This is a genomic window from Neisseria sp. P0006.S009 (assembly GCF_051962915.1).
GTDB classification, from domain to species: Bacteria; Pseudomonadota; Gammaproteobacteria; order Burkholderiales; family Neisseriaceae; genus Neisseria; species Neisseria subflava_E.
Window position 1 is genome coordinate 57,672 of record NZ_JBQCUV010000003.1, and the last position, 226,705, is coordinate 284,376.

The following is a 226,705-nucleotide window of genomic DNA, read 5'->3' on the forward strand; positions in this document are numbered from 1 at the left end:
ATTGCGCTTGGGTCAGGCGTACCCAGTCTTGATCTTCAAGGATTTCGCCGGTGTATTTCAAATCGTTCAAACCGCATTCCTGCGCGGCGGCTTCGATAATGGAAGCGGCATCGTCGCTTTCGCCGAAAAGGGCGATGACTTTGCTTTGTTGCCAGATTTGTTCGGTCGGCATGCCCGGCTCGCCGAAAATGGCCTGCTCGTTTTCTGTACCGGCGTAGGCATCTTCAATGGCGGCGGACAATGCGCCGTGTTCCATCAGCGCGTCGGCAAGGCGTTCGGCGACGGCATCGTTGACGTTGATGGTGATTTGTTGATAGGACATGGTGGGGCTTTCTTTTTAATAAGGCCGTCTGAAAATCGACGTTGTGCTTTCAGACGGCCTTGTCAGGGATGAAACCTGATGATGCGGGTTTATCGGTTTTTCAAACCCAGTACGTCTTGCATATCGTACAGGCCTTTTTTGCCGTTTGCCCAAACTGCGGCGCGTACGGCACCGGCGGCAAAGGTCATGCGGCTGCTGGCTTTGTGGGTGATTTCCACGCGCTCACCGTCGGTGGCGAAGAGGGCGGTGTGGTCGCCGACGATGTCGCCTGCGCGGACGGTGGCAAAACCGATGGTGGACGGATCGCGCGGGCCGGTGTGGCCTTCGCGGCCGTAAACGGCGCATTCTTTGAGGTCGCGGCCGAGGGCGTCGGCGATGACTTCACCCATACGCAATGCGGTACCGCTTGGAGCATCGACTTTGTGGCGGTGGTGGCCTTCGATGATTTCGATGTCGTAGCCTTCGTTTAACACGCGGGCGACGGTGTCGAGGATGTGGAAGGTGAGGTTGACGCCGACGCTGAAGTTGGCGGCGAAAACAACGCCTATTTTTTCGCCTGCGGCTTGGATGGCGGCTTTGCCTGCGTCGTCAAAACCGGTGGTGCCGATGATGATGTTGACGCCTTTTTCCACGCATTTTTGCAGGTGTTTCAGGGTTGGCTCGGGGCGGGTAAAGTCGATGAGGACATCGCTTTGAGCCAGTACGGCATCCACGTCGTCTGAAATGGCGACGCCGGTTTTGAGGCCGGAGGCGAAGCCTGCATCCAAACCCAATACTTCCGAACCGGAATGCTCGAGTGCGCCGGAGAGGACGGTGTCGGGATGGTTGTTGACGGCTTCAACCAAAACGCGGCCCATGCGGCCGTTGACGCCGGCGATGGCGATTTTCAATGCGCTCATGGGGCTTCCTTATTGCGGCTTGGTTTCGGTAGTCGGAACGATGTTTTGTTCGGCTTGAACCGCTTCGATGGATTTTTGAATGGCATCGCCTTCGGCGCGTGCGAGGACGTCGTTTTCAAAGTACAGGGTCAGGTTGCTTTGTTCTTTGATGATGCCGTTGCGGCTGGTATTGAAAGTGTAATCCCAGCGGTCGGCATGGAAGGCGTCGCGCAGGAGCGGCGTACCGAGCAGCAGTTGGACTTGGTCGCGGGTCATACCTTGGCGCAGGGAAACCACGGCGCGAGGATTGAGCTCGTTACCTTGAATGATTTTAAGTTTGTAGGATGGAAAGTTGGATACGCGCTCGGCACTGCATGAGGCCAGACCTAAAATAGCGGCGATGGCAAGGCATAAGGCTTTATTCACGGGCTTACCTTTCTGTGTCATTTCGGGAAAGATGTTTATCATCGCTTGAATATTTTTAAAAAGCAAACGATAATCATCTTCTTAATTTTTCTTTTCGCCGATTTTCAATTGCAAGACCGGCGGCAGATTGCCGTCCTTTAACGGCCCAATAGTGGGCAAACGGGCGGAAAGTGCGTATTATAACGGTTATTACCTTACAGGGATATTGAATATTATGGAAAAATTCAGCAACATTGCGCAATTGAAAGACAGTGGTTTGAAAGTTACGGGTCCACGTTTGAAAATTTTGGACTTGTTTGAAACTCATGCCGAGGAGCATTTGAGTGCGGAAGATGTGTACCGTATCCTGTTGGAAGAGGGCGTGGAAATCGGCGTGGCGACGATTTACCGTGTGTTGACCCAGTTTGAACAGGCCGGCATTTTGCAACGCCACCACTTTGAAACCGGCAAAGCGGTTTACGAATTGGACAAAGGCGATCACCACGACCACATCGTTTGCGTGAAATGCGGCGAAGTAACCGAATTCCACAATCCGGAAATCGAAGCGCTGCAAGACAAAATCGCTGAAGAAAACGGTTACCGTATCGTTGACCACGCGCTGTATATGTACGGCGTATGCGGCGAATGCCAAACCAAAACCAAACGTTAATCAGTTTGTATGTTGATTTTTCAGACGGCCTTGGGCATTTTCAGCCTGAGGCCGTCTGAAACTTTATGGGCTTTACGATGAAGATTCCTTTTCTTGCGCCACGGGATTATCGTTTCCCCGACCTGTCTTACGCTTTGGCAGAATGCGACGGCTTGGTCGGCATCAGCGGCGATTTGGATACGGGGCGGCTGTTGTCGGCGTATGGGCAGGGGATTTTTCCGTGGTTTAGCCGCGACGGTTGGTTTTTCTGGTATGCGGTTGCGCCGCGGGCCGTGATTGTGCCGGAAAGCCTGCATATAGGCCGTTCGCTCGCCAAAACTTTGCGTCACAAGCCGTATCGGGTAACGGTCAACCGCTGTTTTGAAAAAGTGATTGCCCATTGCGCCAATGTGCCGCGTCCGGAACAGGACGGAACGTGGATAGAACCAGCGTTTCAGACGGCCTATTTGAAGCTGCACCATCAGGGGCATGCGCATTCGTTTGAATGCTGGCTGCCGGACGAACAAGGCGAAATGCAGTTGGCAGGCGGGTTTTACGGCGTGCAAATCGGCTGCGTATTTTATGGTGAATCGATGTTTGCCTTGCGTCCCGATGCGTCAAAGGTTGCGTTTGCCTGCGCCGTACCGTTTCTGGAGGATTTGGGCGTTGCACTGATAGACTGTCAGCAGGATACGGAACATATGCGCCGTTTTGGTTCGCAGTTGATGGATTTTGCCGACTTTCAGACGGCCTTGAAGGATTTGAACGCGAAACCGTTAAAGCGGAATATCGAATGCGGCGTGGTGGCTGAAAATCTTCTGCAAAAGATTGGCGGCGAAGATTGATTTATCGGCACGGCGTGTCGGCAGCATCGACAGTCTGCATATTGTGATTGGGAAACCGATTGGAAAATAAATGCGATTCCATTCACTTGAACAGGCCGTCTGAAAATCTTGGCTTAGCCGAAATCCGGCCGTGTAACGCTCGGCGCTAATCATGTTAATAGCTGACGAAATCGCTTTTACATGGCAAAATAACGAGTTAAATATTTGTAATAGGGTGGCCTGAATAGGTTTCAGACGGCCCTGATCTCTTGAAGGAATCAACATGTCTTTGCAAAACATCATTGAAACGGCTTTTGAAAACCGTGCCGAAATCAATCCGAATACTGTTACCCCCGAAGTGCGTGAAGCGGTTTTGGAAACCATCCGCCAACTCGACTCCGGCAAACTGCGCGTTGCCGAGCGTTTGGGCGTGGGCGAATGGAAAGTCAACGAATGGGCGAAAAAAGCCGTGTTGCTGTCTTTCCGCATTCAGGACAATGAAATTCTCAACGACGGTGTGAACAAATACTTCGACAAAGTGCCGACTAAATTTGCCGATTGGTCTGAAGACGAATTCCGCAGCGCAGGTTTCCGCGCAGTTCCGGGTGCGGTTGCCCGCCGCGGCAGCTTTGTGGCGAAAAATGTCGTGTTGATGCCTTCTTATGTCAATATCGGCGCATACGTTGACGAAGGTGCGATGGTCGATACTTGGGCAACTGTCGGCTCTTGCGCGCAAATCGGTAAAAACGTGCACTTGAGCGGCGGCGTCGGCATCGGCGGCGTACTCGAGCCTCTGCAAGCCAGCCCGACCATTATTGAAGACAACTGCTTCATCGGCGCGCGTTCTGAAATTGTTGAAGGCGTGATTGTCGAAGAAGGCAGCGTGATTTCTATGGGCGTGTTCATCGGTCAATCCACCAAAATCTTTGACCGTACTACCGGCGAAATCTATCAAGGCCGCGTACCGGCAGGTTCGGTTGTTGTATCCGGCAGCATGCCTTCCAAAGACGGCAGCCACAGCCTCTACTGTGCGGTTATCGTCAAACGCGTGGATGCGCAAACCCGTGCGAAAACCAGCGTGAATGAATTGTTGCGCGGTATCTAATCGGATAACGATGACGCCGACTGAGGGTGGGTGGCAAAGCCTGCCTTACGGTCGGGTGTGAACACAAAACAGGCAGAATATTCTGCCTGTTTTTTTATGGTTTAAAGGCCGTCTGAAACGATTTCAGACGGCCTTTTGTTTTTGATGACGGGTTGTTTAAGATAATCGAAGGAGAGGGGTTCTTTGCCTGAAATTACGCTTTCGGCCAGTCGGCGCAATAGTATTGCCAATAGACTTCGATAAAAGGAATCTCGCCGTAATCGCACAGCCACGGTTTGGCGCGTGTGGTGTAGTGGATAACGGGCGGAACGGTGTCGGGTTTGGGGAATACTTCGCCGAGGTCTCGTTTTTGGAAGTATTCGACTGCGCCGGTCTGGAAGTTCCAAGATTCTTCTAGTTGCAGCCAGTTTTTTTGAAATACGGTGTTTAGAAAGCATTGGTCGCCGTAGGGTACGGCTTCGTTGAGACAGGAAGCGGTTTTCAGAAGTTGCTCCGCGATATTGTGTTCACGCCATTGCACCAAGTCGGCCAACAGCATGCCTGAATTGAAATAGGGTGTGGTGTGTAGGTCGATAGGATGTTTCCATTCGGTGCGCGCCAAAACGGAATCTTGTACCGCTGCAACGGGATATCCGCGCATATCGAGGTTGAACAAATCGTGCAGGGATTGGGTAACCACCATATCGCTGTCGAGATACAGGGCGCGGTCGACGGGCAGGTGCTGCATCATCAGGCGGAAAAATGCGGCATCCGAAATATGGGACAGGCGGCGATATTGGCTGAAGTCCATTTCGATTTTGACATCATTCAGACGGCTGCCGCTGGCGGCGAGTTTTTGGTTGGTATAGTTGATCCATTCCTTCCTGAAGGTGTTGTGCATAAGGTAGAAATTGACACCTGTATTGTGCGTACAGATGGACTTCATCAGGGTATGGACTTGTTCGGCATAGCCGGTATCGGCGGCAAGGACGATGGTAATGTTGCTCATTGGTTAAATTCCCTTTATTTGCAATGTTTTAAATTTTGTCAGTCATTTTCTTGGTCTTGTGCAGTTGGTAAAGCGGCATGGTCTTCGGTTTCCGACACGGCCTTTTCTACTAAATCCCGTTGCAGTTGTTTGCCGGCTTTGATGCCCAATTTGCGTAGTTTTTCGGTGCTGCTGATGAGGTTGCCCCTGCCGGAAACCAAGCGGCCGTAGGCCGTCTGAAACTGGGATTGTGCCTGGCTGAGCGCTTTATTGATGCCATCCATGCTTTCGACAAAGCCGACAAATTTGTCATAGAGTTTGCTGCCTGCTTCGGCAATCGCCAGTGCGTTTTGGTTTTGCTGCTCGTTGCGCCAGATGTTGGCAACGGTGCGCAGGGTGGCGAGCAGGGTGCTGGGGCCGGTCAGCATGATGCGTTTGTCGAAACACTCTTGGAAGAGGTTTGGATCGTGTTGCAGGGCGAGGAGGTAGGCCGGTTCGACAGGGACGAACATAAAGACGAAGTCCAGCGTTTTGACGCCCTCAAGGTCGGTGTAGTCTTTTGCTGCCAAGCTTTTGATATGGGCGCGGATGCTGGCGACGTGGTTGGCAAGCTCGCGTTCTGCTTCTGCGCCGGTGCTTTGCGTATAGCGGACGTAGGCAGTCAGCGATACTTTGGAGTCGATGACGATTTGTTTGTTGTCGGGCAGATTGATAAGGACGTCGGGCTGGAGGCGGCGTTGGGTGCCGTCTGCTTCGTGGCGGACGCTGGAAGCTTGAACGATGTATTCGCGGCCTTTTTGCAGACCGGAATTTTCCAATACGCTTTCCAAAATCATCTCGCCCCAGTTGCCTTGGGTTTTGTTTTGCGTGCCGGTCAGCGCAGTGGTCAGCGCTTTGGCATCGTGGTGGAGCTGGGTGTTGAGGGTTTGCAGGCGTTTGAGCTCGTTTTCGATGGTCAGGCGTTCTTTGGCTTCTTTTTCATAAGTCTGCTGAACCAGCTCGCTGAAGCCGTGGATGCGTTCGTTGAGCGGATTGAGCAGTTGTTGGAGATGGTCGTGGTTTTGTTCGGTAAAGCGGCGGCTTTTCTCTTCCAAAATAGTGTTGGCGAGGTTTTGGAACTGGTCGCTCAGGTTTTTACGTGCATCTGCCAATAGAGCCAATTTTTCTTCAGCAGCCTGACGGTCTTTTTCCGATTGGGTGTTGAGACGCTCGTTTTGGACTTGAAGCGCGTGGTTTTGCTCCAAAAGGGCGGCGTATTCTTGTTTCAGACGGCCTTTTTCAGCTTCCTGTTGCTGTAAAAGGCTGTTTTTGCCGTCGATATTGGCTTTTTCTTGAGTCAGTTGTGTGGAGAGGCGCTCGTTTTGGACTTGCAGCGCATGGTTTTGCTCTAACAGCGTGTCGTAGTCTTGTTTCAGACGGCCTTTTTCCGTTTCCTGCTGTTGTAAAAGTGTATTTTTATCCGCACTCAATGCCTGTTCTTGAGCCAGTTGCGTGTTTAGGCGTTCGTTGTTGATTTGCAGGTTTTGCGCACTTTGCTGCCATTTTGCACATTCGTGTTTTAAAGCTTCGGCTTCGGCCTCGCAATCTTGCAGATAGGCAATCTGTTTTTCGGCTGCGGCAAAGCGGTTGCCCGTCTCCTGCAATTCGTCTTGCAATTCCTGCACGGTATGGCGGCTTTGCGCCAAGTCCGCCGCAGTTTGAGCCTGCACCTGTTCGGCAAACTCATGTAGGCGGCGACTTTCGGCCAATTCTTGCAAAACAATAAAGTGTCGGCTTTGGGCTTGGTAGCGTGTTATCAGCCAAGCAAACAGCGCGCCGATAAAAAATGCGGCCGCGCCGGTCAGAATTAAGGTGTTGTTCATGCTGGAAATAGTCAATACGCAGAATGTTTCACTATATCATATATTTGTAGCGCATTTTATGGTCGGATATACGCTAGAAACGTGTGTTTTCTTTAAAAGAAGCTATCAAAGGTATTGGTTTTGACTAATTGAACATTTAGGTTGTGAAAAAGATAAATTTGTAACATTTTGAATTTAAAAATATATTTAATTTAGAGTGCAATTTTGCAACAAAAAAGGAGGGATTTTATGGGCGCAGAAAGATACGTTTGTAGTGTGTATGTAATTAAGACATCGGTGTCATTGAGAAAGACATCGGTGTCATTTTCAAAACAAAATATAAATTAACTAAAATCTTCATTATGTATATTTTTAGTATTTTATCTTTACGTAAAAGTTGTATTAATTAATGATTAACACAGTATGATTCGTCCTGTCGGCAGCGCAGATGCCGGCGAAAAAATGTGTATGTTGTTAAATAACATTTTGTATCTATGAAAAAGGACTACTTAAAATGGGACATTTAATAACGCTTTCTGCCGCTTCTTTAATCGGTATGTCCGGAATATCAGCTTCTGCCATCGGCATCTCCCGTAATATCGAAACGGTAGTACACAAATAATTCAATCATAAACGAATTAATTACAATACTTCAGAAAACGCAACTTAGGCCGTTTTTCGGCCGACAGACAAGAAAGTGAGATAAACAATGAAAACTTTAATCAAACTGGCAGCAGCCTCTTTAATCGGTATGTCCGGCCTGACCGTCGGCGCAACCAATATCGCCCACAATATGGCTGATGCCGCCAAATAAAAAATACACAACACACCCTTAAATACACAGAAAAGAGTTAAAATGAAAACATTAATTAAATTGGCCGCAGCTTCTTTGATCGGCATGTCCGGTTTGACAGTTGGTGCGACCAAAATCGCAAAAAATATGGCAGAAGCTGCCAATAAATAAACGCAAGTGAAATTAAGCTTGTTTTGGTGATAAAAAAGGCCGTCTGAACATTCAGACGGCCTTTGTATTTGATGGCAAACCGTTTTATTTGCCGATACAGAAGCGCGAGAAAATCACGCCCAGCAAATCGTCGGCGGTAAATTCGCCGGTGATTTCGCTGCAGGCGTTTTGGGCGAGGCGCAGGTGTTCAGCGAAAAGCTCGATTTGGTTGTTGTCGCAGAGGGCGGCGTTTTCCAGCTCGGCTTCGGCTTCGTGCAAGGCGTTGAGGTGGCGGCTGCGGGCGAGGAACAGGCTTTCGCTTTCGCCCTGCCAGCCAACTTCCTGCAATAGGGCGTGTTTGAGCAAATCGAGACCAGCGCCGGTTTTGGCAGACAGGCTGATAACGCTTTCCGCGCCGGTTTGCGCAAGGCCGTCTGAACGGACGGCGACAGGTTCGCCGGTCAGGTCGGCTTTGTTGTGGATTTCGATTTTTTTCAAACCTTCGGGCAGGCTGTTCAAAATGGCTTGGGTTTTGGCGTTCACGCCTTCGCGCGGGTCAATCAGAATCAGGGCGACATCGGCTTCGGAGACGGCTTTTCGGCTGCGCTCGATGCCGATTTGTTCGACCACGTCGTCGGTTTCGCGCAGGCCGGCAGTGTCGATGATGTGAACGGGTACGCCGTCGAGGGTAATTTGTTCGCGCACGGTGTCGCGGGTGGTGCCGGCGATGTCGGTTACGATGGCGATGTCGTCGCCCGCCAAGGCGTTGAGCAGGCTGGATTTGCCGACGTTGGGCGCACCGACGAGGACGACGTTCATGCCTTCGCGCAAAATCGCGCCTTGTTCCGCACTGGCAAGCACGGTTTTCAGACGGCCTTGCAGGGCTTGGAGCTTGCCGCGCGCGTCGGCGGCTTCGAGAAAGTCGATGTCTTCTTCGGGGAAGTCGAGCGTGGCTTCAACCAGCATCCGCAAAGTAATAAGGTCGTCCACCAGCTCGTGTATGTGTCGGGAAAACGCGCCTTTGAGCGAACGCAACGCCATGCGTGCGGCGGACTTGCTGGAGGCATCGATGAGGTCGGCGACGCTTTCGGCTTGGGCAAGGTCGAGTTTGTTGTTGAGGAAGGCGCGTTTGGTAAATTCGCCCGGCTCCGCCATGCGCGCGCCCAGTTCGAGGCAGCGCGAGAGCAACATGTCCATCACGACAGGGCCGCCGTGCCCCTGCAATTCAATCACGTCTTCGCCGGTAAAGCTGGCGGGAGCGGCGAAGTAGAGCAGGATGCCGTTGTCTATCGGCTGTCCGTCGCCGCCGAGAAAGTCGGTGTAAAGCGCGGTGCGCGGTTTGGGCGTTTTGCCGCCGCTGAGGGTTTGCGCCAAAGGCAGCAGGTTTTTGCCGGAAAGACGGATCACGCCGACGCCGCCACGTCCGGGTGCGGTGGCGATGGCGGCGATGGTGGGTTGGGTTACGGACATGGTTGGCTCGTATCTGGAATTTAATAGACGGTATTATATAGTGATTTCACGATGATGCAGGCCGTCTGAAAACCTTGATTTCGGTTTCAGACGGCCTTTGACTTTGATGGAATTAAAATGATGAACCTTCCTGCTTCAGAAATTCTGCTTCTTCTTCCGTGGTTTTACGCCCCAATACGGCGTTACGGTGCGGATAGCGTCCGAAGTGGTCGATGATGACTTTGTGTTTGATTTCAAAGGCCAATGCGTTTTCATTGGTATAGCGTTCAAACAGCGGTACGGCTTGTTCATGGATAACTTGGCTTTCGCTGTGCATCAACGGCATCAGCATGAAATGGCGTTCATGCGGAAGGAGGTCGGCGAAGCCGGGTTGGCGAACGGCTTCTTGGGCAAGAATGAGTGCAGCAGTATCTTGGGCAAACGCTTGAGGGCTGTCGCGGAACAGATTGCGCGAGAATTGGTCAAGAATAATGATTTCGGCGAGCCTGCCTTGCAGAGTATCGCGCCAGTGTGAAAGTTCGCCGCGAGCTGCCTGCTGCCAGATATCGAAAAATTGAGCGCGAATTTGGGCATCGAATCCATTGTTGCGGGCAAATTGGAAAGGGTGGTTTTCTTCGGTAAACCAGAAATCTAAGACAGTTTGAGGTGTCATGAAAACTCCTTGAAATAGAGTACAGGGAAAATTGAGGCCGTCTGAAAAATTAGAGAGATGCTTTCAGATCATCTTAACCATCAGCGCTTGCGTGAGAAAAGATCGGTAGCGGAGCGGATTGTTGCTCACAATATGCAATTTATGATCTATATCTTTTCAGGATGGGCTCCTTACTACTCTGGTACAGTTCCTTCACTTTGTTCAAAATATTTTTGTAATTTTGATATAAATTGCCGACAGATTTTATTCGTATGTGGAGACGACGACAATATTTTGCACTTGGAAAACTTTGCTTGCGTTGCCGACATAAGCTGTTGCACCAATCACTGCGATTTTCATGTGTGACTTCTTGTTGAGATTCGATTGATGAGATGAGCGCATGCAAAGGCCGTCTGAAACTTTTAGTTTCAGACGGCCTTTAAATTAAGATGATTAAACAGCGGCGACGGTAAAACGTTCAAACAAATGCGCTTTGTTTTCCACATCGTCGGCGATGGCGACTGCCAAATCGGCCACGCTGATGCCTGCCGGAATTTTACCGTCCATCAGCAAATCGTCTTTACCCAAGCGGTATTTGCCGGTTTTGTCTTCGCTGAAACCGCCGTCCGCGCCCAGTCGTGCCGGAGGGGAAACGAAAGACCAGTTCACGTCGCGGCGCGGCAGGAGTTCTGCCAAGAGATGGCGTGCGGCATTGGCGCCGTCGAAAATTTCTTTCGGGAAGTCGGGCGTATCGATAACTTGCAAACCGGGTGCCACATACAGGCTGCCCGCGCCGCCGACGACCAACAAATAAGGCACTTGCGCTGCTTTTGCCGCTTCGACGATGCTGTTTGCGCCGCGTGTGAAATCCGCGCCGATGTTGGGATTGGTCCAGCCCGGGTTGAACGCGCTGACCACGGCATCAAAACCGGCCAGTTTGTCGGCAAAATCTGCTGCGTTGACATCTGCAGAGACTGCGGCAACATTTTGCGCTTGGAAAACTTTGTCTGTGTTGCGAGCAAAAGCGGTTACTTCATGACCGCGGTCTGCCAATTCTTGAACGACTGCGTTGCCGACATAACCAGTTGCACCGATAACTGCGATTTTCATGTTTGACTCCTTGTTGGGATTCGATTGATTAGATGAGTGCATTGTAAGGCCGTCTGAAATGCTTGATAATCCCTGATTTACTGTTATGATTGTGAAGTTGAACTAAATAATAGATAGAAAAAGGCCGTCTGAAACGAGGTTAAGCTTCAGACGGCCTGTTGTTAGTGTCAGAAAGTGATGCCGGTAATGTTACCCTTTGTATCAAATGAAACATAAAAATAGTATTCATCGTCGGGTATCAATGCATCGTCATCATTGTAAAACACGATATAGAGATTCTGATCGACAAAATTCAATGCTTTCGGCTTTAAATCTTGAAGGAAGCTTTCCGCTGTCGGATGCGGATTGGCAAAAAATTCGTTTTTGGTGCGGATGCCGTTGTGTTTACGGATATGTTCGAGCAGGTATGCGTTTAAGGTGGAATAGAGTTGCGCCTGTTGTGCAAATGCTTCCGTTAGGCGTTTGAGCGCCCTGCTTGCCGGTTTTTTGCCGTCTGCGTTCAAAGATAATTTCACAGGCAGCCCTGCCCATTTTGAAGATGCCTCGAAAGTGCCCATAAATGTGTTTAATCTGAATGTTGCTTCAGATATTCTCGGCGTAAGTTTTCCAATTTTTGATTGTGTGCGTCAGTTTCAAGTACTTCAACTAAAAGTATATTGCCTAACCAATCACTTCCGAATGGCTCCCAATCCATGCCTAACTTGCTACGGGTACGGTATATAGTCAGTGGTTTGAGTGTCTGAAATAAGCAGTTTTTAAAGGGGTTGTTTGCATCATCTTCTGCCCAGGTCAGATTGTATATGGGTTGATCCATGAATGTACCGTTTCCCACATGGATATAGCCCAAAATTGGGCAGCTTTTGCCTTGGAATTGTTTTTTGCCTCCACCTATGCCTGCATTAATCTTAAATGTCCCCATTTCAGGGTCGAAATCTGAAGTCAAAATCAAAAATTCATCTGTTTTATTGAAGAATAAGTCGGCATAAACCGTTGTATTCAAATCTAAAGCTGCCAAACGTTCATATACATATTCATCTTCGGCAGAATAACCAAGACCTAAAAATCGCATCAGACGCTGCAGTAGTCCTTTGGGTCTGTAAGGGTTAGATGTGTCGAAATCAGCCATTTAATCATCCTTTTAAAATATAAACATCAGTAGGCGGTATACCTTAAAAAGGGTAAATATGCAAATGGCTATAAATAAATATTATTCAACCGCCCAATCAGTTCCGCGCCGATTTTTCATCCGCGCTATATAATCCGCAGTATTCCTAACAGGCCGTCTGAAAACACCAATTTCAGTAAAGTAAACATCATGCAAGACATCAAACCCCTGCTTGTTTTCGCTACCGTCCTCGAACACGGCAGCATGAACGCCGCTGCTGCCGTGTTGGGCATGACGCCGTCTGCCGTCAGCCAGCACATCAACCGCCTCGAAACCCTGCACGGCATCAAGCTGTTAAACCGCAGTACGCGCAGCCTTGCGCCTACCGATGCCGGCCGTGCCTTGGGCGAATACTGCCGCCGTCTAGCCGCCACCCTTGCTGATACGCGTACCGTTATCGACAATCTGAAGACCGAACCCGTCGGCGAATTGCGCATTTCCCTGACTTCCTGCGTCATCGGTTCCCGCGCTTTTCAGACGGCCTTTTCACGATTGCAAACCGAGTTCCCTAAAATCCGTCCTGTCCTTAATTTCAGCGATACTTTGGACGACCTGCAACACAATCAGACCGACATCGCCATACGCGGCGGCGACCGTGCTTTGGACGATCCCAACTTGGTTGCGCGCCATCTCGTGACTTGGCCGTACATGATTTGCGCCGCACCCGATTATCTCGACCGGCATCCGCCCATTACCCATCCCTCTCAGCTTCATGCGCACCGCTGGCTACATTTTTTACCTGTCCGCACGACCTTGCAAAATGGTAGCGAAAGCTATTTTCTCGATATCGCCGACAGCATTGCCTGTACGCATCTTGCCGCTGTGTGTAGTCTGACCGAAAGCGGTTTCGGTTTGTCTTTACAAGTGGGCGGCGAAGTGAGGGAGAAAATTGCACAAGGCCGTCTGAAAGCGGTTTTGCCTGAATGGACATTGCCGCCGGTCAGCCTTTATTTGGTAACGCCTTATCGTGTGCAGTCTGCCAAAACCGAGGCTGCCGTGCGCATTTTTACCGAGAGTTTTGCCAAGGAAGGGGATTTATGAACGCGGAAAATTGGAGCGTTTACCTGATTTTGTGCGAAAACGGCGCGTTTTATTGCGGCATCAGCAACCGTCCTCAAGAGCGATTTGCGGCGCACTTGTCAGGAAAAGGCGCGAAATACACGCGTTTGAACAAGCCTGTCGAGATGCGCATCGTTTCAGACGGCTTGAATAAAAGTGAAGCGCTGAAGCGGGAAATCGGCATTAAGAAATTGACGGCGGAGCAGAAACGGGGCTTGTGGGCTGAAGCTGAAACATTGGCAAAAGACTAATGGCAGCAATGGATTAACTTGTAGTCGTGATATGAATAACCACATAAATAGGTAAGCCTGCTGGTGTGTTTTGCATAGGCAAGCGGCAAATGTTTATTAACATGATTCAAAAAGGCCGTCTGAAACCTGATCGGGGTTCAGACGGCCTGTTTGGGATGGGGATGGCTTTCAGGTTGACGCTACTCATGGAGAAGTCGGTAAGAATTTGAATTCTAAAGGAAACTTTGAAAATAAAATGAGTAACCGCTTGAACAATAAAATGAAAGTTATCGCGCTTCATGACAAATGGGGTGAATTTCTATCCGAGTAGAGAGGTGGTGTCAATATATTTTTCCTGTTTTTGAGACAAAATCTGATTTATACCAATATTTATTATAGTGTAGGTCGAAAGTATTAGTTTCTATGCTAGAATTTTTGAGCTGTTTATATAAAACAGTGATTTAAACTAAAACTAACGAAAGACAGAACATGAACAAATTACTGATTGCCGTAATGATGATGGCTGGTTTGACAGCTTGTTCCCAAGAGGCTAAACAGGAGACTCAAGAGGCTGCTCAAGCCGTTGCATCTGAAGTTAAAACCGAAGCCGCTTCTGCTGCCGATGCGACTGCATCCGCCGCTCAAGAAGCAGCTGATAAGGTTGAAGCCGCTGCCAGCAAAGCAGAGGAAGCCGCCAAACCTGAAGAGGCCGCCAAGCCCGAAGAGAAAGCCGAAGCGCCTGCCGCTGAAGCCAAGCCTGCCGAATCCGCCAAAGTGGACGGCAAAGCTGTTTTTGAAGCGAACTGTAAAGCATGCCACAGCGGCTTGATTCCCGGCGCTCCGGCCGTAGGCAAAAAAGAAGACTGGGCGCCTCGCATTAAACAAGGCAAAGACACCTTGCACAAACACGCCCTCGAAGGCTTTAATTCCATGCCTGCCAAAGGCGGCAACGGCAGCTTAAGCGACGACGAAGTGAAAGCCGCAGTTGACTACATGGCCAACGAATCCGGCGCTAAATTCTAAATCATGCAGATTGAAACGCACCTTGCCACAAAGTGCGTTTTTTATGGGCAGACGGATGAAAGTTAAAATAGGGCCGATAAACAGGCAAAGGCCGTCTGAAACATTTTATTTTGAAGCACAATCGGCTAAAATCAGACGAATGATTTTATGCAGGAGCAAACCATGAACAATCAACACGACAACGTAGATGCCGGCGAAATCGCCAAGTTCAGCCAAATCGCCGATAAATGGTGGGATAAAAACGGCGAATTCAAGCCCCTGCATGACATCAACCCCTTACGCCTCGACTATATCGACGGCTATGCCGGATTGGCAGGCAAACGCGTGCTGGATGTAGGCTGCGGCGGCGGTATTTTGTCGGAAAGCATGGCCAAACGCGGCGCAGAACACGTTACCGGTATCGATATGGCGGAAAAATCCCTGCAAACCGCCGCTGCCCATGCGGCCGCTCAACATGTTGCCAATATCGATTACCGCTGCATCCGCGTCGAAGACCTCGCCGCCGAGCAGCCGCACAGTTTCGACGTGGTAACGTGTATGGAAATGATGGAACACGTTCCCGATCCGTCTGCCATCGTTCAGGCTTGCGCGAAACTGGTCAAACCCGACGGCATGGTGTTTTTCTCCACCATCAACCGCAATCCCAAATCTTATCTGCATCTGATTGTCGGCGCAGAATATCTGTTGAAATTCGTCCCCAAAGGCACGCATGACTGGAAAAAATTCATCACGCCGGCAGAACTCGCGCGTATGTGCCGCCAAGCCGGATTGGATACCGTCGGCAGCAAGGGCATGACCTACAATTTGTTGAGCGGCCGTTATTCCCTGTGTGACTCGACCGAAGTCAACTACATGGTGGCCTGCCGTCCGGCGTAAGGTTCCACGGATAAAACACACGGGCTTGCCCGATATTTGAAACAGTATGTCGAAAGCAGCTTAATTCAAATATCGGTAAGGCAAATCAGGCCGTCTGAAAAGAAAAAAGGCATGTGCGATACATGCCTTTTTTGTATGTGGGTTGTACTCGTTATTCCGTCCAAGACGAATACGGATGTTTGCTCAAATACGCATTGGTGAACTTACCGTCTGACGTGATTTCCTTGCCCAACCAAGACGGTTTGGGGAACTCGGTATCTTCAGACGGCAATTCGATTTCCGCCACAATCAATGGCGCATTGTCGCCGAAATATTCGTCTATTTCATACACAAAGCCTTCAAATTCGACCCGATAGCGGTATTTTTCCATTTTAAACGGGCACATATCCGCCATCATCGCCTGCGCGTGAGCCAGCGGGATTTCGTATTCAAACTCGCTGCGCGTCATATCGGAAATATAGCCTTTCAGGGTCAGCCAGGCTTGCGAACCGATAATCCGCACGCGGATGGTGCGCTCTTTTTCCACGCTCAAATAGCCCTGTTGCAACACCAGCGGCTCGCTTGCCACTTCGCGCCAACTGTCATCCGCCAGCAAAAAGCGGCGTTCGATTTCGACCGTCATGAATTCTTTCCTTATTTACCAAACAGGCCGTCTGAAGATCAAAACGGCTTGAAAACCACCATATAAAGCGCAGCCACCATCATCAATACAGGGAGTTCGTTGAATACCCGATACCAGCGGTGCGAATACATATTGCTGCCGTTTTGAAAACGGCGCAGCAGCAGGCCGCAATAAAGCTGGTAAGCCAAGAGCAGCAGGCCGCACAATAATTTAACCGCCAGCCAGCCGTTGCCCCACCAATTATTTACAAACCCGATGGCCGCGCCGAATATCAGCGTTCCCCAGCCCAAAGGCGACATAAAGCGGTACAGCCGCCGCGACATATCCGTCAGCCGTACATATTCCACGCTGCCGGGCTCTAATTGCGCCAGATTCACATAAATCCGTGGCAGATAAAACAGTCCCGCAAACCAAGAAATTACAAAAAACACATGCAGCAGCTTAAACCACAAATACATTTCAGACGGCCTCAAAACCTAAAACCATTATTTTATCCGCAATACGGCCCGAGCCGAAACAAAATAGTCAAAACAAGCCGATTTAGTGCGCCGCAACAATGTGTTGCAGGTACGATTTTACCCAAAAACCAAATTGTAAATTCCGCAACAATATGCAAGTTGGGATATGCACGATGCAAAAAAATTGTTAAAATCCTATGCTATTTAATTATAAAAACATTATGGACGGAAAACATGAAACAATTCGAAATCAGCAACAGCGTCAGGAAAGCGCTTTGCGACTACCTGAATACGCATAATCTAAACCTCAAAGCCGCCATGGACAACGAAACAACCAATGGCGAAGTCGCGGCCATCGTTCATGCAGGATTGCCGGCGATGATTCGGAAAATCTATTCTTTGGAAAAAATGAAAACCTTTTTCTGGACGAAAAAAGATTTGATGATGGAGTTTATCAATATGCGCTTGAATGCCGGCGATAAAAAGGGCAAAAACTAATTTTAGCGATGGGTAGGAGGAAGATAGGAGTTTGAAATGCGGACTTCTGTTTTCTCGATGTCTTGTTAGGGACAGTGCTTGCTCATTGTTCCTAATAAGTTTTGACAACCGAAAGGTCGTCTGAAATTCAAATGATAGGGCATGGGAACATGCCCTGTTTTTATGGGCGGCTTGTCTGCATTGGGAAAATATTGAGCTTGGCAACCGTTGCAGCGTTCCGCGCCGGGTAGTTTTATCGGCTGAATGGTTTTATTTGTTTTGCTGAAAATATTGAATTGATTATAAAAAGGCCGTCTGAAACATTTCAGATGGCCTTTAGCGTTGAATCAGCAATTAAAACGGCGGATTTTCAAATCAAACTGCGTTGTCGAAACCGCTGTGGCGGAGCAGGGCATCCAAGCTTGGTTCGCGGCCGCGGAAGGCTTTGAAGGATTCTGCTGCGCTGCGCGAACCGCCGACGGCCAGTATTTCTTTCCAGAAGCGGCGGCCGGTTTCGGCAACGTCGTCGCTTTCTTCAAAAGCGGCGTAAGCGTCTGCACTCAAAACTTCCGCCCATGCGTAGCTGTAATAGCCTGCGGAGTAGCCGCCGGCGAAGATGTGGCTGAAGCTCAAGGCAAAGCGGTTGTATGCCGGCGGTTGGGTTACAGCGACTTCTTGACGCACTTTGTCCAAGATTTGCGGCCATTCTTTCAGACGGCCTTCATCTTCCTGATGGTAGATTTCCATGTCGAAGAGGGCAAATTCCATTTGACGGACGAGGAACATACCGCGTTGGAAGTTTTTAGCCGCGTGCATTTTGTCGAACAGCTCTTTCGGCAATACCGCGCCGGTTTCTTCGTGCGAGGACATTTGCGCCAATACGTCGTATTCCCAAACGAAGTTTTCCATGAATTGGCTGGGCAGCTCGACCGCGTCCCATTCGACGCCGTTGATGCCGGATACGCCCACTTCGTCAACTTGGGTCAACAAGTGGTGCAGGCCGTGGCCGGTTTCGTGGAAGAGGGTGATGATTTCGTCGTGGCTCAAACGCGCTTCTTTGTCGCCGACCGGCGGGGTGAAGTTGCAGACGAGGTAGGCGGTCGGCAGTTGCAGCGTACCGTCGGTGAAACGGCGGCGGCTTTTGTAGCCGTCCATCCATGCGCCGCCACGTTTTCCTTCTCGTGCGTACAAGTCCATGTAAACGCCGCCGATGGTTTGGCCGTCTTGTTTCAGCTCGAAATAGCGTACGTCTTTGTGCCAAACGGGGACGGTTTTTTCAGCCAGCTCGATGCCGTAGAGTTTTTTGATTTGGGCAAACAGGCCTGCCAATACTTTGCTGATAGGGAAGTATTTTTTCACTTCGGTTTCGCTGAAGGCGTATTTGGCTTGGCGCAGTTTTTCGGCGGCGTAGCTCAAATCCCAAGATTGCGGATCTTCGATATTCAGGCTCTCGCGTGCAAAGGCTTTGATTTCGGCAAAGTCTTTTTCGGCAAACGGTTTGGCGCGGCGGGCAAGGTCGTGCAGGAAGTTTAGAACCTGTTCGGGCGTATCCGCCATTTTGGTTGCCAGCGACAGCTCGGCGTAGTTTTTGAAGCCGAGCAGTTTGGCGGTTTTCAGCGCGTTTGCAAGCGTTTGTTCGACGTTGGCCGTGTTGTCGAATTTGCCTTCGTCAGACAATTCGCTGGCACGGGTAACGTAGGCGCGGTAGATTTGTTCGCGCAGTTCGCGGTTGTCGGCGTATTGGATAACGGCGAGGTAGTGCGGAATCTGCAGGCCGATTTTGTAGCCTGTTTTGCCTTCGCTTTGCGCGGCGGCGGCAAACATGGCGATGGAGTCTTCGGGGATGCCGGCAAGCGGCGCGGCATCGTCAAAGTAAATGCCGAAAGCATCGGTTGCGTCTTGGATGTTTTGTGCGAATTTGGCACCCAGTTGCGCGCCTTCGGTTTGCAGTTGCGCCAGTTCTGCCTGCTGTTCGGGCGGCAATTCGGCACCGCTGAGGACGAAATCGCGCAAGTCGTGGTTGAGCTTGGTTTGCTGCGCTGGGGAGAGGGTGTCGAATTCGGCAGAATTTTTGATGATTTTGAAGCGGTTGTACAACTCAATGTCTTGACCGATTTCGGTGAAGAAAATGGTAATTTCAGGCATCAATTCGTTGTATACGGCACGCAGCTCGGGCGTATCGACCACGGAATTGAGATGGGAAACCACGCTCCAAATGCGGCCGACGCGTTCGGTAATGTCAGTCAGTTTTTCGACGGTGTTGGCCCAGTCGGTGTGCGTTTGCGCTTTGATGGCGGCGATTTGTTCGCGCGCTTCGGCAATGGCGGTTTGCAGGGCGGGTTTGATGTCTTCGGTTTTGATTTGGTCGAAACGGGGTTCTTCGCCCAAGTGGAGCAGGACGTTGTCGCTCATATGGTTTCTCCTGAATAAGATGGATTCAGACGGCCTTGTGGCCGTCTGAAAAGAAAACGATAGGCGTTATATGGTGGCAGACAGATAGAATTAAAGTGTCTTGTCTGCCTGTCGACCAATTTTATTCTGCGCCGCGCGGATTGGCGTGCAATGGCGCAGCCAGCTCGAGGCGCATTGGTGTGCCTTTCGGGGCAAATACGGCATTGGCAACATTGGTTTGCAGGGATTCGGCAAACGAGCCGCGATACACTTTTGCACCTTGGTGGGTCAGGTTGGATTGTACGTCGACGTACACTTCTCCGCCGATTTGACGCCAGAGGTGGCAGAAGGTGTAGTCTTCGGACAGATAGCGTTTGCTTTCAGGATCGACCATGCAGTCGAAGAAGCGGTAGTGCAGTCCTTTGTCTTCTCTGTTGTAGTCGCTGTCGGAGATGTAGTTCAACTCGGGGTAGGCTGCCATCATTTTTTCAAATACGCTGCGCTTGATAACCATGAAGCCGGTTGGCGCATCATGAACTTTCATAAAACCGTCTTCATCGACTTTCAATACGATTTCACCGTTTTCATTTTTTTCGCTGGTGTTGACGGTATAAGAAGTGTACATGCGCTCGAAGTCGGCTTGGGTCGTGCCGGCCGGAACGCCTTCTTCAGGCCAGTTGTCGCGTTTGAGCGGATAAATGCCTGCTACAACGTCTTTGTCTGCCAAAAGCAGACGGTAGAATGAGTCGGGAGAGAAGCCGATGTCGGAGTCAATCCAGAATAAATGCGTCCATTCTTTGTTTTCCAAAAATTTGGCCACGCAGTTGTTGCGCGCGCGCGTAATCAGGCTTTCGCCGCGCTGCATCATTACTTGCAGCGGCAGGCCGAGGGAGGCGTTGGTGTGGACGATGTTCAGAAGCGAGAGGGTGTAGTTGTGGAAATATTTGCCGTCATGGCTGGGGGTCATAATGACGGGATACATTTCGGCAAGGGCTGATTCGGGCAACATGACTTTTCCTTATTGTTGATTGTGAACTTCATTATTGTAAGGGATTTGATTGTATCAATAAACAAACCGTACTATTTTGTTTGGTTGATCAGTCGGTATTGCGTGCGCAAAAATTCGTCTAAGACGGCCTGTTGTATTTCCAGCCGTTTGGAAACGGGGGAGGCGAAGCGTACGATGATGTGGTACACCTTGTCATCATGCGGCACGCGGGACACGCGCGGCTGGGCGGCGGGGGTAATAAAGAGTTTTTGCGCTTGAACGTTTTCCAAATATTGTTGGATAACGGGAACATAGGCCGCGCACAATGGCTCAAGAACGGCTTTCAGACGGCCTATGATTTCGTCCGAATCCAAATGAATCGGCACGGGGATTTCAACCGTATGAATCACATAATTGCCCAAAATATTGTCGCGGCGCACGGTATGGCTCAAAAGCAGGCTGTTGGGAAACGAGAGCGTTTTGCCGGAAAGTTGGCCGATCAACGGATTAGGGCCGATTTGCATCATCAGCGTGTTCAGCATATTGATATCGACCACCCGTCCGCGCAGGCCGTTGATTTCGATGTAGTCGCCGATGGAATATTGTTTGGTTACCGAGCGCAGGATGCTGCCGGACAAACACATAATCAATTCTTTGGTCGCCACCACAATCGCTGCGGCTACCGCAAACATCGATAACGCCAAAGTTTGAATCTGCGCCGCCCAAATCATTGCCAGCCCGAGCAGGATCAGCAACATGGTCACGTTGCGGCTGAACACCAGCGAGCGGCGTTTGTTTTCAATGCTCAAATCCGGATGGCTGCGAAAATGTGCCGAGAGCAAAATGCTGCGCCCTGCAATGACGGCCACAATCATCAATACCGACATCAATGCCGATTTAATGATTTCTTCACTGACAGGCAAAGCGTTCAGCCATTCATGCATGGTGTTCCACATAATCCTGTTTCCTTTCCCTTCTTAGGCCGTCTGAAAACCCACGCGTTCAAAAATTTCTGACGCACACGCTTCCGATACCGCAAACAAAGTTGCCACGCTGCCCAAAGCCCGTTGCGTAGCCGCACTCAAATCATCACGGCACACTTCGCCCAGCCACTCAACCGGCCGCACTAGCGACATTTTTTCATCGTCCCATTGCGGACAATGTACCGCGCCGCCCGTAATCCTGCCAACCCGATAACGGCGCAGGGTAGGCGAGTAGGTCAATACGGCATCTCCATCGGCCAACTCGTTGACAAACCGCCACATCTGAGCCGCACCCGATTGCGCCGTTCTCAATTTCACATCCGGCACGGCTGAACGGTAAATATCCGTCAGTTCCTCACGGCCAAAACCTTTTGCCGCCGCTTCGGCCAGCATGGGCCAGGCCAATGCCGCCACACCGCGTTCAAAAAATACATCATAAAGCGCACCTTGCGTGCTGCGAACCATATAAAGTCTGGCTTGTTTTCCCATTGCAGTACCTGTTTGTTTGAAGAACCCATCCCTTTGTTTCCATGTTACCTGTTACGGCTGAAAAATTCGATATTTTACATTGCCGGAAGGGTTTGAAGTTCTCGCTGAAAATAAATGAATTATAGATGAAAGGCCGTCTGAAAAATAAAATAGGCTTATATATCAACAGATGATATATCGTAACAATATATTAATAACTGTAAAATTTTTTACGTTTGCATCAAAAAAAGATAAGATGAAAGAATCAATCGCGAAAGATTGCTATTCACTGAACATTAGGAGAGAAAAAATGACCTGCAAAACCCACGAACATCATGACCACGTCCACGGCGCAAACTGCGGCCACACTGCCATCAAACACGAAGGCCACGTCGATTATCTGCACGACGGCCACCTGCACCATGAGCACAACGGCCACTACGACGAGCACGCCCTGAGCGTCAATGAAACCAACCCTGACGGCTGCCATCCGGTTGACACCTGCCAAGGCCACGTTCACGGCGAAGGTTGCGGCCACGAAGCCGTACCGCATGGCGATCACGTTGACTACATTGTCAACGGCCGTCTGCATCACCAACACGGCGATCACTGCGACGACCATGGCCCGGTTGAAATCGTTAAATAAAACTGTTTTTCAGACGGCCTTTGATATGGGGCATCTGTAGGAAAAGGGGGTGTATTTTCACCCCCCTTTTCATATATATTGTCGTACCCTACACTAAAACAGCCATTATTATGTTTGACATCATATTTGTATTGGTATTCGGCAGGCTCCAAGCCTCCGGAACACTGAATTTCCCCGATAGGCTTTATCCCATCTGGAAATGGGCGCTAGGTGCAAGCATGCTTTATGCCGCGATAGGGACAATGCTGGGATATGCTTTCTCCGGTTCCTTCTCCCTAGTCAGCTTTTTGCTGATTATTGCCTTATCATCCGTCTGGTTCTCTCTGTATTTCAAACTGCTGCGGCTTACCGCCTCAAAAACTGTACTGAACCAATGTATTTACTGGGTGCTGGGTATTGTTTCGGCATTGTCGTTCCCCTTTATTGTGGGCTACCTTTCCCTATTGGCCAAAGGCTTTGTACAATAAACTTTTCAGATAACCACTCTATCCAATAAGGCCGTCTGAAAGCCTGAATCCGTATTTGATTTATGTTTTTAAAGCGCTTTTTAAACTAAAGGCCGTCTGAACGTATAGTTTCAGACGGCCTTTAGTGTTACCAATTCACGCGGACGGCCCTGCTGCCGAGCAATGTTTCCAGTTCGTCAAACAAGACGGTGCTTGGTGTCACCATCCATTTTGGCGCAATTTTCAATTTGCCCGATGCTTTGCCGTTGCTGTACGACAGTTGCAGTGGGATGTGCGACGTGTCGGGCAGGCGGTGGGCGGTGAGGATGGCGGCGAGGTGTACGATGTCGTGGCCGGGGGCGAGGGCGAGGCTGAGGCTGCGGGCGTAGCGTTCGCGCGCCATTTGCAGGGTCATGACTTGGTTGGCCATGATGCGCAACCCGTCGCCACCGCCGTAGTCGTCGCGGCTGACTTTGGATTCGATAATCAGCACTTGGTCGGATTTGAGGTAGTCGGCGCAGTTTTCCAGCGTGTGGCCGCTGACCATGATTTCCACCAGACCGCTCAAATCTTCAAGGCTGACGAAGGCGATTTTGCCGCGCTTGCCCATCATGGTGCGCACGGCGGTCACGAACCCGGCGAGGCGCACGCTGTCTTGCGGTTTCAGACGGCCTAACTTGGTCGGGGCGATTTGGCGGACTTCTTGGGCATATGGGCCGAACGGGTGTCCGGACAGATAAAAGCCGATGACGGTTTTTTCTTCGGCGAGTTTTTCTGACTCGCTCCACATGGGCACGTCAACGAGCAGCACCGGTTCGATGGCGTCTTCCATCATGTCGAAAAGTCCGCCCTGATTGGCGTTGGCGGCTTTTTGGTCGGCGTTGTTCATGGCAAGGTCAATGTTCGCCAAGAGCATGGCGCGGTTGGGTTCGATGCTGTCGAACGCGCCGCCGCGTATCAGGGCTTCGAGGGTGCGGCGGTTCATGTGTTCTTTGCCAACGCGCTCGCAGAAGTCCAAGAGGCCGGTAAACTTGCCGCCGCTTTGCCGCGCGGCGATGATGGATTCGACGGCGGCTTCGCCCGTGCCTTTAATCGCGCCGAGTGCGTAGCGGATTTTCATGTTCGGATACGGCGTGAAGCGGTAGTCGGATTCGTTGATGTCGGGCGGCAGGAACTCGATGCCGTTGGCGCGGCAGTCGTCGTAGAAATGCTTGAGCTGGTCGGTATTGTCCAATTCAGACGACATAGTCGCCGCCATAAATTCGGCGGGATAGTGGGCTTTGAGCCATGCGGTCTGGTAGGAAATCAGGGCGTAGGCGGCGGCGTGGGATTTGTTGAAACCGTAGCCGGCAAATTTTTCCATGTAGTTGAAGATTTCGTCGGATTTTTCGCGAGAAATGCCTTGTTTTGCCGCGCCTTCGGCGAAGATTTCTCGGTGTTTCACCATTTCTTCGGGTTTTTTCTTACCCATGGCGCGACGCAGCAAGTCCGCGCCGCCGAGCGAGTAGCCGCCGATAATTTGCGCCGCCTGCATCACTTGTTCTTGATACACCATAATGCCGTAGGTCGGCGCGAGGATACCTTCGAGCAGCGGGTGGATGTATTGGAATTCCTGACCCTTCATACGCGCGACGAAGTCTGGGATGTTGTCCATCGGGCCGGGGCGGTAGAGCGACACGAAGGCGATGAGTTCTTCAAACTTGGTCGTGTGCGCTGTTTTCAGCATTTTTTTCATACCGGTCGACTCGAACTGGAAGACGGCGGTGGTGTTCGTATCGCGGAAGATTTGGTAGGCAGCCTGATCGTCAAGCGGAATCTTGCCGACATCGACGATATCGCCGGTGGTGTTTTTGATGTTGTTCTGCGCCATTTCGATAATGGTCAAGTTGCGGAGACCCAAAAAGTCGAACTTCACCAAACCCACGTCTTCCACGTCGCCCTTGTCGTACATGGATACGGGCGAGGCGGATTCGTCCGCCTGATACACGGGGCTGTAATCGGAAATCTTGCCTGGCGCAATCAACACGCCGCCCGCGTGCATACCCAAACCGCGCGTCAGGTCTTCCAACTTTTTCGCCAGCGTAATGAGTTCGTCCGCTTCTTCTGCTTCAATTAATTCCTGAATCTGCGGCTCGGCCTCCATGGCTTTTTCCAAACTCAGGGGTTTGTTGGCTTCCAACGGAATCAGCTTGGACAGTTTGTCGCACAGCATAAACGGCAGTTCCAGCACGCGTCCGACGTCGCGAATCACCGCTTTGGACGACATCGTGCCGAAGGTAACAATCTGGCTTACCGCATCCGCGCCGTATTTCTCGCGCACATATTCAATCACGCGGCCGCGGTTTGCCTGACAGAAGTCCACGTCAAAGTCAGGCATGGAGACGCGTTCAGGGTTCAAGAAACGCTCGAACAGCAGCGCGTATTTCAACGGGTCGAGGTCGGTAATCTTCAGCGAATACGCCACCAGCGAGCCTGCACCCGAACCACGGCCCGGCCCGACCGGACAGCCATGCGTTTTCGCCCAGTTGATAAAGTCTTGTACGATAAGGAAATAGCCGGGGAATTTCATCTGGATAATGATGTTCAGCTCAAAATCCAAACGTTCCTGATATTCCGGCATTTTTGCCGCACGCTCTGCCTCGTCGGGATAAAGCTGAACCATGCGTTCCTGCAAACCCTCGTTGGACAGTTTCACCAAATAATCATCCAGCGACAGGCCGTCCGGGGTAGGGAAGAGCGGCAGGAAGTTTTTGCCCAATGTGATGTGCAGATTACAGCGTTTGGCAATTTCTACCGTGTTTTCCAAGGCTTCAGGCAAATCGGAGAAACGTTCGGCCATGGTTTCCGGTGGAATGAAAAACTGGCTCGGCGTGAAATCGCGCGGACGTTTTTTGTCCGTCAATACCCAGCCGCCTGCGATGCACACCCGCGCCTCGTGTGCGTTGAAATCGTCGCGGCTCATAAACTGTGTTGGATGCGTTGCCACCACCGGCAAGCCCAATTCTTCCGCCAGTTTCACGCTGCCTGAAACGCAAGCCTCCCATTCAGGGCGTTCGGGCAGGCGTTGCAGCTCTAAATAAAACGCATCGGGAAACCACTCCGCATATTTCAACGCCGCCGCACGCGCCGCGTCTTCATTGCCGTTCAACAGATTTACGCCTACTTCGCCGTAATGCGCGCCACTCAAACAAATCAAGCCGCTGTTGTCGCCGTTTTCCAGCCATTCGGGATTGAGTTCCGCATGATGAATATTGCGGTCTTTGCCGACATAAGCCTCCGTCAAAAGCTCGCTCAAGCGCAGATAGCCCGCATCGTTGCGGATAATCAGCATGGCGCGAAACGGCTTGTCAGGCGCATTCGGATTACCTATCCACACATCCGCCGCGCCGATGGGCTTAATCCCTGCGCCGCGGCAGGCTTTATAGAATTTCACCAAACCGAATTCGTTCATCAAATCGCTGATGCCCAAAGCAGGCAAACCGTATTCCTGCGCTTTGGCAATCAGTTTTTTAATCCGCACCATACCGTCGGTAATCGAGAATTCGGTATGCAGGCGCAGGGGGATATAGGTCGGCTCGGTCATGGCAAAATCGGCGTGAACAATAAAAGGCGTATTGTAGCAGGGTTGGCAGCTAAAGGCCGTCTGAAAACCAAATGTAATGGGTTTGGATAAAGCAAATAAAACAGAAGGGGGCTTTCTTTCAGACGGCCATGTTAAAATATCGCCATTATTGGAAAGGATTGAATGATGGAAGCAACAGTCTATCTTGAAGACAATGAATACATCGCTTTGTGCGACCTGTTGAAACTGGCCGGCCTTGCCGAAAGCGGCGGACAGGCAAAAGCATTTATCGCCGAAGGGCTGGTGTTGCGCAACGGCGAAACCGAAACCCGTAAAACCGCCAAAATACGTGGCGGCGAAGTGATTGAATTTGACGGCGCACGCTTGGAAATTGCCGATGGATACGACCCTGAAGAATAAAGCCGAAGCCATCTTGGGCGAACCGCTTTTAGACGAACCCGTCCGTCCTGAGTCGTGGGAATGTTGCGGCAGCGAATGCGGCGATGCCTGTATCCAGACAATGTATTGGGTGGAAAAAGCCCGATATGATGCGCAACAGAGGAAATTGAAAGAAGCAGGTTGGATAGACGGCGAAGATGGTGCAAAGGCCGTCTGAAAATGATTGGGCTTGATAGGAGCTGTGTTTCAAACAATGCTGCATTAAAGCCAATGCCGTCTGAAAGTTTCAGACGGCATTGGCTTTTTTAAAGTTTAAATTAAGATTGTGTTACCTCGGAAGCGGTTGCATTTTCAGGTGTGCCAGGTGCAGCATCGGCAGGAGCCTGATAATCTGTATTTTGCGATGAAGAGGGCTCGGCATTGTCATGTTTATGATGCTTATCATGTTTACCAAAGTGTCGTTTGTCCTGATCGTCATCTTGTGCTACTGCCAATACTTTGCCGTTTTGAGCATCAACCAAAGCTTCGTATTCGACGCCGTCTTTCAAGATTTCTACTTTGTAACGGCCGCCCAAATGTTGTTTGTATTTGTAATCGACATCTTTAACGACGCCGCCCACTTCTGCTACCGCTGCTGCGGCTGCTTGCTGGCCGGAAACCTTTGCGAACATACCTTCTTTGAAAGCCATGGTACCTGCCGCACCGGCAACGCCCAAACTTGAAGCAATAATACCGGCAATGATGAGTTTTTTTGAAATAAAAGCGTTAATGCGTTTCATGATTTTCTTTCCTACTGTGTTGTTGAACGATGAATGTATTCTATGCCTCAACAATTAGCTGAACATGAGCAAAACGCTAAGATGTGTAATGGGTTGCAATACTAAAATTAACACTTTAAATAATAATGGAGATCGAATCCGCGCTTTCAGACGGCCTTGCTAATATGTTGTGATGGCATATTTGGTGGGGATTGTGGTTTGCGTGTGAAAACAAAAAAGCGTGATGAAAAAAGGGCATGTGTGAGACATGCCCCGGATTAAATGGTAAACGCGATGGTGAGAAACCAAATGACGGAATAAGATTTGCGGTTGGTCAACTTATCTTATTCCGCCTTGTTTTACAATCATTCAGGCGATGCTTCGCCTGCAAGATTCTTGATTTCTTCGCGATGCGCGTCAAACCATGAGCCGACCACTTGATTGACTTCGTCCATGCCTTGTTTTTTCAGGCTGGAGAACAGTTGAACGCTGATTTTTTGACGCTCAGTGTAGGGTTTGAGTGATTTTTTTACCGCTGCCAAAGTTTTAATCTGGTCGTTTTTAGACAGCTTGTCTGCTTTTGACAGCAGGATATGCACAGGACGGCCGGTGATGTGGAAGAAGTCCAGCATCTGAATGTCTAAAGCCTTGAGCGGATGGCGCGAGTCCATAATCAAAATCAGGCCGATCAGTTGGCGGCGTTGTTGCAGGTAGTCGCCCAAGAGTTTGACCCAGTGCGCACGGATGGCCTCCGGTACTTGCGCGTAGCCGTAGCCGGGCAAATCGACCATGAAATTGCCGTTTTCCAGTTCAAAGAAATTGATGTGTTGGGTGCGGCCCGGTGTTTTGGAAACATAGGCAAGGCGCACATGATTAGTTAAAGTATTGATGGCGCTAGATTTGCCGGCATTGCTTCGGCCAACAAAGGCAATCTCGGCCGGCGTGTCGGGCAGGTCTTTCAAATGGTTGACCGTTGTAAAGAATTTGGCGTTTTGAAAAAGGTTCATCAGTATTTCCTTGCATGGAAACAAAACTGCAACATCATAATTTGTATCGGGCATTTATGTTGCAGCAGTTTGGTAATTTGAGTAGTAATTTAATGTAAACTTGGTATAGAATAGCACGTTTATAGAATTATCGGTTTTAATCGGGAAAATTCCCCGGTATTTGAGTATAAAAAAGGCATTGACGCGGTACGCAATGCTGTAATCAGGAGCACTCCATGAAACGATTGACTTTATTGGCCTTGGTATTGGCTGCCGGTGCGGTTTCCGCTGCCCCTAAAGCAGATGCTGAAAAAGGCAAACAGGTAGCGACTACTATCTGTGCGGCGTGTCACGCAGCCGATGGTAACAGCGGTATCGCAACTTATCCTAAACTGGCAGGTCAGGCTGCGGCCTACACCTACGGTCAAACCATGGCCATCAAAGACGGTACCCGTACCCACGGTGCTGCCGGCGTGATGAAACCGATGGTGATGAACTTGTCCGAACAAGACATCCGCGACGCTGCCGCCTACTACGCTAAACAACAAGGCAAACCGGGCGAAGCCAATCCTAAAGAAAACCCAGAGCTGGGCGCGAAAATCTATCGCGGCGGCCTGAGCGCTAAAAAACTGCCGGCATGTATGTCTTGCCACGGTCCTAGCGGCGCAGGTATCCCTGGCGGCGGTACTGAAATCCAAGCCTATCCTCGTCTGGGCGGCCAACACAAAGCTTACGTTGTCGAGCAAATGAAAGCTTACCAATCCGGCCAACGCAAAAACGCCATCATGGCCGATATTGCCAACCGTCTGAGCGAAGAAGAGTTGAACGCAGTAGCCAACTTCATCCAAGGTTTGCACTAATTTCGTTTTGAAACGAGCTTATTGATACAGGCCGTCTGAAAACCCTTCAGACGGCCTTAGCCAATATAGGCCGATAAGCCTGATTGTTTTTTTCAAATAGCGACAGAAAGATTTTTACTACAATATGCAGTATTCTTCCTTTCGCATCACACGTCATTGCAGTCCGTTCTACCGATCGGGTTGCCCCAAGCCGACATTTGAGACATGAGTAAATCTTCATCATCCGTCCCACTTATCCGTAGACCATGGTTTGCCTTTTTCAGCTCCATGCGCTTTGCCGTTGCCCTGCTTAGCCTGTTGGGCGTGGCTTCGATTATCGGTACGGTCTTGCAACAAAATCAGCCACAAGTCGATTATTTGGTGAAATTCGGCCCGTTTTGGTCGCAGATTTTCGGCTTTTTGGGCCTGTACGACGTGTATGCCTCGGCGTGGTTCGTTGTCATCATGATGTTTTTGGTGATTTCCACCGGATTGTGCCTGATTCGCAATGTTCCGCCGTTTTTGCGCGAGATTCGTTCCTTCCGTGAAAACGCGAAGGAAAAATCACTGGCGGCAATGCGCCATTCCATCGTTTTAGACGGACAGGTAACGCCCGAAGTCGCGCAACGTTATTTGGAAGTGCAGGGCTACGGCTGCAAAACCGTTACGCGTGAAGACGGTTCGGTTTTGGTGGCGGCGAAAAAAGGCGCGATGAACAAATGGGGCTATATCTTTGCCCATGCTGCGCTGATTGTGATTTGTTTGGGTGGTTTGATAGACAGCAACATCCTGCTGAAAATCGGTATGCTCACCGGTCGGGTCGTGCCGGACAATACGGCGGTTTACGCCAAAGACTTTAAGCCAGAAAGTGTGTTGGGGGCGTCCAATTTGTCGTTTAGGGGCAATGTCAATATTTCAGAAGGGCAGAGTGCGGACGTAGTGTTTCTGAATGCGGATAACGGCATGCTGGTGCAAGACTTGCCGTTTTCCGTCAAATTGAAGAAATTCCATATCGACTTTTACGATACCGGGATGCCGCGCGATTTCGCCAGCGACTTGGAAGTCACGGACAAGGCAACCGGCAAAGTCAGCGAACACACCATCCGCGTCAACCATCCTTTGACGCTGCACGGTATTACGGTTTATCAGGCAAGTTTCGCCGACGGCGGCTCGGATTTGACGTTTAAAGCGTGGAATCTGGCCGATGCCGACCGCACTCCGGTCAAACTCAAAGCGACTTCCATGCGCGAGTTTCCGCTGGATTTGGGCAAGGCTTCTTATAAACTGGAATTCGACCAGTTTACTTCGATGAATGTCGAAGACATGAGCGAGCCGTCTGAAAAAGAGCAAAACCTGAAATCCGCCCTCAACGATGTTCGCTCCGTCCGTCAGGAAGACAAAAAATACACCAATATCGGCCCGTCTATCGTTTACCGCATCCGCGACAAAGCGGGGCAGGCGGTCGAATATAAAAACTATATGTTGCCGCTGAAACAAGATGAAGACTATTTCTTCATTACCGGCACGCGCAGCGGCTTGGCGCAGCAATACCGTTGGTTGCGCATTCCGATGGATAAAAACGGCCAAATCGACACCTTTATGGCTTTGCGCCAATATCTGAAAAACGATACGGCACGCCGTAAAACCGTTGCCAATGCCGTCAAAGGTGCCCCCGCCGAAATCCGCGAGCAATTTATGGCGGCGGCGGAAAACACTTTGTCGATTTTTGCCAAAGGCGGCTATTTGGCTTTGGACGAGTTTGTTACCACTAACATTCCCAAAGATCAGCAGGAAAAAATGCAGGGCTATTTCTACGAGATGCTCTATGGCGTGATGAATGCCGCTTTGGAAGATACGATCAGCACATACAATCTGCCGGCTTGGCCGCAAGACGAAAAGCGCAACCGCTTCCTGCTGTATGCAATGGACGCGTACACCGGTTTGACCGAGTATCCTGCGCCGATGTTGCTGCAATTGGACGGCTATTCCGAAGTGCGCTCTTCCGGATTGCAGATGACCCGTTCGCCGGGCGCATTCTTGGTGTATTTGGGTTCGGTATTGCTGGTGTTGGGTACGGTGTTTATGTTCTATATTCGTGAAAAACGTGCTTGGCTGCTGTTTTCAGACGGCCGTATCCGTTTTGCCATGTCTTCCAGCCGCAACGAACGCGACTTGCAGAAAGAATTTCCGCAACACACACGGCAATTGCAGCAGCTTGCCAAGGATTTGAACCATGAATAACAAACATCAGGCCTTGCCCGAGCATGAGCTTCTGACACACAAATCATTTATCCGAAACCTCAACCTTTTCGACTGGGCATTCGCGCTGCTGATTGCAGTCGGTGCGTTTATTGCCCAAACCCAGGCTGGTCTGCATATGGACATCTACGAAATGGTAATTTTGTGGGTGAGTGCCGGTATTGCCGTTTTTCTGGGTTGGTTTTTCAAACCGATGCGCTGGTTTATCCCTTTGGGCGTGTGCTTGGCGTATTTGGCCGTTGATTTGTATGGGGGCGACATCAAACGCGCAGACGGCTTCCTGCTCAAATACCTGTTAAGCAGCCAGTCGGCGATTATGTGGCAATGCGCGTTTGTGTTCTTTGCCTTGTTTGCCTATATCGTCGGCGCGATAGCGGCGGTGCGCAAAAATGTGCCGACCAATACGCTTTTGGGCATGGGTACCGTGTTTGCGTGGGTTTCCGCGATGGCGGGCTTTGTCGGTTTGCTGGTACGCTGGCATGAAAGCTATCTGCTGCGTCCCGATGCCGGTCATATTCCGGTTTCCAACCTTTACGAAGTATTCATCTTGTTCTTGGTCATTACGGCACTGATGTACCTCTATTACGAAGGCCGTTTTGCCGTACAAAAACTGGGTGGCTTCGTCTTCAGCTTTATGGCAATTGTGGTCGGATTTGTCTTATGGTACAGCGTTTCACGCGAGGCTCATGCCATTCAGCCGCTGATTCCGGCTTTGCAGTCTTGGTGGATGAAAATCCATGTTCCGGCCAACTTTATCGGCTACGGTGCATTCTGTATCGCCGCCATGCTGGGTATTGCCGAACTGCTGGCGCTCAGAAAAGAAGATGCGGGCCAAAAATCATGGCTGCCACACTCGCAAGTCATTGAAGAAGTCATGTACAAAGCGATTGCCGTCGGTTTCCTGTTCTTCACGATTGCCACCATTCTAGGCGCATTGTGGGCGGCCGATGCGTGGGGTCGCTATTGGAGCTGGGACCCGAAAGAAACTTGGGCATTCATCGTTTGGCTGAATTACGCTGTTTGGTTGCATTTGCGGCTGGTGGCAGGCTGGCGCGGCAGGGTGTTGGCTTGGTGGGCAGTCATCGGTCTGGTCATTACCGCCTTTGCCTTTATCGGCGTGAATATGTTCTTGAGCGGCCTGCATTCTTACGGCACTTTGTAAACCGCTTATTCTGCACTTTATTTCAGACGGCCTTTTTCCGTTTTTGGAGAAAACGCCGTCTGAATCGTTTTTAATCATTTTTTCAGACGGCCTCAAACCATGTTGGTATTAGGAATTGAATCATCTTGCGACGAAACCGGCGTTGCGCTCTACGATACCGAGCGCGGCCTGTTGGCGCATCATTTGCACACACAAATGGCGATGCACGCCGAATACGGCGGAGTTGTCCCCGAATTGGCCAGCCGCGACCATATCCGCCGTGTCGTGCCGTTGACGCAAGGTTGCTTGAAGGAGGCCGGCGTTGGTTATGCCGACATCGACGCGGTTGCCTTTACGCAAGGCCCGGGCTTGGGCGGCGCATTGCTGGCCGGTTCAGGTTTTGCCAACGCCTTAGCATTTGCCATCGGCAAGCCCGTTATCCCCGTCCACCATCTTGAAGGCCATTTGCTCTCACCTTTGTTGGCAGACAATAAACCTGAATTTCCATTTGTCGCTTTGCTGGTATCGGGCGGACATACGCAATTTATGGCCGTACGCGGTATCGGTGATTACACTTTGCTGGGCGAGAGTGTGGATGATGCGGCAGGTGAGGCGTTCGACAAAACGGCCAAGCTTTTAGGTTTGCCTTATCCCGGCGGTGCCAAATTATCCGAGCTGGCCAAACTCGGCACGCCTGATGCTTTCACATTCCCACGCCCCATGCTCCATTCGCACGATTTGCAGATGAGCTTTTCCGGTTTGAAAACCGCCGTTTTGACCGCTGTCGAAAAAGTCCGTGCCGAAACTGGCAGCGATGAAATTCCGGAACAAACACGCAACGACATTTGCCGCGCTTTCCAAGATGCGGTGGTTGACGTATTGGCGGCCAAAGCCAAAAAAGCGTTGTTGGATACCGGCTTCAGAACTTTGGTGGTTGCCGGCGGTGTGGGTGCAAACTGGAAACTGCGTGATGAATTTTCGCGCTTAACCGTCAAAATGCCGTCTGAAAAAGGCAAACCCAAACCGCAGGCAGAAAAAATCAACGTCTATTTCCCACCGATGGCATACTGTACCGACAACGGTGCAATGATTGCCTTTGCCGGCGCGATGCGTCTTGCCGAGCGTCAGGCTGTCGGCGCATTCAATGTCAAACCGCGCTGGCCGCTGTCGGATATTGTGAAGCAGGGTTGATGTATTAGACTGCTTCGATGCAATGAAAGGCCGTCTGAAAACCTGAAGATATGGTTTTCAGACGGCCTTTAACTAAATGGATTTATGTTGTGAAGTCTCTTTGTAAATAAAGAAGAGCAGTTATCCCGGAATTTCGATTTTAGTTTCCGTTTTGGCGAAATTCATTACAAATTGGCTTTTGAAATTGCGCACCCTGTTGACGGACGTAAGCACGCGGCGCGTGAAGGCGTGATAGGCAGGCATATCGGTGCAATGCACCAACAGCAAGAAATCATAATTGCCGGGAATTTCATAACATCCGACAACTTGCGGATCGCGCTGCATACTGCGTTCAAATGCCTCTTGCACATCGTGGTACTGGCGTTCGAGGTCAACTTGGACAAAGACGCTGATGTTCAAGCCGACTGCCTGCGGCGAGACGATGGCGGCTTGGCGGATGATGACGCCTTGTTCGGTCAGGTTTTTGATGCGCCGCTGGCAAGTGGCAATCGATGAATGCACTTGTGCGGCCAATTCTTTCAGCGGAATGTCCGCGCGTGTTTGGAGAATGTTGAGGATATTGCGGTCGAGTTTGTCCAGTTCCATTTCAGACGGCCTTTGAATGTAATATTTTTTGATTTTTTAATCATAATAGGAAAATTATCTTTGTTATATAAAAAAATATGAGAAATTTTTTCACACATTTTCTTTACAATATCAATATTGATTTATCTAGGAAGGCCGTCTGAAATGACGAATTTATCCAAAGGTTTGCTGGCGGCCATAACGTCCAATGTGTTGTTTGCCATGCTGTTTTTGTACGGCGTATGGATGCAGCCGATGAGCGGCACGGAAATTTTTGCGTGGCGTATGGTGGCGATGCTGTCGGCTTTATGCGTGCTGATGACGATGGTCAACGGTTGGCAGGCGGCGGCGCGGTTTGCGAACAATATCGGCCGCGATTGGAAGCGGTGGCTGTTGATTGTATTGCCGACGCCGATATTTGCCAGCCAGTTGTGGCTGTTTGTCTGGGGGCCGGTCAACGGCGAAGGGGTAAACATCGCCATGGGTTATTTCCTGTTTCCTTTGGCGATGATGCTGGGTGGACGGATTTGGTTTAAAGAGCGTTTAAACCGATTGCAGATGGTTGCCGTTGCGTTGGCATGTGCAGGCGTAGCATGTGAATTGGTACGGTCGGGTGCGTTTTCGTGGACGACTGTATGGGTGTTCGGTACTTATCCGTTTTATTATCTGCCGCGCCGAAAACTCGGCGTGCCTTCTTTAATCGGTCTGACTTTTGATTTGATGATGATTACGCCATTTGCGTTGGCGTATATTGTGCTGGCAACGGATACACCCGCGATGATTGCGGCCAAACCAGTTTTAATTTTCTTTATTGTGTTGCTAGGCTTCAATAGCGCAATATCTATGCACTTGAATTTGAAGGCGAGTCAGTTGTTGCAGGTTGCGGTGTTCGGTATGTTGAGCTATTTGGAACCTGTATTGCTTTTTATCGTGTCGATTGTGTGGCTGGGCGAGCCGGTAGAAAAAGGCGCATTGATCGGCTATGGCCTGATTTGGTCGGGATTGTGCGTGATGGTTGTCAATGGCTTGTTGGGAATGAAGAAAGAAAAGAAATTGGCTAAAGCTTGATGATAGATTGAGGCCGTCTGAAAAATGGGTTGACCAATATTTTCAGACGGCCTTTGATATTGAAAGGGACGTATCGGATACGCCCCTTTTGTTTTACCAGCTTTGGGCGACACGGTCGGCTTCTTGCAGGCGTTCGACTGTGCCGACGTCCAACCAAAGGCCGTTGTGGTGTTCGCCGCTGATTTGGCTTTGGCTCATGGCTTGACGCAACAGAGGGGCAAGTTTGGCAGCCTGATGCGCCGGGGTATCTTTGAAAAGTGCGGGATGATAAACGCCCACGCCGCTGAAAGTCAGGGCTTGGCCGTCTGCAGATGAGGCGGATACCAGGCCGTCTGAAAGCAGGCCGAAGTCGCCTTCGGGATGGTGTGGTGGATTGTCCACCAGCCATAAATGGGCGAGAAGGTTGTGTTCCTGCATACGCTGGGCAGCCAGTCGTGCAGCTTGGAAATCAATGTCAGTCAACACATCGCCATTGACGACCAAAAACGGCTCGTCGCCCAAAAGAGGCAGGGCAGTGGCAATGCCACCGGCGGTTTCCAGGCCTCCGGCGAGTTCTGGAGAATAGGCAATGCGCACGCCGTAGTCCGAACCGTCTTTCAAGGTATCTTCGATTTGTTGGCCAAGCCAAGCATGGTTGATGACGATTTCAGTGAAACCGGCCTGTTGCAGGCGGCGCAAGTGCCAACCGATAAGCGGCGTGCCTGCTACTTCGAGTAAGGGTTTGGGTGTGTGGTCGGTCAAGGGGCGCATGCGTTCGCCGCGACCGGCGGCCAGTATCATTGCTTTCATGAGGGTGCCTATAATGTATGAGCCAGAAAAGGTCTCAGGCCGTCTGAAAAATGAAACCGATGTTTCAGACGGCCTGAGACCTTTATTTATGCCAAATATTTGAATTGCCTACGAAAATACAGCAATGCCGGTGCTTGTGTGTCGGTATTGCGGATTTCGTTGATCTGAACGAAAAAGACGTAATGCGTGCCGATTTCGCGTTGATCGACAATGCTGCCGTGCAGGTGCGCCAGCGCGCCTTCTACCTCGAGCTGTCCGGTTTGTCCCCTGTGCCAAATATGGTATTCGAAGCGTTCTTCGGGCGATAGGTCGGTCAGTCCGGCAAAGTGTTCGGCGACATCTTGCTGGCTGTCGTTGAGTGTGTTGATGCACAAATCACGGTTGCCTTGCAGGATGGGAATGATGGCGGATTGGCGGTTGATGCACAGCATGACCGTCGGCGGCTCGTCGGTAACGGCAGTTACGGCAGTCATGGTAATGCCATAGCGCCCTGCTTCACCGTCTGTCGTGATAACGTGCACGCCGGCGGCACAGGAGGCCATGGCATCTCGGAAGGATCTCTTGAGTATGTGTGTTGAATCTGTCATCCGGCTCGCTTTATTTTAATGCCTGTTCGATTTTTGCCAGCTCTGCCAAGAGTTCTTTGAGTTGTGCCATTTTTTCTTTGGTGAGGACTTTTTCAATTGCGTCATAGCGCTCGTCAACCAATGCGCCGGTGGATTCATAGAGTTTCTCGCCTTCGGGCGTCAGTTTCAGGTAAACACGGCGTTGGTCGTTGGAAGGCTTCAGGCGCACGGCCAAACCTGCTTTTTCCAAGCGGGTCAGAATGCCGGTCAGGCTGGGACGGAGGATGCAGGCCTGATTGGCCAAGTCTTGGAAGTCGAGAGTGCCGTTTTCCGCTAAGAGCCGGATGATACGCCATTGCTGGTCAGTAATATTGGCTTGGTTCAGAATAGGGCGGAATTGGGTCATCAATGCTTCCCGTGCCTGAATTAGACCGATATTGATAGATGCATGTTTAGATTGGTTGGGCATTACTAAGTCTCCGGTGTTATCAAAAATCAAACCGTTGAAGCGTGAGGTAGGTTGATAAAGGCGATATTGCTGTTTTAAGGCTGCCGTCGGCAGCCGGGTCATGGGAACAAAAGCATCACTGCCACAATATTAGATGAAGATCTCTAACAGTTTGTTTTGATAATAATGTTTCCAATTGTTCTTATGGTTATATCTTAGTCTATTTTCTTTATAATCTCAACAAAATCATATGTTATTGGGAAAGAGATAGTTTATTTATTTATGAAATGGAATTGGTTGAATATATTCAGGTGAAATTATTCTTTAAATTTTCTATTTTTAGTGGATTTTCAATGAATTTAGCTGAAGATATTTGCCAAGTAAATTCTGATTTTTAAGCCGATATAACTGGAAAGTCCGGATGTGTGATGAATCATTTTGCCATCTTTTAATATGATAATGGTCGGAGTGACGGCTATGTTCCATTTTTGAGCCATTAGGCCGTCTGAATCATTGAAGTTTGGAAAGGATAGATTGTTTTCTTGCATATGGCGGGCAATATCATTGTCGCTTCCGGAGCGTAAGGCTACACCCAGAGTCGGAATATTGTCTTGATGCAGTTTTTCTATGGTCGGCGATGTGTACGAGCAAATACCGCACCAGCTACCCCAAAAGTAAACAACGGCAACACGGTTCTGGCTGAAAGATTGGAGGGAAGTGGTTTGACCGTTGGTTAGAGTGAGGGTTTGCGCTGCTGATTGTAAGGGTTGGTCGGGTTTGCGTACCCAGTCGACAATCAAGGAGAGAAAAATGAAAATAATCACGGCCTGAAGCAATGATTTGGCGTAGTGGAGCAGGGTTTTCGTCATGTATTGTGCCGTGAAAAAAGATTGAATGATTGTTTGATAAATGGAAAAAGCCTTGCAGAGCAAGGCTTTTGATTCGATTCTGGAAACGTATTAACGTTTGGAGAATTGTTTTGCGCGACGTGCTTTGCGCAAACCAGGTTTTTTACGTTCAACTTCACGAGCATCGCGAGTAACGAAGCCTGCTTGAGACAGAGCTGGTTTCAGAGCTGCGTCGAAGTCGATCAGGGCGCGGGTGATGCCGTGACGGATGGCGCCGGATTGACCGGTTTCGCCGCCACCGGTTACGTTAACTTTAATGTCGAAAGATTCGGCATTTTCAGTCAGAACCAGAGGTTGACGTACAACCATGCGGCTGGTTTCACGTGCGAAGAATTCGTCAACGGGACGGCCGTTTACGATGATTTGGCCGGTACCTTTAGTCAAGAATACACGAGCCACTGAACTTTTGCGGCGGCCTGTGCCGTAGTAGTATTTACCGTTCATGTCGTGTCCTTATTATTTCAGTTCCAAAACTTTAGGTTGTTGTGCAGCGTGGCCGTGTTCGGCACCGGCGTACACTTTCAGTTTTTTGATCATGGCGTAGCCCAGAGGACCTTTAGGCAACATGCCTTTTACGGCTTGTTCCAAAGCGCGGCCTGGGAATTGCTCTTGCATTTCGCGGAAAGTACGCTCGTAGATGCCGCCTGGGAAACCAGAGTGACGGAAGTATTTTTTGTCTTCGAATTTAGCACCGGTCACGCGCAGTTTGTCTGCGTTGATGACGATGATGTAGTCGCCGGTATCAACGTGAGGGGTGTATTCGGGTTTGTGTTTGCCGCGCAGACGGTGTGCGACTTCGGCTGCGACACGACCCAGAACTTTGTCTTCTGCGTCAATGACGAACCATTCGCGCTTCACCTCGTGGGGTTTTGCAGAGAAGGTTTTCATGGTTGGAATCCAGATATATATAGAAAGTTATGGATTTTAAAGAGGAGATTGGTTTTTGTCAATCTTAATTGAGTGTGTTTGATGCATGAATATGCGGTTTTTTCAGACGGCCGGAAATCTTTACGAAAGTCTTTACTTGGAAAGGGAAAAGCCACACCTGTCGGTATGGCTTTTTTTAGGGAATCCCCACGAGTGCCGTTTAGGCTGAATCCGCTTGAACCTTGCTGACAAGGCGGTCACCTCGGGTAGTTTCGGGTGCGTCCGATAAACGGACGCTCGCGCCCACTACAACTCCCGGCAACCTAAAGCGAACGTATTGGTTCAAAGGAATATATGCCTTCGCGAACACCGCAGGGAAAAGGGGGAAATCAGTTTTGCTCCAAGCGCGCCAGTGCTTTTTGGCACGCGTTGTTCATGTCGGTTATTTTACGCTCAAATTCACCGATTGCCAAATCGTCGTTGAGGGTGGTTTTCAAGAGGTCGTGTACGACGTTGAGGGCTGCCATGACGACGATTTTGTCTGTGCCGACGATGCGGCCGCTTTCTTTAATCGCATCGCTTTTCTTGTTGAGCATTTCAACGGCTTGCAGAAGGGTGGCTTTTTCTTCACTCGGTGTGTTGATGGTGAAGTTGACATTCATGATGTCGAGATTGACTTGTTCGATACTCACGGGGCATCCTTTTATTGTTGTGTTTCTTGGGGCAATCGGGCAATGAGGCTGCGGATTTGGTCTGCGCTTTGGGCCAGCGCGTTGCGGTAGTTTTCTTTTTCGGCAGTCAGGTTGTCAATTTTGCTTTGCAGGTCTTCTTTGAGTTTGCCGACTTGAACCAGCAAGGCTTCGCTGAGTTCGTCAATGGCCGCGTCGTGTTGGCGTTTTTGTTGCTCTTGCTCGAGTTTGAGTCTGTCGATTTCTTCGTTGAGACGGCGGTTTTCTGAAACCAGCGTTTCAAATTTTTGGACAAGTTGGTAAACGTTGATTTCCAGATTGTTCAGTGATTGGTTCATGTGTTTCCCTTCAGACGGCCTTATGGCCGTCATATTGTGCGTCAGGCCGTCTGAATGGCAGACGGCGCGACCGTTTATTCGAAGCGAGCGCTTCGTTCCATCAGTCGTTCAACGACTTGCTGCGGGGTCATTTCTTTGCGGATGAGTTGCAGCAGGGTTTGAGTGATGGGCATATCGATTTGGTATTTGGCGGCGGTGTTGAAGACTTCTTCAATGGTGCTGACACCTTCGGAAACGTGACCGATTTCGACAAGCACTTGATGCAACTCTTTGCCTTCTGCGAGGCCGAGGCCGACGCGGCGGTTGCGCGAGAGTGCGCCGGTACAGGTCAGGATAAGGTCGCCGATGCCGGCCAAACCCATCATGGTTTTGGGTTGCGCGCCCATGGCGATGGCAAGGCGGGTGATTTCGGCGAGGCCGCGCGTTACTAGGGCTGCGCGTGCATTGAGGCCGTATTCAAGGCCGTCTGAAAGGCCGGTGGCAATCGCCATGACGTTTTTAACGGCACCGCCCACAGCGACGCCGATGACGTCGGTGCTGCCGTACAGGCGCATTACGTTGGTGTTCAGTTGGGCAGTAGTTTCTTCCACCCAGTCTTTGTTTTCGGAAGCAAACACGACGGCGCAAGGCAGTTGAGCTGCAAGTTCTTGGGCAAAGCTCGGTCCTGAGAGAACGCCGATTTTTTTATTGTTAGGCAGGACTTCTTTCAGTACTTGGAAAGTCAGGAGGCCGGTATCTTGTTCAAAACCTTTGCAGGCTGCGAGAACGGGAATATCGGCGGCGTTATGCTGTTTGAGCAGCTCGGCGCTGCTTCTGAGGCCGGCTACGGAGGTAACGATCAGGGCAAGTTGGCTGTCTTTCAGCGCTTCGCCCAAATCGGCGTGAACGGTCAGGGACTCAGGGAAAGGGAAGCCGGGCAGGCCGCGTTTGTTTTCGCGATCTGCTTGCAGGGTGCGGATTTGGTCAGGATTGCGTGTCCAAAGGGCAACTTCATTGTTGTGGTGCGCAAAGTGCAACGCGAGAGCTGTACCCCACGAACCTGCGCCGATGACGGTAATTTTCATGTTTCTCTTCCATATGGGAACGGAGCTTACTTTAAAACAAACGGCTTTGGGGTGCAAGGGCGGCGTTTGTGAAAAATATTTTGTGCCGTTTAAAAAGCCTTAGGCCGTCTGAAAGTTCAGACGGCCTGCTTCGGTTTATGATTTATTGTTACCGGAATGGTAGGCATCGTAGGCGTAGTAGTCGTAGCTGTTGTTGGCTTCGCGCTTCATGCCGTTGAGGACGACACCTTTGATGTTGATGTGGTTTTGTTTGAGGCGTTCGACGCTGGCCTCAAGCTCTCGTGCACGCGTGTGCGCATAACGGCTGATCATCAGGACGGTGCCTGCATGTTGGCCGATGATGACGGCGTCGGTCACGGCCAATACGGGCGGCGTGTCCAAGATGACGTAATCGTAGCGTTGGCGCGCGTGGGCGAGCAATTCGTTGAAACGGTTGTCCATCAAAAGCTCGGACGGATTGCTAGGATAGCTGCCGCTGCTGATGAGGTGGAGGTTTTCAATGCCGGTCTCTTGTACGGCTTTGGCCGGAGCCGCTTTGCCGCTTAGGATGTCAGACAAGCCGAACTCGGGGGTAAGGCCGAAGAGTCGGTCGAGGTAGCCTTTGCGCATATCGGTATCGATAAGCAGGACGCGTTTGCCCGATTGCGCCATTACGGCGGCGAGGTTGGCGGAGATAAAGGACTTGCCTGCCTCAGGCGAGGCACCGGTAATCATGAGGACGTTGTTAGGCGCGTCCAGCATGGAAAAGTAGATATTGGTGCGCAGGGCGCGGATGGCTTCGACTGCCGTGTCGGCACGGTCTTCGCTGGCCAGCAGATAGTTGGAACGGCCGCCGGTTTTCTTGAATTTGCTTTTGAAGAAGTCGCGTTTTTGCTGGGTTTTGGAGTGCGGAACAAGAGCGACGACTTCCAAATTGAGGTTTTCGATTTCTTCAGATGAAGTAATGCCGTTTTTCATGCGGTTGCGAATCATCAGCCACAAAGCGGTCAATGAGCCTGCGGCAAGTGCGCTCAGGAGCGTGATGACGGTTTTGCGCGGTGCAACGGGGTTTTCAGGGACATAGGCATAATCGACGATGCGGACATTACCTTGCGCACTGGCTTTCATGATGTTGAGTTCTTGTTGTTTGCTCAACAGTTGGACGTAGGTTGCTTGGTTGGTTTCTACGTCACGGGTCAGGCGGATAACTTCTTGTTGGGTGTTCGGCAACTCGGCGATTTGTTGGTTGATTTTGTTTTTAGCGCGCTCGAGAACGGAGAGTTTGTCCAATACGGCTTTATAGGAAGGGTGTTCCGGCGTGTACAACTCGGCCAAACCTGCTTCTTCGGTTTTGAGCAGGGTAATTTGGGTTTCGATGCCGGTCAGGCTTTCCAATGCGCCTTTGGACTCGAGCGGGATGTCGAGGGAACCTGATTGTTGGCGGTAGGCATTGAGTTTGTTTTCAGCATCTTGCAAGGTTTCTTTCAAGCGTGGCAATTCTTCGCTGATGAAAGCCAATCCGCTGGATGCAACTTGGACGTCGCGTTCGCGATTTTGCGCAACGTAGTTGTCGGCAATGCTGTTGAGGATGACGCTGGTACGTTTAGGGTCGGTGCCGGTAAAGGTAAGGTTGATGATGGGGCTGGTTTTACCTTTGCTGATGACCGCCAGTTTGTTTTGGATGTTTTCGATGGCGCTGATGCGGGAGAACTTGGTTAACGCAAATTCTTGACCCGGGTTGGCCAGGATTTGATCGATTTTGAGGGTGGTTTGATTGTTGATTTTCAGAGGCACGCCGACCTTACCTTCGACAACGCGTTTGTCAGGCAGGGTAAGGGTATAGGCTTTGTTGCTCTTGGCGGTCAGCGTGAAGGTTTTGTTGAACCATTCGTCTTGTACGGTAAAGCTGCCGACGGTCAGTTTGGGATCGGGGTCGCCGCTGATGTTGTGCATCAGGCTGCCGATAACGGGTGTGTATTTGGCTTTGACTTCTTGGTCAAGCTGAAGGTCGTCAACGGTTTTACCCAGCACCAGGCGTGATTGAACCAACTCGACTTCTGCTTCAGACGGCGTGGTTTGGTTGTTGAAGATGCTGTTGATTTCAGTCAGGATTTGGTTTTGTCGCGTTTCAATTTCCAGCATGGCGTCGGCACGGTATTGCGGAGTGGATGCCAGGCTGAAGGCTGCGCCAAGAATACCGCCTGCAAGCAGGGCGGCGAGGATTTTGTATTTATTTGTCCAAATTACTCGCAGCTGTTGGCCGAAGTCGATTTCGTCGTTGTCTGCGCTGTAAGGTGTGTAGGTCGTTTTTTTCATTGCTTGCTTTCTTGTTCATGCCGGTTTTATACCGGTTGAGTTTTTCCGTGTAGTTTGGTTTTCCAAGTGTCTGCGGCAGTATTGAGCTGTTCAAAAACGGCTTCAAACATTTCACTGCTTTGTTTGTATGGGTCAGGTACGGTTTTTTTAGGCAACCATTGGGCAAACAGCATGGTTTTGCTGCGTGCCGGCGGATGGATGTCGGCCACCATGTCGATTTGACAGGGCTCCATGACGAGAATCAAATCGGCCTGTTCGCACATTGGGGCGGTCAGTTGGCGTGCCGTATGGCCTGCAACGATAACGCCGTGTTTGAGTGCGGTTTTGATGGCTTGGAAATCGGCATCCTTACCTGCCAGTGCTTTTATGCCGGCGCTGCTGATGCGGCGGCCGGGTAGTTTTTTCTGCATGATCCGCTCTGCGGTGGGGGAGCGGCAGATGTTGCCTAGGCAGACGATGAGTATGTTGTGGTACATGATATTGTTTCGGTTTATGGTCTGAAAAAAGCGTGAGTCAGACTATAAGGTACTACTTTTCCGTTTGTGCGGTGTGTACGGCTTTTATATGCCGTTTATGTAATTTGGTCGGATTGTGCGTGATTTTGTATCCTGCTGTCAAACAAGGGTCTGACAGCAGGAATCACTGCTTATTTAAACGTATTGTCGAGGGTGTTGACGTTGCTGATGGAGTTTGTAATTTGTGACATTACGCGGTTCCAGCGGGTAACCGGGGCGGCGGTAACGTAAACGGTGTCTTCCGAACGCAGTTTGAATTCGCTGCCCAGTGCGTAAGAGGTCGCATCTTTCAGGTTGAGCTGGTAGATGTGGATAGGTTTGGCCGCATCTTCAGGTACGCGGCGGATCACGAATACGCCGGTTGCATCCGCATAGGCTTGGTTCATGCCGCCCACTTCGCCGAGCGCTTGGGTCAGGTTGAGGCCGTGATTGCCGATCGGCAGGGTGGCTTGTTTGCCGACTTCGCCCATGATGTAGATTTTGTTGTTGCTGCTGTTAGGAACGTAAACGATGTCGCCATGGCTGAGGAGATGGTTTTGCGACATATCGCCGTATTGCAGCATGTCTTGCAGGGAAATGGTGCGGTCGACGCCGTTGTGCGTCCATTTGATGTGTTGGGTGTCGGCACTTTGGGTGACACCGCCTGCTTGGTTGATGGCATCCAAAATGGTCATCGGAATATTGGTAATCGGTAGTTGACCTGCTTGGTTGATGGCACCGGATACAGAAATACGTTGCGAACGGAATTCGGTAACGTTGATGGCTACTTGAGGGTTTTTGATGTAGCGTTTCAGAAGGCTGGCCAGGGTATTTTGCAATTCGTCCAAAGTTTTGCCTTTAGCTTGAATTTTGCCTGCCAACGGGTAAGTGATATAACCGCCCTCATCTACCCAGGCGCCGCGGCTGACTTGGTTGGTTTGCGGGTTGCTTTGCTGGATGGGGGAATTAAGGTCGGAGTGCGCCCAAACCATGATATTGAGGACATCGCCACTGCCGATGCGGTAGCGGTAAGCGCTTTTGCTTTGCTCCAAGCCTTGGTTGGCTTGGGAAAGTACGGGTGGCGTACGCATTTTTTCAATCAGGTTGGGCGTGATGGGGTAAACGGCAACACGGCTGTCGAGGTTGGTATCGGCTGCGGTGTCGGTATCGGTGTAAACAATGGTTTTGGTTCTGGTTTTGATGGTTGAACCAGGAATGACTGTTGTGCTGTTGCAGGCAGTCAGTGCGAATAGAGTAAGCAGGGAGAGCGTTTTTTTCATGTAGTAGTCCTTGCGGGATAGTGTCCGGACCGTCTGAAAATGTTCAGACGGCCTTATTGTTTTGTTGCCAAACCAAGTCGCAGATATCGTCTTTAGGTACGAAGCCTGTCGGTGCGCGCAGCAGAAGCTGGCGCAGGCTGTTTTGGTCGCTTTGGAGACAAGCGGTTTGGAGTTCCGACAGTATGTCAGATAATTGCGTCCATGGAAGCATTACTTCACTGGCGGTCATAATACGGGGATGAGTGGTTTTTTGCACCTCGTCGCCGATGAGCAGTTCTTCATAAAGTTTCTCACCCGGGCGCAGGCCGGTAATCTTGATTTCGATGTCGCCGTGCGGGTGTTGCTCGTCTTTGACTTTGAGACCGCTGAGGACAATCATTTGACGGGCAAGGTCGATGATTTTGACAGATTCGCCCATGTCGAGGACGAATACGTCGCCGCCTTTACCCATTGCGCCGGCTTGGATAACCAGTTGCGCCGCTTCGGGAATGGTCATGAAGTAGCGGGTAATGTCTTGGTGGGTCAGGGTAATCGGGCCACCTTCGGCAATTTGTTTTTCAAATACCGGGACAACGGAGCCGGACGAACCCAATACATTGCCGAAACGCACCATGCAGAAGCGTGTTTTTTGTTCTGGCTCGGCGGCAAGCGCTTGCAGGCAGAGTTCGGCCATGCGTTTGCTGGCGCCCATGGTGTTGGTCGGACGGACGGCTTTGTCGGTGGAAATCAAAACAAAGGTGGAAACGCCAGCATCTACGGCAGCCTGCGCGCAGCAGAGTGTGCCGAACACGTTGTTTTGAATGCCTTCGATGGTGTTGAACTCTACCATAGGGACGTGTTTGTAGGCTGCGGCATGGTAGACGGTGTCGACGTGATAGGCTTGCATAATGCTGCTGAGGCGGTCTTTGTTTTGAACCGAACCCAAAAGCGGTACGACTTCGACTTGGCTGCCTTGCGCGGCTTGGGTTTCGCGCAATTCTTTGTCTATGCTGTATAGGGCAAATTCGGATAATTCAAACAACAGCAGTTTGGTCGGACGGCAGTTGAGAATCTGACGGCAAAGTTCGGAGCCGATAGAGCCGCCTGCGCCGGTCACCATCACGACTTTGTCGCTGATGTCGGCACTCATTAATTCAGGGCGCGGTGCCACAGGGGCGCGGCCGAGCAAATCGACCACAGAGATTTTTTTCAATGAGCTGACGTTGATTTTGCCGTCCACCAAATCTTTCATGCCCGGAATGGTCAGGACTTCGCATTTGTATGCTTCGAGGCGGCGGATGATGTCTTTGCGTTCTTCCGGCGTAGAACTTGGAATCGCCAGCAGAATTTTGCGTACGCCGTAGCGGCTGATCAGCATCGGGATTTCGTTGGGGTTGTAGACGGCAAGGTCATAGATGACGGTACGTTGGATTTTCGGGTTGTCATCGACAAAGGCGATGGCCGAGTATTCGTTAACCTGTTTGATGGCTTCCAACAACTGGCGGCCGGATTGGCCTGCACCGTAGATGATGACGGGGGTCATTTGTTTGCGGTGATGATCGGTCAGAATCGCACGCAGGATCATACGCGAGCTGGTCACGCCGACCACCAAGACCAAGAAATAGACGATGGGCAGGGCAAGGTGCAGTTTTTGCTCAAAAACCAGGGTGGTCAGGCAGAACAAGACCGCTGAAATAATGCTGCCGAATGCGGCGGCGGTCAGGACGCGGACGCTGACGAAGCGCGTAACGGCGCGGTAGAGGCCGATACGGATGAAAAGGATGATGGTCAGCAACGCAGTGCTGCCGAAAGCTAGCCAGTTGGCGATACTCAACCATTCGTCGGAGTATTGCACTTTGAGGCTTTGGGCAAACCAAAACGCCACGAATATCATCAAGATATCGTGAATGACGAAGAAGGTTTTTTTTAGATTGCGCGGCAGAGCCAGCAGGGTTTCCAAGTTCATTTTATTTTTTACGTGTGTCTGAGTGTTGTAATGTGGCTTGGTACGGATTGTTTGAAGCAGGCTGTTTTGCTTTTTTCAGACGGCCTGAAGTTGCAGGCCGTCTGAAAATGATTATGCCGTGGCTTCAGTCAATACGGCTTCTATGTTTTCTTTGCAGAACGCAATTTCTTCATCGGTCAGGGTTGGGTGCACCAAGAACATCAGGCTGGTGTCGCCCAACTCGACAGCGTTTTTCAAACGCTCTTTCGGACGCCAAGGCGTGTTGTCAAAGGCTTTTTCCAAATACACTTCGGAGCAACTGCCTTGATAGCATGGCACTTTGCGCGCGTTCAGTTCGTTGACGATGCGGTCGCGTGTCCAGCCTTCTTTCAGGTGTTCGGGTTTGACGAAAACGTAGAACTTGTATTGCGCGTGTTCGATGTAGTCGGCCACTTCAACCAAACGGATGCTGGCAAATTTGCCCAAGCTTTCAGCCAGTTTGGCAGCGTGCGCTTGACGGCGGGCAGTCCATTCAGGCATGCGTTTGAGCTGGATGCGGCCGATGACCGCCTGCATTTCCATCATGCGCCAGTTGGTGCCGAAGCTTTCGTGCAACCAGCGGAAACCGGGTGCGTGTTCGCGGTGGTACACGGCATCGTAGCTTTTGCCGTGGTCTTTGTACGACCACATTTTGCTCCACAGCTCTTTGTCGTTGGTAGTAACCATGCCGCCTTCGCCGCCGGTGGTCATGACTTTGTCTTGGCAGAACGACCAAGCACCGACGTGACCGATAGAGCCGACGGATTTGCCTTTGTATTTCGCACCGTGCGCTTGGGCGCAGTCTTCGATAACCCACAAGTTATGTTCTTTTGCCAAAGCCATGATGTCGTCCATTTCGGCAGGCATACCGGCAAGGTGAACCACGATGATGGCTTTGGTGTTTGGCGTCAAAGCGGCTTTGATGGTTTCGGCGCTGATGTTTTGGCTGTTCAAATCGACATCGGCAAACACCGGATTTGCGCCGGCGGTCACGATGCAGGACGCTGAAGCCAAGAAAGTACGCGAAGTGACAATCACATCATCGCCTTGGCCGATACCCATTGCTTTGAGGGCTACGTCCAAAGCCAACGTACCGTTGGAAAGGGCGACGGCGTATTGCGTGCCGACAAAGGCGGCAAATTCTTTTTCAAATTCGCGACATTCCGTACCTGTCCAGTAGTTGACTTTGTTGGACAGCAGGACTTTGGAAACGGCATCGGCTTCTTCTTGAGTAAAGCTTGGCCATGGGGAGAGTGATGTATTAAGCATTTGTTTTTCCTGCGAAAAGACTGGTTGAGCCTTTGGGGGCGATTTCTTCCAGCAGTTGGCGATTGATCAGGGTGTATTTCTGACCGTTGATTTCGACGTATGCGCCGTCGTAAGGAGGGAACCAGAAGGCGCGGATTTTCTTCTCGATATTGTCGCCGTCGTGGATTTGCTTCATGGCTTCCATCTCGTCGCGGCTGACGTAGCGGCCACCAATGTTTGGCGTGGTTGGCAATTTGGTTTTCGACTCGATGGCGCGGGTGATGATGCGTCGTGCGAAATCTTCCAATGCCTGCATGGTTTTGCGTTCGAGCGATTGGGCGGTTTCTGTTTCGGCGTCGATAGGGAAACGGTCCACTTCGATAATTTCACCGGTATCGATGGAAGCGTCGACGTAGTGGGCAGTATTGCCCCATTCGTTCAGCTCGTCCATGATGGCCAGGTTGTAGCCGCCCGTGCCTTTGTATTCGGGCAACAGCGCAGGGTGGAAGTTGATCGTGCCTAAAGTCGGAATGCTCAGGAATTCATCACGCAGCTTGCGCCAGTAAAGGACGGACAAGCCCAAATCGTATTTCAGACGGCCTTCTCGCATTGCTTCCAAAGCCGTATCGAAGGTGTACAGGGGCAAGCCCAATTCCTGCGCGGCGGCCGTAGTCGGCGAGCCTTGCAGATGGCTGTCGGTCAAGACACCGATGATTTCGATATGGTCTTGTTTGGTCAAAAAACGAAGCAGGTTGGCGGAAACCTGTTTACGACCCATAAATAAGATTTTCATGGAGAAATGTCCCTTATGCATTTGCTTTTTCGGTGGCGGAAGTTGTCAGTGTAGTCAGTTCTTCCAGGGTGTTTATCCAAAGGGTGGGCTGGTATTCACGACCGTATTGCTCGGGCTCGGCTTGATGAATATTGTGCGGCTTAGGCATAATGCCTATGGAGAGCCAACCCAGTTTGTTGGGTGCGACAAAATCTTTTTTGATGTTGTCGCCGATGTAGATGAAACGTTTTGCAGCCGGATATTTGTTTTGCAGGAAGACAAAACGCTTATCGTCGGGTTTTTCCGATTGCATGGCTTCTGAAATCAAAATGTCGTCAAACAAATCGGTCAACCCCAAGGCCTGTATTTTCAAACGCTGTGTCAGACTGCGGCCGTCTGTAATCAGGGCGCATGCGGCAAAAGGGCGCATCAGCTTCCGTAAAAAAGACGGTTCGACATAAGGTCGGATAACAGGCCTATGTAGTCGATATTGCCACAAGAGTGATTGTTTCTCTGATTCGTTTAATTTGCAATGATGACACAAATTGTCGAGCCAGTCTTTACTTTTATTGTCGGCAATTTCATATAGTACGCCGGCATTGTATTGCGGATAAAGCGACGTAATCATCTCTACAACTGCCCGTATTCCGGAGCATTTGTAGTCATGTTCGGAGTAAAGCGTATCGTCAAGGTCAAAAACGATGACGGATTCTTCCGGCTTAATCATGTTCTCTTACCAAAACCTTAGCATCATAACGAAGCATGATTAAATTGTTTTCCCAGTCGTCGGAGAAGGGAATGTCTTGGCCGCCGATGTATTCTTGAATCAGCCAGCCCGGATAGTTGCCGCCTGCGGCGTAGGTCAGTGGGAAACCGCCGCCGAAACGCGGGTTGATTTCCACGCCGTAGGTCGTATTGTCGGTTTTGCTGACGAAGAACTGCGCGGTAATGCAGCCGCGTGCGCCTTCCAATACGGTCATTTTTTCAACCAACTCTTCATACAGGGCATTGCGCCGGGTCGCGCCTTTGCTGACTTCGCCGGTACGCACTTCCAAACGTTCGCGAGGAATGGCGCATTTCAGACGGCCTTGACGGTCGTAATACATATCGACGGTGAACTCGGAAAAAGCATTTTCAATATCGATGTATTGGGCGAACATCATTTTCGGATCTTCGGCAATGTCGGCGGTCAGATCGGCCGGTGTGTTGATTTTTTTCGCACCGATGGCGCGGCTGCCGTCGTAAGGCTTGGCAAAACACGGGAAGGCCAGGCTGTCCCGTTCGTAAATTTCAGGCGAACGGATGCCGTATTGTGCAAACAGGCCTGCGGTCAGGCGCTTGTCGCGGCACAGGGTAATCAGTTTGGCGTCGGAAATGACGATGTGTATTCCTTCGGCTTCAAAACGGTCGCGTGCTTCGGCCAGCTTGAGCAGTTCGGTATCGATGGTCGGCACAATCAGGCCGATGTTGTGTTGTTTGGCCAGTTCGAAAATGCTGTCGATGTATTCGGCTGCGTCGATGCGCGGTACGCTGAAAGCGCGGTCGGCGACATGACAGGCTGAAGACATGTGGGGATTGAGGTCGGTGGCAAATACGCCGATGCCGTCTGAAAAACGTGCGGCTTCGGTTTGGAAGTCCTGCACCAATTCGACGCGGCGGCCTGCCGACAGAATCAGTATGTTATTTTTTTTCATCAGTTTTATTACCCGTGAAATAAGGCATAGTGGCTTCTCCTTCGGCTGAGATGCCTTCTTTGACGAAGACTTTTTTAACCGTCAGGAACAAAATTTTAATATCCAGCCAGAAGCTGAAGTGGTCGATGTACCAAACATCGTGGGCGAACTTTTCGTCCCATGAAATAGCGTTGCGGCCATTGACTTGCGCCCAACCGGTCACGCCCGGTTTCATTTCGTGGCGGCGGTTTTGGAAGTCGTTGTACAACGGCAGGTAGTGCATCAGCAGCGGACGAGGGCCAACCAAACTCATCTCGCCTTTTAAGACATTCCATAATTCAGGAAGTTCGTCCAAGCTGGTGGCACGTAATTTTTTGCCGAAATCGGTCAGGCGTTCGCTGTCCGGTAACGGGTTGCCGTCTTTATCGATTGCATCGCGCATGGAGCGGAATTTAATCATTTTAAACGGCTTGCCGTCTTTACCCGGCCGCTCTTGGATGAAGAACACGGGCGAGCCTAAGTTTTTGCGGATGAGGTACACCAAAATCAAAAACACAGGCGACAGGATAATCAGCCCAGAGGCGGAGGCAACAATGTCAAACAGGCGTTTGAAAAATTTATTCATGAGCTAATCTTTCAATCAGGTTGACGATTTTTTGATAGGCAACGTCGCGCTTGAAGCGGCGGACGATTTCTTCGGACTGAACAGGATCGTCTTTGCGCTTCAAAATATCTTTGGCGGCTTTAACGAAGCTGTCCACATCGCCGGAACGGTAGTTCGCATGCGGCAGCAGGGTAAGGACTTCGGCAACTTCGTCGTTGACCTGGCTGTTCAGAATCGGTTTTTGCAAAGCCATATAGTCGGAAAGTTTGTTGGTAATCGACTGCATGGCGTAAGAGTGGATGGCGTTGACGGAAATGTCGCAGCCTTTGGCGACCGACATCATTTCGGCGTAAGGAATGTAGCCGTAAAACTTGATGCCGTCGCAGGCATATTGTTTGAGCCTGTCTAAATCGGGGCCGCCGCCCATGATGTGCAACTCGACGTTTTCGCCGGCATCCAACAGCTTGCGAACGCCTTTGCACACGGTTTCCACGTCATAGCTGTAACTGAGCGTGCCCAAGTAGAAAAAGCGGATTTTGTCGTCGCCGAAATTTTTGGCAGGCGCGGCATCGAGTTTCGGAAAATCCGCGCCGATATAGACGACTTCGCCGGGTACATTCGGATTGGCTTCTTTGGCACGGTCGAGATAAGTCTGTGATACGGCAACCAGCGCGTCGGCGTAGCGGTAGGCTTGGTTGGCGCGTGAAGCAAAGGGCAGCAGGTTATGCGGTACTTTTTTCAAAAACGGTACGACCGAGGAGAAGGACTCCGGCCATACGTCCTGCACATCGACAATCAGCTTGTAGCCCAAACGCGCTTTGTGTTTGCCCAAGAGCAGGTTGGTGGCAATCAGCGGATAGGCGGAAAAGACGACGTCTTGTTCGCCCGGACGGCAGTTTTCCAACCATTTTTCAAAATGTTTGACGAAGCGGTGATGGCTGGTTACGCGCCTTAAAGACACGTTTTTGCTGTACCCGCTTTCTTCCAACAACATCACTTTCAGACGGCCTTGTGAGGCGGCCTCGGCATCTTCGGGCCGTCTGAAAGATTTGTCGTAGTGCTTGAAGTTGCTGGTAATCAGCAACACGTCATGCGACTGCGACAACAGCTCGGCAAGATACCAGAAGCGGTTGAAATGCGGCTCGGACGGCAGCGAGCAATAAGGGGCGACGATGGTAATGTTCATGTTTCAGACGGCCTTACATTTCGTACGCAGCCATGGTGGTGCGGTAGATTTCGTCGTCGGAGCATAAAGTTTCGACGTGTTTGTGCAGGGCTTTGCCCATTTGACCGCGCAGCTCTGGATGCTTGATGAGTGTATCGACGGCTTCGATAAACGCTTCGTCATCGCCGAAAGGAATGCAGTAGCCGGTTTGGCCGGTGATGACCATTTCGGAAATGCCCGCCATGTTGTAGGTCACGACAGGTGTGTCGTAAAGGCCGGCTTCCAAAATATTGTTGCCGACGCCTGCACCGTGGTCGCCCACGCAATGCGGCGTGTTCACCAAAATATCGACTTCTTTGAAGTAGCCGGTCAAGTCGCGGACGCCGCCGAGGAAGGTAACTTTGTCTTCGATGCCCAAACGTTTGGCTTGGGCTTTGAGGTTGTCCATTTCTTCGCCGATGCCTGCAACGTTGAGGCGTACAGGCATACCGCGGTCAACCATTTTCTTCAAAATATCCAGCATTAAATGCACGGCGCGGACGGTGTCCAAACGGGAAAGCGTGCCCAGTTGGACATAGTCTTTGACTGTTTTTTCAGGAACGTAATCCGCTTTGTGCAGGGCGTTGTAAGTGTAGGTGATGCGGTTGGCAGGGAAACCGTAACGGATGAGTTTTTCGCGTTCGTGTTTGCAGTTGCCGATGATGTATACGCCCAGCTTGTCGAAAAGCTTGGCAATTTTCGGATAAGTTTCCGGATCAAGGCCGCGCGCGTGGTAGAACACTTTGGTTTTTGGTGAGGCAAACTTGGCCGCAATGGCGCAGGCCGGAACGATACGCGCCATTTGGCAGTGAATCACATCGGGTTTCTCTTTTTTCAGCAGTTTCATGTAGGCAAACATGCCTTTGATGTAACCCAAAAGACCGCCTTGGTAAAAATCAATCGGCTGCCAACGGATGCCCAATGCTTGCGCTTCCTGAATCAAAGGGCCGTCTGAAGAGGCCAATACGATATCGTGTCCGCGTTGTTTGAGCAGGCGGCCGAGGCGGAAAGTGGCGTTTTCAGTGCCACCGAGGCCGGACATGGAGGTAGTCAGGATGATTTTCATGATGGTTTCTTCGTATCGTATAGTGTTTCGTTGTATGCGTAAGCGGCCATATCTTTCAGCTTGGGCGCAACAAATACGCTGTAAATAAAAATCAGCAGGCAGGGCAGCCAGATAAACGGCATACGCAAAATGGTGGACGGAATAAAACCGGCCAGCAGGAAAATGCCCAAGGCAACCCAAGCCAAAACGCGCGATTTGCCGGTTACTGCGCGGTTTGAGGCGGTGTAGAGGAAATAACACGCCACAAAGGCAATAAAGCCGAGCAGGGAAATCATGCCGAAACCCAGATACAGCTCGATGATGAAGCTGTGCGGGTTTTCAAAGCCCAAGCTGCCGCTCAAATGGCCGCCGAAATATTCGCGGAAGTTTTTAGGGCCGTAGCCGGTCAGCAGCAGGGGCGGATTGTTCCAGAAGTAGTTGTAAATCTCCTGACGGTAGGACACGGAGTTGTCGCTGCCCAAGTCGTACAGGAAGAGGTACACGCGGCTGGAAAAGCGTTCCAAAAACTGGTTGCCGTTGAGCGACAGCAAAAATTCCGCAATCGCGCGTGACGGAATCATCGACAACACCAACGCCAGCAAACCTGCTACGCCGACCGTAATAAAACCGTTTTTGCGATAGGCCGTATAAACCAGCAAAATTAACAGGTAACAGCCGATGGCGGTACGCGATACGCTAGCGAAAATGGCCATGCCCAACAGCAGGAACAAGCCCCAGCCCAGCAGTTTTTCTTTGTGTTTCCGTCCTTGGAGTTGGAAGAAAAACAAAATGGCAGGCGCAAGGCAGACTGCGGTAGCGGCAAGGTTGTTCGGGTTAAAGAACAAGCCTTTGAGCGAGCCTTCATCAATAGCCAACTCATCGCTGGCACTCACAAACTGAATACCGGTGGCCAGCTCTGCAAACGGCGGCACGGCGATAAACAGCGTAAATACGACGAGGAACTTCTGAATCGTCCTCAAAGGGTCGTCGGCGCGCTTCAATACTTGGTAAAACAAGTAGAAGAAAGCCGGAACCGCCATAAAAAACAAAATATCCATGTACTGCGTCGGCGTCAGCGACGTAATGCCCATGTGGATGGCAGGCCAGATGCACATGGCAGTCAGGGCGCAGAGCATGGCAAAAATCTTGCGCGGAATATGCTTGCTTTCCAGAAAAAATACGACAAAACCAAGCAGTACAAATATCAGGGTCAGCGGGTTATCAATACGCGGTACGCCGACCTTAAAGGACAGCGCGGGCCCCAGCATATAGGCTGCGAGCATGATGTATAGGATGTAAGTGTATAAGTTCAGACGTTTTATTTTCATAGTCGTTCTGTTGTTATCGTAGAGACGTGAATCTCAGGTTGGCTATTTTGCCGAACGGTTTAATTTGGCTTTGATTTTTTCGGTCGCGGCAAATAGTGCGTGTTTGTATTTTAGGAACAGGAAACCCAGTCCGACTGCCCATGCCAGCGCAAACCAAATATAGTTGTCGCGTGTACCCAGCCAAGTGTAGGCAAGGCAGATTATCAGGCAGAGCGTTGAGTTGGTATAAATCTTCAGGCGCGGCAAAGGCTGCCACAGGCGTGAAGAGAATTCGGTTTTCAAGATGAAAAACAGCCAAAAAGCCGTTGCGCTGGCCATAGCTGCACCTTTTGCACCAAATTTCGGTACCAACAGATAGAGTAGGGCGGTATTGGCGATAAAGGCAACGATGTTGATGACAGTAATCAGCCAAGTCGAGCGGACGACGTTCAAACCGATGCCGCTGACTTCGGTCAGCGTGTAAAACAGGGGGAAGAGCATACACGAGAGCAGGATAAATTGAACCTGCGTGTATTTTTCCGGCAGTATCCAGGTCGCCATCGGCGAGAAAATCCCGATGAGGCAAATCATTGCGCTGATGAGGACGGTCATGGAAAGCGTGATGTCGCCGATTTTGTCCAGATTGTTTTTTTCTTCTACCCATTTGAACACCAAAGGCGCCCAAATGGTGGAGAACACGCTTTGGAAAATCAAGGCGACGGCGCCAAAGCTGACCGCCATCGAATAAATGCCCAACTCGTCCAAGCCAGAGATGTTTTTGAGGACAAAGCGGTCAATCGAAGTCAGGCCCCAATAGGCCAAGTTGCCGAATGCCAGCGGCAGGCCGTAGCGCAGGCCGTCCCGATGCAGCTCGGACGACCATTTCGCATGGGAAACGGCTTGCAGATCTCGGCGCAGTTGATAGATCAACAGTAAAACAGTCAGCACTTGGGCTGCGGTGTAGGCAAAAACCAGCGAAGTAGTATTGGCAGGCAAGCCGGAAGCAATCACGGCAAAAACCAACACCAAAATCAAGAATTTCGGCGCAAGCTGGCTGACGGAAAAAGCCAATGCCTGCTCTTTCATCCGCAAAATCAAGGCTAAAAAACGGATAATCAGCGTGGTGGCTAAGAAAATCAGGAAGAGAATCCCCAAATTCGCACTGGGGATGTCGAAAATGATTTCAGACGGCCATGATGCGTTTATCAGCAACACTAAAACCACAACCGCCACCGTCAGAATCAATGGCGATAAAAAAACGGATTTGAACAGCGCGGCCTTGTCTTTAACGGCGTAATAGTCGCGAATATAGGATTGGTCCAGCCCCAAGCCCAAGAGCAGAATGCTCAGTCCGGCAATGGTCTGCAAGAGTACGATACGGCCGATGTCTTCCGCAGGGAAGTACCATGAGATGAGCGGCAGGGAAAGCAGGCCGAAAGCGGCGCTTCCTATCGGGCCCAATGCGTAGCCGAGGATTTTTTTCGCGTTCATATTATTTGTTTTCAGACGGCCAGAAGTTCGAGCTGAGCGTTTTTCGTAAGAGATGCGTTGTTACCGTTGCCGGTTTGCCAAGGCCGTCTGAAAAACAAATGGCCTTGGGAAACCGGCCGCCGTCCCAGTCGGGGAAACCGGTGGCAGCCGGATGCGTCTGAAGCAAGATTATGCTTTGATGACTTTAGGATTTTTCACTGGGAATTTGCCGCGAGTATCGACAATCAGCTTGGCATGTTCGGTGATCATGTCATAGTCGAATTTGTCGTGATCGGTGGTCAGAACCACGCAGTCGTATTGAGCGACAGTTTCAGGGGTCAGCGCTTCGCTCTTCAGGTCGAAGTAGTGGTGGCCGGGGATATGTGGGAACTCTGGAACGTGCGGGTCAGAGTAGGAAACCACTGCGCCCAGTTTGTGCAGGCGGTCCATCACTTCCACAGACGGGCTTTCACGCATATCGTCCACGTTTTTCTTGTAGGCGATACCCAATACCAAGATTTTGCTGTCTTTGATAGAACGGTTGTGGTCATTCAAAGCCAGGCCGACTTTTTCGATAACGTAGTCGGGCATGTGGGAGTTCACTTCGCCAGCCAGCTCGATGAAACGGGTGTTTACACCGTATTCTCGTGCTTTCCAAGTCAGGTAGAACGGGTCGATAGGGATACAGTGGCCGCCCAATCCAGGGCCTGGATAATAAGCAACGAAGCCGAACGGTTTGGTTGCAGCGGCATTGATGACTTCGTGAATGTCGATGCCCATTTTGTCGGCAACGATTTTCATCTCGTTCACCAAGCCGATGTTTACGGCGCGGTGGATGTTTTCCAGAAGTTTGGTCAGCTCGGCAGCTTTGGTGGAGCTTACTGGAACAACTTTATCGATGGCAGGTTGGTACAGCGCAAGGCCGACTTCCAAACACGCTGGGGTATGGCCGCCGATGACTTTTGGAATGGTACGGGTTTCAAAGTTAGGGTTGCCCGGGTCTTCACGCTCAGGAGAGTAAACCAAGAATACGTCTTGACCGACTTTCAAGCCGCCTTCTTCCATGCGTGGCAGCAATTCTTCTTCGGTAGTACCGGGGTAGGTGGTGGATTCTAAAGACAGCACTTGACCGGCGCGCAGGTAAGGTTTTACCGCATCGGTAGTGTCAATCACAAAGCTCATGTCCGGCTCACGGTATTTGTTCAGCGGAGTCGGTACGCACAAAATGACGGCTTCTACTTCGCCGATGCGGGAGAAGTCGGTCGTTGCTTCAAACAGGCTGTTGGAAGCAGCGGCAATTTTGTCGGAAGGGATATGCTCAATGTAGCTTTCGCCTTTGTTGAGCTTGTCGACTTTGTTGGTGTCAATGTCGAAACCCAAAACTTGGTAACCGATATCCACATAGCGCAACATCAGTGGTAAACCGACGTAGCCTAAGCCAACGATGCCGATTTTTGCGGTCTTATCGGCAAATTTTTGTATCGTAACGTTTTTCATGATGTCTTTCGTTTAATGAATGAGTAAATCGGGAGTGTTTTCCCGAAGCCTGAGTTGTTTGCTGCAACCGCATAGCCATAGCCGGCTGCCGTATCGTGTGAAGCCTTAAAACCATACTTATAATTACATTAGACGAAATCATAAGCACTTATCTGATTCGTCTCAATCAAAAAAGTTTAACGGTCGTTCAGACGGCCTGTAAGGTATGAAAAAGGTATTTTTGAATATTGAATTTTTAGAAATTACACTCAACTAAATGTTTTAATTTTAAATATCTCTTTGTCAAATGCATGGTTCATGAAATTAAACTACCGTTTATGCCGTTTAAAACCCTTCTAGAATAAAAAATTTTAATAAATTTTCATGGCTTAACTTATCTTAATAATTCATTCTTTCGTGATGAAAAAAAGGAAAATTTGTCGACAATCAGCTTAAGGATAGTTAACACAAGTCAAAGTTTTAAGTTGGAATACGTTGTAGTCATTATAATATTTCGATGAAAAAAACACATTTATTGCTATGCAAATGATAGATAGATTCTATTGAAAATGGTTTAATTATCAAGCTGAGGCAACTAGACGGATTTTTTCCGTAGAACCCATTTAATGTCCTGCCCGATGATTTCTACCGATTGACTTTGCCAAGAGCCGTCTGAAAGTAGGGCGGCCGGATTTTCAGGGAGGGAGAATAGAGGTTTGCCTGCGCCCAATAGTTTCGGCGCTTGGTAGAGGACGATTTCATCCACCAAGTCATCCTTCAGGAAGGCTGAGGCAAGTGTTGAGCCGGCTTCTACCAGAACTTCGCCAAAGCCAAGCTCTGCCAGTTGCGGCATGAGGGAAAGAAGATTGATGCGGCCATTGATGTGTTCAGACGGCCTGATGATGCGGATATGTTCAAATTTACCCAGCGCCTGCAAACGTTGTTCGTCTGAGGAAAGGGTAACGATAACGGTCGGGCTTTCGGTATCGGTCACGAGGTGGCAGTCCAAAGGGATTTGCAGCCGGCTGTCCAAGACGATACGCGCAGGTTGGCGCAGGGTAGGGAAGCTGCGGATGTTGAGTTTCGGGTTGTCGGCAAGTACGGTACCGATACCGGTCAAAACGGCGCAACTTTCGGCGCGGAGAATTTGTACGTCTTCGCGCGCTGCTTTGCCGGTAATCCAAAAGCTGCGGCCGTCTGAAAGGGCGGTTTTACCGTCCAAACTGGCGGCACATTTGAGGCGGACAAATGGTCTGCCACGTTCGATACGCGACAGGAAACCGCGGTTGAGCTCGCGCGCCTGCGCTTCCAGCAAACCGCTTTCTGTACGGATTCCGGCAGCTTCCAGCATAGACAAGCCTTTGCCTGCGACCAATGGGTTAGGGTCGGTCATAGCGGCGACCACGCGCGTTACGCCGGAATGAATGAGCGCTTCGGCACATGGCGGTGTGCGGCCGTAATGGCTGCAAGGTTCCAGCGTGACATAGGCTGTTGCGCCTTTTGCCGCCGCTCCGGCCTGCCTCAATGCGTGAACTTCAGCGTGCGGCTCGCCTGCTTTGACGTGGAAACCTTGTCCGACGATTTGTGTGCCGTGTGCAATCACGCAACCGACGCGGGGATTGGGGGAAGTAGAAAACCGCCCAAGCTTGGCCAGCTCGAGGGCGGTTTGCATCATTTGGGTATCAAGTGCGGAAAACATGGTTTCAGACGGCCTTATTTGGCTTTGCATTCGGCGATGACTTGGGTGAATTCGGAAACGTCTTTAAAGCTTTTATAGACAGACGCGAAGCGGACATAAGCGACTTGGTCGATTTTTGCCAGCTCTTCCATCGCCATTTCGCCGACGATGTGCGAAGCGACTTCTTTTTTGCCCAAACGGTAGAGGCGTTGCTCGATAAGGGCAACGGTTTCATCGATTTGTTCTTGCGTAACAGGGCGTTTGTGCAGCGCGCGCTCAAGGCTGGTCTGCAGTTTGTGCGGATTGAAGGGAACCCGTGTGCTGTCGGATTTGATGATTTGCGGCATCCGCATTTCAACGGTTTCAAAGGTGCTGAAGCGTTGACCGCATTCCAAGCATTTGCGACGGCGACGGATGCTGTTGGTGTCTTCCAGCCATCGCGAGTCGGTTACTTGTGTGTTGGGGTGTTGGCAAAACGGGCACTTCATCGGGTTTCCTTGTCATACGCTCGGCAAGGTCGCTAAGCAATTGAATTTATTGTTTGTGAACTATTATTGTAGCGGATTGCGCTATTTTCGTATAGTAAAGGCTTTTCGCTGGATTAAGTATAAAAAGGCCGTCTGAAAGGGCAACTTGAGTGAAGTTGGGCTTTTCAGACGGCCTTGAGTTTTGCAGTCAATCAACCGTTAAACCGATACGCCGACGGCGCGGGCGATTTCCAAACCTTCTTCCGCACTCATATAAACCGGATTTTCGGGGCGGTCGCTGCGGACGATATCGCCGTCTTGAAACATCACCAATTCATTGACTGCCAACTGCGACCAAGTTTCATCGCGCGTCAGGGGCAGGGTGGCGATGACGGAGACCTTATCGTTTGGTGTGGTCACTTTGGAAAAATCGACCATCACGTCGTCGTCCAGCAGGCGTGCTTTGCCAAACGGGGCTTTGCGCACGATGTAGTGCAGCAAGGTACTGGCATGGGCAAACAGGCAGTCGCCGTTGGACATCACAAAGTTGAACAAACCGTGGCGGCGGATTTCATGGGTCAGGCCGGCAATGGCGTCAAACAAAACTTCAGGTTCGGGTTTGGTGGCAAAGCGACTGCGCAGGCGGTTGAGGATAAAGCAGAACGCGCGTTCGGAATCGGTCGTGCCGACCGCGTGGTAAAACTCTTCCTGCTCGGGAAAAAAATCAATCAAATGGCCGTTGTGTGCAAACAGCCAATATTCACCCCACATCTCGCGCATGAAGGGATGAGTGTTCGCCAATGAGGTCTGGCCTTGTGAGGCCTTGCGGATATGGGCGACCACGTTTTCAGATTTGATCTGATAGGCGCGTACCAAGTCGGCAACAGGTGAGTTGGCGCTGGGTTTGTCGTCGTGAAACAAGCGCACGCCTTTGCCTTCGAAAAAGCCGATACCGAAGCCGTCGGCGTGGTGATCGGTAATGCCGCCACGGCGGCGGAAGCCTTCAAAAGAAAACATGATGTCTGTGGGAGTGTTGCAATTCATGCCGAGCAGTTGGCACATGGCGTTAACCTTTTTTTTCGGGTATTTATAGGGTCATTATGGTGTATCGGGCAGGCAGTTTCAATATGTAGAGTGTGATATGTTTATAACTATCTCATACTTGGCGGGCCGTCTGAAAAATTGCTGTCAAAAATTCAGACGGCCTTAAAGTGTTCCCAGACCGGGCGGCATTGTTCGGGTAAGTCGGGACAGGCGCCGAGTATGCCGCCGCTGAAGTCGTTGAGGCGGTGGAAGTCGCTGCCTGCGCTGGCGAGAAAGTCGAAGCGGTCGGCAAGCAGGGCATAGTTGAGGCGGTCGTTTTTGCAGCAGTTGCCGCTGTGCACTTCAATTCCTGCGCCGCCGAGATTTTTAAATTCTTGAAAGAGGTTTCGTTTGGCGGTGGCGGATAATTCATAGCGCATCGGGTGGGCGATAATGGCCATGCCGCCCGCGCCTGTAATCGCGACTACGCAGTCTTCCAGTGTGGCCCATTCATGTCTGACGGAACAGGATTTGCCGTCGCCCAGATATTTGGTAAATGCCTGCTGTTTGTTTTTAACATGGCCTTCGCGAATGAGGAATTCGGCAATGTGGGTACGGCTGGCCATTTCTTTGTTGGCGGCCAATGCCAGCGCGCCTTCATACGAGCCTGTTATGCCTTTTTTCTCCAGTTTGGCCGCGATGGCTTCCAATCGTTTTAGACGGCCTTTGCGGACTTCGGCAAGCAGGTTTTGCAGGGCTTCGTTGTGTTCGTCAAAGTCCAAACCGACAATGTGGATGGTGCGGCCGCGCCAAGTGACGGATATTTCCACGCCGTTGACGAAGGGGAGGCCGAGGGTATCGGCTTCGGCACGTGCTTCGGCAAGTCCGCCGGTATGGTCGTGGTCGGTCAGGGCGAGCAGGGTGCAACCGTTTTGAAGGGCGAGTCGGACGACTTCGGTTGGGGAAAGCATGCCGTCTGAAACGGTTGAATGGCAGTGTAAATCAATCATGGTTTTGCTTTGAATTTTCTCAAAAAAGGCCGTCTGAACGTTTCAGACGGCCTTGATTTGTTAGAACAGAGAGTCCAGTTGTTGTCTGTTATTGTTGCCGGTATTGCTTGGCAGAACTGGGGTTTCGTCTAATTCTTCACGGGCTGGCGCATTGCCGCTCTCGGTACGGCGGCGGTTTTCATTCGGAACGGCACGATGGGCAGGACGCGGAGCAACGCCGCTGTTGTCCAAGGCCAGGTCGGAGCTGGTGGTCATGCGTTCGCGCATATACACTTCGCCGCCGTTTGTAACCACGCCTTCAGGTGCTTTCATCGGTTTGACGCTGGTGCCTTTCAGGGCGAAGCGCATGTATTCTACCCAAACCGGTACGGCGATTGTACCACCGTAACCTGCACGACCCATGCTGCGCGGTTTGTCAAAGCCGATATAGACGGCAGTCACAACGCTAGGGTTGAAGCCGACAAACCATGCGTCTTTGTTGTCGTTGGTGGTACCGGTTTTACCGGCGATGTCGGCGCGGCCGAGTGCGGCTGCACCGCGTGCGGTACCGACACGGACAACGTCTTGCATGATTTTGTACATGATGTAGGCGTTGCGCGGGTCAATGGCCTGAGGTGCGTTCTCACCGGCTACCAAAGGTTGCATTTGCGCTCTCAGACGGCCTTGGCTGTCGTAGATTTTGTCGATGACGTGGGCAGATACTTTGTAACCGCCGTTGGCAAAGACGCTGTAACCTTCTGCAATACGCAACGGTGTGGTTTCGCCTGTACCCAAAGCCATAGACAGGCTAGCAGGGATTTCAGACGGCTTGAAGCCGAAGCGTTGGATGTATTGTTGCGCGTAGCCGATGCCGATAGACATCAGGATGCGGATGGACACCATGTTTTTCGAAGCGGTCAAAGCCTGGCGCAGCGTGATGTAACCGGAATAGCGGCCGTCTGAATTTTTCGGGTTCCACACTTTGCCGTTTGCACCTTTGCCCGGCAGGGAAATCGGCGCATCGTTAATCATGGTGGAGGCAGTCATGCCTTTTGCCAAAGCGGCGGAATAAACAAACGGTTTAAACGTAGAGCCGGGTTGGCGCATGGCTTGAGTTGCGCGGTTGAAGGTTTTGCTGTGGTAGTCGTAGCCGCCGACCAATGCGCGGACTGCACCGGTTTTCGCATCTAAAGACACCAATGCGCCTTGCAGCAAAGGCTCTTGAACGACGGTAAAGGTATCGCCGCTGCCTTTAACGCGGATGACGGAGCCGCGGCGGATGCGGTCTTCGCCCATTTTTTCGTTGTTGACGGCACGGGCGGCAAAGCCTAAAGCGTGGCTGTTCAGCGTCACTTTACGGCCGCTTGGCAACTGAATCTGTACACCTTTGCGTGAGGCTTCCAATACAACCGCCGGAATCATTTTATCAACGGTGTAAAGCGTAGAAAGATATTGGCTGACGGTTTCTTCTACGTTGTCGCTTTTGCTCAGGTCGATGTAGTTTTCTGCACCGCGGTAGCTGCTGCCGCGGTCGAAGTTGCGCAGAACTTTGCGCAGGGCTTCGGTGGCCACGCGCTGGTGTGCAGTGTCGACAGTGGTATATACCTTAAAGCCTTGAGTGTAGGCATCTTCGCCGTATTTCTCAAACAGCTCTTGACGTACCATTTCGGCAACGTACAGGGCGCTTTGATCGATGTTTTGTACAAAACGCTCGTAATGCAACTCTTCTTTCAAAGCCTGATCGCGTTGCTGCAGGGTAATCATGCCTTCTTCCAGCATATTGTTCAGAATATAAGCCTGACGCAGTTTGGCACGCTCAGGGTTCACAATCGGGTTGTAGGCAGAAGGTGCTTTAGGCAAGCCGGCCAACATGGCGGCTTCGGCCAATGTTAACTCGTTAACATTTTTGTTGAAATAAATTTGGGCTGCAGATGCAAAACCATAAGCGCGTTGACCCAAATAGATTTGGTTGAAGTACAGCTCCAAAATCTTGTCTTTGCTCAAAGACTGCTCGATTTTGTAGGCCAACAGGGCTTCGTTGAATTTACGGGTGAACGAACGCTCGCTGCTCAGGTAGAAGTTTTTAGCAACCTGTTGCGTAATCGTACTGGCACCGGATTGGACGCCGCCGGCCATGACGTTGCCGATCGCGGCGCGCGCCACACCCCAAACGTCCACGCCCCAGTGGTCGTAGAAGCGTTTGTCTTCGGCGGCAATCACGGCATTTTTCAAAACTTTGGGAAAGTCACCGATTTTGGTGAATTCACGCCGTTGCTCGCCGTAAACGCCAATCACTTGGCCGTCTGAAGAATAAATCGTCAGCGGCATTTTGGGTTTGTAGTGTTGTAAAGTGTCCAAAGACGGCAGTTTCGGATAGGTGACCAAAATTGCAATTGCAATCAGCCCCACGCCGAAAAGAGCCAGTCCCAATAAGAGACCCAGGCAGGTCGTTATAATCTTTTTAATCATGACTAAGTAATAATTTGCCATTAATGGCGATAAATAAAGTAAAATGGGAAACGATTTCTATCAGCCACAGTCAATACTGTGCAAAGAATAAGAAGTCCTTTACGGATAACGAAACAGTTACTCACTCCTAAATGATACAGGGAAGTCAAATCATGCGCTTATTTAAAAGCACGAAAGATACCAAAACAGGCAAGGCTTCTAGTGGATTGAACAACCGCTCTGCCATCGGTGTCGATATCAGCCAACATGCCATTAAGATGGTACAACTGACAGGCCGTAGTTTAAACCAAATTCAGCTGGAAAAATACGTTATTACCAAATTGCCTAAAAATATTGTCAAAGGCAACAAAATTCAAGACTACGATCAGCTTGCTACCTACATCCAGCATACTTACGCACAATTACGCAGTTCTTGCAAAAATATTGTTGCAGCCGTGCCACAAAACTTGGCGACAGTCGAGCAAATTATTTACAACCCGCGTGATACCGATTTGGACTTGGAAGAGTTTGTCGAAGCGGAAGTCGGCCAATTTGCGCCTATTGAAGAAATGAACTACGACTTTCAAGCCGAAGAAGTCGGTTCAGGCCAGCATGTTTTAGCTGTTGCTGCCAAAAAAGACGATGTCGAGCCGCGCATTGAAATGTTTGAGAATGCGGGCTTGCCTTTGTCCGCTTTGGATTTAGACTTGCTGGCGCAACGCAATGCCTTTGTTCATTGGATAAATACGCATGCTCCCGAAATGGCAGAGGAAAAAGTTGCCGTGTTCGGCATTCATGCGACGCAAATGTATGCCTTGATTCTGCAAAACGGCCGTATTCTTTACAAACAAGAAACGCCGGTCAGCACAGAGCAGCTCAATCAGCTGATTCAGCGGACTTATCAGGTGACGGAAGAAAAAGCCGCGCAAATGATGGCTTCTCAAAACAAGCCTTCCGACTACCAGTCTCAGATTGCCGACCGTTTTAATGTACAGGTTGCGCAAGAAGTTCAGCGTGTTTTGCAATTTTACTATACCACGCAGGCCACTGATTCTTTCGCCAATATCAAACACATCCTGCTGACAGGCTTTACCGCACAGCAGGCAGGTTTGGCAGAAAGCATTTTCTCGCAAACCAATACGGCAACAGAATATCTGCATCCGATTTCATATGTGGAACGCAGTGCAAAAGTAGAATTGCCGCAGCTTCAAATTGATGCGCCGTCACTGACCTTGGCGTTCGGATTGGCATTAAGGGGACTTTGAGAACATGATCGAATTAACCAGAATCAACCTTCTTCCGTATCGGGAAGAGATTAAACAGCGCAAGCAGCAGCAATTCAAAATATTGATGCTTGGTGCTTTTGCAGTGGGTTTGGGCTTGGCAGCCGCTACCTATCTTGGTATTGACAGCGCCATCCGCAATCAAGAAGGCCGCAACAACTTCCTGCAAACCGAAATCGACAGACTTGATAGAGAATTAGGCGAAATCGATAAACTTCAGCAAGAAAAAGAAGCCTTCTTGGCCAAGAAGCTGAAAGTTGAAGAGTTGCAGGAAAAACGCTATCAAGCGGCTTATATCCTTGATTCTTTGAATGCGCTTACGCCCGATAATACTTATTTGACCGCGTTGGAAGCCGAAAGCCCGACCAGCTATAAAATCAGCGGTCATGCCATCAGCGACAATAAAATTGCCGTTATGATGCGCTCCCTGCCGAGTACAGGTATTTTCTTGCAGCCTGAATTGTTGAGTATTAAAAAAGTAGATAACTACCAAGAATTTACTTTGAAATCTTCAATCAACCAAGTGAATACGCCGGCTCCTGCACCGACTGCCCAAAGCAGCGGTGAAATGGCCGAACCTGTGGCCGAACCTGCTCCGGAGGCTCAATAATGGCATCTAAAAACTTAAAACAATTGGACGTACAAAACCTGTACCTGCTCAATATGCCTTCAAAACTTTTGCTGGCAGGTTTATTGATTGTCGGTATGTTGGCTTTGGGCTATGCCGGCGTATTTAAAGATCAGATTGAAACCCTGAATACGCAGGAAGCTAAAGAGGAAGAGCTGAAGGAAACCTTTACGCGTAAAAGCATTCAGGCAGCAAGCTTGAATAATCTGAAGGCCGAATTGGCTTCGATCCGTTCTGCATTCGACGTTTTGTTGAAACAATTGCCGACCGACGCAGAAATTCCGAACCTGATTCAAGAATTGCATCAGGCAGGTTCAACCAACGGATTGCGTTTGGACAGCGTTGCACCGCTCCAACCTGAAAACGATGGTCCGATTCAAAAACTGCCGTATCAGATTTCCATCACAGGCAAATACTCTCAGATCAGCCAATTTACCCGTGATGTAGGCGATTTGTCGCGCATTATTACGTTAGATTCTTTAAAACTCGTGAACGCAGGCGAGGACAAAGAAGGCAAAGGTAATAAAGGCGAGTTGACATTGAGTGCGATTGCGACGACTTACAAAGCACGTCCGGCCGAAGAGATTGCTGCCGAATTGGCTGCGCAACAGGCACAAGAAGAAGGCAAACCTGCCGAGAATGAGCAAAAATAAAAGAATAGGGAAATCATGAAAAAAATCATCTTACTCTTAAGTCTTCTTCCCTTGGCAGCCTGTACGCAAAGCTATGAAGATTTGACTCAATGGATGACGCAAACCCGTCAGGAAGCAAAATCCAAGATTATTCCGTTTGAAGAGCCGACGGTTACATTGCCTAAGCCGTATAGCCCGCCGAACTTTAAAGGCATGAATGCGTTTGATTCCCGCCGTTTGGACACTGCCCCTAAAGGCGGTAATGCGCCGGATGTGAACCGTCCGAAAGAAACATTGGAAGCCTTCAGTTTGGAAAATATGGCCTTTGTCGGAACGCTGCAAAGCGGCGGCAAAGTTTCCGGATTTATCAAGGTCAACGACCATGTTTATACCGTTTATCCCGGAAACTACATCGGTCAGAATTACGGCAGAATCCAAAGTATTACCGAAGATAAAATTATCCTGACCGAGCAAGTTGAAGACAGCTACGGCAACTGGGTGTACCGGAAGGCCGAATTGCCATTGAGCAGTAAAGAGGCGGATTCTTCCAATAGCTCAGATAGTTCGAACTCAAATTAATTTAGGGGTCTCACTCAATTATGAAAACCAAGCACATGACAAAATTATTTGCCGGCTTCAGCGTTGCCCTCGCTGTTCAGACGGCCTTTGCAGGCAATATTACCGATATCAACGTTTCCACTTTGCCTGACAACCAAAAAATTATCAAAATCCGTTTCGACAAAGACGTCACTACACCTCATGGTTTTGTAACATCTACTCCGGCGCGTATCGCATTGGATTTTGCCAACACCAATATCCGTTTGCCTCAGCCTGTTTTGGAATATGCCGATCCATTGCTGAATCAAATTACTGCGGCACAAAACAATGACCGCGCACGCGTGGTTTTGGGTTTGAACAAAATCAGCCAATACAATACTGAGATTCGCGGCAACGAAGTTTGGGTATTTGTAAACGAATCTACTGACCAAACCAATGCAGCCGTTGCAAATGAACGTGCGGTTACGCCGTCTACCGCGCGCGCTGCTCAGACTTATCAAGCTGTTTCAGCAGCCAATATCGATTTTCGCAAAGGTGCACGCAATTCCGGCATTATTGAATTGTCTGCCCCAGGTTTCAGCGGACAGCCGGACATTAAACAGCAGCGCGATCGCGTGGTTGTAACCTTGAAAAACCATACGCTGCCGACACAAGCGCAACGCAGTTTGGATGTGGCTGACTTCAATACGCCTGTACAAAACGTTACGCTTAAACGTATCGGCAATTCTACCCAGCTCATTATCCGCAACAGTAATGCGAATTGGGACATTAATACCAAAGCCTCTTCCGGCCGTTTTGTATTTGAAGTATCGCCTAAAGCCGCCAATACCGAATCCGGCGGCTTGAACCAAAATGCAAACAAATCGTTTAAAGGCCGTAAAATTTCCTTGGACTTCCAAGATGTAGAAGTCCGTACCATTTTGCAGATTTTGGCGAAAGAGTCCGGCGTGAATATTGTTGCCAGCGATACCGTCAAAGGCACCATGACCCTGTCCTTGAAAGATGTGCCTTGGGATCAGGCTTTAGACTTGGTCATGCAGGCGCGCAATTTGGATATGCGCCGTCAAGGCAACATCATCAATATCGCACCTCGCGATGAATTGTTGGCAAAAGACAAAGCCTTCTTGCAGGCGGAAAAAGAGATTGCCGAATTGGGCCCGCTGTATTCTCAAACCTTCCAGTTGAAATACAAAAACGTGGAAGAATTCCGCAAAATTCTGCGTTTGGAAGAATACGACAGCAATAATTCCAATACCCGCAACACTCTGTTGAGCAACCGAGGCAGCGCCTTAATCGATCCGGCCACCAATACGCTGATCGTGACCGACAACCGCGGCGTGATTGAGAAATTCCGCAAACTGATTGATGAATTGGACGTTCCAACCCGTCAAGTGATGGTGGAAGCGCGCATTGTGGAAGCAGAAGATACCTTCTTCCGCAACTTGGGCGTTAAATTCGGTTCCGGTGGTGCAAGTGGCCGTAACGCATGGGGTAGCAACTGGAGCAATGCACAAACCAACTACAATACCAATGCCTCATTTAACCGTGGCGACGTAGGCTACCGCACATGGACTTTGGATCCGAACGTCAGTCTGCCGACCGCAGCCGCAGTCAACAGCATTGCGCTGGTGCGTGCGTTCTCATCCGGTGCATTGGGTTTGGAAATCAGCGCGTCTGAAGAACAAGGTAAGAGCAAAACCATTTCCAATCCGCGCGTGCTGACACAAGACCGCAAAGAAGCCAAAATTGAATCCGGTACGGAAATTCCTTATCAAGAGGCTTCTTCCAGCGGTGCGACTTCGATTACCTTCAAGAAAGCCGTTTTGGGCTTGACCGTAACGCCGAATATTACGCCTGACGGTCAAATCATCATGACTGTGAAGATTAATCGCGATACCCCGATCGACTGTACCGTGGATTCTCTGACAACCAAGTGTATCAACACCAAACACTTGAATACCCAAGCCATGGTTGAAGATGGCGGTACGCTGATTGTCGGCGGTATTTATGAGGAAGAAAGCACCAATGCAGTGAACAAAGTCCCTGTTTTGGGCGATATTCCTGTTGTCGGCAATCTGTTCAAATCACGCGGCAAACGTGAAAACCGCCGTGAGCTGTTGATCTTCATCACGCCGCGCATTATGGATAATGTGGGTAACAATCTGCGTTATTGATTTTAGAATGACAAACAGGCATATCTGCAAAGGTATGCCTGTTTTCGTTTTCAGACGGCCTGAGATGAAAAGGCCGTCTGAAAAACGACGAACTTTTCCACGAAACCACCATATCGTATAAAATGACCCACATGGAAAAAATCAACGGCAATTTAATCTTAATCGGGCTGATGGGCGCGGGCAAAACCACTTTGGGCAAGCAGCTTGCCCAAATGTTTGAATGCCCGTTTTACGACAGCGACTACGAAATCTGCGCTTCTTCGGGCGTATCCATTCCGACCATTTTTGAGATGGAAGGGGAGGAAGGCTTCCGCAACCGTGAAACCAATATGCTGAAGAAGCTCGCTTCCCGGCGCAACATCGTTTTATCGACCGGTGGCGGCTCCGTATTACGCAGTGAAAACAGACAGATTTTGTGCCAAAACGGCACGGTTGTTTATTTGCATGCCAGCCCCGAAACCTTGCTGGAGCGTACCCGTTACGACAGCAACCGGCCGCTGTTGCAAGTTGCCAATCCTTTGGGCAAACTGCAAGAGCTGTATGACCAACGCGATATGCTGTACCGTCAAACCGCCCATCTCGTCATCGAATCCGACAGCTGTCACAAAACGCTCAAACGCCTGATACAGGCTTTAGGCGAATAAATACGCTTTGCAAAGGAATACTATGCGCACACTGACTGTCCAAACCCCGTCCCATCAATACCCCATCTTTATCGGGCATAAGCTGATTGAGCAGGCCGATATGCTGCTTCAGCCCTATCTAGGTAAAAAAGCAGCCATCATTACCAACGAAACCGTTGCGCCGCTTTATCTCAAACAGCTTCAGACGGCCTTAGACAGACTGGGCGTGCCGCATTTCAGCATTATCCTTCCCGACGGCGAAGAATATAAAAACTGGCAGACGCTCAACCTGATTTACGATGGCCTGATGCAAAACCGTGCCGAACGCAAAACCACTTTAATCGCTTTGGGTGGCGGCGTGATAGGCGATATGGTCGGTTTTGCCGCGGCGACTTATCAGCGTGGCGCACCTTTTATCCAAGTACCGACCACATTGCTCAGCCAGGTCGATTCCTCGGTCGGCGGTAAAACCGCCATCAACCATCCGCTCGGTAAAAACATGATTGGCGCGTTTTACCAGCCGCAAGCCGTTTTGGCCGATTTGACCGCCTTGCAAACGCTGCCGCAACGCGAACTTTCCGCAGGCATGGCCGAAGTCATCAAATACGGCGCATTGGGCGATGCCGAATTTTTTGCCTGGTTGGAAGAAAATATGGCCGACCTGATGGCGCAACATCAAGAAAAAATGGCGGAAGCCGTTTACCATTGCTGCAAAATGAAGGCCGATATTGTTGCCCAAGACGAAACCGAGCAGGGCATCCGCGCATGGCTTAATCTCGGCCACACTTTCGGCCATGCCATCGAAGCCGAAATGGGCTACGGCGTATGGCTGCACGGAGAAGCCGTTGCCGCCGGTTGCGTCCTCGCTTCCCGTTTGTCGCAAATCTTGGGCAAAACCCGACAGGCCGACACCGACCGCATTGCCGCTTTAATGGAAGCCGCTTCCCTCCCGTCTGCGCCGCCCGTTTTCTCCTTTGAAAAATGGATTGAACACATGAGCCACGACAAAAAAGTCAGCAGCGGCATCATGCGTTTTGTCGGTTTGGAATACTTGGGCAAAGCCAATATTACCGAAATTACCGATATGGAAATCCTCCGCCAAACCTTGCAACCGTATTTGTGAGGAATGAAGTAGGTTTGCTTCAAAATATAAAAAGGCCGTCTGAAAGTCATTTTCAGACGGCCTTTGGTTTTAAAACGTTTTCATTTATCGGATTAAAGCTAGATAAACCAATTTGGGCGGGTCAATTATTTAAAGCATCTTTTTATCCAACTCGGCAATAATCAACAAGCCGCTGTCAAAGCGTCGGCTGTCGGCCAGTTTCAGACGGCCTTGATGGCGTTTGACAATGGTGTCTGCGATGGACAGGCCAAGTCCGGTGCCTTGTTGTTCGGTGCCGAGAATACGGTAGAAAGGGTCGATAACGCGTTGGCGTTCGCTTGGGGGAATGCCGGGGCCGTTGTCTTCCACCCAGATGTTGAGGTATTCGGCGGTTTCGTCAAAGCCCAAATCGATGCGGCCGCCTTTGGGAGTATAGCGGATGGCGTTGTCGGTAAAGGTTTTGATGAGGGTGTAGATTTCGGTGTCATCGGCGTGGATTTGGCAGTCGTTTTCGACGGCGACGCCGATGTCTTGACCTTTGGCCAGCGCCAGCGGCATGAGTTCCTGCAAGACGCGGCGGAACTGGTTTTGCAGGTTGATCAGGGTTTTGGGGCGTTGGGTTTCGGGCGCTTGGGCGCGTGCGAGGGAAAGGAGTTGCTCGAGCAGGTGACGGTTGCGCTGTATGCTTTGTTGCAACAGGGCGGACTGCTCGCGCGCTTCGGCGGACAGCTGCATATTGTTGAGCCGCTCTGCCTGAAGGGAAAGGGCGGTCATGGGGCTGCGCAATTCGTGTGCGGCATCGGCGATAAAGCGTTGCTGTTGGCGGACGTTTTCGTCGGTACGCTGCAACAGGTTGTTAATGGCGACGACAAAGCCTTGGATTTCGCTGGGAATGTCTTGCGTGTCCATCGGCGAGAGGTCGTTGATTTGGCGCTGTTCCAAATCGTTGGACAGGGTTTTGATGGAACGCATGGCGCGATGGGTAATCCAGACGGTAAGCAGGATAATCAGGGGCAGGGCGAGGAGCATAGGAAGGATGCTCTGCACGGCGGCCATTTCGGCCAGCTCTTCGCGGTAGTCGCTTTCCTGCATGACGGCAATGCGGCCTTGCTTGGTGTTGCGGGTATAAACGCGGTAGTAATCGTCATCGTCATCGGCCTGAATGGTGTGCAGGCCGTCTGAAATCTGCTCAGGCAGGCTGACAATGGGGTTGGGCGTATTGGGAAATTGAACGGAAATCTTGTTGTCGTTGTCGAGAGAGTGTTTCTCGTCATCGGCATCGCTCGGGTCGAGATAGTTCGCGACTTGGCGCAACAGGTCGTCTTGAACCTCTTGGGTCTCGTGATAAGTATCGTAATATGAAAATATGCCTGCAAGAATGGAGAGGGGCAGGAGCATACAGATCAGGGCAAGGCTGATCCGGACTTGCAGGGATTGTTTGATGGTGTGGATAAGGCGTTGCATGGTTTGTGTGTTGATGTTGTTGTGGTTTTTCAGACGGCCTGATTGTTTTGTGCAACCAGCCAGCCGACCCCGCGGACGTTTTGAATCGCTTCTTTGCCGAGTTTTTTGCGTAAGGCGTGAATCAGGAAGTCAACGGCGTTGCTTTCGACTTCTTCGCCCCAGCCGTAGATTTTGTCTTCCAAATCGCTGCGCGACAAAATCATGCCCGGACGCAGCAGCAGGGCTTGGAGGACGGCAAATTCTTTGTTGCTGAGCATGATGGCCTGTTCCTGCCCGACTACTTCCGCCTGATGGGTGGAAGGGTTGAGCGTGATGATGCCGTTGCTCAGCAGCGTTTGCGCCTGTCCGCCGTGTCGGCGCAATACGGCGCGCATACGGGCTTGCAGTTCCGCCATGTCGAAGGGTTTGACGATGTAGTCGTCTGCGCCGCCGTCTAGGCCGTTGAGGCGGCTGTGCAAATCGTCGCGCGCGGTCACGATTAAGACAGGAACGGTACAGCCGCCGTTGCGGATTTGCGCCAATACGTCCAAACCGTCTTTGCCGGGCAAACCCAAATCCAAGAGCAGCAAATCGTATGCTTGCGCAGCCACTGCTGCGGCAACTTCCGAACCGCGACTGACCCAATCGACAGCGTAGCCGGTGTCTTTCAGGTTGGCACTGACGGCTTGGGCAATCATGGCATCGTCTTCAACCAATAATACGCGCATGGAAGTTCTCCGGAGGATGGGTGGATAGTGATTATAACTGCACTCAATTAGTAAAAATTTAGGAACTGTCGAAAAACAAAAGATGAGGCCGTCTGAAATTTCGTTTTTCAGACGGCCTGTATGCTTCAATTCCGATTATTTAGGGTTTTTTTCAATCAAGGCAACCAGTTGGTCGATATAGCCTTGAACAAAGCCGCGCGCTGATTCGATGAGTTGGCCGTTGTCGTCAAACAGGGTGGGCGAGTTGCCGAGGAATACTTCCGGCTGGCCGGTCAACGGCATATCGAAATACGAAAGGGCAAGGCGCAGATTTTTTTGCGCGCTATAACCGCCCATTTTACCGACAGAATGACTGATGATGCCGGCAGGTGTTTTTTTCCAGGCAACATCGGCATTGGGTTTGGAGCCGATGTCGATGGCGTTTTTCAGGCAGGCCGGTACGGTACGGTTGTTTTCGGAAGTCACGAACAATACGCCAGCCGAGGCTTTGATGGTTTCGCGGAACTCGGTATAGCTGGACGGAGTAGGGAAGTCGGTAACGGCAGGATCGTCGTAGTCGAAGTTGTATAAAGGCAAATGGCCGATTTCGACGATTTGCGCTTCGTAGCCTTCGGGGAACATGGAAATGACGTTTTGTGCGATTTTTCGTGCAAACGAGCCTTTACGCAGACTGCCGACCAAGATGCTGACTTTCTTTGACATGTTTTTCTCCTGTTTAATAATAAAAATGAAAACAATTCTAAATTTTAGTGTTATCTGGGGAAGCGGTCAAGGTTTCAGACGGCCTGTCAAAATAGTTTATGCTAAAATAACGGTTTCGCTGATATTTCAAATTATTATGCACGCTTCTGATTCGCAAGAGGACGCAACGGCACACGAATACTATGCCGACAATCCCGACTTTCCAGCTAAAACCATTGTCGCCACTTTATTCATCGGCGCATTTTTCGGCTATCTCAACGACACGCTGCTGAATGTCGCGCTCACGCCGATTATGAAAGATTTTGGTGTCGATAAGACCACGGTTCAATGGCTGACGACGGGTTTTCTGCTGGTCATGGGGGCATTTACGCCGATTACGACAGGCGTGATTCAATGGTTTGAAACGCGCAAAATGGTGCTGTTTACGCAGGCAACGTTTTTAGCAGGATCGCTGATTTGCGCGTTTGCACCGACGTTTGGCGTATTGGTGGTCGGTCGGATGGTGCAGGCAGTGTCTGCCGCGTTTTTTGTCCCGCTTCTGTTTAACGGCGTGTTGTCGATTTTCCCTCCCAACAGGCGCGGAACGGCGATGGGTGTGATTACCATGATGTTTACCGCCGCGCCTGCAATGGGGCCGACGCTGTCGGGCATCATCATCGACCATACGCATTGGCGTGTGCTGTTCGGTTTTACCGCGCCGTTTATGCTGGCGGCGATGGTGCTGGTGGGCAAATATTTGACAGTCAATTTAAGCAACATCAGCCGTCCGAAAATCGATATGTTGTCGGCTGTGCTGTCGATTGCGGGATTTGGCGGGCTGGTTTATGCGAGCAGTAATTTTGCCCATATGCCGCTGCTGGAATTTATCCTGCTCTTTGCCGCTTCTGTTGTACTGGTGGGTTGGTTTGCGCACCGTCAGTTCCGTTTGGCTACGCCGTTGTTGAACCTTCGTGCTTTTGAATACAAACAGTTCAGATATTGCGTTGTGATTTTGGCCGGTGCGATATTCCTGTTCTTGGGCTTGGAACTGATGGTGCCGATGTACACGCAGCAAGTGTTGATGCTGACCGGTACGGCAACCGGTCTGATTCTGATGCCTGCCAGTATTGCCCAAGCGGTTGCCGCACCTTTGTTCGGTAAATTGTTGGACAAAAAGGGCGGCTGCTTCGTCGTTTTGCCGGCAACAGTGATGCTGGTGGTGTCGTTGGCGGTATTGTGGCTGTTTTTGCGGATTGATACGCAAGTGGTGATGTTGACGGCGATGTTTACGCTGTTGGCGCTTTCCGTGTCTGCTTGCGTAACCGGCGAAACCCATGGTCTGAACGCGTTGCCGAAAACGCTCAATCCGCATGGCGCGGCGATTCTGACCACCATCAACCCGATTGCCGGTGCCATCGGCGCGGCGTTTTTTGTTGGTGCGACCAATATCGGCGAGAAACTTTCCAGTGCAGATATGCCGCAACAGGCAATGCTGGACGGTATCCATTTGGCGATGGGTTGCGCTTTGGTTGTCGGTGTTATGGTCGTCATGTTTGCTTTACGTTTGAAAGCGCATCAGAAATAAATAAAAGGCCGTCTGAAACGTTCAGACGGCCTAAGTACCTCGTAAGAATTTATAAGATTTTTGTAACATAATGAAGTTGAAAAGTATTTTGTCAATCGGCCTGATGATGGCGGTTTGTCCGTCTTGGGCTTTGGATTTCGGGCGTATTCCTGAAAATGAGATTTCTGTTTATGTGCAGGAATTGGACAGTGGCAAGGTGATTGCCGAACACCGTGCCGATGAATTGCGCAATCCTGCTTCGACCATGAAGCTGGTAACGGCGTTTACCGCGTTTCGTATGTTGGGCGGTGATTATCGTTGGAAAACTGAGTTTAAAACCAACGGCCCAATCAAAGGCGATACGTTGAAAGGCAATGTGTATTGGGTGGGGAGCGGCGATCCTGTGTTTGATCAGCATGATTTGGTGCAAATGCAGCAACAGATGCGCGATAAGGGCATACGCCATATTGACGGACATCTGATACTCGACCGCAGTCTGTGGGGCGATGTGAAGAATCCGGATGATTTTGCTTCCGATTCTGCCGAAAGCTTTATGACGCCGCCCGATCCTAATATGTTGGCGTATAAAACCGTTGGACTGCGTGCTGAAAAAGAAGAAGACGGAAGCTTGGTCATCCGTACCAACCCGCCGCTGCCGAATCTGAACATTCAAAACAAATTGACGCTTGAGAATAAAGAAGGGAAGTGCAGTGTTTTAAAAAACCACATGAAGACTTCCTATAAAAACAATACGCTGACCGTATCGGGTAAGCTGCCGGAAAGCTGCTTGGGCAAAGAGCTGTATCTGAATATGTACAGCATGAAAGAATTTGTCGGCAAAAGTTTTGTCAACCAATGGCGTCAACAAGACGGTACGGTTTCAGACGGCCTGACGACAGGTGTCGCGCCTCATGACGCGCATATTTTGGCAAGTCATCAATCCAAACCGCTTGCCGATATCCTCACCGATATGAACAAGCATTCCAATAATCTGATTGCCCGTTCAGTTTTCCTTAAATTTGCCGGAAATATGTCTGATTACAAGCTGGCGCAGACTAAGGCCGCGTCTATCGTAAAAAGCGAGCTGGAGGTTGCCGGTATCAATACGGAAGGGCTGGTGTTGGAAAACGGCTCAGGCCTGTCCCGCGTAGAACGGCTCAATGCGCGAATGATGGCGCAAATGTTGGAAAAAGCCTACTTCAGCCCGTTTAAAAACGAGTTTATCAGTACGCTGCCGATTGCCGGTAAAGACGGCACGCTTAAAACACGCTTGAAACAGCCCGGTGAAAACCTGCGCCTCAAAACCGGTACGCTTAAAGATGTCCGCGCACTGGCTGGGTATTGGTTGGGCGAAAAGCCGTTGGTGGTTGTCGTCATTATCAACAGTCAAAAATCAACCGATTATTTACGTGATTTGGATAAGCTGGTGTCTAAAATCGTTCAGCCCGGTGGCGATCATTGGATTGATGCTAAAGCTTCCTGCGTGATGAGGTATCAGGCTTAATAAGCTAAAAAAGGCCGTCTGAAAATGTATTGACGTTTTCAGACGGCCTTTGTGTAAGAAGAGGAGGCAAGTATTTATGTCTATTTTGAAAGATCATTTAGGGATTTGATGAATAAGTGTTTGGTGTGAATCAGCTTGAGATAGATGGTTTTCAGGGTTTAAACCGTATGTCTGCTTTATTGTGTTGTCCTGTTTTATTTTATCTAAAATAGCTGGATTTTTTATGAAAAGGCATAGGGTATAGACGAAAAAAATACCGGTAAAAACCGGTATTTTTTATTTTTAACTTGATGGCGCGGCGGACGGGGCTCGAACCCGCGACCCCCGGCGTGACAGGCCGGTACTCTAACCAACTGAGCTACCACCGCGCATCCACTGTCAAAGACAATGAAAAGGAAAGTTGGTGGGTGATGACGGAGTCGAACCGCCGACATTCTGCTTGTAAGGCAGACGCTCTACCAACTGAGCTAATCACCCGAAAAAGGGAGATACTGAAAAATCAGTATTTTTAAATAATGGCGCGGCGGACGGGGCTCGAACCCGCGACCCCCGGCGTGACAGGCCGGTACTCTAACCAACTGAGCTACCACCGCGCATTCACTGTCAAAGACAATGAAAAAGAAACTTGGTGGGTGATGACGGAGTCGAACCGCCGACATTCTGCTTGTAAGGCAGACGCTCTACCAACTGAGCTAATCACCCATGCGCAAAATTGCGAAGACGCTATTAAACCAAAAAATCCTGATGCGCGCAAGATTTATTTGCCGATAATTAGATATCTCCCTGCAAGCACCAGTTTTCAAAGGAAATAATTTCTTCCTGCTTGCCTGCGACAACCAAAATGTCACCGGTTTCCAGAACGAAATCAGGGTCAAGGTCTTGGATTTTTCCGGTATTGCGGCGGATAAACAATAGTTTCAGATAATGCGCTGCCAATGGTAATTCACGGATGGTTTTACCGATGGCGTGTGCCTCGCCTTGCAATGGGAAGGCATGGCGGCAGACGGCCTTGCTGTCTTCGTCGGAGAAGCTGTCATCATCACTGCCGACAAACAAGTCCTGCAACGATGCATAGCGGCTGTGACGGATGTGGGTTATGGTTTGATAAACATGGTTGTAAGAGAGGCCGTGGCCTAACATGGCATAGCTTGCCAGCACCAGGCTGGTTTCTTTGGTATCGGAGACGGTTTCTTCCGCACCCATTTCGGTAAAGGTTTTGACGTAATCGTCATTGGTGGCGCGAACATAAACCGGCATACTCGGATGCATGGACATGATGTTGCCGAGAACATGTTGGGTCTCGTGCATATTGTTCAGCGTGATGACCACCATTTTGGCGCGCCCCAAGCCGGCGGCTTCCAAGACTTCACGGCGTTTGGCATCGCCAAAGGAAACCGGTTCGCCTGCGTTGCGTGCCACTTGTACGCGGGCAATATCCAAGTCAAGGGCAAAATAGGGGATGCCTTCTTGCGCCAATACACGGGCAACCGATTGACCGCCGCGTCCGAAACCGATAATCAGGACGTGTTCGGATTTGCTCATGGTTTCCACCAGCATGGAGTGCAAGTCCAAGGCTTTCATGTCCCAGTCGGATTTGACGAAGCGGCTGACGATGGCATCGCTGCTGCCCAAGATAAATGGAGCGGCAATCATGGAAAGCAAGACGGCAGCAGTGGCTGCTTGTTCCAATTCGGGCGAAACCATATTGATTTTGCTGGAAATGGCCAGCATCACGAAGCCGAACTCGCCGCCTTGTGCCAAATAAAGCGCACTTTTGAGGCTGTCGCTCGTAGGGTTTTTCATGCGCAAAGCGATGATGAAGACGACCAGTGCTTTCAAGGCCAATAGGATTGCCAACAAAATCAGGATTTGCTGCCAGTTGCCGATCAGCGCCTGAATATCCAGCTTCATACCGACGGTAATGAAGAAGAAGCCAAGCAGGATATCGCGGAATGGACGGATGTCGTCTTCTACCTGAATACGGTATTCGGTTTCGGAAAGCAGCATACCGGCGACAAATGCGCCCAATGCCATAGACAGGCCTTCAAGCTCTGTCAGATAGGCCACGCCCAAAGTAACCAGCAAAACGTTGATCATGAAGAGTTCGGACGATTTGCGTTTGGCAACCAGTCTGAACCAGCGCGACATCACACGGCTGCCGACAACAAACAAAATGCCCAAGGTCAGCAACATTTTCAAACCGGCTAAGCCCAGTTCTACCCACAAGTTGCCTTCGCTGCCGCCGGCAAGTGCCGGAATCAGAATCATCAGCGGTACCACGGCAATATCTTGCATCAGCAAAACACCCATGGCCATTTGTCCATGCGGCTGACCCAGCTCGGTTTTCTCCGACAGAATGCGGCTGACGATGGCGGTGGACGACATGGTCAGTGCGCCCGCAGTGGCAAACGCCCAGTTAAACGGCGTGCCCATTGCCATCAAAATGCCCATAATCGAGAGCATGGTAATGATGACTTGCAAACCGCCCAAGCCGAATACGAGGCGGCGCATGGCTTTGAGTTTGGGCAGGGAGAATTCGAGACCGATGCTGAACATCAAGAACACAATGCCAATTTCACCCAAATAGTCAGTGGCGTGGCTTTGCGGAATCAGTTTAAACATACCCGGACCGGCAATAAAACCGACCAAAAGATAACCGAGCATGGAAGGAATGTTGAACTTGCGACAGCAGATAACCGTAATGACGGAAACCAACAGGACAATGACAATGGGACCGAGGGAGAATTCGTGCATAGAGTGGGCGGCCTTTCGTTAAAAGTAGCTATTGTTATATAGGCCGTCTGAAACACGTCGAAAACCGACAGCAAACCCAAATAAAAACGCACAGAATGAACTTCATTTCTGCAATTTGATTTCCCGTATCATGCTTATTTGGACTTACTGTTTCGAGCGTTATCTAACGGATTATTAAGATTATATCAAGATAGAATGTAAAGTAGTGTTTTGATTGACAAAAAAGGCCGTCTGAAATATTCAGACGGCCTTTAAATAAATGGTTTAAGGCATCAACATGCCGCCGTTGACATGAAGTGTCTGACCGGTAATGTATTTTGCCTGATCAGAAGCCAAGAACAAGACTGCATCGGCAATATCTTGCGCTTCACCGAATTTGCCCAAAGAAGTTTGCGCTTCAAAGGTTTTGCGGGTTTCTTCCGGCAGGGCTCGGGTCATATCGGTGTCGATAAAGCCGGGGGCGACGCAGTTGACGGTAATGCCGCGGCTGCCGACTTCACGTGCCATAGATTTGGAGAAGCCGATTAAGCCTGCTTTTGCCGCCGCATAGTTGGTTTGACCGGCATTGCCCATCACGCCGACAACGGATGTGATGTTGATAATGCGGCCGGTACGCTGTTTCATCATGCCGCGCAATACGGCTTTGGAGGCACGGAACACAGATTTGAGGTTGACCTGCATGATGTCGTCCCATTCTTCCTCTTTCATGCGCATCAGGAGGTTGTCACGGGTAATGCCGGCGTTGTTGACCAAAATATCCAGTTTGCCGAATTCTTTTTCGATGTCGGCAATCAGGTTTTCGATGGTTTCAGGTTCAGCAGAATTCAATGCACGGCCTTCGCCGCCCCACTGTGCCAAGCGTTCGCTGATTGCAGCCGCACCGCTCTCACTGGTGGCTGTACCGATAACTTTTGCACCGGCCGCAGCCAAAGTATCGGCAATCGCCGCACCAATACCGCGCGATGCGCCGGTTACTAAAGCGATTTTGCCGCTCAAATCTTGTGTACTCATGTTTTATTCCTTAATTGAGATTGGAAAAATGGTTTCAGACGGCCTTATTTACCTGGGGAGGGTGCTTGATACCGTCGTTTGTTGATTCTTCGTAATAAATATTCTCTGTAGTATGCCCATGCTTGCTTTTTTTGTCCTTGTTTCCAAAGCCGTTTGGCTGCTTGTCTAAATTTCCTTTTAGGATTTGGAAAGGGCAACCAAGTTGATAGAGGTTGTTCTAGATATCCGTTATTCCATGGGGAATTCTTAAAATATTGATCATATGCAGGGTGGAAGCCTAATTGATGCCACGGTTTGATATGACCAACAAAATGGACTAAGCGGATATTGTTGGGATTGTCGATTAATTCACTGTATTTTTGATGCCAATGTATCCAGTTAAAGTTTTCTGAAAGCCAGTGTACATGACCTATACAGGCTAAATTCAAAATATCTTGGTCTGGACAGGAGAGTTTAAAATTCTGTTTTTCTACGGCTTGCATTTTTTCAGACAAAATTTTATCTATTGCCATATCATTCCATTTGTCAATATTGAATAGAATGACCCCAGAGTTGAAATAAGGCTCAGTATCTGTAAAACCAAATTGATTGAGTTGTTTTATATATGCTCTGTATAAGATTGCATCAGGTACGGCAGCAATCAAAGAATTTGAAATGTCGATTTCAAATAAATCATCAATGTTGCCCAAGCACAGTACATCAGTATCTAAATAAAGCGCAGTATGAGTAATACCTTTTAATAAGCAAGGGATACTCATACGGTAATACATAGCGATAGTAAAATAATGGGTAGTCTGCAGGGTAGAAAAGTATTCTGTATTTAAATGGTAAACGCTTATCGCGTAGTTTTGATTTGATGTTTCAATTTGATCGAAAATATTAAAATCATAACCTTCTGAACCACTAACTAACAAATGAAAATGTATTGGACTGGTATTGTTTTGCAGCACAGAAAGTAACGCAGTGCCGATGTGTTTGATATAGTTTTGATCGGCTGCATAAACAATATGTCTCGGCTGTTCAATAAATTCTCGTTTGCGGATATGAACAGTTTCTAATACTAATTTTTCTCTATCAAACATTTAAATTCTCCACAACTTCTCTATTGATTTCAGGTAATCTGATAGGGATATTCGGTTCAATATCAAATGCGCAGCTGATCCAGTTGCTGAAGCTGTATTTGTGTTTCAGGCCGGGAGCAAGCGGTACATACGGCAAGGTCAGGAAGGCTTTGAGTTCATCAAGGTTGCTTCCATTCCAGTAGAACATATTGTTCGGGTGATAAAAATCGTAATGTACGATGGTCGGATTGGTCGTAATCAGTTTTTTGTCCAATCCAATCGCTTCGAAAATCCGCAAAGAGAGGCCGTAGTGCTTGCGGTTGAGGAAATCTACCAATACAGAGGATTTGGCCGCTTCTTCTAAGTTTTGACGATAGGAGAGGGCGTTTTCAAATGAGAAGAACTCGACTTCGGGAATGCCTAAAGCCGCTTTTTCTTCTTCGATTTTCTTACTGGCCAAGCGGAAATCTATTTCTAAACTGATTGAACGTGCAGCTTCGCAAAATGCACGGATGTCATTGTTGCGGTCGGCAGCGTACGAGCCGATAAACAAGATTTTGTTTTGCGGGTTTTCAGACGGCCTGAAGCTGTCAAAGTAGAAGCTGGTGGTTGGAAAGAGTTTTTCGGCGTATTCGGGGTGTTTGCCTTGGTCAAACGGATCGAAAAAGTAAAATTTGTCGAAAAATTCGATGTTGTCGAAGTCTTCTTTTAAGAAGGTCAGGGCTTCCCAGTTGTAATACACCATTAATTTTGAATGCGCTCTGAGCTTGGCGATGAAGTCTTTCGGGTATGCGCCCAGCCAAATCATGAAGCAATAATCCGCTTGTTCGGGATGTTCGCTTAACAGGGTATTGAGGCGTTCTTCTACGGCGCGGAACATGGTCCGTTTTTTGAAGTCTTTTTGTCCAAGAATATTTCGATACCAGATTTTTTTCAGCCGTTGAAATACATTTTTGTATTTGAACTCTTTTTCTTCATAGGTCAGGGACAGTACTTCAAATCCGCATTTCTCCAAGTTCTCAATAATGAGTTCGTGGATTTTGAAGAGTTCCGGCATGGCGAGAATGACTTTTTTCTTACTCATAATGTATTCAATATAATATTTTGTCAGGCAGGAGTATTTGCCATAGGCAATAGGGTTAATCAATGCCGAGCAGGCGGTTTAGCCATTGTGTAAACGAATAATAGGCTTTGATTTCAGGGGCAGGTTGCTGATACGGACGTGCCAAAAATTCAGGCAATGCGTCTAAATTACCGCCGTCCCATACGAATACGCGGTCTGGGTGGTATAGGTCGGTTTCCAAGATATGTTTGTTGGTGGTAATCAGTTTTTTATCGAAACGCAATGCATCGAAGATACGGAATGATAAGCCGTAATGTTCGAATTGTGCAAAATCGACAACTGCGCCGCAACTTTGCACTTGGCTGAGGTTTTCTTCAAAGCTGAGGATGCTGCTGCGGTCGAGATAGCGGATGCCGTTGTGTCCGAAGGCTTTTTCAGCCCTGTCGTCTTTGCAGTAGATATGAAAATCCAAGGGTAGGTTGAGGCGTTCGGTTTCTTGGATAAAGCGTTTGGTTTGCTCTTCGCGTCGGAGTTCGTAGCCGCCTAAAAAGTAGAGTTTGTTGGTGGGCGCATATTCCGCCACGGGAAAGTCAAAGTAAAAATTGGTGGTGGCTTTGAAATGGCATTGTGGATATTTTTGAATATCATCGGGATCGAAAACCCAGCATTGGTCAAAATAATCCAAATATTCAATAATGTCTGGGAAACGACCTACGCCATCCCATTGGTAATTCACGCAAACATTGCTGTGTTCGCGGATGGTGGCGATGATTTCTTTGGGGTAAATATTGGCGCGGATACAGAGCGCATAATCGGCTTTTTTACCGTTTAGCAAGGCCAATTTTTGCTGAATGTCGTCGAGGTGGCGGCTGTATTTGAGGTATTTTTTATAGTTGCCGTCTTTGGTGATGTGTTTGTGGTAGAGGTTTTTGAGTCTGCTGCCCAAGTTCGGATAATAGGAATCTCGGTCGTCATAGCACAGATTAATGACATCAAAACCAAGAAAACGCAGATTTTTTTCGATACATTGATCCAGTCCGTACATGTAGGGAACGGCAAGAATAATGGTTTTTTTCATAATGTATTCGGATTGGGGTGGGCTGATTTTTCAGACGGCCTTGCCTGACAGGATAAGGCCGTCTGAAAACATTTTAGTGGGCTTCGATAAATGCAGTCACTTGATCGGCATTGGTCAATGCGCTGCACGCGGCTTCTTTATTGATGCGTTTGGCGAGGCCTGCAAGGACTTTGCCGGGGCCGCATTCGGCGGATTCGGTGATGCCTTCGGAAACAAGTGCGTTGACGGTTTCTGTCCAGCGCACCGGGCTGTACAGTTGGCGTACCAAGGCATCTTTGATTTTGTCGGCATCATCGTAAGAGGCAACATCGGCGTTATGAATAACGCGGATTTGCGGTTGTTTGATGGTGATGTCTTTCAGTGTTTCGGCAAGTTTTTCCGCTGCAGGCTTCATGAGGCTGCAATGTGAAGGAACGGAAACAGGCAGCGGCAGGGCGCGTTTGGCTCCGGCTTCTTTGGTGGCGGCCATGGCGCGTTCGACTGCGGCAGTGTTACCGGCAATTACGACTTGGCCTGGGGAGTTGAAGTTGACGGCTTCAACGATTTCGCCTTGTGCGGCTTCGGCACAAATGGCTTTTACTTGTTCATCTTCCAAACCCAAGATAGCGGCCATTGCGCCTACGCCTTGTGGTACGGCGGATTGCATGAGTTCGGCACGCAGGCGGACGAGTTTGACCGCGTCTGCGAAATTCAATGCGCCGGCAGCGACGAGGGCGGTGTATTCGCCTAGACTGTGACCTGCAACGACTGAAGGGATTTTACCACCGGCTTCCAAGTAGGCGCGGTAGGTGGCAATACCGGCGGCCAGCATGATGGGCTGGGTGTTGACGGTTTGTCCGATTAATTCGGCATCTTCGCCGTTAATCATTGCCCACAGGTCTTGACCCAATACGGCGGAAGCTTCGTCAAATGTGGCTTTAACGATGGCTTGCTCGGCAAAGCCGTTCATCATGCCTAGGCTTTGTGAGCCTTGTCCGGGAAAGAAGAATGCGAAAGACATGGTAATTCCTTATTGGTTTGAATGTTTGAGGGTGTCCGCCAGCAGAAGGAGGGTGGCGACAGTATTGGTTGCAGCACTCAGTCGAAAGGTGCGGATAAATCCGGGTTTGCTGGTTTTGTGCCTGAATGCGAGGCTGCCGCAATAACCGCCCGTCCAGCCACCAAGCAGGTTGAGCAGATGCAATTTTGCTTCGGGTATGCGTCTGCCGTGGTTGCGTGCGCGCTGTTTGTCTTGGTAGTAAAGCAGGAAAACGTATGCACTCAGTGCGAGATAGGCGATTGCCAGTTTGGGCAATATTACAGCCGTTATGCTTAAAAACAGGCTGCTGATGCAGAGTGCAAACGTTAGGGATTTCATGGGTTTGAGCAGAATAGGCCGTCTGAAAGGGGTGTTCAGACGGCCCAACCGTTAGTATTTCACCAAAACCGCACCCCAGGCAAAACCGCCGCCGATGCCTTCGAGCAAGAGGTTTTGTCCGCGTTTGATTTGGCCGTTTTTAATACCGACATCCAGTGCCAGCGGAATGGAGGCAGCGGACGTGTTGCCGTGGTCTTGGACGGTCAGGATCACTTTGTCCATGCTCAAGCCCAAGTGTTTGGCGGTAGAGTCGATAATGCGCTTATTGGCTTGGTGCGGCACAAGCCAATCGATTTGATTGGTGGTATAACCGGCTTCTTCGATAACGTCATCTGCGATTTTGGACAGCATTTTGACGGCAAACTTGAATACGCCGGGGCCGTCCATGCTGATGTAGGGCGAACCGCAAATCTGGCCGTTGGCAATTTGTCCCGGGACGTTCAAAAGGTTGAGGTAGTTGCCGTCGGCTTTGAGTTTGCTGTGGATGATGCCCGGTTCGTCAGATGCGCTTAAGACAACCGCGCCCGCACCGTCACCAAAGAGGACGCAGGTGGTGCGGTCGTTCCAATCGACGATGCGGCTGAAGGTTTCAGCGCCGATAACCAAAGCGTTTTTCGCCATGCCACTTTTGATGTAGGCATTGGCAGTGGTCAGGGCATACATAAAACCGGCGCACACGGCTTGTACGTCAAAGGCAGGGCAGCCGTTGGCAATGCCCAATTTTTGCTGCACGATGGTTGCCGTAGAAGGGAACTGCATATCGGGGGTAGCTGTGGCGACGATAATCAGGTCGATATCGTCAGCCTGCAAACCGGCATCTGCCAAGGCGCGGCGCGCTGACTCGGCGGCCAAATCGCTGGTTTTTTCGCTGTCGTCTGCAATATGGCGAAATTTGATACCTGTACGCGTGGTAATCCACTCGTCGGAAGTGTCCACTTTTTTGGCAAGGTCGTCATTGCTGACGCGGTTGGCAGGAAGGTAGCTGCCTGTACCGGAAATTTTGGCATATTGCATGAGAACGGCCTTTTTAGAGAGTTGATTCAGATAGTCGGGTATTGTAAGCGAAAATGGGAAAATTCCCAATATTAAGAATGAAGTCGGTGATTAAAGATAAAAACAGGCCGTCTGAACATTTTGGAGTTTCAGACGGCCTGTGTATATCAGCCTTAAGCTTCCGTTGTTGGAGCAGCGGTTTCTTCCAGTTCGGCTGCTGCTTTGGCGGCTTCCAAAGCAGCCAATTGGGTGGCTACGCCTTGTTCGATTTGAGCGAGGCCGGCGGATTTGGCTTCGTGGTAGGCCTCTTCCAAAGCATAACGGAAGCCGACTTCGTCGGTTCCACCGTGGCTCTTAATCACGATACCGCGTAAACCAAGCAGGATGGCGCCGTTAAATTTGCGCGGATCCAGTTTGCCTTTCAAGCCTTTGAGTGCGGGCAGGGCGGCAATGGCGGCAAGTTTGTTGAACAGGGTGCTTTGGAATTCACGGCGGATGGCGCCGCTCATGAATTTAACCGCGCCTTCGATGGTTTTGAGCATAACGTTGCCGACAAAACCGTCTGCGACAACGACATCGGCTTCGCCATACAAAACGCTGTTGCTTTCGATATTGCCGATAAAGTTGAGTTTGCTGCTGCTCAACAGTTTAAAGGTTTGTTTGACGGCATCCGTACCCTTGATGTCTTCAGTGCCGACGTTCAAAAGGGCGACACGCGGGCTGCCTTTTTCAGGGTGCAGTGCGTGTACCAGCTCGCTGCCGATGATGGCAAATTGAACCAGTTGTTCGGGCGTACAGTCAACGTTGGCACCCAAATCCAAAGCCAGGGTAACGTGTTCGTTGTCGGAAGGCAGGAATTTGGCGATAGCAGGGCGCTCAATGCCGGGAATGGTTTTGAGGACGAATCGAGCGGTCGCCATCAGTGCGCCGGTATTGCCTGCCGATACGGCGGCTTGCGCATTGCCTTCTTTGACTTGGTTGATGGCGATGCGCATGGATGATTCTTTTTTGTTTTTCAGCGCGGATTGCGGCGCTTCATCCATTTCGACGACTTGCGCTGCATGGCAGACGGTAATGCGGTCCATAGGCGCGCCTGCCGAGCTTAATGCTTGGCGGACTGCCGCTTCATCTCCGACCATAATCAGATGTACGTCGGATTGCTGTTTCAGGAAATCCACTGCACCGGGGACGGTAATCGCAAGGCCTGCATCTCCGCCCATGGCATCTACGGCCAGTGTAATCATGTTGTTCTCCGGTTTGTGTGTTTCAGACGGCCTCAAACAATCGGACAAGCACACTCATCTGATTTTCAGGAGATTGAATTGAAAATCAGATGAAAAGGCTTGTTGCGACAGTCGTGCCAGATTTATTGGTTTTGCGCGGCCAATTTGTTGTGTTCGTCAATGTCTAGCGCGTCCCAAGGATAGTTGATCCACCAGTCTTCAACGGTGATGCCGCTGAAATAAGGGATACCTTCAGGAATTTTGCCGACTTTGGCTTTGATTTTTTCATGCAATACTGCCACGCCGATGGTGCCGAAATCTTCTTTCAACAATTCGTTCAGGCAGAATTCCATGGTAACGCGGCTGTCGTCCACTTCGTCAACAACCAGTACGTTTTTGCCTTTCAGTACATCGGGAACGGGATCGAGCCATTGGACTTTTTTTACTTCCTCGGTCACTTGACCTTCGTTATCGCTGTCGTAGTAGGCTGTGGTGACGGCGTAAATCGGAATTTCCAAGAAGCAGCGCAACATGCGGGCAGGGATAAAACCGCCGCCGCCAATGGCAATCATGGCATCGTATTTTGTGCCGGAGTTTTGGATTTTTTCCGCCAATCCTTTGATTACGCGGTGGATGTCGTCGTAGGTGTACCAGATTTTACGTTTCATGGTGTGCTTCCGAAGAGGAAAATACAGGGTGCAATGCAAAAAAGCCAGTCATTGCATGGCAATATTCTGGCTTTTTCAGTCAGACGAACGGATTATTCGCCTTTAGCTTTTACCACTTTACGGCCACGGTACATACCGTTTGGAGAAATGTGGTGTGGACGATGCACTTCGCCGGTTGCGCTGTCAACAGACAGAGAAGGCGCAGTCAGAGCGTCGTGTGAACGGTGCATACCGCGTTTAGAAGGGGATTTTTTGTTTTGTTGAACGGCCATTTCAAGCTCCTAGATAAATAAACTGTGTCCTAATTAACTGCTTTTCAAACCTGCTAAAACAGCGAAGGGGTTTGGTTTGTCCCGATTGACTTCGTCCAGTGTTCCATTGTTGCCGCAGTCTTCGTGTCGAGGGGAGAAAGGGAGCGACATCAGGATTTGGTCTTCAACCAGAGTCCGCACGTCAAGCTCTTTTTCGAGCAGCATGCCTTCCAATTCTTCATCGGCAAGCATGGCTTCGTCCAAACTCTCTTCATCGGCAAACAGGACGATACGGCTGGTTTCATCGAGCAGAAACGGCATGGGCGTAATGCAACGCTGGCAAATCAGGGGCATGTCGGCTTTGACGTTTAAATCGAGAAACAGACGTTGCAGCCGGTCGCGACCGCCTTGCAGCGTAAACGACACGCGTGTCTGTTTGTCGGCCGGATAATCGTGCGAACTAACTCGTTCATCCAATTCTTCGAGCAGGAAGCTGCCTTGCAGATTCTGCCCTTCGGCGGCGAAAACTTCTGGGTCAATCAAATTAGGGTATGACATAAACGGAGTATGATATAATTTCGGCAGTCTAACGTCAATGTTTTTAAGTAAAAATATGGAAGTAAAACTGCCTTTGGTTTTAGGGTCGAGTTCGGTTTTCCGCTGCGGACAGCTTCGCCGTTTGGGTATCGATTTTCAGACGGCATCGCCTGATTTTGACGAAACGCCTATTGCGGGCGAGCATGCGGGCGAGACGGCGCTGCGTTTGGCGGAAGGCAAAGCCCATTCATTGGCGGCAGCTTTCCCTGCCGCGCTGATTATCGGCGCAGACCAAGTGGCATGGTGCGAAGGACGGCAATTGGGCAAGCCGATGAACGTCGCAAATGCACAACAGATGCTGGCGGACTTGAGCGGAAAACGGATTGAATTTTACAGCGCAATCGTGCTTTTGAATACTGCTACGGGTAAGGTTCAGCATCATGTCGATCATACGGTGGTTGCCATGCGCCAGTTGTCGCAGGAACAAATCAGCCGATATTTGGAACTCGAGCCGGATGCGGTTTATTGTGCCGGTGCGGCAAAGAGCGAGGGTTTGGGCGCCGCTTTGTTGGAGCGTATTGAAAGTACGGACCCGAATGCTTTGATCGGCCTTCCGATTTTCCGTCTGATTGATTTTTTGAAAAACGAAGGTGTGGAAGTTTTATAGTTTGAGGCCGTCTGAATGTGTTCAGACGGCCTGAGATTTTTTGGAGTTGGAAGAATGAAACCGATTTTGTATTTGATTCCTACCCCTTTGGGTGCGCCTGATACGCCATGCCTGTTGTCGTATGAGCAACAGGCGATTGTCGGGCTGACTGATTTTGTCGTTGAAGCGGAAAAAACAGCGCGTGCGCATTTGAAACATTTGGGCGTGACTACGCCTATCCGCGAACTGAATTTGCAAACGCTGAATGAACACACGGATTTGAAGACTTTGCCGGAATTGCTGAAACCTTTGCAAGAAGGGCGCAGTATGGGCATTGTCAGCGAGGCGGGTTGCCCGGCTGTTGCCGATCCGGGGGCGAATTTAGTGGCATTGGCGCATAAACACGGTTTTGAAGTACGGCCTTTGGTCGGCCCGTCCAGCTTGTTGCTGGCGCTGATGGCTTCGGGTGCGAATGGGCAAAACTTTGCGTTTAAGGGTTATCTGCCGTCTGAAAAAAATGAGCGCATTCAGCGTTTGAAGGCTTTGGAGCAACGGTCGCGCCAGCAGAATGAAACGCAGCTGTTTATCGAAACGCCGTATCGCAACGATGCGTTGTTGGCTGATGCGGTGGAAAACCTGCATCCTGAAACGCGCTTGTGCGCGGCTACGGACTTGACCTTGCCGACACAGGAAATCATCAGCCAGACGATTGCGCAGTGGCGAAAAAGAAAAGAAATGCCGAATTTGAAAAAACGCCCGACGATTTTTGTGTTGCATGCCGCTTAAAACTGGATTGGATTCAATCTCAAACTGTATTTGTTTGGGGAAATAAAAAAAGGCCGTCTGAACAACAGACGGCCTTTGTGTTGCCTAAGCTTTTATCAAGAAACGACTTCGCCTTGGGCGCGTTGTTTTTCGATGCTGCGGTTGATGTGCCATTGTTGGGCGATGGTCAAGAGGTTGTTGACTACCCAGTACAGAACCAAACCGGCAGGGAAGAAGAAGAACATGATGGAGAAAATCAAAGGCATGACTTTCATCATTTTCGCCTGCATTGGGTCGGTTGACGGCGGATTCAGATAAGTTTGTGCAAACATGGTCGCCGCCATAATAAAAGGCAGGATGTAAAAAGGATCCGGACGGCTCAAGTCGGTAATCCAACCCAACCAAGGCGCTTGGCGCAATTCTACGGAGGCGAACAATGCCCAGTACAGACCGATGAAGACGGGGATTTGCAACAGCATAGGCAGACAGCCGCCCAGCGGGTTGATTTTCTCGTCTTTGTAAAGCTGCATCATGGCTTGTTGTTGCGCCATGCGGTCATCGCCGTATTTCTCTTTGATGGCTTGCAATTTAGGCGCGGCGGCACGCATTTTTGCCATAGAGCGGTAAGAGGCGTTGGTCAATGGATACAGTACGGCTTTGACAATGATGGTCAAAACGATGATTGCCCAGCCCCAGTTGCCGATGATGTTGTGCAGTTGGTTCAAGAGCCAGAAGAGTGGGGAGGCGAACCAGTGTACTTTGCCGTAGTCTTTGGCCAGTTGCAGTTTGTCAGCGATGTTGGCGATAACGGAAGTGGTTTGCGGACCAGCGTACAGGTTGATGGCGGTTTCTGCTTTTGCACCGGCTTGGATGGCGGCTAAAGGCACGCTGACGCTTGCGCTGTACAGGTTGTCGTTGCGACGTTTGATGTCGATACGGCAGTCGCCTGCAGTGCATACGCTTTGGCCGTCTTTAGGCTGCAAAATCCAAGTGGACATGAAATGGTGTTCAATCATGCCGAGCCAGCCGGTCGGGGTTTTGCGGATGTATTCGGCTTCGGATTTGCCGGATTTGGCATCGTCGTCCAAATCAGAGAAGCTGACTTTTTGGAAGCCGCCTTCAGGGGAGTAAACCACCGGGCCGACGTAAGAGCGGGTAAAGTAGCCTTGGCCTTCGGGTTCGCTGTGGTCGCGGACGATGCGGTAGTCTGCGCTCAGGTTGACGGGTTGGCCTTTGCTGTTGGTAATGTCGAAACGGACGTTAACCAAGTAGCTGCCTTTGGTGAAAGTATAAACTTTGTCGATTTTCAGGCCGTTGGTTTCAGGCGCACTCAGGCGGACTTCAACTTTGTCGCCTTCCAAACTGTATTGTTTTTGCGGAGCGCTAAAGCTGATACCTTTCAGAACGTTGTTGCCTTGTGCGTCCAAAAGCTCGGATTGGGCAACGTAGGTGTATTCCTTGCCGTCGTTAAACAGGACGAAAGGTTTGTGTTCGTCGCCGGTTGCTTTGTATTGCAAGAGGGTCAGCTGACGCAGGTCGCCGCTTTTTTCGTCGATGACGGCTTTGACCGTGTCTGTGGTAACGGTAATGGGGGTGGCTGGAGCAAGCGCGGCTTCGGCAGCGGCTTTTGCCGGAGCAGCGGCCGTTTGCTGTTGCGCGGCTTGTTGCGCCGGATTAGGTTTGGGGCTGGGGAAAAAATGTTCCCAGCCGGCAAAGATTGCCACTGAAATGGCAAAAAACGCCATTAGTCTTTTAAAATCCATAAGAGATTCCTGGAATTGACGGATAGGTAATCGAGATGAAAACTGCTTCAGACGGCATTATATAGAAACCGACGGGAAATTAAAGGAAATCGTGTTCTTTAAATGGTTGACAGCAGCATTATGGAATAGGGTCATGTCCGTGTCCGCCGAAAGGATGGCATCGTGCGATGCGTTTGATTGCCAGCCATCCGCCTTTGAATGCGCCGTATTTTTTGACGGCTTCGACTGCGTATTGTGAACAGGTCGGGGTATAGCGGCAGCGCGGCGGAATGAGGGGGCTGATGCAGTATTGGTAAAAGCGGATGAGTGCAAGGATGAGCTTGGAAAGCAGGGTGTTCATCGGCGTTTTTTCATCAGCTGGGCAAGTTGGTTGCGGGCTTCCGGGGCGGTTTCCCGATTAAACGCCTGACGCACGCGCACAACAAAATCATGCGGCGGCAGCTGGTGTTGATTCAGCCTGAACCAGTCGCGGATGACGCGCTTCATGTAATTGCGGTCATGGGCGCGTTTGGCGGTCTTTTTGCTGACGACCAAACCAAGGCGCGGATGGCCGAGCGCGTTGTCTGCGGACTGGGAGACTTGCAGCAAATCGTGGCTGCGTCGGTTTTTCAACGCAAAAACGGATGAAAAATCATCCGTTTTTAATAAGCGATACTGCTTTGAGAAGCCGTAATTCAAAATTATACAGCCAAGCGTTTGCGGCCTTTGGCGCGACGGGCAGCCAATACTGCGCGACCACCGCGGGTTTTGGAGCGAACCAAGAAGCCGTGGGTACGTTTGCGTTTGGTAACGGAAGGTTGATAAGTGCGTTTCATGATGTTTCCTAAAAATTGGTAGATAATTAAACCGTGAATTACACTCCAATTTGTTGCTTTTGTCAATCAATATAAAAACTTTTCGTCGGCTAAAGTGTGACAACGGGTTTGATGCGTTGATAGAATTTGTGGATAAAATTTTGCGGCGGTTGTGGATAAAAAAGAGCGGAATGGGTATAATCGCCCAACCTTGCTTTTCTCTGTGCGCAAGGCCGTCTGAAAGTAGCGGGTGTGTCATAAAAATCTGATTTTTATTGGATTGCCTGTCTGCTCCGCCTTCTTGTATTTCCCAAATCTTCCATTTTCCGAGCTTAATCTCATGACGTTAGCTGAATTTTGGCCGCTGTGCCTTTGCCGCCTTCACGAAATGTTGCCTGCCGGGCAGTTCGCGCAATGGATTGCGCCTTTGACCGTGGGCGAAGAAAACGGCGTATGGGTGGTGTATGGTAAAAACCAATTTGCCTGCAATATGCTCAAAAGCCAGTTTGCCGCCAAGATTGACGCCGTGCGTGCCGAGTTGGTGCCTCAGCAGGTGGCTTTCGCGTTTAAGCCGGGCGTAGGTACGCATTATGAAATGGCGGCTCAGGCTGTTGCGCCGGTGCAAGTGCAAGAAGTTGTTGAAGTCGAAGAATGTGTAGAGCCTGTCCAAATGCCTTTGCAAACCGTTGCGGCAGTAGAAGAAGATAGGCCGTCTGAAACGGTGTCCAAACCTGCTTCTGCCAAGACGGCTGCCGAGATTTTGGCGCAACGCATGAAAAACCTGCCGCATGAGCCTCAAGTGCAAACTGCCGCTCCGGCTGAGTCTAAAGCGGTTGCCAAAGCCAAAACCGACGCGCAACACGATGCGGAAGAGGCGCGCTACGAACAGACCAATCTGTCGCGCGACTATACATTTGAAACTTTGGTGGAAGGTAAGGGCAACCGCCTTGCCGCCGCAGCCGCCCAGGCGATTGCTGAAAATCCGGGGCAGGGCTACAACCCGTTTTTCTTATACGGCAGCACCGGTTTGGGTAAAACCCACTTGGTGCAGGCCATCGGCAACGAATTGCTGAAAAACCGTCCTGATGCCAAAGTGCGCTATATGCACTCGGACGACTATATCCGCAGCTTTATGAAGGCTGTGCGCAACAACACTTATGATGTGTTCAAGCAACAATACAAACAATATGACCTGCTGATTATCGACGATATCCAGTTCATCAAAGGCAAAGACCGTACGATGGAAGAATTCTTCTATCTGTACAACCATTTCCACAACGAGAAAAAACAGCTCATCCTGACGTGCGACGTATTGCCTGCCAAAATCGAAGGTATGGACGACCGTCTCAAATCCCGTTTCTCATGGGGTTTGACTTTGGAACTCGAGCCGCCCGAATTGGAAATGCGCGTGGCGATTTTGCAGAAAAAGGCAGAAGCCGCCGGTATCAGTATTGAAGACGAAGCCGCTTTGTTTATCGCCAACCTAATCCGTTCCAATGTACGCGAGCTGGAAGGTGCATTCAACCGAGTCAGCGCCAGCAGCCGTTTTATGAACCGTCCTGTCATCGACATGGATTTGGCGCGTACGGCTTTGCAGGATATTATTGCCGAGAAACACAAAGTCATTACCGCCGACATCATCATCGATGCGACAGCCAAATACTACCGTATTAAAATCAGCGATATATTAGGTAAAAAACGCACGCGCAACATCGCCCGTCCGCGCCAAGTTGCCATGAGCCTGACCAAAGAGCTGACCACGCTCAGCCTGCCTTCTATCGGCGATGCCTTTGGCGGTCGTGACCACACGACTGTGATGCACGGCGTCAAAGCAGTGGCGAAATTACGCGAAGAAGACCCCGAATTGGCGCAAGACTACGAAAAACTGCTGATTTTGATTCAGAACTGACCCAATGCAATTTCAGACGGCCTGATGTCAATATGAGGCCGTCTGAAAACAAAAAATATTTTAAAATACCCAAATCAACCGATTTCAAATTCAAAGGAATGGAACATGCTGATTTTACAAGCCGATTGCGACAGTCTGCTCAAGCCGTTGCAAGCCGTTACCGGTATCGTTGAGCGTCGCCATACTCTGCCAATTCTGTCCAATGTGTTGCTGGAAAGCAAAGACGGACAAACCAAACTTTTGGCAACCGACTTGGAAATCCAAATCAATACCGCCGGCCCTGAGAGTCAGGCAGGCGATTTCCGCATTACGACCAATGCTAAAAAATTCCAAGACATCCTGCGCGCCCTGCCAGACAGTGCGTTGGTGTCCTTAGATTGGGCGGACAACCGTCTAACTTTGCGCGCGGGCAAATCCCGTTTTGCCTTGCAAACCCTGCCGGCCGAAGACTTTCCGTTGATGAATGTCGGCAGCGACGTCAGCGCGACTTTCTCGCTGACTCAAGAAACCTTCAAAACCATGCTTTCGCAAGTGCAATACAGCATGGCGGTTCAAGATATCCGCTATTACCTCAACGGCTTGCTGATGCAGGTTGAAGGAAACCAACTGCGCCTTGTTGCAACCGACGGCCACCGCCTTGCTTATGCGGCCAGCCAAATTGAAGCAGAACTGCCGAAAACGGAAGTAATCCTGCCGCGCAAAACGGTATTGGAACTCTTCAAGCTATTGAACAATCCGTCCGAGTCCATCACCGTTGAGCTTTTGGACAATCAAGTACGCTTCCAATGTAATGGTACGACCATTGTCAGCAAAGTCATCGATGGCAAGTTCCCTGACTTTAACCGCGTGATTCCTTTGGATAACGACAAGATTTTCCTCGTGTCCCGTACCCAGTTTTTGGGTGCGCTCGAGCGTGCTGCCATTCTTGCCAATGAAAAATTCCGCGGCGCACGACTGTTCCTGCAGCCTGGTTTGCTGAGTGTCGTATGTAGCAACAACGAGCAGGAAGAAGCGCGCGAGGAGCTGGAAATCGCTTACCAAGGCGGAGAACTCGAAGTCGGTTTCAACATCGGCTACCTGATGGATGTGTTGCGTAACATCCACTCCGACGATATGCAGCTTGCTTTCGGCGATGCCAACCGTTCAACGCTGTTTACCGTGCCGAACAATCCTAACTTCAAATACATCGTGATGCCGATGCGTATTTAATTGGTGTGTGAATAAACAAAAAGAGCGTGTACGGTATACGCTCTTTTTTATAGGCTTGAATCAAAAGGCCGTCTGAAAATTGTTTTTCAGACGGCCTTTCTATCAAACCGGGATGATTCGGTTAAATAGGAAAACTGGGATTAACGTGGACGTGGTTCGCAGTTTTTCACCAGGAATGAGCCGTTAGGGGCGTTCACGCCAACCACTTCAGAAGTAGTGTGGGTGTTTTTGTCGATGAAACCGGCAGACATTACATAGCCGCGACGGTTGGTGAAAGTAGTGCCAGTGCTGTCAGAACGTTTTTTGTCGACAACCAAAGAGGCTTTTTTGCCACCGGCGTTTACGTCAGCAGTAACTGCACGGCCGCTGCGGTCAAAGCCGTACATCACGTTCAGTGATTTGCCACCGTCACAACGGTAAGAAACGAAGCCGGCAGGTGCAGCGGCAGCAGAGAAGGAAACAGTAGCCAATGCGGCTGCAGTGATAACAGAAAGTAATTTCATGATCTAAGCTCCATATGAGGGTTGTGTGTTATCTTGCAAAGTGAGAAAGGGTTTCCGTTTGCAGATGAAGCGTATTTTAGGCGTTTTGTCGGTAGTGGCAATTAGGTAAATTGCAAAACAGTGTTTACTTATGATTACCCGATTGTTTATTAATAGAAAGTTGTTTGTAATTTGGTGTTGCAAAGTAGTTATGTGGGTTGTTGCGGAATATATACATTAATGATTCTTTAAGAAATATAGCGAAAGAATACAAAAAAGGCCGTCTGAATGTTCAGACGGCCTTTGATATGAAGCGGTTTACAAGAAGAAAATTGCAGCCACAGTCACGGCGATGATGCCGTAGATGGTCATAGGGATGACAGTTTTCTTGATGATGGCACCTTCGGCGTTGTTCACGTTCAACACGCTGCACACCGCGATGATGTTGTTGATGCAGACCATGTTACCCATTGCGCCGCCGACGGATTGCAGGGCGAGGATGAGGGTAACGGACAGGCCGGTATCAAGCGCGATTTGTTGTTGAATCGGACCAAAGGTCAAGTTGGATACAGTGTTGGAGCCGGAGAAGAATGCACCGATTGCACCCAGGTATGGGGAGAAGTACACCCAGTGTTCGCCAGCCATATTGGCAAATTCTTTACCGATGATTTTCACCATGGAGTCGTCGCCGCCAACCATCATCAGTTGAACCATAATCAGCGCACCCATCAGGGCAAGCAGAGGTTTTTTGGTTTGGTTGAAGGTTGCAGCGTAGAAAGACCATGCATCTTTGAATTTGGTTTTGTACAGCAGGATGCAAATCCAAACGGTGAAGACAAACGGAATCCAAGCCGGAACGTAGAGGGTTTGGTAGGAAGCGTTTACGCCTTGACCGAAGATGTTGCCGAAGGTGATGGTCAGGGAGTCGCTGACGGTGATTTTGGACAAATCAAACGGCAGTTGGAAGCTGAACCATTCTTCTTTGCTGGTCAGCAGGCCTTTGATGCCCAGCTGTTTGATACGGGTTATCACCAGCATGCCGATCAGCATACCCAAAGGAGCAAGTGCTTTGGCAACTTGTGCGAAAGGTACTTTTTCTGCATTCGGGTCTTTGGCGTAATCTTTGCTCAAGCCCCAGCCGCGGTTTGCGGCGAATACGGATACCATCAGGCCGATTGCGCCGGCAACCAGAGATGGGAATTCTTCATTGACCATCGCCAATGCAACGTAAGGAAGGGTACAGGAGAATACGGCGATACCGATGAAGCCCAAGTTTTTGCGGATTTCAGCCCAAGGTACGATGAAGCTCAAGCCGATAACAGGGATGATGAAACCAGCAAAGAAGTGCATTACGCCGGTTTGCATACCGATTTCCATAATGCTCTTTTGATCCAAGCCCAAAGGAGCGAAGCCGAACCAAGTCGGGGTACCTACTGCACCGAAGGATACGGGTACGGAGTTCATGACCAAAGTGAAGATGGCTACTTTTAATGGGTTGAAGCCCAAGCTCATCAGGATTGGCGCGGCAATGGCGGCAGGTGTGCCGAAACCGGATGCGCCTTCAATCATAAAGGCGAAAGACCAGCCGATGATCATCAACTGGGCAATCGGATTCGGGCTGATGGTGGCCAGCCATTTGCGGATGACATCGATACAGCCGGTGGTTTCCATCATGCGGTTAAACATAATGGCACCGAAAATTACGGTAATCGGGGTCAGGGTAGAGACGAGGCCGGACGCGGCTGTTGCGTTGAGCAACATGGCGTCGTCGCCGAAATAAAACAGTTTGATGGCATAAATCAGCGCGGCGGTAATCGGCAACGCGACGTAGGACGGCATACTGTTTTTCTTAACCATCAGCCAGATCAGCAGCACGATGGGAAAAATACTGAGAAAGAGAGCCATGGGATTATCCTCGGGGCAACAAGCATCATAACCGTCAATCAATGGGGTTTGATGCGATGTGTTGAGTAGTTAATGTTTTTCGAATAAGGATTGCTATTTTTTTAGATGCAACCAGTTATCAGGTAAATTGGTTTTACCAATTTATGAAAACTGTTGCACACTTTACGTAATCTTATGTAATCGGTCAAGAGGTTTGTAACAAAAAAGGCCGTCTGAAATTGGGTTTTCAGACAGCCTGAGAGCATTGCCAGTAGTGCATTTGGTCGAATATCGAATGGTATTTACATTCAATATTTTGTAAAGATTTTGTTTTTAATTGATTTCAAACGAATTATTCTATTCCTGCCCATTTATGCGTTTGTACGCTCAATTGCCAATGGACGAGTGCATCGGGTCGGCTGTTTAACACACCGATTTGGCGGATGGTGTCGTAGATATTCATCACACCATCTTTCTCGCAAGGCGAGAGGTAGTAATGTTGGGCGCGGATTTTGCGTTCCATCTCTTGGCAAAATGCAACGACATCGCTGTCGGCAACAATGCGCACTTCATTAGCTTTCTCGATGCAACTGGATTCATATTTGGCGGCGTAGCAGGCTTTAGGGCTGGTGGCAACGTAGTCGATTTGCGGCGGCGCGGGGTTGAGGCCGTTGGTTTCGATACACAGGAAATAGCCTTCGGCTTTGAGTGTGTTGAGCAGGGTATCCAAATGCGGTTGGATGGTAGGCTCGCCGCCGGTAATGATGATGTTGCGCGCCGTGTAGGTTTTCAGACGGCCCAAAATATCGGACAGGCTCATCATGCCGAATTTGAGGTAGTCGGTATCGCACCAGCTGCACGCGAGATTGCATTTGCCCAAACGGATGAAAACGGCGGGCATGCCTGTATTCCAGCCTTCGCCTTGCAGGCTTTCAAAGATTTCGACAATGCGGTATTGGGGATTGTTCGGCGTGATGTGAATGGTCATGAATGTCGGGTGTGTGGGATTGAATCGTTGTGGTGAAGCGTTTTGAGAAATCGGTTGAGGCAGCCATTCTTTCTGTCAGTTCAATAGGAAAGAATGGCTGGTGTGTGCTTAAGCGGCAATGACGGCTGCGGCGGCCAAAAATGCCGGCAAGCCTTGTTTGAGCAAAATGCCTTTGTTGCCGGATGAAAACGCGCCCCATGCGGCGGCGATGAGGACGAATCCGAGGAACAGGATGGTCGCGCCGTAAACCGCGTTATCGGGCGCGGCAAAGCGTGCCCATACCAAACCGATGGCGAGGAAGCCGTTGTACAGGCCTTGGTTGGAAAACAGGGTTTGTACGCGTTTTTGTTCCATAAATTCGTAAGGCATATTGAACAGCTCTGACGCTTTTTCGCTTGGGATTTGCGTCATTTCGAGCCAGGCGATGTAGAAATGTTCGACAGCGACGAAGAGGACGAGGAGGGTGGAGATGATTTTCATGAAGATTCCTTTTGATGTTTAGCGTATGAGGTATTTATGGGAACAGGCTGTCTGAAAAATACAAAATGCCGGTTTATTCCCCTTTATATTCTGCACACGAAGTCGGCGTTTCCCATAGTTTCACGCTGCACACTTTGACACCGGCGTTTTTCAGACGGCCATACATTTCTACACTCATGTTTTCGGCGGTGGTGCGGCAGGGCAGGCGCAGGGTTTTCATGTTCCAGCCTTCCAAAAGCGCGGCGATTTGGCTTTCGCGCTCGTTGTTGCCGTGATAGATGAAGGCATGGTCGAACGGGTCGGTAATGTGTTGTTTGACGATGGCTTTCAGGTCGGTAAAGTCCATCACCATGCCGTCTTTTGCGCCGCCTTGGATAACGGGCGCGGAGACGGTGATTTCGAGTTTGTAGGTGTGGCCGTGCAGGTTTTGGCATTTGCCGTCATGCCCGTCGAGCATGTGCGAGGAATCGAAGGTAAAGATTTTGGTGATTTTCATGAGATGAAGGAAGCCGATCAGGCCGTCTGAACGGTGTAAAGCCTATTTCAGACGGCCTTAAGATTATTGTTCGGAAGGGAGTTTGAGGAAATGCTCGCGATAATGGCGCATTTCTTCGATGCTTTCGAGGATGTCGTCCAATGCCTTGTGCGAACCGCGTTTGACCACGCTTTTGGCGACGGCCGGATTCCAGCGTTTAGCCAATTCTTTCAGCGTGGATACGTCTAAGTTGCGGTAGTGGAAATAGGCTTCCAAACGCGGCATGTATTTGACCATGAAGCGGCGGTCTTGATGGATAGAATTGCCGCACATGGGCGTGGATTTCTCGGGTATCCATGTGGACATGAAGTCCAACAGGTTTTGCTCGACTTCGGCTTCGGTCAGTTTGGATTCGCGCACGCGTTGGGTCAGGCCGGTGCGGCCGTGGGTGGAGGTGTTCCACTCGTCCATGCCGTCGAGCAACTCGTCGCTTTGATGGATGACGTAAACGTTCGATTGCGCCAGTACGTTCAAATCGGAGTCGGTAATGATCATGGCGACTTCGATAATGCGGTCGTGTTCCGGGTTGAGGCCGGTCATTTCCATATCGAGCCAGCAGAGATTGTTTGCGTTTTGGGTCATTTCAGACGGCTTTGTGTTTTCAGTTGGCAGTATTATAAAGGATAAAGGTTCGGGCCGTCTGAAAGCATTTGTAACAAGTTGTGCAATCTCTTGATATAATCGTCCGTTACACAAAAAATCACCGCCAAAAATCATGAACCCAAGCCCTTTGCTCGATATTATCGATACGCCTCAGGATTTGCGCCGTCTGGAGAAAAAACAGCTGCCGCAAGTCGCCGCCGAATTGCGCGAATTTCTGTTGGATTCCGTCGGTAAGACGGGCGGCCATTTCGCCAGTAACTTGGGCGCGGTCGAGCTGACGGTGGCACTGCATTATGTGTACGATACGCCCGAAGACCATTTGGTCTGGGATGTCGGCCATCAAAGCTATCCGCACAAAATCCTCACCGGCCGCAAAAATCAAATGCACACCATGCGCCAATACGGCGGTTTGGCGGGTTTCCCAAAACGCAGCGAGTCGGAATACGACGCGTTCGGCGTGGGGCACTCTTCCACATCCATCGGCGCGGCCTTGGGTATGGCCGTTGCGGACAAACAGTTGGGCAACAACCGCCGCAGCGTCGCCATCATTGGCGACGGAGCCATGACGGCAGGTCAGGCATTTGAAGCCCTGAACTGCGCAGGCGATATGGATGTCGATTTGCTGGTCATCCTCAACGACAACGAAATGTCGATTTCCCCCAATGTCGGCGCGCTGCCGAAATACCTCGCCAGCAACGTCGTGCGCGATATGCACGGCCTGTTGAGCACCATCAAAGCACAATCGAGCAAAGTATTGGACAAATTGCCCGGCGCGATGGAGCTTGCCCAAAAAGTCGAAAATAAAATCAAAACCTTGGCAGGCGAAGCGGAACACGCCAAACAGTCGCTGTCTTTGTTTGAAAACTTCGGTTTCCGTTACACCGGCCCGGTTGACGGCCACAACGTTGAAAATTTGGTGGACGTATTAAAAGACTTGCGCGGCCGCAAAGGCCCTCAGTTGCTGCACGTCATCACCAAAAAAGGCAACGGCTACAAATTCGCCGAAAACGACCCTGTCAAATACCACGCTGTCGCCAAGCTGCCGAGCGAAGTGCCTGCGCCGGAAGTGAAACCTGCCGCAGCCAAACCGACTTATACGCAAGTGTTCGGCCAATGGCTGTGCGACCAAGCGGCGATGGACGAGCGTTTGGTCGCCATCACGCCTGCCATGCGCGAGGGCAGCGGCTTGGTTGAGTTTGAACAGCAATTCCCCGACCGCTATTTCGACGTCGGCATCGCCGAGCAACACGCCGTTACCTTTGCCGGCGGTTTGGCGTGCGAAGGCATTAAGCCCGTCGTGGCGATTTACTCCACTTTCCTGCAACGCGCTTACGACCAGTTGGTACACGACGTTGCCTTGCAAAACCTGCCTGTTTTGTTCGCTATCGACCGTGCCGGTATTGTCGGTGCAGACGGCCCGACCCATGCCGGTTTGTACGACTTGAGCTTTTTGCGTTGTGTGCCGAACATGATTATTGCCGCACCGAGCGACGAAAACGAATGCCGCCTGCTGCTCTCAACCTGCTATCAGGCAAATTCGCCGTCCGCCGTCCGTTATCCGCGTGGTACGGGCACGGGTGCAACTGTTTCAGACGGCCTGGAAACCGTTGAAATCGGCAAAGGCATCATCCGTTGTGAAGGCGAGAAAATTGCCGTTATCGCCTTTGGCAGCATGGTTGCCCCATCATTGACCGCTGCCAATAAACTCAATGCGACCGTTGCCGATATGCGCTTTGTCAAACCGATAGATGAAGAGCTGATCGTCCGTCTCGCCCGAAGCCACGATTACATCGTTACCGCCGAAGAAAACGCCGAACAAGGCGGCGCAGGCAGTGCGGTGTTGGAAGTGTTGGCGAAACACGGCATCTGCAAACCGGTTTTGCTGTTGGGTGTAGAAGACAAAGTTACCGAACACGGTGACCCGAGAAAACTGTTGGACGACTTGGGTTTGAGTGCCGAAGCGATTGAAAAACGTATTGCCGGCTGGATTAAGGCCGTCTGAAAAATGATTAAAACCTATCAATACATTGCATAATTTATGGGAAAAAAACTAATCAGCATCAGCATGGTGCGCAACGAAAACGACGTGATCGAATCGTTTGTCCGTCATAATCTCGAGCTGATGGATGAAATGCACATCATCGATCACGGCAGCAGCGATGGAACAAGGGAAATCCTGATTCAATTGAAAGAAGAAGGTTTGCCGATATTTATCTATCAATATCAAGCGCTCAAGTACAATCAAGAGCAATTGGTAAACCTGCTTATGAAGCAGCTTGTAGCAAAAGATGAAGCGATAGATTTCGTTTTTCCGCTGGATGCGGACGAATTTATTTCATGTCCTAGCCGTATCATGCTGGAACAACTTTTGGATGTCATCGGCGAAAACAGGATCGGCATGTACCTTTGGCGCGGCTATTTGCCGACATCGTTGCAATACAATCCCGATTTCACCGCTCAATTTACCGAGCAGCGCCTCGAAACGCTCTTTACCCCCAAAGTCATTATCCCCAGATGGGCTGCCGAATCTTGCAGTGTGATTATCGGCTGCCATTACATGTTGGATAAAGATGGCAACAAGGTTAAATCAACCCTGTTTCATTCGCCGGATTATCGAGGCTTGCATTCCTGGTTTATCGAGCAGTTTTCCGCCCAATTTGCGGAGACCGATTTGTTGTGGCTGGGGCATTTCCCAATCCGCTCCTTGAACCAGCACATCAAAAAAATCCTCGAAAAGTCCATCTTGATTGCCATTAAAGACGGAAGTACCGATATTGCCTGGGAAAACCAGTTGCGCGAATTGTTGGACAACGGCATGAAAATGGACTTGAACGATTTACGGCTGTTGGCATACAGATACCGCGCCGGTTCTACAAGTTTGGAAGACACGCATTGTAGAATCAGCCGTTACGACCCCTTGCGTAAAAAACCGCTGATGCTGAAATACACCTCGCCGGAAGCAGGCGATCCTTTGATGACTGTCGGACATCTGGTACTTGCATTGGCAAGCGGCGCACAAGATTCCTCTTTAGGCCTTAACGCCGTCTGAAAAACACAGCCCGCACACACAATAATAGGAAAATTATGATCAGCATCTTTGATATTTTCAAAATTGGCATCGGCCCGTCCAGCTCGCACACCGTCGGCCCGATGAAGGCTGCGGCCGCCTTTGCTGATTTGCTGCATGCCGAAAACTTGGATACACAAGTGGCACGCATTGTCATTGAAGTGTACGGCTCGCTTGCCTTGACCGGAATCGGACACGGCACATTCGACGCATTATTGCTCGGTTTGGAAGGCAGCCTGCCGCATGATATCCCGCTTGCGGACATCCCCCAACGCTTGGAACGTATCCGCACGCAACACGTTTTAAAACTCAACGGCCGTGAAATAGCCTTCAATCCTGAAAAAGATTTGGATATCCGCGGCGACAAAGTGTTGCCCAAACATCCGAATGGTTTGAACTTTATCGCCTATAATTCAGACGGCCTGAAGCTGAAAGAACAGATCTATTATTCGGTTGGCGGCGGTTTTATCGTAACAGACGAAGGGTTTGCACAAGAGGCGCATGAAAATTCGGACGTGCCCTATCCTTACAAAAACTGCGACGAGTTGCTGGCACAATGCCGTCTGAACCAGTTGAATATTTCCGAAGTCGTGTTGGCCAATGAAGCAGCGTTGGCAGGTTGCGATGAAGTGGAAGTGCGCCGCCGTGTGGCTGCCGTAGCCGATGTGATGGAAAACTGCATCAAGCGCGGCTTGGGCGCGGAAGGGCAGCTGCCTGGCGGCTTGAACGTCCGCCGCCGCGCGCCGCAGTTGGCAGCCAAACTTAAAGTCCTACGCGAGAGCGAAATCGTCAATACCCAACTTTGGCCGATGGTGTACGCCATGGCGGTCAATGAAGAAAACGCCGCTGGCGGCCGCGTCGTAACTGCACCCACCAACGGAGCGGCAGGCATTATTCCTGCCGTCTTACACTATTTCCGCAAATTTAATCCCCACGCCAACCAATCGCGTGTAGAGGACTTCCTGCTGACTGCCGGTGCCATCGGCATTTTGTATAAAACCAACGCATCGATTTCCGGCGCGGACGTTGGCTGCCAAGGCGAAGTCGGCGTGGCATGTTCCATGGCGGCAGGCGCATACGCCGAAGTTATCGGTGGTACCCCGAAACAAGTGGAAAACGCCGCCGAAATGGCCATGGAACACCACTTGGGCCTGACCTGTGATCCTGTCGGTGGCTTGGTGCAAATCCCCTGTATCGAGCGCAACGGTATCGCCGCCGAAAAAGCCCTCAAGCTCGCCACCCTCGCGCTTTTGGAAGACGGTACAGACAAAAAAGTCTCACTTGATGAAGTGATTCAAACCATGCTGCAAACCGGCCGTGATATGAAGGCAACCTACAAAGAAACCTCACTCGCAGGCTTGGCCATTACTTTGCAGAAAAAAGCCATACCGGTATCCGTGCGCGTGGTGGAATGTTAGCAATAGGGTAGGGGATCTGCCCGATAAAAAAGGCCGTCTGAAAAACTTTCAGACGGCCTTTTTTGTATGGATCGAATAACTACCCGTTTTTTTGATAAGGGTTTTCCAGTCCGGCCATTAAGTCGCGGAAGTATTCGCGCAACTGTTTTTCGGAGCAACCCATCAGCAGCGCGTCTTCAAATGCGTCCTGCGCTATTTGGTACAGTTCGTTCAAGTTTTCGGTCATGACTTTGACTTTTTCGGTGCAGGAAACAATCTGACCGTCGTCGTCATACCATTTGGGCATTTGCGGCATTGCCATCGTGTACCTCAATTCAAGAAACGGGATGGATCGTTTTTCTTCACGCGGCGGGCAAAGGCGTATTTCGCGCTCCAATATTTGTGGCCGAGGCTGGTAATTTCGATACGTTTGCCCGTTCTCGGCGCGTGAATGAAATTGTTGTTGCCGATGTAAAGGCCGACGTGGGAAATACGGCCGCGACCCATGGTGCGGAAAAAGACCATGTCACCCGGCTGCAACTCGGAACGGTTCACGGCAACGCCCATTTGCGCCTGTTCGGCAGAGGTGCGCGGCAGATTTACGCCCATGGCGCGTTTAAAGATGTGTTGCATGAAGCCGCTGCAGTCAAAGCCGGTAGAGGCTGATGTACCGCCGTAGCGGTAGGCTACGCCGAGCAAGCCCATGGCGCTGCCGATCAATTCGTCTGCATTGCCTGAGGGTGCGCGCGTATTGTTGCTTGGAGCGGAGTGTGTATTGACGGGGTGGACAGGGGTTGCCTGACGCGTATTGCCGTAAACGTTGGCGTTGTCGTTGAATTGGTTTAAAACACGCTGACGGGTGGTAATCAGGTTTTCCAAATCATCGGCGTAAGAAAAATTGACGCTCGCGAGCATGGCGACCGAAGTCCAAACTGCTGCGAGCCGGAGTAAAAAATTCATTATAAAAACTTCCGTTTCAGAAGGCATTCCCTGCCGATTGCAGGCACATTGCCGGTTTCTGAGATGTTATCCCGTATCATTCTCTTGTTATCTGCTTGATTGTATTAAAAAACCGTCTTTTTGGCAAAAAAACTGCTGTTATTTTGCGTTAAACCCTTGTTTCCAAACAAACTAGAAAAACATCAAACACGGTTTCGCTTGATTTATCCGCCGCTGCAACCATATAAGCGGCATTCATTGATTTATTTTCAGAGAATGACATGACACAAAATCACAGCGATATCCGTACACGCTTTATCTTCGACGATATGCCTATCCGCGGCATGCACATCCGCCTTGAAAAGGTTTGGCACCACATCGTCAACCAAAAACATTATCCTGTCGCCATCCGTCGCGCATTGGGCGAATTGTTGGCCTCCGGTGCTTTATTGTCTGCCAACCTTAAAAACGAAGGCGCGCTGATTGTTCAGGTTCAAGGTCAGGGCCGTCTGAAAATGTTGGTGGTGGAAGCGACTTCTGAAAATACTGTCCGTGCTACCGCGCGTTGGGACGAAACTGCTGAAATCCATGATGATGAAAGCCTGACTGCGCTGTTGGGCGAAAACAGCGTGTTCGTTTTGACTCATCAGCCTAAAGATGCTGACCCATGGCAAGGTGTTGTCCCGCTGGAAGGCGACAGCATTGCGCAAATGCTGGTCAACTATATGAAACGTTCCGAGCAGCTCGATACCTATATTACGCTTGCCGCCGATGACCAAGCTGCAGGCGCATTATTGTTGCAACGTCTGCCGGAAGAAGAATTGGATGATGCCGCTTGGGAGCATGTGACCACGCTTGCGCAAACGCTTACTCCGCAAGAATTGACCGGTTTGGATGCGCATCATGCCCTTTACCGCCTTTACCATGAAACCCCGCCCCGCGTTTTTGAACCGGAAGCCATTGAATTTGCCTGCACCTGTTCCCGCGGCAAAGTCAGCGATATGCTGTTGATGCTTGGCGGTCAGGAAGTCGGCGGCGTGGTGGCAGAACAAGGCAGTATTCAAATCGATTGCGATTTCTGCCATAGCAAGTATGTGTTTGATGAAACCGATGTCAACGCTTTGTTTGGCGCGGATGTGGTGAATGTCGTACGCCAAGAAAATGAGCGTTTGCAGTAAGTACGGGATAAAAGTTTCTTAAGGAAATTGGCTTTATAGAAGGGCTGGTGTAATACCTGTCCTTTCTTTTTGGGAAAACTGAATATCATCAATAGAAAATGCCGTCTGAAAAAAGCGTGGCTGATTTCAGACGGCATGATTGTTTTAAACGATGCGTTTAATGTTTCAAGATTATTTCCAAACCAACAAAGCGTGGTTGCGTTTGCCGCGGCGGACGATGGTGTATTTGCCGAAACGTTTGTGTTCGTCGGTCAGCATGTAGGCATCGTCAGGTTTTTCAGCGGCATGGTTCGGATTGTTGGCTTCAGCAGGTTTGCCGTTGAGCAAAACCGCTTTGCTATTTACAAAACCGCGCGCTTCTTTGTTGGAAGACGCCAAACCGGTTTTTACCAAAGTCTCTACCACGTTGAGGCTCTCGGAAACTTCAAAAGTCGGCAGGCCGTCGAGTGCCAGCTGCTCGAAGTCGCTTTCAGTAAGATGGCTTTGGTCTTCGGCAAACAGGCTTTCAGAAATGCGTTGGGCGGCGGCAAGGGCTTCTTCGCCGTGAATCAGACGGGTCATTTCTTCGGCGAGAATGCGTTGCGCTTCTGGCTTGGTGCCGCTGGCTTTATCTTTAGCTTCGATGGCGTCGATTTCTTCGATAGACAGGAAGGTAAAGTATTTCAGGAATTTGTACACATCGGCATCGGCGACTTTCAGCCAGAATTGGTAGAACTGATACGGAGAAGTTTTCTTCGCGTTCAACCATACTGCGCCGCCTTCGGTTTTGCCGAATTTGGTACCGTCTGATTTGGTTACCAGAGGCAGGGTCAGACCGAATACTTGTTTTTGGTGCAGGCGGCGGGTCAAATCGATACCGGCAGTGATGTTGCCCCATTGGTCGGAGCCGCCGATTTCCAAAACCGCACCGTGACGCTTGTTCAATTCGGCAAAGTCGTAGCCTTGCAGCAGGGAATAGGCAAACTCGGTGAAGGAAATGCCCACATCGTCGCGCTCGATACGCTGTTTGACGGATTCCTTGTTCAGCATAGAGTTGACGGAAAAATGCTTGCCGATGTCGCGCAGGAAATCGAGGCAGTTCATGCTGCCGAACCAGTCGGCGTTGTTCGCCATAATGGCGGCGTTTTCGCCTTCAAAGCTCAAAAACGGTTTCAGTTGGTTGCGGATGCTTTCTACCCAGCCGGCAACGGTTTCGGCGGAATTCAAGCTGCGCTCGGTTGCTTTGAAGCTGGGGTCGCCGATCATGCCGGTTGCGCCACCCACCAAGGCAATCGGCGTATGCCCCGCCTGTTGGAAACGGCGCAAGGCCAACACGGGCAGCAAGTGGCCGATATGCAGGCTGTCGGCGGTCGGGTCGAAACCGCAGTAGAGGGAGATTTTTTGTTCGTTCAACAAAGCATCTAAGGCTTCGATGTCGGTGGTTTGCGCGATAAGGTCGCGCGATTGTAAGTCTTTTAATACGTTCATTTATTCGTCTTTAACTATTCTGGTAAGTATTCGCTAGGAACTAGGAGAGATTGATTGTGACCTCTACCTGAATCTTTTAACGCTTTATTGAATAACCTACTAATTGAGGATATTTTGTGAAATACGTGAGGATTATCCGTAGAATTTTGAAGCTTTTTACATAAATGGTCACGAATGGCAATAATATCTTTATCTATATCTAAATAAGTAGGATAAGCACTCTCTGTTTTTGTATAAAAATCTGCAAAAATATCAATATAAGCAGGACCATCAATAGCCTGCTTTATATGAGCATCAAATAATTTATAAAATTTACAAGAAGCATTATCAGGAGACTTATTATAATCGTAAATAAGATTTTTTACTTTGCTATCTAATATAATCCGAGGAATTGAAGCCAACTCAGATTCTAGTTGATAGGCTCTATTAAATGCAGGACCAAATAATATTTGATTTTCATTGTTGTCATCATGATAAAGCAGTCCTGCTGAAATTCCCCCTCTACACAAAAAACCATGCGTTAGCAACTCTCTAGCTCGAAAAAATGAAGTATAAATGAGAAGTGCTAAATTTTCTGCTCCCTCAACAGTCAACCTGCCATTTTCATCAACTTTTAATGGGACAGAAAACGCAAAAAAATCAGAGAATGTAGTTAGTTTGTCGTCGTAATCATCTGGTGTTTTCTCAATTTTCCAAGTACTAATAAATTTGTTAGCACTTGGATTTTTAGGCTGTTCCAATGCAAAAATTAAGTTATCGAGATTTTCAGCATCCTGGCTTTTCCTAATGAAATCTTTGAATCCTAGGATATCCAAAAAAACAACTACTCGATCTTCATAAAGCTTATTTCTGCGTTCTTGAGAATCATCTAAGGCATCTTGAGATTTTGGTGTTTGGTTAGCTTGTTCAAGTAATTTTTCAAGATTATCCAAAAGGTTGCCTAAGTGAGGTTCTTGCATGAAAATCTTCTCTTTAGCTACTAAAATAATTTCGGATTAAATGATCAGGGATAATATCTCCATTGCCCGCTCCGTTTTTAAATGTTATATCCCAAGGAGAATCTGGTAGATGGCTTAAATCTACTAATTTGAAAGCAGATAGATGTCCTATTTTTTTTAATGTTTCTGCAATCACATCACGTTCTTCGGTTGTATAGGTATTGTGATTATAGACATAAGAAAGGTGATGAATATAATCTCTTGGAATGGAACCATCTTGAAATTGCCGTAAAGAAAAATATAAGTCTCTATTAACAGGTCCTAAGGGCCATGCTTCAAAGGGGTTTTCTACATTAAGTAGTTTCATTTCTTTAGCTAATGCAATACCATAACAAAAATAAGTAAGCTTTTGTAGTTGTAGATTAGAGAGTGCAGTAGATTGAATATCAAGAATAGTATCTGCTAAAGTGTAAATAGAGGATGGCATAATCTCACCTTTTGATCTGGTAGGTGGGGAAAATCTATCTTATAACAAAGAGCCTCTTTTTGAAATAGGCTCTTTTCTTTGAGTTTTCCCTTGTATAAAGTTTTACACGTTAAACAAAAAGTGCATCACATCGCCGTCTTGCACGACATATTCCTTGCCTTCCACGCGCATTTTGCCGGCTTCTTTGGCTTTGGCTTCGCCGCCGAGCGACACAAAATCGTCGTAGGAAATGACTTGGGCGCGGATGAAGCCGCGTTCGAAGTCAGTGTGGATGACGCCGGCGGCTTGCGGGGCGGTGTCGCCTTTGCGGATGGTCCAGGCGCGGACTTCTTTGACACCGGCGGTAAAGTAGGTTTGCAGGCCCAAGAGGTCGTAGCCGGCACGAATCAGGCGGTTCAAGCCCGGTTCTTCCAAGCCCATTTCGGCGAGGAATTCGGCTTTTTCGTCGTCTTCCAATTCGGCGATTTCGCTTTCCATTGCGGCGCATACAGCCACAACCGGTGCGTTTTCTTTTGCAGCTAATTCTTTCAGACGGTCGAGGTGCGGGTTGTTTTCAAAACCGTCTTCGGAAACGTTGCCGACGTACATGGCAGGTTTGGCAGTCAGCAAGAACAGCGGTTTGAGCATGGCAAGTTCTTCTGCGTCCAAACCGAAGGAGCGTACAGGCTTGCCTTCGTCCAAATGCGGCAGCAGTTTTTTGCACAGATCGACCAGTTTTTGTGCGTCTTTATCGCCTGAGCGTGCGCGTTTTTCTTCGCGGACGATGGCTTTTTCGACGCTGGCCAAGTCAGCCAGTGCCAACTCGGTGCCGATGGTTTCGATGTCTGCGATCGGATCGACTTTGCCTGCAACGTGGACGATGTTGTCGTCGTCAAAGCAACGTACAACGTTAACAATCGCATCAGTCTCGCGGATGTTGGCGAGGAACTGGTTGCCCAAGCCTTCACCTTTGCTCGCGCCTGCAACCAAACCGGCGATGTCGACAAATTCGACGATGGCGGGCTGCATTTTTTGCGGATTAACGATTTTTGCCAATTCGGCCATACGCGGATCGGGGACTTCAACGATGCCGACGTTGGGTTCGATGGTACAGAAAGGATAGTTTGCCGCTTCGATACCCGATTGGGTCAGCGCGTTAAAGAGGGTGGATTTGCCGACGTTGGGCAAACCGACGATGCCGCATTTCAAGCTCATGGTTTTTCCTGAAAAGATAAAAGTTTAACGGCGGATTATAGCATATTGTGGAGGTACTCAACACAGCCGCAATGCTGGTGTGTTCTTATGATAAAAGGCCGTTTGAAAAAAGAGGGCAGGCATTCAGCTTATTGTTCTTCCGAAGAATGAGTAAATGAATAAAGCCGTTAAATAAAACAATTTTTCGGACAGGAGGCTTAAGATCAAACCTGAAAGAATGCCCAGTACCCAATAAATCATCTGCCGGTATTTCGGGTCGGATGCGGTACGCAACATTTTGAAATACAAAACCAGACAGCCGAACATACAGATTGTTTGAAACAGAATGAGGGGGAGGCTGTCAATGGCTTCGGAAATCGAATCATGAAGGATGATTATCCCTATGCGTATGCATAAATAAATTAAAGCCGAGCCTGTCGCCGAATGCCCAAAAGGGACGGGTGTGTCGGATGAATCGGGTGTTTTGTGGGGCTGAAGCCTGCCGAATAACAAGATAAATACAATGTCAAACATAATGATAGTTGCCTTGGTGTGAGATGTTTTTGTTTTCAGACGGCCTCAGGATTGTCTGAAAGCGTATTGTGCGGCGTATGGGGTGGTGCCGTGGTAAGGTATGTCAGTAGGTCGATCATCCATCATGCTGAAGCGGTTGCCATAATTAAGTTAATAATTTGATTTTTCAGTGTATTATCTGCTGTTGCCAGTAATGGTTTGAAATACAGGGCAAGTGAAATGAATAGGGTAAGAGTGGCAAGCAGGTTAAGAAACATTATGAGGCTTGTGGGTAAAGCCTTTGCCGCGGTTCGCAGTTAGTTTAAAGGCCGTCTGAAAACTGTTTCAGACGGCCTTTTTTCCGTGCTGCCTTAACCGGTATTACGCAAACCTTGCGCCACGCCATTGATCGTCAAGTGAACCATCAGCAGGGCGTGCGGATTGTCGGGCTCTTTGCGCAGGCGTTTGAGCATGGCAACTTGCAGGCCGTTGAGGGCGTTCAGGTATGGAATCCTCAAGGCAAGCGAACGGGCGAGGCTGCGGTTGTCGCGCAGGAGCTCTTCGGTTTGCAACAAGTCGAGCAGTGCTTTGCGGCTGCGTTGGTATTCTTCCTTAATCATGCCGAAGATGACTTTTGCTTTATCGGGCGATTCGCTCAAGCCGGCATAGTTTTCCGCCAAGGTGATGTCGGTTTTCGCCATTACTTGTTCCATGTTGGAGAGCATGGCTTGGAAGAACGGGTTGTTTTGGGCGTGTTCGCGCAGGGCGGCGAGTGTTTCGGGTTTGCCTTCGCACAAGGTTTCCACTGCGCTGCCGAAACCGTACCAAGCCGGCAGCATGAGGCGGTTTTGCATCCATGAGAATACCCACGGAATTGCACGCAAGTCTTGAATCCGCGCCAAGGTTTTGCGGCTGGCGGGACGGCTGCCGAGGTTGAGGGTGGCGATTTCCTGAATCGGGCTGGTTTGCAGGAAGTAGTCGATGAAGTCGGGGTGGGTAATCAGTTCGCGGTAGTATTTGAACGATACGTCCGACAAATCCTGCATCAGTTTGGCATCAGGGTCTTTTTTGTCCGGCAGGATGCTGGCTTCCAAAGTCGCGGCAACCAAGGTTTCCAAGTTGCGTTGGGCATTGCCCGGGTCGGCGTATTTGGCGGTAATGACTTCGCCTTGCTCGGTAATGCGGATTTGTCCGGCAACACTGCCTGCAGGTTGCGCCAAAATAGCTTGGTAAGAAGGGCCACCGCCACGACCTACGCTGCCGCCGCGGCCGTGGAACAGGCGCATGCGGACATCGTATTTTTTGAAGAGTTCGACCAAGCCCAATTCGGCCTGATACAGACACCATGAGCTGGTAACGTAGCCGCCGTCTTTGTTGGAGTCGGAGTAGCCGAGCATGATTTCTTGGATGTTGCCGCGGCTTTCGAGCAGGGCGTCATACCAGTCGAGGCGGAACATGGTTTCCATGACCGGACAGGCGTTTTCGAGTGCTTCGATGGTTTCAAACAGAGGCACGATATTGATGCGGCTGTGCGGTTTGCCGTTTTCTACCACCAACAGGCCGCTTTCTTTCAGCAGCAATGCCAAGGCGAGCAGGTCGCTGGGTTGTTCGCAGTTGGAAATAATGCTTTGCGTAACGGCATCTTCGCCGAATTCGTCTTTGATTTTGCGCGCTTCGTTGAAAATCGCCAATTCGTGGCGGGTATGGTCGCTGTATGTGATGAATGGGCTGTACAGCGGACGTTGATGGCTCAATTCGCGCAACAGGGCGGTTTGTTTTTGCTCTTCGTTCAGGCTGTTGTAGTCTTCCAAGCCTGCGTGTTGGAAAAGCTCGGCAACCACATCGGCGTGTTTGCCTGCGTGTTGGCGCAGGTCGAGCGGCATCATGTGGAAGCCGAACACGGACACGCTGCGGATAATGTCGGCCAGACGGCCTTCTGCCAGCAGTTGGCTGCCGTTTTCGTGGAGCGAGCGTTGCAGTTTTTTCAGGTCGTTGAGGAACTCTTCGACCGTGGCATAAGGCTCGAGGAAGCCGAATTTGCAGCCCATGCCCAAACCGAGTGAGCGTGCCTTGCCCATGGCGCGTGCCATGATGTAGGCGATGGCGCGGCGGTAGGGTTCTTCGGTGCGGGCGATTTCTTCGTCAGGCGAGAGGGCGGCCAGTGCCATCACGTCGTCGTTGACTTTGACGCGGCGGATGGAGAGTGGCAATTCGCGGTAAAGTTTGTCGAGTTCGCCGCGATAGAAACGGAACACTGCGTCGGCATGCCGTCTGAACGCAAAACGCAAGGTTTCGGCAGAAACGAACGGGTTGCCGTCGCGGTCGCCGCCGATCCAGCCGCCGATTTTAAGGATATTCGGAACGCGGACGCCGGGATAGGCTGTCTGAAAATCACGTTCCATTGTGCGGTAGAGTTTGGGCAGGGCTTCAAAGAAGCTCATTGGGAAGATGGATACACCGTTGTTGATTTCGTCGTTGACGCTAAGTTTGTGGCGGCGCGTTTCGCTGGTCTGCCACAAGCCCAAAAGCACGGTGTCGATTTCGCGGCGCAACTGAGCCAGCGCATCAGGATTAGTGCAGCGTTCGCGTTGCGGCAGCAGCGCGCGGATGCGGCGGTTGAAGCTCAAGACGGTTTGGCGTTGCACTTCGGTCGGGTGCGCGGTCAAAACGGCGGTAACGACCGTGTTGTCCAGTTGTTGTTGCACCGCTTTGCCGTTGACTTTTCCGGCTTTGAGCTTGCGCACGGTTTCCGTCAGGCTGCCTTCGGCACTGTTGTGTCCGGCCTCTTCGTGGATTTGGCGGCGGCGTTCGTGGTGTACGTCTTCGGCGATGTTCAAAATCTGTGCGAACAGGCCGCAGGCCAGGGTTAAATCGTGGGTTTGTTGTTCATCTAATTGCGGCAACACCTTTTCAATCAAGGCAGCGCTGTCGTCTGAAGTCGATAATAACTTAACGGTTTCGACCACCAAAGGCGACGCTTCCTCATGCAGCAGATTGAAAAGAGACTGTTTTAAAAATTCCGCATCCGCCGCCAGAGCGGCATCTTTTGGATTATTTAAGATATGCAGTTGCATGATTTTTCTCTTATTTAAATGTTAATTTGGGTGTATCGTGAATCCATTGTATAGCAAATTTTTGTAAACTGCCAATGCTGCCGTCCGATACATTTCAAACCGGAAAACAGCCGTCCGTATCCGCCGCGTGGTCGCTGTCTGTAAAATGCCGTAAAATATTGCCCATCAAAACAGAGGCGAGAAACCCATGATTGAATTTCCCAACCAGCCCGATTTTCCTGAACAACACACCGCCGTCGCCGTCGGCACCGTCAACATGAGCCAGCAGGCGGTAAGGGTGTTGATAGAGAATGCCACCGAAAAGGCAAGTATCCTGACCATCGCCCGCGTTGCCGCCATTCAGAGCATCAAACAGACCGCCAACCTGATTCCGCTGCACCTGCCCGGCCGCATCATCGGCGTGCAGGTTGATTTCGATATTAACGTTGAGCTGGCCTGCCTGAAGGCCACATTGACCGTCCAAGCGAACAGCAACGGTAGCATTGCCACCGAAGCCCTGACCGGCCTAAATTTGGCACTCTTGAGCGTTTACGACATGATGAAAGACGTTGACCGCAATATGATGCTCAGCGGCATCCGCCTCGAATCCGAGACCAGCAGCGAAGGCCGTCCTTTCCTGTTTGACAACGCCTACGAAAATATTAATTTCTAAATCACTCAGGCCGTCTGAACATTGGGTTTCAGACGGCCTTATTGTTATGATGAACGATCAACAACTTTTGCGGTTCAGCCGCCATATCCTGCTTGATGAAATCGGTATCGAAGGCCAAGAAAAACTTTTGGCCGCCCATGCGCTCGTTGTCGGTTGCGGCGGGCTGGGTGCGGCGACCTTGCCGTATCTTGCCGCCGCCGGCATCGGCCGCCTGACGATTGCCGATGCCGATACCATTGACGAGACCAACCTTCAACGCCAAATCACATTTACCGAAGCCGACATCGGTAAAAACAAGGCTTTGGTGATGCAAGGCCGTCTGAAACAGATCAACAGCCAAACACACATTACAGCCATTGCCGAATTTCTCGATGAGGCCAGGCTGGTCGAATTGGCAAACGCAGCCGACATCATCCTCGATTGTTCCGACAATTATCCCACGCGGCAGGCGGTCAACCGCGCCGCCGTTGCCACGCGCACGCCTTTGGTTTCCGCCGCGGCCGTCGGCTTTGACGGACAAATCGCCGTGTACCGTCCCGATCTTCCCGATACGCCCTGCTATGCCTGCCTGTTTGATGGCGAACAAGCCAGCGACGGCGCTTGTGCATTGTTTGGCGTTTTTTCGCCATTGGTCGGCGTTATCGGAACGACCCAAGCCGCCGAAGCGCTTAAAGTGCTGATCGGTATCGGTACGCTGTCGCACGGCAAACTTTCTACCTACAATGCATTGAGCGGACAATGGCGGCAATACGGAGTGAGACGCAATCCCGACTGTCCGGTTTGCGGCGGCCGTTAAAGACAAAAAGCAGGGTAAGGGTTTCAATATTGCCTAAGCCAATCCGCTAGAGTAATCATACTTATCTTTTATTAAACTTGAAGGAAGGCGTTTCTTCCCTTTTCAGACGGCCTGTGGCACGATATGATTCAATGATTAATAAATTTTTTGAGGCCGTCTGAAAAAGGATAAGGAGAAACCGGCTTAATGAATATTATTCGTGCCTTATTGGTGGTATTGGGTTGCTTGGCTTTGGGCGAGGCGGCCGTTTGGATTTTGGGGTTGAAGCTGCCGGGCAGCATTGTCGGCATGGGTTTGCTGTTTGCCGCGCTTCAGGCCGGCTGGGTCAAATTGTCTTGGGTGGGAGAACTGGCAGATATTTTGATGGCAAACCTGACTTTATTTTTGGTGCCGCCTTGCGTGGCCGTCATCAGCTATTTAGATGTGATTGCAAACGACTGGTTTTCGATTTTGACGGCCACAATCGGCAGTACGATCTGCGTATTGTTGGTGACAGGTAAAGTGCATGAGTGGGTCAGGAGGTGGGTGTGATGAACATAGACGGGCTGTTGCGCATGCCCTCGGTCATGCTGTTCCTGACTTTGGCCGTATATGCTTTGGCGGTGCAGATTCGGGCGCGCACGGGGAATGTGCTGTGTAATCCGGTATTGATCAGTACGCTGGTGTTGATGGGGTATTTGAAGGTATTTTCCATTGATTACGAGCTGTACCATTCTGCTTCGCACTTTATTGATTTTTGGTTGAAACCGGCAGTTGTGTTGCTGGCGGTGCCGCTTTATCGAAATTGGGACCGTATCCGCAGCCAGTGGTTGCCGGTGGTGTTGTCTCAGTTGGCGGGCAGCGTAACAGGTATTGTTACAGGCGTGTATTTTGCCAAATGGCTGGGCGCTTCGCGCGAAGTGATTCTGTCGCTGGCTTCCAAATCCGTGACCAACCCGATTGCGATTGAAATCACGGCATCGGTCGGCGGTATTCCGGCGATTACAGCGGCAACGGTGATTATTGCCGGACTTTTTGGCCAGATGGCCGGATATAAAGTGTTGAAAGGGGCGTTGTATATGCCTTCTTCAGTGGGAATGTCTTTGGGTACGGCCTCACATGCGATGGGTATTGCGGCGTCTTTGGAATACGGCCGCCGTATGGCCGCATATGCCGGCCTGGGCTTGACGCTCAACGGCGTGTTGACGGCGATATTGGTTCCTATCTTGATTCCCTTATTGGGCGTATAGCGTTTAGGCCGTCTGAAAATAGTGTAAACAGGAGAAAATGATATGGCTGTAAATTTGACTGAAAAACGTGCAGACGAATTGTTGGAAATCGACGGCATCCGTCTGTTTACAGGTCGTGCCGGCATCAAGCAACAAGACCGCGACGATTTGACGCTGATGGTGTTGGGCGGCGGGCATACGGTGGGCGCGGTGTTTACGCAAAACCGTTTCTGCGCCGCGCCGGTGCATATCGCCAAGTCGCATCTGTTTGACCAAGACGGCGTGTGTGCCTTAGTCATCAATACGGGCAATGCCAATGCGGGTACCGGCGCGCAAGGTCGTCTGGACGCGGTTAAAGTGTGTGCGGCGGTGGCGGAACAGGTCGGCTGCCAATCCAATCAAATCATGCCGTTTTCAACCGGCGTGATTTTGGAACCCTTGCCTGTGGATAAAATCGTGGCCGCTTTGCCGCAAGTGCGCCCTGCATTTTGGTCGGACGCGGCGCGTGCCATCATGACGACGGATACTGTACCGAAAGCTGCTTCACGCAAAGGCTTGGTCGGCGAAAAGCACACAGTCCGCGCCACCGGCATCGCCAAAGGTTCGGGCATGATTCATCCGAATATGGCGACTATGTTGTCGTTTATCGCTACTGATGCCAAAGTGTCCCAACCGATTTTGCAGCTGATGACGCAAGAAATCGCAGACGAAAGTTTCAATACGATTACCGTGGACGGCGATACCAGTACCAATGACAGCTTCGTGATTATGGCGACAGGCCGTTGCGGTCAGAGCGAAATCGACAATACCGCCGATCCGCGCTATGCGCAGCTCAAAGCCTTGCTCGGTTCGCTGGCCTTGGAATTGGCGCAGGCTATTGTCCGTGATGGCGAGGGCGCAACCAAGTTCATCACGGTTGAAGTGCAAAATGCGAAAACTCGCGAAGAGGCGCGCAAAGTGGCTTATGCCGTCGCCCATTCGCCTTTGGTGAAAACTGCTTTCTTTGCCTCCGACCCGAACTTGGGCCGTCTGTTGGCAGCCGTCGGCTATGCCGGTATTGAAGACTTGGACGTCGATGCTTTGAAAATGTGGCTGGATGACGTGTTGGTGGCTGAAAACGGCGGCCGTGCGGAAAGCTATACCGAAGAAGCAGGACAAGCCGTGATGAATCGTCCGGAAATTACCGTCCGCATCGATTTGCAACGCGGCGATACGACGGCGGCCGTCTATACCTGCGATTTGTCGCACGAGTATGTGTCGATTAACGCGGATTACCGTTCTTAAAAACCTTTATCCTTGTTTTCAGACGGCCTTTGAGAAAAGTATCAAGGCCGTCTGAACACATTGACTGCGTGCCTATTATGAAATTTCCACAGACTTGGGCGGCGCGCCTCGCCCACAAAATCCGCCAAACCAAACGCCTGTCCAAAAAGAGCATTGCCTTTCTGTTTTTGCTGGCAGGTTCGGCACTGGTTGCCCTGACGGCTTTGATGTTTGCGTACTTGGCGGATTTGGCTTTGGAATGGAACGCTTTGTTAGTGGGAAAATATCCGTGGTTTGCGTGGGTGGCTTTGCCGCTGGGTTTGCCACTTTTGGCGTGGTTTACGCGCAAATTTGCGCCGTACACTTCCGGCAGCGGTATTCCGCAGGTTATAGCTTCTTTGTCTTTGCCGTATGGCGCGCAGAAAACCCGTTTGATTCGTCTGGGCGAAACCTTTTTTAAAATTCCGCTGACGTTTTTGGGCATGATTTTGGGGGCGTCGATCGGCAGGGAAGGGCCGTCTGTACAAGTGGGCGCGGCGGTCATGAACGCTTGGGGCGCGTGGTGTAAAAAGCACGGGCTGGCGTTTAGGGGCATGCAGGAAAACGATTTGATTGCCGCAGGCGCAGCAGGCGGTTTGGCGGCGGCGTTTAACGCGCCTTTGGCCGGCGTGGTGTTTGCCATCGAAGAATTGGGGCGCGGCGTGATTTTGCGTTGGGAACGCCAAATCCTGATGGGCGTGTTGGCAGCCGGTTTCATTCAAGTGGCGATACAGGGCAACAACCCGTATTTCTCAGGTTTTCAAGGACATGAGCTGCCAAACATGCTGATGTGGGCCGTGGTGTCGGGCATCGTCTGCGGCGTGGCAGGCGGATTGTTCGGCAGCTTTTTGTATCGCGGCGCGGCGGCATTCGCACCGGTACGCTGGCGCAGTTTCATCCGCCGTCATTTGTTGGTGGTCGCTTTTGCAATGGGTATCTTGCTGGCGCTGCTCGGTACGTTTTATCAAGGTAAAACCTATGGCACGGGCTATCACGAAGCCGCAGCCGCTCTTAAAGGTGCGTATGAAGCGCCGTTCGGCTTGGCCGCCGCAAAATGGGCGGCGACCGTGTTCAGCTACTGGGCAGGTATTCCCGGCGGTATTTTCACGCCATCGTTAACCATCGGTGCGATGATAGGCGAACACATGGCTTCTTTCGCGCAACTGGGCGACGCATCCAATGTCGCGGTTTTGCTCTGCATGGCCGCATTCCTTGCCGCCGCGACCCAATCGCCGTTGACCGCCGCCGTGGTGGTAATGGAAATGACGGGCGGACAGAATTTATTGTTTTGGATGTTGCTGACTTGCATCTTCGCTTCGCAAGTATCGCGCCAATTCTCGCCGCATCCGTTTTACCATGCCGCAGGTTTGCGCTTCAGACGGCATATCGAAGCCGAAAGCGGAAATGTTCAGCACGAGAAAAAAGAATAGGTTTGGTATATAAAAGGCCGTCTGAAAATCAGATTTCAGACGGCCTTTATTATGTCGTTTAAAGCTGTATTACGGTTTACTTAAACAGCAAAATCAGCAGCAAAACAACCGCAATCACACCCAGCCACAGGCTTTGGCGTTGCTGTACTTTGACCAGATGTACATAGGCATCACGCATTTCCTGTTGGCGGTTTTCATCAACCAGCGCGCTGATTTTACGCGGCAGGGAAGGAATGATTTGCGCCCAGTCGGGGGCTTCGTTTTTGAGGTTGCGCCAAAGGGCTTTGGGGCCGACCTGTTCGTTCATCCAACGCACCAAAAACGGTTTGGCGGTTTTCCACAAATCCAAATCGGGATCGAGTTGGCGGCCCAAACCTTCGATGTTGAGCAGCGTTTTTTGCAGCAATACAAGCTGCGGCTGGATTTCGACATTGAAGCGACGGCTGACTTCAAACAGGCGCATCAGTACCAAGCCGAAGGAAATTTGCGAAATCGGTTTGTTGAACACCGGTTCGCACACGGCGCGGACAGCCGCTTCCAATTCTTCCGCGCGCGTGTCGGCAGGCACCCAGCCCGATTCGATGTGGGCGGTAGCGACGCGGTGGTAATCGCGGTTGAAGAATGCGAGGAAGTTGATGGCGAGATAGCGTTTGTCGTAGTCGGTCAACGTGCCGACGATGCCGAAATCGAGGGCAATGTAGCGGTTGTCGGCGGCGACCAAAATATTGCCGGGGTGCATATCCGCATGGAAAAAGCCGTCGCGGAAAACTTGCGTGAAGAAGATTTCCACGCCGTAATCGGCAAGTTTGTGCAAATCAATGCCGTCGGCTTTGAGTTTGGCAATATCGGATACCGGAGTGCCGTCCATCCATTCGATGGTCAGCACGTCGCTGGTGCAGTAGTCGTAAAACACCTTCGGCACAATCAGCATATCGCTGTTTTGGAAATTGCGACCGAGCTGGCTGGCATTGGCGGCTTCGCGCATCAAGTCCAATTCGTCGTGCAGGTATTTGTCAAATTCGGCCACTACTTCGCGCGGCTTCAAACGCTTGCCGTCTGAAAACAAACGCTCCACCCAGCCTGCACCAAAGCGCATCAGCGACAAATCCTGTTCGATAACGGGCAAAAGGTTGGGGCGCAAGACTTTCACGGCGACCTGTTCGCCCGAATGCAGGCGGGCTTTGTGTACTTGGGCGATGGACGCGCTGGCGACAGGCTCTGTTTCAAATTCCGCGTATAAAGTGTCGATGGATTGTCCCAGTGATTTTTCGATTTGCGAGCGTGAAAGTTGCGCGTCAAACGGCGGCACTTTGTCTTGCAGCCTTGCCAGTTCGACCGCGTAATCGTGCGGAATCAAATCGGGACGCGTGGACAATACCTGCCCGAATTTGATGAAAATCGGCCCCAGGCTTTCCAACGCCAAACGCAGGCGCACGGCAGGCATTTCGTGTTTGAACTTGGACGACTGCGGCAGCATATTGAGGAAAGTCCGCGCCCAACCCGGACGGACCAGCGAGGCAATCAGCTCGGCAAGGCGGTAGCGGTAGAGCGTGCAGAGGATGGTTTTGATGCGTTTGAGGCGGTTCATGATGGACGCAGATAAATCGAAAAAACAGAATTATATAGGAAAAACGGGTAAGGGCTTCAGACGGCCTTGAGACTTTTGCAAAAACATTTGCCGCATGGCTAACAATTTTATAAAGGCTCAGGTTTTGCCGCCCCAATAAAAAGATGAATATTCACATCATAAATATTCGTCGGCTACTTGCCCAAACTGCCGATTCAAGACATAATCGGGGAATGTGCAGGAGAGTGTTACACCCAACTACAATGTAACCACCGAAGGCGCAGACACCCTTAAATCGCTCAGGTATCAGGGACTGCACATTGAAACAAACAATCTGGAGAGCGGCGTTGGAATAACGTCCACCGAAGGGGAGAAGGCCGTCTGAACCACCATTCAGACAACCGCGCAAAGCAGTGAGCAGACTGGTTTGCCATCATGCGGATACGGCCGAAAATCTCAGGTTCAAGGACAGATAGGGTCATCCGCGACAAGTGCGCGGGCGGCATCTGAACAAAAAATCCGGAGAAACTTGAGAATGACTGCTCTGAAAACCACCCCATTTCATCAAGCCCATCAAGATGCAGGCGCGAAGCTGGTAGATTTTGCCGGCTGGGAGCTGCCCATCCATTATGGTTCGCAAATCGCCGAACACGAAGCCGTGCGCACCGACGCCGGTATGTTCGACGTATCACACATGCTCGTTACCGACGTAGCAGGCGCAAATGCCAAAGCCTTTTTCCGCAAATTGATTGCCAACGATGTCGCCAAACTCGCTTTTGTCGGCAAAGCCCTTTATTCCGCTTTGCTCAACGACAACGGCGGCGTGATTGACGATTTGATCGTTTACCGCACCAACGAAGCCGAAACCCAATACCGCATCGTGTCCAACGGCGCGACCCGCGAAAAAGACACGGCGCAATTCCACAAAGTCGGACAAGAGTTCGGCGTTGCCTTCAATCCGCGCTACGACCTTGGCATGCTCGCCGTACAAGGTCCTAAAGCCATCGAAAAACTCCTGACCGTCAAACCTGAATGGGCGGATGTCGTCCATAACCTCAAACCGTTCCAAGGTGCAGACTTGGGCAACGACTGGTTTGTCGCCCGTACAGGCTATACCGGCGAAGACGGCGTTGAAGTGATTCTGCCGGGTACTGAAGCCGTCGCATTCTTCAAAGCCTTGCAAGCAGCAGGCGTACAGCCTTGCGGTCTCGGAGCACGCGACACCCTGCGCATGGAAGCCGGTATGAACCTCTACGGCAACGATATGGACGACGACACCAGCCCGCTCGAGGCAGGTATGGGCTGGACCGTTGATTTGAAAGACGAAAGCCGCGATTTCGTCGGCAAAGCCGCCTTGCTGGCATTGAAAGAAAAAGGCGTTGCCGTCAAACAGGTCGGCCTGTTGCTCGAAAAAGGCGGCATCCTGCGCGCGCATATGGAAGTGTTGACCGACAAAGGCCAAGGCGAAACCACCAGCGGCGTATTCTCTCCAAGCCTGAAACAATCCATCGCCATCGCTCGCGTACCGAAAGATTTTGACGGCGATATCGCCAAAGTGCTGATGCGCGGCAAAGAAGTGGACGTACGCGTACTGAAGCTGCCGTTTGTACGCAACGGACAGAAACAGTTTGATTAATATCGGTTCAGACGGCCTTTTTTGTTAAGGGCCGTCTGAAAGCAGGTTTTAAGGAATTGTTATTTCCTATGAAGGCAACCTTTGGCAGTTTATTGTTGTTATTGATGTTATCGGCTTGCGCTTCGTCTGCCGGCGAGCGCGGATTGATGTTTTTCGATACAGAAGGAAAATCCCGTACTGCAACATTTATGAAAACCATTGGCGGCAATGGAAAGATTGCCGGCGAGGTGATGATAGACGGGGAATATGCTCTTGATATTATCCGCATGAATGATGATTTGAGTATTGCCGTGCAAGATAATAAGGGTAGAAGCCGTGTTTCCGACCTGAAATCATTGTCGCAAGCGAAATCATTTACATTGTTTGCGTTCAGCCGTTATGCAGGAACAGTTGAAGTGGATAAAGTATCGGCTGTTACAGGCATTTGTGCAGATTACCGCAGCAAAGGCCTGAAGATTGCCGTTGCAGACAATATGAGGTCCAAACAAGGAATCGTTGTATTCCGCGCAAGCGGCGTAATGGCAAGTAACAAGCGCAAGATAAACGAAGCATATTTGGATTATTCTGCATCCCCTAAACTTCCTTCCGCCCAAAAGCAAAAATTGGAACAAGATAAAAACAATATGATTGCCGTCCATTATGGACGCTTGGAAGAATTAATCGCACGAGGTATCTGCGCACGCTAAGCTGAGCAGATGCCGTCCGAAAATAACCCCCTATCAATGGAGTATCAAACCATGAGCAACATCCCAGCAGAACTGAAATACGTTGCCAGCCACGAATGGCTGCGCCTTGAAGAAGACGGCACCATCACCGTCGGCATTACCCATCACGCGCAAGAGCTGTTGGGCGACATCGTGTTTGTCGAGTTGCCTGAAGTCGGCGCAAACCTGGCTGCCGAAGAGCAAGCCGGTGTGGTTGAGTCTGTAAAAGCCGCATCTGACGTATACGCTCCGATTGCAGGCGAAATCGTTGCCGTCAACGAAGATTTGCCAAGCGCGCCGGAAACTGCCAACAGCGATCCTTACGGCGCAGGCTGGTTCTTCAAAATCAAACCTGCCAACCCTGCCGATTACGACGGTCTGTTGACTGCCGAACAATACGCAGGCGAAGTAGCTTGATTTTTGCAAACATCCAAACAGGTTTTGCGCCTGTTTGATATTGCAGGTCTTAGGTCGTCTGAAAAATGCTTTCAGACGGCCTTTGTTTCAATTTTTCCTCAGCAAACATGAATTACTGCGAATTTGTCGACACGCTTCCTGACGATACGGACAACCCCAACAAACATTATCACGACACGCAATACGGTTTTCCGATTGAGGACGACAATGAATTGTTTGAGCGGCTGGTGTTGGAAATCAATCAGGCAGGATTAAGCTGGACGCTGATGCTGAAGAAGCAGCAGGCATTTCAGACGGCATTTAAAGGTTTTGACATCGATACGGTCGCCGCATTTGATGAAGCCGATATTGAGCGGTTGCTTGCCGATGCAGGCATCGTCCGCAACCGCCTGAAAATCAACGCAGCCATCTATAACGCGCGACAAATCAAACAAATACAGCAAGAATACGGCTCATTCAAAAACTGGCTGGATGCGAACCATCCGCTCGACAAGGCTGAATGGGTGAAACTGTTTAAAAAACATTTCAAATTTGTCGGCGGCGAAATTGTCGGCGAATTTCTGATGAGTACCGGCTACCTGCCCGGCGCGCATGTGGCAACCTGTCCGGTTTATAGGGAAATATTGGCATGTCGTCCAAAGTGGGCGGAGGCCGTCTGAAACAACATCTGAAAGAAAAAGCGGTTTTGATACCGATAACAAAAAAGGAGTAGAAATGAAACTATCTGAATTATTCAACCCGAACGAATTTGCCGCGCGTCATTTGAGCTTTGGCGACGAGGCTGCGCTTTTGGAAGCGCTCGGCGAGAAGAGCATGGACGATTTTGTCGGCAATACCGTGCCGCAAAGCATCCGTATGCCGTCCGAACTCGACCTGCTCGAGGCTTTGACCGAGGCGGACGCTTTGGCGAAATTGAAAGGCATTGCGTCGAAAAACGTGATCAACAAATCCTATATCGGCTTGGGCTATTACCCGACCCGCGTGCCGAACGTGATTTTGCGCAACGTGTTGGAAAATCCGGGCTGGTACACCGCCTACACGCCGTATCAGGCGGAAATCGCGCAGGGTCGTTTGGAAGCGTTGCTGAACTTCCAGCAGGTGTGTATCGATTTGACCGGTTTCCCTGTGGCAGGCGCGTCTTTGCTGGACGAGGCAACCGCTGCCGCCGAAGCGATGGCGATGGCGCACCGCGTGGGCAAGGTGAAATCCGAACGTTTCTTTGTGGATGCGCGCGTGTATCCGCAAACTTTGGACGTGATGAAAACCCGCGCCAAATATTTCGGCTTCGAGCTGGTGGTCGGCGATTTTGCCAAAGCGGATGAAGGCGAATACTTCGGCGCGCTGTTCCAATATGTCGGCAAAGACGGCGATGTGCAAGACTTGCAGGATGTTATCGGCCGTCTGAAAACCAAAGGCACAATCGTGGCCGTTGCCGCCGACATTATGAGCTTGGTTTTGTTGAAGTCGCCTGCCGAATTGGGCGCGGATATTGCTTTGGGCAATACCCAGCGCTTCGGCGTACCGATGGGCTTCGGCGGGCCGCACGCTGCTTATTTCGCGTTTAAAGACGAGTTCAAGCGTTCCGCCCCGGGTCGCATCATCGGCGTATCCAAAGACGCATCGGGCAAACCTGCCTTGCGCATGGCGTTGTCCACCCGCGAGCAACACATCCGCCGCGAAAAAGCGACATCCAATATTTGTACCGCGCAGGCATTGCTGGCGAACTTGGCCGGTATGTACGCCGTTTACCACGGCCCCGAAGGCGTGAAACGCATCGCCAACCGCATTCACGCGCTGGCTTCTGCCTTTGCCGATGCGCTGGTTTCAGACGGCCTGAATGTGGTTCATAAAGTCTTCTTCGATACCGTTACCGTCGATTTCGGCAGCAAAGAGAAAGCAGACCAAGTGTTTGCCGCTGCTTTGGAATCGGGCTACAACCTGCGCCGCGTGAGCGATACTCAAATTGCGGCTGCATTCCATGAAACATCGGCATACGAAGATTTGGTTGATTTGTACCGCGCGTTTACCGGCAAAGATACGTTCATATTTGCCGATGATGTCAAAGGCCGTCTGAACGCCGAATTGCTGCGTCAAGACGACATTCTGCAACATCCCGTGTTCAACAGTTACCACACCGAACACGAAATGTTGCGCTACCTGAAAAAACTCGAAGACCGCGACTTGGCGATGAACCGAAGCATGATTTCGCTCGGTAGCTGCACCATGAAGCTCAATGCGACTGCGGAAATGTTGCCGATTACTTGGGCAGAGTTTACCGACATCCACCCCTACGCCCCCAAAGACCAAGCCGCAGGCTACCGCGCGCTTTTGACCGACATGGAAAACAGCCTGAAAGCCATCACCGGCTTTGACGCGATTTCTTTCCAGCCCAACTCCGGCGCGCAGGGCGAATACAGCGGCATGCTCTCCATCCGCCGCTATCAAGAAGCCAACGGCGAGGGACACCGCAACATCTGCCTGATTCCCAAATCCGCCCACGGCACCAACCCTGCGACTGCCGCCATGCTGGGTTTGAAAGTCGTCGTTGTCGATACCGACGAACACGGCAACGTCAACATCGACGATTTGAAAGCCAAAGCCGAGCAATACCGCGACGCTTTGTCCGCCATCATGATTACTTACCCGTCCACCCATGGCGTGTACGAAGAAGGCATCCGCGACATCTGCCGCATCATCCATGAAAACGGCGGACAGGTTTACATGGACGGCGCCAACCTCAACGCCCAAATCGGCATCATGCAGCCTGCCGAAGTCGGCGCGGACGTGTTGCACATGAACCTGCACAAAACCTTCTGTATCCCTCACGGCGGCGGCGGTCCGGGCGTCGGCCCTATCGGTTTGAAAGCCCACCTTGCCCCGTTTGCACCGGGACACGCTTTGACCGACACCCACAGCGCCAGTGCCGACCAAACCGCCATTGCTGCTGCGGCCTTCGGTTCTGCGTCCATCCTGCCGATTACTTGGATGTACCTGACCATGATGGGCAAACAAGGCATGGAACAGGCAACACGCTGGGCATTGCTCAACGCCAACTACGTTGCCAAACGTCTGAGCGAAGACTATCCGATTCTGTATACAGGCAAAAACGGCCGCGTTGCGCACGAATGTATCGTCGATTTGCGTCCGCTTAAAGCCGAAAGCGGCATCACCGAAACCGACATCGCCAAACGCCTGATGGACTACGGTTTCCACGCACCAACGGTTTCTTTCCCTGTTGCCGGCACGCTGATGATCGAGCCGACCGAGAGCGAGAGCAAAGCCGAACTCGACCGCTTCATCGCCGCCCTGAAACAAATCAAACAGGAAGTGCTGAAAGTCGAGCGCGGCGAATGGCCGAAAGAGGATAATCCGCTGGTGAATGCTCCGCATACCGCAGCAGATGTAACCGGTGAATGGGCGCATCCGTACTCCCGCGAAGAAGCTGTCTTCCCATTGCCGTTCGTCCGCGAACACAAATTCTGGCCGAGCGTCAAACGGGTAGATGAAGTGTATGGCGACCGCAATCTGGTTTGCTCCTGCTTGCCGATTGACGCATACGAAGATTAAGCCTGAATAGGTTTAAAATTGAACAGGCCGTCTGAAAATGAAAATAGTTTTCAGACGGCCTTTTGTTTGTTAAGATATTTCGCCCGAGAACATACATTTGTTTTTGGTAAAACAACAGATAAGGCATTCGGAAAAATAGACGGCGAATGCCTTTGTTTGCGGATAAAACCAAACGGCTTCCCATTAACGATAAGCAAAAGGCCGTCTGAAAAACAGGAGGATATGATGGACGAACTTTTTATTCAAACGCTGACGATTGCCGGCTCAGATTCCGGCGGCGGCGCGGGCATACAGGCGGATTTAAAGACATTTCAAATGCGCGGTGTGTTCGGCACCAGCGTACTGACAGCGGTTACCGCACAAAATACTTTGGGCATATCAGCAGTGCATCCGATACCGACCGACATGATTGCCGCGCAAATTGCCGCAATTCAGGAGGATTTCCAAATCCGCGCCTATAAAATCGGCATGCTGGGTACGGCGGAAATCATCGAATGCGTGGCGGAACAAACCGCCGAATGCGACTTCGGCAAACGCGTGTTGGATCCGGTCATGATTGCCAAAGGCGGCGCACCGTTGTTGGAAAATTCAGCCGTCGAAGCCATGAAACGCCTGCTGCTGCCGCATACGGACGTATTGACCCCCAATCTGCCCGAAGCGCAGGCATTGACGGGTATCAATATTGAAAACCGCCAAGATGCGGAACGCGCCGCCAAAATTCTTCAGGATTGGGGCGTGAAAAATGTGGTAATTAAGGGCGGCCATCTTGCCGACAGCCAAAGCGAATATTGCACTGACTGGCTGTTTACGCCATATGAAATCATTGAGCTGAACAGCAAACGTTTCCCAACGCCGCATACGCATGGTACGGGCTGCACATTTTCTGCCTGCATCACAGCCGAGTTGGCAAAAGGGTTTAGCGTATCCGAGGCGGTTCAAACGGCAAAAAACTATATTGCTGCCGCCATTTCCCATCCTTTGGGTATCGGGGCAGGGCACGGGCCGGTCAACCATTGGGCGTATCGGGACGAATAATGCGTTCAGACCAATTGTAATTGATTGTATTTTTCAGACGGCCTGACTAGGTTTATCACTTGAAATTGTTTACAATATCGGATTAATGCTTTTACGGATAAAAAAGACACCATGCAAGTTACCTCAAAATGGATAGACGGAATGTGCTTCGTCGGTACAACGGCAAACGGACACAGCGTTATGATGGAAGGCGCGGCGGCTGAAGGCGAAGTCAAACGCGGCCCCAGCCCGATGGAAATGCTGTTGTTGGGTGTAGCAGGCTGCTCCAGCATCGATGTAGTGATGATTGCCGAGAAACAACGCCAAAAAATCACCGACTGCCGTGCCGAAGTGACTGCCAAACGCGCCGACACCGCGCCGCGCGTGTTTACCGAAATCCATATCCATTTCAAAGTGTATGGTCGAGATTTGCAAGAAAGCGCGATTGAGCGCGCCGTACAGATGTCTGCCGAAAAATATTGCTCCGCATCGATTATGCTGGGCAAAGCGGCAAAAATGAGCCACAGCTTCGAGATCGTCGAAACAGAATAGGGCGATTTCAGGGTGGGAGTGTCGGAGCGTGAACCGGCTACCCACAAAAAAAGCAGATATATTCACGCATTAACATGAATATATCTGCTTGCTTTTTATTCCTTTTTCTCTCTCTCTATCAGCCTTTATAACTTGGCTTGTTGACCTCATTGTGCAAGTTTCGTTTAACATTGTCAACAATTTTTAATTATATTTTAAACACCCCCGAAAGCTGCAGGTTTGTAAACGCTTGTGCCTTAATACGGATACTGGGGAAACATTATGGATTACGAAAATAATACCAACGTTGCGCCTGCAACTTCATCGCTTATTTTGGAAGAGCGTCACGATTCGGAACTCTTCCGCGTGTACGCATTGATTTTGGACGGCATTACCGACCATCTGCTGCTGCCGGGCAAAAAACTGACCGAGTCCGAGCTTTGCCGACAAATGGTTTGCTCGCGCAATACCGTGCGTGGCGCATTATCGCTTTTGGCGCACGATAAAATCGTCGATTTGCAGCCCAATCGCGGCGCATTTGTCCATGTGCCGGACTTGAAAGAAATGAAAGACGTGTTCAACACGCGTATCGAAATGGAAAGCATGATTTTGAGCGTCCTTATCGATATGCCTGATTTGGAAACGCGTCTGAAACCGCTTTACGCCATGATTGAGCAAGAGGGTGCAGCCTCCGAAAGCGGCGACCGCGTGGGTTGGAACCGCCTGTCCAATGCCTTCCATGTCGAATTGGCGCGGCTGCTGGACAACGATGTCCTGTTTGAAATTATGAATACCTTGTGCGCGCGCTCTTCATTGATTGTGGCCGTTTCCGATCCGCTTCGCAAAGAAAAGCGCAACATCGATTCCAATTCGCACCATGAACACCGAGAAATCCTCGATTTGTTGCTGGCAGGCAAGCGCAACCGTGTGACCAAAGTCATGCGCCGTCACTTGGGCGCGTGTATGGAACGCTTGGAACAGAAACTTGAGATGTAATCGGTTTGATAATAAAAAGGCCGTCTGAAATATTCAGACGGCCATTGGTTTATCCCTACAAAACGAAACGCCATGAAACCCAAAATCCAAAGACACGAACATATCCTCAGCCTTGTCCGCGAACATAACTTTATGACGGTAGAAGAATTGGCGGCAAATTTGGATGTTACGCCGCAAACCATACGCCGCGATGTGCAGGAGTTGAGCGAGACCGGACAGCTCAAACGCTATCACGGCGGCGCATCTTTGGGCGACGTTTCAGTCGTAACGGCAGGGCAGGAGCGGCGCAACCATCAGCAGCAGGAAAAAAACGCCATTGCCCGTCTGATTGCTTCCACCATTCCCGACAATGCCTCGCTTTTTATCAGCATCGGCACCACCATGGAAGCCGTCGCTGCCGAGTTGGTCAGACAGCGTAAAAACCTGCGGATTATCACCAACAACATCTACGCCGCCTCAATTACCGCAGCGCGTACCGACTACACGGTCATCATCGCTTCCGGCGTGGTCCGCCCCTTGGACGGCGGTATTACCGGCGTGGCGACCGTCGATTTCATCAACCAATTCAAAGTCGACTATGCCATCATGAGTACCCACGGCATAGAAAACGACGGCTCGCTTTTGGATGACGATTACAAGGAAGTCAGCGTCATGCAGGCGATGGTGAACAATGCCCGCGTGCGCTATCTCGGCGTCGACCACAGCAAGTTCAACAGCAATGCCCTGGTCAGACTGGGCGATATCGGCGCATTCGATAAGCTATTTACCGACCGCACACCATCCGCCGCCATGCAGAAAACCCTAAACGAGCGCGGCGTGGCGTGGCAGGTTGCCGACCCTGTATCAAAGTAGCCAAGTCGGGTACAATTGAGCCATCATTCCATTCCTTTCAGACGGCCTGATTGAATGCCCAGGCCGTCTGAAAACAGAAAATCATCTTTCCATCAAAGAAATATTATGTTGAATAAAGACCAATTCGCGGACAACCACTTTATCCGCACCATTATCGAAGAAGACCTCAAAAGCGGTAAACATACAGCCATCCAAACCCGTTTCCCACCCGAGCCGAACGGCTACCTGCACATCGGCCACGCCAAATCCATCTGCTTGAACTTCGGTTTGGCGTATATTTATGACGGCTTGTGCAACCTGCGTTTCGATGACACCAACCCCGAAAAAGAAAACGACGAATACGTCAACGCCATCAAAGAAGACGTTGAGTGGCTCGGTTTTCATTGGGCGGGCGAACCGCGTTTTGCTTCCAATTATTTTGACCAGCTTTACGATTACGCCGTCGGTTTAATCAAAGACGGCAAGGCCTATGTCGATGATTTGACGCCCGAAGAAATGCGCGAATACCGCGGTACGCTGACCGAAGCAGGCAAAAACAGCCCTTACCGCGACCGCAGCGTCGAAGAGAATCTCGACCTGTTTACACGCATGAAAAACGGCGAGTTCCCCGACGGCAGCAAAACCCTGCGCCTGAAAATCGACATGGCATCCGGCAACATCAATATGCGCGACCCCGTCATCTACCGCATCCGCCGCGCCCATCACCACAACACCGGTGACAAATGGTGCATCTACCCGATGTACGACTACACGCACTGCATTTCCGATGCTATCGAGGGCATCACGCATTCCTTGTGTACACTCGAATTTGAAGCACACCGTCCGTTGTACGACTGGGTGTTGGACAACATTCCTGCGCCGCACGCCACACGTCCACGCCAATACGAATTTTCCCGTTTGGAGCTTCTGTATTCCATCACGTCCAAACGCAAGCTGAACCAACTGGTTTCAGACGGCCACGTTGCCGGTTGGGATGATCCGCGTATGCCGACCATTTCCGGTATGCGCCGCCGCGGCTACACGCCCGAAGGCTTGCGCCTGTTTGCCAAACGCGCCGGTATTTCCAAATCTGAAAACATCGTTGACATGAGCGTGTTGGAAGGTGCGATTCGTGAAGAGTTGGAAAACTCTGCGCCACGCATGATGGCGGTTTTGAACCCGCTCAAAGTGACCCTGACCAACTTTGAAGCCGGTAAAACCCAAAGCCGCCGTGCCGCATTCCATCCGAACCACGAGGAAATGGGCGATCGCGAAGTACCTATTTCACAAACCATTTACATCGAAGCCGACGACTTTGCCGAAAATCCGCCTAAAGGCTTCAAACGCCTGATTCCCGGCGGCGAAGTGCGTTTGCGCCATGGCTATGTCATCAAATGCGATGAAGTAGTAAAAGACGCAGCGGGCAATGTGGTTGAACTCAAATGCAGTATCGACCACGATACCTTGGGCAAAAATCCCGAAGGCCGCAAAGTTAAAGGCGTGATTCACTGGGTGTCTGCCGAACACGCAGCCGAAATTAAAGTCCGCCTGTACGACCGCCTCTTTACCGTCGAGCGTCCCGATGCCGTGCGCGGCGAAGACGGCAACTATCTGCCGTTTACCGATTTCCTCAATCCAGAATCCATCAAGGAAATCACCGCCTACGCCGAGCCTGTCGCAAAAGATTTGCCGGCGGAGAGCCGTTGGCAGTTTGAACGCATCGGCTACTTCGTCACCGACCGCAAAGACCACAGCAAAGACACGCCGGTGTTTAACCGCACGGTGACGTTGAAAGATTCTTGGCAGCCTAAGTAATCTGTTTGCAGTCGCTATATTGAAGGCCGTCTGAAAACTTGAAATCCGGTTTTCAGACGGCCTTTGTCGATAAAGGGATGAGATGGAACGTTATTCTGTACATTTGAAACTGCTGGGAATGGCAGTGTTGTGGGGCGCATCCTGGCCGATGGGGCGGATGCTGGGGCAGTCGCTGCCACCGCTGACGGGCGGGGCAGTTCGGTTTGTCTTGGCTTCGGTTTTGTTGTTGGGCTGGTTGTTTGCGCGCAGCAGGTTCGCGACTTTGGCGGCTTTGTCGGCGCGGCAATGGCTGGGTTTGACGGCGGCTGCTTCCGTCGGCGTGTGCGGTTATGCGGTGTTTTTTATGCTGGGTTTGCAGACTATGCCGGCAGGCAAGGCGGCGGTGGTTGTGGCGGTGAATCCCGTGTTGACGCTGCTGTTGGCAACTTGGTTTTTCGGCGAGCGTTTAAATGTGAAGATTTTGGCGGGTATGCTGCTGGCGGTCGGCGGTGCCATTATGGTGGTAACGCAAGGGCAGCCGTTGACAGTGTTATCGGGCGGCATCAAGGCAGGGGAGTGGCTGATTTTCGGCTGCGTGGTCTGTTGGGCGGCTTATACCTTAATCGGTCGCGCGGTTTTGCGCGGGATAGACGCGCTGACGGTAACAACGGCAACGTCGTTCATTGGTGCATTGATGTTGTCGGTGGTGGCGTTGTGGACGGACGGAATGCCGTTTGAGGCGATAGCGGCAATGGATGGGCGCGGCTGGACAGCCTTGGCGTGGCTGGTCATCGGCGCGACGGTCTTGGCCTATGCGTGGTATTTTGAAGGCGTGAAGACTTTGGGTGCAGGCAGCGCGGCGGCGTATATTACGCTTGTGCCGATTTTCGGTGTGCTGTCTTCGGCGTGGTTTTTGGGCGAACCGCTGCATATTTCGCTGGTTGCGGGTTGTGCGGCGGCGGTTGGTGGCATGACGTTGATGCGGTATGGGCAGAAGGCCGTCTGAAGTTGGGTAAATACTCGGATTTTTGATGATAAGATTGCGGTTGCCACGTTACTTCCAGCCGTAATCTTATTGTAGGATAAGACCAAGGTCTCGGCCTCAGTGTTCGATTTAAAAATTTGACACCCTGCCTCCAACTGCCTAAAATTCAACTTTCTCAAAAATCTACCGTATCCTGCGGCACGATTTCATACTTTCAGACGGCCTTTGTGCCATCTCTCTGATACCATTCAAAATATATCAATACTATGCACGTTTCAGAACTCCAAACCCTCCACATTTCCAAACTCTTGGAAATGGCAGAAGAACATGGCATTGAAAACGCCAACCGTTTCCGCAAACAAGACCTCGTTTTTGCCATCGTCCGCCAGATGATGAAGCAGAATGTCAGCTTTACCTGTTCCGGCACGCTCGAAATCCTGCCTGACGGCTTCGGTTTCTTGCGCAGCGCAGATACTTCTTACCTTGCCGGTCCTGACGATATTTATGTTTCGCCCACGCAAATCCGCCGCTTCAATCTGCACACCGGCGACACCATCGAAGGCAGCGTGCGCGTACCTAAAGACAACGAGCGTTATTTCGCCCTTGTCCGCCTCGATACCATCAACGGCGATCAGCCTGAAGTCTGCAAACACAAAATCCTTTTTGAAAACCTCACGCCTTTATTCCCAACCGAACAATTCAAACTCGAGCGCGACATCAAAGCCGAAGAGAATCTGACCGGCCGCGCCATCGACTTGGTTTCCCCAATCGGTAAAGGCCAACGTGCATTGTTGGTGGCGCCGCCTAAAACCGGTAAAACCGTGATGTTGCAAAACATTGCCCACGCCATTACCGCCAATTATCCCGATGTCGAGCTGATTGTCCTGTTGATTGACGAGCGTCCGGAAGAAGTGACCGAAATGAGCCGTTCTGTACGCGGCGAAGTGGTTTCCTCTACGTTTGACGAGCCTGCGCAACGCCATGTACAAGTGGCCGAGATGGTGATTGAAAAAGCCAAACGCATGGTTGAACACAAAAAAGACGTGGTCATCCTGCTGGATTCGATTACCCGTTTGGCGCGCGCCTACAATACCGTTGTACCGACTTCGGGTAAAATTCTGACCGGTGGTGTTGATGCCAACGCTTTGCACCGTCCGAAACGCTTTTTCGGCGCAGCGCGTAATGTGGAAGAGAGCGGTTCGCTTACCATTATTGCGACAGCGCTTGTTGAAACCGGCAGCCGCATGGACGACGTGATTTACGAAGAGTTCAAAGGCACGGGCAATATGGAATTGCACCTTGACCGCCGCATGGCAGAAAAACGCCTGTTCCCGGCCATCAGCATCAATAAATCCGGTACGCGCCGCGAAGAATTGCTGGTGCCGAACGATCAGTTGCAACGTATGTGGCTCTTGCGCAAATTCCTGCATCCTATGGACGAAATCGAAGCGACCGAGTTTTTGGTGGGCAAACTCAAAGACTCTAAAAACAATGACGATTTCTTTGAATTGATGCGCGGTAAATAAGCATAAGGCCGTCTGAATATGTTTCAGACGGCCTTTACTTTGCTTGAGGAACCTTTATGAACATCCGAATGAATTGGCAAAACTTATTATCCACCCAACGCTTCCGCACTAAAAACGGCGAAATCGTGCCGACCGTTACCCCTTCGACTCAAGAAGGTGCCGATGCTTTACGTACGGATTTTCACATCGACTACGACCGGGTTGTTTTTTCCGGAGCTTTCCGCCGCCTTGGCCGTAAAACGCAGGTACATCCGTTGGCGCAACATGACTTGACGCACAACCGCCTGACGCACAGCGTTGAAGTTGCCAGCGTAGGCAGAAGCTTGGGCAACCGTGTGGGCGTGATGTTGCACAACGGCGGTTTTCTGCCGCAGGGCAATACGCCCAGCGATATTGGTGCTGTGGTGCAGGTTGCCTGTTTGGCGCATGATTTGGGCAATCCTCCGTTTGGCCATACCGGCGAAGATGCTTTGCGCGATTGGTTCAGACGGCCTGAGCATCAAATTTATCTGAACACATTAAACGAAGCGGAACGCAACGATATTCAAACCTATGAAGGCAATGCGCATAGCCTGCGTATCGTCGCCAGCCTTGAAATGTATCCCGAGGCGGGCGGAATGCGCCTGACTGCGGCAGCCATCGGCGCATTGTTGAAGTATCCGTGGACAACGCAACATCCGAACGGCAGAAAAAAATTCAATATTTATCAAACCGAGTTGCCGTTTATCCGTCAAGTTGCCGACGAATTAGGGCTGGTTTCCGCAGGAGCAGACAGCTGGGCGCGCCATCCTTTGTCTTATTTGATGGAGGCCGCCGACGATATTTGCTATGCCTTGCTGGACTTGGAAGATGCTGTCGAATTGGATTTGCTCACGGATACGGAAGTAGAAAGTATTTTGTCCGAACTGACCTTCGCCGAAAGCGCGTGGCACGCCAGCTCCAGCCGTCAGCGTTGTGCCATGTTGCGCGGCATTGCGATCGGCAAGGCGATTGATGATGTCGCGCAAACCTTTATGTTGCATCAGTCCGATTTGTTGGACGGAACATTCAAAGGCAAAGATTTGCTGGCTCTGTGCAGCCCGCAAGTGCAAAACACTTTGGCAAAAGCGAAAGAATTGGCGCAAACACGGATTTTTCGCCATCACACCAAACTCTTGACCGAGATTGCCACGTTCCCATGCTTAGGCTCTATCTTGGATTTGCTCGTCCCTGCCGCTTATGCCCTGATTGCTGAAAAACAGTTGGCAACACGTCAGTCTTTGGCGTTGGAATTATTGAAAAAGCACAATCCGATTCTTCCTGAAGACAGTCTGTATCAGGCCTATATGAAAATTTTGGATTTTGTCGGCGGCATGACCGATAATTCCGCCGCCAAAATGGCACAGGATTTGTCAGGAGTAGGGATTTTACGTTAATCTTATATTGTTTAATTTCAAATAGTTAAATAAAAATATAAAAAATATCCGTGAAAAGGGTAGACAGGTTTTAGGAAAGCCTATATTATTCGGTCTTCTTGATTCACAACGCACTAGCGAAGTGATGAGGATGCACCCGTAGCTCAGTTGGATAGAGTATCTGGCTACGAACCAGAGGGTCGGGCGTTCGAATCGCTCCGGGTGCGCCACAAGATTTATCCGCGCCCATCGTCTAGCGGTTAGGACATCGCCCTTTCACGGCGGTAACCGGGGTTCGATTCCCCGTGGGCGTGCCAGTTTTCAAAAAAAAACGCAATCTGTTTCAGATTGCGTTTTTTTATTACATTTACTGTTTGTGTTCAAAGGCCGTCTGAAACTCACGGCAACTCAAGAGGCAGAAGTGTGTAAAATAAATCGCCCAGACTTTTTGTCGTCTATATGCGCTTTTCAATCTCATTTTACCATTGCCAACCCCCGAGTTATTGACAATAGTATTCATCTTAAGAGTTCCTAAACCTGAATTTACATGATTTCATATTTATAATTTCTTGATTTTAGAAAATAAAAATATTTATTTGAACTTTTCTTAAAAAATGCCGTCTGAGATAAAGACAAGACGGAATATCTCTGTTAATGTGTAAATGTCAGCCGGCGTTTGCCGGTTTTTTATTGAAACCATTTGGGAGTCAATTATGAATATGAATGTTAAATTAATCGTTCCTGCCGTTTTGGCGGCTGTTGCCCTGACTGCATGTAGCAGCGGTTCTAAAGCCAAACCTGAAGCTAAAGCTGCGCCTACTGCGCAACAACAAACTCAAGCTCAGGCTCAACAAGCTCAAGCTCCAGTACCTAATACTTTGAAAGTAGACTCTATCGACGGTACTAAAGAAGTTCACTACAAATGCGGTAAAGACGGCAAAGAGCCTCTGAGCGTAATGTATGGCTTCAAAGGCAACGAAGTTGTTGCTGCCCAAGTAAAATACAAAGGCCAAGTAACTGAAAACCTGTTCCGTATTACTGACAGCAGCAAAGATGTAAATGCATTCTGGGGCGGCAATGTTGCTTGGATTGCTGAAGCAGCCACTGCAGCCAACGTGGACAAAGTTGATGGCAACATGCTGACTATCCGCGGTACTACCGAAGTAAATGGCAAACAAGAAGTGGTTGACCAAATCGCTACCCGTTTCTGCGCATTGGACAAAGGCGCGAAAGCTGCCGCTAAACCAGCTGCTAAAAAAGTGAAAAAATAATCTTTTACCGACAGCTTTAAACGCTGGGTAAAATAAAACAGGCCGTCTGAAAAGTTTTCAGACGGCCTGTTCTTTTGAGCAGTTTAACCCAAGAACCAGAATTTCAATGCCCACAACACGGCGACAATCCATACCATAGGCGGTACGTCTTGAGTGCGGTTGCACAAGAGTTTGATGAGTGCGTAGCTGATAAAGCCAAACGCAATACCGTCGGCAATCGAGTAGGTAAACGGCATGAAGACGATGGTTAGGAATGCCGGTGCGGCTTCGGTCATGTCGTCCCAATCGATTTCGCGCGCGCTGCGCAACATTTGCGCGCCAACATAGAGCAGGGCGGGTGCGGTAGCGAATGCAGGGATGCTTTGAACCAGTGGGGAGAAAATCAGACAGGCCAGCATCAGTACGCCGACGGTAACGGCAGTCAGGCCGGTACGGCCGCCGGCAGAAACGCCTGCCGCGCTTTCAACGTAAGGGGTGGTAGAAGAAGTACCCAAGGCGGCGCCTGCGATAATGGCGGTAGAGTCGGCAAGCAGGGCGCGTTTCAAACGTGGCAGTTTGCCGTCTTGCAACAGGCCTGCGCGGTGGGAAACGCCGACCAATGTGCCGGTAGAGTCAAACAGGTCAACCAGGAAGAATACAAAAATCACGCTGACCATGCTGACGGTGAACAAGCCTTTGAAGTCCATCTGCATGAAGGTTGGCGCAATGCTCGGAATTTCGCCGACCACGCCTTTGAACTCGCTCAAGCCTAAGATGGTGGAGATAGCGGTCAGCGTCAGAATGGTAATGATGATGGAGCCTTTAACGCGGAAGTGGCCAAGTGCAACCACCATGACAAAGCCTGCCATCGCCAGCAGGGCGGTAGGCTGGTGGATGTCGCCCAAGCCGACCAATGTGGCAGGATTGGCCACAATCACGCCTGCGCCTTTGAGCGCAATCAATGCCAAGAAAAGGCCGATACCTGCGGCAATCGACATTTTCAAGCCCATAGGCAGGGCATTGACCAGCATTTCACGCACTTTAAAGAAGCTGAACAGGATAAAAATGATGCCGGAGATGAAAACGGCACCCAAAGCCACACGCCAGTCTACGCCCATGCCTTTGACGACGGCAAAGGTAAAGTAGGCGTTCAAACCCATGCCCGGAGCGAGGGCAATCGGGTAGTTGCCGACAAAGCCCATCACGAAACAGCCGATGGCGGAGGCGATACAGGTGGCCACAAATACTGCGCCCATATCCATACCGGTTTCGCCCAAAATCAGGGGATTGACGATGATGATATAGCACATGGCGAGGAAGGTTGTCACACCGGCCATAATTTCCGTGCGGACGTTGGTCTGATTGGCGTTGAGGTTGAATAATCTTTCCAAAACGCTTTGATTTGAAGAACTCATTCGAGATATTCCTTTGGGAAAGCCGTTCAAGGACGGAATCAGCGGATTTAACTGCCGGAAGCTCGGATTTTTGCCTTAACTTCTCAACAGATAAGGGAATTTTCGGGCGGTATTATACTGAAAAGCCTTTTGTTCGGGTAATAAAAATACATGAATCAGATAATGCCGGGCTGAACCAAGATAAAGGCCGTCTGAACAGTTTCAGACGGCCTTTGTTTGTGTGTGCTTATACCGGTTTGCCTTTCAGGGAGAAGGTGTAGGCTTCGGTGATTTCCAAATCGATCATTTGGTTGATCATGTCGGGTGTGCCGGTAAAGTTGACCACGCGGTTGTTGGCGGTACGAGCTTGCAGTTGGTCGGGGTCTTTTTTGGAGATACCTTCAACCAAGCAGCGTTGAACCGTGCCGACCATGGTTTGGTTGATGCGCGCGGTTTCGGCTTCGATAACTTCGTTCAAAGCTTCGAGGCGGCGTACTTTTTCTTCGTGCGGCGTGTCGTCGTGCAGGTTGGCGGCAGGCGTACCCGGACGCGGACTGTAAATAAAGACGAAGCTTAAGTCGAAGGCGATGTCTTTGACCAGTTTCAAGGTTTGCTCGAACTCACGCTCGGTCTCGCCCGGGAAGCCGACGATAAAGTCGGAGCTGAGGCACAAATCAGGACGGATGGCACGCAGTTTGCGGATGATGGATTTGTATTCCAAGGCGGTGTAGCCGCGTTTCATCGCACTCAATACGCGGTCGGAACCGCTTTGAATCGGCAGGTGCAGGTGGGAAACCAGCTTCGGCAGGTCGCGGTAGCACTCGATAATCGCGTCGGTAAATTCGCGCGGATGGCTGGTGGTAAAGCGCAGGCGTTCGATGCCGGGGATTTCATGGACGATGCGCAACAAAGTGGCAAAGTCGCAGATTTCGCCGTTTTCCATTTCGCCTCGATAGGCATTGACATTTTGGCCTAAGAGGTTGATTTCTTTAACGCCTTGTTGTGCCAAACCGGCAATCTCGGTCAATACGTCGTTGAGCGGTCGGGAGAATTCTTCGCCGCGGGTATAAGGGACGACGCAGTAAGAGCAATATTTGGAACAGCCTTCCATGATGGAAATGAACGCCGAACCGCCTTCTACGCGTGCAGGCGGCAGGTGGTCGAATTTCTCGATTTCGGGGAAGGAAATATCGATTTGCGAGAGACCAGTGGTTTCTTTATCGACGATGAGTTTGGGCAGGCGGTGCAGCGTTTGCGGGCCGAAAACCACGTCCACATACGGAGCGCGTTTGACGATGTTTTCACCTTCTTGAGAGGCAACGCAGCCGGCAACACCGATGATGAGGTCGGGATTTTTTTCTTTGAGCGGGCGTACACGGCCTAAGTCGGAGAAGACTTTCTCTTGCGCTTTTTCACGCACGGAGCAGGTGTTGAACAAGATGATGTCGGCGTCGTCAGGTTGGGTAACCTGCTCGATGCCGCCGTGTTCTTCGGCGAGGACGGACAGCATTTTTTCGCTGTCGTACTCGTTCATTTGGCACCCGAAGGTGCGGATAAATACTTTTTTCATGGTTTGTTTTGATTGACTTGCTTGTTGTAAAAGGGTTCAGACGGCCTGTGAAATACTCGGGCCGTCTGAAAAATTATTCTTCCGCCTTTTTCTGCTTTTTGGCGTGTTCGATGAACCTGTCGGCTTCGGCGTCGGTCAAAATCCAGATTTCGCGGACGAGGCGGCTTTCTTCGTTGTATTTGAACGCGACGGCTTTGCCGGTTTGATTCAGCAGGCGGCCCATGGGGATGAAACGGTCGTTTTCATCGTGGATTTTGGTGAAGCGGGTGATTTGCAGTTTGGCCGCATTGCCGTCCACAATGCCCAAGGTCAGCAGGCGCGTCCAAGAAAAACCGCCTTTGCTGACTTTCAGATAAGGCAAATCGACAGTCTTTAAAATGGCCACGTCCATATCGTCAGGCAGGCTGCGTTGTGCATGGACGAGGGCGGATGCCAAAAGGGCGAGGCTGAGTATGAATCCGCGTAACATGATGCTTTTCTTTTATTGTTTCAATAGGTCGCGGATTATAGCACAAGCAGGAAAAATGTGGATAGAGTGTTTGTTTTTAAAGAATAATTTTGATTTTGCGCCCGATTCTTATTTTGAAGCTTGGGCCGTCTGAAAAGGATTTGGTGTTAAAATGGCATCGATTTGATTTTCAGACGACCTCTTACGAAAGAATTGACCATGAACCGTAATGAAAGCTTGTTCAACCGCGCCAAAGCCATTATTCCCGGCGGCGTGAACTCTCCTGTGCGCGCATTCGGCAGCGTCGGCGGCGTGCCGCGCTTTATCAAAAAGGCAGAAGGCGCGTATGTTTGGGACGAAAACGGCACGCGTTATACCGACTATGTCGGCTCTTGGGGCCCTGCGATTGTCGGCCATGCCCATCCCGAAGTCATTGAAGCCGTGCGCGAAGCAGCATTGGGCGGTTTGTCGTTTGGTGCGCCGACTGAAGGCGAAATTGTCATTGCCGAAGAAATCGCTAAAATCATGCCGTCCGTCGAGCAGCTGCGCCTTGTCAGCTCCGGCACGGAAGCAACGATGACCGCCATCCGTCTGGCACGCGGTTTTACCGGACGCGACAAAATCATCAAGTTTGAAGGCTGCTACCACGGCCATTCCGACAGCCTGTTGGTGAAAGCAGGTAGCGGTCTGCTGACGTTTGGCAACCCTTCTTCCGCTGGTGTGCCTGCCGACTTTACCAAACACACTTTGGTACTCGAATACAACAATATCGCCCAACTGGAAGAAGCCTTTGCCCAAAGCGGCAATGACATTGCCTGTGTGATTTTGGAGCCTTTTGTCGGCAATATGAATCTGGTTAGGCCGTCTGAAGCCTTTGTCAAAGCCTTGCGCGAATTGACTGAAAAACATGGTGCCGTGTTGATTTACGACGAAGTGATGACCGGTTTCCGCGTGGCGCTGGGCGGTGCGCAATCTTTGCACGGCATCAAGCCTGATTTGACCACCATGGGCAAAGTGATCGGCGGCGGTATGCCTTTGGCGGCGTTCGGCGGCCGTAAAGACATTATGGAATGTATTTCCCCATTGGGCGGCGTGTATCAGGCAGGCACATTGTCCGGTAATCCGATTGCGGTTGCGGCCGGTTTGAAAACGCTGGAAATCATTCAGCGCGAAGGCTTCTATGGAAACCTGACTGCCCTGACCCAACGCCTCGCCAACGGTATTGCCGATGCGGCTAAAGCACATGGCGTTGAATTTACGGCGGACAGCGTGGGCGGTATGTTTGGTTTGTATTTTGCCAGCCATACGCCGCAAAACTATGCCGACATGGCGCGTTCCAATATCGACGGTTTCAAACATTTCTTCCACGGTATGCTCGACCGCAATGTCGCATTCGGCCCGTCAGCTTACGAAGCCGGGTTTGTTTCCGCCGCGCATACGCCTGAGCTGATTGACGAAACCATTGCTGTGGCACACGAAGTGTTCAAAGAAATGGCAAAATAAAAGCTGAAGCTGTCATGTGAAAATGAAAAAAGGCCGTCTGAAAAATATTCAGACGGCCTTTCGCTATTTTAAATCAATGCTTGATTATGCTTCTTCAGCTTTGCTGCGGATAATCAGCAGAGGCAGGTGGCTTTGACGCATTACGGTCTCGGCGAAGCTGCCCATCAGCAGGTGCATCAGGCCGGTGCGGCCGTGTGTGCCGAGTACCAACAGGTCTGCGCCGTTGTTGTCGGCGTAGTCAACCAAGTCTTGCGCCATTTCGCGCGCGCCTTTGTTGGCAACCAACAGGTGTTTCACGATGTTTTCAACGCCGCTTTCACGCGCTGTTTTTTCTGCGAAATCCAAAACTTCGTTACCTTGAGCCACTGCGGCGGCTTCGTAGCTTTCGTGTTGCAGGAATTCAGGAGCCAAAGCCATGTATTCGGCAGGGTTGGCAACGTGAACCAAAGTCAGTTGGGCTTTGTTGAGGCTTGCCAGTTCGGCAGCGTGTTTCAATGCATTGAGGGAAGTCTCACTACCGTCAACGGCTACAACCAGATGTTTGTACATATTTATTCTCCTTTTGCGCCGAGTAGCGGCACTTTCGTTTAATATGAAATCAGAACGTGTCTGAATGTGAAACGATTATAAACTCTTTCGGGCGGGTACAACAGCCCATCTGCTTTCAAGTATAATGTCTGTCCGAATCGCCTGTCGCGTTTTTCATTAATTTATTGATATATCACAAGGTTACTTATGCAGGACGCCGCTTTTCTTTCTTCGCGCCGCTTTGGCGGCATTGCCAGACTTTACGGAGACGAAGCACTGGCGCGCTTTTCGCGTGCGCATGTGTGCGTGGTTGGCGTCGGCGGCGTCGGCTCGTGGGCGGTGGAGGCGTTGGCGAGGAGCGGCATCGGTCGTTTAACGCTGATTGATTTGGACAATGTTGCCGAATCCAATGTCAACCGCCAGTTGCACGCTTTAACCGATGATTTCGGTAAGGCAAAAGTTACCGCTTTACGCGAACGCATTGCCCAAATCAATCCGCAATGCGAAGTGACGGAAATTGAAGATTTTGTGACCGAAGACAATCTGGACGAGCTTTTCAGACGGCCTTTTGACTTCGTCATCGACGCCATCGACCAAATCCGTGTAAAAGCGGCGATGGCGGCGTATTTCGTGCAACATAAACAACCGTTTATTATCAGCGGCGGCGCGGGCGGACAGAAAAATCCGGCTTTAATCCAAACCGCCGATTTGAGCCGCGTTACCCATGATCCGTTGCTTTCCAACTTGCGCTACACCTTGCGCAAACGCTACGGCTTCAGCCGCGATACCAAAGAAAAAATGCGCGTGCCTTGCGTTTATTCAACCGAGAATATTACGCCGCCGCAATCCGGCGAAGCGTGTTCGACCGATGCTGCGCCGCAAGGTTTGTCCTGCGCGGGCTATGGGGCGAGTATGCTGGTAACGGCTTCGTTTGGGCTGTATTGTGCGCAGGCGGCGGTAGAACATATTGCGGGACGGAAGTGAGATGAATCGATTTTTTAAAGCCTACTTTATCAGTAGCCTGATTTATGCGGTTGTCTTCGGTTTGCTGGTGTACAGTGTCGGTTTGCTGTTTTCAGGATTCGAATGTTTTGATATTGACGCTGACAATGAACAGTATGCAGAGTATTGTCTGCGAGCTGCTGAAATGTCGGCTTTTGAGAAAGTGTCTTTGAAGTTTTTCTTCTTTCCGTTTTTATCCGTGATGTTATTGTCCCTACTCAATGCCGGCATTATGAAGTGGACCAAACGCTGTACAACTTCGATGACTCTTGCCTTGCCTATTGTCGAATGGTTGATTGTTTGGTTCGTTTTTTTGCTGTGGGAGTGGAGTAGTCTGGATAGTAGTTGGACGGCAATAACGGGACTTCTTTTTTTCGGATTGCCTGTTTATGGCATGGCAGCAGTTCAAGCCCTGAGTGTGTTGGTCTCTTCTGCAAATACCAATCAGAAAATTTGATGTGGGTTTAAGCCTTTTGAAATTTATTTTTTCAGACGACCTTTTTTGCCTATGAGCCGATTTTTTAAAGCCTACTTTATCGCCAGTCTGATTTATGCGGTATGGTTCGGCGTGTTGATGTATGCTGTCGATCCGATGTTTCTCGATGTGATGGAATGCAATACGCTGCCCGGCGATTATTTGTGTGTGCAAAGCGGTTATACCCGCCCGTTCACCACTTTTCTTTATCCGTTTCTGTCCATCGTGATCTTCAGCCTTGCACACGCCGGTATCATGAAATGGCGCAAACGCCGTTCGGTTAAAATGATTTGGCTTTTGGTCGGCTGCGAAAGTTTGCTGTTGTCGGCTTTGATGGTAGCGATGCTGGCGAGGGATGGTTTTGTGTTGTCCCGAGATATCGGTTCGGTACTGACGGGTACAGTTTTCGCCAGCCTGCCGTTGTTGGGCATGGCCTTGGCTCAGACCTTTGCCGTCGCCATTGTTTCTTTGCAAATCAATCGTAAAAACCGCTGATTTTTATATTAAAAACGGATCGTCCTCGTTTCAGACGGCCTTTTGTTGATGAAACTTCTTACTAAACTTAAAAAGAAAAAGACCCTTTAACCATGCCTTCAGAATACCTTATTTCTTCCACTGCTGCAACGCCGTCTGAACATACCGTTGCGTGGGTGTTCGGTCAACCTGTTACCGATGTGCCGCAGGATTTGTTTATTCCGCCTGATGCGTTGAAGGTGGTATTGAGCAGCTTCCAAGGGCCGTTGGATTTGCTGCTGTACCTTATCCGCAAGCAAAATATCGACGTTCTCGATATTCCGATGGTGAAGATTACCGAGCAGTATCTGCACTATATTGCCCAAATGGAGGCATATCAGTTTGATTTGGCGGCGGAATACCTGTTGATGGCGGCGATGTTGATTGAAATTAAATCGCGCCTGCTGTTGCCGCGTCCTGAAGAAGTTGAGGATGAAGAGGCGGATCCGCGTGCCGAGTTGGTGCGCCGTCTGTTGGCTTACGAACAGATGAAACTGGCGGCTCAGGGCTTGGACGCGTTGCCACGCGCCGGACGTAATTTTGCTTGGGCGTATTTGCCGCTGGAAATTGCGGTCGAAGCGAAGTTGCCGGAAGTGTACGTTGCCGATTTGACGCAGGCTTGGTTGGGTATTTTGTCGCGTGCCAAGCATACGCGCAGTCATGAAGTGGTGCGGGAAACCATTTCCGTGCGCGCGCAGATGACGGCGATTTTGCGCCGTTTGAACGAAAGCGGCATCAGCAAGTTCAGCGATTTGTTTAAGCCGGAGCAGGGTGCGACGTATGTGGTGGTCAATTTTATTGCATTGCTGGAATTGGCTAAAGAAGGCTTGGTGCGTATCGTACAGCCTGAAAATTATGGCGAAATCGAAATCAGCCTGAAAGACGGTTTGGAAACAAACGAAGCCGAAATGCTTTCAGACGGCCTTGAAATCGATGAAACCGATGAAGCCGATAACGGTTATTTGGAAAAAGAGAATTTAAGATGAATTCGACGACAAGTCGCAGCAAGGCCTCTTTATGGGCGGTGGGTTTGATGCTGTTTGCGCTGTTTTTCGGCGCGGGTAACTTAATTTACCCGGCTTATTTGGGGCAGCAGGCCGGCGAAAACTGGCTTTCGGCAATGTTCGGCTTTTTGTTGACCGGGGCGGGGTTGCCATTACTGGGCGTGATTGCCGTCGGCTATTCCGGCTCGCGCGATGTGGAAGCGCTGGCTTCCCGTGTTGCGCCTTGGTACGGCGTGACTTTTGCCGCCGCGCTTTATTTGGCAATCGGCCCCTTGTTTGCCATGCCGCGTACGGCAACGGTATCTTTTGAAACCGCCATCTCTCCTTTCATTGATGAATCTTGGAAAAGCATCGCATTGGCCGTATTCAGCCTGGTGTTTTTCGGCATGACTTATTGGCTGTCGATTTCTCCGGGGAAACTGGTTGACCGTATCGGTAAAATCCTTACGCCCGTTTTATTGCTGGCAATTGCAATATTGGTCGGCTATGCCGCTATTAACCCGATGGGCGTGCCACAGGCGGCACAAGGCGATTTTGCCACTCATCCGTTGGTTAAAGGTATTTTGGAAGGCTACGGCACCATGGATGCGCTGGCTTCGCTGGTGTTTGCCATTATCGTCATTGATGCCGTTCGCGCCATGGGCGTGGACAACCGTGCGGATTTGCTGAAGACCACGACGATTTCTGGTGTGTTGGCGGCTTCTTGTTTGGCAGTGGTTTACCTGTTTATCGGTTATATGGGCGCGACAGGCGTGGCCGGTATCGGCTTGCAGGAAAACGGCGCGTCGGTTTTGTCTAAAACCGCACAGCACTATTTCGGTACGGCCGGTATTGTGTTGCTTGGCGTCATGGTGCTGCTGGCTTGTCTGAGTACGGCGGTTGGCTTGATTACTTCATGCGCCGAATATTTCAACCGTCTTTGCCCGGGCATTTCTTATAAAGTCTTTGTAATACTGAATACGGTGGTGTCTATCCTGTTGGCCAATAAAGGCCTGTCAGCGATTTTGCAGTTTTCCATTCCTATGTTGATGCTGTTGTATCCGCTGACCATCGTCATCATTCTGCTGGCTTTGACAGATAAACTGTTTGGCGGCGGCCGTATTGTCTATTTCTGCACCATGATGGCGGCCCTTGTAGTCGGTCTGCTCGATGCCTATAAGGCCGCGTTTGGATTGGATGCCGACACCGCTGCCGCCATCGAGCGCGCATTGCCGTTTTACAATATTGGTTTGGGGTGGGTTGTTCCTTCTTTAGCTTGCTTTATACTCGGCTGTATTTTGAATGCGGCGTTGAAGAAAAAAGCATGACGATAAACAGGCCGTCTGAAATGTTCAGACGGCCTGTTTATTTCGCCGACCGCGCAAACGACAGATGATTTTTTTGAAGAAATCCGTTATAATTGAAAAGTTAAGGCTTTGCGAGATACCGTTTCGCAGATGCAACATATTGAGAAGGTTTATTTCCACAAATCCCGTTTTTTCAGTAAACGACTTGAACTGAAGGCGGATTTCGTGGTATAAATCGCGTTTTACTATTTTAGAAGTTTGGAGACTAACCATGGCACGAGTTTGCAAAGTGACCGGTAAGCGCCCGATGTCTGGCAATAACGTATCACACGCCAACAACAAAACCAAACGTCGTTTTTTGCCTAACTTGCAATCACGTCGTTTCTGGGTAGAAAGTGAAAACCGCTGGGTTCGCCTGCGCGTTTCTAACGCTGCATTGCGCACCATCGATAAAGTAGGCATTGATGTCGTATTGGCTGATTTGCGTGCTCGCGGCGAAGCTTAATTTAAACACCATTAATTAAGGATTACTGCAATGCGCGATAAAATCAAACTGGAGTCCAGTGCTGGTACTGGTCACTTCTACACAACTACTAAAAACAAACGTACTATGCCTGGCAAACTGGAAATCAAAAAATTTGACCCAGTAGCCCGTAAACACGTTATTTACAAAGAAACTAAATTGAAATAATCCGGTTTCTTCCAAGAAAAAGCTCCTGTTTTGCAGGAGCTTTTCTTTTTGTTTCATGATTGGTTTGGAGTGGTCTTAATTTAAACGGGTGTGCAAGATATTTTTGGATTACTTTGGAAGAGGCAAAAAAAGAGCGTATATCCATTGGGATCACGCTCTTTTGTTTTTCAGACGGCCTGATGGTGGATAAACAGCCTTGAGTTATGAATAAACATTCAACAAAGACTTAATGATCGACCTTGATGCCTTGATTGTCGGAATGTTGTTTTTTATCCAGCTCTTTTTGCAAAGTATCGCATGGCGTGTCGCAATCGCACATTTTCTTCATGCCGAGAGAGGAAATGCCGCCGCAGCTGCCTTTGATGGTGCGTTTGGAGAAAATATAACCGACTGCCATGCCGAGGATGACAATGATAAAGATGCCGAAAGTCAGAAGGAGGGTTTTCATGTGTGTATTCCTGAAGGTTAGTTTAATAATTTTTTGAATGCGCTGGACATTTTAGTATGGTAGCCGCCTTGCGGGGTTCGGATGATAAGGAAAACGGCGAGATTTTCTTGCTCGGCAAGTTTAAGTGCTTCGGTTTCTCCGAGAACGAACAATCCGGTGGAAAGGCCGTCTGCAAGTGTGGCATTTTCTGCTACTACGCTGATGGAAGCAAGGTTGTGGCTGATGGGTTGTTTGGTTTTGGGGTTGATGATATGGGAAAGGCGACGGCCTGACTTATCGACATGGAAAATGCGGTAGTCGCCGGATGTGGCCAGTGATTTATTGTCCAATGGAATGGTAATTTGAGTGGCGCCGCCTTGAACGATATTGGGTTGCTCGATGCCGATACGCCAAGGGTTGCCTTGCGCATTGTGGCCTTTGCCATGCAACTCGCCGCCAATTTCTACCAAATAATTACCGATATTGAGTTTTTCAAGTTCGGCAGCGGTTTTATCCACACCGAATCCTTTGGCGATGGAGGATAGGTCTAAATAGACTTCGGGATGGGTTTTGGCGAGTGTAGGCTGCTGACCATCTTGGGAAAGTTTGAGTTTGTCCGTACCGACCATTTCTGAAGCATGTTGGATTTCTTGTGCAGTCGGTTCGTGCGTGATTTCTTTTTGCGGGCCGAATCCCCAAAGGTTGACCAAAGGGCCGACGGTTACGTCCAGTGCGCCGTGCGTCAATTTGTTTAAACGCAAGGCTTCGCCGGTTACATAGGCAAAGTCTTGGGAAATAGGCATGGCCTGATTGACGGTGCGCAGTTGGTTGAATTGGCTGATTTCGGAATCGGTTTGGTAGGTAGACATTTGCCGGTTGACTTCTTTAAGCGCGTCATCAATGCGTTTTTGTATTTCGGCGGGGGAAGGGAGTTTGTCTTGGCCGTCTGAAAGGTATTTGACGGTATAGGTCGTGCCCATGGTCTCGCCTTGCAGGGTGATGGTTTGTTGTTTTTCAGGTTGGCAGGCAGAGAGCGTGAGTGCGGAAACGATGGCAACGGTACAACCGATTATCGGACGGTAAAACGAATTGGAAAGAAACAGCATAAGGGATTTGCGGATTATTTTTTGAAGCCTTTATTGTATCGTAAAAGAAAGGTTCAGGCCGTCTGAAAGTATGGTTTTCAGACGGCCTGGCAATAAAAAAGGAAGAAACCGAAGTTTCTTCCTTTTTGTCTGTTAGCCGCCGAAATCGTCCAAAAGGATGTTTTCGTCTTCCACGCCCAAGTCTTTGAGCATTTTGATCACGGACTGGTTCATGATTGGAGGGCCGCACATGTAGAATTCGCAGTCTTCCGGTGCTTCGTGGTTTTTCAGGTGGTTTTCGTAAACCACGTTGTGAATGAAGCCTGTGTAACCGTCCCAGTTGTCTTCAGGCAATGGGTCGGACAGGGCGACGTGCCATGTGAAGTTCGGGAATTCTGCTGCGAGTTGGTCGAAGTCTTCGACATAGAACATCTCGCGTTTAGAACGGGCACCATACCAGAAAGTAATTTTACGTTTGGAGTTCAAACGTTTCAGCTGGTCGAAAATGTGGGAGCGCATCGGCGCCATACCTGCACCGCCGCCGATGAATACCATTTCGGCATCGGTATCTTTGGCAAAGAATTCGCCAAACGGACCGGAAATCGTTACTTTATCACCGGCTTTAAGCGACCAGATATAAGACGACATTTGTCCTGGAGGCGCATCAGGTACGCGTGGAGGAGGCGTAGCGATACGCACGTTCAGCATGATGATGCCTTTTTCTTCAGGGTATGAAGCCATAGAGTAGGCACGCAAAATCGGCTCGTCCACTTTGGAAACGTATTGCCACAGATTGTATTTGTCCCAGTCTTCGTGGTATTCCTTAGGAATGTCGAAGTCTTTGTAGGCAACAGTGTGAGGAGGGGCTTCAATTTGGATGTAGCCGCCGGCGCGGAAAGGAACTTCTTCACCTTCAGGAATGGCAAGCTTGAGTTCTTTAATGAACGTTGCTTTGTTGTCATTGGAGATGACAGTACATTCCCATTTTTTCACGCCGAATACTTCTTCCGGTACTTCGATGTCCATGTCGGTTTTAACGTTGACCTGACAAGACAGACGGCAGCCTTCGCGCGCTTCGCGTTTGCTGATGTGGGACAACTCGGTTGGCAGAATGTCGCCACCGCCGCTTTTCACGACAACGCGGCACTGGCCGCATGAGCCGCCGCCACCGCAGGCGGAAGGAACGAAGATACCTTGGCTGGCAAGCGCACCCAGCAGTTTGCCGCCGGCAGGCATCGTCAGCTCTTTTTCGTTATTGACTTTGATGGTGATGTCGCCTTCGCTCACCAACTTGGATTTGGCAAACAGAATCATCAGTGCCAACACCAAGACGATGAGGGTGAACATCACGATACCTAAAATAATCTCCATGCCGATTCCTTTCTTATAACTGGATGCCGGAGAACGACATAAACGCCATTGCCATCAGGCCAGCAGCGATAAAGGTAATGCCCAAGCCTTTGAGGCCTTTAGGGACATCCGAATATTTCATTTTTTCGGTAATGCCCGCCAAAGCGACAATAGCCAAAAGCCAGCCCAAACCTGCACCGAAACCGTATACAACGGACTCGCCGAAGTTGTATTCGCGTTGCGCCATAAACGATACGGCACCGAAAATTGCGCAGTTTACGGTAATTAGAGGCAGGTAGATACCCAATGCGTTGTAAAGGGCAGGAACGAATTTGTCCAAGAACATTTCCAAAATCTGCACCAAAGCGGCAATCACGCCGATGAAGGTGATGAATTTCAGGAAGGTCAGGTCCACGCCTTCAACCAGCGCGCCGTCTTTCAACAGCGAGTAAACCAGTTGGTTGGCTGGGACGGACAGGCCGAGTACGAAAGTTACAGCAACGCCCAAACCGAATGCAGTGGATACTTTTTTAGATACCGCCAAAAATGTACACATCCCCAAGAAGAAGGACAGTGCCATGTTTTCCAGAAAGACGGATTTTACAAAGAGGCTTAAGTAATGTTCCATGTGTTATTTCTCCGCCTGTTCAGGTTTCCAAGTGCGCAGGCCCCATACCAAGAAGCCGATGATGAAGAACGCGCTGGGAGCGAGCAGGAACAAGCCGTTGGTTTGATACCAGCCGCCATCTTGTACGGTTTGGAAAATGGTGTAGCCAAAGAGCTTGCCAGAGCCGACCAGTTCGCGGATGGTTGCGATGATGATCAACATCATGCCGTAACCTGCGCCGTTGCCGATACCGTCAACCAAGCTTTCCAGCGGTGGCTCTTTCATGGCGAATGCTTCGGCACGGCCCATCACGATACAGTTGGTAATAATCAGGCCGACGAATACGGATAGCTGTTTGGACAGCTCATAAGCAAAGGCTTGGAGCAGTTGGTCAACCAGTGTTACCAAGGAAGCAACAATCGCCATTTGCACAATAATACGGATGCTGTTGGGGATGTAGTTGCGTACCAATGAGATGAAAAAGCTGGAAAAACCGGTTACCAAACTCACGGAAATACCCATCACGATGGCCGTCTGAAGCTTGGTGGTAACCGCCAAAGCCGAACAAATACCCAAAACCTGCAAGGCAATCGGGTTGTTGTCGATAAAGGGTGAAAACATCAAATATTTCAAGCGTTTCATGTCAGCCATTATTGTGCTCCTGCTGATTTTAATTTGTTCAGGTAGGGGATATAGCCGTTTTCGCCGAACCAGTAGGCGAACGAACCTTGCACGCCTTTAGATGTCAGCGATGCGCCGGAGAGGGCATCTACGCCGTGTTCTTTGTCCGAACTTGCGCCTTTGCCAACATGCAGGGCGAGTTTGCCTTGTTCGTCAAACAGTTTTTTGCCGACGAATTTTTGTTGCCACAACGGATTGCCGATTTCGCCGCCCAAGCCCGGGGTTTCGCCTTGGTCGTAGTAGGTAATGCCGTTGATGGTGTTGCCGTCGGGTTGGATGGCGACAAAACCGTACATAACAGACCACAAACCGTTACCGTGCATAGGCAGGATGATTTGGCTGACTTTGCCATCATCGCCTTTTACCAGATAAACCTCGGTGTATTTGGCACGGCTTTTGATGCCGGCCAAATCGTCTTCGGGTTTGATTTGGATGCTTTGGGCAGGGTCTTTGCCGGCGACGCGTGCGCTGAAGTCTTTAGGCGCATCGGCGACATATTCGCCGGTTGCCAAGTCCACGACACGTTGCTCGATACGCTCGGCAAAGGTTTTGCTGATGTCGGTGTCTTTATCCATCAAACCGGCTACGCTCAAGATATAGCCTTGTTTGTCCTGGAGTTTTTGTTTCTCTTGGATGGGTTTCAAGCCGACGACCGCACCGGCAACGATGATGGAACAAATCAGGCTGACAACCAATACCACAATCAGCGTGCCGCTGAAGCTGTCTTTATCGAATTTCTTAGCCATTGCTGCGCGCCTTTCTGCGTTTGATGTTCGCTTGTGCGACGAAATAGTCGAAAATCGGGGCAAACAGGTTGGCAAACAGAATCGCCAACATCATGCCTTCGGGGTAAGCAGGGTTGACCACGCGGATCAATACGCACATCACGCCGATTAACGCGCCGTACCACCATTTGCCGACATTGGTAAAGGAAGCGGAAACAGGGTCGGTCGCCATAAACAGCATACCAATGGCAAAGCCACCGACAACCAGATGCCAATACCAAGGCATACTGAACATCGGATTGGTGTCCGAACCGATGAAGTTAAACAGCGAAGACATGGCAATCATACCGATCATCACGCCGGCAATAATGCGCCAAGAAGCGATGCGGGCAAACACGATAAACGAGCCGCCGATTAAAAGCGCCAAAGTGGATACTTCGCCGATTGAGCCGGGCACGTTACCGATAAACGCATCCATCCAAGAGATGTTTTGACCGGTTACAGCGTTTTTCAGGCCGTCTGCACCGTGTGCCGCCCATTGCGCCAAAGCAGTAGCACCGGAATAGCCGTCAACCGCAGTCCAAATGGTATCGCCGGTAATATTGGCAGGGTAGGCGAAGAACAGGAACGCACGGCCTGCAAGAGCAGGGTTCATGAAGTTTTTACCCGTACCGCCGAATACTTCTTTTGCAACCACAACACCGAAAGAAATACCCAAAGCCGCTTGCCACAAAGGCAGGGTAGGGGGAACGATCAAAGCAAACAGAATCGAAGTTACGAAGAAACCTTCGTTGATTTCGTGTTTGCGTACAGTGGCGAACAAGACTTCCCAGAAGCCGCCCACAACAAATACAGTCGCGTAAATCGGGAGGAAGAAAATCGCGCCGAACAGCATTTTGCCCAACACGCCCGCTTCAGACGACATATTGATGCCCAAAGCGTTGGCAAGGGCGTAATGCCAGTCGTTGGCGATGTTTTGTTGCAGCAAATCAGGCGTTAACGCACCGAATGCCTGTACGCCGACGTTGTACATACCGTAGAACATGGCAGGGAACAAAGCCAGCCACACCAAAATCATCATGCGCTTGGAGTCGAGCGCGTCGCGGACGTGCGCCGCTTTGCGTGTTACCGCTCCGGATGTATAGAAAATCGTCGCCGCAGCTTCGTAGAGGGCATACCATTTTTCATGTTTGCCGCCCGGCAGGAAGTGCGGTTCGATTTTTTCAAGAAAATGTTTCAAGCCCATAATCAGCCTTCCTTCTCAATGGTTTCCAGCACCTTGCGCAACAGCGGGCCGTATTCGTATTTGCCCGGGCAGACGAAGCTGCACAAAGCGAGGTCTTCTTCGTCCAATTCCAAGCAACCCAGTGCCTGAGCGCTGTCAGTATCGCCGACGATTAAATCGCGCAAGAGCAGGGTAGGCAGGATGTCCAAGGGCATCACGCGTTCGTAAGTGCCGATCGGTACCATGGCGCGGTCACCGCCGTTGACGGCTGTGTTGAACTTGAAGAGTTTGTTTTTCAGGAAATGGCCGAGGGTTGTGCGCGTGATGGAGTATTTGTCCGGCTGCGGCGCAACCCAGCCGAACAGCTCTTTGCTGCGGCCTTCTTCGATAACCGAAATCTGATTGTGGTAGCGGCCGAGGTAATCGTGCGCGCCTTGTGCAATCGCGCCGTTCAATACTGAGCCGGAAATCACGCGGTTGTCTGCATCAACCAATTCGCCCGCAGTAATTTGCGATACTTTCGCACCCAAAACGGTACGCAAGAGGCGCGGTTTGTTGACTTGAGAGCCACCCAAGGCAATCACGCGCTCGGTGTTCAGACGGCCTGTTGTAAACAAACGGCCAATGGCAATCACATCTTGATAATTGACGGTCCAAACGGTTTTGTTCGCACCGACTGGCTCGATGAAATGAATGTGCGTTCCACTCAAACCGGCAGGATGCGGACCGCCAAATTCATGTGTTTCGATGTTGGCAGCGTTTTCAGACGGCACGTCTGCGCCGGCTGCTTTACACACATGGATTTTACGTTCGGTCAGGCGGCTCAATACCAACAGGCCGCGTTTGAAGTCTTCGGCGGCTTCTTTGATGATGACCGTAGGATCGGCAGCCAGCGGATTGGTGTCCATCGCATTGACGAAGATGGCGAACGGTTCGGCATCAACGGCAGGAATTTTGCTGAACGGACGGGTGCGCAGCGCAGTCCACAAACCGGATTGGATCAGGTTGCGGCGTACTTCTTCGCTGCTCAATTTTGCCAGCGCTTCAGGTGCGTAGCGTTCGAACTCGATTTCGTCGTTGCCTTCAACGGCAATCACGACTGACTGAAGTACGCGCTTTTCGCCACGGTGAATCGCGGCGATTTTGCCTGAAGCCGGGGCGGTAAATACTACGCCCGGATTCTTTTTGTCTTCAAACAGCACTTGGCCTTTTTTGACGGCTTCACCTTCCTTGATTTTCATCGAGGGGCGCATGCCGACATATTCTTCGCCAAGCAACGCGACTTCGGTAATGGCCGGGCTGTCATAAATGACTTGCTCCGGTCTGCCTGCGATAGGCAGGTCTAAGCCTTTTTTTATCTTAATCATAAGGATGCGTTACTTTTTGGTGGGTTGAGATTCGGATGTCGGATTGTTTTTTCAGACAGCATGTAATGCTTTGAAACAACGGATGGGCCGTCTGAAAAAAGCAGAGGTTTGCTATAAAAACAACGAATAAACGCAAACAACAAAGCTTTAGATTTTATCAGGTATAGGCTGCTTTATGTCAGTTTTACGCTTATTTTTATGGGAAAAGTGGGAAAAAAGTAGGAATGTGTAATCGAGTGTTAAGGGGAATGATTTTTAACTGATTGATATTTAAACGCTATGTTTGATGATATAGCTGAAATAAAAGGCCGTCTGAATTTCAGACGGCCTCTAAGTTTAAAAGAGCTGCCAAACGAAGAAAATCATCGTATGCAGGGCAAACAGCGGTACCAATACAATCACCGACCATGCCATATAGCCGAAGAAGGAAGGCATCGGTACGCCGCGTTGTTCGGCAATGGCTTTGACCATGAAGTTCGGCGCATTACCGATATAAGTGAGCGCGCCCATAAATACGGAACCCATGGATACTGCCAGCAGCGAATGGAACAGGTGGCCTGTCATCAAGGCTTGGGCATCGCCACCGGCCATATTGAAGAACACCAAATAAGTCGGCGCGTTATCCAAGAATGCCGACAAAATGCCGCTCATCCAGAAATACATCACATTAATCGGATTGCCTGCCGCGTCGTGAACCAAAGAAACAACGGAAGCCAATGCGCCTGTTTCACCGGCTTTCAAAATTGCCAAAACAGGTGAAATGGTAATGAAAATACCCAAAAACAGTTTGCCCACTTCGGCAATCGGCTCGAAGTTGAACTCATTACCTGCGCGTACCTGTTTGGGCGTAATAATCCAAGATACGGCGGTCAAAGCCAGCAAAATACCATCGCGCATCAGGTTTTGCAAAGCGTAATGGCTGCCCAAGATTTCAAAGCCCGGATGATTTGGTTTCCACAAGCCGGACAGCAAAACCGCGCCGACTACGCCGGCCAGTAACAGAAAATTCCATTTGCCGTAAATTTTGACTTTTTCTTCTTTATCGGAAGGAGCGGGAGCAAGGTGTTCGCTTTGTTCGCGGTTGAAGTGTCGGCTGTCGATGATGTAGAAAACGGCCAGCAAAATCACAGAACTGATCAATACAGGCATCAGCATGTGTTTGACCGTCCACATGAAATCTACGCCTTTCAGGAATCCTAAGAACAGCGGAGGATCGCCTAAAGGAGTCAGACCGCCACCAATATTTGCTACCAAGAAAATGAAGAAAATCACGATGTGAACGCGGTAATGGCGTTTATGGTTGGCTTTCAAAAGCGGACGAATCATCAACATCGCCGCGCCTGTTGTCCCCATGATGGAAGACAAAGCCGTGCCGACTGCCAACAGGGTTGTGTTCAATTTAGGCGAGCCGTGCAAATCGCCGCTGACAAAAATACCGCCTGAAATGGTATAGAGCGCCAAAAGCAGCAGGATAAAGGGGATATATTCTTCAACCAACGCATGGGCAACGGTATGTACGCCGGCTCCAAAACCAAAAGTTATGATAAACGGCGTTAAAAACAGCAGCGTCCAAAACGCCGTAATTTTGCCGAAGTGGTGGTGCCAAGTATGGGAGAAAAACAGAGGTCCGAGTGCAATAGACAAAAGAATCAGTGCAAACGGCAGACCCCAAAGCAGACTTGCGGATGAGCCGTCAAAATCGGATGCCGAGGCAGGAAAGGCGGCAAGAAGCAGTAAAAATGAGAGAGAGCGCATAGTATTTCCTTTTTATTCTGTTGCGCCGTTAGAACTTCGTTGAGAAAGCACGGCGGTGAAATATTCAGGCCGTCTGAAAATATCCAGACGAACTGCGCGGTTGTGTCAGAGGAAAGTATAACGCAAAGCAAGTGTTAAGGGACGATTTAGAGTATTGGAATCAAAAGAAATGTTGATACAAATAAAGGAATCAAAATGAATGGAGTAGTTGGAAGTAGTAAAAAAATGGTTTTAAAACAGGAGTTTGAAATTTCGGAAATAATACTATCGAAAAAATACTTTGAATTAATTTTAGCTAAAATTTACATTTACTTGAATAAATGGAGGCCGTCTGAAAAATGAGAGTCAAATAGAGTGTTTTGGTTCTTACTGATTGTTTTAATGGATAAATTGGGTATGAAAATAAAAAACAGGTAAGCAACAATGCCTACCTGTTTTATTTATGCTTCCGGCCGTAACCACATCCACACAGCCACGCAGCTACAGAAGACTGATGATACGGCGCCAATCCACCAGCGTTCTGGAAATTGCCAAAACATAAACAGGCAAGAAAGGGCCATCATGCCGATAGCGAAAAACTTTGCCTTGCGTGGCACGGCGCCGTTGTTTTCCCAGTTTTGTATGATCGGACCGAAATGGCGGTGATGATACAGCCAATTGTGAAAGCGCGGCGAGGCTTTTGCCCAGCAGGCGGCGGTCAATAAAATGAAAGGCGTAGTTGGCAGTAATGGCAGGAAAATGCCGATAATGCCTAAGACGAGTGACAATGCGCCGCAAAAAATCAATAAATAGCGAACCATCTTCCCATCACCAATTATTTGTTTTCAGACGGCTTGTGATGCGGAAATGGACAACGCGGAATGTCTAACTTATCCCAGCCCTCGTGCCCCATTTTTTCCAGCAGCGCGATATTACGGTCAAAAATTGCCGAGGCATCAGGAAATGCTTCAGCCGCTTTGGCAATACTGTCTTCACGAATCAAGTGCAAAGTTGGGTAGGGCGAGCGGTTGGTGTAGTTGCTGATGTCGTCAGCCTCAGTGCCTTCAAATTGAAAATCAGGGTGGAACGGCGCAATTTGGACAATGCCTTCCAATTCGTTTTCTACAACCGCATCGTCGGCAATTTCCAGCATTTGGTTGAAGGTTTCAAAATCAGGGAATAGCGTCGGATGAACCAGTAAAGTGGTTTCCAATTCCGAAGCGGGCGTATTGCCCAGAAGCTGCAATTCACGATCCAAGTCCTCAAGGAAACCGTCCAAATGACGGGCTTCGCTGACAACGATGCGAACCAGGTTTTTAACGTGCGGCGCTTTGGCAAACGGGCAAAGATTCAGCCCGATAACGGCTTTTTCCAGCCATTGTTTGGTATGTTCTGAAACAGTATTGGTATCGAGATGGGCGGTGTCAGTCATAGTAAAAGCGTATGTGAATTATTCTTAAAAAGTATACAAGTGTATGGATGTGAAAGCAAACCATTGGAATTTAAAAGGCCATCTGAACAACAGACGGCCTTTATCGGTTTCAAATCATTAATCCTGAACCAAATGAACCAAAGGCAGAGCGGTCGTGTTTTTAATTTCTTTCAACACAAAACTTGATTGCGCATCTTGCACGCCGTGGTGCGAAAGCAGCGTGTCCAAAACAAAATGGGAAAACGCGTTCATATCGGTAAAAAAGGCATGGAGCAGATAGTCGGTTTCACCCGTTAAAGCAAAGCAGCTCAATACTTCCGGCCAGGCGCGGACAGATTCGGAAAAATCCTCGCGCGCATCTTTTGCCTTGCTAATTGAAACACGGATAAAAGCCTGCAAGCCCAAGCCCAAAGATACGGAAGAAAGCTGGGCCGCGTATTTTTGAATAATGCCGGCATCTTCAAGCTGTTTGAGACGGCGCAGGCAGGGAGAAGGGGAGAGCGCCACCTTTTCAGAAAGCTCAACATTGCTCAACCGTCCGTTTTCCTGCAAAACCTGCAGAATCTTTAAATCCGTTTTATCTAAATTCAGATGAGGCATGATGTTTCTCCCAATGTAGACAATGTATGTTTTGAAAATGAAAAATGCTTAAAAATAAAGACTTGTATGGTTAAATTATATATTGAGTTCAGATAGGCGACAAATTGTCTTATAAGGAGTGTTGCGAATTTGTTTTATGTAGTGGTGAAAAGATGGAGGCCGTCTGAAACTAATCAAGGTCAAAGCTTTATGTCATATTAGGATTAGATATAAAGAGGCCGTCTGAAAATGAATTTCAGACGGCATTTATTTTCGTAATGTGATAATTCAGGCTCTTAATGACCTTGTTTTGGAGAGTTTTGTTCTTTTGTTTTGATTCGTTTTCCGCGTTTGTATTTGGCTTTGTTTGGGGTGTTTTCTTCGCAATGTATTTTTGTGTTTTGGGAAATAAGCTTACAAGCTTTGTTTGCAGGATACAGGAAGGAAGTGTGTATCCATGGTGCCACCGCAAGACCAAACAGTTGTGCCTTTGGTATTACCTGTTTTCGCAAAGCTTGGTATTAGGTGGATTTCGGTATTCTTAACAGGTACGGCGGCTTGATTACCGATGGCGGCAACAATAGTGCCGTTATCTTCAATACGGACAATCTTTACATAGTTACCGACTTTATTGTCGTCTGAAGAGAGTTGCTTGATGTTTAGGTCAAGCGGCAAGCTGCCTTTATCCGCATAGGCTTCTTCGACGTAACTTTTCATACTGCCGGCAAGCATAATGCCTTCTGCCACTTGTGCTCTGGCAACATAGTTTTGGTATGCGGGCAGAGCCGCTACTGCCAAAATGCCGATGATTCCGATAACAATCATCAACTCAATCAGGCTAAAACCGGTTTGGGTTTTGCGTAGTTTTTTCATTTTTGAGTATGTCGTTTTCTTATTTTTATTTTATAAAACAAATCCCATAATTCTTATGGGATTTGTTTTGAGTCGAATATCTTTTGTTAGATATTTAAATTAGGTTAGCTAGCTTTATTACTTATCTGCTGGTTTCGCATCTGGACGGCAAGCGGCAGGGCGGTATTTTGTATCAATAGTGCCACCACATGTCCAAGTAAATGAACCTGGGTTTTTAGTAGCATCTTTATTATCAACCGATGCTTCAGGTGTCAAAGTTAATGTTTTTTCAGAGAGAGCAGCATTTACGTTATCTTTTTTCATGGTAGCTGTAATTACACCCTTTTCACCGATATTTACTTTTGCAACATATTTGCCAGTAATTTTTTCAGCATCTGCAACGCCTGCAGCCGCATTGGTGGTAGGATATGCACCTTTGTCAGCATAGTATTCAACCACTGCAGCTTTTTGGCCTTCAGCTAAGGCAAATGCTTCAGAAACTTGGGCGCGTGCAGTGTAGTCTTGGTATGCAGGCAGGGCGATAACTGCCAAGATGCCGATAATCGCGATGACGATCATCAATTCGATCAGGGTAAAACCTTTTTGGATTGCTTTCATTGATTAAAACTCCAGTTTGAAAGTGTGAATAATTATGTTTAAGTAAAAAGTCCGTAATGTGCTTGGCACTTTGTATTATGAGTAAACCATAAAGTAAGAAGGAATATACAGCTTCCGTCGGGCTTGCTGCTTTGAGGCTTGGGCCTTATCGGACGTGTTGTTTCAAGCAGTCGGTGTGCCAAGTGCGCAAAATTGATTAAAAAATTTATTTTTTATTTTTTGTTTATTGTTTTTATTGGGTTTATTTTTTAATTTTTAAGTTTTATGAGGTTTTGTTTGAAAGTTTCAGGATTTTAGGGAAATTAGGGGGTTGACGTTTTTTGTCAGTTTTGTGTTTTTTGTGACAGGGAAGGGAGACAAGTTTGGGTGCGTGACGTTTTTTGTCAGAATTTAGTTTAATTTAATAATATGTTATTTGGTTTGGATGGGCGGTATTTTTATGGATTAATCGGTGAGTTTAATATTTTGTGATTTTATTTTTTTGTTTTTTATGGGTTTTATTTTGTATGCGTATTTTGTTTGAATATGGATGAGGAAAAGATTTGGAAGGAAGGATTTTTGAAGAGGGTTTGGTGTAATAGGTGAATGAAAATTTGTTATTAGAATTATATTCATATGGGTTATGATTTTTGAATGTAGTTTTATGTCAGAAGGAAGTTTTGGTTTCGAATTTTAAGGCTTTGGATTTCTTGAGTGTTTGAGAAGGGTATATTCAGAATGTTTATATATTTGGATGTGATTAGGGTGAGCAAAAAATGCTCACCCTATGTTTTTAAGATGTTCAGACGGCCTTTATGGAGTCAAGACTTCGATCAATGCCTGTTTTAGGGTGTTTTGGGTTTGCGGGTCTTGTAGGGATGGGCTGTAGGTGATGAAGCTGTCCTCAATGCGCTGATCCAAGGTGGTGATTTTGGCGTAGCGCAGGCTGATGTTGTGTGCGAAGAAGGTCTCGGCGATGTCGGCGAGAAGGTGGGGGCGGTTGACGGCGGTGATGTCTATGGTGTGCCAGCCGGGATAATCTTCTTCGGGGGTGATGATTACGGTAGGAGGGATGGGGATGTGGCGGATGCGGCGGCTGATGTGCGGGCGGCCGCTTTGTTTTTGGACGGTGGTGTTGCCGTGGATGAAGCTGTTGAGTTCGGCTTCGAGTGCGCTTTGGCGGTCGGGATATTCTTCGGGCGGGAGATTGTCGGGAAGTTGCAGGATAAAGGTGTCGAGGATGTAGTCGTGTTCGGTAATGAAGGCGCGGGCGGCTTGGATGTCGAAACGGTGGCTGCTGAAGATGCGGCAGAGGCGTGCAAAGAGGCGGTCACCATTGGGCATGAACACCATGACTTGAAGGCTGTTGCTTTGGGGAAGGATGCGGCTGCGGACGGCCGGACTTTCGGTGTCGTAGGCGAGGTTTGCGGTGTGCCAGAGGATTTCCCGTGTCTGATGGCGGACGTAGTATGCGCTGCCGAGTATGCGGCGGAGTTTTTGTTGGTTTTTGAGGGGAACGGCCGCGCGCGTGAGCTGATCGGTCGAGGCTTGTTCGCGTCGGTTGGGGAGGCGTTCGGGATCGTGGTGTTTGCTGTTTAAAACGGCGGCGGTGCTGTGGTAGAGGGTTTGGAGCAGGCTGGCGCGCCATGTGTTCCAAAGTTTGGGGTTGGTGCCACGGATGTCGGCAATGGTAAGCAGGTAGAGTGCGTCGAGGTATTCGCGTGTGGGAATGCGGCGGCAGAAAGCTTGGAGGACATGGGGATCTTGGATGTCTTCTTTTTGGGCAACGGTGGACATGAGCAGGTGGTTTTTAACCAGCCATGCAAGGAGGTGGCTTTCTTCTTCGGTGTAGTAGTGGTTGGCGGCGAATTGTTGTGCGTCTTTGATGCCTTCTTTGGCGTGATCGCCGCCACGGCCTTTGGCGATGTCGTGCAGCAGGGCGGCGGTGTAGAGGACATGCGGTCGTGGGTAGGCCTGCATGATGGCGCTGGCTTCGGGCATTTCGTGGCTGTGGGTTTCGATGGCGAGACGGCGCATATTGCGGACGACGGTCAGGATGTGGTCGTCTACGGGGTAAATATGGAAGAGGTCGTGTTGGAGCAGTCCGGTGATTTTTTCCCATGCAGGGAGATAGCGGCCAAGTACGCCGTAGAGGTTGAGAAAACGGAGGGTTTGGGTGAGGCCGGTACCGTGTTTGAAGAATTGGATAAAGCGGCGGCGGTTTTCTGGATTTTGGGTGAAACGGGCGTTGATTTTTCGTGTGGCCGCCCACCATGCGCGCAGGGTTTGCGGCTCGATGGTGGTGATGTTTTGCTCCTGCATGGTTTGGATGATGGTGAAGATGTGTTCGGGATTTTGTTCAAACAGGGCAAGGTCGTTGGCGGCGATTTGGTGGCCGATGCGTTTGTAGCGGCTGTCGATGGGGTGGATATGTTGGGGACGGCTGGAAGTTTGATGGTTTTTGAGAACCGGAATGAGGATGCCGTTGAGTTGTTTGATGGCTTTGGTGGCGCGGTAGAAGGTGTGCATCAGGGCTTCGCTTCGGCCGCGGATGTCGGGTTGGGTATAGCCTAAGCTTTCGGCAACTTGGGACTGGTAGTCAAAAAGCAGCCTGTCTTCGGGGCGGTCGGCGGTAAGGTGGAGGTGAATGCGGATGTTGGCGAGGCGGCGGTAGCCATGGGCCAGCATGCCGGCTTCGGTGCGTGTAAGGACACGGGCGGTAACGAGGGCGGTGGGGTTGCTGTCTATGCCTTGTGCTTTGGCTGTCCAGATAAGGGTGTGGATGTCGCGCAGGCCGCCGGGGCAGGTTTTGATGTTGGGTTCGAGTTGTGCGCCTGTGCCTTGGGATTTGCTATGGCGTTGCTCCATTTCGAGGAGTTTGGCTTCGATAAAAGCGGCTGTGTCGCGGCGTGTATTGAGTTTGTTTAGAAGTTGGGCGGTAAGGTTGGCATTGCCTTGGAGATGGCGTGCTTCAAGAAAGGCGGTTTCGCCGGTAATGTCATTTTGGGTGCTTTGGAGGATTTCTTCTATGCTGCCGCTTTTGATGGCCGGATTGAGGCGTGCGTCCCAAAGGGTTTGGATAAATTGGGTGGTTTGTTGTTGCAGGCCGTCTGAAAATGGAGCAGAGGAAATAATCGCTAAGTCCCAGTCAGAATGGGGATAGAGTTCGCAACGCCCGAAGCCGCCGATGGCAATCAGACTGATGTCGTCGCTGTCGGGGAAGTGGATTTGCCAGAGGGTCTGCAGCAGGGTTTCGGCAGCGGCGATATGGTCGCGGAAGTAAACGGTAGGGCGGTTGTTTTGGCGGTAGGCAGTTTCTGCTGCGGCTTTTTGCTGCTGGTAGGTTTGGATGGCTTGTTGGGCGGCGGTCATGATGGTGTCTGGCTGTGAATTAGGCTTGGGTATCGGCAGGCTCGGTCATTTGGCGGAGCATCTCTTGCGGCGGAAGGAGGAGTTTGTAAGGGGCGATTTTAAGCGCGGATGCGATTTTTTCGATGTTGGAAAGGGCAATGTTCCAGCGTTTGCGCTCGACGGCGGAAACGTAGGTGCGGTCAAGTCCGCATTGGCGTGCCAGTTCTTCTTGTGACCAGCCGTGATTAACGCGATAGAGGCGCATGTTGTAAGCGATAACGGCGCGGAGGTCTTGCGGATCGGGCAGGCTTGGAGGGGGAGTGAGTTTGTTAACCATGGTGTTTTGAGTTTGTGGTTTGAACGATAAGGGGATTTTATACTATTTTTGTGAGGGGAAAGGAAAGGCCGTCTGAAAGTTTTCAGACGGCCTTCAAGAGGGTAGGTATAAAAAAAAGGGGGTGGCTTTCAGCCACACCCAAACACACACACATCAAGAGGAAAGAAAAATCATTTAATAAGAGAGCTGGCTCTTATCGAGGAAACTGGAAGATTCGGGCATGACCCTGAAGCATTGAAAGGCATTATAAATGAAAATAGGGTCAGGGTATTGATACAGGTCAATTCGGGCTTGATTTAGAAAATATATTTTTAGGATAGTGGAAATAAATTAAAAATAAGGTTTGATTGTGAATAAAAGTCATTAGGCCGTCTGAAAGAATTGGTTTCAGACGGCCTGATTGGTTTAAAGGCTGCTACTTACTATATAAATCAAGTATTAAGCCAAACCTTTATCTTTGGCTTCTTGCAGGCGGGCTTCAAAGTTGCTGAGGTTGACGCCAGCCTGTTCGGCTGCGGCAACTACTTCGGCTACAGATGCGCCGTGTTGCACTTGATGATAACCCCAAAGCAGGGAGCAGCGAGTACCGGTACGGCAGAAGGCAAGAATGGGAGCCGGAGATTTTTGCAACAGATTTTGGAAGGCTGCGACATCGGCTGCATTGATTTGAGGCGCGACGACGGGCTGGTGGGAAAATTGGTTGATGCCGGCCTCTTTAAACCAGTTTTGCACTTCGGCAAAAGCCGGTTGGTTTTCTTCTTCGCCGTCCGGGCGGTTGCAGATGATGGTTTTGATGCCGAGACGTACGGCTTCTTGGACATCTGCTTCGGTCAGTTGGGGGGAGATATAGAGAGTGTCGGTCAGTTTACGGATGGGCATAGTTTTTCCTTTCTTTATATTAAATGGGTATGTTGATTTCAGACGGCCTGTGAATTAGCAGGCCGTCTGAAGTTTTATTTAATGATTGTACAACCAGTTTTCGAGTTTTTGGCGATCGGTAATGTGCAGTAGGGCAGTATTGGCTTCTGCTGCTTGGACTGTGATGCTGGTTTCGCGAAGCAGGCCTTGGCGGAAGAAATGGATGGTTGTGCGCGTGCCGATAGGCAGTTTGCCCCACTGCGCTGCAAGGTCGTTGCAGGCATAGCCGCCTAAGGCGATGATTTTGTCTTGCGGGCAGAGTCCGGCATTTTCTGCGCTACCGCTATTAAATACATGAGTCAGAACGGCATGGTCGCTGTTTTGTTTGAAACGTGCGCCCAAATCGTTGGCTGGGGCAACCGATTGGGGTTCGCTTGCAAATGCTCCTCCGTGTTGGCGAGGAAGGGGGATAAAGTCAAGTTTGATACCTACGCTTTGCAGACATTCTGCGAGTGAAAGGTCTTCGGTGCTGTATAAGGCTGTCTGAAAGAAGGTTTCTAAATCTAAACCGGTTATTTCTTGGCAACGGGTTTGCCAGTGTTTTTCGGGTATGCCTTGATGGGTGTTGCACCAGTCACGATAGTGTTGCTGCATCACGCTGTCGAGGGTGTATTTGCCTTGGCTTTTTTCACGGATGATAAGGTCGAGGCAAAGTGCGGCCAGTGCGCCTTTTTGATAATAGCTGACGATGGCGTTGGGGCTGTTTTCGTCTTGTTTGTAGAACTTGTCCCATGCGCTGAAACTGGATTGGGCAAGTGTTTGTTTCAGACGGCCTTGTGTCTGCTGTACGCGTGTGATGCTTTGTGCAAGCAGGGTAAGGTAGGCTTCGGGACTGATGGTTTTGCTTCGGGCTAGAAAGAGGTCGTCGTAGTAGGAAGTAATGCCTTCAAATGCCCAAAGTTGCTCGGTGTAGTTTTCTTGGTCGAGATTGTAAGGTGCGAAGACGGCCGGTTTGATGGATTTAACGTTCCATGCGTGGAAGTATTCATGGGAGAAGAGGCCGAGTAATTCGGTATAGGCTTTGTCGGCTTCACCCATATCGTAAGATGGCAGACTGTGGCGGTCGGCGAGTAGGGCGGTGCTGCTGATGTGTTCCAGTCCGCCGTAGAGGTTGTCGCCTAGATGCAGTAGGAAAAGGTATTCGGAAAACGGGGCAGGGGAGGGGAACATCGCCAACTCGGTTTCGCAGATTTTTTGAATATCGGCGAGGAAGCGAACGCGGTCAAAATCGGGATAGATGCCGCTTAATGCAATACGGTGGGGGATGGCTTGTGCTTCAAATTCGAGAAATTCGATGATGCCTGTTTCAACCGGGTGGTCGATAAGCTCGGCGTATGAGGCCGTCTGAAAAGTGGTCGCCGAGGTTTGGGGTAGGGTGGTGGCTATCTGCCATGTGTGTGGCAGGGTGGAAAACTCGATTTGATGTGGCCGGTATTCTTGTCCGTGGACTTTTAAGAATAGACACGCGCCGTCGAAAAAGCTACGCTCGGTGCTGAGGAACGAGCCGCGAACTGATAAGTCGAATGCGTAAACAGTGTAGTAAATTTCCCACTCTCCACTGAGAGCAGGGGTTTGCCAATGGTTTTTGCTGGTTTGTGTCAGCGGCTGGGCTTTGCCGTTGCAGCGCGCGCTGATGTGCGTGATATGGCGGGCAAAGTCACGGATGAGGTAGCTGCCGGGTACCCAGTTGGGTAAGCTGATTTCTGTTTCTGAATCATTGGTTTGAGTGAATGATAAGGTGATGTGCCATTCATGAGACAGAAAGTTGGGGGTAATTTTGTAATTAATCATGGCTATTGGTTAATTTGCTAAAGTTTATTAAGAGGAAGGGGTTTTAAAGGGTAGGCTTAATCTATATCAATAAAACTGTACGAAAAAGGGGGCTTGAAAAAATGCTGTGCACGATTTATTGGATATGTTTAAATAATTTCTTGATTATAAAAGAAATGAGATTATGTCTCACTAAAGGTTTTATGCAATATGGAATGTAATTTTGCTTGGCATGTTGTGGTGTCTATGTTAAATTTAGAAAAATTTGAGCCTTGGCCGTATTGCGCTTTTCGTAAATGCAGGGGTTAGGGTGAGATAAAAATTTTTTATACCCATAATTTATGGAGACTTCCATGGACACACAAACTTATAACTACAAAGTGGTGCGCCAGTTCGCCATCATGACTGTAGTTTGGGGTATTGTGGGCATGTTGGTCGGCGTTATCGTCGCTGCCCAGCTTTTTGCTCCTGCCCTCGATTTATCCAATATCGGACCTTGGTTCCACTTCGGCCGCCTGCGTCCTCTGCACACCAATGCGGTTATTTTTGCATTCGGCGGTTGCGGTTTGATCGGTACATCATACTACGTTGTTCAACGTACATGTAATACCCGTCTGTTTGGCGGTTGGCTGCCTGCATTTACCTTCTGGGGTTGGCAGGCTGTTATCGTGGCTGCGGCCATCAGCTTGCCTATGGGTTACACCCAAGGTAAAGAATACGCCGAATTGGAATGGCCTATCGACATTTTGATTACGCTGGTGTGGGTTGCCTACGCTATCGTATTCTTCGGTACGATTGCCAAACGTAAAATCAAACATATTTACGTTGCCAACTGGTTCTACGGCGGCTTTATTTTGGCCGTTGCGCTGTTGCACATCGTCAATAATATCAGCATCCCTGCTGGTTTGATGAAATCTTATCCGGTTTACGCAGGTGCGATTGATGCGATGGTTCAATGGTGGTATGGCCACAATGCGGTGGGCTTTTTCCTGACAGCCGGCTTCTTGGGTATGATGTACTATTTCGTGCCTAAACAAGCGGGCCGTCCGATTTACTCTTACCGCTTGTCCGTTGTTCACTTCTGGGCTTTGATTTTCACTTATATGTGGGCAGGTTCTCACCACTTGCACTACACCGCATTGCCTGACTGGACTCAATCTTTGGGTATGGTATTGTCTTTGATTCTGTTTGCGCCTTCTTGGGGCGGTATGATCAACGGTATCATGACTCTGTCCGGCGCATGGGACAAACTGCGTACCGACCCGATTTTGAAATTCTTGATCGTTTCTCTGTCTTTCTACGGTATGTCTACCTTCGAAGGTCCGATGATGTCTATCAAAACAGTTAACGCTCTGAGCCACTACACCGACTGGACTGTTGCACACGTTCACGCCGGCGCATTGGGCTGGGTGGGCTTTGTAACCATCGGTTCCGTTTACTATATGATTCCCCGCTTGTTCGGCAAAAATGAAATGTACAGCACCAAATTGGTTGAGGCGCATTTCTGGATCGCGACCATCGGCGTGGTTCTGTATATCGCTGCAATGTGGATTGCCGGCGTAATGCAAGGTCTGATGTGGGGTTCTTTGAATGACGACGGCACGCTGACTTATTCCTTCGTTGAATCCGTAAAACGTACCATGCCTTACTACATGATTCGTTTCACCGGCGGTCTTCTGTACCTGAGCGGTATGTGCATCATGGCATATAACGTTTACCGTACTGCTATCAGTGGTAAAGCAGTTGATGCTGAGATTCCTGCGGTTTCTCAAACTCAACACCACTAATGACAAGAAAGATAGGCTACCAAAATGAAATTACAACAATTAGCTGAAGAAAAAGTCGGTGTACTGATTGTATTCACCCTGCTTGTAGTCAGCGTCGGCCTTCTGATTGAGGCTGTTCCGCTGTTCTTCACCAAGGCAGTTACCGAACCTGCACCCGGCGTGAAACCATATAACGCCCTGCAAGTGGCAGGTCGCGATATTTATGTACGCGAAGGCTGCTACAACTGCCACTCTCAAATGATTCGTCCATTCCGTGCAGAAACTGAACGTTACGGTCATTACTCTGTTGCCGGTGAGTCTGTTTATGACCATCCGTTCCAATGGGGTTCTAAACGTACCGGTCCGGATTTGGCTCGTGTTGGCGGCCGTTATTCCGATGAATGGCACCGCATCCACCTGCTGAACCCACGCGACGTTGTGCCGGAGTCCAATATGCCTGCATTCCCATGGCTCGCACGCAATAAAGTCGATGCCGAGGCAACTGTGGCGCATATGAAAGCCCTGCGTAAAGTGGGTACACCTTACAGCGATGAAGAAATTGCCAAAGCACCTGAAATGCTGGCTAACAAATCAGAGCTGGACGCTGTTATCGCCTATCTGCAAGGCTTGGGCTTGGCATTGAAAAACGTAAGGTAACATCATGGACGCTAACTGGGCTCGCTCGCTCTTTACTGTTTGGGTATTTATCAGCTTTATTTTAGTTCTCTATATTGTATTCAATAGACGCAATAAGAAAAACTATGACGATGCTGCCAGCAGTATTTTCGATAATGACGAACAAAGGCCGTCTGAAAAGGACGATCAAGCTCAGTCAGTCCGTGATCACGGAGCAAAATAATGAACACAACATCCCAATTTACCAGTAGTTTCTGGAGTATATATATTGCCGTTATCGTCGTGCTCAGCTTCATCGGCCTGGCTTGGCTTCTGCTTTCGCAAAACGTTGTGAAACGCCCTAAAAAAGGCGAAGAAGTAAAAACCACAGGTCATGAGTGGGACGGCATTTCGGAGTACAACAACCCTCTGCCACGTTGGTGGTTTTGGCTTTATGTCTGCACATGGCTGTTTGGCGTCGGCTACCTGATTATGTATCCAGGTATTGGCGATTACAAAGGCCTGTGGGGCTGGAGCAGCCATGGTCAATATGAAGAAGAAGTTGCCAAAGCCAATCAGCAATACGGTAAAGTGTATGCTAAATTTTCCAATATGCCGATTGAGAAAGTGGCTAAAGACCCTGAAGCCCGTGCTATTGCACAAAACCTTTTCAATACCTACTGTATCCAATGTCACGGCTCAGATGCCAAAGGCTCCAAAGGCTTCCCGAATTTGACCGACGACGACTGGTTGTGGGGTGGCGAACCTGAAAAAATTCAGGAAACCATTGAAAAAGGCCGTACTGCCTCTATGCCGGCATGGGGGCCTGCTTTGGGTGAAGAAGGAGTGAAAAACGTAACACAGTATGTTATGTCTCTTTCTAAACCTAAAGGTCAATACGACGAAGAACGTGCAGAACGCGGTAAAGCCCTGTTTAGCGGCCCACCTGCCAACTGTTTCACTTGTCACGGCGACAAAGGTCAAGGTATCCAAGGCCTCGGCCCGAATCTGACCGACGATGTATGGTTGTGGGGCGGTACTCAAAAAGCGATTACCGAAACCATTACCAACGGCCGCAGCAGCCAAATGCCTGCTTGGGGTCACTTCCTTGACAAAGACAAGCTGCACATCATGACCGCTTATGTTTGGGGTTTGTCCAACAAAGACGGTAAAAAAGTTCCTGCTAAAAAAGCCGAGCCTGCTCCGGTAGCTCAACCTGCCGATGCTTCTGCTCCGGCGGCTGCTTCTGCTCCTGCTGCCGATAAAGCTGCTTCAGATGCTAAAGCTGCTCCGGCTGCTGAAGCCAAACCTGCTGAAAAAGCAGAAGCAGCTCCGGTTAAGGTAGACGGCAAAGCTGTTTTTGAAGCCAACTGTAAAACATGTCATGGCGGTATGATTCCGGGCGCACCTGTTGTCGGTAAAAAAGACGACTGGGCTCCTCGAATTAAGCAAGGTAAAGATACTTTGCACAAACACGCGCTTGAAGGTTTTAATTCAATGCCTGCCAAAGGCGGCAACAGCAGCTTGAGTGACGATGAGGTTAAAGCGGCTGTAGACTTTATGGCAAATGAGTCCGGTGCAAAATTCTAATTTTGAGTCGGATTGAAAAAAGCGTACCTAACAAGGTACGCTTTTTTATATTTGATAAAACCAATAAGAGAAGACATATCAAAGAGGTGAAATATATAAGGCCGTCTGAAACATTCAGACGGCCTTTGTTCTTGGTTCAACCAAAATTAATCAATCCAAAGTGGACGTGCTGCGTTTCAGGAACCATTCGCTGAAAGGCCACTCAACACTGTCGAGTAAGTTTTTGGTAATTAGCCCCAGTTCCGTATCGCCTTCGATTTGCAATTTACGGTTGAAAAATAAGGTATCGGGATCTTCCTCGCGCATCATCATGCGCATGAAGTCTATACCGTTGGCCGCCAGCCTCAGATCGGGGACGCCACTGAAGTTGTCGTCCAGGAATTTTTCCGTATTGGCACTAAACCGCACTTTGATACCGGCATCCAAAACTTCGATTTCGAATTTTCTTCCGGCAAAAAGTTCCATATCGGCAGGCAGTAAACCTTTTCTCAGCATGGTATTCAATACGGAGACCAAAACAAAGCGTGGAGGTTTGCCGGGAAGTTTGGTACCGATTTTTGTCATCCATTTGGGTAATATGATTTCAGGCAGCGCCATAATATGCCTCCTTCACGGTTTCAATACCGGGCTGACCGCGCCAATAGCCGTCAACCAGTGTTCCGGTAGTCAATCGTTCCAACTCAGGGTGGACATCTTCCCATGTGGCTTTTCCGTCCAATACATCGCGGTGAATTTGGATAATTTCAGCCATGCTGTGCATTTGTGGCGACAGTCTGAGCATATTCACGCCGATTTTATTCAAGTCTTCATGGTGGGGCAGTAGGTTTTGGCAGCCGTAAGACATGGTTTGGATGCCGTTGATGGTGAGAAACGGCTGGCCTTCTCGCGTATTCATGGCCATACCGTGCTCATGATCGAGGCAGCGGAACTCGCAACTGTCTTTATTCAGATTGTAATGGCGGGCGGTAAAGCAACGTGATGAATAGGCAAGCGGCATTTTACCCCAAGCGAAGAGTTCAGTTTCAATGCCGTCTGAAGCCTTGATGATTTCGGCAACCTTATCGCGGCTTAGCTCGGACGGTGCAATCCAGCGGAATGCCCCTAATTTTCGGAATACGTCCAAAGTAGTTTCGTTGTAGATATTCAGGCTTGCACCGGCAACAAAAGGAATGCCGTGTTCGCGTGCCAATTTGACCGCCCCCATGTCGTTGGCTTCAACTTTAAACTTTCCCTGCTCCGTGATTTTGCGCAAGCGTTTCAGATCGGATTCGCTTTCGAGCAGGACTTGTGAAGAAAGAATAATCTCCTTACCGCTTTCCGCCAAGTCTTCAGCCAGTCCGAACCAGTCGGCAAAGCGCATTTTCTGACGGCGTGAGCAGACTACCTCACCCAAATAGACCGTATCCAACGGCGTATCCAGCATGGAAACGTAAAATTCCAGTAGAGCTTCTTTTTGCCAGAAAAATAAAATAGGGCCCAGCGACAATTTCAATGAATTCATTTTCTTCCCCTTATTTCCATGGGCGGTTGTATGCGCCCAAAGTTGTCTGATGACCTTCCGAAACTTTGCTCAAGGCATTGTTCCAGGACGGATTGACTTTGAAATGCGACGGGTCGGCTGCGGCTGCATCCAGTGCTTGGCGCAGGGATTTGGTTACTTGCGCCGTATACATCGGACTGCGTTGGCGTCCCTCGATTTTGATGGCGGACACACCGATTTTGATGAGTTCGGGCAACATTTCCAAAACATTCAGGCTAGTCGGCTCTTCCAAAGCATAGTAGGTTTCATCATTGACTTTAAAGCGGCCTTTGCACAAGGTTGGATAACCTGCCGGTTCATTGGGTTTGTATTGGTCTATCAATACCTGGTTTAGACGTACGTTCATGCGGTCAGGTAGTTGTTCCCAGCGGACGGATTTTGCCGGAGAGCAGACACCTTGCATATTGGGCGATTCGCCTGTTGCATAGCTCGACAAGATGCAACGGCCTTCCACCATCACACACAAACTACCGAAGCCAAAGACTTCAATTTCCACATCAGTATTGTCAATCACATGTTTGACCTGATCGATGGTCAGCACGCGCGGCAAAACGGCACGACGGATGCCGAACAGCTCTTTCATCATATTGATGGCTTCGTAATTGGTGGCCGAACCTTGTACCGACATATGCAGGCGTAAATTCGGATGTTTGTCTGCCGCATACGCCATGATGGCGGGGTCGGCAACAATAATCGCATCGGCACCCAAATCCGCCGCCGTATCCACAGCGGCGTGCCAACGCTCCACTTGGCCGGCTTGTGCGAATGTATTGATGGCCATCAGTACATTGCGCCCGCGCGCATGGGCGTAAGCTACGCCTTCCCGTGCAGATTTCATATCGAAATTTAGTCCCGGAAAGTTTCGTGCATTGGTCGCATCTTTCAAACCCATGTAAACCGTGTCCGCACCGTTGTCCACAGCGGTTTTCAGTGCAGGCAGGTTGCCGGCGGGGCAGACTAATTCTGGAATTTTCTGCATTTTGTGTTCCTCGTCTTGATGATAACCTCTATCGGGTTAATCAATATTTTGTAGAATTCCGGATATTTTATGGATTAATGACACAAGATATGCTGACTTAAATCAAATCGAAAAATTCATGTTGACGTAGACATATTGTTTACAAAATCTTAACAGACGTTGTTTTTTATATATTTCATGTGCTTAAAAATTTTGATGACGGATTTTGTTTCAAAATCGGCTTATGTTTTTAACTATCGCATTTATTAATTTTTACAATAATAGCGATAGAAAAATGAAAAAAGGCCGTCTGAAAATCTGGTTTCAGACGGCCTTTTGTTTTAAAGGGATATATTTAAGAGAGACCCAAACGCTTATCGGGTCGGGTAAACACAAAAATAAACAGCGAGGTTAACGCGCCCAAAGTATCGGCAAGCATGTCTTTTTGCGCGTCCCAAATATCGCCTTGAGAACCCAAGAACTCCAGTCCGGCCTCTCCGCCGTCGATAACGGCATATTGCCATTCGATGATTTCATAGGCGGCAGCCACGCTCATGATAAAGAACAGGGAGAAAAACAAAGCCAGCGGTAGATTACACAGCTTGCGGCGCAGCAGCCATTCGGCCATTGGGTAGGCATAAAAGCCGATGATGTAGTGGGCAATACGGTCGTAATGATTGCGGTTTTCGCCCAAAATCGGTTCGACAAAGCGGTTGATGGATTCAAACGGTACATCGGCAAAAGTATAGTATGCGCCGATGGAATGCATAATCAGCCAGAAGCTCATGAACAAGTAGGCCAGGTTGCTGAAGCGGAAAATGCGGTAAGTGGCAACCAGAAGGAAAAATACGGATGCTACGGGGATGATTTCGGCGTACCAGACTGCGCGGTCATGGGGATTGATACCTGACCAAACAATGAGGGCGAAGATAATCGTAGCAAGAAAAATGGGAAAGATTGGAGAGGGTTTATTCATATTGTGTGTATGTAATAACAAGGGTTGCGTATTGTATAACGAATCGGTGGATTGGCGGTTTCGGATATTAAAGGCCGTCTGAAAAATAGTTTTCAGACGGCCTGAAGTTTAGCCGTTCCAGAAATAACGGGTGATGTGGAAAAACACGGGTGCGGCAAAACAAATCGAATCCACACGGTCAAGCATACCGCCATGTCCGCGTATCATATTGCCCCAGTCTTTGACACCGTAATCACGTTTGATGGCAGACATAACCAGGCCGCCAAAGAAGCCCATCAGGCAGACGATGAAGCCGATAACGGCCGCTTGGCCGTGGGAGAAAGGCGTAATCGGCGCCATCAACGCGGCAATGGCTGTGGCCGACAAAATACCGCCGACTGTACCGGAAATGGTTTTGGATGGGGAAAGCGAGGGCATGATTTTTGCACCGCCTATCAGTTTGCCCCAAACGTATTGCAACACATCCGATACTTGCACCACGCCAATCAGAAAAATCAGCAACAGGATATTGTTGCCGTTGTCGAAGCCGTCCAAGTCGAGAAACATCAGCGCCGGAACATGGGACAGGCAGAAGATGCAAATCATCGCCATCCATTGTGTTTTGGCGGCGCGTTCCAAAAAGTGCGCGGTTTGGCCGCTGAGGCTGGCAATAATCGGCAGTATCAAAAAGCCGTAAACTGGAATAAAAATGCTGAACATGCCGTACCAGCCGTCATAGACGAAATAGTATTGCACCGGCAGCAGCAGGTAAAAGCAGACCACCATGCTGTAATAGTCGCTGCGGCGGCGATAGACGAGGGTCATGAATTCGCGCAGTGCGGCAAATGAAATCAGGAAAAACAGTACAACCGTTCCGATTTTGCCGAACCAAAACGCGCCCAGCAACACCAGCGTCATCAGCCACCATGCGTAAATGCGGGCGTTGAGGTTGGCGATGGTGGCATTATCTGCACCGTTTTTGCGCTTGAGCCATTGTCCGATAATGCTGGCAAAACACAATACGGCAAATACGCCGACAAAAATATAGCCGGCTTGCGGAGTCAGATGAGCGGCGGCTTGTTCGACAATGATTTGTTGGGAAGTCGTAGAAAGGCTCATGCTTGTCCTCCTTTGTTTTGATGAACTTCAGGTTCATTTTGGCGAAGCTCGCTGCGGTCGTTTTCAGACGGCCTGAGTGCCAGCAGCGCTTCACGGCTGCGTGTCAAAAAACTGTCTTTGTCTTCGTTTTCCTGCAAGGTAAGCGGCTGTCCGATATGGACTTCACACAAAAGCGGGATAGGCAGGATTTTGCCTTTGGGCAACACGCGGCTGATGTTGTCTATCCAAATCGGCACAAATTCGGTATTGGGTTTGCTTTTCGCCAGATGATAAATGCCGGACTTAAACGGCAGCAGGATGGTGTTGTCGTCAGTATTACGCGTGCCTTCAGGGAAAATAATCAAGGAGTCGCCTGCGTTCAGCGCGTCTTTCATCTGTTCGGTAATCGCTTGCGGATTATCGCTATGGCGCGGAATCAGCAAAGCATTGAAAACGTTTTGAATGATGAAGCGTTTGAGTTTGCTCGTCAGCCAATAATCCGAACCGGCTACAGGGCGCGTGGACAAGCGCCAGCGGCGGGGCAGGGAAATCCACACCAACACAAAATCGCCATGGCTGCCGTGATTGGCGTAATAAACTTTTTGGTGCTGATTGAATGTCAGCTCGCGCGGACTTTTAGGACGTACGCCCGTAAGAAAAGAGACCGACAGACACAAGGCTTGGTCGGTCAGCCAGGCAAGTTGTTTTTTGAGGAAGTTTTTCATTGTTTCTGCCTTTGGGAGTGAGATACCGCTAAGGATTTGGTTTGGGTAAATCAGCCAAAATAATCAAATGCTTTGGATAAGCAAAATTAAAAATTGTGCGGCGGTCAGGTATAAGCTTTTGCGCCATAAGGAAAGTGCGCTGTTTATCCGTTGGGTTAAAGTGCGGCTGCCTGAAATTTGGCGCAAACCGTTTTGCTGTAAGGCGTGGTCGAAGTCTTCAGGAGCGTAGTGGTTGTCGGCAAAGTCTTGGAAGACGCGGCGGTCGAAGTGAATACGGATATGGCAGTACAACAAAACCGCTGCTAAGACGAGTTGCACCGCAAACCAAGCACCACCATATTTTGCCGATAAGGCGAGCAGCAGGGCATTGCAGACGGCAACATAATGTGCGGTAGAGAGTAGGTGGGCAGTAATACGGCTATCGGTTGAGTTGTCCATCATTATCCTTGTTTTAAACGGTTGGCCGCAGCTTCGACTGCCTGGGCAGTGGCCGGCGATAATACCATTTGCGGCCGAGCCTGTTTGAGTTCGGCCTTCGCTTGTGCCAAGTCTTTGCAGCTACCATAGACCAGCAGCCATGTCAGCACCACTGCGGCACTTCTTCCATAACCCAAAGCGCAACATACCAGCACTTTGCCGTGTTTTTGGCGCAAGGTTTCTAATATCAAGGCCGTCTGAACCAAATCGTTTTCAGACGGCGTTACCATATCCAGTAAAGGCAGAGCGCGATATTCTCCCTGATGGCTACGGCAGGGATATTCGGCGCATACATCCAATACGGCAGGCAGATGGTTTGAAATCCCCAAAACGCTGCCAATCCATACATCATGGCGGACTGGTGCCGTTTTCGCTTTACCGCGTAACCAATACGCCATGTTTAGTCGTACGCCCACCAGATAAGGCAACAGCAAAACCGTCGCAGCTGCCGATAATTTACCGTTAGCCTGTTTTTGGAATACGTTTACATTTCCAGTCAAATAGGCAAAGGCCACCATCAGCAAAGACACGCTAATCCATATCAACCACAGCCACGCGCCACCCAGCAACGCGGGTAATGCCGTCAAACACGCACCAAGCAAATACAGTAGCTCAATCTTTTGTGAGCGTGCATGACTCAAGCCCAGTTTTAACGGTGAAGCCATCTGACGCGGAAAAGCCCACAACACCAGCCAGCCGAGCAATGCTCCGGTTGGTACGTCGATAAAATGATGTTGATAAGTCGTCAATACCGACAAGGCAATCAGGCTTTGCCATAAGAAAAGCGGCAGGCGGATTTTGGGAAAGCGCGTCCAATAAAACGCACCCACGATAATCGCCAACGCAATATGCAAAGATGGCGCTTGGTTGTACGGCAAATCAAACGCAGCCAATGAATCAAACAGCCAGCCCGACAGCCCATCGGCAGGCGGTTTAGGCCACCCGAAACGCAGCGGAAACAGCACGAAGCAAAGAGTCGCAATCAGTTGGGCAGCTACAAGGTGCGCTACATATCGGTTTTGTTCATGTGTATCACGGCAAAGAAAAAATGCCGCGGCATACATCAGGTTTAGCGACCAATAAGGCACAATCGTCCATGCCCAAAACGGAATATTGCGCTCCCATGCAAAAGCGACTTCCGGCACATAGTCCAGCGATGCCGCGTAATGATTGGACAGGCCGTAGCTGGTGTAAAACAGGATACCGACTGAAATCAGCTTGAACAGAGAAGTTTTTAGGGTAGGTTTCATGGATAGGTACATGGTTTAATAAGGCCGTCTGAAAGTTAAAAATTTGTTCAGACGGCCTTTATTTTTATTTCTTCACTGCCAAGCTCACGGTGAAAATACCGTCTTCGTCTATCCATTGATGGATTTTTTCAAAACCAGCTTTTTCAACCAACTGATCCATTTCCTGTTGGCTGCGGCGGCGCATTACCCAGTTTGGGCTGCCTGCTTTGTGGCTGGTCAGGGCGCGGGCAATCATTTCCAGTTGCGGATGCCAAGGCTGGCCGGTGTAGATCAGGTAGCCGCCGGTTTCAATGGCCTCACCGAAACCGTAGAGCGAGTTCAAAATCAAATCATTGTCGGCAAACAATTCATGTAGGCCGGAAACAATGCCTAGAGTAGGGCGCGGCTGCAAATCGTGATAATTGGCGCGGTCGTAGGCATTGACTTCATTGAAGGTTACCGTCTCTTGCAAGCCGCGCTCGGCAATCAGTTTGCGTCCGGCTTCGACATTAATCGGGCTGTAATCGCGCAAGCGTACGGAATCAGGCAACGTATCGGTAGTCAGGGCATCCAATACATAGCGGCCATGACCGGATGCAATATCCAAAACGTGTACAGGTTTCCCTGCTTCACGCAGTTTGGCTGAGGCCGTCTGAATGGCTTTGCCGATATTGACTTTGCGTTGGCGGATGCCGCGCCAGCCGATGGCATTGAGATAGTATTTGTCCACCCATACACCGAAAGCGTTGCTGCCTTGCGGTTGATTGCGGTAGACGTAATCCAGCGTGCTGCCCGAATCAAAACCTGTTTCTTGACCGATTCTCAAGCCTTCGCTCCAGCGCGCCCCCAGTTTGAGCGAAGCACGATATATTGCCCAAAATGCGCCGCGAGGTGTACAAACAGGCAAAGGCGTAGCCAGTTCGTCAGCTTCGCGGCGGCTGCCACTGTGCAAATGGGCTTGGGTTAAATCAACTGGTTGCAAAGGTTGGTTGAAACGCTCGCGGATAAAACGGCGCATTTCTACAAACGCAATTTCACGGTCTTGCTCGCCTAACGTATCGTGGTAGAAGCCGGGCAGGATATGGCGCTCTTTAATATGACTGCCTAAGCAGTTGTAAAAATCGTGTTGCGGTTTGTGATGAACAACCCAATCGCTGCCTGAGATCAACAGTTGTACAGGCGTAGTAATCGCTTGTGCATCGGCAACGACGCGCTCGGCCGCTTCATATAAACCCAGCAGGATACGAACGGAAATAGCGCGGGCAATAAGTGGATCATTGTCGTAGCTTTTTTGACGTTCGACGTTGTGGGTCAGATAGTGGGCTTTGACGTAGCTGTTGACAAAAAAATTGCCACGCCATTTTTGCATAATTTTTAAACCGGTACGGGCAAACGGAACATAGAGTTTGACTTTGAACGCAGGCGAAGCCAATACGGCGCAACGGATTTTCGGAGCGTAATCGTGCAACCAAGTAGAAACCAATACCGCACCGACACTTTGCGCGATAACGCAGATGTTTTCAGGTTTGATACCGTATTCGCTTTGGATGTGTCGGATAAAATCATCCACATCTGAAACCGAAGTGCCGATACTAGGACTATCGCCGCGTTCACCGGGGCTGTAACCATGACCGCGCGCGTCCCAAGCAAAATAGGCAAAATCATCAAAACCCAGTTCATCTGCCACAAACATCATCCGGCCGGAGTGCTCATGTCCGCGATGGAACAGCACAATGGCTTTGTCGGAAGAACCATCGGCAGCAGGGCGATAGCGGTAGAAAAGCGAAGTACCGTCTTGGGTAGAAAAGTATTTTTGCTGTTCGGACATGAGAAACTCCTAATAGTCATATTTTTTGAACAGTATCATGACATATCAAATAAATGCAATGATTATCCGATAGACGGACGAATGAAATGATGGGGAGACATGGTAAAAGATGATTCCAAATTTCACTTAAAACTGATGACAGTAATCGTTAAAAGGTTAGATAGAGGGTGTTTGGATAACCTTACAAACTACTACCGACATATCATCATAAACTCTTTGTTTCGTAATTAATTTACGAAATACAGTCAGACGGGACTTATCGTTATCATATTGTTGCCAAATTTTTTCTCTTATTTCTTCCTAAGGGGAATCGCTTAGGCCGTCTGAATAGTTTTCAGACGGCCTTTACTGCGTTTAACCAAGCACTAATTAACTGCTAATTTTGTCATGTTTTAATACATCCATCGAAACCCGAATACACATTTGAAAAGGAAATCAAACATGAAAAAATTCTTATTGACCGCCATCGTTGTTTTGTCTGCCGCTACTGCCGGTGCCAGCGATTATATCGAACACAAAATCTACAACGACAAAAACTTCGAGCAAAATCGTGCTAAAGCCGTAAAAATATTGGAACAACGCGGCTATCAAGTCCACGATGTTGAAGCCGACAGCCGTCGCGGCCAGCCTGTATTGGATATTGAGGCTTTTAAAGATGGCCGTGAGTACGACATTGTTTTGTCTTACCCTGATTTGAAAATTATTAAAGAACGCATCGATTATTAATATTTCGATATAAAGTGGATTGTCGCAGGGCTTTTGGTCCTGCGACAGTTTGCTATTTAGGCATTTAAAGAATGTAAATAGCATGTAAATTATCTAAAATAAATGAACTAAATATGCTTTTTTATTTTCCATTTAATTCAAAGTGTTTGATGTTGAGAGTCATGATATGAGTTTGAATGATTGGAAGGAAGATGGTCAACCGAAGCAGATAGGCGACCAAGAAAAACCTTTAAATGACGGCACAGCTGCCGAATCCCAACAGGATGTTGATTTTTGGGATCACAGTCAAAACGGTGTGGTTGAAAATGAAGTTGAGGTTGTGGCTGACGCGGTAGAAATTCAGGAAACGGTAGAAGGTCAGGGAGTGGTTGAACATCCTGAAATGCCGTCTGAAAAAAACGAGAAGAAAGCCAAACGTAAAAAAGATAAGGCGAAGAAGAAAAAAAATAAAGCCGAGGATTTGAATGCGCCTGATTTGTTGGGTACGAATAAGGGCGTGGAAACCATGTTCCGCAACGCCGTACGCTCGGAGATGGAATTGTTGGCGCTGGCGGCAACCAAAGCGAACATTATGATTTCGCTGAATGGTTTTATTGTTTCTGCGCTGATGATTTCGGGCGCGTTTATTTTTTCATCGTCGCCCGAGTTTTTGATTCCGGCCAGTACGTTTATGATTACTGCCGCTGCGTCTATCGTGTTTGCATTGCTTTCTGCTTCGCCGGAACGTATCGGCAAAATGCAGGCGGCGCGTACATGGTTTAAGGATTTTGTCCGAGGCCGTTCGAAACTGCGGGATTTGAAAACCCGCCTCAGCAGTACCGAAACGCGCTTTTTTGGCGGCAGCCAACCCAATATTTTGATTTATGAAGACCGTGTGAAGCTGCAAAAAGATCAATATTGGGAAATGATGCAGGAGATTATGGGCGACCGTAAACAAATCTATGAAAAGATGAGCGACCATCTTTATTGGCTTGGTTTGTTGGCGGACAAACAGTTCAAATACATCAATTTATCTTACGCTGTATTCCGCTGGGGCTTGCTGGCTTCGTTAGCAGCATTTATCGGCGTGAAAACATTGCCGTCATTGCTGACGCCTCCAGCCAACAACGAGGCAGAGTTGCGCTCGCTGGGTATCAATATGTTTAACGGCGTATTTGAGCCTTCTGCCGTACAACAGCTTCCGGATGGTAAATTGCTGATCGCGGAAGACGAACCAAACCATGCGTTCAGTATCATCAGCATTGATAAAACCGGCAAGTTTGTGGAAGACGAGGCATTGGATACACGCGTGATTACCGGTTTCAAACGTCGTCTCAGCGACTTGGAGGCTTTGGCACGCGACGATGAAGGCTTTATCTACGCGCTGACTTCACATTCTCGCACCCGTAAAGGCAACCGCTCGCCTGACCGCGAACACCTGATGCGCTTTAAAATCCAAGACGGCAATGTGTTGGGGCTGACCAGCTACGATAATCTGACGCAAGTTTTGGAAACCGATCATAAGCTGCATGATTTGATTCGCGAGCGAACCAAGGCAGAAGTTTCTTTTGAAGAAATCAATATTGAGGGCATGGCGTTTGATCCGGTGAAAAAACGTCTTGTTTTGGGATTTCGTGATCCTGAGTTCAACAACATGGCTTTGGTCGCGTTTATCAGCAATCCGAAAGATGTGTTTGAGCGCAATGCCAAGCCTGAGTTTGATGAAGTGGCGGTGATTGATATTGATGGCGGCGGTATCCGTTCCCTCAACTATGATCCTGTGTTGAAAACCTACGTTATCGCCAATGAAGTGAAGGATGAGAATGGACAGAAATTCTCACAACTGTGGACTTGGAGCGGTAATCCGACCGATGAACCGCAAAAAATCTCTCTGCCTAATCTGCAACACATCACCAACGTTGAAGCTGTTGATTCGATTACCATTAACGGCAAGCCGCAGATGATTTTGATGGGTGACGAAGGTAATGCTTCGCAGAAAATTACTGCCAAGTATATGTTGGTAGATTACAGTCAGTTGGGTAAACAGTAAGTTATCTCGGCTGATGGATAAAAGGCCGTCTGAAACCGATAGTTTATGGTTTCAGACGGCCTTCAAGCCATTGATGACGCGTTTGTAGCAGGTATAAACCAATGCCGCGCAGGCCAGCCACATAAGGATATAGAAAGTCGAATGGAAGCTGCCGGTGATTGCATACCATACTGCCAATGCGCCGATAAAGAATGCGCGGTCGCTTTTGCCGAATGGCCCGTCATAACGACGGCCGTTGCCATGAACTTGTCCCAAAACGCCACAAAACTCGGTCATTGCCGCCAGCCAAATAAACAGGGCGATTTGCACGCCGCCGAAGGGCGCGATGAAGGCAAAAGGCAGATACAAAGCAGCATCGGCGGCAATATCGGTGATTTCATTCAAATAACCGCCTAATGCCGATTGCTGGCCGAACTCCCTTGCCAACATGCCGTCGATTGCATTCAGCGCCATGCGGACAAACAACCAGATCGGCAAAAGCCAGAATAATGTGGATACACCTGTAAACAATGCTAAAAGTAAACCGATCAAAATGGAAACAGCGCAGGCAAACAGAGTGACCTGATTAGCAGTAATGCCTTTTTGATACAGTCGCTTAACAATGGGGCGCAACAGGTTTTGAAATTTTGGTTTCAGGGCGTAGATGCTCATAATTATGCTATATAAAAGAAAATGAAGTGCCGTGATTATAGACGAAATCCGTTATAATCCGTCAATCTTCAAATCACGCGGTTCGCAAACCTCCCGCGTTAACAAAACTAGGAATTTACTATGGAAAAACAGCAGGCCCTCGTTATTTTTTCGGGCGGGCAGGATTCAACAACCTGCCTGATTCAGGCAATTCAAACATATGGCCGTGAAAATGTGCAGGCCATCACTTTTCAATATGGACAACGCCACGCCATCGAATTGGAGCGCGCGCGTTGGATTGCCCAAGATTTAGGCGTGAAGCAGACCGTACTCGATTTGAGCCTGATGCAACAGATTACGCATAACGCGTTGATGGATGATACAGCGTCCATTGAAACAGCTTCAGACGGCCTGCCCAATACATTTGTAGATGGACGCAATGCTTTGTTTTTGCTGTACGCCGCTATTTATGCCAAAGGGCAGGGGATACACCATATCATTGCCGGCGTGTGCGAAACCGATTTTTCCGGTTATCCCGACTGTCGCGATGTGTTCGTCAAGTCGATGAATGTTACGCTGAATCTGGCTATGGATTACGCTTTTCAAATCCACACGCCCTTGATGTATTTAACCAAAGCGCAAACTTGGGCATTGGCGGATGAAATGGGTGTGTTGGATTATATTCGCGAGCATACGCATACCTGTTATAACGGTGTGGTCAGCGGTTGTCATGAATGCCCAAGCTGTATTTTGCGCGAACGCGGCTTGTCAGAATATTTGGAAAGCAAAAAGGCCGTCTGAATCAAGAGAGGCCTATATTTCCAATATCCATTTGTACGAAAAGGCCGTCTGAACAATTCGTTTCAGACGGCCTTTGGCTATGTATTTTGTTCTGCTTAGAACAGCAAATCTTCCGGTTCGCTGCTTGCCGGAGTCTCTTTTACAGGAGCAGAGGCCGGGGCAGTAGCCGGTTCGGAAGCGGCTTTAGGCGCGGAAGCAGGCGTCTCGGCAGGAGTAGTTGCCGGTTTGGCAGCAGGTTTTGCCGGTTTCACCGGAGTCGGACGAACGCTTTGTTTCGGTTCGGATGCTGCCTTGTTTGTATCGTCGGTAGCATCGACTTCGATTTCAGTGCCTTGAGGCAATACCACATCTTTAGCTGGAGCTGGTTTCGGCATGACTTTTGGTTTGCTGTAAGCATCCGTGCCGCTAGTCCATGCCAAAGATTTCAAAGGCGATTTGAGTTTCACGCCTTTGGCGCAGGTCAGACAGTTTGCCGCGCCGGTGCGACCTTTCAGGATCGCATCTACACGCGCGGCAGGAATGGTTTTACCGTGCGCTTTTGCCCAGGCGGCAATGCTTTTTTTCAGTGCAGCCGTATCAAGGTTTTTCTTGTCGTATGGGTCACGATAGGCAGCCAGCCATAAGTTTTGGTTGGCATCTTCGTTCAGACTTGCCATTTGGTAGATAACGGAGGCAGGGGAACCTGTTGCGATGGTTTTGGCAAATTCCAATGCATCAGGCGATTTCATGCGCACGCAACCATGGCTGCGGACGCCAGGTACGCTGGCAGGGGCATTGGTGCCGTGAATGCCAAGGCTCAATTTAGGGTCGCCAAGACGGACAAATACCGGGCCCAGCGGATTGTTTGGGCCGGCCGGTACGCTTTTTACGCCGTCATTGCGTTCTTTTTGAATAGATTTAGGGATGTGCCAAACCGGGTTGTAGGCTTTTGCGCCGATTTTATGTTCGCCCAGGTTGGTTTGGGTCATGGCTTTACCGACAGCAACAGGATAAATTTTGCTCAGTTTGCCATTGTCGTAGAGGAACAAACGCTGTTGCGTAATATTGATAACGACGTGTTGTCCGGAAGAGGCGGGGGAGACGTCTGGAATAAGTGTGTTTGCAGCAGCGGCTGAAGTTAAAAGGGCGGCTGTCAGGCCGAACAGTATTTTTTTCATGTCGTCTTTTTTTGTAGGGTTTGAAATGAAAGTTTTTGGCGCATGATACCTGAAACTCTGTGTTTTTGTGAGAAAATATGCGCTTTCGGTATTGGAAGACAGTCAGACGGCCGGTAAGCGGCTGTCTGATGGAAACGGTATGAGTGTGAAAGAACGGTATCAAAAGGCGGAAATTTTTTCTTTGGATTATGAGGGCAGGGGTGTTGCCAGAGTTGATGGGAAGACCGTATTTATCGGCGGTGCGCTGCCTGGAGAGCGTGTAACGTTTACCATACATAAAGAGAAAAAGCAGTTTGCCGAGGCTCAAGTTGAAAAGGTTTTGAAGGCTTCTTCCGAACGTGTCGAACCAGCCTGTTGCTATTTTGATACATGTGGCGGCTGTTCGCTTCAACATGTTTCTTTCGGAGCGCAAGTTGCGTTAAAGCAACGGATTTTGGAAGAGCAGTTGGAACGGATAGGTAAGGTTAAGCCGGAAATAATTTTACCTCCTTTATATGGTTACTCCTGGTATTATCGCGATAGAGCGCGTTTAAGTGTTTCGGTGGATAAACAAGGCCGTCTGAAACTCGGTTTTCAGGCCAAAAAAAGCCATGATGTTGTCAATATCCACCATTGCCATATTTTGCCTAAGCATGTGTCCGATAGATTGTCTGATGTTCGAAATTTGCTGCAAAAGCTGCATGATGATGGTGTGAAAGTGAAATTTGTTGAGTTTTATTGCGGAAAAAATTTGACGGTGCTCAACATTCGTTTCGTAAATCAACCGTTTGGACAAATATTAAGCGAATTGCGTAATTGGTTTGATAAGATATTGTCGGGTGCTGAAAAGGCATGGCAAATATGGTTGCAGGATCATGCCGAGTCCTTGCCGTTTTACCCTGAGAACGCGCCTGACCTGAACTATACTTTTACTCAGTTTGATGTGGAAATGCCTTACAAACCCGGTGATTTTACGCAGATTAATGCGCAGCTGAACGAAGTGATGGTGGCAAGGGCGGTCAGACTTTTAAACCCTCAAAAAGGGGAGCGGATTGCCGATCTGTTTTGCGGTTTGGGCAATTTTAGTTTGCCGCTGGCGAAAAGTGGCGCATCGGTTGTCGGTATTGAAGGCGCTGATTATTTGGTAGATAGGGCAGGGGAAAATGCCCGCCTGAATCGTTGTGCTGAGAATATGACGTTTTCTGTTGCCGACTTGTTCGATACCGATGAAAAGACTGTTGAGTCATGGGGGCAATTTGACAAGATGCTACTGGATCCGCCGAGAAGTGGGGCTTATGCTGTTGTCAAATCGCTACATAAGCCGTTTTTTCCCAAAAAGATAGTATATGTTTCATGCAATCCATCAACATTTGCACGAGATGCCGGTGTCTTGGTTGATAAGGGCTATAAGTTTAAGGCGGCGGGAATCATGAATATGTTTGCACAAACCTCGCATGTTGAATCCATCGGTGTGTTCGAGTTGTAAATTGGTATCAAGTCCTTTATGTGAGTAGGGTTTTTAATGTAAAAATGAGTGCATTCATGTTATCATCATTCGTTTGGGGAATGAATAACGTTGAAGTTGCGTGTAAAGCAACAGATGTTAATAAATGCAGTTTGCAGCACAAGACCGGGAGGTGTTCTTGAACTATCAACTTTTAACTATTTTTTTGCTGGTGCTTTTTTTGCTGGTGTTGTTTTTTGTTCGTCATAAACAAAGTAACAATTCAGACAAACAAAGCGCACATGCATCAAAAAGCGGCCGTACATCTGCTGCTCATACAGCCTCCTCTGAGGATGGAAACGACTGGATTGAGAAGGTCAACCAGACAGTTTCCAATGCGGATAATCAAGACTGGGAATGGGGTGGAAGTGGCTCAAACGATGCAACAGCTTCTATCTCCGCACAAGAAGTCGATCCGTTGACCGAATATCAGGTTTATAAACAGTTCGGCTATGAGAGTAAGGCTGCAGAGTCTTTGGCCGGTTATCTCAATACTTTGGAAGACGGTGCTCCGGAAAAGCTGGTTCATGAATTAATTGGTTTGAATCTGCGAGTTGGCAATATCGATATGCTGGCGGATACGCTTGAGCGCCATAGTGCTTCCCTTTCTGAAGACAGCGTAGCCGAATACCTGAAAGCCGGTCTGGCTTTGGATTCTACCAACCTACGCCTGCGTGTTTTCGCCGAGCATCATCTCGGTTGGAATATGCAGGAAGTGGACCGTCAAATTGGCGAGCAAAGCGGTTTGGAAGTTTCTTCCGACGAGCATATTGCCTTTGAGAACGATTCGGCTGAACGCATTGTCGTGCCAGGTATGGGCAAACGTGCGCCTATCGTATTAGGCAAGAAAGACTTTGGCGAAATCAGCCCTGAAGAGATGGGCGCGGTTATTGGTTTTGCCAAACCGGAACGTAGTGCAAAAATCCTGAAAGACAAGATCAGCTACGAGACTGCTTTGCATCAATACAACAAAGCAATCCAAACTTCTGCGAAGCCTGCTGGTCTCATTATCGATGCCTTGCGTCTGGATTATCAGAATGAAGAAGTAGGGCAGTTTGCCAAGCATCTGTGGAAGCTTTACCACTCTTTGGGTCAATATGGCCGTCAAGTAAAAGAACGTATGCTTGGCTGGGGTTATAGCCTTGGTTATCACGAAATTTTTGATGATTTGGAAAAAGGGCCGTCTGAACAGCAAATTAAAGAGATTGGCTTAAAACGCGGGTATATTCAGCCAAGTTCTTTGCAGATGAAAGCCAAATATCGTGAGTTGGTTCAAAAAGACTCTTCGGTTATCAGCGCCAGCTCTTCACCTGCTGATGAAGCTCTGAAAGAAGTGGAATCTTTGTTAGCCTACGGTCAGTTGGATTTGGCCATCGGTACTTTGGAACAGGCTGTTTTGCGGTATCCACAGGAATCGCAGTTGTACATTATCTTGTTTGATTTGTACGAACGCGTTGAAGATTGGGGACGTTTGGAACAATTTCTGCGCTTGTTGCGCGAGCGTGTTGTCAGCCTGCCTGAAGAGGTTGTCTTGGCAATGAGCCGTCTCTTGCAACGAATGAACCAATATTCAAAAAAATAAGATAATCGTAGAAAGTACGAGTGATGAATAATCATTTACCAAAAATTAAAACCATACGGGTTATGTTACAGGAGATGGGTGAGCAACAGCAGGCGGTATTCCGTATGGCATTTAAAATGCACAATACGACGAATTACGTCATCGTTTCTCCTGATTCTGATGAAAGACCGGATTTGGTATTGGTTGATACCGATACTCCGGCAGGTGTAGAAGCTTGGAAAGAGTCGAAGAAAACTTATCCGCAAGTGCCTGTGGCAATGTTTTCTTCTGAATTGCCAACCGTAACGACTCCTTATTTGGCTAAACCGGTTAAATTCGATACCTTGTTTCCTGTTTTGCGCAGCCTGGCTCAGGGCGGGAATGTTTTTGAGCCGTCTGAACAACAAGCGGCTGAAGAGAATAAAAGACAATCCAATTCCGATGGTACAAGAAAAGCAACCATTCGCCGATTTAATCCAAATAAAGGCTTGTTGGGCGCGCTGAAATTTGCCAGTCAAGGACACCAAGATATTGCTGTCTTGCATGAAGGCAAGCCGATATTAATCGTGTTTCCTAGTATCCAGAGAGTGCTGTTGACAGTCAGTGCCAATGAGTTGGAGAAATTGTGTAAGAACGATAACTTGGCTGTTGTGTGTAAGGCTGTTCCTGATAATCCTCAATGGAAAGAAAAAGCCAAAGTCACCATTATGTCATGCTTGTGGCAAATGGCTATTTGGACTGCATCAGGCCGTCTGATTTATCCGATGACGCCGCAAACTGTCTTTACACTCAAGCGGTGGCCAAACTTAACCCGTTTGGCGCATGTTCCGGAATCTATGCGTTTGTCGGCATTTCTGACGAAAACATCTGTTAATCTGAACATCCTCTATAAAGTCATGCCTTTAGAAATGCCTGATATTTTGAATTATTTATCGGCAACATATCTGACAGGCTTTTTAGCGACAGATACAGAGTTTGCAACTGATGCGAACAATACGCCTTCGTTGAACGAACAGATTGATGTGAATAGCAAAGACGTACCTGAAACAGCGATGAGCAAAGAGGCTCAAAAAATTGCCGGTCCGTCGAAAGAACAACCTCGCGGCCTGTTGCAACGCCTGATGCGTAAGTTGCTGGGCAAATCGTAAAGGACACGTCATGAAAGAAAATAAAATTATCTTTACCGGTCCTGTCGGCGTAGGTAAAACCACTGCAATTTCAGCTTTATCTGATGAACCGCCGGTTCAAACCGATGCATCCGCATCCGATATGACACTTGTCCGCAAGGGGTACACGACTGTGGCAATGGACTACGGTGTCATTCATTTGGATGAGGAAACCAAGGTTCACCTTTATGGTACGCCTGGTCAGGAGCGTTTTAATTTCATGTGGGAAATTCTGAGCCAAGGCAGCATGGGCTTGGTACTTCTTTTAGATAATACAAGAAGTAACCCATTGAAAGACTTGCAATTTTTCTTGGATGCATTCCGGGAGTTGCTGAAAAAAGCGCCTCTGGTTGTAGGGGTAACGAAGATGGATATCCGATCCTTACCAAGCGTGGATGTTTATCAAAAGTATTTAGCACAGAATAATTTTAATGTACCGGTTTTTGAGATTGATGCGCGTCGAGAAGACGATGTAAAACAATTGGTTACTGCCATGTTGTTCTCAATTGACCCCGGATTAGAGGTATAAGATGGAAGCGACACTCTCTTTACAAGCAAATTTATATCCTAAGATTACACCGGCGGGTGCGTATTATGCTGTTTCAAGTGATACGCCCAGTGCCAGCAGAACTTTATTGTATGGTCTGTTGCGTGCAGAGCCGTCTGAAACCATCAGCAGTGAAAAACTTTTGGCGTGGGCAGACACCAGCGATATCAATACCGCTTTAAACCTGTTGTATCGTCTCCAACGCTTGGAGTTTTTGTACGGTGATGAGGAAATCAGCACAGAGGACATCCATCTGACTGACGAACAATTACCGACATTATTGGAACAGTTGTCTAATTCTGGCAAAGCTTTGTTGGCTGATGAAAACGGTTTGTATTTTGCCAATGCTAATTTCCATCATGAGGCAGCAGAAGAATTGGGCCTTTTGGCGAGCGAAGTGGCCAAAATGGAAGACAATCACCGTCTTTTGATTCGCAATAACCTGCATATCAATAATAGCGCATGGGGTATTTGTGATCCTTCAGGCCAAAGTGAATTGACCTTTTTCCCTCTGTATATTGGCATGACCAAGCTGATTTTGGTAATTGGCGGAATGCCTGACTTAAATAAAGAGGCTTTTGTTACTTTGGTTAAAGTGCTGTACCACCGATACGGCAGCCGTTGATTTTTGCCTGACCGATATTTATTTTAGAATGGAGCGACTATGCAACAACTATTAATCTCTGTATTAAGCGATTTGAACAATACCTCTGCTGATATCACTGCTTCTGCAGTTATTTCTACAGACGGCCTGCCGATCGCAACCATGCTGCCTTCCCACCTGAATGCAGACCGTGTAGGTGCGATGTCAGCAACGCTTTTGGCATTGGGCAATCGTTCCGTACATGAGCTGGCTTGCGGTGAGTTGGATCAGGTAATGGTTAAAGGTAAAAATGGCTATATTCTGTTGAGTCAAGCAGGTGAAAATGCAGTATTGGCATTGATGGCAAAAGAAAGCGGTAAATTGGGCTTGATTTTGTTGGATGCGAAACGTGCGGCTAAACAAATTTCTGAAATCTTATAAAATTTTTATAAATTAAAAAGATATAAAAATATTTTTGTTTTTATATAGATTGTTGCTTGACAGGCTTCTGATATTTTCTATATAATTTCATCTTTAATTCCCCGATAGCTCAGTCGGTAGAGCGACGGACTGTTAATCCGCAGGTCCCTGGTTCGAGCCCAGGTCGGGGAGCCAGATTTGAAAACCACCATCTTGTATGGTGGTTTTTATTTTATCTATTGGTTAATATTTTAAGATATTTTGATGATAATTGATTAAATGATTACACTTAATTCATCAGCCTTTATAGGAACAAATCATTAAGGTTACACCACAACCATCCATGTGAAAAGTGGAAAAGAGTTTTGGAAAGCTATAAATCGTAGCAATCCAAAAGATAAAACAATTTATGAAGTAAAATAATTTATGAAAGGTTAAAAATGATTTACTCAGCAAAGCTAAAAAAAATGGATGAAACAATTGAGGAATTTGCATATTTTTCTATAGAAAATAACGATCTATATTGTTTCCTTAATTGTTGTCCAATGGCTATTGAAGTAAATAAAGTTTACAATGTGGAACTTGACTATTTCATTATTGATGAATTTATATTGGAAGAGGTTAATACAGATGAATCTGTTATTATTCCTTTTGAAAGAATAGGTGATAGTACACAATATAAGATAACAGGTAGGCTAGATGGCAATACATTTACAGCTGGAAATATTTGCTTTGAAGATGATGCTCTTCAATTAGAATATTCTTATTTAGATGGCAGATTAATTACTTTAACTGTATGGAGATTAAGTATATCCGTAATTTCTGAAAGAATATAATCGTTATATTTTCTAAGAAAATTATTGTCTATATAAACCGTGTCGTCTGAAAAAATCCCAATTTTCAGACGGCTTGAGACCTTAGTAAAAAAACCTAAGTTTTTACCCAGGCATTTAGGGAATTCCTTATAAGAATCTTCTTTCAGCAAACCGAACAAACTATGATCAACAAATACATCGACCGATTCCTTTTGTTAAAGCTGGAGAAAGTGATTGATTGGCAGCTGTAGGCTGTTTTTAAAAGAAAATATGCTGTCAGACTTTGCCTTTCTTTCGTCAAACTGATAAACTGTTTGCCATTATTGTTGACCGAGGCATAAATTTTTCATGAAAGACGCAGAGCAGAGTAGTTGTTATACCGCTTCTTTCCCTTTATTTATGCCCGAAATTTGGCAGTCTGTCCGTTTTAAGCGGAACGGCTGCCTTTTTGTATTTTAAAGGAACGCAATCATTATGGATTTCAGTTGGTTGGCCGAGCCGCATACTTGGATAGGCTTTGCCACGCTTCTGGTGTTGGAAGTTGTTTTAGGTATTGATAACCTTGTTTTCGTAGCGATTTTGGCAAACAAGGTCAAACCGTCGCAACGGGATAGGGCGCGGATAACGGGCTTGGGTTTGGCTGTCGTTATTCGGATTTTCATGCTGGGCTTTATGGCGCACATCATGACGCTGACGCGTCCTTTGTTTGAACTGGGTGGCTTGGAGATTTCCGGCAAAGACATGATTATGTTTGCCGGCGGTATTTTCCTGCTTTATAAAGCGACTACCGAGCTGCACGAACGCCTTGAAGGCCACAATCAATTTGCGGTTGCTGAAGGGCAGAAGAAGCATTCTTCTTTTTGGGGCGTTGTGGCGCAAATCTTGATTTTGGATGCGGTTTTCTCTATCGATTCTGTTATTACGGCAGTGGCGATGGTGGATCATATTGTGGTGGCAATGGGGGCGGTTGTTGTGGCGATGACTGTGATGATTTCTGCCAGCAAACCGTTGACTGCCTTTGTGGACAAGCATCCGACCGTTGTGATGTTGTGTCTGGGTTTCTTGTTGATGATTGGTTTCAGCCTGATCGCGGAAGCCTTCCATTTCCATATTCCGAAAGGCTATTTGTATGCGGCGATCGGCTTCTCGATTTTGATCGAACTGTTTAATCAGGTTTCGCAAAAGAATGCCCGCAAAAATGACTACATCAGTACCTCTTGGCGTAAGCGTACCGCTGAAAATGTGTTGGGCATGATGGGTATCCGCGAAAGCATTTTGGCAAAAGCAGGCGATAACGGCGGTGATGACGAGCATTTTGAAGAAAACGAAAAATCCATGATTCGCAGCGTGCTGACTTTGGCGGAGCGTCCGATTATGGGCGTGATGATTCCGCGTCGGGAAATCGAGAAATTGGATATTTCCCAAAGTCGGGAAGAACAAAATGCGCAGTTGAAAAATACGCCGTATAGCCGTTTGTTGGTTGTTGGTAAGGCAGGTGTAGATGAGCCTTTGGGCTATATCAGTAAAAAAGATTTGCTGAACCAGCTGCTTGAATCGGGTGAAATCAATATTCAGACGGCCTTGCGCCAGCCATTAATTTTGCCGGACAGTACGACAGCGTTGAATGCGATTGAATTGTTCCGTCAAAGCAGCGCGGATTATGCCTTGGTGGTGGATGAATTTGGTGCGGTGTTGGGTATGGTGACCATGAAAGATTTGTTGGAAACCATTGCCGGTGAATTCCCCGAAGAATTCGAGCGTGAGGAAGAAGAGGCTGCTCCAGCCAGTCAGGATGAAACGCTGTCTGTGGATGGTGCATTGGAGTATGTGGAATTGGCTTCCCAGTTAAATCTGCCTGCTCAAGAGGAAGACGCGGACTTTCATACTGTTGCCGGTTTGATTATGGAAGAATTGCAAAGTATTCCTGATGTGGGTGATTTCATCGATTATCATGGCTGGCGTTTTGAAGTGGTTGAGAAGGACGGACAACGGATTGCCCGTGTAAAAATCAATCGTTTGCCGGAAGAAGAATAAGTAAAAGCTAATATAGTAAAGGCCGTCTGAAAATGTCCAGACGGCCTTTTTATTTATCCGACTTTAGTTACCGTAATGTCCCGAGCCTAAAATTCGGTATGAATGTGCGCCCGTCGCATGGTAGGGATTGCTTGGAACTTGATTGCACCAACAGGCTGCAAGCCAGGCAAAAGCGGCAGCTTCAACCCATTGCGGGTCAAGATGGAGCTTGGCTGTGCTGTGCAATTTGGTGTCGGGAGAAAACAGGGTTTCCAAGTCTTGCATCAAAACCGGATTGCGGATGCCGCCACCGCAGATATAAAGATGATGAATCGCCGGAGCAGCTTGTTTGGTCGCGTCAAAAATAGTTTGTGCAGTATAAAAGACCAATGTGCGTATCGCATCTTCCGGCTTTTCATTACCTTTCAGACGGCCTTGAAGCCAGCCTAGGGAAAACAATTCTCGGCCTGTGCTTTTCGGATAAGGGCGGCTGAAGTAAGGATGATCGAGCAGGGAAGCGAGCAGGTCAGGGAGGATTTTGCCTTGTGCGGCTTTTTCCCCGTTTTTGTCGTAAGGCTGCTGCCAGATATGTTGCATCCATGCATCCATCAGCATATTGCCGGGGCCGGTATCGAAGCCGAAAGAAGGGCTGTCGGGCGGGAGGATGCTGATATTGGAAATGCCTCCAATGTTGAGTACGGCTCGGGTTTCATTCGCATCTTGAAATAGCGCTTCGTGAAAAGCGGGGACGAGGGGCGCACCTTGACCGTTGCAGGCAAGGTCGCGGCTGCGGAAGTCGCCGACCGTGAAAATGCCGGTCAGTTCGGCTAACAGGGAGAGGTTGACCAGTTGAATGCTGTAACCGTGTTCAGGCGCATGGCGGATGGTTTGTCCGTGGCAGCCGATCGCGGCAATGTCTTTGGCCGACAGGTTTTGTTCTGCCAATAGTTGTTGGACGGTTTGGGCGTATAGGCGGCTGAGTGTTTGCGCCAGGATATTGCTTCTGTGCAATTCATTTTCGCCTATGTCTTGCAGTGCCAACAATTCTTGGCGCAGGCCGTCTGAATAGGGTAGAAAGCTGTGGGCAACGGCTTGTTGCCATTGCTTGCCCTGCATTTGAATCAGTACGGCATCGGCACCGTCCATGCTGGTTCCTGACATGATGCCGATATAGTATTGGGGTTGCATTTCGGTTACAGAAAGAGAAGGTAAAACGACATTTTAACGCCTTTTGACGTTTTTACGGGAATTTCGGCATTTAATGTAAATAGTTGGTGCAAGAAAGATTACAAAAAGGTTAAAATAACGCGACTCAACATGTTTTCCAAAAGGAAACTTTCCATGGCTCAAACTCAGTCGAGTGCGAACTTGAAGCTGATTAATACGGTTTTTGCCGCTATGCTTGTGAGCATGGTCGGCTATTTTATTTATTGGGGTTTGGGTTATACCCACTACAACCACTCCGGCCTGTTTATCCTTGCTACCTTTTTCGGCGTCTTCATGGCGTTTAATGTGGGTGGCAACGATATTGCCAACTCTTTCGGTACAAGTGTTGGCTCCGGCACATTGACCATTCCGCAAGCTTTGCTGATTGCGGCAGTATTTGAAGTCAGCGGCGCAGTGATTGCCGGTGGCGAGGTAACAGATACCATCCGTAAGGGTATTGTCGATTTGAATGGCATGCATCTGGATCCGATGCAGTTTGTCTTTATTATGATGTCTGCGCTTTTGGCTGCGGCATTGTGGCTACTTTTTGCATCGCGCAAAGGTCTGCCGGTTTCTACGACACACGCCATTATCGGCGGTATCGTCGGTAGCGCCCTGTGTATGGCAGCATTGAACGGTGTGGATTCCGTTGCGCTGATTCAATGGGACAAGTTGGGCGAAATTGCCTTGTCTTGGATTTTGTCTCCGGTATTGGGCGGTATCGTTTCCTATCTATTGTTTTCACGAATTAAGAAAAACGTTTTGGACTACAACTCTTGGGCCGATAATACGCTCAAAGGCATCAAGTTTGAGAAGAAAGCCTATAAAGAAGAACACCGCCTGTTTTTTGAAGCCTTGAGTGAATCTGAAAAAGTCGAATACGCCACCAAAATGGCGCACGATGCCCAAATTTATGATGAGCCGGACTTTGATCCTGAAGAATTACAGTCTGAGTATTATCGCGGTCTGCACCGCTTTGACAGCCGTAAGGGCGAAGTAGATTCTTACAAAGCCCTGCATTCCTGGGTACCGTTTATTGCTTCTGTCGGCGGTATGATGATTGCGGCCATGTTGATTTTCAAAGGTCTGAAAAATCTGCATTTGGGTATGAGCAACGTCAACAGCTTCCTGACCATTTTCATGATCGGCGCGGCTATTTGGATGGGTACGTTTGTATTCGCCAAAAGTTTGAAACGCAAAGATTTGGATAAATCGACTTTCCAAATGTTCTCATGGATGCAGGTATTTACCGCTTGCGGTTTTGCATTCAGCCATGGTGCAAACGATATTGCCAATGCGATTGGTCCGTTTGCCGCGATTATGGATGTGTTGCGTACCAACAGCATTACTGCCCAAAACGCCGTGCCGCCGATTGCCATGTTGACTTTCGGTATCGCTTTGATCGTCGGCTTGTGGTTTGTCGGCAAAGAAGTGATTAAAACCGTAGGCACCAGCTTGGCAGAAATGCACCCCGCGTCAGGCTTCTCAGCAGAGCTTTCTGCCGCCGCCGTCGTGATGGCCGCATCATTTATGGGCTTGCCTGTTTCCAGTACCCATATTTTGGTGGGTGCCGTTTTGGGTATCGGCTTGGTTAACCGCAATGCCAACTGGAAATTGATGAAACCGATCGGCCTTGCTTGGGTTATTACCTTGCCTGCCGCTGCCGTTTTGTCTGTTGTCAGCTATTTGGTTTTGCAAGCCGTGTTTTAATTGATTATTTTATTTCAAAAGGCCGTCTGAAAGATATTTCAGACGGTTAATTTTGTAAGGTATAAATTTTAGTTTGTTTTAACGATGTATAAATCATGCTGTTCAATGTTTGAACTGATATAAGAATAATCAAGGTAATAGAGAAATACCTTATTGGGAATATCTTAGCAAAGATTTTGGTTTCAAAACTTGGCTTGGTGAGGGAAAAAGCTATTTTTAATCAGTCTACTATAAGGTTAAGGCAATAAAAAAGCCCCAATTCATCGATGTTAAAGATGTCGTATTGAATTGGGGTCTCTATTTATTTAGTGCAAGCCTTATCAGGCCGTCTGAACATTATTCGGCAGCTTCGTTGGTCTCCGCTTGTACAGGAGCCGCTTCTGTTTCAGCGGTAGCCTTAGCGGCTTGGCGTTCGGCTTGTGCAGCTAATGCCTGTTGAACGGCTGGGTGCTGTTGGGCGATGGTTTGTTCTTCTGCGCTGACTTCGCCTTTGAAGCGGTTGTTCAAGTCAAAACGTTTGCCGCCGCGAGCCAGGGCTTTCAGATAGCGTGGACGGCGGCAGTGGTTGGCCAGTACGCGTGCAATCAGTGCAGGGTCGTATTGGGGTAGGGCGGCAACCAAGTCTTGGTCGATGCCAACGGCCAACGGTTTGAATCGTTTGAAAACATCATATTTGCCGTAAATGTGGTCGGCAATCATGTCTGTCTGTTTTTTCTTGCTCATGGTTTGGACGGCAGATTTCAGCGCAGCGCCCAAAGCGGTTTCTTGTGCCATTGCGGTTGTATTCCTCTAATATAAATCCGTATTTTCGTCATACGGCAATAAGGTGCTATTGTAGTATAAAGACTGTGATTTGGCTAAATTTTTCTGAGAATATTCAGAAATAAACGGTTATTTTTCCAATTTGGCAATGTCCGGTGTATTAACCTGAACATCGGCATTTTGCGCACGATGGCGTAAGGCGTGGTCGATCAAGACCAATGCCAGCATGGCTTCTGCAATCGGAGCGGCGCGTAATCCGACGCAGGGGTCGTGGCGGCCGTGTGTGGCAAGCTCGACAGGGTTGCCCTCTATATCAATACTGCGGCGCGGTGTGGCGATGGAACTGGTCGGTTTGATGGCAATATTTACATGAATGTTTTGTCCGGTGCTGATGCCGCCCAAGATGCCGCCTGAGTGGTTGGATAGAAAACCTTGTGGCGTGAGCTCGTCACCGTGTTCGCTGCCACGTTGCGTTACGCTATTAAAACCTGCGCCGATTTCCACACCTTTGACAGCATTGATGCCCATCATGGCATAGGCAATTTCTGCATCGAGGCGGTCAAAAACAGGTTCGCCCAAGCCGACAGGGACATTGGCTGCTTCGATATGAAGTTTTGCGCCGACAGAATCCAATGATTTGCGCACGCTGTCCATATAGTTTTCCAAGTCCTCAATTTGGCTTTGGTTTGCTGCAAAAAAAGGATTTTGGGAAATATATTCGTAGCCTTCAAACTGGATTTCTTTTTCACCGACTTGGGTAACGTAGGCGGTAATTTCAGTGCCGAATTTTTCTTTCAGCCATTTTTTTGCAACTGCTCCGGCGGCAACGCGGGCAGCGGTTTCGCGGGCGGAACTTCTACCGCCGCCGCGATAGTCGCGTGTACCGTATTTGTGCCAGTAGGTGTAATCGGCGTGACCAGGGCGGAAGCTGGTGGCGATATTGCCATAGTCTTTGCTGCGTTGGTCGGTATTGCGGATTAGGAGGGCAATGGGTGTACCGGTGGTTTTGCCTTCGAATACGCCGGAGAGGATTTCGACTTGGTCGGCTTCGCGGCGCTGGGTAACGTGGCGGCTGGTGCCGGGTTTGCGGCGATCAAGGTCAAGCTGGATATCCGCTTCGCTCAGTTCTAATCCGGGCGGGCAGCCATCAATGATGCAGCCCAAGCCTGCGCCGTGGCTTTCGCCGAAAGTGGTAACGGTAAAGATTTGTCCGAAGGTGTTGCCTGCCATAGGGATACTCTTTTGAAATTGGGTTTGGAAATTTTTTGCTTGTTTGGATAATTCTCAGGCCGTCTGAACAGGGAAACGAGAATCTTTGATTTCGTTTTTACACTTGTTCAGACGGCCTTTTGAGATGACTGCTTAGTTCAATTTGCCGTGGCACTGTTTGTATTTCAGGCCGCTGCCGCAAGGGCAAGGATCGTTGCGGTGAACAATCAGGCCGTTTTGTGCAAGCGCTTCAGGGCTGAAGTCTGTGCCGTCAGGGTCGAACGCTTCGGTAACCAAATCGGTTTGCGATTGGCCGAGCAATTCTTCCATATCAGGCGCATCGGAGTGGACGGTTTGAACATCGCTGACGCTTTGTGCGGCAGTGTGGTCGTATTCACTGTTGCGCTCGATTTGAACGGCGGTCAGCAAAGCGGCAATGTTTTGTTTGATACCGCGCCACAGGTTTTCAAACATGGCGAAAGCTTCGCGTTTGTATTCCTGTTTTGGATTTTTCTGAGCATAGCTGCGCAGATGGATACCTTGGCGTAAGTAGTCCATAGCGGCGAGGTGCTCGCGCCATTGGTTGTCGATAACTTGCAGCATAACATTGCGTTCGAAATCAGACATAGCCTGTTTGCCGACCAATTCGACTTTTTCGGCATATTCGTCTTCGATGCGTTTGATGAGGCGCTCTTTAATGTCTTGGTTGTCCAAAGTGCTGTCTTCTTTCAACCAGCCTTTAATATCGACATGCAGGCGGAAATCGGCGGCAAGTTGGTGCTCTAGTGCCGGAATGTCCCATTGCTCTTCCATGCTGTCAGGCGGGATGTGGTAATCAACCAAGTCGCTGATAACGTCGGCACGGATTTCGCGGGTCAAATCGCTGACGTCTTTAGTCGTCAGGATTTCGTTGCGTTGATGGTAAATCACTTTACGTTGGTCGTTGGCAACGTCATCGTATTCCAAAACCTGTTTACGCATATCGAAGTTGCGACCTTCGACTTTACGTTGCGCGCCTTCGATTTGACGGGTCAGCAGGCCGTGTTCGATGGCAACGCCGCGCTCAGGTGCCAGACGGTTGAGGATGGCGGCGGCACGGTCGAGTGCAAACAGGCGCAGCAATGGGTCTTCAAACGACAGGTAGAAACGGCTGGAGCCTGGGTCGCCCTGACGGCCTGCACGACCGCGCAATTGGTTGTCGATACGGCGGCTTTCGTGGCGTTCTGTACCGATAATGTGCAAACCGCCTGCGGCCACAACTTGGTCGTGTTCGGCTTGCCAACCGCTTTCAAGGGCGGAAATTTGCGCTTGTTTTTGCTGTTCGCTCAGGGTTTCATCGGCATGGATGGCTTCGATTTGATGTTTGAGGTTGCCGCCCAAGACAATATCGGTACCGCGGCCTGCCATGTTAGTGGCAACGGTAATCGCGCCAACTTTACCGGCTTGGGCCACAATCAATGCCTCGCGCTCGTGTTCTTTGGCGTTCAGAACGTTATGCGGCAGACCTGCTTTATGTAATAAGTCAGAAACCAGTTCGGAGTTTTCGATGCTGGTGGTACCGACCAAAACCGGTTGGCCGTTTTTGTGGCATTCGGCAATGTCTTTGACAACGGCTTCAAATTTTTCTTCGGCTGAGCGGAAGATTTGGTCGTTGAAGTCTTTACGTTGTACCGGACGGTTGGTCGGGATGATGACGGTTTCGAGGTTGTAAATGCTTTGGAACTCGAAGGCTTCGGTGTCGGCCGTACCGGTCATGCCAGACAGTTTGCTGTACAGGCGGAAGTAGTTTTGGAAGGTAATAGATGCAAGCGTTTGGTTTTCGCGTTTGATTTCTACGCCTTCTTTGGCTTCAACGGCTTGGTGCAAGCCTTCGGACCAGCGGCGACCGGCCATCAGACGGCCTGTGAATTCGTCCACAATCACGATTTCACCGTCTTGAATGACGTAGTGTTGGTCTTTGTGGAACAGAGTGTGCGCACGTAATGCCGCCATGAGGTGGTGCATCAGGGAAATATTGGCGGCAGAGTAGAGCGAATCGTTTTCCTGTAATAAGCCCATTTGGGTCAGGATTTGCTCGGCGTGTTCGTGACCGGCTTCGCTCAGAATAACTTGGTGTGCTTTTTCGTCCACCCAGTAATCGCCTTCGCCTTCTTCGGTTTCTTGGCGGATAAGGTGGGCCGGAACGGCATCCATTACGCGGTAGAGCTGGATGTTGTCATCTGCCTGGCCGGAAATAATCAGCGGCGTACGCGCTTCGTCGATCAGAATAGAGTCCACTTCGTCGACAACGGCAAAGTTCAATTCGCGCTGAACTTTGTCGTATTGGTCGGTAACCATATTGTCGCGCAGGTAGTCGAAGCCGAACTCGTTATTTGTACCGTAAGTAATGTCGGCACCGTAAGCGGTTTGGCGTTCGAAAGGTTGCAAATCGGCTACGATCACGCCGACGCTCAAGCCTAAGAAATTGTACAACGGCTCCATAATGCCTGCGTCACGGGAGGCGAGGTAGTCGTTGACGGTAACGACGTGTACACCTTTTCCTGACAATGCATTCAGGTAAACGGCAAGGGTGGCCACCAATGTCTTACCTTCACCGGTACGCATTTCGGCGATTTTGCCGTTGTGCAGGACCATACCGCCGATCAGCTGTACATCGAAGTGGCGCATGCCCAATACGCGGCGGGATGCCTCGCGGCAGACGGCAAAGGCTTCAACCAAAATATCATCTAGCGTTTGTCCGTCAGCGAGGCGTTGTTTGAATTCGGCGGTTTTGGCCTGTAAATCTGCGTCGCTCAACGCTTTCATCTGTTCTTCGAGTGCATTGATTTTAGCAACGGATTTACGATATTGTTTCAGCAGGCGGTCGTTGCGGCTGCCGAAGATTTTCTTAGCAATGTTTGTCAGCATGAATAATTCCTGCGCCTTGATATAATAGTGGGCGAAATTGGGATTTTAACACAAGCGCTTGTATAACGCGGTAATGCTGTTTGAAATAAAGGCGGTTTTGCTGTATTTCAATTGTAATTGTTTGGTTAATTTACTGAAAGGCCGTCTGAAATATATGGATTTAGCACAATTGGGCAAGCGCGATCATTTACTGGCGGGCTTGTTGCAACAATCGCAACAATGGCGGAAATTGGATGCAAAAGTCAAAACGGTTTTGCCGGCCAACCTGCATCCGCATTTTCAGACGGCCTGCGTAGAAGACGGAAGATTGGTTTTGCTTGCTGCCAACAATATGGCTGCTTCGCGTTTAAAAATGATCCTGCCTGCCATGTTGCCTAAGTTGCAAGCATTGCATGACGGAATACGCGAAGTGGCGGTCAGGGTGGTCCCAAAACCGCCTCCTCAGCCGAAAACCAACAGCTTGCGATTGAGCGAGGCTGCTTTGGACAGCTTCGATGCAGCTGCGGCCAAATTGGAAGGCAGGCATCCCGAATTGGCAGCGGCATTGGCAGAATTGGTACGCAAGCACAGCCGCTAAAATCATGCTGAATGGGATTATGGTTAATAAATGTTAAAATTTATTTCATTTGACTGATAGCATCTAATACTAAAGAAATACGACCTAAACAGTAACTGTTTTCTTTTAGGTAAACTGATGTAAACTTGGCCTGAAATTTTGATTTCGTGTGAAGTTTGTAGCAAAATAACGCCTGAATTTCTTATCACTCTGCGTGAATAAGTTTAAGTTTGACATTTGCCTTTGTTAATATATTCGCGCGGGTTCTATTAATAGAACTTAACAAGACTCTCATCATTAGGAGATACATCAATGAAAGCTTATCTGGCTCTGATTTCCGCTGCCGTTATCGGCTTGGCTGCATGCTCTCAAGAAGCTGCAAAACCTGCTGAAGCACCTGCTGCTTCCGCTGCTTCTGAAGCTGCTCCTGCAGAAACTACTGCACCTGCCGATGCCGCTCCTGCCTCTGAAGCTGCTCCAGCCGATGCTGCCGCCGCTCCTGCTGCCGGCAACTGCGCAACTACTGTTGAAGCCAACGACGCTATGCAGTTCAACACTAAAGAAATCCAAGTAAGCAAAGCTTGTAAAGAATTCACCATCACTTTGAAACACACCGGTACCCAACCTAAAGAAAGCATGGGTCACAACATCGTCATCGGTAAAGCCGAAGACATGGACGGTATTTTCAAAGACGGTGCCGGTGCTGCTGCAACTGACTACGTTAAACCTGACGACGCACGCGTTGTTGCCCACACCAAACTGGTTGGCGGCGGCGAAGAAGCTTCCCTGACTCTGGATCCTGCTAAATTGGCTGGCGGCGAATACAAATTCGCTTGTACCTTCCCAGGTCACGGTGCTTTGATGAATGGTAAAGTTACTTTGGTTGACTAATCCGCATTAAGCTTAAAAACAGACAGCCTGCCTTGCGCAGGCTGTTTTGTTATAATCTGGAAACATTAATTTAAGAATAAAACCTCAAAACCATGAATCCGTTTGAAACCAAAAGCGTTACTTTTGCCGAACCCATTGAAATGCTGTACGCCTGTCATGGCAAAGTGCGCCGTTTCTGCAGCCAGGTTGCCATGTTGTCGGACTATATTGCCGAAAACGGCTGCAATCAAATCGTTTTGCAAACCATCCGCCAGATTGCCCAATATTTTAATGTTGCCGCGCCGTTGCACCATGAAGACGAAGAGGAAAATTTCTTCCCGCTTCTATTGCAATATGCGCCGCAAGCTCAAGAAAGCGTTGACGAGCTGTTGCGCCAACATATCAGTCTGCACAACAACTGGGACGGCGTAGCGGCTGAATTTGCCAAGCTTGAAGCGGACAACGCCTATGTCCCCGATGCGGAAACGTTCAAACGCTTTGTCGCGGGATATGATGTTCATCTGGCGATTGAAGAGCCGCTGTTTGATATGGGCAAAACCTTTATCCCCAAAGAAAAACTGACCGAAATCGGTGAAATTATGGCCGCACGTCGCCGCAAATAAGGTCGTCTGAAACAATCGTCTTAAGGAATACACTATGCTGACCCCAAAAAGTTGCGATTTGTTCAATATCCCTTTTTTCCAGTTTTCCCAGCTTAAAAAATACCAGCCTGAAAGCATTCCGCAAATCAAGGCAGACTATAAAGAAAACTGGCAGGTATGGCAGCAGCTAATCCAGCAGGTTGCCGCCGAATTGGGTGCACCGTTTGCGCCGCCGCATATCGAACGCTGGTGTAACGGCTGGCAGGTACGCGCTCATTTTTTTGCCTATTTTAAATACGAACAATATAAAAATTCCGCAGCGATTTTATCGATTTTGCTCAACCGCCGCCGTTTGAGCGTCAGCTTGGACTGGCATTGCTATAAAGCCGATGTCTCCCCCATTGCGCTGCCTGATTACAACCGCTGGCTGGATAATTTTGACACTGAAAAATACGCTTCATTCGATATGTGGCACGGTGCGGAAAGCGAATATGACGACTACCGCACCGTCGCCCAACAAAGCGACGGCGATAGAAAGCTTCGAGACGACAAAGATTTCTTCTGTATCGGGAAGCACATCGAACGCAATGATTTGGGCAAGCAGGATGTTGCGAAATGGATAGCGGAAACAGTGGAAGAATTACTGCCGCTTTATGAAGCTTGCCATGGAAAATAACTCAGAATACCGAAAGGCAGACTGCCTATTCAGTATCTTCAAATAAACTCAAGGCCGTCTGAAAATTATATTCAGAACGTTTCAGACGGTCTGTTTCTCAAAGTGAACAAATATGACCGAAACTCAATCCCTAGAGCTTGCCAAAGAGCTGATTTCCCGCCCATCCGTTACCCCCGACGACCGGGATTGCCAAAAACTGCTTGCCGAACGCCTGCACAAAATCGGTTTTGCGGCTGAAGAACTCCATTTCGGCGACACCAAAAACATCTGGTTTCGACGCGGCACGAAAGCCCCCGTCGTCTGTTTTGCAGGGCATACCGACGTTGTACCGACAGGCCCTGTTGAAAAATGGGATTCGCCCCCGTTCGAGCCGACCGAGCGCGACGGAAGATTATACGGGCGCGGCGCGGCGGATATGAAAACCAGCATCGCCTGTTTCGTTACCGCCTGCGAACGCTTCGTTGCCGAATATCCCGATCATCAAGGCAGCATTGCGCTTCTGATTACTTCCGACGAAGAGGGCGACGCGCTGGACGGCACGACCAAAGTCGTCGATGTGTTGAAAGCGCGCGACGAGCTTATCGACTACTGCATCGTCGGCGAACCGACCGCCGTGGACAAATTGGGCGATATGATTAAAAACGGCCGGCGCGGCTCGCTGTCGGGCAATCTGACTGTCAAAGGCAAGCAAGGCCATATTGCCTATCCGCATTTGGCAATCAATCCCGTCCATACTTTTGCACCGGCCTTGTTAGAGTTAACGCAGGAAGTCTGGGACGAAAGCAACGAATACTTCCCGCCGACCAGTTTCCAGATTTCCAATATCAACGGCGGCACAGGCGCGACCAACGTCATTCCGGGCGAGCTGAACGTCAAATTCAATTTCCGTTTCTCTACCGAGTCCACCGAAGAAGAGCTGAAACAACGCGTCCACGCCATTTTGGACAAGCACGGCGTGCAATACGATTTGCAGTGGTCTTGCTCAGGTCAGCCGTTTTTAACTCAGGCAGGAAAACTGACCGACGTGGCACGCGAAGCCATTGCCGAGATTTGTGGTGTTGAGGCCGAATTGTCCACCACCGGCGGCACTTCGGACGGACGCTTCATCAAAGCCATTGCCAAAGAACTCATCGAGTTAGGCCCGTCTAACGCGACCATCCACCAAATCAATGAAAACGTGCGGCTGGACGATATTCCGAAGTTGTCGGCGGTGTATGAAGGTATATTGAAACGCCTGTTGAAGTGAAAAGGCCGTACCGTAGGCTTTGAAAAACGATAGGGCGATACGATTCTTTTGCTCTTTCGGTTTTCTCTTAAGTTATCGATAATTGAACAAGGCAAAATATGATTACTCTGCCTTCTTTAAACGAGCTTCCATTAAAGTGGAATGAAATCCGCGAGCGACTGGAAACCTATTTTCCCACCGACCTCGAAACCCTGATGTATGAATGTTTGACGGAACACGAAGCCAAGCAGTTCGAGCAGGATTTTATTGACCGTATCGGCTGCACGCCCGAAGAATATGTCCGTATCCGCCGAGCCATCCGTCTGTTGGAAACGCGTTATCCTGATAGTCCGAACGAACTGACTGCGGCCGCGGTTGCCACGTCGTTGGGCGAGATGTTGGCGGTGTTCGGCAGTAAGGGTTTGTGTCTGCTGGAATTTGTCGGGCAGAAACATATGGAACAGGAAATCATGGCTGTCCAAAAAGCTTTGCGTGGGCAGTTTATTTTTCAAGAAAATGAGCAAACGCAACTTTTACGCCAAGAATTGGATTTATACTTCCAAGGCCGTCTGAAAGTTTTTGCGACACCTTTGGAAACGATAGGTACAGCCTTTCAGCAGCAGGTATGGAATGCACTGCTGACCATTCCTTACGGCGAAACGCGCAGCTACAAGGAGCAGGCGCAACAGTTGGGTAATCCTAAAGCCATTCGTGCCGTTGCCGCTGCAAACGGGCAGAACAAGGTGTCTATCTTGATTCCCTGCCACCGCGTTATCGGTAGCGACGGTAAGCTGACCGGCTACGCAGGCGGTTTGAACCGCAAACAATCGTTGCTTGCCTTGGAGCGAGGCGAGGTTCAGACGGCCTTGTTTTGAGAGGATAAGAGGCTGCATTAGGGGCAGGCTTCGCACGCTGAAAAATTGAGTTGCAGAAGGTCGGGGAAGCCCGGAAAAATCTGCATGGAGAAAAATGTTGGGCAATGCCCACGCTAGAAAAAGAGAAATAAGACATGAGCCTGAAAAACCGCCATTTTTTAAAACTTTTGGATTTTACGCCGGAAGAAATTACCACCTATCTCGACCTTGCAGCCGAATTGAAGGCTGCTAAAAAAGCAGGGCGCGAAGTGCAGCGGATGAAGGGGAAAAACATTGCTCTGATTTTCGAGAAAACATCAACCCGCACCCGTTGCGCGTTTGAAGTGGCCGCACGTGATCAAGGTGCAGGGGTAACTTATCTGGAGCCGTCTGCCAGCCAAATCGGGCATAAGGAAAGCATTAAGGATACGGCGCGTGTTTTGGGGCGGATGTTTGACGGTATCGAATATCGCGGCTTTGGACAGGATGTGGTGGAAGAGCTGGCCAAGTATGCAGGCGTACCTGTATTCAATGGTTTGACCAACGAGTTCCACCCGACTCAAATGCTAGCTGATGCGCTGACGATGCGTGAGCATAGCAACAAACCTTTGAACCAAATTGCGTTTGCCTATGTCGGCGATGCGCGTTACAACATGGCCAATTCGTTGCTGGTGTTGGCTGCGAAACTGGGCATGGACGTGCGTATCGGTGCGCCGAAAAGCCTGTGGCCGTCTGAAAACATTATCGAGACGGTGCAGGCTATTGCCAAAGAGACCGGTGGACGCATTCTGTTGACGGAGAATGTGCAGGAAGCCGTAAAAGGCGTGGATTTTATCCATACCGATGTGTGGGTCAGCATGGGCGAGCCTAAAGAGGCTTGGCAGGAGCGTATTGATTTGCTGAAAGGTTACCGAGTTACGCCCGAATTAATGGCCGCTGCTGAAAATCCGCAAGTCAAGTTTATGCATTGCCTGCCTGCTTTCCATAATCGCGAAACTAAAGTCGGCGAATGGATTTATGAGACATTCGGCCTGAATGGTGTGGAAGTAACGGAAGAAGTCTTTGAAAGCGAAGCCAGTATTGTGTTTGATCAGGCAGAAAACCGGATGCACACGATTAAAGCGGTGATGGTAGCGGCATTGGGCGATTGATTTTGGCGCTCAACGCTGCTTACTGCTCCATTTAATAGAGATTAAATAAAGGCCGTCTGAAAGAAAGACTTTCAGACGGCCTTGTCGTTTGCTTGGGGTTTATTGCCAAATCAGAACTTTGGGTTCGGGCGTTACTTGATAGCCTTCTTTACGTAGCAGTTCGATTAAGCCTTTTTCGCTGGGTAAATGGGCAATACCGACGGCAAAGAGGGTGCTTTGTTTGGCCGATTGCTTGCGGATTTCAGGCAGCCATGCCAAGTTGCGGCGGATCAGAAGGTCGTTTTTCAGCCAATCGGACATGGCTTTGGCGTGTTTGGTATCAACAAGTTTGAGGGTGCGCTGTTCGGTTTCTTCCAAAAGTGGGATGAGTTCTTCAAAGCGGCCGTCTGAATAGGCTTGATGGAGTTTTTTGATATCTTCGGTTTCTTCTTTATTGGTTTTAATGCTGGCTTTCAGAAAGTTGAGCATGGTCTCTTCAGGCTGGGCTTTGAAGATCGCGGTAACATCGTCCAAACTTTCCAATGAACCACGCGGCTTATTGATGTCGGCGGCCGCATTGGTCAGCAACATATCTGCACCGGTTTCTGCGCTATATCCTTGGGGAAATGCGCTGCCGGCAAAAACCAATGCTGCCCACGGATGGAGTTTGTCGGCAATTTGGGCAATGGGTCGGCTTTCTTCATTTTTTGAATAGATTTCTTGTAAAAGACGGAAATCTGTTTTGCCAAGCTTGCGACTGAGCGGTTCGGTACTCATGACCTCTTTGAAGTATTTTTGATACATTTTTTTTGTTTCCGGGCTGCTGTCCGGCAATGCGTCAACTTCTGTGGTCAGTTGGTTGGTGGATTGCAACAGTTTGAGGGCATCGGAAGACAAGGTCTGATTGGTTTTCCCCATGTGGATGGTGCCGAGCAGATAGGAATCGGGTTGGCCTTCTTTGCTGATTTTCCAAACATTGCTGGTGAGTTTAGGCTGCTGCCAATTGAGTTCGGCAGGTTTGCTTTCGGGTAAAGTTGCAGCGGGTTTGCAGGTACCTAAGGCGAGGGCGGTAAATGGTATCAGCAGACAGGCAAGCAGTTTTTTCATGTTTTTCCTTATTGTGGTGTGCGGTAGGCAAGAGCAATTTAGAAATCGAGTAGGTTTTGAACTGGATGTTCGCCCGTTTCGGTTTTTTCCAGTTTGCGGTTGCGGATTTTGGCCTTCCTGAGGGATAGAAGGTGCATGACTTGATGCTTTTGGCTGTCGGTCATCTGGAGCCAGTACAAGCGTTCTTCCCGGCTGCGCAGGCAGCCTTTGCAAAAACCTTTGGCATTGGCTTCGCAAACGCCGATGCAGGGGCTGGGAATGGGGAAGAAATCGGGTTGATCCATTTTGTGTTGCTTTTGATGTGAAAAAGGCCGTCTGAAATATAACACATACTTTCAGACGGCCTAAGTGTTTATACAGTTTGCGAGTATTTGGCTTTGGTTTCTTTATGGCGCAGATGGTAGTCGAACACCATAGCGATGTTGCGGATCAGGAAACGGCCCTTCGGCGTAACGGTCAGGCCGTGCGGTTTGAGACGAACCAGACCGAGGGTTTCCAGTTGCTTCATATCTTCCAGTTCCGCTACAAAATAGCGGCTAAACGGAATGCCGAACACGCTTTCGTAAATTTGATAATCAAGCGAGAAGCGGCACATTAAATCCTGAATGATGTTGCGGCGCAAAATATCGTCTTGATTGAGCTGGTAGCCGCGCATAATCGGCAGATGTCCGGCATCGAGTGCGGCGTAATAGGCATCGATGTCGCGCTCGTTTTGGGAGTAGGTGCTGCCGATTTTGCCGATAGAGGATACGCCGATCGCCACCAAATCGCAGTCGGCATAGGTCGAGTAGCCTTGGAAGTTGCGTTGCAGGAAACCTTCTTTGAGGGCGATGGAGAGCTCGTCGTCAGGTTTGGCAAAGTGGTCCATGCCGATGAAAACGTAGCCTCGCTCAGTCAGGGTTTGGACGCAATATTGCAGCATATCGAGTTTTTCTTCGCTTCCAGGTACGACATTGGTGTCGATACGGCGTTGCGGTTTGAAGATATGCGGCAGGTGGGCGTAGTGGTAGAGGGCAAGGCGGTCGGGATCGAGGGATAAGACCGTATCGATGGTGGTTTTGATGCTTTCGGTGTTTTGGTGCGGCAGGCCGTAAATCAAATCGACGCTGACCGATTTAAACCCGGCTTCACGCGCGGCATCAATCACTTCTTTGGTTTCTTCATAACTTTGAATGCGGTTGACAGCTGCCTGCACTTTAGGGTCAAAGTCTTGGATGCCGACACTCATGCGGTTGAAGCCAAGTTTGCCCAATTTGAGGACGGTTTCGCGGCTGACTTTGCGCGGGTCTATTTCGATGGAGTATTCGCCGTTGGGAATCAGCTGGAAGTATTTACGAATCATGTCGAAGACGCGTTCGAGTTGGTCGTCGCTCAGGAATGTGGGCGTGCCGCCGCCGAAGTGGAGCTGCGCGAGCTGGTGTCTTCCGCCTAAATGAGGTGCCAGTAATTCCATTTCTTTTTCCAGATACTGGATATAGGCATCGGCACGGCTTTTGTCTTTGGTAATGATTTTGTTACAGCCGCAGTAGTAGCAGATGGTATTGCAGAAGGGGATGTGGATGTAGAGCGAAAGGGGTTTGTTGAGCGCGCCCATGTTGCGCAGGTTTAAAGCTTGGATATATTCGGCTTCTTTAAAGCCTTCATGGAAGCGGTCGGCGGTCGGATAGGATGTATAACGTGGACCGCTTGATGGCAAACTGGCAATTAATTCACGGTCAAATTCCGGTAATTCATTGTTTGTGTTGGTGTTATTTGAGATGGGGATGATTTTCATGGTAGGGGCTTGTAGTATAAAGTAGGGAAATTAGGGAAAATTTTAGTCAAAATTTCGATAGTTTGGTAGAATGCCTCATAATGATATGCCGACTTTGACATGGGTCAATAGTTATTCGGCTTCATCAGGGATTTATAGAACTATGCAGATTAAGGGTGCGTTATGGCCACACACAATGCAACACATCAAATGAAAACCTTGTGTTCCACATGTTCTTTACGCGAGCTGTGTTTGCCTGTCGGACTGATGCCTAACGAATTTTCACAATTAGATGCGGTTATTCGTCAAAGCCGCCGTCTGAAAAAAGGTGAATACCTGTTCCGTGCCGGCGAGCCGTTTACCTCTTTGTTTGCCATCCGTGCGGGCTTCTTTAAGACAACAGTCGCCAGCCAAGATGGACGAGATCAGGTAACCGGCTTTTTTATGTCGGGCGAGCTGATCGGTATGGATGGGATTTGTTCCCATATTCACAGCTGTGATGCTGTGGCTTTGGAAGACAGCGAGGTATGCGAGCTTCCGTTTACACATATTGAAGAACTTGGACAGGATATTCCCAGTCTTCGTTCTCACTTTTTCCGCTTGATGAGCCGTGAAATTGTCCGAGATCAGGGCGTTATGCTGCTTTTGGGCAATATGCGCGCTGAAGAGCGATTGGCAGCATTCTTGCTCAACCTGTCTCAGCGTCTCTATTCACGAGGCTTCGCCGCCAATGATTTTATCTTGCGGATGTCGCGTGAGGAAATCGGCAGCTATTTGGGGCTGAAGCTGGAAACAGTCAGCCGCACCTTGTCTAAATTCCATCATGAAGGCTTGATTTCGGTTGAACACAAGCACATCAAAATCTTAGATGCGACAACCTTGAAGAAAATGGTTTCCGGTTGTTCGCACGCTATCTGAATCTTAGGCCGTCTGAAATATTTCAGACGGCCTTTTTAACAAGAATTAAAGAATAATTGTTAAGTTACGCAAGTGATAGTCAGGTATTAAATTGAAAAATCTTCAACAACCGGCGTGTACAGAATGCGGTCGACTACTTCTCTGGTCAGTTTCGGTGCAAACATCTGGATAAAGTCATACGCGTAACCGCGCAGGTAAGTATCCGAGCGTAAGGCTATCCAAGTGGGCGACGGTTCAAATAAGTGTGCCGCATCAATAAGCTGTAAATCTTGATCGACAACGGGATCGTACGCCATTTTGGCCATCAAACCAACGCCCAAGCCTAAGCGGACATACGTCTTCAATACATCTGTATCGGCAGCCGATAAGGCAACATCAGGTTGCTCAATATGCGCTTTATTAAATGTACGCGCAATGCTGCTGCCGGAATTAAAAGCAAATTCGTAAGTAACCAGCGGAAAAGAAGCCAAATCTTCAAGGCTTAAAGGATTGCGGCAGTCCAAAAGAGGGTGGTCATGCGGAACAATCACGGCATGGTTCCATTCGTAGCAGGGCAGCTTGCCTAACTCAGGATGATCATCAATCTGTTCGGTAATAATTGCTAAATCTGCTTCGCCGCTGCTGACCATTTGCGCAATCGCAGAAGGGCTGCCTTGTTTGATGGTCAAATTGACCTTAGGGTAGTTTTTGACAAATTCCGCAACGATTTTGGGCAAGGCATAACGCGCCTGGGTATGCGTTGTCGCGATGGTCAGCGAACCGCTGTCATGATCGGTAAACTCGCTGCCGATATTTTTAATGTTTTGTACATCGCGCAAAATTCGTTCCGAAATTTCTAACACGGCTTTGCCCGGTTGCGAAACGGAAACCACACGCTTGCCGCTGCGGATAAAAATTTGGATACCCAATTCTTCTTCAAGCAGGCGGATTTGTTTGGAAATGCCGGGCTGGGATGTGAAAAGCGCATCGGCGGCTTCAGAGACATTCAGATTGTGCCGGTAAACTTCAAGGGCGTAACGTAATTGTTGCAGTTTCATGGTAGCAGTACCGAATACGTTGTTATTGTGGATTTTGTGCGACAAACGGCATGTAATTTAACATATTTTGCCCAGTTTTGCCCCGAGTTTTGAAAATGGTTGTTTTTAATGAAAATATCTTTTAATGATATGAAAACAGGAAATTCAGGAAAGAAGAGGGAAAGGGGTTTTGTTGTTTTTGTACAACTTTAGGTAGGTGAATTGTCTGATTTTGCCCTAAATTAATGACACAAGATTGATTTTTCGGCATGATTAACTACTAGGAAGCAGGCACTTCATGATTGTTTGAAGGCATCGAGTATTGACAGTTTGCCTTGCGCTTCTTTATAGTGCAACCTGATATATCCGATTTGCCGCTGTTTTGATACTGCGGCCTGTATATTGGTACTTTGCAGCGGTTGCTTTCCTAGTCCGCCGCATAACAATTTGATGAGGGAATAAAATGACCAAACAGCTGAAATTAAGCGCATTGTTCGTTGCCTTGGTTGCCTCTGGCACCGCTATGGCCAGCGAAGCGCACACCAAACACGGTTACACCGTAAGCAGCCAATCTCAAGAAATCGTCCGTAACAACTACGGCGAATGCTGGAAAAACAGCTACTTCGACAAAGCTACCGAAGGCCGTGTTGAATGTGGTGACCGCGAAGCAGTTGCTCCTGTACAACAAGCTCCTGAGTATGTTGATGAAACTGTTTCTCTGTCTACTAAAACTCTGTTCGGCTTCGACAAAGACAACCTGCGTCCTGAAGCTCAAGAAAACCTGAACGCTTTGGCTCAACGCCTGAGCAACGACAGCGTACAAACTGTACGTGTTGAAGGTCACACCGACTTCATGGGTTCTGAAGAATACAACCAAGCTCTGTCTGAGCGTCGTGCCAACGTAGTTGCTAACTACTTGGTAGGCCGTGGCGTTGCTTCTAGCAAAATCTCTGCAGTAGGTCTGGGCGAGTCTCAAGCTCAAATGACTGCTACTTGTGAAGCTGAAGTTGCTAAACTGGGTAAAAAAGTTTCTAAAGCTAAGAAACGTGCTGCCCTTATCGCTTGTATCGAACCTGACCGTCGCGTTGATGTTAAAATCCGCAGCGTTGTTACTCGTCAAGTTGCTCCAGGCCAAACTATCGAAGGTCAAGGTGAATTGCCTGCTACTGATGAAGGTTGGATCCCGGCTCCTTACAATGGCGTTCACGGTTACGCTAAACCTTAATCGGTTTGTGAAAAATGCCCTGCAATATGCAGGGCATTTTTTTATGGTTTATATTTGAAGAGTCAGGGAATTTATGATTCAAAATAAAAGGCCGTCTGAAAGACTTTTTTCAGACGGCCTTTTATTAAGACAGATTAGTTTGGTTTGGGCCATTTCCATACGCAGATGGCTGCCAGTATCGTACAAATCAAAAAGATAATACTGGATAAGCCGTGCCAAACGCCGAATGTTCCGCCTACTAGGGACAGCAGCCAGTTATCCAGTCCGTACTTGTGTGCCTCGATAACCGGCGTAACCAAAAGATGGTTGCAGGCTAAGAGTAGCCAAAGCACTAAGATCCACCAAGAAAGTGAGGCCAGCTGTTTTCTGAAAAAGGCATAGGCTGCGCCAAAAATAACTAAGCCACATATTGCTGTAATGGCAAACAAGATGCCGGCAATTTCTCCCGCCTGCATTTTGGGCAGGAGGCGGAACAGGATAGGGGCAGTAACATAGCCTGCGGTCAGCTGCATACCAAGCCACATGGCGGCAGCGGTTTGGATAATTTTGTACAGTAGATTCATTATGCTTCTCCTGGGAAGATTTCACTTTTCTATTATGGTGTTTTTAGATACAACAAAAGGCCGTCTGAAAATGTTTTCAGACGGCCTTTTGTTTATTTAGATATATTGTACGGAAATAATGTCATATTCACGCACACCGCCAGGTGCTTGAACTTCTGCAACGTCGCCTTCTTCTTTGCCGATCAGGGCGCGGGCAATGGGGGAGCCAACGTAGATTTTGCGTTCTTTGATATCTGCTTCATCTTCACCGACGATTTGGTAGGTAACTTGTTCTTCAGTTTCCAAATCTTCCAGTGTCACAGTTGTGCCGAACACGATTTTACCTTCAGCATGGATTTCAGCAGGGTTGATGATGTGCGCCATAGAGAGTTTGTGTTCCAACTCGGCGATACGGCCTTCGATAAAGCCTTGACGTTCTTTGGCAGCTTCGTATTCTGCGTTTTCAGACAAGTCGCCGTGTGAGCGTGCTTCGGCGATGGCTTCAATGACTTCTGGGCGTGCTACGCTTTTGAGGTGTTGAAGTTCTTGTTTCAACAATTCTGCACCACGGACGGTCAAAGGGATTTTTTGCATAGAGTTCTCCATGAAAGCATGATGATGCTTTTAAAATTTTATCCGGCCACGCGCGGTAGCCGGATTGAAAATAAAAATACAAGCCGCCAAAGCTTGGCGGCTTGATAAATAAATAAGTAATGCTCGTATTCTACCAAATTCTGCCGAAACCGCAATGATTAAAACGGATTTTCAGTAAAGTGTTGTTTTCTTTCTATTTTGTTTTTTTCAGACGGCCTGAAAACTAAATATTGAAGTATTTCAAAGCTGCATGGGAAAAACGGTTTCTTAAATGAATGTTTTTGATTAAAATACCTGATGCTAATTCGTAGTAATTAGTCTGCTTTAACTATACGAAGAGATTATATGGAAACAAAACCAACTCCCCAAAATGAACAACAGGCTAACCGCCGTTATTTGACTGTTTGGCGATGGCATTTTTATGCCGGACTTTTGGTTGCGCCGTTTTTAACCCTGTTGGCTGTTACAGGGTTGGGAATGCTGCTATTTGCCAATATCACCGGTAAAGAAGGCGAACTCATACATGTTGCGCCGCAGGCAGTGGTTCAGCCTTTATCGGCTCAGGCTGAAGCCGCCAGACAGTTTGTAAATCCGGAAACTGCTTCGGTAGTGCAGTATATTGCGCCGCGCGCAGATGATATGGTTGCCGTATTCCGCGTGAACAATGACGATAAGGCTGCTATGGTTGCCGTTGATCCCTATACGGCGAAGGTCGTCAATTCAACGCCGCGCAATGACGGCTGGTATCACATCATGGACGAAATCCATGGCGATATGATGATCGGCACGGTGGGCGACTATATACTGGAAACAGCCGCTTCACTGACTATTTTGATGATCATTACCGGGATTTACCTGTGGTGGGCAAAACAGCGCGGTGTGAAATCCATGCTTGTACCGAAAGCAGGTAAAGGACGTACATGGTGGCGTAGCATGCACGGCGCATTCGGCACTTGGGTTTCTTTGCTTCTGTTGCTGTTCTGTCTCTCGGGCGTTGCTTGGGCGGGAATTTGGGGCGGTAAGTTGGTTCAGTCTTGGAGCCAATTCCCTGCCGGTAAATGGGGCGTCGAACCGAACCCTGTATCTACCGTGCCGACCCACGGCGATGTGTTAAACGACGGTAAAATCAAAGAAGTGCCATGGGTTCTGGAGCTTACGCCTATGCCTGTTTCCGGTACGACGAAGGGCGAAAACGGCATTAATCCGAGTGAGCCGATGACGTTGGAAACAGTTGACCGCTTTGCCCGCGAAATTGGTTTTGAAGGCCGTTACAAGCTTAATTTGCCTAAAGGCGAAACGGGCGTGTGGACGCTGTCTCAGGACTCGATGAGCTACGATATGCCCAGTCCGACCGCCGACCGCACGGTACACATCGATCAATACAGCGGCAAAGTCCTTGCCGACATCCATTACGATGATTACAACTGGTTTGGTAAATTCATGGCGGTCAGCATTGCGCTGCATATCGGTACGATGGGCTGGTGGAGTGTGCTGGCGAACGTTTTGTTCTGCTTGGCAGTCATTTTCGTCTGCATCAGCGGCTGTGTGATGTGGTGGAAACGCCGTCCTTCGGAAGCACGTGGTTTGGTTCCTCCTGCACAGAAAATCAAATTGCCGGTATGGTGGGCAATGGCTGTGCCACTTCTGATTTTGGCTGTGATTTTCCCAACAGCTATTGCCGCAATTGCTGTTATTTGGATTTTGGATACACTGTTGTTGTCGCGTATCCCTGCATTGGCAAGATGGTTTAAATAACCGCCCGATGTGATTAAAGGCCGTCTGAATCTTTTGTTTCAGACGGCCTTTTGTATAAAGGTTAAAAGAAGCAAGGGAATTATGATTCTGTTTAAGTTTATGCGCGAGAAGTGTATTGTGATTGGCTTGCAGGATTGTGTAAGAAAGATGAGGAGATCTTGTATAAAAACAAAAAACCCACTTCATTGAAGTGGGTTTTTGATGAAAGCGATTAACCTTTGCGAGCAGGCAATTTTTCTTTAATGCGAGCTGCTTTACCGGTCAGGCCGCGCAAGTAGTACAGTTTGGCGCGACGTACGTCACCACGGCGTTTAACTTCGATTTTTTCTACGGTAGGAGAGTAAAGTTGGAAAGTGCGTTCTACACCTTCGCCGCTAGAGATTTTGCGAACGATGAAGTTGCTGTTCAGGCCACGGTTGCGGCGAGCGATAACAACACCTTCGTATGCTTGCAGACGGCTGCGAGAACCTTCAACTACGCGTACAGATACGACAACGGTGTCGCCTGGAGCGAATTCAGGGATTTCTTTGTTCAAGCGAGCGATTTCTTCTTGCTCTAATTGTTGAATCAAGTTCATTTGTTTTTCCTAAGTTATGATTGGATTTCCTGTTGCTCTTGCAAGATTTCTTTTAAGAGGCGGGATTCCTTTGGGATTAAACTGCGCTTTTCCAATAAATCAGGTCGGCGCTCTAAAGTGCGTCGCAGCGATTGTTTCAATCGCCACTCGGCAATCAAGCCATGATTTCCTGAGCGTAAGACCTCGGGAACCATCATGCCTTGGAATTCTACGGGTTTGGTGTAATGAGGACAGTCTAAAAGGCCGTCTGAAAACGAGTCTTGTTCGGCTGACTGTATATCGCCCAATACACCCGGGACCAATCTTAAGACGGCATCCATCAACATCATGGCGGGTAATTCACCGCCCGAGACGACAAAGTCGCCAATGCTGATTTCTTCGTCCACACTGCTTTGCAACAGTCTTTCATCTATGCCTTCATAGCGTCCGCATAGAAGAACAAGATGGGGCAGTTCGGCAAGTTCTGCAGCTTTTTTATGCGTCAGCGGCTGACCTTGCGGACTGAGATAAATTACTTTGGCAGGTTTTTGCGAGTTTGCTTTGGCTTCTTCGATTGCCGCTTGAAGCGGCGGCGCCATCATAATCATTCCCGGACCACCTCCGAAGGGGCGATCATCAATATAGCCAAGTTTATTGTCGGCAAATTTACGGGGATTGATGGCTTGAAACTGCCAAAGATTTTGTTTTCTTGCTCTGCCTGTAACGCCATATTCGACAATGCTGTCGAACATCTCTGGGAAAATGGTGATGGCTTGAATCAGCATCAGTAGTCCAAACCCCAGTCGGCGATAATGGTTTTGCTGTCGGTATCGACAGATTCGATATAGTTGGAGACAAAGGGAATCAGGATTTGTCCGTGTTCGCCTTTAATCATCAAAACATCATTTGCACCGGTTTCCATCAGGTTGCTGACTTTGCCGAGGACGATGTTTTCTTTGTTGATGACGGTCATGCCGACTAAATCTGCCCAGTAGTATTCATCTTCCTCAGTAGGGGCGAATGACTCTCTGGGGATTTCGATGGTATAGCCGCGCAAGGCAAATGCTTGGTCGCGATCGTCTATACCTTCAAATTTGACCTGAAGTTCGCCATTGACAATTTTACCTGCCTCAAGCATAACATCCAGGGTTTTGCCATCCTTGCACAACTGCCACTCTGGGTAGTCCAGCAGGCTGTCGGTGTATTCGGTATTGGCGGCAATTTTAAGCCAGCCTTTAATGCCGAATACGCCTTTGATGTAGCCCATGGCTACCCGTTTTTGAGTGTCTGTCATGGTCGTTTCAGCTGATTAAGCAGCGATTTTTTGCTCTTTAATCAGTTTGGCAACTGCATCGCTAACTTTCGCGCCTTGAGCGACCCAGTGATTGATGCGGTCAGCGTCGAAACGTACGCGTTCTTGTTTTTCGTTGGCAACGGGGTTGTAGAAACCTACGCGCTCGATGAAGCGGCCGTCACGACGGTTGCGAGAGTCAGTTACGACTACGTTGAAGAAAGGGCGGTGTTTTGAGCCGCCGCGAGCCAAACGGATAACTACCATTTTGAGTCCTTTTGAAAAATGCGGGTATATAGAAACCGCTAATTTTAGGATATTTCACACGGGTTATGCAAGTTTTTATTTGTTTTTGTTGCTGTTTTGCCATGCGTTCAAATCGAGGCTTGCTTGATACAGTCCGCGGTCGGTTTCCGACGGGGTAACGGTAAATCCTGATTTTTCAGCGAGTTTGAGCATCGGTGTGTTTTCTTTGAGGATTTCCGCATTCATGGTTTGATAACCTTGTTGTGTGGCAGTTTGGATAATGAGGCTCATCATTTTGCCGGCCAAGCCGGTTTTGCGGGCTTCGGCAGCCAATGTAATGCCGAACTCGCACTCATTGCGATTGATGCGGCTGTAACGGCTGACTGCGACGATACGGCCGTCTGAAGCGAAGGCTGCCCACGCGCATTCGGTATGGAAATCGGGACGGGTCAGCCGTGCGAGTGTGGGCAGCGGCAACTCGTTGGTATGGGTCATGAAGCGCGTATAGCGGTCGGCCGCGGGTAATTGGCGGACAAATTTTTGTTTGGCTTCGGCATCTTCAGGTTCTAGTGCGCGGATGTGCAGTGTGTTGCCGTCGGGCAGGGTAAAGGTATCGGTTTGGCTCGGGTAGGGTGCGAGTACGTTTTGTATTTCGGGCGTTTCGGTTTTAGGGTGCAGCAGTTCGGATGCAGCTTCGCCGGTGTTGCGTAGGAATTCGGCTGCGGCTGGATTTTTTTGTTGGAGGTAGGCGGCGGCACTTTGCATTTTTGCTGCGGCCTGTTCTAAGGTTTGGACGGCTTTTTTAGGAATTTTGGTTGTTGGTGCGGCTGGTTTTTCCACGATTTCGGGAATGATGGTGCTGCTGTATTGGCTACCATTGTAGTTGAGGATAATGTCGCCGATATGCTGGTCATTGTGGATAAGCGTGTTTAGGGAATGCAGAAATTGATTGAGAACGGAAGTGTTGTCGAGTTCCGCAAATTGACTTAAATGCTGGATATCAAGCGTGGTAAAAGGAGGTAATGAGGCTTCGGTTTGGCCGTTGTAATGGGCGGTAAGGATGTTGCCGTAAATGGCATGGCGGCTAAATCGAAATTGGACGGCATTGTGTTTTTTGGTTTGGCACGGAGGCAGGTATAGGGCCTCCGCCATCAGTTCGGTTTGGCCGGATGCAATGGCTTTATCGATACTTTTGCTTTTAGGTGTTTTCAGACGGCCTGTTTTGGCTGGGGCAGGGGTATTTTGCACCTGTTGCAAATAGGCTGTTTGATTGCGGAAATAAAGTGTCAGTAAAGCTTCTTCCGGCGTGTTAAACCGTGTCAGGCCGTCTGAAAAACGATAGCTGACGAGAATAGGCTTGCTGGTTTTTTGTGCCAAATTATCCAGAGTTTGATGAATGCTGTACGCATCCGGCGTATCTGGCGAAATAATGCCGAGCAGGGCTTGAGTATGCGGATTTTGTAATTGTTCGAGCGCCAGGCGGTGGATGCGTGCAGGTGTAGGGTTGCTGCCGATGCAGCCTTGTCGGATGGATGGTACATCGGTTGGGAGGTCGAGGGTCAATTCGCAGGCATTGGCGGTAGTGCGCAGCCATTCTATCGGCGTGTCGGACAGAATGGTGGGATTGGTAATGACGGGAATGCCGGAAAGGTGGGCTTTTAGGGCTGCTTCCAGCTCGGCGGTATTGAATACCGGTTGGAAATTGCAATGGCGGCTGAGGCTGCGCAGGATGGCTTTGTCTGTGTCGTCGGTGTAGTGTGTGGACAACAGGATAAGTGGGGTGTGGCGTGTAAAGTGGCGGATGGCACTGAACAGCTCGCGTTGGTTTTCGGCCGGATTATAGTGGATCACGGCAACTTTGGTATGGCGGTTGTGGCCGAAGCGGTTGAGCCAGTCGGCGGATGTAGTGGGGCTTAGGTCATAGTTGAGGCTGATGTGGCGTGATACGCCTTGGTGCAGCGTGTTCAGCAGGTGGTTGATGTTGCGGCTGACGGTGCTGTGGCCGGTCAGTAACGCGATATGGCCGGCCGGATAGTCGGCTTGGGTGCTGATGTTGAGGTTGAGCGAGGGGAGTTGGATGCCTGCGCTGTTGCATACGGTGATGTTCAATTCGTCGCCGTGATATTTTTGAATGATGGAACGGGCATTTTTACAGGATTCGGGTGGCAGGTTTTCCCAATCTTGAATCAGGATAATGTGGCGCAGGTCTTTTTTACGGCAGGCTTTGAACAGCGAGTCGTAATGGTCGGGTGGGATAACGGCAACAACCAAATCGGCTTGGCCCGGGATTTTGCTGAGGCTGGAGTAGGAGGGAATACCAGCGACACTGCTGTGTCGAAGATTGACGGGGGTGATTTTGCCTTGATATGAGGAACCGAGCAGGTGGCTGAAAATGCGTTCACCAAGGCTGTGCGGACGTTCGCTGGCGCCGACGAGGATGATGTGTTCAGGCATGAAGAAGTAGCCGGTTTGGGCAGTTGCACTCATGATGGTTCCTTATTTGTGTTTTTGGCCGTCTGAAAAGTTTCAGACGGCCTTATTTTCAGACTTCTTTTTTGTCTCCGGCTTTCTTTTTGGGAAGGATAAAATGCATCCTCAGGCCGTTTGGTTTGACATTTTCAGCAATGATTTTACCGCAGTGCTGTTCCATAATGTGCTGCGTCAAGGCAAGCCCTAAACCTGTACCGGGCTTGTGCGCGCTGGAGTCGGCGCGATAAAAGGCAGTGAAAATATGCGGAAGCTGCATTTCGTCTACGCCTGGCCCATTGTCGGTAACATCGATAATCCAGTTTTTGCCGTCTTGTCCGATATGGGCTTGAATGGTGCTGCCTTCCGGACTGTAGTTGATGGCGTTGCGGATAACGTTGTCAAAGGCGCGGTATAGATAGCCTTCGTTGGCACTGATTACGGCATTTTCAGGGATTTTAGGGTCAATGCTCAGGGTAACGCTTTGATTGTTTTGGTGGGCAATGCTTTGGTTGTCCTCAATCAAGTTGGTCAGGAAAGGAACGAGTTTGAGGTTTTCTTTTTCCAAAGGAATATTGGAAGTCTCTAGGCGGGAGAGGGTCAATAATTCACCTACCAAAGTATCCATGCGCACCAATTCGCCTTCGAGTCGCTTGAGATATTGCTCTTGTTTTTGCGGCTGAGATTGAATCAGGCCGACAATCGCTTGCATACGTGCCAGCGGCGAACGCATTTCATGAGAAACGTGGTGGAGCAAATGACGCTCTTTGGCCACAAGTTTTTCCAATTTTTCGGCCATTTTGTCGAACTGTACGGCAAGGTGGGACAATTCGTCGTCACGGTCGTCAACTTGCTGGGAAATGCGGGTTTCGAGTTCGCCGTTGGCTACCCTGTCCATACCGCCGCCAAGAATTTTAATGGGCTTGGTGATGTTGTTGGCAAGGATATATGCCATCAAGAGGCCGACGATGATGATGAAAGACAGAATGATAAATTCGTGCCAAATCGGTGAGAGCGGCAGGCCGGGAATGAAAAGCGGGCTGGGCAGGCGTTGGGCTTGATGGTTGTCCCAGCCTTTAATGAAGAAGAGGTATTCTTCGCCGAAACGGTCGTATTCGATGTGGGCTAAATCGGATTCGGGATTGTTGATGGCAAAGATGCGGGCGCGTTCAATGGAGAGGCTGTCGATGTTTCGGCCTAAAATATCTTTTTTATCGTCGCCGGTAATCACATAGACGGCATTGGAAACCGGATTGTTTTTCCATTCGGAAAGAATTTCGCGCGCACCGCTGTCTCCGCGCGAGTTAAACGCGGAGATGATGCTGCTCATCAATGTGGTTTCGATGGTGCGGCGTTGGTTAAATTGGTTTTCGGCAAGGGTGTTTTGTACCAGCCAAAATGAAAAACTCGCCACAAAGATTGCGCAGACGATGACTGCGCAAAATGTGGCGAAGATGCGTTGAAACAGTTTCATTGATCTGTTTAATCTTTAGTTTTTAACAAACAGGTAGCCTAAGCCGCGTACAGTTTGAATCAGGGAAGCATCGCCCAATTTGTGGCGGATGCTGGAGATGTGTACGTCGATGCTGCGGTCAAATTTAGCCAGTTTGCGGTCGAGTGCCTCGATAGACAGAGTTTCCTTGCTGACAACTTGTCCGGCGTGGCGCATCAAAACTTCGAGCAGGTTGAATTCGGTGCTGGTCAACTCGAGCGGAGTGTCTTTGATGCTGGCTTGGCGTTTGGCAGGGTACAGGACAACGTCGCTGACAGAAATGCTGTTAGGCGCGTTGTTTTGTTCGTTGCTGTGTTGCGCACGGCGCAAGATGGCGTTGATACGCGCCAAGAGTTCGCGCGGTGTGCATGGTTTCGGTACGTAATCGTCCGCACCCATTTCCAGACCGATAATGCGGTCGATGTCGTCGCCTTTCGCGGTCAGCATGATGATGGGCACGGTGCTTTGGGTACGTACGTTTTTCAGTACGTCCAAACCGTTCATTTTAGGCATCATGGAGTCTAATACGACGACATCGTATTGTCCGGTCAGAATTTCTTGAACGCCGGCTTCGCCGTCGGGAACGCTATGAACGTTGAGGCCTTCGGCAGTCAGGTATTCGGTCAGCAATTCGGTCAAGAGGGCATCGTCATCTACGAGTAATACGCGACTCATGGAATTTCCTTTTCGTGATTGTATGCGCCGTGGCACTAAATAGTGCGGTGCGGCGATTAAAACAGAGTTGTATTCAATCTTAACATGCAATCTGCTTTTGTTGATAGCGTAATTTTCTGTGCTTTTGCGCTTTTTTGCATAGAAACTTGTCGCTCTTTACATTTTCAGACGGCCTGTAAGGACAAACTGACAATTGGGCGTGTTTTGTTCAGGGTTTGTCGCATGATTGGGCGGTTTGGTGTTTCGGTGCGTTGATGAAATCTTTGCAATCGGACAAAAGTTTGGGCAGCAAGGGAGCGAATGCCGGGTGACTGCGTATTTTGTCAGCGTAGAAATACATCATATAAGGATAATAATATTGCATTGCCTGCATCCATTGCGCACCTTCTTCTTTTTTGCCTTGTCGGTAGAGGTAAAGGCCGACTTGGTAGGCGCTGGAGTAGGGGCGGTAGGTCAGGGCTTTGAGTGCGGCTTCTTCCGCCCACGGACGGATGTAGGCATCGGTCGGGTCGGCACGTTTGCTCAAGCTCAAATCGGCGTAATAGGCAAGCATGGGGCTTTCTTTGGAAAGTCGTTGCAAGCCGTCGATTTTGTTTTGAACCGTTTGCTGATCATCGGTTTTCCCTACACGGCTATATTGGGTCAGATTTTGATATTCCCAGCTGAGGTTTGCCATGCCGATTAAAATCGATAAAGCAGCTATACCGCCTGCCCATTGTCTGATTCGGGTAGATACAGGGCCGTCTGAAACATCTTTCGGATAAGAGGGTGTCAACGACAGAATCAGGCTAAATACGGTGAGGAAGTAGATATACCAAAGTGGATATTCAAGCATGCTGTGGCAAAGGCTGACGGCGGCGGCAGTCAGTAAAAACAGCGAGGCCGGTGTTTGGTTACGGCCCAATAGTCGCCACACGGCTGCAAGCAGGGTTAAGGCTGCAAGCAAGGTGCCGGCAATGCCCATTTCGGACAATAACTGCATGACGATATTGTGCGAATGGGTAAACAGTACGCCGAGGATATTGTTGGGGAAGTATTGTTGTTGTGCATTAATCAGGAAGGTTTGCTGGGCAAAGCTGTTCCAGCCATGACCGAACCAAGGTGCGGATTGAAAGGCAATCCATGCCTTGCTCCATTCGATTTGGCGCATGGAGCCTTCAAAACCGCTGGTGCCTGCGCGTTCTACAGCGGTTTCGTATTTGATGTTGCCAAACAAATCCAACAGGCTGCCCATGCCGAATTGGAAAACAGCGGCCAGGATTGCAGTCAGAAGGAAAATGCACAGTGCGCGTTTGTGTTGGAAACGGGTACGCCAAAACCATAACGGCGTAATCAGGAAGAGGGCGGCAATATAGCCTAAGATAGTGCGCGAGTTGACAAGGCCAAGGGTTGCAGTCAAAGCCAATACGAACAGAAAACCTGCTGTATTGGACATTTTGCGTGCCGTCCATAAATAGGATGCCGTCAAAATGCCCCACATTAAATAATGTCCCAAATGGTTGCGCTGGCCGAGTTGGCCGTTTACGGTGCCGTTGCTTCGGGC

At 49.6% G+C, this 226,705-nt stretch carries 221 protein-coding genes, 7 tRNA genes, 1 other RNA gene and 2 riboswitches (2 of these 231 only partly in view); of the genes, 91 read left to right on the forward strand and 138 right to left on the reverse strand.

Annotation, left to right across the window (positions count from 1 at the left end):
• The 3 genes from prmA to ACTHTK_RS06350 form a co-directional block, all read right to left on the reverse strand.
• Positions 1 to 322: the beginning of a 50S ribosomal protein L11 methyltransferase gene (gene prmA / locus ACTHTK_RS06340; protein WP_004520996.1), read on the reverse strand. The gene continues 566 nt to the left of window position 1, outside the view; 322 of the gene's 888 nt are visible here — the first part of the coding sequence; its start codon is at positions 320 to 322; its stop codon lies off the left edge, out of view.
• Positions 323 to 411: 89 nt separating this feature from the next.
• A complete protein-coding gene (gene dapB / locus ACTHTK_RS06345) occupies positions 412 to 1,221 on the reverse strand; it encodes a 4-hydroxy-tetrahydrodipicolinate reductase (RefSeq protein WP_036492678.1) in 810 nt (269 codons plus the stop codon).
• Positions 1,222 to 1,230: 9 nt separating this feature from the next.
• On the reverse strand, positions 1,231 to 1,626 hold the full coding sequence (locus tag ACTHTK_RS06350; protein WP_036493273.1) for an outer membrane protein assembly factor BamE: 396 nt from the start codon (positions 1,624 to 1,626) through the stop codon (positions 1,231 to 1,233).
• Between the two features lie 151 nt (positions 1,627 to 1,777).
• Here ACTHTK_RS06350 and fur point away from each other — a divergent pair, with 151 nt between their 5' ends.
• The 3 genes from fur (at position 1,778) to dapD (ending at position 4,183) form a co-directional block, all read left to right on the forward strand.
• Positions 1,778 to 2,275 carry a ferric iron uptake transcriptional regulator gene (gene fur / locus ACTHTK_RS06355; protein WP_003682812.1) on the forward strand — a complete coding sequence of 166 codons (498 nt, stop codon included), beginning with the start codon at positions 1,778 to 1,780 and terminating at the stop codon, positions 2,273 to 2,275.
• A gap of 77 nt (positions 2,276 to 2,352) precedes the next feature.
• Positions 2,353 to 3,099: a leucyl/phenylalanyl-tRNA--protein transferase gene (gene aat, locus ACTHTK_RS06360; protein WP_107724166.1), complete on the forward strand. Its 747-nt coding sequence runs from the start codon at positions 2,353 to 2,355 to the stop codon at positions 3,097 to 3,099.
• A 262-nt stretch (positions 3,100 to 3,361) separates the two neighbouring features.
• Positions 3,362 to 4,183: a 2,3,4,5-tetrahydropyridine-2,6-dicarboxylate N-succinyltransferase gene (gene dapD / locus ACTHTK_RS06365; RefSeq protein WP_003684212.1), complete on the forward strand. Its 822-nt coding sequence runs from the start codon at positions 3,362 to 3,364 to the stop codon at positions 4,181 to 4,183.
• Between the two features lie 193 nt (positions 4,184 to 4,376).
• Here dapD and ACTHTK_RS06370 read toward each other — a convergent pair whose 3' ends face one another.
• The 7 genes from ACTHTK_RS06370 to ACTHTK_RS06400 form a co-directional block, all read right to left on the reverse strand.
• On the reverse strand, positions 4,377 to 5,171 hold the full coding sequence (locus ACTHTK_RS06370) for a glycosyltransferase family 8 protein (RefSeq protein WP_049333613.1): 795 nt from the start codon (positions 5,169 to 5,171) through the stop codon (positions 4,377 to 4,379).
• Between the two features lie 38 nt (positions 5,172 to 5,209).
• Positions 5,210 to 7,012 (reverse strand): DNA recombination protein RmuC, encoded by a 1,803-nt coding sequence (gene rmuC, locus ACTHTK_RS06375; RefSeq protein WP_107724000.1) that lies wholly within the window; start codon positions 7,010 to 7,012, stop codon positions 5,210 to 5,212.
• A 1,027-nt stretch (positions 7,013 to 8,039) separates the two neighbouring features.
• The gene (mnmE, locus tag ACTHTK_RS06380) at positions 8,040 to 9,404 is read right to left on the reverse strand and encodes a tRNA uridine-5-carboxymethylaminomethyl(34) synthesis GTPase MnmE (protein WP_107724001.1); all 1,365 of its coding nucleotides are present in this window, start codon (positions 9,402 to 9,404) and stop codon (positions 8,040 to 8,042) included.
• A 112-nt stretch (positions 9,405 to 9,516) separates the two neighbouring features.
• Entirely contained in the window at positions 9,517 to 10,056 is a 540-nt protein-coding gene (locus tag ACTHTK_RS06385) for a DUF924 family protein (RefSeq protein ID WP_004520918.1), read from the reverse strand.
• 432 nt (positions 10,057 to 10,488) lie between these two features.
• Complete coding sequence (locus ACTHTK_RS06390; RefSeq protein WP_107724002.1) at positions 10,489 to 11,145, reverse strand: NAD(P)-dependent oxidoreductase; 657 nt, start codon at positions 11,143 to 11,145, stop codon at positions 10,489 to 10,491.
• 167 nt (positions 11,146 to 11,312) lie between these two features.
• Positions 11,313 to 11,702 (reverse strand): hypothetical protein, encoded by a 390-nt coding sequence (locus ACTHTK_RS06395; protein WP_234394607.1) that lies wholly within the window; start codon positions 11,700 to 11,702, stop codon positions 11,313 to 11,315.
• 8 nt (positions 11,703 to 11,710) lie between these two features.
• Positions 11,711 to 12,271: a DUF7021 domain-containing protein gene (locus ACTHTK_RS06400; protein WP_234394608.1), complete on the reverse strand. Its 561-nt coding sequence runs from the start codon at positions 12,269 to 12,271 to the stop codon at positions 11,711 to 11,713.
• Between the two features lie 189 nt (positions 12,272 to 12,460).
• On the opposite strand from ACTHTK_RS06400, the gene ACTHTK_RS06405 reads away from it, so the two are divergent.
• From ACTHTK_RS06405 to ubiG, 4 genes are all read left to right on the forward strand, one after another.
• On the forward strand, positions 12,461 to 13,351 hold the full coding sequence (locus tag ACTHTK_RS06405) for a LysR family transcriptional regulator (RefSeq protein WP_107724003.1): 891 nt from the start codon (positions 12,461 to 12,463) through the stop codon (positions 13,349 to 13,351).
• Entirely contained in the window at positions 13,348 to 13,620 is a 273-nt protein-coding gene (locus tag ACTHTK_RS06410) for a GIY-YIG nuclease family protein (RefSeq protein WP_107724004.1), read from the forward strand. Before ACTHTK_RS06405 ends, ACTHTK_RS06410 begins: the two co-directional genes overlap by 4 nt.
• 468 nt (positions 13,621 to 14,088) lie before the next feature.
• Positions 14,089 to 14,622, forward strand: coding sequence for a c-type cytochrome (locus ACTHTK_RS06415; protein ID WP_070649437.1), 534 nt, complete (start codon positions 14,089 to 14,091; stop codon positions 14,620 to 14,622).
• A gap of 147 nt (positions 14,623 to 14,769) precedes the next feature.
• The gene (ubiG, locus tag ACTHTK_RS06420; protein ID WP_107724005.1) at positions 14,770 to 15,498 is read left to right on the forward strand and encodes a bifunctional 2-polyprenyl-6-hydroxyphenol methylase/3-demethylubiquinol 3-O-methyltransferase UbiG; all 729 of its coding nucleotides are present in this window, start codon (positions 14,770 to 14,772) and stop codon (positions 15,496 to 15,498) included.
• 151 nt (positions 15,499 to 15,649) lie between these two features.
• Here ubiG and ACTHTK_RS06425 read toward each other — a convergent pair whose 3' ends face one another.
• Together ACTHTK_RS06425 and ACTHTK_RS06430 are read right to left on the reverse strand one after the other, a co-directional pair.
• Complete coding sequence (locus ACTHTK_RS06425; protein WP_107724006.1) at positions 15,650 to 16,120, reverse strand: CYTH domain-containing protein; 471 nt, start codon at positions 16,118 to 16,120, stop codon at positions 15,650 to 15,652.
• Positions 16,121 to 16,158: 38 nt separating this feature from the next.
• Positions 16,159 to 16,578: a CopD family protein gene (locus ACTHTK_RS06430; RefSeq protein WP_049328323.1), complete on the reverse strand. Its 420-nt coding sequence runs from the start codon at positions 16,576 to 16,578 to the stop codon at positions 16,159 to 16,161.
• A 234-nt stretch (positions 16,579 to 16,812) separates the two neighbouring features.
• Between ACTHTK_RS06430 and ACTHTK_RS06435 the strand changes: the two genes are divergently transcribed.
• On the forward strand, positions 16,813 to 17,076 hold the full coding sequence (locus tag ACTHTK_RS06435; protein ID WP_107724007.1) for a hypothetical protein: 264 nt from the start codon (positions 16,813 to 16,815) through the stop codon (positions 17,074 to 17,076).
• A 354-nt stretch (positions 17,077 to 17,430) separates the two neighbouring features.
• Here the strand turns inward: ACTHTK_RS06435 and ACTHTK_RS06440 are convergent, their stop codons facing one another.
• The 4 genes from ACTHTK_RS06440 to ACTHTK_RS06455 form a co-directional block, all read right to left on the reverse strand.
• Positions 17,431 to 19,467, reverse strand: a complete 2,037-nt coding sequence (locus ACTHTK_RS06440) for a M3 family metallopeptidase (protein ID WP_440378518.1) — start codon at positions 19,465 to 19,467, stop codon at positions 17,431 to 17,433.
• A 121-nt stretch (positions 19,468 to 19,588) separates the two neighbouring features.
• On the reverse strand, positions 19,589 to 20,455 hold the full coding sequence (locus tag ACTHTK_RS06445; protein WP_107724009.1) for a hypothetical protein: 867 nt from the start codon (positions 20,453 to 20,455) through the stop codon (positions 19,589 to 19,591).
• Positions 20,456 to 20,526: 71 nt separating this feature from the next.
• Positions 20,527 to 21,390 (reverse strand): mechanosensitive ion channel family protein, encoded by an 864-nt coding sequence (locus ACTHTK_RS06450; RefSeq protein WP_004520900.1) that lies wholly within the window; start codon positions 21,388 to 21,390, stop codon positions 20,527 to 20,529.
• Positions 21,391 to 21,411: 21 nt separating this feature from the next.
• Positions 21,412 to 21,906 carry a restriction endonuclease gene (locus ACTHTK_RS06455; protein WP_440378519.1) on the reverse strand — a complete coding sequence of 165 codons (495 nt, stop codon included), beginning with the start codon at positions 21,904 to 21,906 and terminating at the stop codon, positions 21,412 to 21,414.
• Positions 21,907 to 22,195: 289 nt separating this feature from the next.
• Here ACTHTK_RS06455 and ACTHTK_RS06460 point away from each other — a divergent pair, with 289 nt between their 5' ends.
• Together ACTHTK_RS06460 and ACTHTK_RS06465 are read left to right on the forward strand one after the other, a co-directional pair.
• Positions 22,196 to 22,531, forward strand: coding sequence for a hypothetical protein (locus ACTHTK_RS06460; protein WP_107724012.1), 336 nt, complete (start codon positions 22,196 to 22,198; stop codon positions 22,529 to 22,531).
• Positions 22,532 to 22,641: 110 nt separating this feature from the next.
• Positions 22,642 to 22,998 carry a hypothetical protein gene (locus ACTHTK_RS06465; protein WP_107724013.1) on the forward strand — a complete coding sequence of 119 codons (357 nt, stop codon included), beginning with the start codon at positions 22,642 to 22,644 and terminating at the stop codon, positions 22,996 to 22,998.
• Between the two features lie 127 nt (positions 22,999 to 23,125).
• Here the strand turns inward: ACTHTK_RS06465 and dnaE are convergent, their stop codons facing one another.
• On the reverse strand, positions 23,126 to 26,560 hold the full coding sequence (dnaE, locus tag ACTHTK_RS06470) for a DNA polymerase III subunit alpha (protein WP_440378520.1): 3,435 nt from the start codon (positions 26,558 to 26,560) through the stop codon (positions 23,126 to 23,128).
• A gap of 165 nt (positions 26,561 to 26,725) precedes the next feature.
• On the opposite strand from dnaE, the gene ACTHTK_RS06475 reads away from it, so the two are divergent.
• Positions 26,726 to 26,959 carry an RNA-binding S4 domain-containing protein gene (locus ACTHTK_RS06475; RefSeq protein ID WP_002221492.1) on the forward strand — a complete coding sequence of 78 codons (234 nt, stop codon included), beginning with the start codon at positions 26,726 to 26,728 and terminating at the stop codon, positions 26,957 to 26,959.
• Positions 26,937 to 27,155 (forward strand): hypothetical protein, encoded by a 219-nt coding sequence (locus tag ACTHTK_RS06480; RefSeq protein ID WP_070503978.1) that lies wholly within the window; start codon positions 26,937 to 26,939, stop codon positions 27,153 to 27,155. Before ACTHTK_RS06475 ends, ACTHTK_RS06480 begins: the two co-directional genes overlap by 23 nt.
• Before the next feature lie 100 nt (positions 27,156 to 27,255).
• On the opposite strand, the gene ACTHTK_RS06485 is transcribed toward ACTHTK_RS06480, so the two are convergent.
• Complete coding sequence (locus ACTHTK_RS06485; RefSeq protein ID WP_234394609.1) at positions 27,256 to 27,717, reverse strand: PepSY domain-containing protein; 462 nt, start codon at positions 27,715 to 27,717, stop codon at positions 27,256 to 27,258.
• 344 nt (positions 27,718 to 28,061) lie between these two features.
• Positions 28,062 to 28,703 carry a ribosome biogenesis GTP-binding protein YihA/YsxC gene (gene yihA, locus ACTHTK_RS06490; protein WP_070503975.1) on the reverse strand — a complete coding sequence of 214 codons (642 nt, stop codon included), beginning with the start codon at positions 28,701 to 28,703 and terminating at the stop codon, positions 28,062 to 28,064.
• A gap of 215 nt (positions 28,704 to 28,918) precedes the next feature.
• Here yihA and ACTHTK_RS06495 point away from each other — a divergent pair, with 215 nt between their 5' ends.
• The 4 genes from ACTHTK_RS06495 to tsaD all read left to right on the forward strand — a co-directional run bounded on the left by ACTHTK_RS06495 (position 28,919) and on the right by tsaD (position 34,112).
• Complete coding sequence (locus tag ACTHTK_RS06495) at positions 28,919 to 29,542, forward strand: c-type cytochrome (protein WP_003684518.1); 624 nt, start codon at positions 28,919 to 28,921, stop codon at positions 29,540 to 29,542.
• A 267-nt stretch (positions 29,543 to 29,809) separates the two neighbouring features.
• A complete protein-coding gene (locus ACTHTK_RS06500; RefSeq protein WP_440378569.1) occupies positions 29,810 to 31,762 on the forward strand; it encodes a cytochrome c biogenesis protein ResB in 1,953 nt (650 codons plus the stop codon).
• Positions 31,755 to 32,942 (forward strand): c-type cytochrome biogenesis protein CcsB, encoded by a 1,188-nt coding sequence (gene ccsB, locus ACTHTK_RS06505; protein WP_107724016.1) that lies wholly within the window; start codon positions 31,755 to 31,757, stop codon positions 32,940 to 32,942. The genes ACTHTK_RS06500 and ccsB overlap by 8 nt, the downstream gene beginning before the upstream one ends.
• A 99-nt stretch (positions 32,943 to 33,041) precedes the next feature.
• The gene (gene tsaD / locus ACTHTK_RS06510) at positions 33,042 to 34,112 is read left to right on the forward strand and encodes a tRNA (adenosine(37)-N6)-threonylcarbamoyltransferase complex transferase subunit TsaD (protein ID WP_107867845.1); all 1,071 of its coding nucleotides are present in this window, start codon (positions 33,042 to 33,044) and stop codon (positions 34,110 to 34,112) included.
• A gap of 120 nt (positions 34,113 to 34,232) precedes the next feature.
• On the opposite strand, the gene ACTHTK_RS06515 is transcribed toward tsaD, so the two are convergent.
• The gene (locus ACTHTK_RS06515; protein WP_440378521.1) at positions 34,233 to 34,697 is read right to left on the reverse strand and encodes an Lrp/AsnC family transcriptional regulator; all 465 of its coding nucleotides are present in this window, start codon (positions 34,695 to 34,697) and stop codon (positions 34,233 to 34,235) included.
• Positions 34,698 to 34,841: 144 nt separating this feature from the next.
• On the opposite strand from ACTHTK_RS06515, the gene rarD reads away from it, so the two are divergent.
• A complete protein-coding gene (rarD, locus tag ACTHTK_RS06520) occupies positions 34,842 to 35,744 on the forward strand; it encodes an EamA family transporter RarD (RefSeq protein ID WP_440378522.1) in 903 nt (300 codons plus the stop codon).
• A gap of 93 nt (positions 35,745 to 35,837) precedes the next feature.
• Here rarD and murU read toward each other — a convergent pair whose 3' ends face one another.
• From murU to ACTHTK_RS06665, 29 genes are all read right to left on the reverse strand, one after another.
• Entirely contained in the window at positions 35,838 to 36,533 is a 696-nt protein-coding gene (gene murU, locus ACTHTK_RS06525; protein WP_070645347.1) for an N-acetylmuramate alpha-1-phosphate uridylyltransferase MurU, read from the reverse strand.
• Between the two features lie 86 nt (positions 36,534 to 36,619).
• Positions 36,620 to 37,120: a 4-hydroxyphenylacetate 3-monooxygenase, reductase component gene (gene hpaC / locus ACTHTK_RS06530; RefSeq protein ID WP_107857398.1), complete on the reverse strand. Its 501-nt coding sequence runs from the start codon at positions 37,118 to 37,120 to the stop codon at positions 36,620 to 36,622.
• A gap of 10 nt (positions 37,121 to 37,130) precedes the next feature.
• Entirely contained in the window at positions 37,131 to 37,568 is a 438-nt protein-coding gene (hpaR, locus tag ACTHTK_RS06535; protein ID WP_004520883.1) for a homoprotocatechuate degradation operon regulator HpaR, read from the reverse strand.
• Positions 37,569 to 37,906: 338 nt separating this feature from the next.
• On the reverse strand, positions 37,907 to 38,416 hold the full coding sequence (locus tag ACTHTK_RS06540) for a protein disulfide oxidoreductase (RefSeq protein WP_070607190.1): 510 nt from the start codon (positions 38,414 to 38,416) through the stop codon (positions 37,907 to 37,909).
• A gap of 90 nt (positions 38,417 to 38,506) precedes the next feature.
• Positions 38,507 to 38,899 (reverse strand): 30S ribosomal protein S9, encoded by a 393-nt coding sequence (gene rpsI / locus ACTHTK_RS06545; RefSeq protein ID WP_003681515.1) that lies wholly within the window; start codon positions 38,897 to 38,899, stop codon positions 38,507 to 38,509.
• A gap of 12 nt (positions 38,900 to 38,911) precedes the next feature.
• Entirely contained in the window at positions 38,912 to 39,343 is a 432-nt protein-coding gene (gene rplM, locus ACTHTK_RS06550) for a 50S ribosomal protein L13 (protein WP_003684605.1), read from the reverse strand.
• Positions 39,344 to 39,522: 179 nt separating this feature from the next.
• Positions 39,523 to 39,703, reverse strand: a non-coding RNA gene (gene ssrS / locus ACTHTK_RS06555) — 6S RNA.
• An 8-nt stretch (positions 39,704 to 39,711) separates the two neighbouring features.
• Positions 39,712 to 40,014: a cell division protein ZapA gene (locus ACTHTK_RS06560; protein ID WP_003681511.1), complete on the reverse strand. Its 303-nt coding sequence runs from the start codon at positions 40,012 to 40,014 to the stop codon at positions 39,712 to 39,714.
• Positions 40,015 to 40,025: 11 nt separating this feature from the next.
• Positions 40,026 to 40,349: a hypothetical protein gene (locus tag ACTHTK_RS06565; protein ID WP_036494022.1), complete on the reverse strand. Its 324-nt coding sequence runs from the start codon at positions 40,347 to 40,349 to the stop codon at positions 40,026 to 40,028.
• 74 nt (positions 40,350 to 40,423) lie between these two features.
• Positions 40,424 to 41,413: an NAD(P)H-dependent glycerol-3-phosphate dehydrogenase gene (locus tag ACTHTK_RS06570; RefSeq protein WP_004520880.1), complete on the reverse strand. Its 990-nt coding sequence runs from the start codon at positions 41,411 to 41,413 to the stop codon at positions 40,424 to 40,426.
• A 135-nt stretch (positions 41,414 to 41,548) separates the two neighbouring features.
• Positions 41,549 to 43,708: a polysaccharide biosynthesis tyrosine autokinase gene (locus ACTHTK_RS06575; protein ID WP_107724021.1), complete on the reverse strand. Its 2,160-nt coding sequence runs from the start codon at positions 43,706 to 43,708 to the stop codon at positions 41,549 to 41,551.
• A 26-nt stretch (positions 43,709 to 43,734) separates the two neighbouring features.
• Positions 43,735 to 44,184: a low molecular weight protein-tyrosine-phosphatase gene (locus tag ACTHTK_RS06580; protein ID WP_107724022.1), complete on the reverse strand. Its 450-nt coding sequence runs from the start codon at positions 44,182 to 44,184 to the stop codon at positions 43,735 to 43,737.
• A 170-nt stretch (positions 44,185 to 44,354) separates the two neighbouring features.
• Positions 44,355 to 45,482, reverse strand: coding sequence for a polysaccharide export protein (locus ACTHTK_RS06585; RefSeq protein WP_107724023.1), 1,128 nt, complete (start codon positions 45,480 to 45,482; stop codon positions 44,355 to 44,357).
• A gap of 43 nt (positions 45,483 to 45,525) precedes the next feature.
• Positions 45,526 to 47,427, reverse strand: coding sequence for a polysaccharide biosynthesis protein (locus ACTHTK_RS06590; protein WP_107724024.1), 1,902 nt, complete (start codon positions 47,425 to 47,427; stop codon positions 45,526 to 45,528).
• 111 nt (positions 47,428 to 47,538) lie between these two features.
• A complete protein-coding gene (locus ACTHTK_RS06595) occupies positions 47,539 to 48,714 on the reverse strand; it encodes a DegT/DnrJ/EryC1/StrS family aminotransferase (protein WP_107724025.1) in 1,176 nt (391 codons plus the stop codon).
• The gene (locus ACTHTK_RS06600) at positions 48,707 to 49,486 is read right to left on the reverse strand and encodes a methionyl-tRNA formyltransferase (protein WP_039862513.1); all 780 of its coding nucleotides are present in this window, start codon (positions 49,484 to 49,486) and stop codon (positions 48,707 to 48,709) included. The genes ACTHTK_RS06595 and ACTHTK_RS06600 overlap by 8 nt, the downstream gene beginning before the upstream one ends.
• Before the next feature lie 13 nt (positions 49,487 to 49,499).
• Positions 49,500 to 50,192, reverse strand: a complete 693-nt coding sequence (locus ACTHTK_RS06605; RefSeq protein WP_107724026.1) for an HAD family hydrolase — start codon at positions 50,190 to 50,192, stop codon at positions 49,500 to 49,502.
• Complete coding sequence (locus ACTHTK_RS06610) at positions 50,185 to 51,159, reverse strand: ATP-grasp domain-containing protein (protein WP_107724027.1); 975 nt, start codon at positions 51,157 to 51,159, stop codon at positions 50,185 to 50,187. The genes ACTHTK_RS06605 and ACTHTK_RS06610 overlap by 8 nt, the downstream gene beginning before the upstream one ends.
• The gene (locus tag ACTHTK_RS06615; protein ID WP_036492790.1) at positions 51,146 to 51,763 is read right to left on the reverse strand and encodes a sugar transferase; all 618 of its coding nucleotides are present in this window, start codon (positions 51,761 to 51,763) and stop codon (positions 51,146 to 51,148) included. Before ACTHTK_RS06615 ends, ACTHTK_RS06610 begins: the two co-directional genes overlap by 14 nt.
• A complete protein-coding gene (locus tag ACTHTK_RS06620; protein ID WP_107724028.1) occupies positions 51,756 to 52,928 on the reverse strand; it encodes a glycosyltransferase in 1,173 nt (390 codons plus the stop codon). The genes ACTHTK_RS06615 and ACTHTK_RS06620 overlap by 8 nt, the downstream gene beginning before the upstream one ends.
• Before the next feature lie 13 nt (positions 52,929 to 52,941).
• Entirely contained in the window at positions 52,942 to 54,012 is a 1,071-nt protein-coding gene (locus tag ACTHTK_RS06625; RefSeq protein WP_004520868.1) for a glycosyltransferase family 4 protein, read from the reverse strand.
• Positions 54,009 to 55,319 carry an O-antigen ligase family protein gene (locus ACTHTK_RS06630; RefSeq protein ID WP_049322610.1) on the reverse strand — a complete coding sequence of 437 codons (1,311 nt, stop codon included), beginning with the start codon at positions 55,317 to 55,319 and terminating at the stop codon, positions 54,009 to 54,011. Before ACTHTK_RS06630 ends, ACTHTK_RS06625 begins: the two co-directional genes overlap by 4 nt.
• A 42-nt stretch (positions 55,320 to 55,361) precedes the next feature.
• The gene (locus ACTHTK_RS06635) at positions 55,362 to 56,789 is read right to left on the reverse strand and encodes an oligosaccharide flippase family protein (protein WP_107724029.1); all 1,428 of its coding nucleotides are present in this window, start codon (positions 56,787 to 56,789) and stop codon (positions 55,362 to 55,364) included.
• Between the two features lie 168 nt (positions 56,790 to 56,957).
• A complete protein-coding gene (locus tag ACTHTK_RS06640) occupies positions 56,958 to 58,265 on the reverse strand; it encodes a nucleotide sugar dehydrogenase (RefSeq protein WP_070460459.1) in 1,308 nt (435 codons plus the stop codon).
• Positions 58,266 to 58,839: 574 nt separating this feature from the next.
• Complete coding sequence (ribD, locus tag ACTHTK_RS06645; RefSeq protein ID WP_440378523.1) at positions 58,840 to 59,943, reverse strand: bifunctional diaminohydroxyphosphoribosylaminopyrimidine deaminase/5-amino-6-(5-phosphoribosylamino)uracil reductase RibD; 1,104 nt, start codon at positions 59,941 to 59,943, stop codon at positions 58,840 to 58,842.
• A gap of 14 nt (positions 59,944 to 59,957) precedes the next feature.
• Positions 59,958 to 60,410, reverse strand: a complete 453-nt coding sequence (nrdR, locus tag ACTHTK_RS06650; protein ID WP_049350756.1) for a transcriptional regulator NrdR — start codon at positions 60,408 to 60,410, stop codon at positions 59,958 to 59,960.
• 198 nt (positions 60,411 to 60,608) lie between these two features.
• A complete protein-coding gene (locus ACTHTK_RS06655) occupies positions 60,609 to 61,451 on the reverse strand; it encodes a class II glutamine amidotransferase (RefSeq protein WP_308111612.1) in 843 nt (280 codons plus the stop codon).
• A gap of 134 nt (positions 61,452 to 61,585) precedes the next feature.
• Positions 61,586 to 62,422 carry a PHP domain-containing protein gene (locus tag ACTHTK_RS06660; RefSeq protein ID WP_440378524.1) on the reverse strand — a complete coding sequence of 279 codons (837 nt, stop codon included), beginning with the start codon at positions 62,420 to 62,422 and terminating at the stop codon, positions 61,586 to 61,588.
• A 60-nt stretch (positions 62,423 to 62,482) separates the two neighbouring features.
• Positions 62,483 to 64,870, reverse strand: coding sequence for a penicillin-binding protein 1A (locus ACTHTK_RS06665; RefSeq protein ID WP_049344279.1), 2,388 nt, complete (start codon positions 64,868 to 64,870; stop codon positions 62,483 to 62,485).
• Positions 64,871 to 65,022: 152 nt separating this feature from the next.
• Here ACTHTK_RS06665 and pilM point away from each other — a divergent pair, with 152 nt between their 5' ends.
• From pilM to aroB, 7 genes are all read left to right on the forward strand, one after another.
• Positions 65,023 to 66,114 carry a type IV pilus assembly protein PilM gene (gene pilM, locus ACTHTK_RS06670; protein WP_199903875.1) on the forward strand — a complete coding sequence of 364 codons (1,092 nt, stop codon included), beginning with the start codon at positions 65,023 to 65,025 and terminating at the stop codon, positions 66,112 to 66,114.
• A 4-nt stretch (positions 66,115 to 66,118) separates the two neighbouring features.
• Positions 66,119 to 66,742: a PilN domain-containing protein gene (locus ACTHTK_RS06675; RefSeq protein WP_107724035.1), complete on the forward strand. Its 624-nt coding sequence runs from the start codon at positions 66,119 to 66,121 to the stop codon at positions 66,740 to 66,742.
• Entirely contained in the window at positions 66,742 to 67,413 is a 672-nt protein-coding gene (locus ACTHTK_RS06680) for a type 4a pilus biogenesis protein PilO (protein WP_107724036.1), read from the forward strand. Before ACTHTK_RS06675 ends, ACTHTK_RS06680 begins: the two co-directional genes overlap by 1 nt.
• Before the next feature lie 15 nt (positions 67,414 to 67,428).
• Positions 67,429 to 67,971, forward strand: a complete 543-nt coding sequence (locus ACTHTK_RS06685) for a pilus assembly protein PilP (RefSeq protein ID WP_003684527.1) — start codon at positions 67,429 to 67,431, stop codon at positions 67,969 to 67,971.
• Between the two features lie 20 nt (positions 67,972 to 67,991).
• A complete protein-coding gene (gene pilQ, locus ACTHTK_RS06690) occupies positions 67,992 to 70,124 on the forward strand; it encodes a type IV pilus secretin PilQ (protein ID WP_107724037.1) in 2,133 nt (710 codons plus the stop codon).
• A gap of 122 nt (positions 70,125 to 70,246) precedes the next feature.
• Positions 70,247 to 70,768 carry a shikimate kinase gene (locus ACTHTK_RS06695; protein ID WP_083296575.1) on the forward strand — a complete coding sequence of 174 codons (522 nt, stop codon included), beginning with the start codon at positions 70,247 to 70,249 and terminating at the stop codon, positions 70,766 to 70,768.
• A gap of 22 nt (positions 70,769 to 70,790) precedes the next feature.
• Positions 70,791 to 71,870, forward strand: a complete 1,080-nt coding sequence (gene aroB, locus ACTHTK_RS06700; RefSeq protein WP_070503951.1) for a 3-dehydroquinate synthase — start codon at positions 70,791 to 70,793, stop codon at positions 71,868 to 71,870.
• 129 nt (positions 71,871 to 71,999) lie between these two features.
• On the opposite strand, the gene ACTHTK_RS06705 is transcribed toward aroB, so the two are convergent.
• From ACTHTK_RS06705 to ACTHTK_RS06715, 3 genes are all read right to left on the reverse strand, one after another.
• The gene (locus ACTHTK_RS06705) at positions 72,000 to 73,313 is read right to left on the reverse strand and encodes a sensor histidine kinase (RefSeq protein WP_107724038.1); all 1,314 of its coding nucleotides are present in this window, start codon (positions 73,311 to 73,313) and stop codon (positions 72,000 to 72,002) included.
• 29 nt (positions 73,314 to 73,342) lie between these two features.
• The gene (locus tag ACTHTK_RS06710) at positions 73,343 to 74,020 is read right to left on the reverse strand and encodes a response regulator (protein WP_070460434.1); all 678 of its coding nucleotides are present in this window, start codon (positions 74,018 to 74,020) and stop codon (positions 73,343 to 73,345) included.
• A gap of 135 nt (positions 74,021 to 74,155) precedes the next feature.
• Positions 74,156 to 74,722: an NADPH-dependent FMN reductase gene (locus ACTHTK_RS06715; RefSeq protein WP_049328898.1), complete on the reverse strand. Its 567-nt coding sequence runs from the start codon at positions 74,720 to 74,722 to the stop codon at positions 74,156 to 74,158.
• A gap of 136 nt (positions 74,723 to 74,858) precedes the next feature.
• Here ACTHTK_RS06715 and ACTHTK_RS06720 point away from each other — a divergent pair, with 136 nt between their 5' ends.
• Both ACTHTK_RS06720 and dacB read left to right on the forward strand, forming a co-directional pair.
• Positions 74,859 to 76,286 (forward strand): MFS transporter, encoded by a 1,428-nt coding sequence (locus ACTHTK_RS06720; RefSeq protein WP_107724040.1) that lies wholly within the window; start codon positions 74,859 to 74,861, stop codon positions 76,284 to 76,286.
• Positions 76,287 to 76,356: 70 nt separating this feature from the next.
• On the forward strand, positions 76,357 to 77,769 hold the full coding sequence (gene dacB, locus ACTHTK_RS06725; protein WP_107724041.1) for a D-alanyl-D-alanine carboxypeptidase/D-alanyl-D-alanine endopeptidase: 1,413 nt from the start codon (positions 76,357 to 76,359) through the stop codon (positions 77,767 to 77,769).
• 291 nt (positions 77,770 to 78,060) lie between these two features.
• On the opposite strand, the gene ACTHTK_RS06730 is transcribed toward dacB, so the two are convergent.
• The 16 genes from ACTHTK_RS06730 to ACTHTK_RS06805 form a co-directional block, all read right to left on the reverse strand.
• Positions 78,061 to 78,137: transfer RNA gene (locus tag ACTHTK_RS06730), tRNA-Asp, on the reverse strand.
• Between the two features lie 33 nt (positions 78,138 to 78,170).
• A tRNA-Val gene (locus ACTHTK_RS06735) sits at positions 78,171 to 78,246 on the reverse strand.
• A 39-nt stretch (positions 78,247 to 78,285) separates the two neighbouring features.
• A tRNA-Asp gene (locus ACTHTK_RS06740) sits at positions 78,286 to 78,362 on the reverse strand.
• 33 nt (positions 78,363 to 78,395) lie between these two features.
• Positions 78,396 to 78,471: transfer RNA gene (locus ACTHTK_RS06745), tRNA-Val, on the reverse strand.
• Positions 78,472 to 78,540: 69 nt separating this feature from the next.
• Complete coding sequence (locus tag ACTHTK_RS06750) at positions 78,541 to 80,523, reverse strand: monovalent cation:proton antiporter family protein (protein ID WP_107724042.1); 1,983 nt, start codon at positions 80,521 to 80,523, stop codon at positions 78,541 to 78,543.
• A gap of 264 nt (positions 80,524 to 80,787) precedes the next feature.
• Positions 80,788 to 81,534, reverse strand: a complete 747-nt coding sequence (fabG, locus tag ACTHTK_RS06755) for a 3-oxoacyl-ACP reductase FabG (RefSeq protein ID WP_107724043.1) — start codon at positions 81,532 to 81,534, stop codon at positions 80,788 to 80,790.
• Positions 81,535 to 81,578: 44 nt separating this feature from the next.
• Positions 81,579 to 82,616, reverse strand: coding sequence for a glycosyltransferase family 8 protein (locus ACTHTK_RS06760; protein WP_107724044.1), 1,038 nt, complete (start codon positions 82,614 to 82,616; stop codon positions 81,579 to 81,581).
• Complete coding sequence (locus tag ACTHTK_RS06765) at positions 82,609 to 83,679, reverse strand: hypothetical protein (RefSeq protein WP_107724167.1); 1,071 nt, start codon at positions 83,677 to 83,679, stop codon at positions 82,609 to 82,611. The genes ACTHTK_RS06760 and ACTHTK_RS06765 overlap by 8 nt, the downstream gene beginning before the upstream one ends.
• A gap of 55 nt (positions 83,680 to 83,734) precedes the next feature.
• Positions 83,735 to 84,736: a hypothetical protein gene (locus tag ACTHTK_RS06770; RefSeq protein ID WP_440378525.1), complete on the reverse strand. Its 1,002-nt coding sequence runs from the start codon at positions 84,734 to 84,736 to the stop codon at positions 83,735 to 83,737.
• A 73-nt stretch (positions 84,737 to 84,809) separates the two neighbouring features.
• Positions 84,810 to 85,736, reverse strand: a complete 927-nt coding sequence (gene fabD / locus ACTHTK_RS06775; RefSeq protein ID WP_107724046.1) for an ACP S-malonyltransferase — start codon at positions 85,734 to 85,736, stop codon at positions 84,810 to 84,812.
• 9 nt (positions 85,737 to 85,745) lie between these two features.
• Positions 85,746 to 86,093: a DUF1294 domain-containing protein gene (locus ACTHTK_RS06780; protein WP_234394610.1), complete on the reverse strand. Its 348-nt coding sequence runs from the start codon at positions 86,091 to 86,093 to the stop codon at positions 85,746 to 85,748.
• A 51-nt stretch (positions 86,094 to 86,144) separates the two neighbouring features.
• Positions 86,145 to 87,107 (reverse strand): beta-ketoacyl-ACP synthase III, encoded by a 963-nt coding sequence (locus ACTHTK_RS06785; protein WP_049336364.1) that lies wholly within the window; start codon positions 87,105 to 87,107, stop codon positions 86,145 to 86,147.
• 152 nt (positions 87,108 to 87,259) lie between these two features.
• A complete protein-coding gene (plsX, locus tag ACTHTK_RS06790) occupies positions 87,260 to 88,330 on the reverse strand; it encodes a phosphate acyltransferase PlsX (protein WP_107724048.1) in 1,071 nt (356 codons plus the stop codon).
• 122 nt (positions 88,331 to 88,452) lie between these two features.
• The gene (locus ACTHTK_RS06795; RefSeq protein WP_107724049.1) at positions 88,453 to 88,977 is read right to left on the reverse strand and encodes a phosphoribosyltransferase; all 525 of its coding nucleotides are present in this window, start codon (positions 88,975 to 88,977) and stop codon (positions 88,453 to 88,455) included.
• 92 nt (positions 88,978 to 89,069) lie between these two features.
• Positions 89,070 to 89,249, reverse strand: coding sequence for a 50S ribosomal protein L32 (gene rpmF, locus ACTHTK_RS06800; RefSeq protein ID WP_002240035.1), 180 nt, complete (start codon positions 89,247 to 89,249; stop codon positions 89,070 to 89,072).
• Positions 89,250 to 89,282: 33 nt separating this feature from the next.
• A complete protein-coding gene (locus ACTHTK_RS06805; protein WP_004520416.1) occupies positions 89,283 to 89,786 on the reverse strand; it encodes a YceD family protein in 504 nt (167 codons plus the stop codon).
• Between the two features lie 55 nt (positions 89,787 to 89,841).
• On the opposite strand from ACTHTK_RS06805, the gene ACTHTK_RS06810 reads away from it, so the two are divergent.
• Complete coding sequence (locus ACTHTK_RS06810; RefSeq protein ID WP_440378526.1) at positions 89,842 to 90,432, forward strand: Maf family protein; 591 nt, start codon at positions 89,842 to 89,844, stop codon at positions 90,430 to 90,432.
• A 54-nt stretch (positions 90,433 to 90,486) separates the two neighbouring features.
• Positions 90,487 to 91,197 carry an SAM-dependent methyltransferase gene (locus ACTHTK_RS06815; protein ID WP_107724051.1) on the forward strand — a complete coding sequence of 237 codons (711 nt, stop codon included), beginning with the start codon at positions 90,487 to 90,489 and terminating at the stop codon, positions 91,195 to 91,197.
• Between the two features lie 95 nt (positions 91,198 to 91,292).
• Here the strand turns inward: ACTHTK_RS06815 and yidC are convergent, their stop codons facing one another.
• The 4 genes from yidC to rpmH form a co-directional block, all read right to left on the reverse strand.
• A complete protein-coding gene (gene yidC, locus ACTHTK_RS06820) occupies positions 91,293 to 92,939 on the reverse strand; it encodes a membrane protein insertase YidC (RefSeq protein ID WP_107724052.1) in 1,647 nt (548 codons plus the stop codon).
• Positions 92,940 to 93,057: 118 nt separating this feature from the next.
• Positions 93,058 to 93,279: a membrane protein insertion efficiency factor YidD gene (gene yidD, locus ACTHTK_RS06825; protein WP_107724053.1), complete on the reverse strand. Its 222-nt coding sequence runs from the start codon at positions 93,277 to 93,279 to the stop codon at positions 93,058 to 93,060.
• On the reverse strand, positions 93,276 to 93,617 hold the full coding sequence (rnpA, locus tag ACTHTK_RS06830; protein WP_107724054.1) for a ribonuclease P protein component: 342 nt from the start codon (positions 93,615 to 93,617) through the stop codon (positions 93,276 to 93,278). Before rnpA ends, yidD begins: the two co-directional genes overlap by 4 nt.
• A gap of 2 nt (positions 93,618 to 93,619) precedes the next feature.
• Positions 93,620 to 93,754, reverse strand: a complete 135-nt coding sequence (gene rpmH / locus ACTHTK_RS06835) for a 50S ribosomal protein L34 (protein WP_002214728.1) — start codon at positions 93,752 to 93,754, stop codon at positions 93,620 to 93,622.
• Positions 93,755 to 94,073: 319 nt separating this feature from the next.
• Here rpmH and dnaA point away from each other — a divergent pair, with 319 nt between their 5' ends.
• Positions 94,074 to 95,642 (forward strand): chromosomal replication initiator protein DnaA, encoded by a 1,569-nt coding sequence (gene dnaA, locus ACTHTK_RS06840; RefSeq protein WP_440378527.1) that lies wholly within the window; start codon positions 94,074 to 94,076, stop codon positions 95,640 to 95,642.
• Positions 95,643 to 95,747: 105 nt separating this feature from the next.
• A complete protein-coding gene (gene dnaN / locus ACTHTK_RS06845; protein ID WP_107724056.1) occupies positions 95,748 to 96,851 on the forward strand; it encodes a DNA polymerase III subunit beta in 1,104 nt (367 codons plus the stop codon).
• 140 nt (positions 96,852 to 96,991) lie between these two features.
• Here dnaN and ACTHTK_RS06850 read toward each other — a convergent pair whose 3' ends face one another.
• The 6 genes from ACTHTK_RS06850 to orn form a co-directional block, all read right to left on the reverse strand.
• Positions 96,992 to 97,354 carry an ACP-like domain-containing protein gene (locus tag ACTHTK_RS06850; protein ID WP_003748906.1) on the reverse strand — a complete coding sequence of 121 codons (363 nt, stop codon included), beginning with the start codon at positions 97,352 to 97,354 and terminating at the stop codon, positions 96,992 to 96,994.
• A gap of 297 nt (positions 97,355 to 97,651) precedes the next feature.
• Complete coding sequence (locus tag ACTHTK_RS06855; RefSeq protein WP_049359219.1) at positions 97,652 to 99,238, reverse strand: L-lactate permease; 1,587 nt, start codon at positions 99,236 to 99,238, stop codon at positions 97,652 to 97,654.
• A gap of 331 nt (positions 99,239 to 99,569) precedes the next feature.
• Positions 99,570 to 100,205, reverse strand: coding sequence for a 7-carboxy-7-deazaguanine synthase QueE (locus ACTHTK_RS06860; RefSeq protein ID WP_107792258.1), 636 nt, complete (start codon positions 100,203 to 100,205; stop codon positions 99,570 to 99,572).
• A gap of 108 nt (positions 100,206 to 100,313) precedes the next feature.
• A complete protein-coding gene (locus ACTHTK_RS06865; protein ID WP_070713595.1) occupies positions 100,314 to 100,685 on the reverse strand; it encodes a DUF1304 domain-containing protein in 372 nt (123 codons plus the stop codon).
• 73 nt (positions 100,686 to 100,758) lie between these two features.
• A complete protein-coding gene (gene queD, locus ACTHTK_RS06870; RefSeq protein WP_107724058.1) occupies positions 100,759 to 101,181 on the reverse strand; it encodes a 6-carboxytetrahydropterin synthase QueD in 423 nt (140 codons plus the stop codon).
• Between the two features lie 63 nt (positions 101,182 to 101,244).
• Positions 101,245 to 101,802, reverse strand: a complete 558-nt coding sequence (gene orn / locus ACTHTK_RS06875) for an oligoribonuclease (RefSeq protein ID WP_107724059.1) — start codon at positions 101,800 to 101,802, stop codon at positions 101,245 to 101,247.
• Between the two features lie 133 nt (positions 101,803 to 101,935).
• Here orn and dxs point away from each other — a divergent pair, with 133 nt between their 5' ends.
• The 3 genes from dxs to ACTHTK_RS06890 are packed head-to-tail and all read left to right on the forward strand — an operon-like array spanning position 101,936 to position 106,308.
• Positions 101,936 to 103,825 (forward strand): 1-deoxy-D-xylulose-5-phosphate synthase, encoded by a 1,890-nt coding sequence (gene dxs, locus ACTHTK_RS06880; RefSeq protein WP_440378528.1) that lies wholly within the window; start codon positions 101,936 to 101,938, stop codon positions 103,823 to 103,825.
• 36 nt (positions 103,826 to 103,861) lie between these two features.
• Positions 103,862 to 104,872 (forward strand): glycosyltransferase family 2 protein, encoded by a 1,011-nt coding sequence (locus tag ACTHTK_RS06885; protein ID WP_440378529.1) that lies wholly within the window; start codon positions 103,862 to 103,864, stop codon positions 104,870 to 104,872.
• A gap of 35 nt (positions 104,873 to 104,907) precedes the next feature.
• Positions 104,908 to 106,308 (forward strand): L-serine ammonia-lyase, encoded by a 1,401-nt coding sequence (locus ACTHTK_RS06890; RefSeq protein WP_107724062.1) that lies wholly within the window; start codon positions 104,908 to 104,910, stop codon positions 106,306 to 106,308.
• A 79-nt stretch (positions 106,309 to 106,387) separates the two neighbouring features.
• Here the strand turns inward: ACTHTK_RS06890 and ACTHTK_RS06895 are convergent, their stop codons facing one another.
• Both ACTHTK_RS06895 and ACTHTK_RS06900 read right to left on the reverse strand, forming a co-directional pair.
• A complete protein-coding gene (locus ACTHTK_RS06895; protein WP_004519529.1) occupies positions 106,388 to 106,609 on the reverse strand; it encodes a hypothetical protein in 222 nt (73 codons plus the stop codon).
• Between the two features lie 8 nt (positions 106,610 to 106,617).
• On the reverse strand, positions 106,618 to 107,247 hold the full coding sequence (locus ACTHTK_RS06900; protein WP_107724063.1) for a C40 family peptidase: 630 nt from the start codon (positions 107,245 to 107,247) through the stop codon (positions 106,618 to 106,620).
• Positions 107,248 to 107,507: 260 nt separating this feature from the next.
• Between ACTHTK_RS06900 and hslO the strand changes: the two genes are divergently transcribed.
• Entirely contained in the window at positions 107,508 to 108,404 is an 897-nt protein-coding gene (hslO, locus tag ACTHTK_RS06905) for an Hsp33 family molecular chaperone HslO (protein ID WP_107724064.1), read from the forward strand.
• Between the two features lie 171 nt (positions 108,405 to 108,575).
• On the opposite strand, the gene tyrS is transcribed toward hslO, so the two are convergent.
• From tyrS to ppc, 6 genes are all read right to left on the reverse strand, one after another.
• Positions 108,576 to 109,871 carry a tyrosine--tRNA ligase gene (gene tyrS, locus ACTHTK_RS06910; RefSeq protein ID WP_107724065.1) on the reverse strand — a complete coding sequence of 432 codons (1,296 nt, stop codon included), beginning with the start codon at positions 109,869 to 109,871 and terminating at the stop codon, positions 108,576 to 108,578.
• Between the two features lie 14 nt (positions 109,872 to 109,885).
• Positions 109,886 to 110,830 (reverse strand): hypothetical protein, encoded by a 945-nt coding sequence (locus ACTHTK_RS06915; protein ID WP_107724066.1) that lies wholly within the window; start codon positions 110,828 to 110,830, stop codon positions 109,886 to 109,888.
• Positions 110,831 to 110,843: 13 nt separating this feature from the next.
• A complete protein-coding gene (locus ACTHTK_RS06920) occupies positions 110,844 to 111,296 on the reverse strand; it encodes a Panacea domain-containing protein (protein WP_107724067.1) in 453 nt (150 codons plus the stop codon).
• A 102-nt stretch (positions 111,297 to 111,398) separates the two neighbouring features.
• Complete coding sequence (gene ychF, locus ACTHTK_RS06925; protein WP_107724068.1) at positions 111,399 to 112,490, reverse strand: redox-regulated ATPase YchF; 1,092 nt, start codon at positions 112,488 to 112,490, stop codon at positions 111,399 to 111,401.
• Between the two features lie 123 nt (positions 112,491 to 112,613).
• Entirely contained in the window at positions 112,614 to 113,003 is a 390-nt protein-coding gene (locus tag ACTHTK_RS06930; protein WP_107724069.1) for a hypothetical protein, read from the reverse strand.
• A 350-nt stretch (positions 113,004 to 113,353) separates the two neighbouring features.
• Positions 113,354 to 116,056, reverse strand: coding sequence for a phosphoenolpyruvate carboxylase (gene ppc, locus ACTHTK_RS06935; RefSeq protein ID WP_107724070.1), 2,703 nt, complete (start codon positions 116,054 to 116,056; stop codon positions 113,354 to 113,356).
• A gap of 187 nt (positions 116,057 to 116,243) precedes the next feature.
• Here ppc and ACTHTK_RS06940 point away from each other — a divergent pair, with 187 nt between their 5' ends.
• From ACTHTK_RS06940 to ACTHTK_RS06965, 6 genes are all read left to right on the forward strand, one after another.
• Positions 116,244 to 116,708, forward strand: a complete 465-nt coding sequence (locus ACTHTK_RS06940; RefSeq protein WP_107724071.1) for a cyclic pyranopterin monophosphate synthase MoaC — start codon at positions 116,244 to 116,246, stop codon at positions 116,706 to 116,708.
• A gap of 49 nt (positions 116,709 to 116,757) precedes the next feature.
• Positions 116,758 to 117,504, forward strand: a complete 747-nt coding sequence (locus ACTHTK_RS06945) for a HesA/MoeB/ThiF family protein (protein ID WP_199903881.1) — start codon at positions 116,758 to 116,760, stop codon at positions 117,502 to 117,504.
• Positions 117,505 to 117,690: 186 nt separating this feature from the next.
• Positions 117,691 to 118,035 carry a CidA/LrgA family protein gene (locus ACTHTK_RS06950; protein ID WP_107724073.1) on the forward strand — a complete coding sequence of 115 codons (345 nt, stop codon included), beginning with the start codon at positions 117,691 to 117,693 and terminating at the stop codon, positions 118,033 to 118,035.
• A complete protein-coding gene (locus ACTHTK_RS06955) occupies positions 118,035 to 118,733 on the forward strand; it encodes an LrgB family protein (RefSeq protein ID WP_371459879.1) in 699 nt (232 codons plus the stop codon). Before ACTHTK_RS06950 ends, ACTHTK_RS06955 begins: the two co-directional genes overlap by 1 nt.
• A 42-nt stretch (positions 118,734 to 118,775) precedes the next feature.
• On the forward strand, positions 118,776 to 119,996 hold the full coding sequence (argJ, locus tag ACTHTK_RS06960; protein ID WP_107724074.1) for a bifunctional glutamate N-acetyltransferase/amino-acid acetyltransferase ArgJ: 1,221 nt from the start codon (positions 118,776 to 118,778) through the stop codon (positions 119,994 to 119,996).
• A gap of 77 nt (positions 119,997 to 120,073) precedes the next feature.
• On the forward strand, positions 120,074 to 121,444 hold the full coding sequence (locus ACTHTK_RS06965; RefSeq protein WP_107724075.1) for a chloride channel protein: 1,371 nt from the start codon (positions 120,074 to 120,076) through the stop codon (positions 121,442 to 121,444).
• Positions 121,445 to 121,520: 76 nt separating this feature from the next.
• Here the strand turns inward: ACTHTK_RS06965 and ubiB are convergent, their stop codons facing one another.
• A complete protein-coding gene (ubiB, locus tag ACTHTK_RS06970) occupies positions 121,521 to 123,032 on the reverse strand; it encodes a ubiquinone biosynthesis regulatory protein kinase UbiB (RefSeq protein WP_070649421.1) in 1,512 nt (503 codons plus the stop codon).
• A 207-nt stretch (positions 123,033 to 123,239) separates the two neighbouring features.
• A riboswitch (glycine riboswitch) is annotated at positions 123,240 to 123,337 on the forward strand.
• Between the two features lie 209 nt (positions 123,338 to 123,546).
• Here ubiB and gcvT point away from each other — a divergent pair.
• The 16 genes from gcvT (at position 123,547) to ACTHTK_RS07050 (ending at position 139,677) form a co-directional block, all read left to right on the forward strand.
• On the forward strand, positions 123,547 to 124,647 hold the full coding sequence (gcvT, locus tag ACTHTK_RS06975; protein ID WP_440378530.1) for a glycine cleavage system aminomethyltransferase GcvT: 1,101 nt from the start codon (positions 123,547 to 123,549) through the stop codon (positions 124,645 to 124,647).
• Positions 124,648 to 124,793: 146 nt separating this feature from the next.
• Positions 124,794 to 125,333 (forward strand): hypothetical protein, encoded by a 540-nt coding sequence (locus ACTHTK_RS06980; protein ID WP_440378570.1) that lies wholly within the window; start codon positions 124,794 to 124,796, stop codon positions 125,331 to 125,333.
• Between the two features lie 36 nt (positions 125,334 to 125,369).
• On the forward strand, positions 125,370 to 125,768 hold the full coding sequence (gcvH, locus tag ACTHTK_RS06985; protein ID WP_063068454.1) for a glycine cleavage system protein GcvH: 399 nt from the start codon (positions 125,370 to 125,372) through the stop codon (positions 125,766 to 125,768).
• 107 nt (positions 125,769 to 125,875) lie between these two features.
• Positions 125,876 to 126,427, forward strand: coding sequence for a DNA-3-methyladenine glycosylase I (locus ACTHTK_RS06990; RefSeq protein WP_314459282.1), 552 nt, complete (start codon positions 125,876 to 125,878; stop codon positions 126,425 to 126,427).
• A gap of 55 nt (positions 126,428 to 126,482) precedes the next feature.
• Positions 126,483 to 129,335 (forward strand): aminomethyl-transferring glycine dehydrogenase, encoded by a 2,853-nt coding sequence (gcvP, locus tag ACTHTK_RS06995; RefSeq protein WP_440378531.1) that lies wholly within the window; start codon positions 126,483 to 126,485, stop codon positions 129,333 to 129,335.
• 225 nt (positions 129,336 to 129,560) lie between these two features.
• Positions 129,561 to 130,370 carry a bifunctional hydroxymethylpyrimidine kinase/phosphomethylpyrimidine kinase gene (gene thiD / locus ACTHTK_RS07000; RefSeq protein ID WP_107724078.1) on the forward strand — a complete coding sequence of 270 codons (810 nt, stop codon included), beginning with the start codon at positions 129,561 to 129,563 and terminating at the stop codon, positions 130,368 to 130,370.
• A gap of 111 nt (positions 130,371 to 130,481) precedes the next feature.
• Positions 130,482 to 130,901: an OsmC family protein gene (locus tag ACTHTK_RS07005; RefSeq protein WP_440378532.1), complete on the forward strand. Its 420-nt coding sequence runs from the start codon at positions 130,482 to 130,484 to the stop codon at positions 130,899 to 130,901.
• A 261-nt stretch (positions 130,902 to 131,162) separates the two neighbouring features.
• The gene (locus tag ACTHTK_RS07010; protein ID WP_070587508.1) at positions 131,163 to 131,876 is read left to right on the forward strand and encodes a GntR family transcriptional regulator; all 714 of its coding nucleotides are present in this window, start codon (positions 131,163 to 131,165) and stop codon (positions 131,874 to 131,876) included.
• A gap of 72 nt (positions 131,877 to 131,948) precedes the next feature.
• A complete protein-coding gene (locus ACTHTK_RS07015; RefSeq protein ID WP_049332174.1) occupies positions 131,949 to 132,728 on the forward strand; it encodes a DeoR/GlpR family DNA-binding transcription regulator in 780 nt (259 codons plus the stop codon).
• A gap of 105 nt (positions 132,729 to 132,833) precedes the next feature.
• Positions 132,834 to 134,522: a glutamine--tRNA ligase/YqeY domain fusion protein gene (locus ACTHTK_RS07020; protein WP_440378533.1), complete on the forward strand. Its 1,689-nt coding sequence runs from the start codon at positions 132,834 to 132,836 to the stop codon at positions 134,520 to 134,522.
• Between the two features lie 82 nt (positions 134,523 to 134,604).
• Entirely contained in the window at positions 134,605 to 135,507 is a 903-nt protein-coding gene (locus ACTHTK_RS07025) for a DMT family transporter (RefSeq protein ID WP_440378534.1), read from the forward strand.
• 245 nt (positions 135,508 to 135,752) lie between these two features.
• A complete protein-coding gene (rho, locus tag ACTHTK_RS07030) occupies positions 135,753 to 137,012 on the forward strand; it encodes a transcription termination factor Rho (RefSeq protein ID WP_440378535.1) in 1,260 nt (419 codons plus the stop codon).
• A 56-nt stretch (positions 137,013 to 137,068) separates the two neighbouring features.
• Positions 137,069 to 138,427, forward strand: coding sequence for a deoxyguanosinetriphosphate triphosphohydrolase (locus ACTHTK_RS07035; RefSeq protein ID WP_440378536.1), 1,359 nt, complete (start codon positions 137,069 to 137,071; stop codon positions 138,425 to 138,427).
• A gap of 132 nt (positions 138,428 to 138,559) precedes the next feature.
• A tRNA-Arg gene (locus tag ACTHTK_RS07040) sits at positions 138,560 to 138,636 on the forward strand.
• 12 nt (positions 138,637 to 138,648) lie between these two features.
• A tRNA-Glu gene (locus tag ACTHTK_RS07045) sits at positions 138,649 to 138,723 on the forward strand.
• Positions 138,724 to 139,119: 396 nt separating this feature from the next.
• Positions 139,120 to 139,677, forward strand: coding sequence for a hypothetical protein (locus tag ACTHTK_RS07050; protein WP_039862107.1), 558 nt, complete (start codon positions 139,120 to 139,122; stop codon positions 139,675 to 139,677).
• An 83-nt stretch (positions 139,678 to 139,760) separates the two neighbouring features.
• Here the strand turns inward: ACTHTK_RS07050 and ACTHTK_RS07055 are convergent, their stop codons facing one another.
• From ACTHTK_RS07055 to ACTHTK_RS07065, 3 genes are all read right to left on the reverse strand, one after another.
• Positions 139,761 to 141,071: an NCS2 family permease gene (locus ACTHTK_RS07055; RefSeq protein WP_070584805.1), complete on the reverse strand. Its 1,311-nt coding sequence runs from the start codon at positions 141,069 to 141,071 to the stop codon at positions 139,761 to 139,763.
• A gap of 226 nt (positions 141,072 to 141,297) precedes the next feature.
• Complete coding sequence (gene miaB / locus ACTHTK_RS07060) at positions 141,298 to 142,620, reverse strand: tRNA (N6-isopentenyl adenosine(37)-C2)-methylthiotransferase MiaB (protein ID WP_036492978.1); 1,323 nt, start codon at positions 142,618 to 142,620, stop codon at positions 141,298 to 141,300.
• Positions 142,621 to 142,693: 73 nt separating this feature from the next.
• Positions 142,694 to 143,089, reverse strand: a complete 396-nt coding sequence (locus ACTHTK_RS07065) for a hypothetical protein (protein ID WP_107724081.1) — start codon at positions 143,087 to 143,089, stop codon at positions 142,694 to 142,696.
• Between the two features lie 198 nt (positions 143,090 to 143,287).
• Here ACTHTK_RS07065 and hemL point away from each other — a divergent pair, with 198 nt between their 5' ends.
• The gene (gene hemL / locus ACTHTK_RS07070; protein ID WP_107724082.1) at positions 143,288 to 144,571 is read left to right on the forward strand and encodes a glutamate-1-semialdehyde 2,1-aminomutase; all 1,284 of its coding nucleotides are present in this window, start codon (positions 143,288 to 143,290) and stop codon (positions 144,569 to 144,571) included.
• Between the two features lie 84 nt (positions 144,572 to 144,655).
• On the opposite strand, the gene ACTHTK_RS07075 is transcribed toward hemL, so the two are convergent.
• Positions 144,656 to 145,120 carry a universal stress protein gene (locus tag ACTHTK_RS07075; protein ID WP_003680896.1) on the reverse strand — a complete coding sequence of 155 codons (465 nt, stop codon included), beginning with the start codon at positions 145,118 to 145,120 and terminating at the stop codon, positions 144,656 to 144,658.
• Positions 145,121 to 145,306: 186 nt separating this feature from the next.
• Between ACTHTK_RS07075 and ACTHTK_RS07080 the strand changes: the two genes are divergently transcribed.
• The 7 genes from ACTHTK_RS07080 to rpmG all read left to right on the forward strand — a co-directional run bounded on the left by ACTHTK_RS07080 (position 145,307) and on the right by rpmG (position 150,070).
• Entirely contained in the window at positions 145,307 to 146,083 is a 777-nt protein-coding gene (locus ACTHTK_RS07080; RefSeq protein WP_003748819.1) for a tRNA threonylcarbamoyladenosine dehydratase, read from the forward strand.
• Between the two features lies 1 nt (position 146,084).
• Positions 146,085 to 146,558: a hypothetical protein gene (locus ACTHTK_RS07085; protein WP_440378537.1), complete on the forward strand. Its 474-nt coding sequence runs from the start codon at positions 146,085 to 146,087 to the stop codon at positions 146,556 to 146,558.
• A gap of 51 nt (positions 146,559 to 146,609) precedes the next feature.
• A complete protein-coding gene (locus ACTHTK_RS07090) occupies positions 146,610 to 147,071 on the forward strand; it encodes a hypothetical protein (RefSeq protein ID WP_440378538.1) in 462 nt (153 codons plus the stop codon).
• Positions 147,072 to 147,163: 92 nt separating this feature from the next.
• Entirely contained in the window at positions 147,164 to 148,075 is a 912-nt protein-coding gene (locus tag ACTHTK_RS07095; protein ID WP_440378539.1) for a segregation and condensation protein A, read from the forward strand.
• Positions 148,072 to 149,400 (forward strand): branched-chain amino acid transport system II carrier protein, encoded by a 1,329-nt coding sequence (gene brnQ / locus ACTHTK_RS07100; protein WP_440378540.1) that lies wholly within the window; start codon positions 148,072 to 148,074, stop codon positions 149,398 to 149,400. The genes ACTHTK_RS07095 and brnQ overlap by 4 nt, the downstream gene beginning before the upstream one ends.
• A 250-nt stretch (positions 149,401 to 149,650) precedes the next feature.
• Positions 149,651 to 149,884: a 50S ribosomal protein L28 gene (gene rpmB / locus ACTHTK_RS07105; protein WP_002216391.1), complete on the forward strand. Its 234-nt coding sequence runs from the start codon at positions 149,651 to 149,653 to the stop codon at positions 149,882 to 149,884.
• Between the two features lie 30 nt (positions 149,885 to 149,914).
• Positions 149,915 to 150,070: a 50S ribosomal protein L33 gene (gene rpmG, locus ACTHTK_RS07110; protein WP_003684373.1), complete on the forward strand. Its 156-nt coding sequence runs from the start codon at positions 149,915 to 149,917 to the stop codon at positions 150,068 to 150,070.
• Between the two features lie 226 nt (positions 150,071 to 150,296).
• On the opposite strand, the gene nqrM is transcribed toward rpmG, so the two are convergent.
• The 18 genes from nqrM to ACTHTK_RS07200 all read right to left on the reverse strand — a co-directional run bounded on the left by nqrM (position 150,297) and on the right by ACTHTK_RS07200 (position 169,128).
• Positions 150,297 to 150,518 carry a (Na+)-NQR maturation NqrM gene (nqrM, locus tag ACTHTK_RS07115; protein ID WP_003680888.1) on the reverse strand — a complete coding sequence of 74 codons (222 nt, stop codon included), beginning with the start codon at positions 150,516 to 150,518 and terminating at the stop codon, positions 150,297 to 150,299.
• A 17-nt stretch (positions 150,519 to 150,535) separates the two neighbouring features.
• Complete coding sequence (locus ACTHTK_RS07120; RefSeq protein ID WP_107724087.1) at positions 150,536 to 151,603, reverse strand: FAD:protein FMN transferase; 1,068 nt, start codon at positions 151,601 to 151,603, stop codon at positions 150,536 to 150,538.
• 132 nt (positions 151,604 to 151,735) lie between these two features.
• Complete coding sequence (nqrF, locus tag ACTHTK_RS07125) at positions 151,736 to 152,953, reverse strand: NADH:ubiquinone reductase (Na(+)-transporting) subunit F (protein WP_049333900.1); 1,218 nt, start codon at positions 152,951 to 152,953, stop codon at positions 151,736 to 151,738.
• A 13-nt stretch (positions 152,954 to 152,966) separates the two neighbouring features.
• Complete coding sequence (gene nqrE, locus ACTHTK_RS07130) at positions 152,967 to 153,560, reverse strand: NADH:ubiquinone reductase (Na(+)-transporting) subunit E (protein ID WP_003684365.1); 594 nt, start codon at positions 153,558 to 153,560, stop codon at positions 152,967 to 152,969.
• A 3-nt stretch (positions 153,561 to 153,563) separates the two neighbouring features.
• Complete coding sequence (locus ACTHTK_RS07135) at positions 153,564 to 154,190, reverse strand: NADH:ubiquinone reductase (Na(+)-transporting) subunit D (protein WP_107724088.1); 627 nt, start codon at positions 154,188 to 154,190, stop codon at positions 153,564 to 153,566.
• Positions 154,190 to 154,966: a Na(+)-translocating NADH-quinone reductase subunit C gene (locus tag ACTHTK_RS07140; protein ID WP_107724089.1), complete on the reverse strand. Its 777-nt coding sequence runs from the start codon at positions 154,964 to 154,966 to the stop codon at positions 154,190 to 154,192. The genes ACTHTK_RS07135 and ACTHTK_RS07140 overlap by 1 nt, the downstream gene beginning before the upstream one ends.
• Positions 154,959 to 156,191, reverse strand: coding sequence for an NADH:ubiquinone reductase (Na(+)-transporting) subunit B (locus ACTHTK_RS07145; RefSeq protein ID WP_440378541.1), 1,233 nt, complete (start codon positions 156,189 to 156,191; stop codon positions 154,959 to 154,961). The genes ACTHTK_RS07140 and ACTHTK_RS07145 overlap by 8 nt, the downstream gene beginning before the upstream one ends.
• 2 nt (positions 156,192 to 156,193) lie before the next feature.
• Entirely contained in the window at positions 156,194 to 157,537 is a 1,344-nt protein-coding gene (locus ACTHTK_RS07150) for a Na(+)-translocating NADH-quinone reductase subunit A (protein WP_107724091.1), read from the reverse strand.
• Between the two features lie 336 nt (positions 157,538 to 157,873).
• On the reverse strand, positions 157,874 to 159,292 hold the full coding sequence (locus tag ACTHTK_RS07155; RefSeq protein WP_440378542.1) for a sodium:proton antiporter: 1,419 nt from the start codon (positions 159,290 to 159,292) through the stop codon (positions 157,874 to 157,876).
• Between the two features lie 440 nt (positions 159,293 to 159,732).
• Positions 159,733 to 160,092 carry a YbaN family protein gene (locus ACTHTK_RS07160; protein ID WP_070632654.1) on the reverse strand — a complete coding sequence of 120 codons (360 nt, stop codon included), beginning with the start codon at positions 160,090 to 160,092 and terminating at the stop codon, positions 159,733 to 159,735.
• 14 nt (positions 160,093 to 160,106) lie between these two features.
• On the reverse strand, positions 160,107 to 160,703 hold the full coding sequence (locus ACTHTK_RS07165) for a DUF1415 domain-containing protein (RefSeq protein ID WP_049329016.1): 597 nt from the start codon (positions 160,701 to 160,703) through the stop codon (positions 160,107 to 160,109).
• Positions 160,704 to 160,820: 117 nt separating this feature from the next.
• The gene (locus ACTHTK_RS07170) at positions 160,821 to 161,303 is read right to left on the reverse strand and encodes an Lrp/AsnC family transcriptional regulator (protein WP_440378543.1); all 483 of its coding nucleotides are present in this window, start codon (positions 161,301 to 161,303) and stop codon (positions 160,821 to 160,823) included.
• A gap of 393 nt (positions 161,304 to 161,696) precedes the next feature.
• Positions 161,697 to 162,155: a pilin gene (locus ACTHTK_RS07175; RefSeq protein WP_440378544.1), complete on the reverse strand. Its 459-nt coding sequence runs from the start codon at positions 162,153 to 162,155 to the stop codon at positions 161,697 to 161,699.
• 117 nt (positions 162,156 to 162,272) lie between these two features.
• The gene (locus tag ACTHTK_RS07180; RefSeq protein WP_440378545.1) at positions 162,273 to 162,752 is read right to left on the reverse strand and encodes a pilin; all 480 of its coding nucleotides are present in this window, start codon (positions 162,750 to 162,752) and stop codon (positions 162,273 to 162,275) included.
• A gap of 792 nt (positions 162,753 to 163,544) precedes the next feature.
• The gene (glnD, locus tag ACTHTK_RS07185) at positions 163,545 to 166,103 is read right to left on the reverse strand and encodes a [protein-PII] uridylyltransferase (RefSeq protein ID WP_440378546.1); all 2,559 of its coding nucleotides are present in this window, start codon (positions 166,101 to 166,103) and stop codon (positions 163,545 to 163,547) included.
• Between the two features lie 19 nt (positions 166,104 to 166,122).
• A complete protein-coding gene (locus tag ACTHTK_RS07190; protein ID WP_003680870.1) occupies positions 166,123 to 166,419 on the reverse strand; it encodes a helix-turn-helix domain-containing protein in 297 nt (98 codons plus the stop codon).
• A 438-nt stretch (positions 166,420 to 166,857) separates the two neighbouring features.
• On the reverse strand, positions 166,858 to 167,298 hold the full coding sequence (locus ACTHTK_RS07195) for a TIGR01244 family sulfur transferase (protein ID WP_440378547.1): 441 nt from the start codon (positions 167,296 to 167,298) through the stop codon (positions 166,858 to 166,860).
• Between the two features lie 78 nt (positions 167,299 to 167,376).
• On the reverse strand, positions 167,377 to 169,128 hold the full coding sequence (locus tag ACTHTK_RS07200) for a M61 family metallopeptidase (RefSeq protein WP_440378548.1): 1,752 nt from the start codon (positions 169,126 to 169,128) through the stop codon (positions 167,377 to 167,379).
• A 332-nt stretch (positions 169,129 to 169,460) separates the two neighbouring features.
• On the opposite strand from ACTHTK_RS07200, the gene ccoN reads away from it, so the two are divergent.
• From ccoN to ccoP, 4 genes are read left to right on the forward strand one after another with little or no spacing between them, the layout of a single operon-like run.
• Positions 169,461 to 170,894 (forward strand): cytochrome-c oxidase, cbb3-type subunit I, encoded by a 1,434-nt coding sequence (ccoN, locus tag ACTHTK_RS07205; protein ID WP_003748780.1) that lies wholly within the window; start codon positions 169,461 to 169,463, stop codon positions 170,892 to 170,894.
• Positions 170,895 to 170,918: 24 nt separating this feature from the next.
• On the forward strand, positions 170,919 to 171,530 hold the full coding sequence (gene ccoO, locus ACTHTK_RS07210) for a cytochrome-c oxidase, cbb3-type subunit II (protein ID WP_003748778.1): 612 nt from the start codon (positions 170,919 to 170,921) through the stop codon (positions 171,528 to 171,530).
• A gap of 4 nt (positions 171,531 to 171,534) precedes the next feature.
• A complete protein-coding gene (locus ACTHTK_RS07215) occupies positions 171,535 to 171,732 on the forward strand; it encodes a cbb3-type cytochrome oxidase subunit 3 (protein ID WP_003748776.1) in 198 nt (65 codons plus the stop codon).
• The gene (gene ccoP, locus ACTHTK_RS07220; RefSeq protein ID WP_300483432.1) at positions 171,732 to 173,078 is read left to right on the forward strand and encodes a cytochrome-c oxidase, cbb3-type subunit III; all 1,347 of its coding nucleotides are present in this window, start codon (positions 171,732 to 171,734) and stop codon (positions 173,076 to 173,078) included. The genes ACTHTK_RS07215 and ccoP overlap by 1 nt, the downstream gene beginning before the upstream one ends.
• A gap of 150 nt (positions 173,079 to 173,228) precedes the next feature.
• Here the strand turns inward: ccoP and ubiT are convergent, their stop codons facing one another.
• The 9 genes from ubiT to ACTHTK_RS07265 all read right to left on the reverse strand — a co-directional run bounded on the left by ubiT (position 173,229) and on the right by ACTHTK_RS07265 (position 181,888).
• Positions 173,229 to 173,675: a ubiquinone anaerobic biosynthesis accessory factor UbiT gene (gene ubiT, locus ACTHTK_RS07225; RefSeq protein ID WP_004519590.1), complete on the reverse strand. Its 447-nt coding sequence runs from the start codon at positions 173,673 to 173,675 to the stop codon at positions 173,229 to 173,231.
• Positions 173,662 to 174,579 carry a U32 family peptidase gene (locus ACTHTK_RS07230; RefSeq protein ID WP_004519591.1) on the reverse strand — a complete coding sequence of 306 codons (918 nt, stop codon included), beginning with the start codon at positions 174,577 to 174,579 and terminating at the stop codon, positions 173,662 to 173,664. Before ACTHTK_RS07230 ends, ubiT begins: the two co-directional genes overlap by 14 nt.
• Before the next feature lie 10 nt (positions 174,580 to 174,589).
• Complete coding sequence (ubiU, locus tag ACTHTK_RS07235) at positions 174,590 to 175,597, reverse strand: ubiquinone anaerobic biosynthesis protein UbiU (protein WP_295849052.1); 1,008 nt, start codon at positions 175,595 to 175,597, stop codon at positions 174,590 to 174,592.
• A 334-nt stretch (positions 175,598 to 175,931) separates the two neighbouring features.
• On the reverse strand, positions 175,932 to 176,552 hold the full coding sequence (locus ACTHTK_RS07240; RefSeq protein WP_440378549.1) for a DUF2238 domain-containing protein: 621 nt from the start codon (positions 176,550 to 176,552) through the stop codon (positions 175,932 to 175,934).
• A gap of 108 nt (positions 176,553 to 176,660) precedes the next feature.
• Positions 176,661 to 177,650: a phosphatidate cytidylyltransferase gene (locus tag ACTHTK_RS07245; protein WP_049323909.1), complete on the reverse strand. Its 990-nt coding sequence runs from the start codon at positions 177,648 to 177,650 to the stop codon at positions 176,661 to 176,663.
• On the reverse strand, positions 177,647 to 178,354 hold the full coding sequence (locus ACTHTK_RS07250; RefSeq protein ID WP_254343685.1) for a lysophospholipid acyltransferase family protein: 708 nt from the start codon (positions 178,352 to 178,354) through the stop codon (positions 177,647 to 177,649). The genes ACTHTK_RS07245 and ACTHTK_RS07250 overlap by 4 nt, the downstream gene beginning before the upstream one ends.
• Before the next feature lie 63 nt (positions 178,355 to 178,417).
• A complete protein-coding gene (locus ACTHTK_RS07255; RefSeq protein WP_188211928.1) occupies positions 178,418 to 178,792 on the reverse strand; it encodes a hypothetical protein in 375 nt (124 codons plus the stop codon).
• A 2-nt stretch (positions 178,793 to 178,794) separates the two neighbouring features.
• Entirely contained in the window at positions 178,795 to 180,081 is a 1,287-nt protein-coding gene (locus ACTHTK_RS07260) for a phosphatase PAP2/dual specificity phosphatase family protein (protein WP_188211878.1), read from the reverse strand.
• A gap of 64 nt (positions 180,082 to 180,145) precedes the next feature.
• Complete coding sequence (locus tag ACTHTK_RS07265; protein ID WP_440378550.1) at positions 180,146 to 181,888, reverse strand: bifunctional alpha/beta hydrolase/class I SAM-dependent methyltransferase; 1,743 nt, start codon at positions 181,886 to 181,888, stop codon at positions 180,146 to 180,148.
• Between the two features lie 441 nt (positions 181,889 to 182,329).
• Between ACTHTK_RS07265 and ACTHTK_RS07270 the strand changes: the two genes are divergently transcribed.
• Entirely contained in the window at positions 182,330 to 182,614 is a 285-nt protein-coding gene (locus tag ACTHTK_RS07270) for a PepSY domain-containing protein (protein ID WP_314460144.1), read from the forward strand.
• Between the two features lie 166 nt (positions 182,615 to 182,780).
• A complete protein-coding gene (locus ACTHTK_RS07275; RefSeq protein ID WP_440378551.1) occupies positions 182,781 to 184,643 on the forward strand; it encodes a Pycsar system effector family protein in 1,863 nt (620 codons plus the stop codon).
• Positions 184,644 to 184,694: 51 nt separating this feature from the next.
• Here the strand turns inward: ACTHTK_RS07275 and ACTHTK_RS07280 are convergent, their stop codons facing one another.
• Positions 184,695 to 185,294 carry a CDP-alcohol phosphatidyltransferase family protein gene (locus ACTHTK_RS07280; RefSeq protein ID WP_440378552.1) on the reverse strand — a complete coding sequence of 200 codons (600 nt, stop codon included), beginning with the start codon at positions 185,292 to 185,294 and terminating at the stop codon, positions 184,695 to 184,697.
• A 71-nt stretch (positions 185,295 to 185,365) separates the two neighbouring features.
• Positions 185,366 to 185,411: riboswitch (PreQ1 riboswitch) on the forward strand.
• Between the two features lie 3 nt (positions 185,412 to 185,414).
• Here ACTHTK_RS07280 and queC point away from each other — a divergent pair.
• Positions 185,415 to 186,074, forward strand: coding sequence for a 7-cyano-7-deazaguanine synthase QueC (gene queC / locus ACTHTK_RS07285; protein ID WP_371459833.1), 660 nt, complete (start codon positions 185,415 to 185,417; stop codon positions 186,072 to 186,074).
• 95 nt (positions 186,075 to 186,169) lie between these two features.
• On the opposite strand, the gene ACTHTK_RS07290 is transcribed toward queC, so the two are convergent.
• Complete coding sequence (locus ACTHTK_RS07290) at positions 186,170 to 187,231, reverse strand: L,D-transpeptidase family protein (protein ID WP_371459834.1); 1,062 nt, start codon at positions 187,229 to 187,231, stop codon at positions 186,170 to 186,172.
• 139 nt (positions 187,232 to 187,370) lie between these two features.
• Here ACTHTK_RS07290 and rlmD point away from each other — a divergent pair, with 139 nt between their 5' ends.
• The 9 genes from rlmD to ACTHTK_RS07335 all read left to right on the forward strand — a co-directional run bounded on the left by rlmD (position 187,371) and on the right by ACTHTK_RS07335 (position 195,840).
• Positions 187,371 to 188,696, forward strand: coding sequence for a 23S rRNA (uracil(1939)-C(5))-methyltransferase RlmD (gene rlmD / locus ACTHTK_RS07295; RefSeq protein ID WP_107724111.1), 1,326 nt, complete (start codon positions 187,371 to 187,373; stop codon positions 188,694 to 188,696).
• A 124-nt stretch (positions 188,697 to 188,820) separates the two neighbouring features.
• Positions 188,821 to 190,296, forward strand: a complete 1,476-nt coding sequence (locus ACTHTK_RS07300; RefSeq protein ID WP_107724112.1) for a 23S rRNA methyltransferase — start codon at positions 188,821 to 188,823, stop codon at positions 190,294 to 190,296.
• A 23-nt stretch (positions 190,297 to 190,319) separates the two neighbouring features.
• Positions 190,320 to 191,423, forward strand: coding sequence for a response regulator transcription factor (locus tag ACTHTK_RS07305; protein WP_107724113.1), 1,104 nt, complete (start codon positions 190,320 to 190,322; stop codon positions 191,421 to 191,423).
• Between the two features lie 10 nt (positions 191,424 to 191,433).
• A complete protein-coding gene (locus ACTHTK_RS07310; RefSeq protein WP_003748733.1) occupies positions 191,434 to 191,970 on the forward strand; it encodes a GTP-binding protein in 537 nt (178 codons plus the stop codon).
• A gap of 1 nt (position 191,971) precedes the next feature.
• Positions 191,972 to 192,613: a peptidase M23 gene (locus ACTHTK_RS07315; RefSeq protein WP_070587468.1), complete on the forward strand. Its 642-nt coding sequence runs from the start codon at positions 191,972 to 191,974 to the stop codon at positions 192,611 to 192,613.
• 39 nt (positions 192,614 to 192,652) lie between these two features.
• Positions 192,653 to 193,012, forward strand: a complete 360-nt coding sequence (locus tag ACTHTK_RS07320; RefSeq protein WP_070587466.1) for a roadblock/LC7 domain-containing protein — start codon at positions 192,653 to 192,655, stop codon at positions 193,010 to 193,012.
• A 98-nt stretch (positions 193,013 to 193,110) separates the two neighbouring features.
• Positions 193,111 to 193,186 (forward strand) — tRNA-Asn (locus ACTHTK_RS07325).
• Between the two features lie 245 nt (positions 193,187 to 193,431).
• Positions 193,432 to 193,827 (forward strand): hypothetical protein, encoded by a 396-nt coding sequence (locus tag ACTHTK_RS07330; RefSeq protein ID WP_063069136.1) that lies wholly within the window; start codon positions 193,432 to 193,434, stop codon positions 193,825 to 193,827.
• 453 nt (positions 193,828 to 194,280) lie between these two features.
• Positions 194,281 to 195,840 carry a TerC family protein gene (locus ACTHTK_RS07335; protein ID WP_049331125.1) on the forward strand — a complete coding sequence of 520 codons (1,560 nt, stop codon included), beginning with the start codon at positions 194,281 to 194,283 and terminating at the stop codon, positions 195,838 to 195,840.
• A gap of 63 nt (positions 195,841 to 195,903) precedes the next feature.
• On the opposite strand, the gene ACTHTK_RS07340 is transcribed toward ACTHTK_RS07335, so the two are convergent.
• The gene (locus tag ACTHTK_RS07340; RefSeq protein ID WP_107724114.1) at positions 195,904 to 197,007 is read right to left on the reverse strand and encodes an anhydro-N-acetylmuramic acid kinase; all 1,104 of its coding nucleotides are present in this window, start codon (positions 197,005 to 197,007) and stop codon (positions 195,904 to 195,906) included.
• Positions 197,008 to 197,160: 153 nt separating this feature from the next.
• On the opposite strand from ACTHTK_RS07340, the gene ACTHTK_RS07345 reads away from it, so the two are divergent.
• Complete coding sequence (locus ACTHTK_RS07345; protein WP_107724115.1) at positions 197,161 to 198,735, forward strand: inorganic phosphate transporter; 1,575 nt, start codon at positions 197,161 to 197,163, stop codon at positions 198,733 to 198,735.
• 336 nt (positions 198,736 to 199,071) lie between these two features.
• On the opposite strand, the gene ACTHTK_RS07350 is transcribed toward ACTHTK_RS07345, so the two are convergent.
• The 3 genes from ACTHTK_RS07350 to secA all read right to left on the reverse strand — a co-directional run bounded on the left by ACTHTK_RS07350 (position 199,072) and on the right by secA (position 203,613).
• Positions 199,072 to 199,509, reverse strand: coding sequence for a ProQ/FINO family protein (locus ACTHTK_RS07350; RefSeq protein WP_107724116.1), 438 nt, complete (start codon positions 199,507 to 199,509; stop codon positions 199,072 to 199,074).
• 117 nt (positions 199,510 to 199,626) lie between these two features.
• Positions 199,627 to 200,727 (reverse strand): chorismate synthase, encoded by a 1,101-nt coding sequence (aroC, locus tag ACTHTK_RS07355; RefSeq protein WP_107724117.1) that lies wholly within the window; start codon positions 200,725 to 200,727, stop codon positions 199,627 to 199,629.
• A 132-nt stretch (positions 200,728 to 200,859) separates the two neighbouring features.
• Positions 200,860 to 203,613: a preprotein translocase subunit SecA gene (gene secA, locus ACTHTK_RS07360; RefSeq protein WP_107724118.1), complete on the reverse strand. Its 2,754-nt coding sequence runs from the start codon at positions 203,611 to 203,613 to the stop codon at positions 200,860 to 200,862.
• A gap of 154 nt (positions 203,614 to 203,767) precedes the next feature.
• Between secA and ACTHTK_RS07365 the strand changes: the two genes are divergently transcribed.
• The 7 genes from ACTHTK_RS07365 (at position 203,768) to ACTHTK_RS07395 (ending at position 209,547) form a co-directional block, all read left to right on the forward strand.
• The gene (locus tag ACTHTK_RS07365) at positions 203,768 to 204,190 is read left to right on the forward strand and encodes a DciA family protein (protein WP_199903877.1); all 423 of its coding nucleotides are present in this window, start codon (positions 203,768 to 203,770) and stop codon (positions 204,188 to 204,190) included.
• Positions 204,191 to 204,481: 291 nt separating this feature from the next.
• The gene (gene azu / locus ACTHTK_RS07370; protein ID WP_003748712.1) at positions 204,482 to 205,060 is read left to right on the forward strand and encodes an azurin; all 579 of its coding nucleotides are present in this window, start codon (positions 204,482 to 204,484) and stop codon (positions 205,058 to 205,060) included.
• A gap of 92 nt (positions 205,061 to 205,152) precedes the next feature.
• Positions 205,153 to 205,662 (forward strand): hemerythrin domain-containing protein, encoded by a 510-nt coding sequence (locus tag ACTHTK_RS07375; protein WP_101755895.1) that lies wholly within the window; start codon positions 205,153 to 205,155, stop codon positions 205,660 to 205,662.
• 34 nt (positions 205,663 to 205,696) lie between these two features.
• On the forward strand, positions 205,697 to 206,317 hold the full coding sequence (locus ACTHTK_RS07380; RefSeq protein ID WP_107724120.1) for a glucose-6-phosphate 1-dehydrogenase family protein: 621 nt from the start codon (positions 205,697 to 205,699) through the stop codon (positions 206,315 to 206,317).
• A gap of 112 nt (positions 206,318 to 206,429) precedes the next feature.
• A complete protein-coding gene (gene dapE / locus ACTHTK_RS07385; protein WP_107724121.1) occupies positions 206,430 to 207,563 on the forward strand; it encodes a succinyl-diaminopimelate desuccinylase in 1,134 nt (377 codons plus the stop codon).
• 98 nt (positions 207,564 to 207,661) lie between these two features.
• A complete protein-coding gene (locus tag ACTHTK_RS07390; RefSeq protein WP_107724122.1) occupies positions 207,662 to 208,417 on the forward strand; it encodes a methylated-DNA--[protein]-cysteine S-methyltransferase in 756 nt (251 codons plus the stop codon).
• A gap of 134 nt (positions 208,418 to 208,551) precedes the next feature.
• Entirely contained in the window at positions 208,552 to 209,547 is a 996-nt protein-coding gene (locus tag ACTHTK_RS07395) for an ornithine carbamoyltransferase (protein ID WP_107724123.1), read from the forward strand.
• Between the two features lie 99 nt (positions 209,548 to 209,646).
• Here ACTHTK_RS07395 and ACTHTK_RS07400 read toward each other — a convergent pair whose 3' ends face one another.
• The 3 genes from ACTHTK_RS07400 to hemN form a co-directional block, all read right to left on the reverse strand.
• Entirely contained in the window at positions 209,647 to 210,633 is a 987-nt protein-coding gene (locus ACTHTK_RS07400; RefSeq protein ID WP_128581241.1) for a TraB/GumN family protein, read from the reverse strand.
• Between the two features lie 38 nt (positions 210,634 to 210,671).
• Positions 210,672 to 210,917: a DUF1289 domain-containing protein gene (locus tag ACTHTK_RS07405; RefSeq protein WP_440378553.1), complete on the reverse strand. Its 246-nt coding sequence runs from the start codon at positions 210,915 to 210,917 to the stop codon at positions 210,672 to 210,674.
• Between the two features lie 68 nt (positions 210,918 to 210,985).
• Positions 210,986 to 212,407 carry an oxygen-independent coproporphyrinogen III oxidase gene (gene hemN, locus ACTHTK_RS07410; RefSeq protein ID WP_063069185.1) on the reverse strand — a complete coding sequence of 474 codons (1,422 nt, stop codon included), beginning with the start codon at positions 212,405 to 212,407 and terminating at the stop codon, positions 210,986 to 210,988.
• A 162-nt stretch (positions 212,408 to 212,569) separates the two neighbouring features.
• Here hemN and fnr point away from each other — a divergent pair, with 162 nt between their 5' ends.
• A complete protein-coding gene (fnr, locus tag ACTHTK_RS07415) occupies positions 212,570 to 213,304 on the forward strand; it encodes a fumarate/nitrate reduction transcriptional regulator Fnr (RefSeq protein ID WP_039862092.1) in 735 nt (244 codons plus the stop codon).
• An 86-nt stretch (positions 213,305 to 213,390) separates the two neighbouring features.
• On the opposite strand, the gene ACTHTK_RS07420 is transcribed toward fnr, so the two are convergent.
• On the reverse strand, positions 213,391 to 214,341 hold the full coding sequence (locus ACTHTK_RS07420) for a CysB family HTH-type transcriptional regulator (RefSeq protein ID WP_049336754.1): 951 nt from the start codon (positions 214,339 to 214,341) through the stop codon (positions 213,391 to 213,393).
• 442 nt (positions 214,342 to 214,783) lie between these two features.
• On the opposite strand from ACTHTK_RS07420, the gene ACTHTK_RS07425 reads away from it, so the two are divergent.
• Positions 214,784 to 215,545, forward strand: a complete 762-nt coding sequence (locus ACTHTK_RS07425) for an OmpA family protein (protein WP_049323939.1) — start codon at positions 214,784 to 214,786, stop codon at positions 215,543 to 215,545.
• 134 nt (positions 215,546 to 215,679) lie between these two features.
• Here ACTHTK_RS07425 and ACTHTK_RS07430 read toward each other — a convergent pair whose 3' ends face one another.
• Positions 215,680 to 216,108, reverse strand: a complete 429-nt coding sequence (locus tag ACTHTK_RS07430; RefSeq protein ID WP_150537281.1) for a DUF4149 domain-containing protein — start codon at positions 216,106 to 216,108, stop codon at positions 215,680 to 215,682.
• A 96-nt stretch (positions 216,109 to 216,204) separates the two neighbouring features.
• Complete coding sequence (greA, locus tag ACTHTK_RS07435) at positions 216,205 to 216,681, reverse strand: transcription elongation factor GreA (protein WP_036493143.1); 477 nt, start codon at positions 216,679 to 216,681, stop codon at positions 216,205 to 216,207.
• A gap of 345 nt (positions 216,682 to 217,026) precedes the next feature.
• On the opposite strand from greA, the gene ACTHTK_RS07440 reads away from it, so the two are divergent.
• Positions 217,027 to 218,436 carry a PepSY-associated TM helix domain-containing protein gene (locus ACTHTK_RS07440; protein ID WP_070584969.1) on the forward strand — a complete coding sequence of 470 codons (1,410 nt, stop codon included), beginning with the start codon at positions 217,027 to 217,029 and terminating at the stop codon, positions 218,434 to 218,436.
• A gap of 211 nt (positions 218,437 to 218,647) precedes the next feature.
• Here the strand turns inward: ACTHTK_RS07440 and rplS are convergent, their stop codons facing one another.
• The 8 genes from rplS to ACTHTK_RS07480 form a co-directional block, all read right to left on the reverse strand.
• Positions 218,648 to 219,013, reverse strand: coding sequence for a 50S ribosomal protein L19 (gene rplS / locus ACTHTK_RS07445; protein WP_003679470.1), 366 nt, complete (start codon positions 219,011 to 219,013; stop codon positions 218,648 to 218,650).
• Positions 219,014 to 219,027: 14 nt separating this feature from the next.
• Positions 219,028 to 219,777 (reverse strand): tRNA (guanosine(37)-N1)-methyltransferase TrmD, encoded by a 750-nt coding sequence (gene trmD, locus ACTHTK_RS07450; protein ID WP_003679468.1) that lies wholly within the window; start codon positions 219,775 to 219,777, stop codon positions 219,028 to 219,030.
• Positions 219,777 to 220,286, reverse strand: coding sequence for a ribosome maturation factor RimM (gene rimM / locus ACTHTK_RS07455; protein ID WP_070460175.1), 510 nt, complete (start codon positions 220,284 to 220,286; stop codon positions 219,777 to 219,779). The genes trmD and rimM overlap by 1 nt, the downstream gene beginning before the upstream one ends.
• Positions 220,287 to 220,301: 15 nt before the next feature.
• A complete protein-coding gene (gene rpsP, locus ACTHTK_RS07460; RefSeq protein WP_003684452.1) occupies positions 220,302 to 220,550 on the reverse strand; it encodes a 30S ribosomal protein S16 in 249 nt (82 codons plus the stop codon).
• A gap of 75 nt (positions 220,551 to 220,625) precedes the next feature.
• On the reverse strand, positions 220,626 to 223,016 hold the full coding sequence (locus tag ACTHTK_RS07465) for a GNAT family N-acetyltransferase (protein ID WP_440378554.1): 2,391 nt from the start codon (positions 223,014 to 223,016) through the stop codon (positions 220,626 to 220,628).
• A 55-nt stretch (positions 223,017 to 223,071) separates the two neighbouring features.
• On the reverse strand, positions 223,072 to 224,469 hold the full coding sequence (locus tag ACTHTK_RS07470; protein ID WP_440378555.1) for an ATP-binding protein: 1,398 nt from the start codon (positions 224,467 to 224,469) through the stop codon (positions 223,072 to 223,074).
• Between the two features lie 15 nt (positions 224,470 to 224,484).
• Positions 224,485 to 225,162, reverse strand: coding sequence for a two-component system response regulator MisR (gene misR, locus ACTHTK_RS07475; protein WP_003748666.1), 678 nt, complete (start codon positions 225,160 to 225,162; stop codon positions 224,485 to 224,487).
• 208 nt (positions 225,163 to 225,370) lie between these two features.
• Positions 225,371 to 226,705: the 3' portion of a PglL family O-oligosaccharyltransferase gene (locus tag ACTHTK_RS07480; protein WP_107724131.1), read on the reverse strand. It continues 498 nt past the right edge of the window; only the last 1,335 of its 1,833 coding nucleotides appear in the window; its start codon lies off the right edge, out of view — the gene reads right to left on this strand; its stop codon occupies positions 225,371 to 225,373.

Coding starts and splice junctions, on each gene's coding strand:
- rpmH (WP_002214728.1), bottom strand. CDS start 93,754: ATGAAACGCACTTATCAACCTTCCGTTACCAAACGCAAACGTACCCAC.
- ACTHTK_RS06370 (WP_049333613.1), bottom strand. CDS start 5,171: ATGAGCAACATTACCATCGTCCTTGCCGCCGATACCGGCTATGCCGAA.
- ACTHTK_RS06715 (WP_049328898.1), bottom strand. CDS start 74,722: ATGTCAAAGAAAGTCAGCATCTTGGTCGGCAGTCTGCGTAAAGGCTCG.
- ACTHTK_RS07470 (WP_440378555.1), bottom strand. CDS start 224,469: ATGAAACTGTTTCAACGCATCTTCGCCACATTTTGCGCAGTCATCGTC.
- ACTHTK_RS06485 (WP_234394609.1), bottom strand. CDS start 27,717: ATGAAACGCATTAACGCTTTTATTTCAAAAAAACTCATCATTGCCGGT.
- ACTHTK_RS06590 (WP_107724024.1), bottom strand. CDS start 47,427: ATGAACTTGGAAACCCTGCTGGCTCTGCCGCGCAATCTAAAAAAAACC.
- ACTHTK_RS07340 (WP_107724114.1), bottom strand. CDS start 197,007: ATGCAACCCCAATACTATATCGGCATCATGTCAGGAACCAGCATGGAC.
- yidC (WP_107724052.1), bottom strand. CDS start 92,939: ATGGATTTTAAAAGACTAATGGCGTTTTTTGCCATTTCAGTGGCAATC.
- ACTHTK_RS06475 (WP_002221492.1), top strand. CDS start 26,726: ATGGAAGCAACAGTCTATCTTGAAGACAATGAATACATCGCTTTGTGC.
- ACTHTK_RS07365 (WP_199903877.1), top strand. CDS start 203,768: ATGGATTTAGCACAATTGGGCAAGCGCGATCATTTACTGGCGGGCTTG.
- ACTHTK_RS07120 (WP_107724087.1), bottom strand. CDS start 151,603: ATGCTGTTTCTTTCCAATTCGTTTTACCGTCCGATAATCGGTTGTACC.
- ACTHTK_RS06390 (WP_107724002.1), bottom strand. CDS start 11,145: ATGAAAATCGCAGTTATCGGTGCAACTGGTTATGTCGGCAACGCAGTC.
- ACTHTK_RS07465 (WP_440378554.1), bottom strand. CDS start 223,016: ATGAGTGCAACTGCCCAAACCGGCTACTTCTTCATGCCTGAACACATC.
- greA (WP_036493143.1), bottom strand. CDS start 216,681: ATGCAAAAAATCCCTTTGACCGTCCGTGGTGCAGAATTGTTGAAACAA.
- ACTHTK_RS06425 (WP_107724006.1), bottom strand. CDS start 16,120: ATGACGGTCGAAATCGAACGCCGCTTTTTGCTGGCGGATGACAGTTGG.
- ACTHTK_RS06515 (WP_440378521.1), bottom strand. CDS start 34,697: ATGGAACTGGACAAACTCGACCGCAATATCCTCAACATTCTCCAAACA.
- rpsI (WP_003681515.1), bottom strand. CDS start 38,899: ATGAACGGTAAATACTACTACGGCACAGGCCGCCGCAAAAGTTCAGTG.
- rplM (WP_003684605.1), bottom strand. CDS start 39,343: ATGAAAACCTTCTCTGCAAAACCCCACGAGGTGAAGCGCGAATGGTTC.
- ACTHTK_RS06660 (WP_440378524.1), bottom strand. CDS start 62,422: ATGATTGATTTACACTGCCATTCAACCGTTTCAGACGGCATGCTTTCC.
- ACTHTK_RS07335 (WP_049331125.1), top strand. CDS start 194,281: ATGGATTTCAGTTGGTTGGCCGAGCCGCATACTTGGATAGGCTTTGCC.
- ACTHTK_RS07315 (WP_070587468.1), top strand. CDS start 191,972: ATGGAAGCGACACTCTCTTTACAAGCAAATTTATATCCTAAGATTACA.
- ubiT (WP_004519590.1), bottom strand. CDS start 173,675: ATGGCGCTGCCTGAAATCATATTACCCAAATGGATGACAAAAATCGGT.
- ACTHTK_RS07400 (WP_128581241.1), bottom strand. CDS start 210,633: ATGAAAAAACTGCTTGCCTGTCTGCTGATACCATTTACCGCCCTCGCC.
- aroC (WP_107724117.1), bottom strand. CDS start 200,727: ATGGCAGGCAACACCTTCGGACAAATCTTTACCGTTACCACTTTCGGC.
- misR (WP_003748666.1), bottom strand. CDS start 225,162: ATGAGTCGCGTATTACTCGTAGATGACGATGCCCTCTTGACCGAATTG.
- hslO (WP_107724064.1), top strand. CDS start 107,508: ATGACACAAAATCACAGCGATATCCGTACACGCTTTATCTTCGACGAT.
- dnaN (WP_107724056.1), top strand. CDS start 95,748: ATGCTGATTTTACAAGCCGATTGCGACAGTCTGCTCAAGCCGTTGCAA.
- ACTHTK_RS06895 (WP_004519529.1), bottom strand. CDS start 106,609: ATGGCAATGCCGCAAATGCCCAAATGGTATGACGACGACGGTCAGATT.
- ACTHTK_RS07275 (WP_440378551.1), top strand. CDS start 182,781: ATGAGTTTGAATGATTGGAAGGAAGATGGTCAACCGAAGCAGATAGGC.
- ACTHTK_RS07425 (WP_049323939.1), top strand. CDS start 214,784: ATGACCAAACAGCTGAAATTAAGCGCATTGTTCGTTGCCTTGGTTGCC.
- ACTHTK_RS06765 (WP_107724167.1), bottom strand. CDS start 83,679: ATGAGTAAGAAAAAAGTCATTCTCGCCATGCCGGAACTCTTCAAAATC.
- ACTHTK_RS06540 (WP_070607190.1), bottom strand. CDS start 38,416: ATGACGAAAACCCTGCTCCACTACGCCAAATCATTGCTTCAGGCCGTG.
- hemN (WP_063069185.1), bottom strand. CDS start 212,407: ATGAAAATCATCCCCATCTCAAATAACACCAACACAAACAATGAATTA.
- nqrM (WP_003680888.1), bottom strand. CDS start 150,518: ATGAAAACCCTCCTTCTGACTTTCGGCATCTTTATCATTGTCATCCTC.
- ACTHTK_RS06445 (WP_107724009.1), bottom strand. CDS start 20,455: ATGTTGCCCGAATCAGCCCTTGCCGAAATGTATCCCGTCATTATGACC.
- ACTHTK_RS06805 (WP_004520416.1), bottom strand. CDS start 89,786: ATGTCATACCCTAATTTGATTGACCCAGAAGTTTTCGCCGCCGAAGGG.
- ACTHTK_RS06950 (WP_107724073.1), top strand. CDS start 117,691: ATGAATATTATTCGTGCCTTATTGGTGGTATTGGGTTGCTTGGCTTTG.
- ACTHTK_RS06575 (WP_107724021.1), bottom strand. CDS start 43,708: ATGAAAAAAACGACCTACACACCTTACAGCGCAGACAACGACGAAATC.
- murU (WP_070645347.1), bottom strand. CDS start 36,533: ATGAAAGCAATGATACTGGCCGCCGGTCGCGGCGAACGCATGCGCCCC.
- ACTHTK_RS06675 (WP_107724035.1), top strand. CDS start 66,119: ATGATCGAATTAACCAGAATCAACCTTCTTCCGTATCGGGAAGAGATT.
- ACTHTK_RS07330 (WP_063069136.1), top strand. CDS start 193,432: ATGATTTACTCAGCAAAGCTAAAAAAAATGGATGAAACAATTGAGGAA.
- ychF (WP_107724068.1), bottom strand. CDS start 112,490: ATGAGCTTGAAATGCGGCATCGTCGGTTTGCCCAACGTCGGCAAATCC.
- ACTHTK_RS06780 (WP_234394610.1), bottom strand. CDS start 86,093: ATGAAATCCCTAACGTTTGCACTCTGCATCAGCAGCCTGTTTTTAAGC.
- ACTHTK_RS07020 (WP_440378533.1), top strand. CDS start 132,834: ATGTTGAATAAAGACCAATTCGCGGACAACCACTTTATCCGCACCATT.
- ACTHTK_RS06585 (WP_107724023.1), bottom strand. CDS start 45,482: ATGAAAAAAACGCTCTCCCTGCTTACTCTATTCGCACTGACTGCCTGC.
- glnD (WP_440378546.1), bottom strand. CDS start 166,103: ATGACCGCCGCCCAACAAGCCATCCAAACCTACCAGCAGCAAAAAGCC.
- azu (WP_003748712.1), top strand. CDS start 204,482: ATGAAAGCTTATCTGGCTCTGATTTCCGCTGCCGTTATCGGCTTGGCT.
- ACTHTK_RS07200 (WP_440378548.1), bottom strand. CDS start 169,128: ATGATTAATTACAAAATTACCCCCAACTTTCTGTCTCATGAATGGCAC.
- ACTHTK_RS06885 (WP_440378529.1), top strand. CDS start 103,862: ATGGGAAAAAAACTAATCAGCATCAGCATGGTGCGCAACGAAAACGAC.
- ACTHTK_RS07270 (WP_314460144.1), top strand. CDS start 182,330: ATGAAAAAATTCTTATTGACCGCCATCGTTGTTTTGTCTGCCGCTACT.
- miaB (WP_036492978.1), bottom strand. CDS start 142,620: ATGAAAAAAGTATTTATCCGCACCTTCGGGTGCCAAATGAACGAGTAC.
- ACTHTK_RS06685 (WP_003684527.1), top strand. CDS start 67,429: ATGAAAAAAATCATCTTACTCTTAAGTCTTCTTCCCTTGGCAGCCTGT.
- nrdR (WP_049350756.1), bottom strand. CDS start 60,410: ATGAAGTGCCCGTTTTGCCAACACCCCAACACACAAGTAACCGACTCG.
- trmD (WP_003679468.1), bottom strand. CDS start 219,777: ATGCTGATTCAAGCCATCACCATTTTCCCAGAGATGTTCGACAGCATT.
- dnaE (WP_440378520.1), bottom strand. CDS start 26,560: ATGACCGAGCCGACCTATATCCCCCTGCGCCTGCATACCGAATTCTCG.
- ACTHTK_RS07300 (WP_107724112.1), top strand. CDS start 188,821: ATGCAGTTTGCAGCACAAGACCGGGAGGTGTTCTTGAACTATCAACTT.
- rlmD (WP_107724111.1), top strand. CDS start 187,371: ATGAGTGTGAAAGAACGGTATCAAAAGGCGGAAATTTTTTCTTTGGAT.
- ACTHTK_RS06810 (WP_440378526.1), top strand. CDS start 89,842: ATGGAAGTAAAACTGCCTTTGGTTTTAGGGTCGAGTTCGGTTTTCCGC.
- ACTHTK_RS06600 (WP_039862513.1), bottom strand. CDS start 49,486: ATGAAAATCTTATTTATGGGTCGTAAACAGGTTTCCGCCAACCTGCTT.
- ACTHTK_RS07245 (WP_049323909.1), bottom strand. CDS start 177,650: ATGAGCCTTTCTACGACTTCCCAACAAATCATTGTCGAACAAGCCGCC.
- ACTHTK_RS06705 (WP_107724038.1), bottom strand. CDS start 73,313: ATGCAACGCCTTATCCACACCATCAAACAATCCCTGCAAGTCCGGATC.
- ACTHTK_RS07005 (WP_440378532.1), top strand. CDS start 130,482: ATGCAAGTTACCTCAAAATGGATAGACGGAATGTGCTTCGTCGGTACA.
- thiD (WP_107724078.1), top strand. CDS start 129,561: ATGGACGAACTTTTTATTCAAACGCTGACGATTGCCGGCTCAGATTCC.
- ccoO (WP_003748778.1), top strand. CDS start 170,919: ATGAAATTACAACAATTAGCTGAAGAAAAAGTCGGTGTACTGATTGTA.
- rplS (WP_003679470.1), bottom strand. CDS start 219,013: ATGAACTTGATTCAACAATTAGAGCAAGAAGAAATCGCTCGCTTGAAC.
- ACTHTK_RS06955 (WP_371459879.1), top strand. CDS start 118,035: ATGAACATAGACGGGCTGTTGCGCATGCCCTCGGTCATGCTGTTCCTG.
- ACTHTK_RS06795 (WP_107724049.1), bottom strand. CDS start 88,977: ATGAAACGTAAAATCTGGTACACCTACGACGACATCCACCGCGTAATC.
- rpsP (WP_003684452.1), bottom strand. CDS start 220,550: ATGGTAGTTATCCGTTTGGCTCGCGGCGGCTCAAAACACCGCCCTTTC.
- ACTHTK_RS07080 (WP_003748819.1), top strand. CDS start 145,307: ATGCAGGACGCCGCTTTTCTTTCTTCGCGCCGCTTTGGCGGCATTGCC.
- ACTHTK_RS06665 (WP_049344279.1), bottom strand. CDS start 64,870: ATGATTAAAAAGATTATAACGACCTGCCTGGGTCTCTTATTGGGACTG.
- ACTHTK_RS07090 (WP_440378538.1), top strand. CDS start 146,610: ATGAGCCGATTTTTTAAAGCCTACTTTATCGCCAGTCTGATTTATGCG.
- ACTHTK_RS07085 (WP_440378537.1), top strand. CDS start 146,085: ATGAATCGATTTTTTAAAGCCTACTTTATCAGTAGCCTGATTTATGCG.
- ACTHTK_RS07155 (WP_440378542.1), bottom strand. CDS start 159,292: ATGCGCTCTCTCTCATTTTTACTGCTTCTTGCCGCCTTTCCTGCCTCG.
- ACTHTK_RS07175 (WP_440378544.1), bottom strand. CDS start 162,155: ATGAAAAAACTACGCAAAACCCAAACCGGTTTTAGCCTGATTGAGTTG.
- ACTHTK_RS06625 (WP_004520868.1), bottom strand. CDS start 54,012: ATGAAAATCATCCTGACTACCTCCATGTCCGGCCTCGGTGGCACTGAA.
- ACTHTK_RS06930 (WP_107724069.1), bottom strand. CDS start 113,003: ATGTTTGACATTGTATTTATCTTGTTATTCGGCAGGCTTCAGCCCCAC.
- dacB (WP_107724041.1), top strand. CDS start 76,357: ATGAAGTTGAAAAGTATTTTGTCAATCGGCCTGATGATGGCGGTTTGT.
- ACTHTK_RS07075 (WP_003680896.1), bottom strand. CDS start 145,120: ATGTACAAACATCTGGTTGTAGCCGTTGACGGTAGTGAGACTTCCCTC.
- ACTHTK_RS07345 (WP_107724115.1), top strand. CDS start 197,161: ATGGCTCAAACTCAGTCGAGTGCGAACTTGAAGCTGATTAATACGGTT.
- ACTHTK_RS06465 (WP_107724013.1), top strand. CDS start 22,642: ATGTTTGACATCATATTTGTATTGGTATTCGGCAGGCTCCAAGCCTCC.
- dapE (WP_107724121.1), top strand. CDS start 206,430: ATGACCGAAACTCAATCCCTAGAGCTTGCCAAAGAGCTGATTTCCCGC.
- ACTHTK_RS07150 (WP_107724091.1), bottom strand. CDS start 157,537: ATGATTAAGATAAAAAAAGGCTTAGACCTGCCTATCGCAGGCAGACCG.
- ACTHTK_RS07265 (WP_440378550.1), bottom strand. CDS start 181,888: ATGTCCGAACAGCAAAAATACTTTTCTACCCAAGACGGTACTTCGCTT.
- ACTHTK_RS06580 (WP_107724022.1), bottom strand. CDS start 44,184: ATGTACCACAACATACTCATCGTCTGCCTAGGCAACATCTGCCGCTCC.
- ACTHTK_RS07050 (WP_039862107.1), top strand. CDS start 139,120: ATGAATATGAATGTTAAATTAATCGTTCCTGCCGTTTTGGCGGCTGTT.
- rpmB (WP_002216391.1), top strand. CDS start 149,651: ATGGCACGAGTTTGCAAAGTGACCGGTAAGCGCCCGATGTCTGGCAAT.
- ACTHTK_RS06400 (WP_234394608.1), bottom strand. CDS start 12,271: ATGGCTGATTTCGACACATCTAACCCTTACAGACCCAAAGGACTACTG.
- ACTHTK_RS06630 (WP_049322610.1), bottom strand. CDS start 55,319: ATGAAAATAAAACGTCTGAACTTATACACTTACATCCTATACATCATG.
- ACTHTK_RS06500 (WP_440378569.1), top strand. CDS start 29,810: ATGCGCTTTGCCGTTGCCCTGCTTAGCCTGTTGGGCGTGGCTTCGATT.
- ACTHTK_RS06965 (WP_107724075.1), top strand. CDS start 120,074: ATGAAATTTCCACAGACTTGGGCGGCGCGCCTCGCCCACAAAATCCGC.
- ACTHTK_RS07140 (WP_107724089.1), bottom strand. CDS start 154,966: ATGGCTAAGAAATTCGATAAAGACAGCTTCAGCGGCACGCTGATTGTG.
- fabD (WP_107724046.1), bottom strand. CDS start 85,736: ATGTCTTTCGCATTCTTCTTTCCCGGACAAGGCTCACAAAGCCTAGGC.
- ACTHTK_RS07015 (WP_049332174.1), top strand. CDS start 131,949: ATGAAACCCAAAATCCAAAGACACGAACATATCCTCAGCCTTGTCCGC.
- ACTHTK_RS06620 (WP_107724028.1), bottom strand. CDS start 52,928: ATGAACATTACCATCGTCGCCCCTTATTGCTCGCTGCCGTCCGAGCCG.
- gcvP (WP_440378531.1), top strand. CDS start 126,483: ATGAAACTATCTGAATTATTCAACCCGAACGAATTTGCCGCGCGTCAT.
- queC (WP_371459833.1), top strand. CDS start 185,415: ATGGAAAAACAGCAGGCCCTCGTTATTTTTTCGGGCGGGCAGGATTCA.
- ACTHTK_RS06850 (WP_003748906.1), bottom strand. CDS start 97,354: ATGAAATTACTTTCTGTTATCACTGCAGCCGCATTGGCTACTGTTTCC.
- ACTHTK_RS06430 (WP_049328323.1), bottom strand. CDS start 16,578: ATGTATTTGTGGTTTAAGCTGCTGCATGTGTTTTTTGTAATTTCTTGG.
- aroB (WP_070503951.1), top strand. CDS start 70,791: ATGCGCACACTGACTGTCCAAACCCCGTCCCATCAATACCCCATCTTT.
- ACTHTK_RS06855 (WP_049359219.1), bottom strand. CDS start 99,238: ATGGCTCTCTTTCTCAGTATTTTTCCCATCGTGCTGCTGATCTGGCTG.
- rimM (WP_070460175.1), bottom strand. CDS start 220,286: ATGACAGACACTCAAAAACGGGTAGCCATGGGCTACATCAAAGGCGTA.
- ACTHTK_RS06405 (WP_107724003.1), top strand. CDS start 12,461: ATGCAAGACATCAAACCCCTGCTTGTTTTCGCTACCGTCCTCGAACAC.
- ACTHTK_RS06710 (WP_070460434.1), bottom strand. CDS start 74,020: ATGCGCGTATTATTGGTTGAAGACGATGCCATGATTGCCCAAGCCGTC.
- ACTHTK_RS06610 (WP_107724027.1), bottom strand. CDS start 51,159: ATGAAAAAAAATAACATACTGATTCTGTCGGCAGGCCGCCGCGTCGAA.
- ACTHTK_RS06460 (WP_107724012.1), top strand. CDS start 22,196: ATGACCTGCAAAACCCACGAACATCATGACCACGTCCACGGCGCAAAC.
- ccoP (WP_300483432.1), top strand. CDS start 171,732: ATGAACACAACATCCCAATTTACCAGTAGTTTCTGGAGTATATATATT.
- ACTHTK_RS06815 (WP_107724051.1), top strand. CDS start 90,487: ATGAAACCGATTTTGTATTTGATTCCTACCCCTTTGGGTGCGCCTGAT.
- ACTHTK_RS07215 (WP_003748776.1), top strand. CDS start 171,535: ATGGACGCTAACTGGGCTCGCTCGCTCTTTACTGTTTGGGTATTTATC.
- ACTHTK_RS07025 (WP_440378534.1), top strand. CDS start 134,605: ATGGAACGTTATTCTGTACATTTGAAACTGCTGGGAATGGCAGTGTTG.
- ACTHTK_RS06980 (WP_440378570.1), top strand. CDS start 124,794: ATGTTTTTCGATACAGAAGGAAAATCCCGTACTGCAACATTTATGAAA.
- hpaR (WP_004520883.1), bottom strand. CDS start 37,568: ATGCCCAACCAATCTAAACATGCATCTATCAATATCGGTCTAATTCAG.
- ACTHTK_RS07195 (WP_440378547.1), bottom strand. CDS start 167,298: ATGCCCATCCGTAAACTGACCGACACTCTCTATATCTCCCCCCAACTG.
- ACTHTK_RS07240 (WP_440378549.1), bottom strand. CDS start 176,552: ATGAATAAACCCTCTCCAATCTTTCCCATTTTTCTTGCTACGATTATC.
- argJ (WP_107724074.1), top strand. CDS start 118,776: ATGGCTGTAAATTTGACTGAAAAACGTGCAGACGAATTGTTGGAAATC.
- ACTHTK_RS06915 (WP_107724066.1), bottom strand. CDS start 110,830: ATGCAAGAACCTCACTTAGGCAACCTTTTGGATAATCTTGAAAAATTA.
- ACTHTK_RS06900 (WP_107724063.1), bottom strand. CDS start 107,247: ATGAATTTTTTACTCCGGCTCGCAGCAGTTTGGACTTCGGTCGCCATG.
- ACTHTK_RS06495 (WP_003684518.1), top strand. CDS start 28,919: ATGAAACGATTGACTTTATTGGCCTTGGTATTGGCTGCCGGTGCGGTT.
- ACTHTK_RS07165 (WP_049329016.1), bottom strand. CDS start 160,703: ATGACTGACACCGCCCATCTCGATACCAATACTGTTTCAGAACATACC.
- ACTHTK_RS06680 (WP_107724036.1), top strand. CDS start 66,742: ATGGCATCTAAAAACTTAAAACAATTGGACGTACAAAACCTGTACCTG.
- ACTHTK_RS06770 (WP_440378525.1), bottom strand. CDS start 84,736: ATGAAAAAAACCATTATTCTTGCCGTTCCCTACATGTACGGACTGGAT.
- ACTHTK_RS07190 (WP_003680870.1), bottom strand. CDS start 166,419: ATGGTTAACAAACTCACTCCCCCTCCAAGCCTGCCCGATCCGCAAGAC.
- ACTHTK_RS06455 (WP_440378519.1), bottom strand. CDS start 21,906: ATGGGAAAACAAGCCAGACTTTATATGGTTCGCAGCACGCAAGGTGCG.
- plsX (WP_107724048.1), bottom strand. CDS start 88,330: ATGATTACACTGGCCGTAGATGCCATGGGCGGAGATGCAGGCCTTGCG.
- ACTHTK_RS06655 (WP_308111612.1), bottom strand. CDS start 61,451: ATGTGCCAACTGCTCGGCATGAATTGCAACACTCCCACAGACATCATG.
- ACTHTK_RS06785 (WP_049336364.1), bottom strand. CDS start 87,107: ATGCAATATGCCAAAATTTCCGGTACAGGCAGCTACCTTCCTGCCAAC.
- ACTHTK_RS06595 (WP_107724025.1), bottom strand. CDS start 48,714: ATGCTTAATACATCACTCTCCCCATGGCCAAGCTTTACTCAAGAAGAA.
- ACTHTK_RS06860 (WP_107792258.1), bottom strand. CDS start 100,205: ATGACCATTCACATCACGCCGAACAATCCCCAATACCGCATTGTCGAA.
- ACTHTK_RS06440 (WP_440378518.1), bottom strand. CDS start 19,467: ATGAGCGACAACGTCCTGCTCCACTTGGGCGAAGAACCCCGTTTCGAC.
- fabG (WP_107724043.1), bottom strand. CDS start 81,534: ATGAGTACACAAGATTTGAGCGGCAAAATCGCTTTAGTAACCGGCGCA.
- ACTHTK_RS06940 (WP_107724071.1), top strand. CDS start 116,244: ATGATTGAATTTCCCAACCAGCCCGATTTTCCTGAACAACACACCGCC.
- ACTHTK_RS07420 (WP_049336754.1), bottom strand. CDS start 214,341: ATGAAACTGCAACAATTACGTTACGCCCTTGAAGTTTACCGGCACAAT.
- ACTHTK_RS07440 (WP_070584969.1), top strand. CDS start 217,027: ATGGAAACAAAACCAACTCCCCAAAATGAACAACAGGCTAACCGCCGT.
- ribD (WP_440378523.1), bottom strand. CDS start 59,943: ATGTTTTCCGCACTTGATACCCAAATGATGCAAACCGCCCTCGAGCTG.
- nqrF (WP_049333900.1), bottom strand. CDS start 152,953: ATGGAGATTATTTTAGGTATCGTGATGTTCACCCTCATCGTCTTGGTG.
- ACTHTK_RS07350 (WP_107724116.1), bottom strand. CDS start 199,509: ATGGCACAAGAAACCGCTTTGGGCGCTGCGCTGAAATCTGCCGTCCAA.
- ACTHTK_RS06635 (WP_107724029.1), bottom strand. CDS start 56,789: ATGAACGCGAAAAAAATCCTCGGCTACGCATTGGGCCCGATAGGAAGC.
- aat (WP_107724166.1), top strand. CDS start 2,353: ATGAAGATTCCTTTTCTTGCGCCACGGGATTATCGTTTCCCCGACCTG.
- ACTHTK_RS06920 (WP_107724067.1), bottom strand. CDS start 111,296: ATGCCATCCTCTATTTACACTTTAGCAGATACTATTCTTGATATTCAA.
- gcvT (WP_440378530.1), top strand. CDS start 123,547: ATGACTGCTCTGAAAACCACCCCATTTCATCAAGCCCATCAAGATGCA.
- ACTHTK_RS07395 (WP_107724123.1), top strand. CDS start 208,552: ATGAGCCTGAAAAACCGCCATTTTTTAAAACTTTTGGATTTTACGCCG.
- rarD (WP_440378522.1), top strand. CDS start 34,842: ATGACGAATTTATCCAAAGGTTTGCTGGCGGCCATAACGTCCAATGTG.
- ACTHTK_RS07145 (WP_440378541.1), bottom strand. CDS start 156,191: ATGGGCTTGAAACATTTTCTTGAAAAAATCGAACCGCACTTCCTGCCG.
- rmuC (WP_107724000.1), bottom strand. CDS start 7,012: ATGAACAACACCTTAATTCTGACCGGCGCGGCCGCATTTTTTATCGGC.
- ACTHTK_RS06750 (WP_107724042.1), bottom strand. CDS start 80,523: ATGCACGAATTCTCCCTCGGTCCCATTGTCATTGTCCTGTTGGTTTCC.
- queD (WP_107724058.1), bottom strand. CDS start 101,181: ATGAAAATCACCAAAATCTTTACCTTCGATTCCTCGCACATGCTCGAC.
- ACTHTK_RS07180 (WP_440378545.1), bottom strand. CDS start 162,752: ATGAAAGCAATCCAAAAAGGTTTTACCCTGATCGAATTGATGATCGTC.
- ACTHTK_RS06450 (WP_004520900.1), bottom strand. CDS start 21,390: ATGTGGAACACCATGCATGAATGGCTGAACGCTTTGCCTGTCAGTGAA.
- ACTHTK_RS07280 (WP_440378552.1), bottom strand. CDS start 185,294: ATGAGCATCTACGCCCTGAAACCAAAATTTCAAAACCTGTTGCGCCCC.
- ACTHTK_RS07380 (WP_107724120.1), top strand. CDS start 205,697: ATGCTGACCCCAAAAAGTTGCGATTTGTTCAATATCCCTTTTTTCCAG.
- ACTHTK_RS07375 (WP_101755895.1), top strand. CDS start 205,153: ATGAATCCGTTTGAAACCAAAAGCGTTACTTTTGCCGAACCCATTGAA.
- secA (WP_107724118.1), bottom strand. CDS start 203,613: ATGCTGACAAACATTGCTAAGAAAATCTTCGGCAGCCGCAACGACCGC.
- ACTHTK_RS06760 (WP_107724044.1), bottom strand. CDS start 82,616: ATGTTTGATAGAGAAAAATTAGTATTAGAAACTGTTCATATCCGCAAA.
- nqrE (WP_003684365.1), bottom strand. CDS start 153,560: ATGGAACATTACTTAAGCCTCTTTGTAAAATCCGTCTTTCTGGAAAAC.
- ACTHTK_RS06480 (WP_070503978.1), top strand. CDS start 26,937: ATGGATACGACCCTGAAGAATAAAGCCGAAGCCATCTTGGGCGAACCG.
- mnmE (WP_107724001.1), bottom strand. CDS start 9,404: ATGTCCGTAACCCAACCCACCATCGCCGCCATCGCCACCGCACCCGGA.
- gcvH (WP_063068454.1), top strand. CDS start 125,370: ATGGAGTATCAAACCATGAGCAACATCCCAGCAGAACTGAAATACGTT.
- ACTHTK_RS06565 (WP_036494022.1), bottom strand. CDS start 40,349: ATGAACCAATCACTGAACAATCTGGAAATCAACGTTTACCAACTTGTC.
- ACTHTK_RS07255 (WP_188211928.1), bottom strand. CDS start 178,792: ATGGACAACTCAACCGATAGCCGTATTACTGCCCACCTACTCTCTACC.
- dapB (WP_036492678.1), bottom strand. CDS start 1,221: ATGAGCGCATTGAAAATCGCCATCGCCGGCGTCAACGGCCGCATGGGC.
- ACTHTK_RS07035 (WP_440378536.1), top strand. CDS start 137,069: ATGAACATCCGAATGAATTGGCAAAACTTATTATCCACCCAACGCTTC.
- ACTHTK_RS07010 (WP_070587508.1), top strand. CDS start 131,163: ATGGATTACGAAAATAATACCAACGTTGCGCCTGCAACTTCATCGCTT.
- ACTHTK_RS06720 (WP_107724040.1), top strand. CDS start 74,859: ATGCACGCTTCTGATTCGCAAGAGGACGCAACGGCACACGAATACTAT.
- ACTHTK_RS06640 (WP_070460459.1), bottom strand. CDS start 58,265: ATGAAAAACGTTACGATACAAAAATTTGCCGATAAGACCGCAAAAATC.
- dxs (WP_440378528.1), top strand. CDS start 101,936: ATGAACCCAAGCCCTTTGCTCGATATTATCGATACGCCTCAGGATTTG.
- dnaA (WP_440378527.1), top strand. CDS start 94,074: ATGACGTTAGCTGAATTTTGGCCGCTGTGCCTTTGCCGCCTTCACGAA.
- ACTHTK_RS07320 (WP_070587466.1), top strand. CDS start 192,653: ATGCAACAACTATTAATCTCTGTATTAAGCGATTTGAACAATACCTCT.
- ACTHTK_RS06615 (WP_036492790.1), bottom strand. CDS start 51,763: ATGAATAAATTTTTCAAACGCCTGTTTGACATTGTTGCCTCCGCCTCT.
- ACTHTK_RS07290 (WP_371459834.1), bottom strand. CDS start 187,231: ATGAAAAAAATACTGTTCGGCCTGACAGCCGCCCTTTTAACTTCAGCC.
- ACTHTK_RS06395 (WP_234394607.1), bottom strand. CDS start 11,702: ATGGGCACTTTCGAGGCATCTTCAAAATGGGCAGGGCTGCCTGTGAAA.
- yihA (WP_070503975.1), bottom strand. CDS start 28,703: ATGAACCTTTTTCAAAACGCCAAATTCTTTACAACGGTCAACCATTTG.
- ACTHTK_RS07135 (WP_107724088.1), bottom strand. CDS start 154,190: ATGGCTGACATGAAACGCTTGAAATATTTGATGTTTTCACCCTTTATC.
- ubiG (WP_107724005.1), top strand. CDS start 14,770: ATGCAGGAGCAAACCATGAACAATCAACACGACAACGTAGATGCCGGC.
- ACTHTK_RS07390 (WP_107724122.1), top strand. CDS start 207,662: ATGATTACTCTGCCTTCTTTAAACGAGCTTCCATTAAAGTGGAATGAA.
- ACTHTK_RS06385 (WP_004520918.1), bottom strand. CDS start 10,056: ATGACACCTCAAACTGTCTTAGATTTCTGGTTTACCGAAGAAAACCAC.
- dapD (WP_003684212.1), top strand. CDS start 3,362: ATGTCTTTGCAAAACATCATTGAAACGGCTTTTGAAAACCGTGCCGAA.
- tsaD (WP_107867845.1), top strand. CDS start 33,042: ATGTTGGTATTAGGAATTGAATCATCTTGCGACGAAACCGGCGTTGCG.
- ACTHTK_RS06695 (WP_083296575.1), top strand. CDS start 70,247: ATGACCCACATGGAAAAAATCAACGGCAATTTAATCTTAATCGGGCTG.
- ACTHTK_RS07405 (WP_440378553.1), bottom strand. CDS start 210,917: ATGGATCAACCCGATTTCTTCCCCATTCCCAGCCCCTGCATCGGCGTT.
- tyrS (WP_107724065.1), bottom strand. CDS start 109,871: ATGAACGTATTAAAAGACTTACAATCGCGCGACCTTATCGCGCAAACC.
- ACTHTK_RS07095 (WP_440378539.1), top strand. CDS start 147,164: ATGCCTTCAGAATACCTTATTTCTTCCACTGCTGCAACGCCGTCTGAA.
- ubiU (WP_295849052.1), bottom strand. CDS start 175,597: ATGCAGAAAATTCCAGAATTAGTCTGCCCCGCCGGCAACCTGCCTGCA.
- yidD (WP_107724053.1), bottom strand. CDS start 93,279: ATGAACACCCTGCTTTCCAAGCTCATCCTTGCACTCATCCGCTTTTAC.
- ACTHTK_RS07055 (WP_070584805.1), bottom strand. CDS start 141,071: ATGAGTTCTTCAAATCAAAGCGTTTTGGAAAGATTATTCAACCTCAAC.
- ACTHTK_RS07260 (WP_188211878.1), bottom strand. CDS start 180,081: ATGAAACCTACCCTAAAAACTTCTCTGTTCAAGCTGATTTCAGTCGGT.
- ACTHTK_RS06410 (WP_107724004.1), top strand. CDS start 13,348: ATGAACGCGGAAAATTGGAGCGTTTACCTGATTTTGTGCGAAAACGGC.
- ACTHTK_RS06865 (WP_070713595.1), bottom strand. CDS start 100,685: ATGAAAATCATCTCCACCCTCCTCGTCCTCTTCGTCGCTGTCGAACAT.
- rho (WP_440378535.1), top strand. CDS start 135,753: ATGCACGTTTCAGAACTCCAAACCCTCCACATTTCCAAACTCTTGGAA.
- ACTHTK_RS07430 (WP_150537281.1), bottom strand. CDS start 216,108: ATGAATCTACTGTACAAAATTATCCAAACCGCTGCCGCCATGTGGCTT.
- pilQ (WP_107724037.1), top strand. CDS start 67,992: ATGAAAACCAAGCACATGACAAAATTATTTGCCGGCTTCAGCGTTGCC.
- ACTHTK_RS07305 (WP_107724113.1), top strand. CDS start 190,320: ATGAATAATCATTTACCAAAAATTAAAACCATACGGGTTATGTTACAG.
- orn (WP_107724059.1), bottom strand. CDS start 101,802: ATGACCCAAAACGCAAACAATCTCTGCTGGCTCGATATGGAAATGACC.
- pilM (WP_199903875.1), top strand. CDS start 65,023: ATGCGCTTATTTAAAAGCACGAAAGATACCAAAACAGGCAAGGCTTCT.
- ACTHTK_RS07065 (WP_107724081.1), bottom strand. CDS start 143,089: ATGTTACGCGGATTCATACTCAGCCTCGCCCTTTTGGCATCCGCCCTC.
- ACTHTK_RS07170 (WP_440378543.1), bottom strand. CDS start 161,303: ATGCCTCATCTGAATTTAGATAAAACGGATTTAAAGATTCTGCAGGTT.
- ACTHTK_RS06990 (WP_314459282.1), top strand. CDS start 125,876: ATGAATTACTGCGAATTTGTCGACACGCTTCCTGACGATACGGACAAC.
- ACTHTK_RS06415 (WP_070649437.1), top strand. CDS start 14,089: ATGAACAAATTACTGATTGCCGTAATGATGATGGCTGGTTTGACAGCT.
- ACTHTK_RS06945 (WP_199903881.1), top strand. CDS start 116,758: ATGAACGATCAACAACTTTTGCGGTTCAGCCGCCATATCCTGCTTGAT.
- rpmF (WP_002240035.1), bottom strand. CDS start 89,249: ATGGCCGTTCAACAAAACAAAAAATCCCCTTCTAAACGCGGTATGCAC.
- ACTHTK_RS07230 (WP_004519591.1), bottom strand. CDS start 174,579: ATGAATTCATTGAAATTGTCGCTGGGCCCTATTTTATTTTTCTGGCAA.
- ppc (WP_107724070.1), bottom strand. CDS start 116,056: ATGCAACTGCATATCTTAAATAATCCAAAAGATGCCGCTCTGGCGGCG.
- ACTHTK_RS07310 (WP_003748733.1), top strand. CDS start 191,434: ATGAAAGAAAATAAAATTATCTTTACCGGTCCTGTCGGCGTAGGTAAA.
- ccsB (WP_107724016.1), top strand. CDS start 31,755: ATGAATAACAAACATCAGGCCTTGCCCGAGCATGAGCTTCTGACACAC.
- brnQ (WP_440378540.1), top strand. CDS start 148,072: ATGAATTCGACGACAAGTCGCAGCAAGGCCTCTTTATGGGCGGTGGGT.
- ACTHTK_RS07160 (WP_070632654.1), bottom strand. CDS start 160,092: ATGGTTCGCTATTTATTGATTTTTTGCGGCGCATTGTCACTCGTCTTA.
- fnr (WP_039862092.1), top strand. CDS start 212,570: ATGGCCACACACAATGCAACACATCAAATGAAAACCTTGTGTTCCACA.
- ACTHTK_RS06890 (WP_107724062.1), top strand. CDS start 104,908: ATGATCAGCATCTTTGATATTTTCAAAATTGGCATCGGCCCGTCCAGC.
- ACTHTK_RS06605 (WP_107724026.1), bottom strand. CDS start 50,192: ATGATTAAGCCGGAAGAATCCGTCATCGTTTTTGACCTTGACGATACG.
- ACTHTK_RS06570 (WP_004520880.1), bottom strand. CDS start 41,413: ATGAAAATTACCGTCATCGGCGCAGGTTCGTGGGGTACAGCTCTCGCG.
- hpaC (WP_107857398.1), bottom strand. CDS start 37,120: ATGACAGATTCAACACACATACTCAAGAGATCCTTCCGAGATGCCATG.
- ACTHTK_RS07250 (WP_254343685.1), bottom strand. CDS start 178,354: ATGAAAAACTTCCTCAAAAAACAACTTGCCTGGCTGACCGACCAAGCC.
- ubiB (WP_070649421.1), bottom strand. CDS start 123,032: ATGAACCGCCTCAAACGCATCAAAACCATCCTCTGCACGCTCTACCGC.
- hemL (WP_107724082.1), top strand. CDS start 143,288: ATGAACCGTAATGAAAGCTTGTTCAACCGCGCCAAAGCCATTATTCCC.
- ACTHTK_RS06435 (WP_107724007.1), top strand. CDS start 16,813: ATGAAACAATTCGAAATCAGCAACAGCGTCAGGAAAGCGCTTTGCGAC.
- rpmG (WP_003684373.1), top strand. CDS start 149,915: ATGCGCGATAAAATCAAACTGGAGTCCAGTGCTGGTACTGGTCACTTC.
- ccoN (WP_003748780.1), top strand. CDS start 169,461: ATGGACACACAAACTTATAACTACAAAGTGGTGCGCCAGTTCGCCATC.